The following is a 227,611-nucleotide window of genomic DNA, read 5'->3' as shown; positions in this document are numbered from 1 at the left end:
GTTCGGCACCGGTGCGGCGGTGCGCGCACCGGGTGCGGCGCTGCCGGGTGCGGCGCGCTGGCTGGCCGATGTGGTGGACTGCCCGGATCAGGTGCGTGGCGCCGTCGCGGCGCTGACCGCGGGCGTGGCGGTCGTCGAGGATCTATCCGAGGCGACGGCCCTCGTCGCCGCTCGGCCCGAGCTGCGGGTCGTCACCCGCGACGGCGACCTCACCGGCAGCGGATGGGTGCTCGGCGGCTCCGATCGCGCGCCGAGTCAGCTGGAGATCCAGGCCGATATCGACACGGCGAAGGCGGATCTGATCGCGTCCCAGCGACGCGCCGAGGAACTGGAGGCGGCACTCTCGGGTGCGCTGGCCGAACAGACCGACCGCAAGGAGGCCGTGGACCAGGCGCTGCTGGCGCTGCACGAATCCGATCAGGCCCTGTTGGCGATCTACGATCGGCTCGGCCGGTTGGGCCAGGCCGCCCGCGCCGCACAAGGCGACAGCGAACGCCTCACCCATCAGCGTGCCGAGGCCGAGGCGGGCCGGGAGGAATCCCTCACCGCGCTGGCCGAATTGGAGGATCGGCTGCGCGCGGTCGAACTCGAACAGGGCGACGACGCCGACGGTATCGGCGCGGCCGGGACCGAGTCCGCGGGTCGAGATCGGGAGGAGGCCGCGGCCGCGCTGGCCGAGGCCCGCTCGATGGAGGTGGAGGCCAGGCTATCGGTCCGTACCGCCGAGGAGCGTGCGGAATCGGTCCGTGGCAAGGCGGATTCGCTGCGCCGGGCGGCCCGCGCGGAGCGCGAGGCCCGCGCGAGGGCCGAGCGCGCGCAGGCGGCGCGCAGGCAGGCCGCGGGGGTCGCCGCCGCGGTCGCCGAATCCGGCGCCAAGGTCGCCGCCGAATTGGAAAAGGTTGTCGCCGAGGCGAGTACCCGCCGTGACGAGCTGGTGCGCCGCCGTACCGAGGCCGCCGCCCAGGTCGACCAGGTCAAGGAGCGGGTACGTGCGCTGACGGCGCAGCTGAGCCAGCTCACCGACGCGGTGCACCGGGACGAGGTGGCAAAGGCCCAGGCGGCGTTGCGAATCGAACAGCTGGAGGCGAATATCGCCGAGCAGTTCGGCATCGCGCTGGCCGACCTGATCGCCGAATACGGCCCCGACGTACCGCTGCCGCCCTCGGATCTGGAGTGGCAGGAGTACGAGCAGGCCAAGGAGCGCGGCGAACAGGTCACCGCGCCCGCGCCGATGCCCTACGACCGGTCCACCCAGGAGCGCCGGGCTAAGCGCGCGGAGAAGGACCTGTCCACCCTCGGCAAGGTGAATCCCCTTGCGTTGGAGGAGTTCGCGGCGCTGGAGGAGCGCTACAACTTCCTGTCCACGCAGCTCGAGGACGTCAAGAGCGCGCGTAAGGATCTGCTCGACGTAGTCGCCGAGGTGGATGCTCGGATCCTGCAGGTGTTCACCGAGGCCTACGAGGATGTGGAGCGCGAATTCGTCGGCGTGTTCTCGAAGCTGTTCCCGGGCGGCGAGGGCAGGCTGGTGCTGACCGACCCGTCCGACATGTTGACCACCGGCATCGAAGTGGAGGCCCGGCCGCCGGGCAAGAAGGTCAAGCGCCTGTCGCTGCTCTCCGGCGGTGAGAAGTCACTGACCGCGGTGGCCTTGCTGGTGGCCATCTTCCGCGCCCGCCCCTCGCCCTTCTATGTGATGGACGAGGTCGAGGCCGCGCTGGACGACACCAACCTGCGCAGGCTGATCGGTCTGTTCGAGCAGCTGCGGGAGAAGAGCCAGCTGATCGTCATCACCCACCAGAAGCCGACCATGGAGATCGCCGACGCTCTCTACGGCGTCAGCATGCGCGGCGACGGCATCACCCAGGTGATCTCGCAACGACTGCGCGGGGAGAATTTGGCTCCGGTGGGCGCGGCCAGCTGACATCCGGTTCCGGGCGACGTGAACTCAGTACGACCGTGCCGGATTCCAGGTCCACCAGCGGATCGTCGCCGGATTCGCGGTCGTCGAGTTCGGCGACCGCGATCCAGTCTTTGTGTTCGTGAATGTGCTTGCGCGCGGGGCCGAAGATCTCGTCCATCTCCGCGCCGACCGGATCTCGCCGTTGACGGGATGTCCAGCGCTCGAACAGGTTCACCGCATCGAGCGTACGCCGCGGGCCAGGCGCGCGGCGCGCTCCGCTGCACGGTGTCAGCGTGTTGTGGGAACCGGGTCGCCGATCAGTTCCCGGATTCGATCGGCGCCGGATTCCGCCAGCCAGGTGTCCAATGTGCGTAGGCCCGGGTGGATTTCGCGAAGAGCAGGGATATCGGCCTGCCAGCCGCCGGTTTCGCGAATCAGACGCCAGGTGTTGCCTATCTGGGCGCCCAGCGCGTCCGCCTCGGCCTCCGATATTTCGCGATACCGGACCGGCTGTCCGATGGCCCGGCCGACCGCGGCCGCCGCGTCGACGGGGGTGCCGGAGTCGCTCGCCAGCTCCAGGGTTCGGCCGTGGAAGCGATCCGGATCGGCGAAGGCGAGCGCGGCGAAGGCGGCTATATCGGCGACCGCGACACTCTGCAACGGGCGGTCCGCCGGGAACAGGTGCTGGTGCACGCCGTCGATGATGCCGTCCATCGGGCTGCCCCGGAGCAGGTAGTTCTCGAAGAAGCGAGCCGGGCGCAGCAGGGTGTAGCGCAGGCCGGAGGCCGCGACGGCGTCCTCGATCAGTCTCTTGCCCGCCATACCCCACGTGGCGTCCTTGCCCAGCGAGGCGACTCCGGTGAAGACGATCTGCTCGACGTCCGCGCGTTCGGCCGCCCGGATCACCGCGACGCCACGGTCGGCCTCCAGCTCGGAATTCCAGCCCTGCGGTCCGAAAGTAGCCGGGGGAATGAGAAATACACCGCGTGCGCCCGCCACGGCGGCATCCAGCGTCTGGGGCGTGTCGAAATCGCCGGCCACGAGCTCGGCGCCCGCGTCGGATAGCGCGCGTGCGGCGGGCGCCGCGGTATCGCGGACCAGCGCGCGTACCGGCACCCCGGCGTGCAGCAGGTGCCGCGCCGTCGCGCCGCCCTGGGTGCCGGTGGCGCCGGTGACCAGAATGGGGTGGTGCTGAGGAGACATGCTCGCCTTCCGTGCCCGATCGGAGATGTCCGGTGGGGCGTTCTCGTTAGAATCGGGTCGGTCGACCCGTATTCGGACGATATGGGCGCACGAACCCGCTTGGCCAGCAATGAAAATGGAAGGCCGTAACGAATGTCAGGTGTTCCGGCACTGCCAGTCGGTGCGGCTCGCGCCGACGCCCGCCGCAATCGCGCGCTGGTGCTCACGGCCGCGCAGCATGCCTTCGCCGAATCCGGTACCGCGGTATCGCTCGCCGAGATCGCCCGGCGGGCCGGGGTCGGCGCGGGCACCGTTTACCGGCATTTTCCGACGAAAACCGATCTGCTGGAAGCGGTCATGCAACAGCGCGTCGACCGGTTGGCCCGGTTGGCGACCGACCATCTCGGTGCCGCCGACCCCGGTGCCGCCTTCTTCGCCGTCTGCACCGAAGTGGTCACCAGCGCCCCGGGCAACCAGGCACTCTGCGATCTGGTGCAGTCCGATGACGGCTGGCCCAAGGCCCTGCTGCGCAGCGCGGGCGCACGCTTCCACCACGCGCTGGGCGCGCTGCTGGAGGCCGCTCAGCATCAGGGCGCCGTGCGCGCCGACCTCGTGCTGGCCGATGTGCTCGATATCTTCACCGGATGTGTTGCCATCCAACGACATCAGCGCCAGGGCGCGGAGTTGGTGCGCGCCGCGGTCATCGTCATGGATGCCATGCGCGCGACGGCGGCCCCGGTGACCGTCACGAAACTCGCCCCGGCCGCCGGTATCCATAACGAAACCGGACCGCGTAACGAAACGAATCCGAACCCCCACTGCCCGATCTGCCGCACCCCTCTCCGCCGCTCGGGCATGGGGCGACCAGCCCGATACTGCTCCCCGGCCTGCCGCCAGAAGGCCCATCGCCGACGCACCGCGGTTCCACCCGTGCGCTGAGCACCGGGCCGTGTCCGTTCCCGGTGGAGCGGAGTGCGGTCGGGCGGGGCGAGCAGTACACCGCCGAAGAACCGGGACGTCGACTGCGCCATGTATACGGTGTGGCCGAGCCCCGGTCGACGCAGCGCCGCGCCCGGGCCCGACAGCCGGAGATTCCGCCGGGCTGCCTCGGGTGGGTGCGTCGGGTCACGGGAGGGTCAGAGCAGGTCGCTGACGTCGTCGGGGACGTCGACGGCGTATTTGCGCAGGATATCCATGGAGACCACTTCCAGGGCGTTCTCGTGGGTGGCGGCGAGCACAACGGGGGCGGCGACGCCGTCCTCGTGGGCGTGCAGCCAGCGCACGGCCACCACACACCAGCGGTCACCCGGTTGCAGGCCGGGGAAGTTGTTTTCCGGGCGCGGCGTGCTCAGATCGTTGCCGATGGACGCCTGATGTTCGAGGAACTCGGCCGTGACGACGGTGCACACGGTGTGGCTACCGAGATCCTCCGGCCCGGTACTGCAGCAGCCGTCCCGGTAGAAGCCGGTGAGAGGATCGGCGCCGCACTCTTCCAGCGGCCCCCCAAGCACGTTTCGATCGGTCACGTCGCCGATCCTATTGTCACTTCGCGAGAAGTTCCGCAGGACAAGAAATCTCGGGGGCTGTGTCGGTACCGGATTCGCGTCGCTCGGTCCCGGCGCGCGTGCCGTTCGCAGGTGCGGCGACCTGCGGCGCGACGCGGCGACCTGCCTCCGGATGGGGTTCTGCAAGGATAGTCGGCGTGAGTTCCGAAGCCTGGATTCTGATTGCCGCGGTCGCCGCGCTGCTGCTGGTGGCGTTTGTGGCCGGATTCGTCCTGTACAAGCGTCGCCGCGTCTCGCTGACGCCACCGACCCCGGACAAGGAGCTGACCGACCGGTCGGGTGGATATACGGCATCCGGCGGCTTCAACTTCAGCCAGGGCGGCACGGCGACGGCGACACGTCCGGAACCCGCGCCGATCGAGCGAACCGATACCGAGGGACAGCCGCACGTCGGCGACGACGCGGCGATACCGCGCGACGCGCCGCGGCGGGGGATCACCAATATTCCGCTACCCGAGACCGATGTCGAGGCGGTGACCACCGACGTCGCCCCGGAGACCGCCCCGACGGACTCGGCCACCGCGCCCGCCCCGGCCGAAACCGGCCCGTCGGATACGGCCACGGCTCCGTCGGATACGGCCGCGATCGACACGCCGACGGCAGGAACTGTCACGCCGGAGATCGCTCCCGCGGAAACCGCACCGGAGTCGGCCCCCGAAACCGCCGCCCCGCCGACGACGGCCCCGGCCGAACCCGCCGAGGAAACCGCGGCTGCCGCCGCGGCCGCGCCTCCCCTCGAGGAGATCGAGCCCACCGCCGGTCGCCTCGTCCGCCTGCGCGGGCGTCTGTCGCGCTCGCAGAACGCCGTGGGCAAGAGCCTGCTCGGTCTGCTCGGTGGCGGTGACCTGGACGAGGACTCCTGGGAAGAGGTCGAGGACACCCTGGTGCTTGCCGATCTCGGCACCGCGAGCACCGCGGCCGTGGTCAACCGCCTGCGCGAGGAGATGGCGGTCCGCAGCGTCCGCAATACCGAGCAGGCCCGCGAGGTGCTGCGGGATGTGCTCATCGAAGCGCTGCGTCCCGAACTGGACCGTTCGGTGCGTGCGCTGCCGCATACCGATCACCCGTCGATCCTGCTGGTCGTCGGCGTCAACGGCACCGGAAAGACCACAACCACCGGCAAATTGGCCCGCGTGCTGGTCGCCGACGGCCGTCGGGTGCTGCTCGGAGCGGCCGATACCTTCCGCGCCGCGGCCGCGGATCAACTGCAGACCTGGGGTGAGCGGGTCGGCGCCGACACCGTGCGGGGTAAGGAAGGTGCGGACCCGGCCGCGGTCGCCTTCGACGCCGTGGCGGCGGGCATCGACCGCGGCGTCGACGCGGTGCTGATCGACACCGCGGGCCGCCTGCACACCAAGACCGGCCTGATGGACGAGCTGGGCAAGGTCAAGCGCGTGGTCGAAAAGGCAATAACGTCTGGTCGCTCCGCAGGCTCCGCTCCTGGCGAAGTAGACGAGGTGCTGCTGGTGCTGGATGCCACCGTCGGACAGAACGGCCTGATGCAGGCGCGCGTCTTCGCCGAGGTGGTCGATATCAGCGGCGTGGTGCTCACCAAGCTGGACGGCACGGCGAAGGGCGGCATCGTCTTCCAGGTGCAGCACGAACTGGGTGTGCCGGTGAAACTGGTCGGTCTCGGCGAGGGCGCGGACGATCTCGCGCCGTTCGAGCCGGGGGCGTTCGTGGACGCGCTACTGGGTTGAGTTCGAGGCCGCAGCCGCAGCGTCGACGAGGAAACAGAACAGCCGAGCGAATATTCGCTCGGCTGTTCGCGTTTCGGGTCGCCCCGGATTTGCCGCAATCGGATGTGCCCCGGTCGGTCCGCGTGCCGGTGGATGTCGCGCCGCCAATAATTCCGGCGCGTGGCGCGGCCGCCGAAAACATGACGAAATGGCCGCCGCGCGTTTGCCGAGGTCCTACCGGTCGGTAACCGAATTTTGGGTCGCGCGACACGAGCCTCACACCTGCGGGGAAACGTGCGGTGTACGTCACGAAACGTGGTAGCAACACAACTGCTCCATCCGTTCACCCAGGCGAAACATCGCAGCATGACAGATGAAACACCGAGTGAGGAACCTTCTGTGCAGGTCCATTTGCCGGAGTCGGCTGGGCCCGAGATGAGGAGGACATTAAGGTGGCATTTCCCGTAATCGGCGCGCCGGACGCCGGTGACACCGCATGGATGCTGGCCAGCTCAGCACTCGTGCTGTTGATGACACCCGGACTCGCGTTCTTCTACGGCGGCATGGTCCGCTCCAAGAACGTGCTGAACATGATCATGATGAGCATCAGCGCCATGGGATTGGTCACGATCCTGTGGGTGCTGTACGGCTTCTCCATGAGCTTCGGTGAGGACAAAGGCAACCTCATCGGCGACCCGGGTCAATATTTCGGTTTGAAGAGCGTTTTCGGCGGTAGCTACCTTGCCTCCACCGATCCGGCGGCACCTGCCGCGGTTCCCCTGAACGGAACCATCCCGCTGTCGGTATTCGTCGCGTTCCAGCTCATGTTCGCGATCATTACCGTCGCACTCATCTCGGGCGCGGTCGCCGACCGCCTCAAGTTCGGCTCCTGGCTCCTGTTCGCCGGCATCTGGGCCACCGTCGTGTACTTCCCGGTCGCGCACTGGGTGTTCGCGTTCGACGGCTACACCGGCGAGGCCGGTGGCTGGATCGCCAACAACCTGAAGGCCATCGACTTCGCCGGTGGTACCGCTGTCCACATCAATGCCGGTGCCGCCGGTCTGGTGCTGGCCATCATCCTCGGCAAGCGCAAGGGCTGGCCCACCACGCCGTTCCGTCCGCACAACCTGCCGTTCGTGATGCTCGGCGCGGGCCTGCTGTGGTTCGGCTGGTACGGCTTCAACGCCGGTTCGGCCGTCGGCTCCAACGGCATCGCGGGCGCTACCTTCCTCACCACCACCATCGCGACCGCGGCGGCCATGCTCGCGTGGCTCGTGGTGGAGAAGTTCCGCGACGGCAAGCCCACTTCGCTGGGCGCCGCCTCGGGCATCGTGGCCGGTCTGGTCGCGATCACCCCGGCGTGTTCCTCGGTGAACGTGGTCGGCGCGCTGGCCATCGGCGTGGTCGCGGGTGCGCTGTGCGCCCTGGCCGTGGGTCTGAAGTTCAAGTTCGGCTTCGACGACTCGCTCGACGTGGTCGGCGTCCACTTGGTCGGCGGTCTGGTCGGCACCCTGATGGTCGGCCTGGTCGCCGCGCCGGAAGCACCGGCGGCGGTCGAAGGCTTGTTCTACGGTGGTGGCATCGAGCAGTTGAAGCTGCAGGCTGTCGGAGCATTCACGGTGCTCGCGTACTCCCTGGTCGCCACGGCTGTGATCGCGTACATCATCAAGTTCACGATCGGCCTGCGCGCAACCGAGGAGGGCGAGTCGGTGGGTCTGGATGAGTCCGAGCACGCGGAGACCGCATACGATTTCGCTGCTGTGGGTGGCACGGCGCGCGCGCTCGTCAAGGAGGCATGACGACAATGAAACTGATCACCGCAATCGTCAAACCGTTCACTCTCGAGGACGTCAAGTCCGGGCTCGAGCAGGCGGGCGTGCTCGGCATGACCGTCAGCGAGGTGCAGGGTTACGGGCGGCAGAAGGGCCACACCGAGGTTTACCGCGGTGCCGAGTACTCGGTCGACTTCGTGCCGAAGGTCCGGGTCGAGGTCGTCGTGGACGACGCCTCGGTCGACAAGGTCGTCGAGGTGATCGTCGAGGCCTCTCGCACCGGCAAGATCGGTGACGGCAAGGTCTGGGTGACTCCGGTCGAGGCGATCATCCGGGTCCGGACGGGCGAACGCGGTACCGACGCTCTGTAGTCAGCAACGAATCGAGCGGCGGCCCCGCTCCCACCGGTTTTCTCCGGTCGGGGCGGGGCCGCAAGCATTGGATGGGCGGTGTGGGTTGTGGGTAGTCAGTACGAGCATGACAGTGGCAGACAGGTGACGGACAAGGTCTCCAATGGGGCGGCCGACCTGGTCCGGGCCCGCAAACAACTGCTCGACGGCGGGCTGCCCCGCAATCCGCGACTGGATGCCGAGGCGCTGCGCTCGGCCCTGGTCGATCTCTACGAGCTGTGGCTCACCAGTAAGGGTGCCGAACTCGGCATCACCGCCGACAGCGGCCTCGCCGTGGTGGCGGTCGGCGGATTGGGCCGCCGCGAGATGCTGCCGTATTCGGATCTGGATCTGGTCCTGTTGCACGACGATGTCGACCCCGCCCGGGTGGCCGAGGTCGCCGACCAGCTCTGGTACCCGCTGTGGGATGCCCACATCAAACTCGACCACAGTGTCCGGACCGTCCCCCAGGCATTGCGGGTCGCCAACGACGATCTGATCGCCGCCCTCGGCATGCTCGAGGCCCGGCACATCGTCGGCGATGTGGAGCTGAGCAATCTGCTGATCGGCGGGGTGCGCCGGGAATGGCGGACCGGAATCCGATCCCGGTTCGACGATCTGATCGCCCAGGCCACGGCGCGCTGGCAGCGCAGCGGTGAGATCGCGCATCGCGCCGAGCCCGATCTCAAGAACGGGCGCGGCGGGCTGCGCGATATCCAACTGCTCGACGCCCTGTCGATCGCCCAGTTGACCGACGCCATGCCCGGTCTCGGTCCGGATGTGCCGGGCGGTGGACTGAAACAGGCCCGCCGACGTTTGCTGGACGTTCGCACGGAACTGCATCGGGTGGCGGGCCGTGCCCGCGACCAGCTGCGCGCCCAGGACGCGGACGAAATAGGCGCGGCACTGCGGATCGGCGATCGATTCGATCTCGCGCGTACCCTGAGCGATTCCGCCCGGACGGTGAGCTACTCCGTCGACGTCGGGCTACGGACCGCCGCCAACGCGCTGCCCCGCCGCGGACTCGCGAGACTGCGCCGCATGCCGGTGCGTCGACCACTCGATGAGGGGGTGGTCGAGCATGCGGGCGAGGTGGTGCTGGCCCGGGACGCGCGGCCGCAACGTGATCCCGGGCTCATACTGCGGGTGGCGGCGGCATCGGCGCAGACCGGACTGCCGATGTCGGCCACGACGCTGAACCGGCTGTCCGAGGATGCGCCCGAACTGCGCGAGCCGTGGCCCAAGGACGCGCTCAACGATCTGCTGGTGCTGCTCGGTGCGGGCCGCGGCACTATCGCCGCGATCGAGGCGCTGGATCGAACGGGGTTGTGGGGCAGGCTGCTTCCGGAGTGGGGCGCGGTGCGCGATCTGCCACCGCGCGACGCCCTGCACACCTGGACCGTCGATCGCCACCTGATGGAGACGGTCGCGTATGCCAGCGCGCTGAGCACCCGGGTCGCCCGCCCGGACCTGCTCATGCTGGGCGCGCTGCTGCACGATATCGGCAAGGGCAGGGCCGGTGACCACAGCGTCGTCGGCGCGGAACTCGCCACCCACATCGGACGCCGACTCGGCCTGTGGCCGTCGGATGTGCGCACGCTCAGCGCCATCGTCCGGCATCATCTACTGCTCCCGGATACCGCGACCCGCCGTGACCTGGCCGATCCCGGCACCGTGCAGTTCGTCGTCGACGCCCTCGGCGGCGAGGTGCAACTGCTGGAACTGCTGCACACCCTGGCCGAGGCGGATTCGCTGGCCACCGGGCCCGGGGTGTGGGGTGAATGGAAGGCGTCGCTGATCGGCGATCTGGTCCGCCGCTGCCGCCTGGTGATGGCCGGCGATCAGCTACCGACCCCCGAACCCATCGCGTCCGAGCTACAGGCCAAGGCCGCGGCCGGTGGCGTGCACATCGATCTGCGCCCGGGGGAGGGGAAGTACACCTACATTGTGACGGTGATCGCGCCCGACACCCCGGGCCTGCTCTCGGATGCGGCGGGGGTGCTGGCGCTGCACGCGTTGCGCGTGCTCTCCGCTTCCGTCGGCAGCGAAGGCGCTTCGGCCGTCAATACTTTCGTGGTGTCGCCGAAGTTCGGTGACCCGCCGGATGCCGGGCTGCTGCGGCAGGAACTGATCCGGGCCTCCAACGGCGATCTCGACCTGCCCGCGCTGCTGGCCAAGCGAGAACGCGAGGCGACCGGCGCGGGGCCGAGCCCGTACGCGCAGGCACCGCCCCGGGTGATCTGGTTCGACACCGCCACGCCGGGCCAGGCCATTCTGGAGTTGCGCGGCGAGGACCGGATCGGGCTGCTGAGCCGGCTCGCCGCCGCCTTCGCCGTGGCCGGTGCCAATGTGCGGTGGGCGAAAGTGGTCACCATGGGGTCGGCGGTGGTCGATGCCTTCTGTCTGGATCTCGGTGCGGACGATGGACCCGGTCGTCGCGCGACTATCGAGAAGGCGGTCCTGGAAGTGGTGCCCCGACCCGCGCCGAAGAAGCCGGAAGACGCCGCCGCGCCAGGCGCCGGTCCGGTTTTCTGAATGTTTACCGAGTGCCCAGTTTGCTGGCTATCTAGGCAGATCAACTAGCAAAAATGCCTGGCAATCAATCTGTTGCAGATTATTTGCTGGATCTCATATGCGCGCCGCCGAGCGCCCCCTACTATCAGAGCGTCTGGCTATCGCGAGCATGAGGGGAGCAGTCGGTGGCAATTGAAGTTGTTTCGGCGTCGATGATGACGAGTGACGAGACGACGCATATGGCGCGGTGTGTCGGCGGCGACCGCTGGGTTGTGTCCTGGCTGCCCGGACGCACGCTGACGGGTCGTCAGGCGGTGACCGCGATGACGATCGCCACCATGGTCGCCAACCATGAGATTCCGACCGGAACCGAATGGGCCACGCTCGACGACCTGGCCTTGGAGCTGGGTCTGACCGCCCGCGAGGCGGTTTTCATGGTGGCCGAGGAGAATCACGACTACCGCAGAACGGCCAAACCGCGCCGCCGTTCGCTCGAATAACCGTCCCGCGTGACCTCGGAGGACGCACCGGTTGCGCGCCGGTGTGGACGATCCCATTACCCTGGGAGGGCGTTGTTTACCCACCCCGCCGGTTCAGCCGGCGGCCGTCCCAGTGACGTCCCCCGAGATCAGGAGCGCGATCGGTGTTCGAATCCCTGTCCGACCGGCTTACCGGTGCCCTCAAGGATCTGCGTGGTAAGGGGCGACTGTCACCGGCCGACATCGACGCCACCTGCCGCGAGATTCGGCTCGCCCTGCTCGAAGCCGACGTCGCGCTGCCCGTGGTGCGCGGTTTCATCGCGAAGATCAAGGAACGCGCCAAGGGTGCCGAGGTCTCCGCGGCACTCAACCCGGCCCAGCAGGTCGTCAAGATCGTCAACGAGGAACTCGTCAATATCCTCGGCGGCGAGACCCGCAGGCTGACCCTGGCCAAGAACCCGCCGACGGTGGTCATGCTCGCCGGTCTACAGGGTGCCGGTAAGACGACTCTGGCGGGCAAGCTCGCGAAATGGATGAAGGGACAGGGGCATCAGCCGCTGCTGGTCGCATGTGACCTCCAGCGCCCCGGCGCCGTCACTCAGCTGCAGGTGGTCGGCGAGCGCGCGGGCGTGCCCGTCTTCGCGCCGCACCCCGGAACCTCGGTCGGCGGTGGTGACAACCCCCTCGGCATCTCCGCGGCCGACCCTGTCGAGGTCGCGCGCAATGGTGTCGCCGAGGCCAAGGCCAAGCAGTACGACGTGATCATCGTCGACACCGCCGGTCGTCTCGGTATCGACGCCGAGCTGATGCGTCAGGCCGCCGGCATCCGCGATGCGGTGCAGCCGGACGAGACGTTGTTCGTGCTCGACGCCATGATCGGCCAGGACGCGGTCAGCACCGCCGAGGCATTCCGCGACGGCGTCGGCTTCACCGGCGTGGTGCTCACCAAACTCGACGGTGACGCCCGCGGTGGTGCGGCGCTGTCGGTCCGCAATGTGACCGGTGCGCCGATCATGTTCGCCTCCACCGGCGAAAAACTGGAGGACTTCGACGTCTTCCACCCCGACCGAATGGCCAGCCGCATCCTCGGCATGGGCGACGTACTGACCCTGATCGAGCAGGCCGAACAGGTCTACGACGCGCAGCAGGCCGAGGAGGCCGCGCGCAAGATCGGCAGCGGTGAGCTCACCCTCGAGGACTTCCTCGACCAGATGCTGGCCATCCGCAAAATGGGCCCGATCGGCAACCTGCTCGGCATGCTGCCCGGCGCGGGCCAGATGAAGGATGTGCTGGCCCAGGTCGACGATAAGCAGCTGGACCGGGTGCAGGCCATCATCCGCGGTATGACCCCGGCCGAACGCGACAATCCGAAGATCATCAACGCCTCCCGCAGGCTGCGCATCGCCAATGGCTCCGGTGTGCAGGTCTCCGAGGTCAACCAGCTCGTCGACCGCTTCTTCGAGGCCAAGAAGATGATGGCGATGATGGGCCGCCAGATGGGCATGCCCGGTGCGCGGCGCGGCAACGCCAAGAAGGGCAAGAAGGGTAAGAAGGGCGGCCGCGGGCCGACCCCGCCGAAGGTGCGCGGCGGTTTCCCGGGTATGCCCGCCGGTATGCCAGGACTGCCGCCCGGTATGCCCGACATTTCGAATATGCCCGCCGGTCTCGATCAGCTGCCGCCGGGTCTCGAAGGTTTCGATCTGTCCAAGCTCAAGTTCCCGAAGAAGTAGGCCGCTCACAACGTGCGCGGTGACCGGCCCCGTGCGGGGTCGGTCACCGGTCGCCGGTGAGGGTCCTCGGGCCGGGCATTCGAGGGGTCGGCGGTACTCGTTGAGCGGTGTCGCCATAGAGCGACCTCGCGGATGGTCGAGGTAGGTTGATCCAGTCGCCCGACCAGGAGGTGGGTATGCGTCTGCGGGGTGTGATTCTCCCTGACGACGAGGTGCGCGACCTGTGGGTGCGCGACGGACTTGTATCCTTCGAACCGGTGCCCGGCGCCGAAACCCTGTGCGCCTCAGGGTGGATCGTCCCAGGACTGGTGGATGCGCACTGTCACGTCGGAATCAGGTACGGCGGGGGACACGAGGACCGCGACGGTGCGATCGCCCAGGCCGAGATCGAACGCGACGCGGGTGCGCTGCTCCTGCGCGACGCGGGTTCACCCATCGACACCCGGTTCATCGACGAGCACGAGGAACTGCCGAGGATCATCCGCGCCGGCCGCCACATCGGCCGCCCGAAGCGCTATATCCGGGAGCTCGGCATCGAACTCGACGACGAACGCGACCTGCCGGAGATCGTCGCCGAACAAGCGCGCTTCGGCGACGGATGGGTGAAAATCGTCGGTGACTGGATCGACCGCTCGGTCGGCGATCTGCGCCCCCTGTGGAGCGATTCGATCCTGAAAGAGGCCATCGACGCCGCTCATACCAATGGTGCCCGCGTCACCGCGCACGTATTCGGCGAGGATGCACTGCCCGGCCTGATCAACGCGGGCATCGACTGCCTGGAACACGGCACCGGCCTCACCGACGACACCATCGAATTGATGGCCGAACACCGCACCGCCCTGGTGCCCACCCTGATCAATATCGACACCTTCCCCGAAATCGCCGACGGCGCGGGCAAATTCCCGACCTACGCCGCCCACATGCGCGACCTGCATCGCCGTGTCCGCACCACGGTCGCCAATGCCCACGACGCGGGTGTCCCCATCTACGCGGGCACCGACGCGGGCGGCTCCATCCGCCACGGCCGCATCGCCGACGAAATCACCGCCCTGGCCGGTGCGGGCCTCTCCGCCCACGATGCCCTCGGCGCCGCGTCCTGGAATGCCCGCACCTGGCTCGGCCGCCCCGGCATCGAACATGGCGCCCCCGCCGATTTCGTCGTCTACCGGGAGGATCCGCGGACCAACCCGGCCATGCTCACCGATCCCGAATGGGTCATCCTCCGCGGCCGCGTCAGGAAAACCCCGAACCCGGTGACCGGACACCGCTGAGCCCGACGGGGACGGACGGGGGCGCCGCACCTTTCCACGGTGATCATGCGGCGAATCGCGGATATCCGCAGCCCATCGGTGCAGTGGCGTAGCTACAGTCGATCTCGGGTGTCTCCAAATGGAGATTTGGAGACATCCGATGTGGAACGATGTTCGAATCGGGCGGCGGCACGCGGCAAGGGCACAGGCCCAGGATCGGACGGAAATGACGATGAGCGCCGAGGTTTCGATGATTCACCCCTTGGGTCCCACGACCGTGGAAGACTGGCTCGCCGAAGAGCAGCCATCTGATGGATCTCGACTCGAACTCATTCTGGGGTACCTCTACATGACGCCAGCGCCCGGCGGTCCGCATCAGTACGCGGCAGGTGAGCTGTTTGTTGCGCTGCGCAATGCGATCCGTGCCGCAGATAGGACTGATTTGCGGGTCTTGCCTGCGGTGGCCGTGCGGATCAGCACGGCCTTCCGTACCGGGGTGATTCCCGACGTCGCAGTCGTCGATGTCGACATCAACCACACCAGCTTCGCGCCGGAGGATCTCGTACTCGCCGTCGAGGTGTGGTCGCCCGGTAATACCCAAGCGGAGCGGGATACGAAGATCGCCGGTTACGCGGCGGCCCGTGTCCAATTTCTGTGGATCGTGGAGTTGCCGGACGAGAAACCGGCACGCTTCATGGGGTATCGGCTGGGCGAGACGGGATACCGCCAAGAGGTGTATGCGGGGGCCGGGGAGACGGTTGCGGCTCCGGGCCCGGTGCCGGTCGAGATAGACACGTCTCAGCTGCGTTGACCGCACGGAGTTCACGACTCAGCCGGGTGGACGTCGTCGCTGCGGCTGGGTCGCGGCCGGTTCGTTCACAACCGACGCGATTTCAGGAGAGCCCAGCCCATCTGGCACAATGGACCACCGTCCTTCCTGGACAGTGTCAGCCCGTCTCCGGTTACGTACCGCGCGGCGGTCACACACTCCATGCGCGAAACCGGGCTCGCAGACCGTGCGAGTCGCTGAATCGCGCCGTGACCAACTATTGAAAGAGGCAGATCAGCATGGCTGTTCGCATCAAGCTCACCCGTATGGGCAAGATCCGCAACCCGCAGTACCGCATCGTCGTCGCGGACGCCCGCACCCGCCGTGACGGCCGGGCTATCGAGTCCATCGGCAAGTACCACCCGAAGGAAGAGCCGTCGCTCATCGAGATCGATTCCGAGCGCGCTCAGTACTGGCTGGGTGTCGGCGCGCAGCCGACCGAGCCCGTCCAGCGTCTGCTGGAGATCACCGGTGACTGGCAGAAGTTCAAGGGTCTGCCGGGCGCCGAGGGCACCCTGAAGGTCAAGGCCGCGAAGCCGTCCAAGCTGGACCTGTTCAACGCCGCGCTGGCCGCCGCCGACAACGAGCCGGTCGCCGAGGCCGTCACCCCGAAGAAGAAGGCCGCCAAGAAGGACGAGGCCGCCGAGGCGCCCGCCGAGACCGAGGCTGAGTAAATATGAGTGCCGTCGTCGCCGATGCCGTCGAACATCTGGTTCGCGGCATCGTCGCCAACCCCGATGACGTCCGTGTCGAGCTGATCACCGGCCGTCGCGGACGCACCGTCGAGGTGCACGTGCACCCCGAGGACCTGGGCAAGGTCATCGGCCGCGGCGGTCGCACCGCGACCGCGCTGCGGACCCTCGTCGCCGGTATCGGCGGCCGGGGTATCCGGGTCGACGTGGTCGACACCGACCAGTAGATGGAACTCGTCGTAGGACGGGTCGCCAAGTCGCACGGTGTGCGCGGCGAACTCGTCGTCGAGATCCGCACCGACGAACCCGAAGCGCGTTTCGCGCCGGGCGTCACCCTGCGGGGGCGCCTGGCGCGGTCGAATGAGGTTCGTGACTTCACCGTGGAGTCGGCCCGGGAGCATTCGGGCCGACTTCTCGTATTTCTCGCCGGAATCTCCGACCGCACCGCGGCCGACGCGCTGCGCGGCATGCTGTTCGTCGTCGACACCGCCGACCTGCCGCCATCGGAGGATCCGGACGAGTACTACGACCACGAACTGGAGGGTTTGACCGTCCAGCTCACCGACGGCACCCTCGTCGGCTCCGTCACCGAGGTACTGCACTCCGCCGCGGGTGAACTGTTGTCGGTGCGCGCCGCACAGGACAAGCGGGAGATCCTCATCCCGTTCGTCACCGCGATCGTGCCGACGGTCTCATTGGCCGACAAGCTCATCGTCATCGATCCGCCCGAGGGGTTGCTCGATCCGGAGTGAGGGTGCGGCCGCCGTTGCCGGGCTAGCGCTGAACACAGGAGAGTCGATGAAGCTCGACGTCGTCACGATCTTTCCGGAGTATCTGGAGCCGCTGCGCACCGCGCTGCTCGGCAAGGCCATCGAGAAGGGCCTGATCTCGGTCGACGTGCACGACCTGCGCCGTTGGACGCACGACGTACACAAATCCGTGGACGATTCGCCGTACGGCGGCGGCCCCGGCATGGTCATGAAGCCGACCGTGTGGGGCGACGCCCTCGATGCGGTCTGCCCCGACGATGCCCTGCTCGTCGTGCCGACTCCGGCGGGTGTGCCCTTCACCCAGGCCACCGCGCACCGCTGGGCGGCCGAGGAGCACATCGTGTTCGCCTGCGGCCGCTACGAGGGCATCGACCAACGCGTCTTCGACGACGCCGCCCGCCGGGTCCGGGTCGAAGAGGTCAGCATCGGCGACTATGTCCTCATCGGCGGTGAGGCCGCCGTCCTGGTGATGACCGAGGCGTTCGTGCGTCTCATCCCCGGCGTTCTCGGCAATCAGCAATCCCACCAAGAGGATTCGTTCTCCGACGGTCTGTTGGAAGGCCCCAGCTACACCCGCCCGGTCAGCTGGCGCGGCCTCGAGGTCCCCCCGATCCTGTTGTCCGGCGACCACGCCAAGGTCGCGGCCTGGCGGCGCGAACAGTCCCTCGCTCGTACCCGCGAACGCCGCCCCGACCTGCTGCCCGACACGGACTGATCCGCGCCGGGTGCGACCGCCACCCCAGCATCACCGGTGACCGAGGAGAGCTTGTCCCCCCGGTCCGGTACGCCCGACATCGGACGTGTGTACGTCAGGATCAGGGCAACAGGCCGTGGCGGCGGGCGAGGACCACGGCCTCGTGGCGGGAGTGGGCGTCGAGTTTGGTCATGGCGTTGCGGAGGTAGCTCTTGACCGTTTCCGGTCCGAGGGAAAGGCGTTGGGCGGCTTCCTGATTGGTGCAGCCGAGGGCGATCTGGGCGAGGACGTCGAGTTCGCGGCGGGACAGGCGAGGCGCCTCGGGGGACGGGTCGCCGTTGAGGGCGCGGGTCATGCGTTCGCACAGGTCGTGCAGGCGGGTGCGCAGCTGCTCGTCCCGGGCGGTACGCGCCATACCGCGCAGTTCGGCGTGGATATCACGGAGTTCCTCGGCGACCGCGGGGGCGGTATCGAGGGTGGGGGGCGTGAGTTCGAGCAGGCGCAGGCGGCGGTCGACCTCGTCGCGGATGGCGATCTCGGCGGCGAGGCGACGGCCGGCCCGCACCATCAGATCGGCCGTGCGGTCGCCGAGCGGGGTACCGCCGCGGTTGGCGGCGTAGAGAACGGCTCGGGAGCGGTTGTCCACCAGGACCGGCACCGCGAGAACCGAGCGGATGCCCTCGCCGCAGACCGGTCCGTCGTAGTGGTGGGTGATCGAGGAGGCGCTGCGGTAGTCGGCGACCGAGGCGGGGCGTCGCATATCCATGACCCGGCCGCCGAGGCCGGAGGTGCGCAGCACGGGCAGCCCGCGCAGGCCGTTGGTCATGGTGCCGACGAACTCCGACAACAACAGGGTGTCGTCGTGCACCTCGCCGCCGAAGACCACCGGCACCCCGGCCTCGGTCGCCACCCAGCGGATCTCGGCGCGTAACGCGTCGCCGTCGCGGGGACGCAGCAGGGAGGCGGTGGTCAACAGACTCACCCCTTTTCGGGGGTAGTGCGGGTGCGGGTGTGACCCACATCCTATTGGACACTGGAGTGGCCTGGATCACCGATCGGTCACCGCAGACGGCACCACGGATGAGGAGACGAGATGGATACAGACCTGACGCAGCGGGTGAACGAACTGCTGCGGCAATACGACAGGCCCGAGGCGAGCGCGGCGGACCTGCTCTGCGATCGGCATCCGGCCGACCGGGTCGCCTTCACCGTCGTCGACGCCGATCTGACCGCCACCGACCTCACCTACGGTGAACTACGCGAGCGTTCGACCCGATTCGCGGCCGCGCTCGCCGAGTTGGGTGTGGAGCCCGGCGACCGGGTCGCCACGCTGATGGCGAAGTCGGCCGACCTGGTGGTGGCGCTGCTCGGGATCTGGCGGCGTGGCGCCGTCCACGTCCCGTTGTTCACCGCCTTCGCCCCGCCCGCCATCGCTTTCCGGTTGGAGACGAGCCGGGCCGTGCTGGTGATCGCGGACGCCGACCAAGCGTCCAAACTCGCCCCCGGCGAGGACATCCCGGCCGACCCGAATTGGCGCCTGGTGGTGACCGGAGCCCACGCGCGGGCCGACGATGCCGTCGCCGACGCCCTGTGGTTCGACGAACTGGTCTCCGCACACACCGCCGATGATCCGCGGGGCGCGGCGGCCACGGTCGGCGGTGACGGTCTGCTGGTTCAGCTGTTCACCAGCGGTACCACCGGCACCCCGAAGGGCGTGCCGATTCCGGTGCGCGCGTTGGCCTCCTTCCACGCCTACCAGGAGTTCGCGCTCGATGTGCGCCCCGATGACATGTACTGGAATGCCGCCGATCCGGGATGGGCGTACGGGCTGTATTACGCCATCCTGAGCCCGCTGGCTTCCGGAACCCGCAGCCTGCTGCTGCACGCGGGGTTCTCGGCCGGACTCACCTGGCGGGTGCTCGAGCGATTCGGTGTCACCAACTTCGCCGCCGCACCGACGGTGTATCGCGCGCTGCGGGCCGACGAAACGCCGGTGCCCGCGGGCGTCGCACTGAGGCGCGCCTCCTCGGCGGGTGAGCCGTTGACCCCGGAGGTGGTCGCGTGGTCGGCGCGCGATCTCGGGGTGGCGGTGCGCGACCACTACGGTCAGACCGAGCACGGCATGGTGATCTGCAATGCCTGGCACGACGAACTCAGCGCCGACGTTCCGCTCGGCTCCATGGGTAGGCAACTGCCCGGCTGGCGGTGCGCCGTGCTCGCCGACGATTCCGATACCGAAGCGGCCCCGGACGAAATGGGCAGGGTCGCCATCGACACCGAGAACAGCCCGCTGCTGTGGTTCCTCGGATACCTCGACGCCCCGGAGCGCACCGCGCAGCGCTACACCGAGGACGGTCGCTGGTATCTGACCGGTGACGCCGGATCACGCGACGCCGCGGGGTTCTTCCGCTTCTCCTCCCGCGACGACGATGTGATCATCATGGCCGGCTACCGCATCGGCCCGTTCGAAGTGGAGAGCGTGCTGGTATTGCACGACCAGGTCGCGGAGGCCGCGGTGGTCGGTATGCCGGATGAGCTGCGCGGTGAGGTTCTGGAGGCGTTCGCGGTGCTACGCGACGGATCCGCGGGCAGTCCGGAGTTGGCGGCCGAACTACAGCAATTGGTCAAGGAGAAATTCGCCGCGCACGCCTATCCGCGCCAGGTGCATTTCGTCACGGATCTACCGAAAACGCCGAGCGGTAAGGTGCAGCGTTTCGTGCTGCGGCAGCAGGGGGTTCGGTGATGTCGATCGAAACACGGCCCAGCTACGCGTCCGGCATCTCGGATACCCCGCTGCTCGGCGACACCATCGGCGGCAACCTCGACCGCACCGTCGCGGCTCATCCCGATCGGGAAGCGTTGGTGGACCGGCCGTCGGGCCGCCGCTGGACCTACCGTGAACTCGCCGCGGCCATCGATGCGGTGGCCACCGGACTGGTCGCGCTCGGTATCGGCAAGGGCGATCGGGTCGGTATCTGGGCGCCGAACTGCGCCGAATGGTTCTTCGTCCAGTACGCGACCGCGAAAATCGGTGCGATCCTGGTCAATATCAATCCGGCCTATCGCACCAGCGAATTGGAGTATGTGCTGCGCCAGGCCGGGGTGTGCATGCTGATCGCGGCGCCGGAGTTCAAGACCTCGAACTATGTCGCGATGATCGCGCAGGTCCGGCCGAACTGTCCGGGCCTGGAACAGGTGCTGGTGCTCGGCTCGCCAGCGTGGGAAGCGCTGGCGCGCACCGAGATCGACGCGGACCTGCTCGCCGGACTCGGCGCGGCGTTGTCCATGGACGATCCGATCAATATCCAATACACCTCCGGCACCACGGGTTTCCCGAAGGGCGCCACGCTCAGTCACCACAACATCCTGAACAACGGCTATTTCGTCGGCGAGCTGTGCCGGTATACCGCACAGGATCGGATCTGCGTGCCGGTTCCGTTCTATCACTGTTTCGGCATGGTTATGGGCAATCTGGCGGCCACCACCCACGGCGCCGCGATCGTGATTCCCGCCCCCGCCTTCGACCCCGAGGTAACCCTGGAAGCCGTTGCGGCGGAACGCTGTACCTCGCTGTACGGGGTCCCGACGATGTTCATCGCGATGCTTGCCGCACTGGATTCCGGTGCCGCACCCGATCTGTCGAGCCTGCGCACCGGCATCATGGCCGGATCCCCGTGCCCGGTCGAGGTGATGAAGCGGGTTATCGATCGGATGGGCATGACCGAGGTCAGCATCTGCTACGGCATGACCGAGACCAGTCCGGTGTCGACCCAGACCCGCCACGATGACAGCATCGGCCGCCGCACCGCCACCGTGGGGCGGGTCGGCCCGCACCTGGAGGTCAAGATCGTCGATCCCGCAACGGGTTCGACAGTGTCCCGCGGCGAACCCGGTGAACTGTGCACCCGCGGTTACTCGGTCATGCTCGGCTACTGGGAGCAGCCGGATAAGACCGCCGAGGCCATCGACGCCGCCCGCTGGATGCACACCGGCGATATCGGCGTGATGGACGCCGACGGCTACCTCGCGGTGACCGGCCGGATCAAGGATATGGTCATCCGCGGCGGCGAGAATATCTACCCGCGCGAGATCGAGGAGTTCCTCTACACCCACCCGGATATCCTCGATGCCCAGGTCATCGGAGTCCCCGACCCGAAATACGGTGAGGAGCTCATGGCCTGGATCCGAATGCGCGAGGGCGCACCGCCATTGGACGCCGAGACACTGCGCGCCTACTGCGCCGGCAAGCTCGCGCATTTCAAGATCCCGCGCTATGTGCACGTGGTCGAGGAGTTTCCGATGACGGTCACCGGCAAGGTGCGCAAGGCACAAATGCGGGAGATGGCGCAGGCGCTGCTCGCGCAGGCGGAGGCGCCGGAGGCGGACTGAGATCGGATAGCGGGGAATCCGGGAAACGGCTGTGAACACAGCCGTTCACCCGGGTATGAACCGCTTGTCAGCGGACAGCGGTAGTGTCTCGGGTCGTGACGACAGCGCCCGAGATCGCCAGTTCAGTGACGAACACCGACACGACCGCCGCCGCACCGGCCGGCGCCGCGACCACAGCTCTGGCCAGCGTCGGCCGGCGCATCGCCGATGAGCTCGGCGTGCGAGAGAGCCAGGTCCGCGCCGCGGTGGAGCTGCTCGATGCCGGTTCGACCGTGCCCTTCATCGCTCGATACCGCAAAGAGGTCACCGACGGTCTCGACGATGCCCAGCTCCGCCAACTCGACGAACGTCTGCACTACCTACGTGAACTCGACGAGCGCCGCGGCGCGATCATCGAATCCATCAAAGGGCAGGGCAAGCTCGACGACACACTGCTCGGGCAGCTGATGACCGCCGAGACCAAGGCTCGGCTCGAGGACATCTACCTGCCGTTCAAGCCGAAGCGGCGCACCAAGGCGCAGATTGCCCGCGAGGCGGGGCACGAGCCGGTAGCCGACGCCCTGATCACCGACCCGTCCACCGACCCCGCCCAGTACACCGCCGAACAGCTGGACGGCGCGCGCGCCATCCTGGTGGAGCGTTTCGCCGAGGACGCCGACCTGGTCGGCGAACTGCGTGAGCTCATGTGGAACCGCGGCCAGGTCACCTCGACGGTGCGCGCGGGCAAGGAGGAGGCGGGCGCGAAGTTCGCCGACTACTTCGAGTTCCGCGAACCCTTCGACAAGCTGCCCTCGCACCGGATCCTGGCACTGTTGCGCGGGGAGAAGGAAGACGTCCTCTCGTTGCAGCTCGAGCCCGACACCGAGGAACTCGAACCCGGTGAGCGCTCGATCTACGAGGGCCGCATCGCCGTCCGGTTCGACATCGCGGATAAGGGCCGCGCCGCCGACACCTGGCTGTTGGACACCGTGCGCTGGGCCTGGCGCACCAAACTCCAAGTGAGCCTCGGCATCGACACCCGGATGCGGTTGCGTCAGGCCGCCGAGAAGGACGCGGTCGACGTCTTCGCCGCCAATCTGCGTGACCTGCTGCTCGCCGCGCCCGCGGGCACCAGGACCACGATGGGCCTCGACCCGGGCTACCGGACCGGTGTGAAGGTCGCGGTGGTCGACGCAACCGGCAAGGTGGTCGCCACCGAGGTCATCTACCCGCACAAGCCGCAGGGACAGACCGAGAAATCCCTCGCGGTGCTCGGTGCGCTGGTCGCACGCTTCAATGTCGAGCTCATCGCCATCGGCAACGGCACCGCCTCACGCGAGACCGATGCCCTTGCCGCCGAACTCATCTCGCGCATCCCGGAGAACAAGCCCACCAAGATCGTGGTCTCGGAGGCGGGCGCCTCGGTGTACTCCGCCTCCGCCTACGCCTCGCAGGAACTGCCCGATATGGACGTGTCGTTGCGTGGCGCGGTCTCCATCGCGCGCCGCCTGCAGGATCCGCTCGCCGAACTGGTGAAGATCGACCCGAAGTCCATCGGTGTCGGCCAGTACCAGCACGATGTATCCGAGACACTGCTGGCCCGCTCGCTGGGCGCGGTGGTCGAGGACGCGGTGAACGCGGTCGGCGTCGACGTCAACACCGCGTCGGTGCCGCTGCTGTCGCGGGTGTCCGGCATCGCCGGATCGGTGGCGGAAAGCATTGTCGCGCACCGCGACCAGCACGGGCCGTTCCGCAGCCGCACGGCGCTGCTCGACGTGCCTCGGCTGGGTCCGAAGGCCTTCGAACAGTGTGCGGGCTTCCTGCGCATCCGCGGCGGCGACGACCCCCTCGACACCTCCGCCGTTCACCCCGAGGCCTATCCGGTGGTGCGTCGCATCCTGGAGAAGACCGGCAACGGCGTCACCGAGTTGATCGGCAATACGGGCGCGTTGCGCGCCCTGCGGCCCGCCGAATTCACCGACGAGAAGTTCGGTGTCCCCACTATCACCGACATCATCTCCGAACTGGAGAAGCCCGGCCGCGACCCGCGCCCCGAATTCAAGACCGCCGAATTCGCGGCGGGCGTGGAGAAGGTCGCCGACCTGAAGCCGGGCATGGTGCTGGAGGGTGTCGTCACCAATGTGGCGGCGTTCGGCGCCTTCGTCGACGTGGGTGTGCACCAGGACGGTCTGGTGCACGTCTCGGCCATGTCGCACAACTTCGTCAAGGACCCGCGCGAGGTCGTCAAATCCGGTGACGTGGTCAAGGTGAAGGTGCTGGAGGTGGATGTCGCGCGGCAGCGCATCGGTCTGTCGCTGCGCCTCGACGACGAACCCGGCGGAGCCGCCAAGCCCGAGCGCGGCGGCAACCGCGCGCCCGGCGCCCGCGGACAGGGTGGCGACAACCGGCAGCGGCAGAATGGTCAGGGTAGGCAGCAGGGCCAAGGCCAGGGCCGGAACCAGGGGCAGGGCCGGAACCAGGGCAACCAGCGGCGCAATGCGCCCGCGCCGAGCGGTTCGATGGCGGATGCACTGCGACGGGCCGGATTCGGTCAGTAGGCGGACGACAGGCGGAGGTATGTAGGCGGCCATGCGCAGGTGGCTAGAGGACGATGTGATCGCGAACGGCCGCCTGCCGCTGCTGTGCTTCCTCTTCGGGTTCATCATCGGATTCCTGTTCATCCGGATCAGCGTGCGGCTGATCCGCAAACAGGTGCGCTGGTGGCCCGGGAACCTGCGCGCGGGCAGTACGCACATCCACCACATGGTCTTCGGCGTGATCCTGGTGCTCGGCTCCGGGCTCGGCATGGTCGCTGTCTTCGATAACGCCGACAATCTGACCGCCGGGCTGCTCGCCACCACCTTCGGGGTCGGCGCGGCCCTGGTCCTCGACGAGTTCGCGCTGATCTACTACCTGCGCGACGTCTACTGGGAGGAGCAGGGCCGCACCTCGGTGGACGCGGTCTTCGTGGCGCTCGCGGTGACCGGGCTGCTGTTGCTCGGATTCCACCCGCTATCGCTGTTGGAGATCAATGATTTCCGCGCCTCGATGGGGACCGAGGCGCGCATCGTGGTGAGCTCGTTCGCCGTGCTGAATCTGATGCTGGCCGCGATCGTCATCGCCAAGGGCAAGATCTGGACCGGCCTGTTCGGCATGTTCTTCCCGCCGTTGCTGATGGTCGGCGCGTTCCGGCTCAGCAGGCCGGGCGCGCCGTGGGCCCGCTGGCGCTACGGCGGCCGGCGACGGTTGATGTATCGCGCCATCGTCCGGGAACGCCGGTATCGCAGGCCGGTTATCCGCGCAAAGATCTTCATTCAGGACCTGATCGCGGGCAAACCCGATGTCGAGCATGTGCGGTCCGCCGCCGAGGCCGAATTGACGCGGACGGTCGTGCCTGCTCCGCCCGCGCCGCATCCGCTGCATCTGCCGTGGGAGCCGGAGTTCAAGTCCGACCACTGACCATCGACAACGCGGATACGCCGGACGCGAGATGTGGTGTGTATCACGGATTTCGGGCGAGTGTTCACACTTTCGGCGCGCGGCCCATCTACAAGAGAGCGCGTCGCGGGGGCGCGCAGTGTGGAGAAGGGACATCCAGGGTGCGTTATGAAGATGTGCGCGGGGTTGTGCGGGGCCGGGTGCTGCTGGCCGGGGACGCGGGATTCGAGGCCGCCGCCTTGCCGTGGAATGTGACGGTCGCGCAGCCGGTGGCCGCGGTGGTCGAGGCCCTGGATGCGATCGATGTGGCGGCGCTGGTCGCCTACGCGAGGCAGGCCGGACTCACCGTTGCGACCCAGCCAACCGGGCACGGTGCCTCCGGTGACGTCGACGGAGTGATCCTGCTGCGCACCGGCCGCCTCGACGACGTCGACATCGATGCCGAAAGTTGGGTGGCGCGGGTCGGTGCGGGCGCGAACTGGGCACAGGTGCAGACCGCGGCGAGTGCACACGGACTCACCGGTCTGCCGGGCAGCAGCGCGGTAGTCGGCGTGACGGGATATGTCCTCGGCGGTGGGCTCGGCTGGTTCGGTCGCAGGCACGGCTTGGCCTCGGATACGGTGCGCGCCTTCGAGATCGTCGATGCGCACGGCAATGCCACGCGCGTCGACCCCGGCACCGACCCGGAAATGTTCTGGGCACTGCGTGGCGGCGGCGGCGACTTCGCGGTGGTGACCGCGCTGGAACTCGACCTGTTGGCGGCCCCCGGTCTGTACGGTGGCCGGGTGCTGTGGCCGGGCGACCGGACCCGCGATGTGTTCGATGCCTTCGCCGCTCTCACCGCGGCCGCGCCCGATGCGCTCTCCCTCTGGTTCCAGCGGGTCCAGTTCCCGGACGCGCCGCCCATGGTGGGCATCGACGCCGCCTATCTCGGTGATCCGGCCGAGGGTAAGTCCTTGCTCGCCGCCCTGGACACCCTCGGCGGCGCGGTGCTCGACACGCGCGGCGTATTGCCGATCGACAGCGTCGGTGATATCTGTGCCGAGCCCACCGACCCCAGCCCTGCGTTGTGTCGCGGTGCCCTGCTCACCGACCTCGACAGCACGGTCACCGATCTCCTGATCGACGGCCCGGTCGCCCCGCTCACGGTCATCCAGATCCGCCATCTGGGCGGTGCCTTCGCCGAACCGGTGGCGGTCCCGGGCGCGCGTGGCCCGATCGCCGAGCCCTTCGTGCTCAATCTGCTCGGCCTCGGACTTCCGCACCTCACCGACGCGGTACTGGCCCGGCAGCGCGAGATCCTGGGCGAATTGCGCGGCCACATCGGTGCTACCAAGCCACTAACTTTCCTCGCCCCGGGGGAACGGGCGGCCGAGGCGTTCGACGAGCCGACTCTGGCCCGCCTACGTGAACTCAAGCGAGTTCGGGACCCGCACAACGTGTTCCGATCGAACTTCCCGGTCCTCGGTTAGCGCGAGCTCGACGCGGGTCGGACACGGTGACGGGGTCATCCCGGAGGCCTCGACACGGCCTCCGAATCTGCGCTCGTCAGCGAGTGATCGAATCCCCGTGCGTCGCCGGGACGATCCGGGTCAGGCGTGCGCGGTCGGAGATCAGGTCGATCGCGACAATGAGGCCGTCGACGATGGTGAAGGCGATCACCGAGATCGGCTGACCGTCGACGGTGTTGAGCAGGCCCGGGGCGCCGTTCAGCAGAATCGGGTGCGACACACTGGCATTGGCGGAGCGGCGGAACACCGCGAGGTTGCCCGCGACCGCGGCGTCGCCGCGCAACAGCAGCAGGCCGTTGCCCGCGTCGCCGCGCAGCACCACTTCCGGGTCGAGGATGGCCAGCAGCGCATCGAAGTCACCACCGCGGGCGGCGGCCAGGAATGCGTCGACCACCCGGCGCTGTCGTGGGCGATCCGAGTCCGCGCGGGGCGTACTGCCCTGTACCCGGCGGCGGGCGCGGCTGGTGAGCGTGCGCGTCGCGGTCGAGGTCTTGCCGATGATCGGCGCGATGGTCTCGAACGGCACCGCGAACATGTCGTGCAGGACGAACGCGATCCGCTCGGTGGGGTTCAATGAGTCCAGCACCACGAGCAGCGCCATTCCGACCGAATCGGTGAGCACCGCTTGCTGTTCCGGATCGGTCGGATCGTCGCGGCGAATGATCGGGTCGGGCAGCCGGGTGTCGAGGGCGTCCTCGCGGCGGATGGCGCGGCTGCGCAAGAGGTCCAGGCAGATCCGGCTGACCGCGGTGGTCAGCCAGCCGCCGAGATTGTCGATACCCGCTGGATCGGTGCGGGCCAGCCGCAGCCACGCCTCCTGGAGCACGTCGTCTGCCTCGGTCAGCGAGCCCAGCATTCGATAGGCCACCGCCGTCAGGTGCACGCGATAGCCCTCGAACTGCAGCAGGTTCTGCGTGTCCACGTCTTCTCCTTCGCGTCGTCCACAGAGACGACGACGAAGGCCCGGCCGGTGTGACATTCCCGCGTGGTCCGCGACCCTCGCCGCGCTACATTCCGCGGCCACCGACCGCGGGTGCTGAAGGCCTGCCGAACCAGGCCGATTTTTCCGGCGCACGCCCGGTCTGGCACAATGCACAGGTTGCCCTGGGTGCATGTCGGCCCCGGGAGCACCCTTTATTCGGAGCATGAACCGGTTGAGCACACAGGTGCCGCCAGGGTCCTCTGTTCGCGCGAACATCAGAAGGATGGACATGAACACCCTTGACTTCGTCGACGAAAAGTCGCTGCGCAGCGACGTCCCCGACTTCCGGCCGGGTGACACCCTCAACGTGCACGTGAAGGTCATCGAAGGCTCGAAGGAGCGCATCCAGGTCTTCAAGGGCGTCGTCATCCGGCGCCAGGGCGGTGGCATCCGCGAAACCTTCACCGTCCGCAAGGTGTCGTTCGGTGTCGGCGTGGAGCGCACCTTCCCGGTGCACAGCCCCAACATCGACCACATCGATGTGGTGACCCGCGGTGATGTCCGCCGGGCCAAGCTGTACTACCTGCGCGACCTGCGCGGTAAGGCCGCCAAGATCAAGGAAAAGCGCTGAGCGTACGGATCCTTGATCCGGCGTAGCGCCTGATCGACGGCGTTCGCGGTGCCCTCGTGGCTACGCTCCGCTACCGCCTCCGAGCCCGTCGCTCACGCCGCGAATGATCTTCGTAGCCCGGCACCGGACGAATAGTCATGGTGCCGGGCTACTCTGTTCCGCGTGGCAGACGAAAGTGGGTCGGTGGCGATGTCCGGATCGGACGAGGGAGCGGGGCGCGGCCGCGCCAAGCGGCGTGGGAAGAAGGCCAAGAAGCAACGGCCATTCTGGCAAGAGTTGCCGATCCTCATCGTCATCGCGGCCGTAATCGCCGCGCTGATGGTCAGTTTCGTCGGGCGTCCGTATGTGATTCCCTCCCAGTCGATGGAACCCACCCTGCACGGCTGCGCGGGCTGCACCGGCGACCGCATCTATGTGCAGAAGCTCACCTCCTACTGGAGCGATCCCGGACCCGGTGACGTCGTGGTCTTCGTCGGCCCGCCGTCGTGGAACACCCGCTACCAGTCGATCCGCTCGGATAAAACCGTGGTGCGCGGTGTGCAGAATTTCTTCTCCTTCTTCGGCCTGGTGCCGCCGGATGAGAACGACCTGGTCAAGCGCGTGATCGCGGTCGGCGGCCAGACCGTTCAATGCTGTGATGCCGAGGGTCGGGTCCTGGTCGACGGCAAGCCGCTGGACGAGCCGTACGTCAAGAACGACTACCGGTGGATCCCCGGTCAGCAGAACGCCACCTACCCGGCAGGTCGTGTCTTCGGCCCGGTCAAGGTGCCCGAAGGCCATCTGTGGGTGATGGGCGACAACCGCGACCAGTCCGCCGACTCCCGCGCCCACGTCGGCGACGAGCTGCAGGGCACCGTGCCGGTGGACAACGTGCGCGGCAAGGCGGTATTCAAGATCTGGCCGCCGAGCCGGATCGGGCCGATCAAGTCCGAAAATCCCCAGACGAATTGATCGGCGCGGCAGCGGCATAATTGGACGGTGGGGCAAGGGCGAGTGGCTGAGATGCCGAGCACTGGTTGGCCGCCACGTGTCGTGATGCGCCGGGCCGGCGGGTTGCGGACGCTGGAGGCGGCATTGATCCGCAGCGGCCTCGGGCCGGTCGCCGGGGTCGATGAAGCCGGACGCGGTCCCTGTGCGGGACCGCTGGTGGTGGCCGCCTGCCTATTGGCGCCCAAGGCCTACGACAAGCTGGCCGGGCTCGACGACTCCAAGAAGCTCACCGAGGCGACCCGCGAGGAGCTCTTCCCGGTGATCACCCGGCTGGCGCTGGCCTACAAGGTGGTCGTCATACCCGCGTGGGAGATCGATTCGATCGGTATCCACGTCGCGAATATCGAGGGCATGCGGCGCGCCGTCGCCGGGCTCCGACACACCCCGGGGTACGTGCTCACCGACGGATTCCGAGTGCCCGGCATTCCGGTGCCCTCGTTGCCGGTGATCGGTGGTGACGGCACGGCTGCCTGCATCGCGGCCGCCAGCATCCTGGCGAAGGTCACCAGGGACAGGATGATGGTCGAGCTGGACGAACGATTCCCCGGCTACGGTTTCGCGGCGCACAAGGGCTACAACACGCCCGAACACACGACCGCGCTGCGGCAGTTGGGGCCGAGCCCCGAACACCGCCGATCGTGGAAGAATGTTCGTGACACGGTGGGGTTGCGGCCGATCGACGCGGCGATCGAATACGCCGATGCGGCGCTGGCGGAGGGCGCGGCGGACGGCCGAGTGGCTACCGATGCCGCACATGCGAGATGATGTCCGCATACGACCCGGCGGTGTGAGCGTCCGGCCCGGAAGCGGTAGCGCACTGTGACCACCACACGTGACCACACAGGGCCGAGCGAACGCCGACGATACGAAGCAATGCCGCGAGAAGGAGGACGTCCCACCCGATGAGTGCCGAGGACCTCGAGAAGTACGAAACCGAGATGGAGCTCTCGCTGTATCGCGAGTACAAGGACATCGTCGGTCAGTTCTCGTACGTGGTGGAGACCGAGCGCCGTTTCTATCTGGCCAATTCCGTCGAGCTGCGGCCGCAGAACGCCGACGGCGAGGTGTACTTCGAAGTGCGCATGAGCGACGCATGGGTGTGGGATATGTACCGCCCCGCCCGCTTCGTCAAGCACGTCCGAGTGATCACCTTCAAGGACGTCAACATCGAAGAGCTGGAGAAGCCGGACCTGCGGCTGCCGGAGTAGCCCACGCGGGCACGGGACACCGACAGCTGAGCGCCCGGTAGGGCGGTCGCGACCGGGAATTGTCCACAGCCGGACAGATATCCACAGGGCTGGTATTCGCCCTGGTCGGCCCCGCGCTCCCCGGGCCGGCGACAGCCACGCTGTGCGGGTGGCAGATAAACAGGCGCTCGGCGCACAAGGGGAAGAGCTGGCGGCACGGTTCCTGGAGGCCGCCGGGATGGAAATCGTCGACCGCAACTGGCGGTGCAGGTACGGCGAACTGGATCTGATCGCCCGCACCCCCGAGGTCACCGCCTTCGTCGAGGTGAAAACCCGCACCGGTCTCGGCTACGGGGTCCCCGCCGAATCCGTCACCTTCGCCAAACAGCAGCGCATCCGCAGGCTGGCGCTGGTCTGGCTGACCACACAGGACCGGCCATGGCGGCATATCCGTTTCGATGTCGTCGCGGTTCTGCTGCGTCGCGGCTACCGTCCGGTCGTCGAACACCTGGAGGGGGTGTTCTGATGGCGCTCGGTCGGGCCCATTCGGTAGCGGTCACCGGGGTGGACGGGCAATTGGTCGAGATAGAGGCCGATATCGGCCAGGGCCTGCCCTCGGTGAACCTGGTCGGACTGCCCGATACCGCACTGCAGGAATCACGCAATCGAGTCCGCTCGGCGGTGGCCAATACCGGAGAGAAGTGGCCGGACGGCCGGGTGGTGCTCGCACTGTCCCCGGCCACCCTTCCGAAGGTCGGCAGTGTCTACGATCTGGCGCTGGCGATAGCCGTACTGGATGCGGCGGGCACGGTGCCCTCGGAGCGGCTGGCGAAGACCGTATTGCTCGGCGAGCTGGCACTGGACGGGCGGGTGCGCCGGGTACGCGGCATCCTGCCCGCGGTGATCGCGGCGCGCAATGCGGGGTGGGCAACCGTCATCGTGCCCGAATCGGCACTGGCCGAGGCGGGTCTGGTGGAGGGGATCGAGGTATTCGGCGCGATCAGTCTGCGCGCCGTGGTCGCATGGCTGCGCGGCGAAGGCGCGCTCCTGGAGCCGGATGGGGTGCCGCCCGATACGGAGCGCCGCGGCGGCGACCTGAGCGAGGTGGCGGGGCAGGACGAGGCGCGATGGGCGCTGGAGGTCGCCGCGGCGGGCGGACACCATCTGCTGTTGACGGGTCCGCCCGGCATCGGCAAAACCATGTTGGCGCAACGCCTTCCGGGTTTGTTGCCGCCGCTCAGCGAGTCGGAGTCGCTGGAGGTGACGGCGATCCATTCGATGGCGGGTGCGCTATCCGGCGACCATCCGCTGATCACCGTGCCGCCGTTCGTCGCGCCGCACCATTCCACCTCTGTCACCGCGATGGTCGGTGGCGGCTCGGGGTCGGCGCGTCCCGGTGCGGTGAGCCGCGCCCACCGCGGGGTGCTGTTCCTCGACGAGTGCGCGGAGATCGGCACCAAGGTCTTGGAGGCCATGCGAACGCCATTGGAGGAGGGTGAGGTCCGCATCGCGCGCCGCGACGGCGTGGCACGCTATCCAGCGCGCTTCCAACTGGTGCTGGCCGCCAACCCCTGCCCGTGCGCACCCGCCCGCGATGTCGACTGCATATGCGCCCCGCTCGCTCGCCGCCGCTATCTGGGCAAACTCTCCGGCCCGCTGATGGACCGCATCGACATCTGGGTCCAGATGCACGGCCAGGCGGGTGCGGCCTTCAGAGCCGAAACCGCCGAGAGCAGTGCGGTGGTGCGGGAGCGGGTGGCCGCGGCTCGCCAGGCCGCCGCCCACCGCTGGCACGAATACGGCTGGCGTACCAATGCCGAAGTGCCAGGCCATATTCTGCGCCAGCGCTTCCGACTGCCCCGCGAGGCCGTCGCCCCCGTCGAAGCCGCCCTCCGCCTCGGCCGCATGTCGGCCCGCGGCGCCGACCGCGCCATCCGCGTCGCGTGGACCATCAGCGACCTGCGCGGCACCGACCTACCCACCGCCCAGGATGTACTGCTGGCCTTGAACTTCCGCCAGCGAGGTGCGCAGTGAGCGCGGCGCATACCGGCGGCCCGCCACACCGGACCCCGGCTACGCCGCCCGTGGTCGCCGGATTCGGTCCGGAGGGCTCCGCGGCGGACCGCGGTGCGACCAGGTGCGGCCGCGGGTCGTCCATCGCGGGAGCGCCGAACGCCGTTGCCGGGTATGGGTCGAGCACGGCGGGGGGTCAGCTCGACGGAGCTGCGACGGTGGACGAGAACGGTATGGGGCCTGGGGGTTTCACGGGGGACGGGGATGCGTCGGAGGACGGCGGTGCGTCGGGTTGCGTGCGAGGGGTTGGGGACTCGGAAGAGTCGAGCGCTGCCGCTGAGGTGGGATCGAGCGCTGTGGTGGCGGAGGTGGAAGCGCTCGATGCCGTCGTCGGCATCGGCTCGGGGGCCGTGGCGGCGGGTGGTTGGTCCGACGGAGCCGCGGTGGCGAACGGCATGCGAATGGTGGAAGCGGCTGCGCAGGACGATGAGCGGCGGCTGGCGTGGGTGTACTTGTCGCGGGTGGTGGAGGGGCCGTGCGCGGCGCTGTCGGCCTTGATCGAGTCGGTGGGGGTGGTGGAGGCGGCGCGGGCGGTGCGGGAGTGTGAATTGCCGGAATCGTTGCGCGGGCCTACGGCTCTGCGGCGCGAGAGTGATTGTGCGGCAAGAGATATGGATTCGATACGGCGAATGGGTGGGCGGGTGGTGACGCCGGATGATCCGGAGTGGCCCGCCTGGCGGATGCTGGGATTGGCGCAACTGGAGGCCGGTCGCGATCGGGACGGGGCGGTTCCGCTGGTGCTGTGGGTGCGCGGCCCCGGATCTCTGCTCGCGTGGAGTGAGCGGGCGGTGGCGGTGGTGGGTGCACGTTGCAGCACCGGGTACGGCGACCAGGTCGCGGGGGAGATCGCCGGTGATCTCGCGACACAGGGGTGGACCATTGTCTCCGGTGCGGCCTTCGGGATCGACGTGATGGCGCACCGTGCGGCGCTGGCCGTCGGCGGCGCGACCATCGCGGTGCTGGCCTGCGGGGTCGACCGCCCCTATCCGGCTCAGCACGAGCGGCTCCTCGACGAGATCGCCGACGCGGGACTGGTCGTCAGCGAGTATCCGCCGGGGACGGTTGCGCGCAAGCATCAGTTCCTGGCGCGGAACCGGCTGATCGCGGCACTCGCCGATGGCGTACTGGTCGTGGAGGCCGGGTTACGCAGTGGCGCACGCAATACCGTGAAGTGGGCGCGGCGACTGGGGCGTCCGGCGCTGGCGGTGCCCGGACCGGTCACCTCGGCTGCCTCGGTCGGCTGTCACCGCATGATTCGCGACGGGGAGGCTGTGCTGGTCACCCGTGCCGAGGAGGTCATCGATGAAGCGGGCCCGCTACGGCTGTCGTTGCCCGGCGCCGCGGGCCGGACCGCCGATCCCACCGACACCTTGATCGGTGACTCGGCCGCCATATATGCCGCGCTCCCGGCGATCGGTTCCCGCCTGCCCGTCGCGCTGGCCGAGCAGACCACACTGCCGCTCTCGGTGGTGCGCGCCTGCCTCACCGAACTCGAGTTGGCGGGCCTGATCGGCACGGGAGATACGGGCTGGTACCGAATACGTCGCCCTGGCTGAGCCGCTGCAATCGCCCCGGAGGCATGGCAGTTCACAACTGGGCGAACGCTGCGGGGGCGGGTGGTGACCGGCGCGGCAACTTGCCAACCTTGGGACCACGGGCGACGGTGGTGGGGTGGAGGAGTTGCCGGAGGACATGGATGCGCTGCTGGAGGAGTACGGGCGGAATCTGCGCCTCGGGCGGAATCGGTCCGCACATACCGTGCGGGCCTATCTGGGGGACGCGCGGTCGCTGTTGGCCCACCTGTACGCCCGGTCGGCGGATTCGGCGATCCGGGAGCTGGATCTGACGTTGTTGCGGTCGTGGCTGGCGGCGCAGTCGGCGCGTGGTGCGGCGCGCACCACGATGGCGCGGCGGGCCTCGGCGGCGCGGACCTTCACCGCCTGGCTGACCAAGACCGGCAGGCTCACCGCCGATCCGGGGTTGCGGCTCGGCTCGCCCAAAGCGCACCGGGTACTGCCCGCGGTATTGGGTCGCCAGCAGGCGGTCGGCGCCATGGAGGCGGCGGAGTCCGGTGCGGCGCAGCATGATCCGATGGCGCTGCGGGACCGATTGATCGTCGAGCTGCTGTACTCGACCGGAATCCGGGTCAGCGAGCTGTGTGGACTCGATATCGACGATATCGATCGCGAGCGGCGGCTGGTGCGGGTGCTCGGCAAGGGCAATAAGGAACGTTCGGTCCCGTTCGGCGGACCGGCCGACGCGGCGCTCGGGGACTGGCTGCGTTTCGGCAGGCCCGCCTTCGTGGTCGCCGCGTCGGGTCGAGCCCTGCTACTCGGCCGGCGCGGCGGCCGCCTCGATCAACGTCAGGCCAGAACGGTTGTACACGAGGTGGTCTCGGCCATCCCCGGTGCACCGGATATGGGTCCGCACGGCCTGCGGCACAGCGCGGCCACCCACCTGTTGGAGGGTGGCGCCGATCTGCGAGTGGTGCAGGAGTTGCTCGGCCACGCCAGCATGGCGACCACCCAGCTCTACACCCACGTCTCCATCGAGCGCCTGAAGAAGGTGCACGACCAGGCCCATCCGCGTGCTCGAGGGTGAGCCGAAAGGGGTGTGACGGGCACAACAAGCTCGTACTCTGAAACGAGTTCTAGTTTCGGGAGGATTTGTCCGGATGAGCACGCATACCGTTCTCGGTCAGGAAATCCATATGCCGGTGCGGATCCGGCAGGCGCGCGCGTTCATGGCGTCCTACCGGGTGCCTGCCGCCGCCGCACAACGCCTCATCGACTACTCGGGCCTCCAGGTCATCCGGGTGCCCCGTGACAGCGCATTGTGCACCCTGGTCTTCGTCGAATACCTCGACGGAGACCTCGGACCGTATAACGAGTTCGGTGTGTCTTTTATGGTCCGCCACCACACGGCCGAAGCTGTCGGCGGCGCCGCCGATCTCCGTGCCCTCGCCGCGGGCAATGCGGGTGTGTTCATTCATCGGCTGCCGGTCGACGGCGACTTCACTCTCGCCGCCGGTCGTGGAATCTGGGGATTCCCCAAGGAACTCGCCGATTTCGAGGTGGACTACACGGGCCGCGTGCGGCGGGGAGTGCTGCGCCGGAACGGTCGGCTCGTCGTCGATCTCTCGGTGAAACCGGGAATGCCCACCCCCGCTCGGCGAACCGCGGGTACCTCTTTCGACGCTTATTCGCATATCGACGGCGTCACCCGGTGCACCAAGTGGGATATGGAGCCATCCGGCATGCGTGCCCGCATAGGCGGCGCGGAGTTGACGCTCGGCGAGCACCCCTGGGCGGCCGAATTGGCCACCCTCGGGCTGCCCACCCGGGCGCCGATGACCTCCACGGTCGATCGACTTACGATGATCTTCGAGGATGCCGTGCCGGTGTAGGGCCGTGTCGGGGCGCCGGTCGACGCGCGTAGATCGTGGACGGTCCCACTCCGGGCGGTTAATCTGACGTAGCGGTTTGTTTGCCTACGACACAGAAGCCGACCGGAGGTGGAGTGGTGTCCGTGAACCCCGAGGATCGGCCGCTTTCCGCAAATCTCTCCTCTGAGCTGGGTGGACAACATCGAATGATGGCACATATGGGGGAGAAGTGCCCCGCGAAGCACCACCTGCCGATCGCCGCATCACCCGCGATCCAGCTCCTTTCTGGTTACTTTTCAGACAACAATGAGGTGTTCCGGGTACGAAGCGCGAGGCCGCGTCATGCGGTCGGAACCGAGTGGGTATGACACTGCCCAGTCCGGAGGCGGAGTCGGAGGAGGGCGAGGAGGAACTCGACTACCGATTCACCCTCGCGAACGAACGCACCTTCCTGGCCTGGATGCGGACCGCGCTCGGCCTGCTGGCGGGTGGCGTCGCCGTGCACACTCTGGTCCAGCCGTTCCACCGGGAGGGTTTCCGGCGCGCCATCGCAATGAGCTGCCTGGCACTCGCGGTGATCGTCGCGGTCGGCGCCTACCTACACTGGCGTCGCATTCGGAAGGCCATGCAACTCGGTGAGCCGCTACCCGGCACCCTGCTGGTGCCGATCCTGTCCGGGGGCATCGCGATCGTGTCGGTGGTGGCCTGCGTGGCGGTGCTGATGCGATGAGCGAGGACGGTACCGGTCGGCGGGAAGGCGGACGCGCGAGCTCCGACGGTGACGTCGGCCTGGCCGCCGAACGCACGGCTCTGTCCTGGCGGCGCACGGCGATCAGCGCGATGGTGGTCGCCGTTCTGTTCCTGAACCACGTCGCCTCCGGCGGCTGGCACGAGGCGGAGATCGCTCCGATCGGCGCGGCCGCCACGATGGCGACGTTGGCCGCGCTGTGTTTCGCGCGCAATCGGAGTCTGCACCAACGCCGCCACGGGGCCGGGCAGGCCGCGGTCGCCGCGACGACGGTGGCGGTGGCCGCCGTCGCCTGTGTCTCGGTCGCAATAGTCTTCACCGATCCATAGTCATGATGCAGTGTGGGCCAAGCACTTTCGGCGGATACCTAGGAGGATGGAATGAGCACAGCGACCGAGCCGAGTGACTTCATCGCCGCAGGACAGCAGCGCGCGGCGGCCACCCTGCCCTTCGCGGATACCGCGGACCTCGCCGACGCCGACCGCGGGTTCCTCGCCGCGCCGACGTCCGGTGTCATCACCACCTCGGATGGAACTGTGGTGTGGGACAACGACTCCTACGATTTCCTTGGTCAGCCGTGCCCGACATCGGCGCATCCCGGCTTGTGGCGCCAGTCCGGCCTCGTGGTCAAGCAGGGACTGTACGAGGTCACCGAGGGCATCTATCAGATCCGCGGGTTCGACTTGTCGAATATGACCCTCGTCGAGGGTGATTCGGGTGTGATCGTCATCGATCCGCTGATCTGCATGGAGACCGCGGCAGCTGGGCTCGCGCTCTACCGGGAGCGCCGCGGCGACCGCCCGGTGACCGGGCTCATCTACACCCATTCGCATATCGACCATTTCGGCGGCGCACTGGGTGTCACCACCGCGGAGGAGGTTGCCGCGGGCCGGTGCCCGGTGCTGGCGCCCGCCGGATTCCTGGAACACACGGTGGCCGAGAACGTCTACGCGGGTACCGCGATGGCACGGCGCGCGGCATATATGTATGGTGCGGTGCTGCCGCGCGGTCCGCTCGGTCAGGTGGGTGCGGGCCTGGGCCAGACCACCTCGTCCGGCACGGTGACCCTCATCCCGCCCACGGTCGATATCACCGCTACCGGGCAGCAGGAGACGATCGACGGCGTCCGGATCGTCTTCCAGATCACTCCCGGCACCGAAGCGCCCGCGGAGATGAATTTCTATTTCCCGGATCACCGCGCACTGTGTATGGCCGAAAACGCGACCCACACTCAGCACAACCTGCTGACCCTGCGTGGCGCCCTGGTGCGAGATCCGCATATCTGGGCGAAGTATCTGACCGAATCGATCAATCTCTTCGCCCGCGACTCCGACGTGGTTTTCGCCTCGCACCATTGGCCTACCTGGGGCACCGAGCGGCTCGTGGAATTCCTTTCGCTGCAACGTGATCTGTACGGCTATCTGCACGATCAGACGCTGCGGCTACTCAACCAGGGCTACGTCGGCGCCGAGATCGCCGAGCAGCTGCAACTTCCGCCCGCCATCGAAAATGCCTGGCACACAAGCGGTTACTACGGTTCGGTCAGCCACAATGTCAAAGCGATCTATCAGCGCTATATGGGCTGGTTCGATGGCAACCCGGCGCACCTGTGGGAGCATCCGCCGGTCGAATCCGCCCGGCGTCATGTGGAATTCATGGGTGGTGCAGAGGAGGTGTTGCGCAAGGCGAGGGCCTCCTACGACGCGGGCGACTACCGGTGGGTCGCACAGGTGCTGAACTACGTCATCTTCGCCGATCCCACCAACGATGCCGCAAAAGAATTGCAGGCCAGTACCTTCGAGCAACTCGGCTACGGAGCCGAGAACGGCACCTGGCGCAATTTCTATCTCAGTGGTGCCTACGAGCTGCGCTACGGGTCCTTCGGCACCCCGACCGCGACGAATGCGCCGACCATGCTGGCCTCCCTCACCGTCGAGCAGATCTTCGACGCGATGGCGCTGCGGGTGGACGGCCCCAAGGCATGGGATAAACGCGTGGTGACCGAATGGCATATCAGCGACGAGAAGCGTGTGCACCGGCTGGAGTTGCGCAACGGTCTGCTGACGCATTACGACCGGCCCGACGGTGTGGCGCTGCCCGAACCCGACGCCACCTTCACGCTGACCCACGGCACCCTGATCAAGGTGCTAGTGATCGGGGAGGACTTCGGGGTAGCCGTCGCGGCGGGCGATATCGCCATCGAAGGCGACCCCGCCAAACTCGCCGACCTCGTCCAGGTCTTCGACCAGCCCGATCCGGATTTCGCCATCGTCACGCCGTAACGGATGGACGCCCCGCGCCGCACGGCCGCAGCGGAGTACGACGGACTCGGCCGCACCGATCGCGGCGATATGCTGCGCGCCGAGGCGGATGCGCTGGCGGCGCAGCGGTAGGCGACGCCACGCGGGGATTTCGCTATCCTGACGCTGCCGGTCATCACAGGCGGTTCGTAGGATGGACGTGGCACAGTTCGAACTCTTGGCCGAGCGCTTTCGCTCGGCGTTACGTCTCGATGGGGGCGACATCTCCGCCGCGTGCCGCGCCTGCGTCCGGGTGCTGCCGGTGCAGCGGGTCGCGATTCTGGTCGACGAACCGTATCTCGGCGCGCAACCCTGGTCGACAAGCGATGCGGTCACCGCCCGGATCGAGGCCGTCCAGACGACCGTGGGGGAGGGCCCGGCCTTCGATGCGGTCGTCACGGGCGTCCCCGTCGCGGTCGCCGATCTCGCGACCGACTGCGAAAGGTGGCCCGGATTCGCGGCGGCACTGCGAGAATCCGGGGTGGTCTCCGCGGCAGCGTCGTCCCCCGGTGCGATGGTAGCGGTGCCGCTGCGGCTGGGTCTGGACCGATTGGGTGCGCTGGATCTGTATCGCAGCGCACCGGCGCCGTGGGGGCCGGCGGCCGTCTCGGCCGGGCGGCATATCGCGGATATCCTCGCCGCGCATCTGCTTTCGATCGCCGCCGATCCGTCCGCATCGCCGCCGCCGCTGACCAGTGCCGTCATCCATCAGGCGGCGGGTATGATGATCTCGCGCGGCCACCCGAACCCGGCCGACGCCTATCGCAGGCTGCGCGTCGAGGCGCTGCGGCGTGGGCTGTCGCTCACCGAGGTCGCCCAACGGATCGTGGACCGCCGGATTCGTCTCGAGCGCGGCGACATTCGCTGATTCGCACAATCACAATGGTCCGAGACTGTTCCGTATCCGGACCCGGGGTCCATACCATGGTGAGTTGGGCAGGTGCGGCGCAGGATCTCCGTGGCGGACGCCGATCGTTCGCCGGTACAGGGGTGGTTCGGATGTCTGACAGCGAGCTGCTGGTAACAGCTGTGTCGAAGCTCGCCCAGCTATTAGCCGACTCCGAAACCGCGGCCGTGCTGTACCAGGTGATCGACAGTGCCACAGATATTTTGGATCTCGCGGGCGGAACCGTGCTGTTGATATCGGACGGCCGTACCGGCGTGATCACCGCGACCCCCGAGGAACTGGCCGAGATCCCGCGTCGCCAGCAGGATGTCGCCAGCGGGCCGGGGATGGACGCCATCCGGCGCGGTGAACCGGTGGTGGTCACCGATCTCCGCAGTCAGCATCGGGTGTGGCCCGAGTACGCCAGTGCCGCACTGCGGCACGGTGTTTCGTCGGTGGCCGAGATTCCGATGCGATCCGGTGCGAAAACCGTCGGCGCGCTGGGTCTGTACGCCACCGCGCCGCGGGCCTGGACGGGTTCGGATCTGGCGGTGGGCGCGTTGCTGGCGGGCATGGCCGCCGGACATCTTGTCGCCATGGAGCGACTGCGCGAACAGCAGGTGCTCGCCGCGCAATTGCAGCACGCCCTGGACTCGCGCGTGCTCATCGAGCAGGCGAAAGGTGTGATCGCCAACGCTCGCAACATATCTCCCGACTCCGCGTACAAGCTGATCCGGGCCCATGCGCGGCGCAATCGGATCAGTGTGCACGCGGTCGCGACGGGGATCGTCGAGCTCCGTTTGCGAATTTGAGTGATCTAGATATTCCGGCAAATCCGCTCCCGGGCCGGGCCCACTCGGTAGTCTGGCGAATGGCGGATTTCGAAACCCATGCCCCCGGAGCGGAATCCGAGCGCCGACAGCAACATCCCTGTTCTCGATGGTCGGCAACCACACCACCTTTCGCAGCCATGGGGGCATCATGGTTTCGCTTGTCTCTCCCTCTCGTACGCGCCGGAACCGGTGGGTCTGCCGACCGATCCCGGAGGCGGTCACCGATGCCGAGCTGGTGCACCGAATAGGCACCGGTGATCGCGAGGCCTACGCGCAGTTCTATCGCCGGACCCACGGCATGGTCTTTCGTCGGGTGCTCTCGATCGTCCGTGATCACGGTTATGCGGAGGAGACGTGCCACGAGGTCTACCTACAGGTCTGGCGCAGCGCCGCGAATTTCGACGAACGTCGCGGCTCGGTGCTGACCTGGCTGTCGATGCTGGCGCACCGCCAGTCGGTGGACCGGGTCCGGCATGAACGGGCAGCCGCCGACCACGATCACGCCTGGGCGGTGGGCGATTGCGGTCCCTCGGTCGACGTGGTCGCCGAGGAGGTGCTGCGCAGGCACGAATACCGCAGCGTGCGCAGCGGTCTGGTGGCACTGACCCCGCTACAGCGGGAATCGGTGATCCTCGCCTACTACCACGGGCTCACCTACCCGCAGGTCGCCGAACAACTGGGGATCGGACTGGCCACCGTGAAATCACGGATCCGGGCGGGCCTGGCGCAACTGGAGTCGGCGCTGGCCGGGGATCTGGTCTAGGCGTGGGCGAAGGGGTCAGGCCGAGCGGGGCAGCGTGCCGATGTACCGGCCCGCGATGAAGTGCTGGATGAGCCGGACCACCGGACCGCCCAGCCGGGTGTACCAGGATCCGGGGCGCGAGAACGCGGTGACCAGTCCGTACACGCTGTCGTCGGCGGGGTCGTACTCCACCGCGAACAGTTCCTCGCCGATCTCCGGATGCCCGGACAGGGTGCCGTAGGCGAATCCGCGCCGATCGGTGTCGTCGAGGACGTACACCACGCGGCAGGGCGCGGTGATCGCCAGCGGTCCGAGACCGAGACGTACGGTCAGATGCGTGCCCACCTCGGCCGTCGGCGTGCTCGCGTTCCGAAAGATCCCGGTGCCCTTCTGCATTCGATACGCGAGGATCTCCGCTCCGGCACGGTCGAATAATGCGCGCCCGTGCCCGATTCGCCGCCGCAGCCGGAACCGGTGATATCCCTCCGGCAGTTCGCCATTCGTGGCGCCGACCTCGGTATAGGTGAGGGCCGCGTCGTCCGGTTCGTTCCGCATGCCCCGATCCTTGCCGCGTTCGGCCCGGGAGGGAAGTACCCGTGCGGTCGGGTTCGATACATCGGAACGGGCCGCGCCCGGATGCGGTCGCGGGACAGCGGCGGCGCGGTCGCTCGCCTCGATCGAGACACGCGCGGTCGGCCGTGTGGAATTCACGGGGGGCGACTGCGGGTCGCGGCCGCATGTGATAGGCGTACGGGGTGGACGGGACTCCCTTCGGTCGGTATCGGCTCGTCGAGTTGCTCGGCGCGGGTGGAATGGGCCAGGTCTATCGGGCCTACGACACCGTCACGGACCGAACCGTCGCGCTCAAGGTGCTGCCGCCGGAGTTGGCGCACGATCGAATGTTTCGCGAACGGTTCCGCCGGGAGGCGCAAGCGGCGGCCCGGCTGAGCGAGCCACATGTCATTCCGATCCACGATTTCGGCGAGATCGATGGGCGGCTCTTCCTGGACATGCGGCTGGTCGAGGGCACCGACCTGGGCGCGGTGCTGGCGACCAGCGGGGCGCTGACGCCGAATCGGGCGATCACCTATCTCGAACAGGTCGCCGCGGCTCTGGACGCGGCGCACCGATCCGGGCTGGTGCACCGCGATGTGAAGCCGTCGAACATACTGATCACCCGGGACGGTTTCGCGTACCTCATCGACTTCGGGATTGCGCGCGGCGCCGGCGACACCAGCTTGACCACCACCGGCGCGACCATCGGCACCTTCGCCTATATGGCGCCCGAACGGCTCGCGCGCGGGGACATCGATGCTCGATCCGATGTCTACTCACTCGCCTGCGTTCTGCACGAATGCCTCACCGGCAGTCAGCCGTTCCCCGGCGACAGCGTCGAGCGGCAGATCGCGGCGCACCTGACAGAGCCGCCGCCGCGGCCGTCCACCTCGAATGTGGACGTCGCCTTCGACGCGGTGATCGCGCGCGGCATGGCGAAGGATCCGGCGGATCGTTATCCCTCGGCCGGTGCGCTCCTCGACGATGCCCGCGCGGCACTGACAGGAGCCGCATCGACGTCGAGATCGGCTGTCACCCAGCTCAATTCGGTGCATGCGTCGCGCGGCCGCCGCACCCCGCTGGTCTGGGCGGCGGTCGCGGTGATCGGCCTGCTTGTTCTCGGCGCCGTGGTGTTCGGCCAGCGCTGGGGCCGGGAGTCGGCATCGTCCACCACGAGCGCTGGTCCCGGCGTCACCGAAGCATCGCCCGCTGCCGTGCCGTCGCCGATCACCACATCGCGCGCCCCGGCAGCGGCCACGACGACCGTCTCGATCAGCACACTCACGGCTGTACCGGTGGCCGACCGAATCGCCGACTATGTGCGCACGCACTACGCGCAGCTGCCCGGCGACACCGCGGCCGCGTGGGCCCGTCTGACCTCCCGGTACCAGAACGAGATCGGCGGCTTCGGTGGCTACCAATCATTCTGGGGCACAGTAAGTTCCACCGCGGTCGAGATCGTCGCGCCGAATCCCGCCGATCTGACGGTTACCTACCGGCTGACGCTGCGCTACCGGGACGGCGGTGCCGGTGTCGAAACCCGTCGCATCCACCTCGTCGCCGTCGGCGCCACCTATCTCATCGATCGCGCGGAACTGCTGTCCTGACGGTCCGCTGGCCCGGCGGTCACGGCGCACCGATCGGTTTCAACCGCAGCGGGACCACATGCAACAGTCCGAGCGGGTCCAGATACTCGCCGCGGCCGCGTACCCCGGCCTCCCGCCGCAGGCCCCAGTGCAGGCAGGCCGCCGACGCGCACCCTTGGTGCCCGGCCTCCAGAGTCCCGATCCGCATACCCCGCCCGACGCGCAGCCCCACTGACACCTCGGCCCGCACAGGCTCGTACGTGGTGCGCAGGCCACCGGGATGGTCGATCGACACCACCGGTTTGCCCGCGACCTCCCCGGCGAACACCACGATCCCGGCCCCGGCCGCCAGCACGTCCTGGCCGGGCGCACCGCCCAGATCCACCCCGCGATGCCCCGGCAACCAATCCCGCGCGGGTTTGTCGAAGCGCCGTTCGATCGTCGGACGAGGCCGCAGCGGCCAACCGAACTCCCCGGAGGGACCGGCCATCGCGGGCACCTCCGACGACAGGGTCATCAGCACACCGAGGAATATCGGCGCCCACCACCGGTTCCGGATCGATCCATGGAACCGCCGGGCAATACGCGGACCGGCGCGGCCTTTCCGCGCCGGTCCGGTGCGATCAGGGTGCACCGGACCGAACCGTGGCAACAGACCCGGACAACGGTGGGTCGGAGTCGACCGCGACAGCCGACCCGTCGGACGGCAGCCGTGCGCTCACGGCGCGCCCCATACCAGCGGGGCGGCGCCCGGCGCGGTCATCGGAACGACAGGGGCTGGACGGAGGGGCAGCGGCGCAACCCGGACCACGCCCGGTGCGAGCTTGCGCCAACCACTCGGCAGACATACCGACCCCGTGCACGCCCCTGCCACGGCGTCCGACTCGGGTGTCCCCGGTGGCGCGGCGCTCGCCGGATATGCCAGCACCAGGGACAATGCGAACAGCAGGGGGATGCTCATGGTCATCGACAGCGATATGCGATTCATGCTTGAACTCTCGGCCCGCCGAGGCGCGCTCGGTACCCCCGATTCGCCCGATGTGGACAACTTTCCCAACTGTGGAGATTTCCTGTTTCGCCTGGCCATGGCCCCGTAGCGCTGGCGATTTAGATACCGGGGCCCATACGCCGTAGACTATTCGAGCGGTCTATGCCTGGCGTGGACCGACTTCGCGCGCCACCCGTGCTTGTTCGTCACGGCGCTGTCCGAACCGAATCTCAATATCCGAGATCGATCGCGGCGGCGCGGGTACGAAGCAGGGAGTCGTCGGCTGGTCCTGATCCATGTGATCGGGTCCGACGATTCGGAGGCGCCAGGGCAGTGGGTCGCCGATCCGCTGCGTCAACCGGCAACGAAAGAGAGATACGGGAGCTATGGCTGTCGTAACCATGAAGCAGCTGCTCGACAGCGGCGCGCACTTCGGACACCAGACCCGGCGCTGGAACCCGAAGATGAAGCGGTTCATCTTCACCGACCGCAACGGCATCTACATCATCGACCTGCAGCAGACGCTGACCTACATCGACAAGGCCTACGAGTTCGTCAAGGAGACCGTTGCCCACGGCGGCACCGTGCTCTTCGTCGGCACCAAGAAGCAGGCCCAGGAGTCGATCGCGGCCGAGGCGACTCGCGTCGGGATGCCCTACGTCAACCAGCGCTGGCTGGGTGGCATGCTCACCAACTTCTCCACCGTGCACAAGCGTCTGCAGCGCCTCAAGGAGCTCGAGGCGATGGAGCAGACCGGTGGTTTCGAGGGTCGCACCAAGAAAGAAATCCTCATGCTCACGCGTGAGATGAACAAGCTGGAGCGCACCCTCGGTGGTATCCGGGATATGGCCAAGGTGCCCTCGGCCATCTGGGTCGTCGACACCAACAAGGAGCACATCGCGGTCGGCGAGGCGCGCAAGCTGAACATCCCGGTCATCGCGATCCTGGACACCAACTGCGACCCCGACCTGGTCGACTACCCGATCCCGGGTAACGACGACGCGATCCGTTCCGCCGCGCTGCTGACCAAGGTCGTCGCCTCCGCGGTGGCCGAGGGCGTGCAGGCACGGGCCGGCGTTTCCACCGGCGACGAAAAGCCGGAAGCCGGCGCGGGCGAGCCCCTCGCGGAGTGGGAGCAGGAGCTGCTCGCGCAGGCCACTCCCGCCGCCGAGGCTGCCCCGGCCGAGACCTCGGCCGAGGCCTGAGACTCGTTAACTCGCTGTTCCAGCGGTGATCACGGGGCTGTGCCATCGTGATCACCGCTGCCCAGTACTCAGGAGCGCTCGGGCGCGGAAATCGCGCCCGCCGCATACTTTCTCGAAGGAGGCTCGCCACCCATGGCGAACTACACCGCTGCCGATGTGAAGCGGCTCCGGGAGCTGACCGGCTCCGGGATGATGGACTGCAAGAATGCGCTGGCCGAGACCGAAGGTGATTTCGACAAGGCCGTCGAGGTGCTGCGCATCAAGGGCGCCAAGGACGTGGGCAAGCGCGCCGAGCGCACCACGGCCGAGGGCTTGGTCGCCGCCAAGGACGGCGTCATGATCGAGATCAACTCGGAGACCGACTTCGTCGCGAAGAACGCCGAGTTCCAGGCCCTGGCCGACCAGATCGTCACCGCCGCGGCTGCCGCCAAGACGGCCGATCTGGACACGCTGAAGGCGCTGGCCCTGGACGGCCAGACCGTCGATGGCGCACTGCAGGCTCTCGCCGCCAAGATCGGTGAGAAGCTCGAGCTGCGTCGCGTCGTCGCGCTGGACGCGCCGGTCGCCACCTACCTGCACAAGCGTGCCTCGGACCTGCCGCCCGCCGTCGGCGTGCTGGTCGAGTACAAGGGTGACGGCGAAGCCGCCGCCGAGGCCGCTCGTGCCGCCGCCATGCAGGTGGCCGCGCTCAAGGCCAAGTACGTGACCCGCGACGAGGTTCCGGCCGACATCGTGGAGAACGAGCGCCGCATCGCCGAGCAGACCGCTCGCGAGGAGGGCAAGCCCGAGGCCGCGCTGCCGAAGATCACCGAGGGTCGTGTCAACGGCTTCTTCAAGGACGTCGTGCTGCTGGAGCAGTCGTCGGTCACCGACTCGAAGAAGACCGTCAAGGCCCTGTTGGACGAGGCCGGTGTCACCGTGACCCGCTTCGCCCGCTTCGAGGTCGGCCAGGCCTGATACGCCTGTCGAAAGGCCCTTCACACACCGGAACCCGTTGTGTGAGGGGCCTTTTGCTTGCGGCTGCGTTACCTACCCGGTGGGACCACAATCGGGATCACGGGCGGGCAGTCCGCGCTACCGCTCGGCGCCCGTCTCAGCGAAAGCACCGGCGGCATCGGCGTTCATCCGAGCGTGGCATGCCGAGGGCGGCGCTGTCGGACGCACCGGCGACGGGCCGGTTATGGGGGCCTTCTGTGTCCGCCGAATCGCTATGAGGCAGGATAGGTTCGCCTTGTGTTGCGGGATCGCAGAACATATCCGCTGTGCCCTGATGCCTCGCCTTGCTGAAAAGACCACCATTGCCGAAGGAGAATCGCACCCATGACGGACCCCGGGACCGAACGCCCAGGATATCGCCGGGTGCTCCTCAAATTGGGTGGGGAGATGTTCGGCGGCGGTGAGGTCGGGCTCGATCCGGACGTCGTGCAGACGGTCGCCGAACAGATCGCCGAGGTGGTCGAGGACGGTATCCAAGTGGCCGTGGTCATCGGCGGCGGCAACTTCTTCCGCGGCGCCGAGTTGGAGGAGCGCGGCATGGACCGCGCCCGCTCGGACTATATGGGCATGCTCGGCACTGTGATGAATAGTCTTGCGCTGCAAGACTTTCTGCAGAAGCAAGGTATCGAGACCCGGGTGCAGACCGCCATCACCATGGGCCAGGTCGCGGAGCCGTACCTGCCGCTGCGCGCCAAGCGTCACCTGGAGAAGGGCCGTGTGGTCATCTTCGGCGCGGGTATGGGCATGCCGTACTTCTCCACCGACACCACTGCCGCCCAGCGCGCGCTGGAGATCGAAGCGGATGTGGTGTTGATGGCCAAGGCGGTGGACGGCGTCTTCACCGCCGACCCGCGGCTCGACGAGAGCGCCACCATGTACACCGAGATCACCCACAAAGAGGTGATCGAGCGCGGACTGAAGGTCGCCGACGCCACGGCCTTCAGCCTGTGCATGGACAACCAGATGCCCATGCTGGTGTTCAATCTGTTGACGAAGGGCAATATCGCCCGGGCGGTCGCCGGTGAGAAGATCGGCACATTGGTTCGGTCCTGAGCCCGCGACCCGCGGATCATGACGATGACGACGCTGTGGAGGAAACGGTCGTGATTGATGAAGCGCTCTTCGATGCCGAGGAGAAGATGGAGAAAGCCGTCTCGGTAGCGAAGGACGATCTCGGGACCATCCGGACCGGCCGGGCCAACCCCGGCATGTTCTCCCGGGTCGTCGTCGACTACTACGGGTCGCCGACTCCGATCACCCAGATGTCCAGCATCACGGTGCCCGAACCGCGCATGGTGGTGATCAAGCCCTACGAGCAGAGTCAGCTGAACGCGATCGAGACCGCGATCCGCAACTCGGACCTCGGGGTGAATCCGACCAACAACGGCGACATCATCCGGATCTCGGTTCCTCAGCTCACCGAGGAGCGCCGCCGCGAACTGGCCAAGCAGGCCAAGGGCAAGGGTGAGGACGCCAAGGTGGCGATCCGCAATGTCCGCCGCAAGGCTATGGACGAACTCTCGCGGATCCAGAAAGATGGCGAGGCGGGTGAGGATGAGGTCGGGCGTGCCGAAAAGGAGCTCGACAAGACCACCGCGAAGTACGTCGGCCAGATCGACGAATTGGTCAAGCACAAAGAAGCCGAACTGCTCGAGGTCTGAGGCCAGATCCTGGGGCCCGCCCGGGCGGGGGACGAACGGAACGACGAGTTGAGCGACGGGACAATCGTGGCCGAGAACGCCGCCGCGACCGGTGCGGCAGAGGAGCCGATGCCGGGTAACGGCACATCTGAAGCGCCGAACAGGCATTCTGGCGACGCCGCGAGTACCGGGCACAAGATAGACAGGTACCCGGGTCGGAGCACCGACCCGGTCCCGCCCGCCACCGCCGAACCGGAATCCGCCGCTCCCGCGTCGCCCGGCCCCACGGAGCCCGCATTCGCCGTTCCGGCGCAACCCGCGCACCCCGCCGAACCCGAGCCCGCTCCCGCGGCGTCGGGATCGCGGGCGGGTCGCAATCTGCCCGCCGCGCTCGCCGTAGGTTTGGGTCTCGGCCTGTCGCTCATCGCGATCCTGCTCTTCGTGCCGAAGGTATTCATCGCGGTGGCCGGCGCCGGTGTCGGCGTCGCCACCTGGGAGGTCGCCAAGCGCCTGCGTGAGGCCGATGTGCTGGTGCCGCGGATCCCGCTCATCGTGGGCGGCCAGGCGGTGTTCTGGCTCGGCTGGCCCTACGGCGCCAGCGGTGTCGCGGGTGCCTTCGCCGCCACCGCGCTGATCTGCATGGTGTGGCGGCTGTTCGACCACGGTCTACAGACCGCACCGCGGAACTTCCTGCGCGACACCGCCATCACCATCTTCACGCTGGCCTGGATCCCGCTGCTCGCCTCCTTCGCGACGCTGCTGCTGTTGGAGCCGGACGGCAATCTGCGGGTGCTGACGTTCATGATCCTGGTGGTCTGCTCCGACGTCGGCGGTTATGTGGCCGGTGTGCTCTTCGGCAAGCATCCGATGGTGCCCTCGATCAGCCCGAAGAAGTCCTGGGAGGGTTTCTGCGGCTCGCTCGTCTTCAGCATCATCGGCGGTCTGCTCACGGTGACCCTGCTATTGCAGGCGAATTCGATGATCGGCGTGGTGCTCGGCATCGGGCTGGTACTGGTCGCCACTGTCGGCGACCTGATCGAATCCCAGATCAAGCGCGAGCTCGGCATCAAGGATATGGGCACCCTGCTGCCCGGCCACGGCGGCATCATGGACCGCCTGGATTCCATGCTGCCTTCCGCGTTCGTCTCCTGGCTGGTGCTGTCCACCCTGATCTGATGCTCCGGCGAAACGACCCCGTCACCGTGGCTCGATGACGGGGTCGAATGCCGTCCGGGGTCAGGCCAGTGCGCGGGCGGCTTCCTCGATGAGGTCGCTGACCGGGCAGGGCCGCCAGGCTCGCGTCCAGCTCGATCGTCTTGCGCGGGTTCATCCGCTGCACCGCCTAGCCGCGGCTATCTCTTGGCGGCTCGGCGCAATTGCAGGATGCGGACGCCGCCGACCAGCGCCATCACCAGTGCGCCCGCGATCACCGACAGCAGCACCGCGACGCCGATCGGCAGGTTGAAATGCCAGAAGAAGAGACTGACCTCGATGGTCTCCAGGTTCTGCAGAATGAAGATCAGCAGGATGACCAGGATCAGCGCCCCGGTGACCAGCGCGACCCAGGCGTAACCGGTGCGCGAGGAGATCGACTTCTTGGCGCCGGTCTTGGTAGGCCCGGTCACAGGTGGCGGCTCGCGCCGGACCGGTTCCGGATCGGGCGGTTGCTCGGCGTTGGTGGACATGGTCCGATCATGTCCGATTGCTATGGCAGGTGGGTGTATTTGACCGCATGCGGGTGGTCGCGCTTTCGGCCGGTTCGGCGGGAGGATCCCTCGAATGAGAGAATGTCTGGATTATGACCGTCTCCCTGCCCCTCGTTTTCGATGCTCCGCGCCGTGGCATGCCGCCACGGCACCTCGCCGATCTCGATGCGGACGGACGGAAGGCGGCCGTCGAGGAACTGGGCCTGCCCAAATTCCGGGCCGACCAGATCGCCCGGCAGTACTACGCCCGGCTCGAAGCCGACCCGGAGCGGATGACGGATCTGCCCGCCCCGGTGCGCGAGAAGATCGGCGCAGCGCTGTTCCCGCCGCTACTGTCGGTGGTCAAGCATGTGGCCTGCGATGCCGGTGAGACCCGCAAGACGCTGTGGCGGGCGGGCGACGGCACCCTGCTGGAGAGCGTGCTCATGCGCTACTCGGACCGCAATACCCTGTGCATCTCCAGCCAGGCTGGCTGCGGTATGGCCTGTCCGTTCTGCGCGACCGGTCAGGGCGGGCTGAACCGCAACCTGTCGACCGCGGAGATCGTCGATCAGGTGCGCGCCGCCGCCGCCGCGCTGCGCGACGGCGAGGTCGCGGGCGGGCCGGGCAGGCTGTCGAACATCGTCTTCATGGGTATGGGTGAGCCGCTGGCCAACTACAAGCGGGTGGTGAACGCGGTTCGCCGGATCACCTCGCCGGCCCCGGACGGTCTGGGCATCTCGCAGCGCAGTGTGGTGGTCTCCACCGTCGGCCTCGCCCCGGCCATTCGCAAGCTCGCCGATGAGGGTATGTCGGTCACCCTGGCCGTGTCGCTGCACACCCCCGACGACGAACTGCGCGACACCCTGGTCCCGGTGAACAATCGCTGGCCGGTGGCCGAGGTGCTGGATGCGGCCCGCTACTACGCGGATAAGACCGGCCGCCGGGTCTCCATCGAATACGCGCTCATCCGCGACGTCAACGATCAGCCGTGGCGCGCGGACATGCTGGGGCAGAAGCTGCACAAGGCGCTCGGCTCGCGGGTTCACGTCAATGTGATCCCGCTGAACCCGACCCCCGGCAGCAAATGGGATGCCAGCCCGAAACCTGTTGAAGCCGAATTCGTTCGGCGAGTGAACGCCCAAGGCGTGCCGTGCACCGTCCGCGACACCCGCGGCCAGGAAATCGCCGCCGCCTGCGGACAGTTGGCCGCCGAAGGCTAGCTCGTCCGCAGGAGTACCACTGCGCGCCGGACATCCGTTGCCATCTTGAACGGTGGCCCGCAATGTCATCGTCGACGTCGTGCCCGCGATTCCGGGCTGCCTGCTCTATTAGGAGTACAGTCCTTAGGGGTGCATTCCTAACACCGGGGGTCTTTGATGACGGCGAAGCCAGACCACTTGTTCGACCGAGTTGCGGAGTGGGGCGCTCTGGTGGCGTTCGCGTCGCGTCCGACGCAGACGGCGCAGCTGGGAATTGTCAGTGGTCGGCGACGGATGGGAAAAACCTACCTGCTGCGGGCGTTGGCTGAGCGGGTCGGAGGTTTCTACTTCGGTGCGACGACGGCAACGGCTGGGGAATCCTTGCGACAATTCGGGGCCGCATTGGCCGAGTTCACCGGTGCAGAGGTGCCGATTGTGTTCGATAGCTGGGACCATGCGGTGACCTACCTGTTCGGCCTGGCTGCGCGTGAGCGCGCCGACAAACCGTTGCTGTTGGTGATCGATGAGTTTTCGTACCTGGTGAAGGCAGTTCCCGAGCTTCCGTCTCTGGTGCAACGGGAGATTGATCGATATCAGGTCGAGCCGAGTGGTGCTCGGCTGCTGGTGTGCGGGTCGGCGATGTCGGTGATGGGCGGATTGCTGGCCAGCAATGCACCTCTGCGAGGGCGCGCTCAGATAGAGATGGTGGTCCGCCCATTCGGATATCGTGACGCCGCGGCGTTCTGGGGAGTGGATACGGACCCAGCGTTAGCGATGCGGCTGCATGCCGTGTTGGGCGGAACCCCTGCATATAGACGCCAATTCTTGGCCGACGACGTCCCTTTATCGCTGAACGACTTCGACCAGTGGTTGTCTCGGACAGTGCTGTCGCCGTTGAGTCCGCTGTTCCGGGAGGCGCGTTACCTGTTGGCCGAGGAGGCCGAGATCCGCGATACCGCCCTCTATCATTCGGTGCTCGCCGCGGTCGCGCAGGGCAACAACACTCGCGGCGGTATCGCCGGCTACATCGGCCGCAAGGCGGTGGACATCTCGCACCCACTCGCTGTGCTGGAGGACTGTCACCTGTTGACGCGCGAGCGTGATGTATTCCGGGCAGGGAAGTCGGTGTACCGCATGACCGAGCCGCTGATCAACTTCTACGAAGCTGTTATGCGTCCATCCTGGGCGCGGCTGGAAAGCGGCCAGGCGCAACAGGTGTGGGCTCGGTCGAAGGAGCGGTTCGCCGCACAGGTCGCTGGGCCGCACTTCGAGGCAATATGCCGAGAATTCATGCTTGGCGATGGCATTGAAATGCTCGGCCCGGATGCTGGATTCGGTGAGATCGGCTGCGGGATCGTCACCGACTCGACTGCCCGCAAGCAGATTCAGATCGATGTGGCTGTGGTGCAGCCGGGTGGTGGTGGGCACAAGTCTGCGGTGTCGATGATCGGTGAGGCGAAGTGGGGTGTGACCATGGGCCTCAACCATTTGGATCGACTTGTGCGCGCACGTGAGTTGTTGGCCGGTAGCGGGGTGGATGCATCGAATTGTCGCCTGGCGTGCTTCAGCGGCGTCGGATTCAGTGACGCGCTTCGTGAGCGAGCCGACCGAGACTCGAATGTGCTACTCCTCGGACTCGCTCAGCTGTACGGCCACCATGCGATAGGCAATCGGGGCTGACGTTATGTCGGCGTGTGTACCGCACTGCATCCGCTCGAGGCCGAAGAGCTATCTCGCAGCACAATGTGGTCGGGTCTCGATCGAGTACGTGCGCATTCGCGATGTCGATGATCAGTCGTGGCGCGGACATGTTGGGATAGGAGCCGGTCGGCTCGCGTATCGGTCTTCAGCGGAAGAGGTGGGGGCGTGACCCGCCGCGGAAGGTGACGCCGTAGTACCTGTGTGCTCGGCGGTACTCCATGACCGCGAGTCCGGTGATCGTCACCGAGCCGCCGAGTACCAGCATCAGGTAGAAGCCGTAGGGCAGCGCCGACGGAGAGGCGTCGGTGATATCGATGACGGCCACCGTCCACGTGACGATGACGGCGACGATCGGTCCCAAGAGCAGATGACCGTCCGCGGCCGCGAACCAATGCTTGGTGATCAGGAATGCCGCGCGCACCGCGAAAGGAGCCATGGCCACGACCACGAAGATGCCGATGCATGGGATCAGCAACAGCGTCCCCAGCGCGAAAATTGCCAGCACACCGACCCCCATTGTTCGCAATGGCTGCCACAGGTGCCGGGCTGTGTCGCCGCGTCGCCCGGACTTGGTACACACGAGCAGTGCCGCCATGGCCAGCAAGCACACAGGGAAGCCGACGGTCGCGGACAAGATGATCCGCAGCGCCGCGTCGCGAGCGAAGAACTCGGCCCAATCCGGTCCGGCATACCTGGTCAGCAGCAGCGCGGTGATCCCGACGCCGAGCAGTGCGCGCAGCGTCCCCAGTCGATCCACTGCTACGTCGCTGGGGGCCAGATAGTTCTTGGGGGCGAAGAGTTCACCGGCCAGTGTCCAACCCGCCTGCCAGGATTTGATCAAACCGACGATGGCATCTACCCCTGATGTCCCCACCCGGAGAACCGTATCCCATTGGGGCGCAGCTCATCATGAGGCCATGGCGGGTTGCCGCGGCGTCGGAGTCGGCCAGCGACGGTGGTCGGTGTCGATGACGAACACGTGGGTGTGCTGGTAGTGGCGTTCGTCCACTCGGATGGCATCGGCGGTCGGGTCGATGGTGCCGATCTCGTGCAGGTGTGTCAGCTCCGCGGGGTCGTGGCGAGGCCACAGGCGCAGTGCCGCGGTGATTCCGGCACCGGCGACCGCGGCCAGCGTCACCCAGGTGGTGGTGAAACCGGCGGCGGTGGTCAGCCATCCGGCGATCGGGTAGGTGATCAGCCACGCCAGGTGCGATAGCGAGAACTGTGCGGCGAACAGCGCGGGCCGGTCGGCGGGCCGCGACGAGCGCCGCAGTACCTGACCGGTCGGGGTGAGTACCGCCGCGGTGCCCGCGCCGATGACGGCCCAGACCGCGATCGCGGCGCCCCAGCGCCATTCGCCGGTCTCGGCGGTCGAGAGGGCGATGCCCGAACCGAGTCCGGCGACCAGGGTGGCGGCGCCGGCCAGCATGACCGGCCGGGCGCCGAGGCGATCGAGGACCCCCGGCAGCGACAGCGCGATGATCATGGTGCCGAACCCGTTGGCGGCCAGCAGCATTGCTACCCCGGACTGGGTGCCCCCGAGTGTGTCGCGGACGTAGTTGACGGTGTTGACCATGATCACCGAACCGGCGGCGGCGACCACCAGGTTCAGGCCGAGGAGGCCGCGCAACCGCGGTGTGGCGGCGAAGATGCGCATACCCACCACGATCCGATCCCGGAACGTGCCTTGTGGGGCGGCGTGGGCGTCCGGGATCCGGGTGGTGATCACGAGGACAGCGGAGATCACGAATCCGATCGCGGTACCGACGAACAACCAGTGGAAGCTGATCAGGGTCAGTGCCGCCGCCGCCAGCATCGGGCTCAGCAGCGTCTCCATTGTCGCGGCCAGTTGCGCGGCCGACAGTGCTCTGGTGTATTCGCGCTCGTCGGGCAGGATGTCGGGGATCACCGCCTGATAGGTGGGGGTGAATGCGGCGGAGGCGGTTTGCAGGACCGCGATCAGCACATAGATCTGCCAGATCTGGTCGATAAACGGTAGCGCCATCACCACCACGGCCCGGATCACGTTGAGTCCGACCAGGAAGAACCTGCGCGGGAATCGGTCGGCATAGGCGGCGACGATGGGGGCGACCATGACGTAGACGAGCATTTTGATGGTCAGCGCGGTGCCGAGTACAGCCGCCGCGTCGGCGTCGGCGAGTTCGTAGGCGAGCAACCCGAGTGCGACCGTGGTCAGTCCGGTGCCGAACAGGGCCGACACCTGGGCGGTGAACAGTCGCAGATAGTCGCGGTGGGTGAACAAAGAGGTGATCATCGGGCTGTCCTCCTGCCCTGCCTACGGCACAGATTCTTATCTGCGTATGAATGCAGATAGCAATAAACGGTGCCCGGGTATTCCCGATGACGAACCGGAGTCGCACACACCACACGCGCCGAGGAGGCGGGATCCGCCGCCGGGCAGCGCGAAGCCCGTCGAGCAGCGTCGATGGTGGTGTCGACCTTCAGCGATGACGCGCACTCCCGCTGCGTCCTCACCTTCCGTCCGGCCGTCCTGGGCGAACAGGCCCTCACCAACCTGATCCAGCAGGTGCAGGCCGCCCAGATCGGCGGCTAACCGCGGTTCTTGGCGGGGCGGTTGGTGGCAGCCCGGCGTTCGGCTTCCTTCGCCTTGACGCGTTCGTTCTCGGCGCGCACGGCCGTGTAGCTCTCGCGTTCGCGCAGCAGCCAGGCCGGGGGATCGGCGAGCAGGGCGGCGATCTCATCGGCGGTGAGTGCGTCGGAGACCTCGGCGCGGACCAGGCCGCTATTGGAGATGCCGAGTTTGCGTGCCACGACATCGCGGGGGAACGGGCCGGTGCGGCGCAATTCGGTCAGCCACTCCGGGGGATCGGTGCGCAACTTCTCCAGGTCGGCGCGGGAGATGGTGGAGTTGCGGAATTCCTCTGGGGTCGCCGGAAGGTAGATGCCGAGCTTATTCGCCGCCGTCAGCGGCTTCATGGTCTGCGGTTTCTGCTCCTGGCTCACCGGCCAAGCTTAATGGACGCGGCGGGCCGGTCGTGCCACCGCCTGTGCGGTTCGCCGCAGGTCGAAGCGGCTAACCTTCATGCAATGAGCCGGTTCGAGTCGATCGACGTCACCCGCCTGCGCTGGTTTGTCGCGGTAGCGCGGGAATTGCACTTCGCGCGGGCGGCGAAATCGTTGAACATCTCGCGGCAGCGACTGAGTCAAACGGTCATCGACCTGGAGCACGAGCTCGGCACGAAACTCTTCGTGCCCGGCGCCCAGCCGACTCAGCTCACCGATGACGGACACGCGCTGCTGACCGCCGCGCCCGAGCTGATCGCGGCGGCCGAAGCGATCAGCGCCGAGCCGAGCTCCGACGCGCCCGCCGCGCTGCGGATCGGCTTCGTCCCCGGCGTGACTGTCTCCAAATGGACCCGGATCTGGGGTGAGCGTTTTCCCGAGACCCCACTCGAGGTTGTCGCCCTGACCGCGGCCGACCAGCACGCCGCGCTCCGCGACGGCCGCGTCGATATGTGTTTCGTGCGCCTCCCGATCGATCGGGACGGCCTGAGCGCCATCCCGCTCTACCGTGAGCTCCCCGTCGTCGTCGTACCCAAGGACCACCCGATCTCGGTCTTCACCGAGGTCAGCACCGCCGACCTGGCCGATGAGCGGATGCAGGACACTCCCTCCGTCGACGATGCCGCGGTCACCCTGGAGATGGTCGCCGCCGGTGTCGGGCACGTCATCGTCCCGCATTCCATCGCCCGCCTGCACGCCCGCCGCGACCTCGTCTACCGCACCGTCACCGACGCCCCCGACACCGAGATCGCCCTGGCCTGGCCTACCGCCGCGACCACCGACCTGGTCGAGGAGTTCATCGGCGTCGTCCGCGGCCGCTCCGAACGCAGCTCCCGCTCCCCGGCCGCCGCGCCGCAACGCAATCAGCCCGCCGCCCGAACCGCGGCCACGAGGTCCGGCGCCGCCAAGAAGTCCGGTTCCGCCAAGAAACCGGGCAAGCCCCAGCCCACGGCCGGGAAATCCGCCAAACGTCGCGGCCGTTAGCCTCCGGAACCGGGTGAATCCTTTTACTCGGCGCGCGTCTCTCATACGTGTGCCGATAACAGGGTCGGCACGAGATCGGGAGGTTGCCGTGCTCATTGCCGGGATTGTCGTTGTCGCACTGCTTGTCTGCGCCTGCGGCATCACACTGCTGCGCCGTCGGAACCGGTCCCGTGGCTGAGCGGGGATGGCCCGACGATCAACTCGTCGGAGCCGCGCAATCCGGGGATATCGCGTCCATCACGGCGTTGGTCTCCGGCTCGCATCCGCATGTGCGCCGGTTCGCTTACTCGCTGTGCGCCACCCCGGAGGACGCCGAGGATGCCGCGCAGGAGGCGCTGATCATCCTGTATCGCAAGGTCGGAACGGTCCGCGCGACCGGAGCCCTGGCGTCCTGGATGTTCCGGATCGTTCGCAATGAATGCCTGCGGCAGCTACGGCTGCGCGCCAGCGGCGGTGCGCCGGTCCGCGACCTGCCGATGGTCTCGGCCGAGGAGGAGGCCATGCGCAGGTTGGAGGCCGAGCGGGTTGCCGAGGCGATTGCCGCGCTGCCCGAGGATCAGCGTCGGGTGCTGATCATGCGTGACGTGCAGGGCTTCAGCGGGCCGATCGTCGCGGCTCGGCTCGGGCTCGGTACCGCGGCCATGAAGTCGCGGCTGCACCGGGCGCGGGCCGCTGTGCAGCAGGCGTTGCGAGAAGGAGATGTGTGGTGATCGACACCGATTTCGCCGACGCGACGGTACCGCGGCACCTCGTGCGCGGCGCGCTCGGATTCGGTTTCCTGACCGGCGCGTTCGCACTGTTGCCGGTATTCGGTCCGGCGAGTCTGCTGCTCGCGCCGATCGGACTGGTGGCGTTGCGCGGTTGTCCGATGTGCTGGGCCATCGGCCTGGTGCAGGCCATCTCGCGGGGGCGGCTGCAACGCTCCTGCGCGGGCGGGAGTTGTCGGCTGACGGTGGCCGAACACCCTGCGGAATAACGACTTTCGCCGTCCCGGCCTGGAGCTGGGACGGCGAAAGGGAAGGGGTGCGGGGCTTGGCCGTGTCTGCCAACGGGTCGATGCGAGATCGGGAGGCTGCCGGGTTCATCGCCGCGAATGTCGGGTCAGGGAAGATCGTCGGGCAGTACACGAAAGGCCGCGTGCTCGGTGAGTGGTGTCAGCGCGCGGAAGTCTCGTCGATCGAGCGTGAGGATCGCGTCGGTCTCGTACTCGGCGGCCAGAGCGACCTCGACGGCGTCGGCGAGATCCAAACGCAGATCTGGATACAGCCTGCGGATCGCACCCGCTTGATCGAGAACGTCGGGTGTAATCGCCGCGATTTCGAAGTGCCCGGTGCGCGCTTGAGCGGCGAGATCCTCGATCATCTGGATGGAGACTTGCCGCCCGAGCGCGCGCCGGGCGACGTGGTCGAGTTCAGCGAGTACCAGCGGCGAGATGACTACAAGTCCGGCCGTTTCGAGAACGCGAAACGCGCCATCGCTCTCCGGTGACGAGGTGTCGAACGCGGCAATCAAACCGGACGTATCAGCGATGACAATTCCCGGGCCTTCGACGCCCGCTGTCACGGGTTTTCCGGGGCGCTGCCGAAATCGTCGGCGAGGTAGTCATCGACACGTTCGGCGAGCGTGGGATCACCACTGGCGAAACGCCGTAGCCGCAGCGGCTCGGATCGGCGCCGAACTCGCATAGCCGCCAAATGAATCGCGTTCCTGATTATTTCGGCTTCACTGACATTGCTCCGAGCGGCGGCCTCTTTGATCGTCGACAGATCATCGGCGTCGGCGTATACCATCGTGCGCTTGAGAGGCATATGAGTATTGTGGCATATATGCGTCGTGCTGACCGCGGGATAACGACTTTCGCCGTCCCGGCGCGGTGCTGGGACGGCGAAAGGAGGGGTGCGGGGACCTAGCGCGGCTTGCGGCTCAGGAACCAGTCGCGGACCACGATGCCGACGAGCACGGCCGCGAAGCCGACCAGGAAGATGTCCTCGACCCTGCCCTTGTGGTTGCCGATCGTCATCGCGACCAGAGACAACGCGACGACGATGGCCGCGATCTTGAAGGTGCGGGGTGACTCACCGCTCCAGCCCCATTCGGCCGAAGGAACCTCGGCGGTGTCCACGTGAGTGACGACGGCGCGCTCGGTGTTGGCGGGTTCGAGTTCCGTGGCGGCCACGATCGCTCCTTAGCTCGAGGTTCGGGTTCCCACCCGATATCCGGATACTGACCGATATCGTGGCATACGACCGTTCGTCGTAGCCAGCGACCCTGTCACAATGGGGCCGTGTCCGACATCGTGAGAGTCCTGCTGCTGGGCAGCACCGGATCCATTGGTACCCAAGCGCTCGAGGTGATCGCCGCCAACCCCGACAAGTTCGAGGTGGTCGGACTGGCCGCGCGCGGCGGCAATCCCGAGCTGCTGGCCGCGCAGATGGCCGCCACGGGCACCAGCAATGTCGCGGTCGCCGATCCCGCCGCCGCGCGGGCCATGGATGTGCCGCTCGGCGGTCCCGACGCGGTGACCGAGTTGGTGCGCCGCACCGAGGCCGATGTCGTGCTCAACGCCCTGGTGGGCTCGCTCGGCCTGGAACCGACCCTGGCCACCTTGCAGTCCGGCACCCGGCTGGCACTGGCGAATAAGGAGTCATTGGTCGCGGGCGGCTCGCTGGTGACCCGCGCGGCGGCCCCCGGTCAGATCGTCCCGGTCGATTCGGAGCATTCCGCGCTGGCCCAGTGCCTGCGCGGCGGGCGTGCCGAGGAGGTGGACCGGCTGGTGCTCACCGCGTCCGGCGGCCCGTTTCGCGGCTGGACCGCCGCGATGCTGGAATCGGTGAATCCGGCCGAGGCCAAAACCCATCCGACCTGGTCCATGGGCCCGATGAACACGCTGAACTCCGCCTCGCTGGTGAACAAGGGCCTGGAACTGATCGAAACCCACCTGCTGTTCGGGATCCCGTACGACCGCATCGATGTCACGGTGCATCCGCAGTCGATCGTGCACTCCATGGTCACCTTCACCGACGGCTCCACCCTGGCCCAGGCCAGCCCACCCGATATGAAGCTGCCGATCGCGCTGGCACTCGGCTGGCCAGACCGGGTGCCCGGCGCGGCCGCGGCCTGTGATTTCGGCACCGCCTCGACCTGGACCTTCGAGCCGGTCGACCACACCGTCTTCCCCGCGATCGAGCTGGCCAGGCAGGCGGGCGAGGCGGGCGGCAGCGTCACCGCCGTCTACAACGCCGCCAACGAGGTCGCGGTCCAGGCATTTCTCGACGGGCATATCCGCTTCCCGGACATCGTGCGCACGGTGGCCCGAGCGGTCGAGGCGGCCGATCGGTGGCGGGCCGAGCCGGAGACGCTGGCCGATGTCCTCGCCGCCGACAGCTGGGCCCGCGACCACGCTCGCGGCCTGGTCGGCGCCTGATCGCGCCCGAGGCGGGGCTCGGCGGCACGGTCCGGCGCACCGGGGCTCGGCGCGGTGGGGGAGCGGGTTGTTCGAATCGATACGACGCGCGGTCCGACCGTGGCCTGGCAGACTGTGGCGTGAGGGTCGATCGTCGTCCGGTTACTGTGGTCGGGGGTGCGCGCGACCGGAACCGGACGCGGGTGTCCGCGGAAGTCGTGGCCGATTCGGCGGCCGCTATGTGTCGAGGCGAGCTGCGCAACGCAGGAGGGCTGTACATCAATGGTGTTCGCGTTGGGGTTCGCGTTGTTCGCCCTCGGTATCACGATTTCGATCGCGCTGCACGAATGCGGACACATGTGGGCCGCGCAGGCGACCGGCATGAAGGTGCGCCGCTACTTCATCGGCTTCGGCCCGAAGGTGTTCTCGTTCCGTCGCCGTGAGACCGAGTACGGGCTCAAGGCGCTGCCGCTCGGCGGGTTCTGCGATATCGCGGGCATGACGGCGCTGGACGAGTTGGAGCCCGAGGATCTGGACCGCGCCATGTACCGCCAGGCCACCTGGAAGCGACTGCTCGTGATGTCCGGCGGCATCGCGATGAACTTCCTGCTCGGCTTCATCCTGGTCGTGGTGCTGGCGATCGGCTGGGGGCTGCCCCGCTTCGATCAGCCGCCCGCCACCGCGCTCGGCACCATGGGTTGTGTGCCGCAACAGAATCCGGACGGCACCACGCAGCCGTGCACCGGCGCCGGTCCGGCGCAGCGGGCGGGCCTGCAACGCGGTGACGTGGTGAAGGCCGTGAACGGCGTCCCGGTGGAAACCTGGAAGCAGTTCCAGGTCGAGACCCAGAAGCAGAACGGCCCGTTCACCTACACCGTCGACCGTGACGGACAAACCCTCACCATCCCGGTCACCCCGGAGCGGGTGATGCGCTACCCCGAGGGCAGCACCGAAGGCAAGGAGGTCGGCGCCGTCGGTGTCGGCGCGGACTTCTACGAGCCGGTGCAGTACAACGTGCTGGCCGCGATCCCGGCCTCGGTCGTGTTCACCGGGGATATGTTCGTGCGCACCTTCGAGGCGCTGGCGCAGATGCCACAGAAGGTCTCGGCCCTGTGGACCGCGGTGACCGGTGGCGAGCGCGACCCGGAGGCCCCGATCAGCGTCTACGGCGCCAGCCGGATCGGTGGCGAAACCGCCGAGCGCGGGCTGTGGAGTGTCTTCATCCTGATGCTGGCGAGCCTGAACTTCTTCCTCGGCGCATTCAATATCCTGCCGTTGCTGCCGCTGGACGGTGGTCATATCGCGGTGGTGCTCTACGAGAAGATCCGCAACTCCATCCGTGGTTGGAAGGGGCTGGCTCCGGGCGCCCCGGTGGACTACCTGAAGTTGTTGCCGGTGACTTATGTCGCGGTGGTGATCGGCGGCGCGTATATGGTGCTCACGCTGGTCGCCGATATCGTGAATCCGGTCCAGCTGTTCCCATGACGCGATAGACCATCGCCGGGCACGCCCCACCGAGAGCGAGTCGAATTTCCGCGCTCGCGGAGGCTCGGGCGCTGTTGGATGCCTGCAAGCGAGATGCCTGCGAGCGAGATGCCTACGACAAGCGGTTGAGCGAACCGGGGAACCAGCGCTCGACCCTGGCAGCGGCCGAGTCGGCCTTTTCTCGCGCGAGTTCCACCGAGGGCGCGGAAAATGGCGCGACGGGTGCGGGACCCGACAGGAAATCCGCGTCGACCTTGCCGACGAGCCCGCCTCCGAACTCGATGTGGCACGCGCCCCGGCCCCGATACCGCTCGGTCGACTCCGATCCGAGCAACGTCGCCGCGATGCCCGCGGCGACCGTGCGGGCGGCGTCCTCCGCGAATACCCCCGCCCGCGGGACCGGGGCATCGGCACAGTCACCGAGGGCATAGACGCCCGGGTAGGGCGTCTCGAGGGTGCGCGGATCGACGGCGATCCAGCCGTCCGTGCCGCCGACGGTCAGCCCCGATGCTTCGACGACGGCGGGCACCCGGTGCGCCGGGATGCCGACGAACAGGTCGTAATCGAGATCGCCCGCACGGGTGACCGCCACGTGGCGGCTCGGATCGAGGGCATGGACCCGGCGTCCGGGCGTGTACTCCATGCCGCGCCGGGTCAGCGCCTCGACGAGAGCGGCCGAGGTGTCCGCCGACACCGGGATCGGCGAATCCATCGGACTGATCACGTGGATGTGGGTGCGTTCGCCGACACCGCGCCGGTTCAGCTTCTCCTGTAGGAGCATCGCGCCCTCGTAGGGGGCCGGGGGACATTTGAAGGGAACACTGAGGATCGCGAGGACGACGGTGCCGCCGTCGAAACTGTCGAGCCGGTCGCGCAATCTGCGGGCGCCGTCGATCGAGTAGTACTCGTAACCGTCGTCGACGAATCCCGGGGTCGCGGCGGGGTCGTAGTCGGCGCCGAGCGCCACGACAAGGATGTCCGGTGCGTATTCGGATCGATCGGTGACGACGTGGCGAGTCCTCGGATCGATCGCGGTGACTTCCTCCCGCCGGAATTCGACTCCCGGGTGTGCGAGGCCCGTATAGGGAATACGAAAGGTCTCCGGCGGTACATCCCGGAACGCGATCTCCAGCTTGGCGAAGCCGAAGGTGAAGAAGTCGCTGCGGTCGATCAGGACGACCCGGACCTCGTCGGACAGCGAACGCGACAGGCGGGTGGCCAACTCCAACCCTCCGAACCCGGCACCGAGGATGAGCACGGTTCGCATTGGCCCATCTTCCACCCGGTTGCCCCGCGTTCGCTAGCGAATCACGCTTTGCGCGCGCGGGCCTCCCGCACCTGCCCGGGTTGCACTCCGTACCGCTTCCGAAACGCCTCTCTGAACGCGCTCAACGAGCTGAATCCGGACGCGAAGGCGATGGCGTCGACGGTGCCCACGGTGAACGGGTCCCGCAGTCGTCGCCGCGCCCGCTTCAATCGGGTCTCGCGGAGGAACAGCGCGGGGGCGGTGTTCATGGTCCGCAGCGCGAGTTCGAGTTGACGCCGCGAGCAGCCGAGATGATCCGCGATCGCCGCGGGCGTGAGGGCGGGGTCGTCGGAGTATCTCTCGATATGGGCCGCGGCGTCCTTCGCGATCGATGCGAGACGATCCTGGTATGGCGCTCGGCGCTCGTCGAGGGCCTCTGTCAGTAGATCGGCCAGTCGTGCGTTGATCCGGACGAATTCCCAGCCCGACATCGTATCGCGGTGAGTGGCAAGTTCTTTCGTCATGGCGAGGACTGTCGCCAGGATCGCGCGACGTGGGTCGAGGCTGAGCGGTATCCGATCTCGGAGCTCGGACGGGATGTCCTCCGCCGGGATGGTGAGAATCCCAGCAGGGCGACCCGGAGGCGCCCGATCAGCGTCTCCGGCTGTCGCTGGACGGTAGCCACAGCGCGGTGGTGAACGGCGGCGCGTATAGGCTGTTCACGCTGGTCGCCGATATCGCGAATCCGGTCCGGCTGTTCCCCGGCGCGATAACCTATCGCGGGCGCGCCGCGATAGGTTCAGCGTGGGCAATGGGGGGACAGATTTGTGTCAGCGATCATGTCATGGCCGTCACAGGGTGACCGTTCGGCATGCGCGGCTAAGCTTGGCAGGCGAACGGCACGCTCAGAACGCAGGAAAGTAGGCAGCCGAAAGTGACCAGCACAATCGGATTGGGGATGCCGACCGCGCCGGCGGCCGTTCTCGCGCCCCGGCGCAAGACTCGTCAGTTGATGGTGGGTGGTGTCGGTGTGGGTAGCGATCACCCGATCTCGGTGCAGTCGATGACCACCACGAAGACCCATGACATCAACGCGACATTGCAGCAGATCGCGGAGTTGACCGCGTCCGGGTGCGACATCGTGCGCGTGGCGTGTCCCCGCCAGGAGGATGCGGACGCGTTGGCGACGATCGCCCGCAAATCGCAGATCCCGGTGATCGCCGACATTCATTTCCAGCCGCGCTACATCTTCGCCGCGATCGATGCGGGCTGCGCCGCGGTGCGGGTGAACCCGGGCAACATCAAGGAGTTCGACGGCCGGGTCGGCGAGGTCGCCAAGGCGGCCGGTGCGGCGGGCATTCCGATCCGCATCGGGGTGAACGCCGGTTCGCTCGACAAGCGGATGCTGGAGAAGTACGGCAAGGCCACCCCGGAGGCGCTGGTCGAGTCGGCGCTGTGGGAGGCGAGCCTGTTCGAGGAACACGGGTTCGGCGATATCAAGATCTCGGTCAAGCACAACGACCCGGTGATCATGGTCGAGGCCTACCGACAGCTGGCCGCGCAGTCGGATTACCCGTTGCATCTCGGCGTCACCGAGGCCGGTCCGGCGTTCCAGGGCACCATCAAGTCCGCGGTGGCCTTCGGTGCGCTGCTCAGCGAGGGCATAGGTGACACGATCCGGGTATCGCTGTCCGCGCCGCCCGCCGAGGAGGTCAAGGTCGGCGGTCAGATCCTGCAGTCACTGAACCTGCGCCCGCGCAAGCTGGAGATCGTGTCCTGCCCGTCCTGCGGGCGTGCGCAGGTCGACGTGTACACCCTCGCCAACGAGGTATCCGCCGGTCTCGAGGGTATGGAGGTGCCGCTGCGGGTGGCCGTCATGGGCTGCGTCGTAAACGGTCCGGGTGAGGCCCGCGAGGCCGACCTCGGTGTCGCTTCCGGCAACGGCAAGGGCCAGATCTTCGTCAAGGGCGAGGTCATCAAGACCGTGCCCGAGGCCCAGATCGTGGAGACCCTGATCGAGGAAGCCATGCGCATCGCCGAGGAGATGGGCGAGGACGCCGCTTCCGGCGACCCCGTCGTCACCGTCGGATAGGTCCCCGCCACTGCGCGCCCCGATCCCCCGGGTCGGGGCGTTCGGCTGTCCGGGTACAGCCGACTGCGCCCGTATCCGGCGAATTACCCCTGTGCTCGCGAGATGAGCCGTCACCTTTCGCCGCCGCAACCAGTACCGCATCCCGTGAGTTCGTGGCAGGCTGTCGATGTGCGGAGTCTGCTGGAGCCGACGCGACGGGCGAAATTCGCGCCCGCGCGTCCGCTGGCGAACCGGGACCTGGCGCAGGTCCTGCGTGTGCTCGATGCCGATCCGGTGGCTTCGTGCATGGTCGCGGCCCGATTGCAGGAATTCGGCCTCGATACGCGTGCCGGATACGGCGAACTGTGGAGCCGGGGTGGGCCCGCCGAGTCGTTATGCTTCTCGGGCGCCAATTTGGTGCCGCTGCGCGGCGACCGTGACGCGCTGCGCGCTTTCGCCGACCGGGCGGTGCGTTGGCCGCGGGTGTGCTCGTCGGTGGTGGGCAGACAGGAACTCGCGCTACCGCTGTGGGAGTTGCTCTCCGCGCGCTGGGGCCCGGAGCGGGAACTGCGCGGTGAACAGCCGCTGCTCGCGTTGGCCCAGCCCTCTCCGGCCACCCCGGACCCGCGGGTCCGGCGAGCCCGGCCGGACGAGTTGGACCGCTATCTCTGCGCCGCGATCTCGATGTTCATCGAGGAGGTGGGCGTGGACCCGCGCGCGGGCGACGGTGGTCGCGGCTATCGCCGCCGTATTCAGAGCCTGATCGAATCCGGTCGTGCCTGGGCGCGTTTCGAGGACGGCGAGGTGGTCTTCAAGGCCGAGGTGGGTTCGTTGTCTCGCCGCACCGGCCAGATCCAGGGCGTCTGGGTACATCCGGACCGCCGAGGCCAAGGCTTCGGTACCGCGGGCACGGCGGCGGTGGCGAACGCGGTGGTGGCCTCCGGGCGCACCGCCAGCCTGTACGTGAACGACTACAACCGGGTCGCCCGCCGGGCCTATGGCCGCGTCGGATTCCGGCAGATCGCGACATTCGCCACCGTCCTGCTCGATTGACGGGTCTCCCGCCTGTCCGTGTCTTCGGACCGGGCCTGGCCGCCTCGTGCGGCGTGTCTGCGGATGGCGCGGGTGGTAGGGATCCGGTGAGCCGCCCGGGCATGCGTGAAAACTGTTGGTACCGAGGGTGGATCTGAGCGCGCCGCGCGGGTTTGCTTGCCGTTGGCTACTACGATCACAGCCGATGTCGATTCGGATGTATGCCCCGCTGTTCGTCGCGGCGCTCGGAGTGGCCGCCGCCGGTTGCTCGGCCGGTTCGCAGGGGCCGGTGCCCGCCGCCGACGCGTTCGTGGCCGCCTTCGCCGATCGCGATCTGGACCGCGCCGCGCAGCTCACCACATTGCCCGAGAGCGCCGCCGCCGCACTGGATTCCGCGTGGACGCAATTGCAGGCCGAGGAATTGTCCGCGCATACCGGTGCCGCCCGGGTCACCGGCGATACCGCGACGGTCGACTACACCTACGAATGGAAGCTGCCGAAGGATCGGATCTGGCGCTACACCGGCCAGTTGCAGATGGGCCGCAGCGAAGGACGCTGGATGGTCCGCTGGACCTCCTCCGATATCCACCCCAAGCTCGGCGACACCCAAACCATGTCCTTGCGCGCGAACCCGGCGCCGCGGGCCCGGGTGAACGAGTCATCCGGTAGCGATGTCCTGGTGCCGGGCAAGGTCACCCGGGTGGCGTTCGCCGCGACCGACGCGGCGGACGCCGGGGCGGTCTCGAATGCGCTCGGTGCGGCGCTGGGCCGTTTCGACAAGGAGTTGACGCCCGAGAACATTGTCGCGGCCGCGCGGGCCGCCAAGGGCGCCCACACGGTCGCGCTATTGAACGAGGTCGAATTCAATGAGGTCAGCGGTGATCTGATCGGGTTGCCCGGCGTCACGCTGACCCAGCAGTGGGATCTGGTTCCCGCCGACCGGGATTTCGCCCCCGATCTGCTGGCGCAGGTGCGTAAGACGGTCATCGCGGAGGTCGACGGCAAGGCGGGCTGGAGTGTGGTCACCATGAATGCCTACGGTGTCGACACCGATGTGTTGAAGGAGGTGCCATCCCAGCCCGCGCCGTCATTCGCGCTCAGTATCGACCGCTTTGTCCAAGGCGCCGCCCAGCGCGCCGTCGACGCGCCCGAAGAGCAGACCATGATGGTGGTGTTGAAGCCTTCCACCGGGGCGATCCTCGCGGTGGCGCAGAACAAGGCGGCCGACCGGGACGGTCCGGTGGCGACCGCCGGACAGTATCCGCCGGGGTCGATCTTCAAAACCGTCACCGCGGCCGCGGCCATGTCGAACGGCCTCGCGACGCCGGATACCGTGGTGCCATGCCCGAGCCGAATCATTATCGGGGAGCGCACGATTCCCAACTACAACCTGTTCACCGTGGGGGATGTGCCGCTGGCCACCGCCTACGAACGCTCGTGCAATACCTCGTTCGCGAAGCTCGCCAGCCAACTGCCCGGCGACGCGTTGCACACGACGGCCGCGAAATTCGGGTTGGGACCCGGCTACACCGTTGCCGGGCTGCCGACCATCTCCGGTTCGGTACCGCCCGCCGATGATCTGGTGCAGCGCACCGAGGACGGGATCGGCCAGGGGAAGGTGGTGGTGAGTCCGTTCGGTATGGCGGTCATGGCCGCGACCATCGCACGGGGTTCGGCGCCGGTGCCGTATCTGATCGCGGGTCGCCCCACCATCGTCGAGGGCGATCGGCCCGCGCTGGATCCTGAGGTAATCGACGGCCTTCGTGTGATGATGCGCAAGGTTGTTACCGGGGGCACCGCCGAGCGGATCATCGATCAGGGCGAGGTGTACGGCAAGACGGGTGAGGCCGAGGCCGACGGCGGGTCGCACTCGTGGTTCGTCGGGTATCGCGGGGATATCGCCTTCGCCACCCTGCTGGTGAAGGGTGGCAGTTCGGACAACGCGGTGGCGGTGACCCGCGATATGTTCGCCGCGCTGCCGCCCGGCTACTGACGACGCAGGGGGTCAGGCGGGCGGCGGAGGCGGTGCGCTGTCGCGCATTTCGTAATACAGGATGGTCGAGCCCACCCGGATGACGTCGCCGTCGGAGAGTGCGGTGTCCGCACCGATCGGCGCCCCGTTGACGTACACCCCGTTGGCCGAATCCCGATCCCGGATGAAGACGCCGTCCTCGCGGTGCAGGATCCTCGCGTGTTTGCGGCTGACCCGGGAATCCTCGATGACCACGTCGTTGTCCGGTTCACGCCCGATGCGCAGACCGGTCGGCGGAATCGGAATCGGCGCGCTGTCGCCGACACGCAGCCAGGCGCGCCGCCGGATCCCGGGAACATCGCGGGTGGTCGCACCGGGTGACACCCCGCCCTCGGGCAGCGCCTGCTGATTGCGCACCGCCTCCTCCAGCGCCACCGTTCTCGGATCGGGGTCGATGCCCTGCTCCCGCACCAGATTTCGGCGGATGCGCAGACAGGCGGCCAGCGCGTCGGCCTGTCGTCCCGCGCGGTACAGCGCGGTGATCAGCAGTCGCCACAACCGCTCGTTCACCGGATGCTCGGCGGTGAGCGCGGTGAGCTCGCCGATCACCGCGCCCCCGCGGCCACACGCGACATCCGCGTCGAGCCGGTCGGCGAGCGCATTGAGCCTGCGCTCCTCCATATCGGTGGCGAAATTGGCGGCGAAGCGCAGCTCGTGCAGACCCGCGACGGCCTCGCCGCTCCATTCCGCCAGTGCGGCGGACAGGAAATGTGCGGCGGTGTCCAGATCGCCGGTGGCCGAGGCGATGGCGCCCTTGGCTCTGGCCTGCTCGAAACGGCCGACATCACACTGCTCGTCGCGGATGTCGAGCAGGTATCCGGCGGGCACGGTGCGCAGTACCGCGCGATCATCCACCCCCGCCCCGCGCAGCACGGTGCGCAGATTCGAGACATAGGCGTAGAGTCCGTCCATCGATCGCGCGGGTTGATCATCCTCCCAGATGGCCTGCACCAGAGCCGTTTTCGCGACCGCGCGGCGGCGGTTGATGACCAGGACGGCGAGCAGTGCGCGCAGCTTCGCGCCCGGGACGCCGAGTGCCCGGCCCCCGACCAGTAACCGCACCGGACCGAGCACGCGCAGGTCGAGCAGCGGCTCGTCCGAGCCGGTGGACTCCACTGCACATCCCTCCAACCACACTCGCGCGCGAGGCTGCCTCGCGAGTCCGCTGTTATACGAGTGCGTTCAGCATACGCATGACCGGTTCGGTGGCCCCGAGGCCCGTGCGCACCGAATTCGACACGCGGATCCGGTGTTTCGGCGCTATCCTCGGCACAGCGGACTTCGGGAGGAGGTGCGCTGAGGTTGTCTACCTCGGAGCTGACCGCGGGTGCTATCTTCGCCGGACACCTGATCGAGCGTCGACTGGGTGCGGGCGGAATGGGCACGGTGTACCTGGCGGAGCACCCGAATCTTCCGATGCGGGTCGCGCTCAAGGTGCTCGGGCCCGGGCGCTCGGATCTGGAGTACGCCGCGCTCTTCCGCCGGGAGGCGCGGCTGGCCGCCGGGCTCGATCATCCGAATATCGTGGATATCAAGGATTTCGGTGACGAAGACGGCACCCTCTGGATGTCCATGCGCTATGTGGCCGGTGGCGATGCCGCGGCGTTGATTCGGTCCAGTCGATCGGGTATAGATCCGCGGCGGGCTGTGCATATCGTCACCGAAGCGGCGAAGGCGCTGGACTACGCCCACGAACACGAGGTGATCCACCGGGATGTGAAGCCCGCCAATATCTTCGTCGGCCCCGGGGACGGTGGCGCCGATCGGGTGCTGGTCGGTGACTTCGGTATCGCTCGCAGCACCGACGCCGCCGCTACCCGGACCGATATCGGGATCCGGGCCTTCTCCGAAGGTTACGCACCGCCCGAACAGCGCACCGGCGGACGGGTCGATCGACGCGCCGATGTGCACGCGCTCGGTGTCACGCTCTACGAACTGCTCACCGGACATCTGCCCGGCGCGGTGCTCGCGGCGGGTCAAGACCGGCTGCCCCCGCCATTGCACCCGGTGGTGGCCAAGGCGACCGCCGGTGATCCGGCCGACCGGTACCCGACATGCGGGGAGCTGGCGCAGGCGGCGTCCGCGGCCCTGCGGCGGAGGCGCAGCTCCGGCACGCGGATTCGGCAGGTCCCGCGGCGCTGGGTTGCGGCGGCTGCCGCCCTGGTCGCACTGCTCGTTGCGGTGGCCGTCTTCTGGACCACGCGCTCGGACTCCGGCTCCGACGCAGTCGGCGTGGTGGGTGCGCACACCACACCGGTCATCGCCACCCCGCGCTGCCACTTCTCCGCCAGAGTGCCGGTCGATGCCGGTCGGTACGCGGTGCTGCCCGCCGCCAGCGACGGCAACCGCGGTTGTCTGCTGTCGAACTCCGATCAATTCACGGCGGTCACCGGTGTCCGGATACTGCAGGACGCGCTACGCCGCTGCTACGACAGCCATATCACCGATCAGGACGGAATCTTCGGTGATCAGACGCGCAGCGCGGTTCTCTACGTCCAGGCGCTGCACCAGATCGGCCAGGATGCCATCTTCGGCCCGAAGACCTCGGGCGCGATGCGCTGGCCCGCATTCCGTGACAGCGATGACGCATTCGAATCCTGTGTCCAGCTCGGCAGGCGCTGACCACGCAACAGTTGTCGACCACGGCCGACGCCGCGGTGTCCCCGCCGTTGGGAGTACGCCGATGGCGAAACAGCTACGCCCCGTGCTGGATTGGTGTCGATAATGGAGCGCTCGGGGTGGCGGTTGCCGCGCCGAATCGTGCGCGGCGATCGCCGCACGGATGTGCCGGAGTGTGGACTTGATGGATGACGTATTGCTGACCCCGCCGGATGCCGACGAGGTGACACTGCTGGCCCGCGGGGTGGTCGCCGCGGCGCGCGGGGCGGACGGCCTGACACCGTTGCAGCAGTTGCTGATTCCCTCGCTGTTCCTGTCGATGACGGGACATCGGGTCGATCTGGAGGCGCTCGCGCCGATCGATGCCGCGGCCTTCGCGGACGGGCTGGCCCGCCGCAACCGCATCTTCCGCGAGCGGATCGTGCAGACCATGTTGCTCGCCGCGCTGGTGGTACGGCCGCTGCCGCCCGCGGTCGCGACCACATTGCGTGAGTTCGCCGACGCGCTCGAGGTGGACGACGACATGATCGAGGTGGCGCGGAAGTACGCCGAGGGGGCGGTCGATCTCGCCGCGGTCGATTTCGCGCGCAACGGCTATCTCGGCGGGCTGGATACCGGAAGGCTGGCCGCGCTGCACACCGACAGCCTGGATGATTCGTGGGGCACCGTCTGCGACGATCCGGCGCTCGCCGCGCGCTGGGCCACACTGCGCGAACTGCCGGTCGGGACGCTCGGACGCGGTGTCGCCGATTTCTACCGTGACCGCGGCTTCGTCACCCCGGGCCTGCCGGGTTCGGCCCCGCCGCTGCTGGCCCAGCACGACTGGGTGCATGTGCTCGCCGGTTACGGCACCACGCTGGAGAACGAGATCGAGGTCTTCGCGTTCATGGCGCGCGCGAATGACGATCCGCGCGCATTCAGTCTGCTGGCCATGGTGATCTCACTGTTCGAGACCGGCTATCTGCACGCGGGTGCGGGGCTGTTCGAGGCGAACGAGGGGCATATGCGTTCGGCGGGTATGGCGACGCGGCTGGGTGACGCCATGCGTCGCGGCGCGCTCACTCGCGGCAGCCACGACTTCCTGGACCTGGACTGGTTCACGCTGGCCGATCGGCCGATCACCGTGGTGCGCGGGGAAGTCGGGCTGGTCCCGAAGGCGTCGGAGGCGATCGTGGCGGGGGCGGTCGGGCCGTGGGAGGCGGGCGGCATTACGCCGTTCCAGCTGCATTCGGCCGAATCCGCCGCCGCATCTTCGGGAGTGCCGTATGTCCCGTGGCGGCCCGATCCGTCCCGTGGGTGAGGTCGGCCCTCAGGCGCGACGCAGTGTCGCGGCGAGGTGGTGGGTCAACGGCTGACCGACCGCCGCCATCCGCAGCGTGTAGTCGATCGTGTCGCCGGTGAGGGTGAACGAGCGGCCGAGCGCGGTCACCACTTTGGCGGTGCTGCTGCGGCCGATACTGGTCGAATCGAACTCCATCTGCAGGTCGCCGTCGGTGATGCTGAGCCTGCCCTCGCAGATCTCGGTGATCCCGGTCGGATGCGCCAGGATCAGTTCGACGCGGTCCGGGCGCGGGCAACGCAGGTAGCCGGTCTCGGCGTGCATCGGGCGGCTGCCGTCCGCCGCGCGAGTGCGCTGCCGGTAGGTGAGGAAGGGGCGGCCCAGGTGGCCGAACCGGATCTCCTCCAGGTAGTCGAACGACTCGATGGTCGGGTATTCGCCGTGCCCTGAGCCGCGCCAGATGCCGAGCAGGGGCGCGAGCGGAGCGATATCGGGATGGGGCGCGACGGACGGTTGGGGTTCGACCACGCGCGACAGCATAGTGTGCGCGACCGGATGGGGTTCTCCTTTGGTCGCATCAGGTCCGGGAAATGGCCGAACAGCCGGTCATGAGAACTTCCGATACCGCCGAAAATCGCTCAAGCTAAGGTTAGCGTCGCCTAAGAGGCACTGTCGGCGTGCGGGTGGAAAGGACAGTATGTTGAACGGACACATGAATGAGGTGCGTGCCCGGCGGTCGCGGACCAGGAACGGGCTGCTCCGCGTCTCGGTGCTCGGCGCCGCATTGATCGTCGCCGCCGCATGCTCGGATTCGCAGCCGGCAACCGACGATATTCCCGCGCTCGCAGGCAATAGCTACGTCCAGACCAACCTCGCCGGCAACAAGGACGAGTACAAGGCCCAGTTCACCTTCCCGGACATGGTGAACGCCTGGGGCCTGGCCGATCGTCCCAAGGGTGCGGGCGGCCACTTCTGGGTGGGCGCGGGCGGCAAATCGTTCCAATTCGTCGGTGATGTCACCGCGTCGCCGGACCCGAAGGCGCAGCAGCTGTTCCAGGACCAGCTGAAGATCGTCACCATTCCGGGCGCGGACGCCGACACCTCCGACGCGAGTATCGGCAAGACCACCGGCGTCGTTTTCAACCCGGCCCCCATCACCTCCGACCTGTTCGTCGTGCGTGATCAGCCGGTCGAGGTGAACGGCGCGCGGCAGCTGCTGACCGGATCGTCGCGATTCATCTTCGCCACCGACTCCGGCAAGATCTCCGCCTGGACCGAGCAGGACGCGCAGGGCGCCATCGTGCGCCACGACGGCCCGGCCAATCTGGTCTTCGACGGCCAGCCGCAGGGTATGCAGTTCTTCGGTATCGCGCTGACCCCGTCCGGCGACAAGCTGATGGCCGCCGACTTCGGCGCGGACCCGCAGGTCCGCACCTTCGACAAGAACTGGGCGCTGATTCCGACCACCGGCTTCGCCAACCCCTACGCCACCGGTGACGCGGTCGATCCGGCGGATCCGGCGAAGGGTAAGAAGGCCAAGCCCGGCGACCCGGCTCCGTTCAACCTGACGACCATCGGCAACCGGGTGTTCGTCTCGTACGCCACCACCCAGCCCGATGAGCAGGACGCCACCAAGTTCGATGCGGGCGAAGAGGATTCGCTCGACGCGGATCAGGAGAAGGACGCGAAGGGTAAGCCCGCGAAGGGTAAGGTCGCCGAATTCGACGCCAAGGGCGCGTTCGTGCGCACCCTCGACGACACCGACCGCCTCAACGCGCCGTGGGCCGTCGCGGTCGCTCCGGCGAACTTCGGTCCGCTCGCGGGCAAGCTGCTGGTCGGCAACTTCGGCGGGGCGGGCAAGATCCTCGCCTTCGACGACGCCTCCGGCACGTTCGTCGACTTCGTGCGCGACGCCGACGGTAAGCCCGTCGAGATCGAAGGGCTGTGGGCGCTGATGTTCGGCAACGGTGAGAGCCTTGGTGACGCCGATTCGCTCTACTTCACCGCGGGTCCGGATGACGAGAAGGACGGCCTCTTCGGCAAGTTGCGGCTGAAGTAGTCCCGGCGACGGTACAGGCGGTGCTCGATTCGGCCGGGCACCGCCTGTGTTGTATTTTCTTACGGCTCAACTAAAGTCGGGGCCCATGGGGTCCGAGGCCACGAAACGCTTCCTCGTTCTGCACGACTACGGCATGGGCGGGCTGTGGTGGTGGGTGCACGCCCAGTCGCCGCGCCACGTGCTGGAGACCTTCGCCGAGGTAGAAGTGATCGATGACGTCGATACGGTCGAGCGCGCCGAGTCCTGGGCGCTCGACGAGGTCGCCCACGACGCCACCGACCTGCCCGCGGGCCTCGACGATCTCCGCGCTCAGCGCGATCGCCAGCGCGCGCACCCCGGCTTCGGTGCTCTCGCCGACCGCGACATCGTCTACCTGCGCCGCCGCTGGGACGGCGCCGAGGGGGTCGACCCCGCCGACTACTTCATGGAGGTCGGCCACGACGGCAGGCGCACCCGCCAGGTGGAAGTCCGCGACGACGGAACGGCATTCAAATCCACCCCCGACGACTGGGCCTTCAACCCGCCGGTCGTCGACCTCTTCGATCCGGAGCTGCCGAACGAGGAAATCACCCGCGGTGCCTTCGAAACAGCCTGGGCCCGAGCCGCCTACGAAGACGAGTAACACCCGGAGAATATTCGGGTGACCCGACCCACACTCGTTGTTGTCAGCGGACCGCCCGGTGCGGGCAAAACGACCCTCGCGCACGCCCTCGGCACGGCCGTGGGCTGTCCCGTGATCAGCCGGGACGAGATCAAGGAGGGAATGGCCCATGCGACACCGGGATTCACTCCGGATCCCGTCGACGACCTGGCGTTGCCCACCCTGTCCGTCTTCTTCGACGTACTGACCGTGCTGTTGCGCGCGGGGGTCACCACGATCGCCGAAGCCGCTTTCCGGGACCGGCTCTGGCGTCCCGGCCTCGAACCCCTGCTGACCTCGGCCGACCTCCGGATCGTGCACTGCGTCGTCCCCGCCGCCGTGGCCCTGTCTCGAATCGGACTGCGCCGCAAAGACAACCCCCTTCGCCGCGTCCACTCGGCCCCCGTCGAGCCAGACCCCATCGCCCACGCCCACCGGCACAACGCCTTCGATCGCATCACCCTGGACGCGCCCACCCTCGAAGTGGACACCACCGCCGCCTACCACCCCGCTCTCCCCGAAATCGTCTCCTTCATCAATTCCCGGTCCTGAAGAGCCCCGCGCACCAGTCGCGAAGCCGCACAACCGATAGAGGATTGTCCGGCGATGCCGGGGCGGCCATTCTGGCCTCGGTTCAGTCGGCGGGGGAAGGCTGGGGTGGGGTGTGTTGTTGGGACCAGGCCCAGACGGGGTGTAGCGCGGCGGTGAGTTCTGTTCCGGCGGAGGTCAATTCGTAGGACTTGTCGGGCTTCTTCACAATCAGGTCGGCGGCTTGCAGGTTGTGCAGGCGGACCGAAAGCATGCTGGACGAGCATTGGCCCATGCGGCGGCGCAGTTCCAGGAAGCCGAGGGGGCCGGGTTCCAACTCCCACAGGACGCGCAGCATCCAGCGTTGGCCGAGCAGGTCCATGGTGGTCAGCATCGGCTCGTTCGCCGGGTCGTCTCGGCCCCGCGGCGGTTTGGCCCCACTTGCGCTTCTCATTTCGAACTACCATAGTGATTCTAAATTAGAAGTAGAACTATGGGATGGCTGCCGAGGATGGGGAGACAGTGGAAGCGACCGAGCAGCGAATCGTTCTGATCACCGGCGCGTCTCGGGGTATCGGCGCTGAAACGGCCCGCATCCTCGCTGCGGGCGGCGACCATGTGGTCATCAACTATCGCGAGAAGCGCAAGCGGGCAGACGAACTCGCCGAGCAGATCCGAGCGGCGGGCGGCAGCGCCACCACCGCGGGAGCCGACATCGCCGATTCGGATGCCGCGCGTACCCTGATCGACGGTATCGCGGCCGAATTCGGCCGCCTGGATGTTCTGATTCTCAATGCCTCGGGCGGTTTGGAACGGCAGGCCGGACCCGATTACCCCATGGCGATAAACCGCGATGCCCAGGAGCGGCTGGTGCGCACGGCTATGCCGCTGATGACCTCTGGCGGCCGGATCGTCTTCGTCACCAGCCATCAGGCGCATTTCCACGGCCGCAAGCCGGTGCCCGCCGACTACGTCCCCATCGCCGAAAGCAAACGCGCCGGAGAGGATGCGCTGCGCGCGATGATCCCGGAACTCGCCGCGCACGGTATCGGGCTGCGGGTCGTCTCCGGCGACATGATCGACGGCACCATTATCGTGAGGCTGCTGGAACGCCGGAATCCCGACGCGGTTGCGGCCCGCAAGCACCACGGCGTACTGCCGACGATCCAGGAATTCGCTGCCGCCGTCGCCGCCGCGGCGGACGGTGACGCCGCATCCGGTCACACCACGTATGTCGGCGGCCCGGACTACCTCGGGGATGCCGAACACGCCTACGCCCCAGCCTGACCCGCCTCGCTGTTACCGTGCCCATTCCGGGTCGACCCGCGTGAGCATGTCCAGCATCCACCCGGTACCTCGGTGTTCGGCGGGCAGCGCCGCGTAACCCTGCTCGGCCTCGTGAACGGCATCGCGCCTGAGCCCCGCGGCGGCGAGCACGATGGCGCGCTCCACACCCCAGAATCCCGTGGTGTACCAATATCCCTCGGCGGGCAGCGGTTCGTCGGCGACCGCGTCAGCCGCTCGGTCGGCGACCCGGAGCAGCGTCCGCGCCCGGCAGCGATCGCCGGTGAGTGCCGCCAGTTCGGCCGCCTGGTAGTGGTCGTACACCGCGAGCACCGGATGACGGCCGGGCACCGCGAGCGCGGCCTCCGTCAACAGCACCGCAGCGGCCGGATTCCCTTGGCGGCGAGCGGAATAGGCGCGGAAGCTGAGCGCGTGCGCTGCCAGCATCGGATCGCCGAGGTCGGCCGCGAGTGCGGCGGCGCGGTCGAAGCAGCGGTCGGCGGTGGCCGGGTGCCGGGTATCGAGTTCGAGCCAGCCGCGGTAGCGGGCCAGATGAGCGGTGAGATGAGCGGCGCCGGTGATGTTCTCGGCGGTGAGGGAGAGAGCGAGTTCGTCGAGCCCGCGCACGATCGGCAGGCACCAGGCCGAACCGGTGCTGTCCTCCAGATGCCGGACCCGGTGCAGCACCACCGCCAGGTCGGCGACGGTCGCCGCGCCCGCACCCTCGGGCCGGGTGAGTGCCGAACGGAGACGCCGGGTGTCCACATTGATCGTCAAGGCGCCGAGGTGACTGCGCCCCGCCGCGTCGGCGGTCAGCGCGGCACCGAGTTCGCGCTGGTAGGCCGCGATCACCTCGGCGGGGATCGGTGCCTGTCCGCGCTCGATCCGTGACAGATAGGCCGGGCTGTAGTGCAGGCGACGCGCCATAGCCCGCAGGCTGATTCCGGCGGTCTCCCGGGCTTCACGTAATTCGGGGCCGATGGTCATCTCGCATCCCGCCACGGTCAACGACAAGCAACAGCGAATACGGTGGATCAATCTCAACGCTGGCACACCGTGGGCGTTATGAACAGACCTGGACGCGGACTCCATGGTCGCCGCCCGCGTGGCGGACACGAGGGGACGATGGTGTTGTCCGCCTCCGTTCGCTCCCGCGCTCGGAAAGTCTCGAGGGAGGATTGGTCGTTGGTCGGAGGCCGATGAAATGGCGGCTCGTGCAATGACGGAACTCGGAGACAGGTGGAAGGTGCCCGGTAAGGAGTTGCTGCTCGCGGCCTGCCGGGGGTTGCCGCACGACGATCATCCGATGCTGGACGCGGCGGGGGAGTTGGCTCAGCTGCACGAGATTCGGGAACGAGCCCCCGCGTCGGAGACCGCCAAAATCGATCGGCGGCGCCTCCAACTGGTGCGTGCCATCGATCGGTGGATCGCGCTGGCGACCCCGGTGCCGTACGGAATCGTCGGCACGCACAGCGAGACCGTCGGCCGGTTGGTCGACCGGCTCGCCGAGCTCACCACCCAGGCTTTCGTGCCGCTGGCGTATGCCCCGGACGCCGTCTTCTACGACGCCTGGCTCCGCGTCAACGAATTGGCCGATAGCTACCAGGATCTGGTGGACGAACTCCGCGCCGGGACGCTCGGGATACCGGATGTCTGCTAGCGCCCGCGGCCGAAGAGCCGGAAACCACGCCCCTGTTTGCGCGGCAGTGTGGCGTAGACCATGGTCATATCGGCGAACACCTCGGCCTCCTGTTCGCGGTCGGCACCGAACTCGATGCGGCCCAGGACACGCTGTGCCGAGAACGAGGGTAGTAACGCGGCGAGGGTGGGCGGCATCGGTGTATTCGGCTCGGTGTCCTCCTTGCCGTGCCCGAGCAGCATATGGCCGACCTCGTGCAGGATGATGTGGTCGGCGTTGCGTCCGGTGGCGTCGGCGTCGTAGACGATGATGTCGTCGTGCTTGCGGGCGACCCACAAACCCTTTCCGCGACAGCCCTTCTCCGCCAGTATCTCGCCGGGCACCGGATGCAGCGAAATGGAGCGACCTCGGTGCGCGGCGACATCGGCGAGGTAGGCGTTGAGGTTCCACGGACTCGGGAGCGGCACCGTTCGGGCAGCGTCACCGAGGCGGGCTTCCATGCTGGTCATCGCGGCACACATTACCCATCCGGTCGCCCGGCGTCATCTCCGCATATCGGACATCACAGCCGGGTCGAGTTCCGGCGCTGGGTAATTCGCCGTGTTCACACCTCGGATGTCGGAACGTCGGTGGTGGCCGGTGGCTCGCGGTGCAGCAACCGGATGGCGACGTAGTTGATCACCCAGAGCCCGACGCCGATGGCGAGCAAGACCCCCGCGATGACGTACTGATCCGGATTCCGGTCGGTCCACGGTGTCACCAGGAACCCACAGCTCAGGGCGCCGAGCACGGGCAGGATCGTCGGGGTGCGGAAGTGACTGTGCGCGACCGGGTCCCGGCGCAATACCAGCACCGCCACATTCACGACCGTGAACACCGCGAGCAGCAGCAGCGCGGTGGTGCCGCCGAGTTCGGGTACCTCGCCGACGAAGAAGATCAGCCCGAGTGCGAGCACTGTGGTGAACGCGATGGCCAGGTGCGGGGTGCGCCGACTGGGGTGCACATTCCCGAGCGGACGCGGGATCACCCCTTGGCGGGCCATGCCGTAGAGCAGCCGGCTCGCCATCAGCATGTTGATCAGTGCCGAATTGGCGACGGCGAACATGGTGATGAAGGCGAAGATATGGGTCGGGAAGGCGGGCGCGCCGACCTCGACAACCTTCAACAGTGGTGTGTCGCCCTGGCCGAGTTGATCGGCCGGCACCAGGGCGATGGCGGTGATCGAGACGAGCACGTAGACCATCCCGGTCAGCAGCAGACCAGCCAGCAGGACCTTCGGGAAGATGCGTGTCGGCTGTTTGCACTCCTCGGCCATATTCACCGAGTCCTCGAAGCCGACCATCGCGTAGAAGGCCAGTGTGGTCGCGACGATCACGCCACCGAGTGCGCTGCGGTCGCCGGTCTCGAACTCGGTGATGCGGCCGAAGTCGCCGTTGCCGAAGCCGAGCGCCCACAGCCCGATCGCGATCACGATGAGCAATCCGGTCAACTCCACGCAGGTGAGCAGCACATTGAGTTTCACGCCCTCGCTGACGCCGCGCAGGTTGATCGCCGCCACCACGGCCATGAACGCCAATGCGATCAGAGTGATGCCGATCCCGGTACCCGGATCGAAGTCGAAAGCCTCCGCGAAGTTCGCGGCGAAGGCCCGGGACGCGGTGGAGGCCGAGGTGATGCCGGAACTCATCACCGCGAAGGCGATCATGAATGTGAAGAAGTGGATGCCGAACGCCTTGTGGGTGTAGAGCGCGGCGCCCGCGGCGTGCGGGTATTTGGTGACCAGCTCCAGGTAGCTGAGGCCGGTGACCAGCGCGACCAGGAAAGCGACCACGAACGGCACCCACACCGCACCGCCGACCTGGTTGGCCACCTTGCCGGTCAGCGCGTAGATGCCCGTGCCGAGAATGTCGCCGACGACGAACAACAGCAGTAGCCCCGGACCCATCACCCGCTTCAGGGTGGGTTCGGAGGTGGTTCCTGACTCCGTGCTCGCATCGGCCATGTTGTGCTCCTACGTTCGGAAACGGGAAAGAGGAATACCCATTTCTCCTGCGAACTAGTCGCCGCGCGGCAACTCGTGACGGCATCGAATCCGTCTCGATGTGAACCCGACCTACTACCCGCCGCGTTTATCTGGAGTCCGGCTCGCCTCGACATGCCGTGGTGCGGGCGGCCTCCCGGACAGCGGCGCGGACCTCGCGCAGGATGGAAAGGTGCAGATGACCAGCGATCAGCGGGCAATACCCCGTGCGCACGCGGTGGCGCAGTGGTGGGTGCTGGCCCGCCGGCTGATCCGCCCGTCCTGGCGCAATGGTGAGGTGGTCACCGCGATCCTCGCGCCCACCGTCTTCACCGTCGGCTTCTATGTCCCGTTGAACATGGTGATGACCATCTACGGGCACGGTCTGAGCAGTTACGCGCAATTCCTGATGCCGATGATCGTGATGCAGTCGGTCTCGTTCTGCGCGACCTCGGCCGCGTTCCGTGCCGCCACGGATGCCAGGGACGGTCTCAACGCCCGTTTCGGCTCGTTGCCGATGCCCGTGGTGCTGCCGCTGACGGCGCGCATAACCGCGGCCATGTACCGGGCCGCGATCGCATTGGCGGCGGCGCTGGTCTGTGGCAGCGTGATCGGGGTCAGATTCTACGGAAGTATCTGGGACACACTCGGTTTCGTCGGATTCGCGGGTCTGATCTCATTGGCGTTGTGTCTCGGCGCCGATCTGCTCGGCAGTCTCTCCAAGAGTCCGGAAGCGACCACCCAGGTGTTGATCATGCCGCAGCTGATCCTCGGCATGGTCTCCACCGGATTCGCGCCCGCGAGTCAATTTCCGTCCTGGATCCAGGGTTTCGCGCGCAATCAGCCGATATCCCAGTTCGTCTACGCACTGCGCGCACTGGCGGGCGATCCGTCCGGCAATGCCGGTGTGGTGGGCTGGCCGGTGCTCGGCCCGGGGCTGGCCTGGGCGGTCGGGATGCTGGTGGTATTCGGCGGACTCGCCGCCCTGGTGGCAACGTGGAGGTCGGAATGACGCGGGTGCTGGCGCTGCCGACGGTCTGCGGTCCGACCGAGACCTGGCGTCGGCTGGTGCCGCAGACCCTGATCCAGACCCACCGGCTGCTGCTGCGCTCGTGGCGTGATCCGCTGACCGTGGTGCAGTCGCTGGTCTTCCCGGCGCTGCTGCTGGTGGTGCTGAATATCGTGATCGGCAAGCAGGTTTCGGCCGTATCCGGGGTGGACGCACTGTATGGATCGGTGCCGATGGTCGCGTTGGTCGGGGTGATGTCGGGATCGCTGGCCGGTGCGGTAACCCTCGGCCGGGAGCGGGATGCCGGGCTACTCGCCCGATTCTGGGTGCTGCCGGTACATCGTGCCTCCGGCCTTGCCGCGCGGATCCTCGCCGAGGGCACCCGCATTCTGCTGTGCACCGCCGTGATGTTCGCGGTGGGCGTCGTCCTCGGCTTCCGCTTCGAGCAGGGGCTGCTCGCGGGTATCGCACTGTTCGGCGTGCCACTGGTGTTCGGACTCGCCTTCGCGACCCTGGTCACCGCCGTCGCGGTCTTGACCGCGAAAGCTGCACTGGTGGAGGCTATTTCGCTGGGGTCATCGCTGATGATGTTCTTCAGCACCGGCTTCGTGCCGCTTTTCGCCTATCCGGAGTGGGCCCGGCCGATTGTCGCCAACCAGCCGATGAGCCAGGCGATCGATGCCATGCGCGGGCTGGCGGTCGGAGGTCCGGTGCGGGCGCCACTGCTGGCCACGCTGGCCTGGTCGATCGGCGCGATCGTGCTGTTCGCGGTACCCGCGGCCGTCGGGTACCGCCGGGCCAGCCGCGCCTGAATTCAGTGCATGGTCTCGGCGATCCGCTCGATCAATCCGACCGAGTCGCGCGGGCTCAATGCTATGGCGCGCAGCTGGTCGAAGATCACGCCGAACCGCCGGATCTCGAGATGGCCCTCGATCAGCTCGTCACCCGCGATGCCCTCGACGTAGACCAGCTCCGGGTCGTTCGGCTCGGGGAAGTCCAGCAGGGTGAAGGCGCCCGCCATGCCCGGGTGGGCGCCCGCGTCGTACGGAAGGATTTGCAGGATAACGTTTTTCCGCTTGCTCTCCAGTAGCAGCTTCTCCAATTGTCCACGCATGATGTCGGCGCCACCGACGACCCGGCGGATGGCCGCCTCGTCGAGCACCACCCAGAGCTCGAGCGGTTCCTCCTTGCTGAGCACCGTGGCTCGGTTCATTCGAGCGGCCACCCGGCTCTCCATGACCGCGGCCTCGACCTTCGGCATCGAGGTGTCGATCACCGCGCCCGCGTACTGCGGCGTCTGCAACAGTCCGGGGATGTACGAGGTTTGGTAGTGCCGGGCGGAGAGCGCCTCGGATTCGAAATTGATGTACGCCGAGTACACCTCGGTCAGATTGGCCTCGTAGGGCCGGGACATACCGGGTTTCTGCGCGTCGGATAGCAGATCCAGGGCGTACTTGCGTCGCTCCTGTTCGACACCGTACAACTCGAGCAGTGTCATGAGTGTCCGTCGCTGGGGGCGTGCCTGTGCCGCCTCGATGCGATACAGCGTGGTGACGTTGATCCCCGTCTTGCCGCTGACCTCTTCCTTGCTGAGTCCGACACCCTCGCGCATCTCGAACAGCAACGCGGCCAAGCGGCGCAGCCCGGCGGTGAGAACCGTGCGCTTGCCTGCCATGCGAGCAATACTTGCACGTTGTGCATCGATCGCAACGCACTATTGCGTTGTTCTCCGCCGTAAACGCGCGTCAGTGACGCCGAATTCGCGTTCGCCGAGGGTGAGCGTCATGTGACGGGTTCGAAGCTTCGTAGCCAGTCGTCGACCTCGGCGGCGGTTCGCAACCGCACGACGGTCAGATGCCCGAACTCGGGGATTCGCTCCTCGATCATGTGCCGTCGAGTCGCATGCCGCGCCCAAGCCAAGCGAATGGGGTGGCCGGGACTGGGCCAGTCGCGGAACGACTCTCGATTGCCGTTCCACAGCTCCCGGCGGGTGATCGCCCTCGCCAGCGACCGCAAGATGACGCGCCGCATCACGGTGGGCCGTGGAAGATCGAGCCATACGAGCGTGTCGGCCCTCGGCCACAGCACCGACCCCACCAGTGCGTGGTATTGATCCTCGGTGACCCACCGGTCGCCCGCCGCGAACCGTGCGACGTCACTCTCGAATTCGTGACGTTTCGTCCACCCCGGCCCGTGATGCAACGCGTCGAGTTCGCACCTCGGTAACCCTAGTAATGCCGCGAGCTTGGTCGCCAGAGTTGTCTTCCCCGATCCCGAGATGCCGGACACCAGGATTCGCTGCATACACCGACCCTATTCGAAGCCCTCGATCGGCCGTGCGAACCCCGCCCCAACGCGTGTCCCGCCCCGCAACGCTTGGATGTTCGGCAGGATCCGGAAGCCGGTGGTTAACGATGTTGGACTTGCTGATAGTCGAAAATGCTTGTCGCGAAATGGTTCTCAACCTCAGCTGTGCTGCCGTCAGCGGCCGCCTTCGCGTTCGCCGCGCCGTGGCGGACGGTTGCGGTGCGGGCGCCCGCACCGGTCGTGCGGCAGGTCGCCGAGCCCGGGTAGCTCGTGGCGGTACCGCGCGCCGAGTTCGTCGGTAACTCGTCGTTGCTGTACTGTTACCGGCACTACGTCGACCGTCGAAGTGCCCTCCACACCCGCCGAACAGGATCCGCGACGACGATCGGTGTGCGAGTTCGTTTGTGAAGTTCCGTTTCGATGACTTTCGACTGGAGCGTTATGAACCGCAAGCCTTCACATGTCCTGGCCGCGATCACCGCGGTGATCATGGCCATCGCTGGTGCTGTCAACAGCACGGTCGGCGCTGAGCCCGGGGAGGTCAGCTCCGGTGGGATGCATCTGATCGCATCGGTGGATACCAGCTCTGTCAAATCAACCGGTGATCTCGCAATGGGGGTGCCGTTCTCACACTCGGCCAAGGTGGCCGGGAACTTCTCGGCCACCCTGTCGGGAGCCTCGGCGATGCGTTCCGGGTTGATCATCGCCGGATATCTGGTCGGCTGCGCGGTGGACGTCTCCGACGGCATCAACGTCAGCATCGGCGCGACCTCCGGTGTCAATGTCGATTTCGTGCCCGGACTTCTCGGTCTGACGTTGGAGGGTCCGCTCGGCGTCAATATCGGTGGGGAAGTCATCTTCGGGGTTTTCGGGCAAGTCGGCGCCGAGCTCACCGTGAATCTGGCTCCGGGCAGTGTCGCCGCGGCGGTGATCGCCGAGTCGGAGCTGGACGAGAAGTCGAGTTTCCCCTTCACCTTCGCGCACTCCAATACCTCGCTGAATATCAACGGATGCCTCACTCCGGCATCGGCCATGCCCTTCATCACCGTCCGCGCCGCCGCCTCCAACGGGATCGTCCAAACGACGGGCTACGGTGATTCATTCGCGTTCTGAGCATGATCGACGGCCGGGCTCGCGGCATCGAGGCGTGGCGTAGTCGCGGATCGATCAGTTCGATGACTCGCCGTGGGTTCTGCCCGGACAGGCATTCGCGTAGAACGACGTGATGCAATGGGGCGCCAGCCTTTCGAGCTCGGCGCGGATTTCTTGCCAGTATTGATGGACCAGACCGATATCAGCGTCATTGCCACCGTCTCACCACCCGCTACGGCGGCTGCTGCTGACGGCTGTCGTCACCGGCGCTGTTCACGCTCTCTCGCCGAACGGGATTCGGCCGGGTGACACCGACCTGCCGAAGCTGAATACACGGCACGGCTGACCGACTTCTCGTAATCCGGTGCTCGAATCGGACATGGCCGGACGGTGGCGCGCGCGCAATTACGGTGTCGATCGATGATGAATATGTCGGCGATCCAAACGGTATCGTGCTCTCTTGTAATCCGATGTCATCCGGATGCTTACCAGGAAACAAACTTTCGGTTTGCGAGTCGTCTGATTTTCCGGCATTTGCTCGCACCTATCACCTATTTCTCAGGAGAAGCTGGTCAGGACTTTGCGATTGTGGTTGTGTGTTGGCTCGTGGCTGCCGGTCTACGGCTGCGGAGTTCAGCAGGTCCGTCTCATATGTCTGAACCATCGAATAGAAAAGGACATTTCGTGATCGAAACCTCGCGCATCGCGGCGATCGGTATCGTATGCGTTGCGGCAATCGCGCCCGTCACCGCACATGCGGAAGCACCCGCTGACCATGACATCGAGTACAAGGTCACCTCGGTGGAACGCGCTGTGACAACCACGCTCTCGGGAGGGACTTTCGTTCTCGGCCACGACCGCAGCTCCTTCACAATTCTCGATGACCACGGCGCGCCCGTGATGGTCATGCCGACGCGATTCACCGTGGGCGACAAGGTGCTTGCGGTCGACTCCTCGCTCAGCAAAGACGCAAAAGAACTGCGGTTGACGCCGGGTGAGCTGCGGCCCGCTGCCGCACCGGCCGTGACGCCGGTCGCGTCGCCCATGGAGAATCAAGCCGCGATGACGGAGTTCTCGACCCGATTCGGGCTCGCCGCCACGATCGGCGCATTCGTCGGCACCATGATCGGTCTGGTCGTCGGAGGCGTTACCGGATGCCTTCTGGGTTTGCCGCTATTCGGGGTGGGCTGCATACCCGCAGCGATGGCCGGTTCGGGGATCGGCAGTATTCTGGGGACAATTGTCGCCGGGGGACCGGTTATGGCGCTGGCGGCCGTGGAGCTGATCAACATACTGAACGCACCCGACGGTACGACTAAATGGGCGGAGAACTCATCGCAGAACCCTGCGAATTAGGTGACCGTCTATGCAATGTGATCAGGCGCGACATGGCGCCGATATCGCTTGGCGCCATGGATTCTGGCATTCAGATGGTTGATCGACTCGCTTCGTCGGATGGAGTGGCTACCGCCGAATCTGTCACGCCCTCGCAATGCCGCTCAATTCAGTCCGGGGCGTGGATGCATGGATATCGACCCACCCGATCCATACGAGTGTTGACGAGCGGCCCACTTCGGTGCGGATAGGCGCCGATACCACGGCAGTGAGATCCGCGCTCGGCGCGGCGAGCCTGCGCGAACTCGACACGAAGGCTTGCCGCCCACGGACTCGCCTGAACGCGGTTACTATCCGGCGACCCGTGCGAGGCTCAGGCCCAGCGGGTGTTCAACGTCATCGGCCGCCGCGGGCCGGACATACTTCGAACGGGCCCGATACGCTCGAGAGCGTGATTATCTGACCGAACGGGACCTTCGGAGCCGGAAAGACCACGGCAGCAGGAGAATTGACCGCGCTCCTGCCGGGATCGCGGGCCTTCGGTGTCGGTCGAGGTGGCCGGTTCAGCGGCCACCGTGCGCATCCGAGAAATAACAGGGGACGCACCCACGATCCAACCGAGCGGGATAGAGGTCGCCCAATCGGACCGGTAGGTGACCCTTTTCGTACGCACGGTCGACGTGGATCTGCGATAACGGTGCCGACTCGAGTGTCCGGAATTCCCACCGCGTTCCCGTGGAATCCGGTTGCCAACCGTCCGGGTCGATCGCGTATATCCGCTGGACTAGTCGGTCGACGACAACGATGGCGTAGTGGGCGTTGCGTCTCGCGGCACTGTTCACCCGCCACCACCGCCGATCTCGCTCGTAGAGCGCTTCGGGGGTCCGGAGAGCCGACGGCCCGGCATCCGGCCACGGCTGAGAGATGATGAGCGCGATACGTTCACCGATCGTGGTGAGGGCCCCCCACCGCTCGTAGGCATGCGCCCGGTCCAGGCCCGTGACGGAGGCGACGTCGCCGAGCCCGGCCGTATTGTCGAGAGCGGCGGCGGCGGCTTCCGACATCCCGGCGTCGATCTCGCTCGCGAGCACACTGTGCACACGCAGCAGGGCCAGTTGGAACTCACGCGCCTCCGTGAATTCCAGCTCACCATCCTCATAGCGGGCCCCTGCCTGTGGTCCCAGCCCACTCAGTTGGCCGGCGAGTCCGACCAGGATTGCCCGCACGGACCGTGACAGCCATAACCTCTCGGTTGCCCACAGATCGCGAGCGAAGGCATAGCCACAGCCGTTTACCTGAACATCGGTCATAGCCGAAGACTCTAGCGTGGAGATACGTACAGTTCACGGATTTACCGGATCGATATCAAGCAAATTTCTTCTGGGCAGAACATCGGTAGCCATATGTTTGCGATATGGCAACCGGTCGGTTCGTAGCTACTTTTCGCTCGACTTTCGAGGGCATCGACCGAAACGACCTTCCGGTCCACGACACCCTGCTCGAACAAGCCTGGACCCCGGATCGCAGACCTTGCGCGAGACGAATGCCCGATGTCCTCCCCCAATCGATCGGTCGGCGTAACGGTGTGTCGCCTCACGATCGACGTCTGGGCATATGCACGTTCCGCGAACGCTGTCGATGCTCGAAAAGGGAGGACACACTGATTGCGACACCGACGAATTCGATGATATCCACGGCCTCCGCCGCCGAACCCGCCACCACGGCCGACCGGTTCGACTGGTCGATCAGCCACACTGACGACACCATCGTGGTGACGTTCGGTCAGGAACGCGCCGGCATCGAGTTACCCGCTTCCCTGCGAATCGGAGTGGAGTTATTTTTCCAGGACAACGGCCTGTCGGGACCCACCATCGCCATCGGTGGTCCGGTCGGGCGCCATATCCGGCTCGTCACCGGCATCAGCAAAGCCGATCGGGCCATCGAGTACCTGCAACACTGCGGGGCGCTGCTTCACGTCGGCCGCGCCGTATGGCACCTGCCGCCCGTTTCGGGACCCGGCCTCGCATGGTCGGCGGGCGGTGGACACCATCGCATACCCCCGCTTGTGGCCGTCGCCGCCGCGGTCCGAGCGGTGCGTCTGTGCACCCCCGACGGACTCGAGCAACTCCCGCTGGCGGCACGGTGAAATGGTTCGACGACGCCGAGCATTTCGGCTTCATCGTCGCCGCCGAAGGCAGTGCCGATCCGGCTCCGGATGTAGACAGCGCGGCGAATCTCGGTGTCGTAGGCCGGGAACGGCGTGGACTCCGACCACGCGCCCGTCCGCAACCGCACGATCGCCGGATGGCGTGATTCCCACGTGTCGACCGAGCTGTACCTCCTTCACTGGAAGCATCCGGCTCGAACACCAACCATCGCAGCACGATCCGTCGTGCCGTCCGAGCTGCAGGACCTCGATCACGGCTTCGGGTGTCGCTCACGTTGTCGGGTATCGCCACGTCGGCGAGGTCGATGGCCTCCGTACGGTGCTTCGATGGCCATACCGTGCATGAGGCCGAGCACGTGTGCCTCGGCGTCGGCCGGGCGCAGTGGGGCGTGGCCGACAAGCAGCCGGTACCAGAACGGCCCGAAGACCAGATCCACGGCGTGGTCGACGTCGAGGTCGGCGGTGAGTTCCCTGCGATCCATACCGCGACGCAGGATCTCGGCGACCACTGCGCGACGGGACTGCACCCACTGCCGGAACTGGGCGGAGAAGGCCGGATCCAACTGTGCCTCGGCCATCAACCCGCACAGTGCGTTCACGCGTCCCGGGTGCTCCGCCACGCGGTACAGCTCCCGCAGGAACTCCGTCAGATCCGTTGCCGCACTACCGGTATCGGGTTGTGGCATGCGAGTGGCGACCGCACCACCGAATGCTTCGAGCACGATCGCGGCCTTCGTCTTCCACCACCGGTAGATGGTGCTCTTGGCGACCTGAGCATGGGCGGCGATGCCCTCCACGGTGAGCGGGCCGTAGCCCTGGGCCTCCACCAATTCGGCGGCGGCGGACAGCACCGCCGCGCGCGCGTCCTCGCTGCGGATGCGACCGCCGGTGCGGGCGGGCCGGGTCGTCGGGGGCATGGGTTGACGGTAGCACCCCGGCGCGGTTAAATCGAAACGAAACGTACCGATTCGATTTGAGGGCGTCATGAGTGTCATCGTCATCTCCCACATGCTCGCCGGATCCAGCGCCGACGTCTGGTATCCCGCGGTGCAAGCCGAATTCGCCGAGGCCGGATACCGAGTACTGGTGCCTGACCTTCCCGATCCCGCCGCGCCCGAGCTCGCCGCCTGGCTGAAGGCCCTCGGCCACGCGGTGGACCCGGCCTACGCGGGCGATACTGTTCTGGTCGGTCACAGCCTCGGCGGGGTCAACGTGTTGCGGTTGCTCGAGGCCCACGACGTCGACCGTTACGGGCCGTTCAAAGGTGCCGTGCTGGTCGCCGGCATGGCCAAGGAGGTCGGCTACGACGCCCTGGCCGGTTTCTTCGCCGGTGGATTCGACTGGGACCGAATCCGCGAGGCGGCGGGGGACATTCGAGTCCTGCATGCGATCGATGACCCGGTAACCGGTTCGGCGACCACCGAGCATCTGGCGATATTCGCGCGGGACCTCGGTGCGACGGTGACCCTCCTGCCCACCGGCGGCCATCTGCCGAGCACCGGACAGGAGCTCACCGAGCTGCCACAGGCCACGCGCCTCATTCGGGAAATCCTTTGAGCCACAGTCCTGACCGCAGGCGCGCCCGGCCACCCCGTCAACGGATCGTGTTCGGTCCATGACGGGGTGGCACTCGGCCGCTGTGTGCCCGTGACGACGCAGAGATCCGAGCGGGTGACCGACCGGATCAACGAGGTGCAGAGGCTGGTGCCCTGAGCTGTCGGGTAGCGCGCCGTGTCCATTTATCGAGTGGTAGGCGCTGATCGGCGCTGGGATCATAGGGCAAGCGTTTGGTAGTAGGTGTCCACGGAGGAAATCGCGTATGTCCACGGTGCGGCGGTTCTGGATCGAATTCGACATGCCGGAGCACGGCCCTTTCGAGGTGGAGCTCTGCCAGGGCGTCGGTGTGACTGGATTCGACGAGCGGGATTGTTTGTCGATGGTGGCGGATCTGGTTGACGGGCCGTTGCCGCCTGTGCGCCGTATTACGGTCGATATCTCACTGGCCGAGCCACTTCCGGTGAATCCTCCCGGTCTCGGAGTCCCGGTGTGGCGAGGCGTGTGGTACCCACCCCGGAACCTTCGAACCGGGCCGATGTGGCGCCCCCGGGGTGTCGACCGAGCGTTCAACCCTTCTTACTACCCGGCGCCTGTCGCAGAACCACGCCGCCGCGTGAGGGCCAGTGACACCTTGCGCGCGAGAACCAGGTGGTGGGACGAAATCCCGCGTATCGACAATCTGCTGTGGCCGCTGGTGTACATGCACTACGCCGAGTTAGGTGACCTGATGTGGCGTTTCGCCCCGGTAGTGCGCGACGACGTCGTCACGAATCCGGTCTACGAGGACATGGTGCGCGAAGCACTCGACTACATGATCGCGCGGCGTCCGACGCCGAGCGAATGGGCCGACCCGACCAGAGCCTGGTTCGTTGATCAAAGAAGAACTGGACGAGTATCTGCGGGCCTTCCGGGACTACTTGTTCGGAAATCGCCCGGAGCCGATCTACCCTCCCGGCAAAGATCGGCTTCCACCCGATATGGGGACCACATCCGACGATCGAGCGAGGGCCCCTGGGGGACAGAACATCCCGTAGTACGGCGCAAGCGCGATTGCCGCCGCAGTCCCGCCGTGAGCTGGACGGCCGTTGTGGGCGCACTCGCGGCGGCCCAGCGCGTCGGGGCCGCGGTCGGCGTGGTGACGCAGCAGCGCCGCCATCGACATCGGTCTCCGCGATGACTCACCCCGGTCTGCCTGTCGCTGCGGCGGATTTTCCGTTGCGCGTGAATGTTTCGACCACTTGATGCGGCTCTGTCGCGGTTGGTTCATCGATTGTCCGTTCCGGCCATTTTCGATGATCTTGTTCCATTCGGACGGGGAGTTGCCACGTGTTCGCGATGGCGGCATCGAGGCGTACATGTTTCAGAATGCGCTCGGAGAAGGTCGGCACCGGCCTCGGCGTGCGAGATGGCCCGTCGGCCAGCGGATCCTGCGGAGTGACGTGCGGTCGCCCGAGGATCGCCGGCGCTGACACGATGTCGGCCTGTCCGGTCGACACTGACGAGTTCACAACCGATCCCCGGTGCCATCGTGCTCGCGCCGACCGGCCGTGAACGCGTCGAGGACCTCGCGCTGGCGATCACGATCAACACCGCCGGGTTGCGTCCACGGCAGCAGCATGCTCACCAGCGGCGATTCCCGTCATTCGGTGTGCTTTCGCTGGAAGCGGGAAACGTTATGCCCCAACATACGGTGCCCAGACCATTGCCGATTCGATGTCGATTGCGGTGCCTCGCATCCCAGCGCAGTCGTTCATCGCTCGGTCAGTCCGGAATTCCTGGGATCGTCGAGCCGACCAAGCGTCCATTACCGGTCATCGTGTGCGCGTTCCCGCGCACACACCGCGGCACGATCAACCCGCGGTGGCGCGCCGACAGCACATCCGAATATGCAGTTTCGGCCTCGCGTTTACGCGGGGATCGGCCCTGAAATCAGGGGCGTTAGCAAACTCTTGGTCACCGTATTCATGCCTGCGCCGGGACGCGAAAGGGGCTGTGGCAGAGAGATAGTGCGGCTCGTCTACCAGGGCGGGACACCCCTTTCGGGACAATGAGAACGCACTCTTGCGTTCTTGCATCTGTAAGAGCATGATCCAGCTAGCCTAGTTGTGAACTACCGATCCGATGACCGGGATAACCGAATCGAGAGCCAATCATGTTGGTACAAAGAGCGTTGGTGTCGGGTGAATTCGGAGTGTCGCGATGAGCGCGCCGACAGTTGGGGTGCTGCCGACCGCTCCGCAAATTTTGTGTGCATTCCAGGGACGCCGATTTCAAGATCTCGAACTGCTGCGATCCGCGCATGCGCTCGCCGAACTGCACGCCCGCAGGGCGGAGATCCGCGACCCGTTTCTTGTCGCCGAAATCGATTGCCGTCGAAGCGAACTTGTCGACGATATCAACGATTGGATCGCCCAGGAGATCCCGCAACACCGCAACGGCGCGTCACTGCATACCGAAAGTCTGGGTGCCGTAGTCGACCGTATGGCGCGTAGCTGGGTCGATGCGAACCAGGCGATAGACGTCGACGGACCGCGCAGCGACAATACGCATAAACACTGGTACCACCTGGCAGAACTCGTGGACGGCTACACTGATCTGGTAACCGACGTGGCCGGAGGTCGTCGTCGACTGCCCGAGCAGTAGCACGGCGTGACGCGAACTCGACCGCATCGGTGACACTGCCCAAGGCGTCACTGCCTGAATGGCGTCGTCTCGGACGTGGTTCATCCGACCAGTGAGTCCGCCCGAATGCACACGTCGCCGGCATAGTGACGGCGGGCGCAACGGGGCGCCCCGCCCGGCGTGCCGCGTGGTCGACTGGCGCGGCACGCCCGCTATCGAATACCTTTTCGGCGGGCTTTCATTCGGCAACTGTGAATATGGCCGATGCCGCTGCTCGAATATCGATCGTGTCGTGCGCCCGCAATCGGTCGAGCAGTGCGCGCCATGCGGGCGACCAGCCGAAGTGCTCCCCGCACATGGCCGTCACCGTGACGGCGGCCAGTGTGGTTGCCACCTCATTGCTGTCGGCCAGATCGCAGGCAATCGCCAGCATGGTCGGTGCCTCGGCCGTGCGCAATACGCGCGGCAGCGTGGTCTTCAGATGTTGTGTGGGGTGACAGATCAGGGCACCGGTGGCCAGGGCGCAGGCGCGCCGCAGCGACCGCGCCGTGGATTCGCCGTCCGCCCAACGGATTCGAGACAGGTACAGGTCGATGGCTTGCCGGTGCCACAGCGGTTCCGTCGCCAGCCGATCGGCGACCGCCAGTGCCGCGGTACGCGTCGCCTCGGAGCGTTCGGCCGAGGCGCCGAGCGCGGAGACCAGGACGTCCATGCGCTGCCGGGCCGGAAGGTCGCGGTCCGCGCGGGTGAGGTCGGCGGTCGCCAGCAGTCGATCCACCGCATGCAGGAGCGCCTCGGCATCGGACGTGGCCTCGACACCGCTGACCACGGCGTGCACCAGCGGTCGCCACAGCCCGAGCTCGTCGAGGTCGCAGAGCCTGCGCACAAGCAGCGCGCCGGTATCGGGCGGGCTCCATCGGCTCCACCGCGGCAGTGCCGAAATCGCCTGGCTGGCAAGCAGAATGTCGGATGACCCCGCCATATCGCGGATCAGGCTCGCCATCCTGCGCCGTTGCACCACCGGTAGCAGTGTGGGCTGGTACCGCACAACTTCGCCCGCCACTTCCGGATCACCCGCGGCATCGGCCAGCAGCTGCCATGCCGCATCGCGATCCAGTAGCCCGCGGCAGGCGGCGACGGCCGCGCGCCGGATATCGCGGTGCTGTTCCGGTCGTCGCCAGCCGTCCTGGAGCGTTGCCATCGCCTCCGGCGCGCGTAGCTCGGCCAGCAGCCGCAGGCCCTCCTTACCGGAGGTGATCTTGCGAGAGTCGAGCAGTGGCGCGACAGCGGTCGCGAGCCGATCGGGGGCAATGCTTTTCGCACACAACGCGATGCTGCTGACCGCGACCCGCGCCCCATCGGAGTCGACGTGCCGGGTCAGTACCGCGCAGGCGGCTTCGGGGAGTTCGCTGCGGCCGAGCGCGGTGAGTGCGGCTTCGGCCACGGTCAGCTCGGCGTGCTTGGTGTAACCGACGAGTCGCTCGAAGCTGCCGGGGAGGGACCCGAGCCTGCGCACCGCCCAGGTCCGCTCCCAGAGCGCGGCTTTCGTACTTTCCGCGAGGGACACCAGCAGCCGCGCGTACAGCTCGACCTGGCGGGGTGTCCATCCGTCGAAACCTGCCGGAAAGTCCGGTACGAAGCGCACTTTCGGTGCGATGAAGCGGCCGGAAGTGGCCGATTGGAGCATCGAGTCGAGGAGATCGGTGCGCCGGGTAGCGATGAGCCGCTGCACTCGTGGGAGTGCGATGAGCGAGCGGTCCCGCTTCAGCGCCATGCTCAGGTGCTGGTCTCGGGTGGCCGGATTGTCCAGCGCCAATTCCACTGCCCGGCGCACGACCGAGTCGTTGCCCGCGCCGATGGCGCGCAGCAGCAGTCGTTGCAGTACGGGGATGGTCCAGGCTCGCCGTCGCAGTCCCTCGGCGAGATCCAGCGTCAAGTCCCACTGATCACGGGAGGCATCATTGTCCAGGCGCCGCCGCAGCGCAGTGAAGAGCCGCTGCTCTACACCTCTCGGCAGATTGCGATGCAGATTCCACAGCGAGGGCCGGGTGGCGTGTGCGGCAAGGCTTTCCATCAGTCGCAGCGCGGCCTCGGAGAACGCGGGCTCCTCGGCGCGAGCGCCGTGGACGAGCAGCAGCCGGGCGAGTTCGCCTACCGCGGCGGTGGTGGCGTAGGAGCGATCGCGGGCCTGCAACGCGTCGGTGCCCACCTGTTCCAGGGCGGGCAGGTGCTCGGTGCGTAGCAGCGTGGGAGGGATGGCGAGCACCGCTTGCAGCGCCACGCCGCGCACCGGGTCCTGCTCGTTGCGCAGCCGTCGCAAGATTGTCAGCAGGGTGCCGACGATCTCGGGATCGCGGGTGCCGACGGCGGCGGCGACCAGCAGGGGGTAGGCCCGCGACCGCTCAGGTGCGGACGGCAGCCCGATGCTCGTGGTCAGTAAGGGTTCGGCCTCATCCCAGGGCAGTCGCGCGGTCAGCCGCTCGCGCACCTCCGGTATCTCGGAACCGCCTGGGCGGGACAACAATTCGCGTGCCACCGTCGTGCGATCGTGGCGCGGGAGCAGATCGAGCACGGTCGCGTCGACCGCCGCGGGCCCGACGCCGGGGCGGAGGAAGACGGCGCGTACGACGGCGGCTCGACGCGGTAGTGGTAGCGCGCGCAGGAACCGCCTGCGCTGAAAGTCGGGGTAGACCGTGCAGACCGCGATCAGCTGAGCGTCGGGGAGGTCACGCAGTGCCGTCCACAGGGTTTGCCCGGCCAGACCGGTGCCATTGCCGGTCGGGTGCAGGATCAAGTCGACGACAGCCCCGGGATCCAGTCGCGCCAGCCGGCCCGCGATCGGCGCGAGCCGATGGACGGAGATGTACCTGATCGCGTCCGCGGCCAGTGCGAGCAGTCGGCCCGGATGGTGTTCGGCCGCCGGTACCGCGCATGCGCCCGCCCACGACCACAACTCCGGCCACTCGAATTCGCCCGCCTCCGTCGCGCTTTCCTCGAGGTAGTCGAGCACCGTCTCGATATGTCTGCGGCCCAGGGCGGCCCGGTCCGGCACCGCGTACGCCAGCTCCGGCAGATATTCGGCGACAACCGGGGCCGAACAATAGGGCAGGATCCGCGCGGCCTCGCCGTCGCCGAAGCGCTGCCGGATCTCCGGCAGCAGCGGATCAGCCGGTCGTACCCGCTTGCCGCGGCCGAGGGCGCGATACATCGTGCGGCGGGTGCGGTGCGACATCCGGGGTAGCCGGGGGATCAGCCCCTCCGGGTCGATCCCGGAACGGATCAGCGCGACCACGGCTCGGGCGGCGAATTCTGGTGCGCCCGAATCGAGTTGACCGAGCAGGTAATCAGTCTCGCCGGCGACCGCGGCGACCTGAACGGCGACGATCCGTTCGTAGCGATCCGCTTCCGACAGCTCCGCCAAGAGATTGCCCAGTGCCGGAGTGCCCGCCAGCCGCAGTGCGCAGGTCGCGATCGCCCGGCGCCGGTCCGGCGCCGACAGCGGCTCGATCTCCTTCAACAGCTGAGTCGCCGCAGATGCCACCGCACCGCGCTCCCTTCCGTGTAGCCCCTCGATCTTCGCGCCGCGGAGGGAATCGGGCGGTCTCGAACGTGTAGGCGATGCTAGGTGATCCGCGGGTCGGGTGCATCGGAATTCTTTTCCGGCGCCGACTGACTCGCGGTCCGTATCCAGCACATTCCCCGCCCGGATTCGGCCGGTGCCTGCGTCGCGCGCGGCTCGATCCGATCCAACCGGTAGCCGAGCCGACGGGGAACGGCGGCACTGCGGATATTTGCCGCATCGCACCGGATTTCCACGCGATCGATACCGGGCAGCGCCAGGGCGATATCGGTGAGCGCGGCGGCCGAGCGGGTGATCACTCCCCGGCCTTGGTGGTCGACGTGGCACCAGTAGCCGATCTCCAGCGTCGCGGGTCCGGCCCGATCGTGCAGGCCGATGGCGCCGAGCAGAGTGCCCTCGGCATCGAAGATGCCGTAGATGAAGTCCGCGGCGGAGCTGGGCCAGCTCGCGGTCGCCGTCTCGATGAACTCGCGCTGCCGCTCCAATATCGGGGGTTCGGCCGACCACGGCATCCACGCGTGCAGATGGTCGAACGACGCGGCGATGGCGTCGAACTGGGCCCGCAGATCCGACCGTTCCCAGCGGCGGATCAGCAGGTCACCGAGGTCTATCCGCTGCGGTGGCGCCACTCCCGGCGCGAGCGCCTGCGGTTGGGTGGTGTCCATATCACGATCGTCGTCGCCGGGCGATCGGACGGCAACGCAATTTCCGGACCGCGACCCCAACCGTCAGCCGGTGCTGCCGAGCGCGGCCACCCGGCGCTGTTCCCGGCGCTCGCGACGGCGTCGGCGGAAGCGGCGAATCCGGCCCGCCACCAACAACACCAGCGTTCCGCCGATGAGTAGTAGCACCGCCGCGATGATCGCCGCGGGGACCGGATAGAAGATCGCGAGCGTGATGATTCCCGCGACGCTGAGGTCCTCGACGACACTGGTCACGATATTGGTCGCGGGTTCCGGCGAGGTGTTGATCGCCATCCGCAGCCCGGCCTTCACCAGGTGACTCAGCAGCGCCGCCGTCCCGCCGACCGCCGCTGCGGCCAGCTTCGGCAGCGAACCGTCGGATCCCGCGATGAGCGCCGCGACCACCGCGCCCGAGGCCGGGCGCACCACGGTGTGGAAGGCGTCCCAGAACGAATCGAGATACGGCACCTTATCCGCTACCGCCTCGATCAGGAACAGCACACCCGCCGCGATCAGTACGTCGGTGCGCTGTAGACCCGCCGGGACCTCGTCGGACAGCCCGGTCACGCCGAACAATCCGAACAGCAGCACCACGGAGTAGGCGTTGATCCCGCTGGCCCAGCCCGCGGTGAAGATCAAGGGGAGCACGCAGCAATCCTAATTCGGGCGGCCGTCGACGAGTTCGATGTCCTTGTCCGGCACGGTATTCCTCAGAGGTTGAGGAGGTCGGCGGTCTCCGCGCCGAGAACGGGGCCGAGGGTCATACCGCGTCCGCCGGAGCCGGTGATGACCCAGACGTGTTCGGCCGCCTGTGCGCGAGTGACGATGGTGGCCGGATCGATGCTCTGGCTGAAGACACCGGCCCAGCGCCGCACCACCTGCGGCAGTGTGCGGCCGAGCAGATCCTCGGCGACCTGGGTGAGGTGCTCGTAGGGCGCTTCGTCCAGGTCGAATGCGAAAGGTTCGGTGTATTCGTGGGTGTCGCCGATGGTGAGCCCGCCGTGCAGCCGCTGCACACACAGCAATTGCATCCGGTGCTCGGCGGCGATGGCGGACTGCGACTGTTCGGCGTTCAGCGTCGCGACCTCGGGACCGGCGAAACCTGGGTAGTAGCGGAAGCTGTCGCCGTCGGCGATGGCGGTGGTGAGCGGCTCGTCCAGTGGCGCGGTCTCCATCATCTGTAGCCGGACCCGGCGTACCGGGATGGCGCCGACCAGTTCGCGGGTCAGGCCGGTGTGCGCGGCCCCGGGACAGACCAGCACCAGATCTGCCTCGAAGGCGCGACCGTGGTCGTCGAGAACCGTTGCGCCGGAACCGGTATCGGTGACCGCCCGGGCCTCTGCGCTGGGGTGGAAGGTGTAGCGCCCGGTCCCCATGAGATAGGCGCGCAGCGCGGGCAGCGCCCGGCGCGATTCGACGGCGGCATCGATCGAAGAGTGCAGTCCCGCAAGGAATGTGCCGCGAAGCGCGGGATTGATCGCGCGCACCCGCTCCGGTTCCAGCAGTTCGAAGCCGCGGTCGGCGGCGCTCGCGCTCGCGGCGGCGGCCCGGGCGACGGCCAGTTCGGCATCCGTGCGGATCAGGGTGATCGATCCCGCGGGACGGAATCCGACGCCGGGGACTTTGCCGCCGATCTCCTCCCACAGGTGGCGGGAGCGCAGCGTCAGATCGAGTTCGGCGAACGAGCGTCCCGATACCCAGACCAGGCCGAAGTTGCGGACCGTCGCGCCGCGCGCCTCCGGTTCCCGTTCCAGCTGCACGACCTCGTGTCCGCGGGTGACCGCGGCCCAGGCGTGGGCGGTGCCGAGGATTCCGCCTCCGATGACGACCAATCGCATGGGCCCATGGTGGGTAATGGTCAAGACCCCTGGATGTTTCCCGTGCAAACAGGAGGAAACGGTCCGCCAGGCACTGTGTGAACTCTCGGTGGGGGGCTCAGCGTAGCTGCGGAGCGACCTTCGTGCCGAGGAGTTCGATATTGTCCAGCACCTTCTCGTGCGGCAGGGTGCCGACGCTGGTGTGCAGCAGGAAGCGGTCCAAGCCGAGGGTGTCGCGGACATCGGAGATCTTGGCGGTGACGTAATCCGCGGTGCCGACGAAGAGTGAACCGCTTTGCGAGCGAAGGGCATCGAACTGGGCACGGGTCATCGGACCCCAGCCGCGTTCGCGGCCGATGGTGCTCATGGCCACTGCGTACGGTCGAAGATTTCGTCGTAGTCGGCCAGGTCGTGGCCGAGAGCGGGACCGATTCGGGACGGCCCGACGGGGTGCGCGGAATCGTCGGAAAGGAACGCCCCGGGACTAATAAGCACCGGATGTCGGAAGGAGCGGCGGTGGGTAGTCCGGTAAATCGTCCAGTGTTAATTGTTCTTCAGGTTTGCGTCCCTTCCACTCGATATTCAACTGCTGATTGATCCGCTCGATCTCCTCGCTTGATTCTTGTTCGGCCTGGGTGTAATAGCCCGCGGCGCTGACGAAGAGATCACCGAGTGCTTCCAAGTGATCACGGGACTTGCCGAGTGCGTCGTAGAGATCTTCGCAGAGATTATCCCACTGCATTTCACCTCCCTTGACCAGGCTCGAGTTGAATGCTGCCCAGCTTCGGGAGTCGATGATGCGGTGGAGTTCACGTATGGCGAGTTCGAATGCCACGGCCAAATGCGGGAACACCTTCTGTCCCGCCATCCACAAGTTTGCGATGTCGACCGCTACCTTGGTCCGCTCTACGAGCGTGGGCGGCTCGTGATATGTCGTCGTTCTTCCCAGGATGATATTCGCATCAGGAATATCGGAGAAGGCACGCCCGACTGTGGACCGAAACTCGGTTCGTTCATCTTCGACTTCGGTGAGGAGTTCGTCGAGAGCATCGATAGCCTTGTCGATACGCCGTATGCCGTTGCCGCTGATATCGTATTCGTTCCTTTTCTGTTCTTCTGGTGGATAGGAGGCGACGAGTGCCGAGGCGACGCTGAGCGTCGCCGCAGCCAACGCGGGCATCTCGAATGCCGCGATACCCGCGAGAACGGCCGCCCCGATGAAGAATAGGTTGCGATCACCCCCGCTATCGCGGTCCCCGGCCAGTTTTGCGATTTCCTTCGCTCGGTCCCGTGCCGAGGTGAACAACCCATGCCATCCTCCCAACGTGGCGATGAGACCATCCAGGTAGGCGACCTGGTTTGCCCAGATCTGCGGCAATTCGGCTCCGCCTTGAAATCTGTAGCTATCGGCGGCCGGTCCGCTCCAATCGCGGAGCAAGTCGGAGAGAAGAATGAGATCTCCTACGTCTGTATGTGCCGCCATCGCCGCACGCTGCTCCGCCAGCAGGCCGAGCATGTTCGCAAGGGCGTTATCGCTGCCTTCGGTGAATTTCAGGAGGCGTTCCTCCATTTTATCGATTTTCTCGCTGCACTCACGGCGCTCGTCATCGTAACTGACGTAAGGAACCGGTCCATATGGTGATGCACTCACATTGCCCGCATTAGTGATTGTCTCCAGCTCGTCGTACTCCTCTTTCCAGACTCGCCGGGCTCTAGCGACAAGATCGAATACATCGCTTTCATAGGACATTTCAGCACCCCGCGTCCAGCGTGAAGTCGCAACAGTCACACAGAGCGTAGCAGAGTCGCCAACGAATACCTCTTCGAAAATCTTTTCATGACCATTCATAAGACGCGTCATCGAAAATGTGGTCGAGGTGATCAATACCGCGCCCCACGCTATCCGACCGGTCGAGCGCTACTTCGCATTTCAGCTACTGCCCAGCACCCGGCCGCATTTTTCGGTTTGCCGACGACATCGGACAGCTGCTGCTTGTGCGGCTACTGCGGCTTGCATCCATTCTCGAGGAACTCGTATTCGACCTGATCGACGAACAGCCGACAGTGTTCCCCTGCAACGGCTTGAACGCCACAGCTTATGCAGCCGCCGAGGGTGCAAGGCTCAGCGCACCTGTGGTGCAACCTTCTCGCCCAGCAATTCGATGTTGTGTAGCACTTTTTCGTGGGGCAGTGTGCCGACACTGGTGTGGAGCATGAACCGGTCAAGGCCGAGGGTGTCGCGGATGTCGGCGATTTTCTGTGCGACGTAGTCCGGTGTGCCGACGAAGAGCGAACCGTTCTGCGAGCGCAGCTGGTCGAAGGAGGGGCGGGTCATTGGGCCCCAACCGCGTTCACGGCCGATCGTGCTCATCGCCAACGCGTAGGGCTCGTAGAAGTCGGCTACAGCCTGTTCGTCGGTGTCGGCGATGTAGCCGTGTGCGTGCACTGCGATTGGCTGCTTGTCGTGGCCGCCCTCTTCCAGTGCGCGGTGGTAGAGATCGACCAGCGGTTTGAATCGCGCGGGTTGCCCGCCGATGATCGCGATGGCCAGCGGCAGGCCGAGCAGGCCCGCGCGGATCACAGATTCGGGACTGCCGCCGACGGCAATCCAGACCGGCAGTGGCCGATCTTCGGTGCGGGGGTAGACGATCGTGTTGGTTAGCGGGGCACGGAACTTGCCGGCCCAGTTCACCGGTTCTTCCTCGCGCAGGTGCAGCAGCAGCGCCAGTTTCTCGTCGAAGACCTCGTCGTAGTCGCGCAGGTCCAACCCGAACAGCGGAAAGCTTTCGGTGAACGACCCGCGCCCCGCCATCAATTCGGCGCGCCCGTTCGAGAGTCCGTCCAGGGTGGCGAACTCCTGGTAGACGCGTACCGGATCGGCGGAGCTGAGGACGGTCACCGCGCTGGTCAGCTGGATCCGCTGCGTCCGTGCGGCGATGGCGGCCAGTACCACCGTGGGTGCGGAAGCGGCGAAGTCCTTGCGGTGATGTTCTCCGACGCCGAAGACGTCGAGTCCTGCCCGTTCCGCGGCGACGGCCTCGTCGACGACCTCGCGTAGCCGCTCGGCGGCGGTCGGTGCGGGTCGATCGCCGATGGGGTATAGCTCGGCGAATGTCGTCAGTCCCAGTTCCACAGCGTTCCATCTCCCTCGAGAGGTTTCTACGTCAACTACCTGGTTAACCGGACCGCGGTCCGCCTTTATTCCTGCTCTGAGCGGAGTCGATCGAACCCGGTCCGCTCGCCGCCGTGACAGCGGAATCGTCGCGGTCCGTGCACGGGCATCAAATGTGACGAAGTCCAACCGTGGAACGTGATGCAGGTCATTGCCCGAGGGGGTGTGGTTGGGCATCGTAATCAATTCGTTATCGGAAAGAGCCTGGTTGGAGATGCCAATGGCCGACCACAAATTTGCTTACGACCTCACGCTGGACGAGGCACGACGGCGCAGCGCCGTCGTGGCGGCGCTCGGTGACGACTGGGATCCGGTGGCGGTGCTCGCCGAGGAAGAGTTGGCGTACGACATGCTGTACTCAAATCTCGACGATGAGCAGCAGCGGATCTACGACGAACTCGTCCAGGCCGGGATCCTGCCGGATCGGGCGCCGCGCGAGATCGCCGACTGATCTCCCTGCCGAGCACGAACCATGACTGGTGTTGCGTGTTGCCTCCGGCGAGTGGTGACCTAGCTGCTCCGGCTCTCGGCTGAGGGCAGTGGATGCGCGGCCTCAGCCCCAAGCGCCGTAATGCGCTTTGTCGCACCGACACGGCCCAGCACAACCACCCAGGAATCGGGAGCACCGACCACCCCCAGCAGTGCGCCGCACCCACCCGTCGACGAGCGACACCTGATTGCCGCTGATCGCGCTGACCGATTTGCGCGGGACCGTCATCCTCGCCGCCGGTCCAGCCTCGTGCGCAGTCGCGCACAAAGTCTTCATACGCCGCACAACGCGTACACACGCTGGGCGGCGTCGAGTGAGTCTGTGCAGCCGCGCTGAGTGCTGAAATCAGTGCTGGTCTCAGGGGTTTCCCCGATGTCCGCCGCCGGCGTGTCGATCTACCGTTTCGGGCGATAGCGGTAGGGCGAATGGAGAACCCGATGAAGGCGATCATGCAGGACCGGTACGGATCACCGGAGGCTCTCGAGTTCGGGGACGTCGACCCACCGGTGCCCGGTGACGATGAGGTGTTGGTCCGGGTGCACGCGGCTGCGGTCAACGCCCTCGACTGGCATGTGATGCGGGGAGATCCTTACCTGGCCCGGCCGATGATGGGATTTCGCGGGCCGCGGGCGAAGATCCGCGGCCGCGATTTCGCGGGCCGGGTCGAGTCCGTTGGGCGAAATGTGACGCGGTTCAAGGCCGGTGACGAGGTATTCGGCGAGGCCGATGGCGCCTTCGCCGAGTATATGGCCGCCCCGGAATGCGTGGTCGAGCGCAAACCGGCTCGCCTGACATTCGAGCAGGCGGCCGCGATTCCCTTGGCGGGCAACACCGCACTCATGGGACTGCGGGACCTCGGGGGTGTCCAGCCGGGGCATCGAGTACTGATCAACGGTGCGTCCGGCGGCGTCGGGACCTTCGCCGTGCAGATCGCGAAGGCCTTCGGCGCGGACGTGACCGGCGTATGCAGCACCAAGAACATCGAGCAGACACGGTCGCTCGGCGCCGACCGCATCATCGACTACGCCAGCGTCGACTTCACCAGCGGCACAGAGCGTTACGACCTCGTCTTCGACCTCGTCGGCAACCACTCGCTGACCGAGTTCCGGCGAGTGCTGACACCGGCCGGGAAGCTGGTCCTGTCCGGCGGCGGCGTGTACCGCGGCGGCTCGGTCGTTGGCCCGATGGCGCTCATGGTGACGGGAATGGTGTTGGCGCGCTTCGCTCGCTGGGTGGACGTCCTCCAGGCGGAGCAGCGCGCCGCCAATCTGGCCACGCTCGGCGAACTGGCCGAAGCCGGGAAGCTCACACCGGTGATCGAACGGACTTACCCACTCAGCGAAGCCGCCTCGGCCATCCACTACCTGGAAACCGAGCATGCGCGCGCGAAAGTTGTCATCACGGTCTGGGCCGGGGTGTGAGGCGAATTATCGGGATCTCGCGGTCGGTCTTTTCCTGGTATCCGACAAATCGAGGTGTGGTGGTGATGATCTGGCGCCATGCGTGGTCGCGTTCGGTGCCGTGAAGTTGTTCGGCAGTCACTTCGAGTGCGCGGCCGGCGACGTCGATGCGGACCTTGTCGGGGTTCGCGGCGATGTTGAGGAACCAGGCGGGGTTACCGGCGGCGCCGGCTGCCGATGCCGCGATGAGGTAGGTGCCGTTGTCGCCGGGGAACCAGGCCACCGGCGTGGAGCGCTCGACACCGGTTTTGCGGCCGAGCGTGGTGAGGACCAAGGCGTCCATGCCCATGAATTTGCCGTCGCCCTTGCGGCGCAGACGTTTGGCCATGAATTTGTTCATCCACATGGCGATCCGACCGGAAGGCTGGCGGGCGCCGCGAGTGCCCGCGGAGGTGTCGAAGCTCATCGGGTTCTCACTTTCGTTGTAGTCGACCAGTGTCAGGCGGTCGCGGGGTTGGTGTGAACGGTGCGCTGCACCCGCACCTCTTCGTGGTTGAAGGGGTGACCGACGAGGTTGAAGCTCCACGAAACAGTTGGGGTGATCCGCATGTAGCGGGCCGGGCCGAACTGGCCCTGGCGCTGCACGAGTTCAGCGGTTCCGTAGATGCGCAGGTATCGCGGGATCCACGGATTCGCGGACACCAGATCATCGATGACGACGGCCACCTTCGGGTTGCCGCGTTCGATGTTTCGGTACTTGCGGGTCCGCACCGGGTCGTATCCGCCGATGTAGATATGCGCGCCATCGAATTCGTAGCCCACCGGGACCACGTCCGGTTGCCCGTCGGGGTCGACGGTCGCAACCCGGGCGAGCCGCTGGGTTTGCAGGTAGTTGATCTCCTCTTCGGTGAAGGACATCGCGGCCTCCTTCCGATCGTCGGACGTTGCCGTGCTTACCCGCACAATAATTGTTAATGCTACTTATTATTCGTGACATTAACTGTACGCGATATGTAACGTAGTCGCATGCAGGAAATACCGGGGGCCGCGAACCCCCCGCGCGCCGGATGCGCGCCGGATGCCCACCTGGAAGTGGATGCGGCGCGCGGCGATCTCGCCACCGCCCTGGTGCAGCTGACCAGGATGATCCAGGGCCTGCACGCCCAGGTCTCCGAGCAGCACGACCTCACCCCGGTGCAGGCCAAACTGCTGTGCGTCCTGCTCGACGGCCCCACGCGGATGGCCGACCTCGCCCGCGGTTTCGGCGTGGAACGCGCCGCGCTCACCGGCCTGGTCGACCGCGCCGAGCGGCGCGGGCTGGTCGAACGCACCCCGGTGCCCGGCGACCGCCGCGCACTGCACGTACTGCTCACCGATGAAGGGCGCCGCGCCGCCGCGGCCTTCCACGCCGAGGTGACCGCGCAACTCGATCGGCTGACCGCTTCCTGGAACACCGGTGATCGCACCCGGTTCCACTCGCTGGTCATCGAAATCCTCAGCCGCGTAGCAACGGATCAATCCTGACCGCCGACCCCGGCGCTTCGTGCCTACGCGCCCACCGGCCGGCGACCGATAGCCGACAGCGGCACCGAGCCGCGACCGCGGATAGTGTTTCGCTCGACCTCTGTCGACGAGGCGCGGACAACCTCGGCTCGAGTCCTGTTCGCGGGTAGTTTCTGCGTCAACTCCGGTCTCGATCGGACCGTGGTCCGAAAGTAGTCCCGAGGGGGGTCGGCGGACGTCAACGGTGGGCGCTGTCGGGTGGCTCCTGGGCAGGCCGGATAGTCTTGTTCCATGTCAGTTCGGACCCGCAAACCACTCGTTCCCGGCACGCTGTCGCCTACGCGTGAGGTGCCCCGCTCCATCGAGCGTCCGGAGTATGCGTGGAAGAAGACCGTGAACGAGGGGCGCGAGCCCTGGGTGCAGACGGCGGAGACGATCGAGAAGATGCGGATCGCGGGCAAGATCGCGGCGCAGGCGCTCGAAGCGGCGGGCGCGGCGGTGGCGCCCGGTGTCACCACCGACGAACTGGACCGGATCGCGCACGAGTACCTCTGCGATCACGGGGCGTACCCGTCCACGTTGGGGTACAAGGGCTTTCCGAAGTCGTGCTGCACCTCGCTGAACGAGGTTATCTGCCACGGGATTCCGGACTCGACCGTGATCGAGGACGGTGACATCGTCAATATCGATGTCACCGCGTACATCGACGGCGTGCACGGCGACACCAATAAGACCTACCTCGCCGGTGACGTCGACGAGGAGGTCCGGCTGCTGGTCGAGCGCACCGAGGAGGCGACGATGCGGGCCATCAAGGCGGTGCGGCCGGGCCGGGCGCTCAATGTGATCGGGCGGGTGATCGAGTCCTACGCCAACCGCTTCGGCTACGGGGTGGTCCGCGACTTCACCGGCCACGGCGTCGGTCCCACCTTTCACAGCGGACTGGTGATCCTGCACTACGACCAGCCCTCCGTCGAGTCGGTGATCGAGCCGGGCATGACGTTCACCATCGAGCCGATGATCAACCTCGGCGGCATCGACTACGAGATCTGGGACGACGGCTGGACCGTGGTCACCAAGGACCGAAAGTGGACCGCGCAATTCGAGCACACCCTAGTTGTCACCGAGACCGGCGCCGAGATTCTCACTCTGCCGTGACAGCCGCCCCGAGCGTTTCGAGGCCGGTGCCGTCGGGTGATCGTCGCGGCGCCGCGGTGGAGGCGGCGCGATGAAGGGGGCGCTGCTGGTCGCGGGCACCACCTCCGACGCGGGCAAAAGCGTTGTGGTGGCCGGGTTGTGCCGGATGCTGGCCCGGCGCGGGATCAAGGTCGCGCCCTTCAAGGCGCAGAATATGTCGAACAACTCCGTCGTCACCCTGGACGGCGGGGAAATCGGCCGCGCCCAGGCCCTCCAGGCGCAGGCCTGCGGGCTGGAGCCCAGCGTGCGGTTCAACCCGGTATTACTCAAGCCGGGTAGTGACCGGCGATCGCAGTTGGTGGTGCGCGGCAAGGCCGTCGGCAATGTCGGCGCGCGCGACTATTTCCGTCATCGTCAGAGTCTTCGCAAAATCGTTGCCGCGGAACTGGATTCGCTGCGCAACGAATTCGATGTGGTGATCTGCGAAGGTGCGGGCTCGCCCGCCGAGATCAACCTGCGCGCCACCGATCTGGCGAATATGGGTCTGGCACAGGAGGCGCGGCTCCCGGTGCTCGTAGTCGGTGATATCGACCGGGGCGGCGTGCTCGCGCACCTGTTCGGCACCGTCGCCGTACTGGAACCCGAAGACCAGAAGCTGATCTCGGCCTTCGTGATCAATAAATTCCGCGGTGATGTCGAGCTGCTGCGGCCCGGCCTGGACCGGCTGACCCAGCTCACCGGCCGCCCGACACTCGGGGTGATCCCGTACGCGGACGAGCTATGGATCGACGCGGAGGATTCGCTCGGTACCGTCGCGGACGCGGCGGTCGGTCGTCCGCGCCCGCCGGTCGGCGCCGAGTGGCTGAATATCGCCGTCATTCGGCTGCCGCGCATCTCGAATTCCACCGACGTGGAGGCGCTGGCGTGCGAACCCGGTGTATCGGTGCGATGGGTCACCGAGCCGTCCCGCCTCGCCGACGCGGATCTGGTGGTGCTGCCGGGCAGTAAGGCGACGGTCTCCGATCTGGAATGGCTGCGGCGCAACGGCATCGCGAAGGTGCTGCGTGAGCGCGCGGCCATCGGCAGGCCGATCCTGGGCATCTGCGGCGGCTATCAGATGCTCGGCAAGCACATCACCGACCGGGTGGAGTCCGATGCCGGGGTGGTGAACGGGCTCGGCCTGCTCGATCTGGAGATCGAGTTCGACAAATCGAAGGTGCTGCGCCGCTCCAGCGGTCAGGGTGTCGGCCTGGCCGCGACCACCGGAATTCCGGTGCAGGGCTACGAGATCCACCACGGACGCGTCACCCATAGCGGCGACCCGGCCTGGCTCGAGGTGGAGGGGCAGCCGGAGGGGAGTGTGCGGCGTGCGGTGTGGGGCACCCATCTGCACGGACTGCTGGAGTCCGACGATTTCCGCCGGGCCTGGCTGCGCGTGGTCGCCGATCGGGCCGGGCGGTTCGACTACCACGTCGCCGAGGATATTTCTGTCGCCGACGTACGCTCCGCCCAGCTGGACCTGCTGGCCGATCTGATCGAGAAGCACCTCGATATCGAACGGGTGGAGCAATTGATCACCACGGGCGCCGACGCCGACCTGCCGGTCATCACCGCGGATCTGCTCGTCCCCGCGGTGTCGGGATAGAACACGGCGCGACGATACCTTCCCATCGGCGGGAGGGCTCTCGGCTGCGGTCGCGGTCGTGACGCCCGCCATGTCGCCGGGCCGGAGTGACGCGTTCGGCGGGCCCGGAGGTGCTGAACACGCGACTCAGTTCAGCTGAGCGGTGTACCGTACTCCGGCATGAAATCTCGGCGTATCACGGTCGGTGACCGAGCCTGGACCGTGCGGGTCGACGGCCCGGAGACACGGCACAGCGTGCTGCTGCTACCCGACGCCGGCGATCCGGTCGACGTATACGACCAGGTGTGTGCTCGACTCCACAATTCGGACCTGCGCACCATCGCGGTGGAGTCGATCGAGGGACTGGACGGTCCGGCGGTGCACGCCATCCTCGACGAGCTCGGCGTGCCCTACGCCAATGTCGCCGCGCGCGGGGCGGGGGCGACAGTGGCGTGGCAGGTGTGTTCGGGCGCCTTCGGCCGCTTCAGCAGCCTGATCGTCGCCGACCGGGGCCATCCGGCCGCACCCGGCGCCGACGGCGCGGTGGCCGACCCGGCGTGCCGCCCGATGGAACTGCCGGTGACCGTGCTGGTGACCAAGCGCCTGCCGCGCTCGGTCGCCGACGCCTCCGGCCGCTTCGTCTACGGCGAGTTCCGGGTGGTCGAGGTCGACGTGGAGAACGTGGCGACCGAGGCCGACCACGAACTCGCGACCGAGATCGTCCTACGCACCAGCCTCTGGTGATTCGGATTTGCGCAAGTAGATAGCCAGCCAGTCCAGCCAATGGTCGAGCTCGGCGAAGGCCTTCGCCCGTGGCTCGGCCGAGGACAGGAACACATCGTGGCGGGCGCCGTCGATGGGCACGATATTGGTCCGGTCACCGATGCAGCCCGCCCAGCGCTGGATCTGGCGCACATCGAGCACCACATCGGCGACGTCGGCGGCGGGCCCGTACTTGCGGGTGAATGTGGTCAGCCGCGAGCGCAGGATCAGCGAAGGCACCCCGACATCGAGGCCCTTGTGCAGTTGAGCGTGGCCGCTGCGGATCGCGCGCAACCAGCCGAGCCGGACCGGGAATCCCGACAGCGGCTTCCAGTCCAGGTTGTAATCCCATTCGCCCGCGGCGGTGTGGTGCAGGCTGTCGCCATAGGTTCTGATCTCGCCCCCGGGTAGCTCGAACATGGACCGGAACCTGCCGAGGGCGTGAATGATCGGGGTGCCCACCGTGCGGTAGTAGGACGGGCCTTGCAGGTCGAACCAGGGGCTGTTGAGCACCAGCCCGGTGATGCCCGCCGCGGCCGTGCCGATCTTCTTGTTGAGCCGGTTCAGCCACAGCGGCACGATCAGCCCGCCGGTGGAGTGCGCGACCAGCAGGACGGTGCCGCCGGTCTCTTCCTTCACGATGCGCAGCGCCTCGTTCAGCTCGGCGTCGTAGCGCGCCAGATCGGTGACGTAGTGCGGCGTCTGCCCATCGCGCAGCGAGCGGCCGCACTTGCGCAGATCCAGCGCGTAGAAGCGATGGCCGCGGCCGTGGAGGTGTTCGGCGAGGTGCTGCTGGAAGAAGTAGTCGGTGAACCCGTGCACATACAGGACCGCACTCTCGGTGGCGGCCGCCCCGGTATCCGGGGTGTAGCGCACCAGCGTCGCCACGGCCTCGCCCTCACCGTCCGGATCGGGGCCGAGTGGAATGGTCCGCTGCTCGTACCCCGCACCCAGGACGTCCGGCTGCCACTGGGTCCGGTCGGTGATCTCTGACACGCTGAACGAGGTTTCATTCGTCACGGGACCCAATCTAAGCGACGAATACGCTGGAACGCAGTGCCTGCGAAAGGCGCAGCATTCGCGACGATTCGATCGGGCGGGAGGTGGGCGGGCAGGAATCTATGTCACATTCGCCAGGTTCGTTGCAGGTAATCGTGGTGGTGAGGTGCACAATTGGCGATAGGTGAACGGCGGGTAACCTGTTGTCCGCCTGCATTGAGCTCCAGAGCACGCCAGGCTCGCCACAACCGCATAGCGCCCGTGCCCAGGCAGGTCCACCCAGCCGGTGGGCCCGCGCAGAAGTGACAAGGAAGTCGATCTACCCGTGCCGAACGCTGCCATGACTGAAAAGACCGATGTAGTCCTCATCGGTGCCGGCATCATGAGTGCCACCCTCGGCGCGCTGCTTCGTCAGCTGCAGCCGGAGTGGTCGATCTCGCTGTTCGAGCGACTCGACGCCGCCGCAGCCGAGAGCAGCGATCCGTGGAACAACGCGGGTACCGGCCACTCGGCACTGTGTGAGCTGAACTACAGCCCGCAGAACGCCGACGGTTCGGTCGATGTCAGCAAGGCCATCGACATCAACGAGCGCTTCCAGGTCTCGCGCCAGTTCTGGGCCTACGCGGTGGAGAACGGCATCCTCGGCGATCCGTCCCGGTTCATCAACCCGATCCCGCACGTCAGCTTCGTGCACGGCGCCTCGGACGTGCAGTACCTGCGCAAGCGCTACGAGGCGCTGGCCCGGCACCCGCTGTTCGAAGGCATGGAGTACATCGACAGCCCGGATGAGTTCAGCAGGCGGCTGCCGCTGATGGCCAAGGGCCGCGACTTCTCCGACCCCGTCGCGCTGAACTGGACCGATGCCGGCACCGACATCGACTTCGGTTCGCTGACCAAGGAGCTGCTGGCCTACCTCGGCGCCACCGGCGCGGACCTGGCCTTCGGGCACGAGGTGCGCAACCTCACCAAGCAGTCCGACGGCAGCTGGAAGGTGAAGGTGCGCAACCTGCGCACCGGCAAGTCCCGCACCATCGAGGCCAAGTTCGTCTTCGTCGGCGCGGGTGGTGGCGCGCTGCCGCTGCTGCAGAAGTCCGGCATCAAGGAGATCAAGGGCTTCGCGGGCTTCCCGGTCAGCGGCCAGTTCCTGCGCTGCACCAACCCGGCGCTGATCCGGCAGCACGAGGCCAAGGTGTACGGCAAGGCCGCGGTCGGCGCGCCGCCGATGTCGGTGCCGCATCTGGATACCCGCATCATCGACGGCCGGGCCGGACTGCTGTTCGGTCCGTATGCGGGCTGGACCCCGAAGTTCCTCAAGGACGGCAGCAACGCCGACCTGTTCAAGTCGATCCGGGCGGGCAACCTGGCGCCGATGCTCGGCGTCGGCCTGACCGAGATGTCGCTGGTCAAGTACCTCGTGTCGGAACTGCTCAAGTCGCAGAACGGCAAGGTCTACACGATGGAGGAGTTCATTCCGCGTGCCGACGGCCGCGATTGGGAACTCATCACCGCGGGTCAGCGCGTGCAGATCATCCGGCGCAAGGGTGCGGGCGGCGTGCTGGAGCTCGGCACCGCGGTGATCGCGGCCCGGGACGGCTCGATCGCGGGTCTGCTCGGTGCGTCGCCCGGCGCGTCCACCTGTGTCACCGCCATGCTCGACGTGCTTCAGCGCTGCTTCCCGCGCGAGTACTCGGAATGGACCCCGAAGCTCGAGGCCATGATTCCGTCGCTGGGGGTGAAGCTCTCGGAGAACCAGTCCTTGTTCCAGGAAGTCTGGGACTGGACCTCCAAGACGCTGAATCTGTCCGATGTGGCGAGCAACACGCCCAAGCACGCCGGGGTCGCGCTGACGCTGTAGGTGTGATAGCAAGGCGCGATGATGTCAACGGTTGCTCTCAAACGGTCATGGGCGCAGGATCTCGATACCGCCACCCTGTATCAGCTGTTGAAACTTCGCGTCGAAGTCTTTGTCGTCGAGCAGAAGTGCGCGTACCCGGAGCTGGACGGGCTCGACCTGCTGCCGGAGACCCGGCACTTCTGGCTCGACGACGAGGGTGAGGTCATCTCGACCCTTCGGCTGCTCGAGGAGCACGCGGGCGGGGTGAAGAGCTTCCGTATCGGCCGTCTCTGTACCGCCGCCCCGGTGCGGGGCCACGGCTACACCACCAGGCTGGTCAAGGCCGCGCTGGCGGAGGTCGGTTCGGCCACCGTGCGGCTGAGTGCGCAGACCTACCTCGTCGATATGTACGCCAAGTTCGGGTTCAAGCCCGACGGCGAGGAGTTCGTCGAGGACGGCATCATGCACCTGCCCATGCGCAGGGGCTGAATCCGCTCCCGGCCTCGTAATCGGGCGGCCGTCACGGTCGTATGCGGTGTGGCTGCCCGATCGCCCGCTGTCCGGAGAGGGCGGTGTGCGATCCGGGAGGGCCGCGCGCCTAGAGTTGGGGCGTGTCCGTGTCCCATACCGAAACCGCACTGTCGTCCCGTTCCCCACGCGGGGATGCCGAGGCCGGGTTCCCGTTCTCGGCGGTCGTGGGACAGGAGCGATTGCAGCTGGCGCTGATCCTCTGTGCGGTACACCCCGGGATCGGCGGCGTTCTGGTGCGTGGGGAGAAGGGCACCGCGAAATCTACTGTGGTGCGCGCGCTTGCGCAGTTACTGCCGCCGGTGGTGGACGAGACGGGGGCGCGGCCCGCGCGACTGGTGGAGCTTCCGGTCGGCGCCACTGAAGACCGCGTGGTCGGTTCTTTGGATCTGGAACGCGTGCTGCGCGACGGAGAACAGGCCTTCCGTCCCGGACTGCTGGCGGCCGCACACCACGGCGTGCTCTACGTCGACGAGGTCAACCTGCTGCACGACCACCTCGTGGACGTGCTCCTCGACGCCGCCGCCATGGGCCGGGTCCATATCGAACGCGACGGTGTCTCCCATTCCCATCCGGCGCGGTTCGTGCTGGTCGGCACGATGAATCCGGAAGAGGGTGAACTGCGTCCGCAGTTGCTGGACCGGTTCGGGCTGACCGTCGACGTAGTGGCCTCGCGTGAGGTGGATGTGCGGATGGCCGTGGTGCGCCGCAGACTCGATTACGAGGCCGATCCGGTGGGCTTCGCGGCCGGTTACGCCGCCGCCGACCGTGATATCGCGCAACGGATCCTGAGCGCTCGCGACCGGGTGGCTCGGGTCGCGCTCGACAATGTCGAGCTGCGCCGGATCGCCGCGCTGTGCGCCACATTCGATGTGGACGGGATGCGCGCGGACCTGGTGGTGGCGCGGACCGCGACCGCACACGCCGCATGGCGGGGCAGCGAGGTCGTGACCGAAGAAGATGTCCGCGTCGCCGCGGAATTGGCGCTGCCGCACCGGCGGCGGCGCGATCCGTTCGACGAGCCCGGCATCAGTGACGACCAGCTGGACGAGGCGATGCGCGATGCGGCCGCGGAGGTCGAGCGCGCCGAGGAGAACGGTTCGGAGACCGACGAATTCGATCCGGAGACGCAGACCGATGGGGCCGCGCCGGATCGGGGGAGTTCGCCGTCCGAGGGCACGACGGCCGACGCGGACCGACCCGCCCCCGACGAGGACGGGTCGCGCGAGGAGGACGGGGGCCCGTCCGACGATCCCGATCGCGGCCCGAACGACGACGGGCCCGACCTACCGCCGAACGGCCCCGGGGGCGGCGGGCAATCCGGCGAAAGCCGCACGGGCACACCGGCCTCCGCCACCGCGAACGCCCCCCGCTGGGAGGTGCCCGGTGTCGGCGAGGGCGCACCGGGCCGACGCTCCCGCGCCGAGACTCGGCACGGGCGCATGGTCCGCCCCAGCACCGATACCTCCACCGGACTGCACCTGCTCGGCACCGTCTTCGCCGCCGCCCCGCACCAGCATCGTCGCGGCCGCCTCGACGGTCCGCTCGAACTGGTGGCCGAGGATCTGCGCGGCGCGTATCGCGAAGGGCGCGAAGGTAATCTGATCGTCTTCGTGGTCGACGCCTCCGGTTCCATGGCCGCCAGGGACCGACTCTCGGCCGTCACCGGCGCGGTGGTCGCCCTGCTGCGTGACGCCTACCAGCGCCGCGACAAGGTCGCCGTGATCACCGTGCGCGGCGCCGAGGCCGAACTCGTCCTACCCCCGACCTCATCGGTCGATATCGCCGTTCGCCGCCTCGACGGCCTGCGCACCGGTGGCAAGACCCCGCTGGCGGCGGGCCTGCTGAAGGCCCGCGAGGTCGTGCACCGCGAACGTGTCCGCGATCCGCGCCGCCGTCCGATGCTGGTGCTGCTCACTGACGGTCGTGCCACCGGCGGCACCGATCCGGTGCCGCGCGCCCGTACCGCCGCCGGGTTGCTCGCCCGCGACGCGGTGACCTCGATGGTCGTCGACTGTGAACGCGGCATGATCCGCCTCGGCCTCGCCGCCGAGTTGGCCCGCGAATTGCGCGCCGGGTACGTGCGCTTGGCCGAACTGACCGGTGACTCGGTCGCCGATCTCGTCCGCTCCGGATCGGGTCGTCCCGGCGGCGCTACCGCCCGCGCCGCCTGACCCGCGCCGCGTTGCGTGAAGTACCGACAAGCAAGGAGATTCGATGCCCAAGGGTGTGCCGGAGACCGTTCCCGATGACGGGTTGACCACGCGGCAGCGGCGGAATCAGCCGGTGCTCGCGGTGCATACCGGGCCGGGTAAGGGCAAATCGACGGCGGCGTTCGGGATGGCGTTGCGAGCCTGGAATCAGGGGTTCGATGTCGCGGTGTTCCAGTTCGTGAAGAGTGCGAAGTGGAAGGTGGGGGAGGAGGCCGCTTTTCGCGCCCTCGGCCGCCTGCACGACGAGACCGGTACCGGCGCGGCCGTGGAGTGGCACAAGATGGGCGAGGGTTGGTCCTGGACCCGCAAGCAGGGCAGCGACGAAGACCACGCCGCGGCGGCCCTGGCGGGCTGGCGGGAGATCGCCCGTCGCATCGCGGCCGAACAGCACCGCTTCTATGTCCTCGACGAATTCACCTACCCCCTCAAATGGGGTTGGGTCGACGTCGACGAGGTGGTCGAAACCCTGGTGGGCCGCCCTGGAAACCAGCATGTCGTCATCACCGGCCGCGACGCGCCCGCGGCCCTCATCGATGCCGCTGATCTGGTCACCGAGATGACCAAGGTCAAACACCCCATGGACGCGGGCCGCAAGGGTCAGCGCGGCATCGAATGGTGACTGCGGCACCCCTGCGCGCGGGGTCGCCGTTCGGTGGCCGTGCGGTGTCGCGTACCACGGTCTCGGCGACACGGCGGGCGGGCATGTGCCGGAGCGCGTCGTGACGGGTGTGCCCGCGGTGGTGATCGCGGCGCCCGCCTCTGGGAGCGGGAAGACCACGCTGGCAACGGGTTTGATCGGTGCGCTGCGGCGGGCTGGGCATCGGGTGGCGCCGTTCAAGGTGGGGCCGGACTATATCGACCCCGGCTATCACGGGTTGGCCGCAGGGCGACCGGGGCGCAATCTGGATCCGGTGCTGGTCGATACGGAGCGGGTGGCGCCGTTGTATCGGCACGGTGCGCACGGCTGTGATCTGGCCGTGGTCGAGGGTGTGATGGGCCTGTTCGACGGCCGCATCGACGAGAACCATTCCGGCCCGGTCGCCGAGGGGTCGACGGCGCAGGTCGCGAGCCTGCTGGGGGCGCCCGTGGTCCTGGTGGTCGACGCCCGCGGCCACAGCCAGAGCCTCGCCGCGCTGCTGCACGGCTTTGCCACCTTCGACAGCTCGGTACGCCTCGGCGGCGTCATCCTGAACCGGGTCGGCAGCGAACGCCACGAACAGGTGCTCCGCGCCGCCTGCGCCCGCGTCGGTCTCCCGGTCCTGGGTTCGCTACCTCGCATGGCCGAATTAGAGGTGCCCTCACGACATCTCGGACTCATCCCCGCGGTCGAACACGGCATCGCCGCCACCACCGCGGTCGCCGCCATGACCGATCTGGTTGCCGCCCACGTAGATCTGGCGGCGATCGCCCGCCTGGCCCGCACCACCGTCACCGGTCCGGCGTGGGATCCGGTGGCGGAGATACGACTCTCCGGTGCGGCGGAGGGTTCGGGCGCGCAACCGCAGGCGGCCGAGAGTTCGGTCGCGTCGCGGGCCGAGACGACACTGCCGGACGATGCGGGGACGGGCCGGTCGCGTGTCGAAGCAATGACGGCCGCAGCGGGTTTCGGGTTCGCCGATAACGACGCTTCCGGTGGTCCGGTGATCGCGATGGCCGGTGGGCCCGCATTCACGTTCGGTTATGCCGAGCATCGCGAGCTGATGGTGGCGGCGGGGGCACGGGTGGTGGTCTTCGATCCATTGCGCGATGAACTGCCCGGTGGCATCGCCGGATTGGTGCTGCCCGGTGGCTTTCCCGAGGAGCACGCGGCCGAGCTCGCGGCCAATGCCCGCCTGCTGGCGGCGGTGCGTGAACAGGCACGGCGGGGACTTCCGGTGCACGCCGAATGCGCGGGGTTGCTGTATCTGACGCGGTCGCTCGACGGGCATGCCATGGCCGGAGTGGTCGATGCCGACGCGGAATTCGGCCCACGGCTCACCCTCGGCTATCGCGACGCCGTTGCCCTCGCCGACTCGGTCCTGTGGCGCGCGGGTGAACGGGTCCGCGGTCACGAATTCCACCGCACCCGGCTGCTCGCGCCCGCCACCGGCGAGGTCGCCTGGGGCTGGCACGGCGGCCTGGGCGAACGAGTTCGCGAGGGCGCACTCGTGCATCGGGTCCACGCCTCCTACCTGCACACCCATCCGGCCGGAAATCCCACCGCCGCCGCACGTTTCGTCGCCGCGGCCGCCGCATACTCCGATGACCCGGCCTGAGCCGCCGATCTCGGCGGACGAGACCGTCGCCACCGCGACCGGATCGGCACCCGCGGTGGCGGTCGGCATCGGTGTGCGCCCGGGCACCTCGGCGCACCGCATCGTGTCCGCGATCCGGAAAGTACTGGGCGACTTCACCATCGGCTGCCTGGCCACCATCGATCGGCGCGCCGCCGAGCCCGGGGTCCGCGCGGCCGCCGCCGAACTCGGCGTGCCGATCCGCGCATTCGCCGCCCACGAACTCGCCGCGGTAGCCACCCCCACCCCGGCCGAGCGCACCCGCACCGCGGTCGGCACCGCGAGCGTCGCCGAGGCCGCCGCGGTCTCGGCCGCGGCGGCGCCGCTGGTGCTGACCAAGCGCATCGTCGACGGGATCACGATCGCCGCGGCCGTGATCGACGATGACACCCTGCTCGACGCCGGACTCACCGGCACACCGACCCGGCCGGTCCCGAACCCGAAGCGGCCGAACCGACCGGCCGAATAGCCCGCGCCGGTGCTGGACCGTCCGCCGCGGGTGCCCGGCCATCGGCGCACCCGCGGCGAATTCGTCAGGGCGCCACTGCTGCCCAGTCGGCGAAGCCGGTGGGGTCGTGGCGGCCGAGGCTGGCGTGTTCGAACAGGCCCCACCCTTCGGCTTCACCGCAGCGGGCATGGGCGACGTGGTCGATGACGCCGTACGGGATGCGGGCGGCGATGGCGGGGTCGGTGAGGTCGTAGCGGCTGGTAGAGGTCCAGTCGCGGCCCTTCCACTGTCCGTGCAGCCAGTCGGGGTCGCCGCCGTAGCCGCATCCGACGTGCAGCGGAACGCCGGTACCGGGGGTGATCTCGACCTCGAGGGGTTTGCCGTCGGGGGTGGTGAGGTCGAGGCGGGCGCCGATCGGGATCCGGGTTCCGGAGCGGTATCGGAGGGAGACGCGGGGCCAGCCGAGCTGTTCGGTACGGCCGTCGGGCCAGATGCGGACGGCGTCGTTGAGGGTGCGTTTGCCGTCCGGTTCCTCCTGCACGATCACCACGATGGCGAAATCGTCGAAGCGCAACGGTACGTACAACCACCAGAAGCCCCCGGAGGGTTCGCTGGCGGCGCGGCCCGCGGGCTCGGATTCGCCCACCGGGCGGATGCCCCAGGAACGATCCCTGGTGCCGGTCCACACCGCCGGATCGACGGTGAAATCCTCACCTTCGATATTCAGAGTGCCTGCCCAGGAACCGACTTGGGCGAAGCGGGAGGCCTCGATGATGGGCCGGTTGCCGGTCAGGATGAGATGCGGCTGCTCCTGCACGGTGGGAAAGGCGCCGGTCCAGGTGAGATCGAAGCCGAGTTCGTCGTGCTCGCAGATCACCCGGATCCGTTGCAGCGCTTCGAGTACCTCGATGCGGTAGCCGCCGACCCGCATGTCCAGGCTGCGGTCGCCGAGCGCATCGGAGAAACGCACGGTGCGCTGGATGTCGCCGCGGCGCACGCACGCGTACGCGTCGGTCACCCCGAGATTCGGGTAGACGCCGAGACCGGTGATGAGCAGGGTGCCGCCGTCGCGGTCGTGCGCGTTGAAGTAGCTGCGGTCGTAGAAGTTCCGATCGCTGCTCGACACCCGGGCGAACGGGAGCGGGGTCTGGTGGATGGGGTATTCGTCCAAGGGGGAGGGCATTGTCAGTCCCATTCGTAGGTTCCGTCGAGCAGCGCCGCCAGGCTCGCTCGGTGCATGACGTAGTCGTCCGGGTCGGCGGGCGCGGTGGCCTCGCCGAAGTGGATCATCCGGCGGGTGACCCTGGCCATCACGATGGCGTGCCGCAGCGCGGCGTAGACGATGTAGAAGTCGAGATCGCGCACCCGGTGGCCGCTGATCCGCTCGTATTCCGCGACCACGTCGTCGCGGCGCAGGAAGTCCGGCAGCCCCGGCTGATCGAACTTCGTCGCGATGTCCTGGAAGAAGCGGTGGATGAAGATCACCCAGGCCACGTCGAGTTCGCGCGGCCCGAGCGCCGCCATCTCCCAGTCCAGCACCGCGGCCGGTTCGAAACCCTGGTAGATGATGTTGCCCGGCCGCGAATCGCCCCAGGTGAGCACCTCGGGTCCGGGGTCGGCGGGCCAGTGCTCCTCCAGCCAGGCGAAGGCGCGGTCGATGATCGGAATATCGAACCCGTCCTGCGTCAGCGCCCAGCGGTACCACGCTTTCTGGGCGTCGACATGCCTGCGCAGCGCCTGTCCCGCGCCGTCGAGCATCGGGAATCGCTTCGCCGGGTCCGGGATGTCGTGGATATGGGCGATCACCTCGACGGTGTTGCCGGTGAGCTGAGCGCGTTCCTCGACGCTCGCCTCGAACAGCCAGCCGATGAAGACATACGGTGGATTGTCCGAGGGCACTCGGCCGTCGATTCGGCGCATGACGAAGAACGGTGTGCCGAGCGGCTTTTCGTCGGTCTCCAGCCAGCACAGGCCGGGTACCGGCACGTCCGTGGCGGCGGCGACGCCCTCCATCACCCGGTACTGGGTGGCCAGATCGTAGGTTTCGAAGACCGGGAAGGAGTCGTCCTCCGGCGCCATCCGGGCGACGAACGACCCGCTTTCCAGCCGCCCGTCCACGCTCCATTCGGCGTCGAACAGGATCGAGGTGCTCGACATACCTCCGGACTGCGGCCGCGACAGCGATGAGATCTTCGGCGGGTGATCGGCGTGGACGCGGGTATCGAGCCAGCGGGACAGATCCTCGGCGAGGTGGTCGAGATCGCGCTCGCTGACGGTCAACTGCCTCCGCTCGGTAGGTTCGGGATCGTCGGCCATCGGTGTCCTCCTGTGTCGTGCGCTCCGCGCCCGGGCCGGGACACGCGCCCACGACCTGCGCGGAACTGCCCGGGATACGCGACTGTAACGCGTTCTAGTTGCGCCGTACCGGAAAAATCCGAACAAATCGAGCGAGGCTCGGTGGGTGATATCGGGGGTTGACAGACCGCGCGATGACCGGGGTTGCCCCCGACCCGGGGTAATCCTTTCGGCCTACTCCGGGCCCGCGGAAATAGCTCCCCGGCCCGAGGCGTGACCAGGCCACCTCCGGTTAGCGTCGGCTCACGTCGAGTCGGTGCGGAGAGTGAGGGGATCGGTGTGAGCGTGGTCGGTGCGGAGGTTCTCGAACGGGACGGCGGCGACACACCATCGGCAGCGCCACTCCGGGACTGGAATGTGTCGACCCGAATCGGGTTCCGCTTCTGCGTCGCCTATTTCGGACTGTTCTGTGTGCTCTTCGCGCAGATCCTGTTCGCCTTCACCGGACCGATCGGCAATCATCTGCCGGATACCGCGGTCCTGTGGCAGATGCGCGCGGTCGAGCCGATCACCGTCTGGGTCGGCGAACATATCTTCGGGGTCGACGCCGCGTTGCGCATGAACGGCAGTGGCGACCAGGCGGGGATCTGGATGCTGATCCTGTGCATCCTGCTCGTCGCGATCGTGATCACCGCGGGCTGGTCGGTCCTGGATCGACGGCGGACCGATTACGCGACCTTCGGGAAGTGGTTCGTGGTCTTCATCCGATTGTGCCTGGGTGGGCAGATGCTCTGGTACGGCTTCGCCAAGGCGATCCCGAACCAGATGCCCTACCCGGCGCTGACTACAATGCTCCAGCCGTACGGCGAGCAGAGTATGAGCGAGGTGCTATGGAACCAGGTGGGCGCCGCGCCCGCCTATCAGGTGCTGCTCGGCATCGCGGAGGTGCTCGGCGGACTACTGCTGTTCCTGCCGCGTACCGCCACGGTCGGCGCGATGCTGAGCCTGGTGAGCATGGCGCAGGTATTCGTGCTGAATATGACCTTCGATGTGCCCGTCAAGATCCTGTCGTTCCATCTGCTGCTGCTGAGCCTGATCGTGCTCGCACCGCAGGCCCGGCGGCTGGCGAATGTGCTGGTGCTGGAACGGTCTTCGGAACCCGCGTCGCAGCCGCCGCTGTTTCACAGCGGACGAGCGAATCGGATCGCCGCGGTCGTCCAGGTGGCGCTCGGCCTCTGGGTGAGCGCGGGCGCACTGGAGGTGGCCTCGGACAGCTGGCACGAATACGGCTACGGCGCACCGAAACCGCCACTGTACGGAATCTGGAATGTGACGGAATTCAGCATCGACGGGCACCCCATTCCGCCACTCACCACCGATCGGACCCGGTGGCAGCGAGTGGTTTTCGATACCTACGGCACCAGCTATCAGCGCATGGACGACTCCCTGCGCCCCGCCGTCGCCGATGTGGACACCACCGGACACACCATGACCTTCACCGCACCGCCCACCGCGCCCGACGCGGAGCCGCATCGCTTCGCCACCTTCACCTTCGAGCAGCCCGCGCCCGACCGTCTGATGCTGCGGGGTGAGCTGGAGGGGCGTCCGGTCACGCTGACCCTGCAACAGCAGGATCTCGACGATTTCCCGTTGCGCGGCAGCGGGTTCCACTGGGTACAGAACGAGCCGTCCCTGGGCTGACCGCGCTGGTCCGCGTGCGCTCAGCCGATGGTGATGGCGTCCAACGTCACGGCCGCGGAGCCGATGTCGGCACGTGGTGGCTGGGCGGGTCAGACATCCCTGGAGCTTGGATGTCAAGCGGCGAGGTGTTGGTATCGGTGTGACCAGGCGGTGGTCTGGTTGTAGTGGGTTCTGGTTTTGAGGCAGGCGTGGAGGATGCCGACCAGGCGGTTGCCGAGGTGGCGTAGCGAGGCGCTGTGCCCGACCTCGCGGGCGCGGAGCTCGTCGTAGTAGGCGCGGCAGGCGGGATCGTGCAGGATCGCCGCGCCGGCCTGCATGTGCAAGGCGTCGACGAGGCGGTCGTTGTGCACGAATCGTGCGTGGACGGTCTTGGTCTTGCCGGACTGGCGGGTGATCGGGGAGGTTCCGGCGTAGTTCTTGCGGGATTTGGCGTCGGCGTAACGCCCTGCGGCGTCACCGAACTCGGCGAGCACCCGGGCGCCGGTGATCGGCCCCATACCGGGCAGGCTGAGGTAGATCTCAGCGTCCGGGTGCCGGCCAAAACACGCCTTCACCTCGGTTTCGGTCAGTTTGATCTGCTCGTTGAGGGTGGTCAGGACCGCCGCGCTCGCCCGGACCGACGTCGCGTAGGCGGCGGTGACCACGGCGGGCTGGCCCAGTTGCGGAGTTTGCAGAGCGCTCATGATCGCGGTGGCCTTGACCGTGGTGTCGTGCCGGCGTGCTCGTTTCAGGGCGGCGGTGATCTGCCCGAGCGTCAGCCGGGCCGCCGAGTCCGGATCGGGAGCGGCGGCGAGCAGCTCGAGGGTGTCGCCACCGGCGAGCCCGAGCGGCTTGTAAGCCGCCAACGCCGCGGGGAAGTATTCCCGCAACGCGGCGCGAAGCCGCAGCATGTGGCGGGTCCGCTCCCAGATCAAGGTCTGATGCGCCCGGGCGGCGACCTTGACCGCCTCGGCGATGTCGGAGTCGGCAGCGACTTGACGTAGCTGGTGACGGCGGGTGCGCAGCATGTCGGCCAGGGTGCGGGCGTCGGTCTTGTCGTCCTTGGCACCCGACAGCGATATCAGCTCACGGTGGCGGGCAGCCTGTTTCGGGTTGACCCCGTACACCTGATATCCGGCCGCGACCAGCGCCCGCACCCACGGACCGCGGTCGGTCTCGATACACACCAGCACCTGCCCGGGATCGGATCTGTCCGGCAGGAACCGGGCGATCAGCTCGTGCAGCCGGGCCATGCCCTCCATCCCCTCGGGCAGCCGAGCCGACTTCAAGCTCCGGCCCTGCTCGTCGTGCACCTCCACATCGTGGTGGTCTTCGGCCCAGTCGTCTCCGACGAACAACATCCGCGCTCCTGAGTGCCATGTTCGGTTAAGGGGCAGCCACCGGGAGACTCAGCGGACTAATGGACCAGTGCTCACACCAAAACCATTGGCAGGCACGACATCCCTTCAGTTGTCACGCTCCCGGACCACCGGCAGGGGCACGGTCTGACCCTAGAACTCGAGGCTCTGTCGACGAGAGTGCTCACCTGTCGGCGGCTACGGCACCGAGTCTGCCTCATCAGCTCACCCGGTAGCTCCCATTAGTCGGGGTGGTCGATGCGGCCGCCGACGTTGTGGACCACGGCGAGGTCGAGGTTCCACGGCACGAGGTCGTCGACGGCGGACTGTAGTGCGGGTAGTGGGGGCATCGGGTCGGTGGACAGGATGGTGATGGTGGCGGTTCGTCCGTGCACGGTGACGTCGAGGACTTGGGCGTGGGGGTCATCGTGGAGCCAGACGCGGGCGGCGTCGGCGATCTGTTCGGCCCACAGGGTGGACAGGGAGTTCACGATCAGCGGCATGGTGATCAGTGCCAGGGCGGCGGCCAGCACGAGGTAGGCGTGCAGGCGGCGGGCTCCGGCGGCGCGGGCGTCGTGCTGGTATCCGGTCAGCAGCAGGACGATGGTGGCGGTGATGACCATCGCGACGACATTGGAGGCGAATAGCACGAACGCGCCGAGCGCGAGGGCGGGCGCGCCCGAGCCCAGGCAGACCCCGACGACGCCGAGTGGGGGGACCAGGGAGATCGCGATCGCGACTCCTGGCAGTACGTCACCGACGTCGCGGCGCACGATGGCCACGGCCGCGACCAGCCCGGTGGCGACCGCGGCGGTGAGGTCCATCAGCTTCGGTGAGGTCCGGCCCGATACCTGGGTGTTGGACAGCACGCCGACCGGGTTGGGCAGCAGCTGCGCGAACAGCCATCCCAACGCCACCACGATCACGACGCCGGCGGCGACGAACAGCACGCTGCGGAGCAGCAAGGCGGCGCGGGCGGCGACGATGCCCAGCGCGATGCCCAGGATCGGGATCGAGAGCGGGGCCACGATCATGGCGCCGATAACGGTGGCGGTGGAGTCGCCGATGACACCGGAGATCGCGATCACCGCCGAGAGCACCAGCATCATCCAGAACGCCGAGCGTTTGGCCCGGGTGTCGCCTGCGGCCAGGTCGAGGCGGTCGGTGAGTTCGGCGAGTGTGCGGCGTTGGGACTCGGGAACCAGGTAGCCCACAGGTGAGCTGTGGTGATCGGGGGTCTCGGCCACGACGGTGTCCTTCCGATCCGGGTGCAGCCGCCCGCCACGCCAGGTTCGGGCATGGGTGCGCGTCACCTGCGGATGCACTCGGCCACTAGGGCGCGGGTCGCCTCCGAGGGTTGCCGCAGGGCCCGCCCGATGCCCCGGGCGGCCGGACGGGGTCCTGCGGCGTTCTGGTCGGTCACAGCGTCGAATCTGAGGGACCTGCTGTGACGTGGGACAGGATAGGGCCGGACGAACACAGGCCACGGAATTGCGGGCGGATGCGCGTGTCCGGCTGGGAAGGCGCCGCGGGCCCGCCTGCGCACGCTCGACCTCGCTCGCGCCCGGGCCACCCGCTCGCCATGCCGCCAGATCGATCGATGCGATGGGGGCTCATGCCACACTCCTGTCCATCCCGGAGGATGTCGGACTGGATGGCACGACGGGGTCGTTCATCGGATTCGGCCGCGGGTCACGGCACTTCGCTCGGATCGGCGACGCCGATGTCCTCGAACCAGAGCGCGGGCTGCTCGGCGATGAAGGTGGTCATCAGATCGATACAGCGCCCATCCTCCAGCACGGTGACGGCGACACCGTGCTCGGCCAGCCAGTCGTGGCCGCCGTGGAAGGTCGCGGATTCGCCCACGATCACCGTCCCGATGCCGAATTGGCGCACCAGGCCGCTGCAATACCAGCACGGCGACAGTGTGGTCACCATGATGGTCGAGCGATAGTCGCGACGGCGTCCGGCCGCACGGAAGGCATCGGTTTCGGCGTGCATGCTGGGATCGCCGGATTGCACCCGGCGGTTGTGGCCGCGGCCGAGCAGGCTGCCGTCAGCGTCGAACAGCGCGGCGCCGATAGGAATGCCGCCCTCGGCGCGTCCGCGCAGGGCTTCCTCGTATGCCACGTCGAGCAGCTGGGCCGGCGTCACCTGGGTCATGGGTCAACCATCCAGCTGGCGCGGTCGACTGCGCAACGTACAGATCGTCCGGTTCACGCGGGTTGTGAGATGACAGGATGACCGCATGTTGCCGACCGTTCGCGAGCTTCTGGCCGACCAGTTCGTCCGGGCGGACCCGCTGGTCCTTGCCGGGCACAGCAGGCTCGGCCGCACGGTGCGCTGGGTGCACTCCAGCGAAATCTTCGAGATCAGCCCGCTGCTCTCCGGCGGCGAACTGCTGTTGACCACCGGGCTCGGGCTGGCGGGCGTCGACGCCGGGACCCGGCGGCACTACCTGCGCGAGATCGCGGGCCGCGGCGTCGCCGGTGTGGCGTTCGAACTGGGCCGGACCTTCGCCGCGATACCGCCCGACATGGTGGAGGAGGCGTCCCGTAACGGGCTGCCGCTCATCGCGCTGCGTACCGTCGTGCCGTTCATCGACCTGTGCCGCAGCGCCAATACCGAGATCGTGTCCCGGGAGGTGCGTTCGCTGCGGATTCTCAACGACCTCGCCCGTGACCTCACCGCCGAACTCGTCGCGGGCAACGGGGTGGCCCGGCTGCTGGGGCGGATCGGTGCGGTCACCGAATGCGCGCTCATCGTGATGAGCGCCAGCGGTGCGCTGATCGCCGCGCACGGGGTGGACGATGACCGATCCGCCTGGGTCGCGGTCGAATCCGCCGTGGCCCAGGCGCGGATCGGGGTCCGGGAGAACGTCTGGGGGACGCTCACGGCCGGACCGGGGTCCACCCTGGATGCCGCCACACTCGCCGCGGTCCTCGACCAGTCCGCGCCCAGCCTCGGTCTCTCGCTCACCCATTCCGGTGCGCCCCGTGGCTCGAATCCGCAGCAGACCGCCGCCGCGCTGCTGGCGGATCTGGTGGACGGCAAGCAGATTCGGCAGGCCGACCTGAAGGCCAGGGCCGCCGCGGCCGGTGCGCCCGCGCTCTCCGGGCGCACCGTGGTCCCGGTGGCGATCGATGCTCCCGATACCCGGATCGCCACCCGATTCCTGGACGGCGCCGCCAAGGAACTCGGCAAACCCGGGGTGATCGCCGAGGTCCATGCCACCGCCTACGCGGTGCTCGCGGTGGAGGCGACGGTCACCGATCCGGTCGGGCAGGTCGGGCGGGCCCTCCGGAAATCCTTCGCCACCAACGGCACCGAGGGCGTCTCGATCGTGGTGGGCGACCCGTGCGAGTTCACCGCGGCCGCCCTCACCGCCGCGCTGAGCGCGACGCGCTCGGCGCTGCGGCTGGCCACCCGGCACCGTCGCGACTGGCTCGGCGGTCCGCTCGTCACCTGCCGTGAGCTCGCCACCGAACTGATTGTCGAATCCCTGCCCGCCGCCGAGCGCGCCCGACTGGCCGCCACCACCATCGCCCCGCTGATCGCGTGGGACGGTGCCCATCACAGCAATCTGACCCGCACCCTGGAGGTCTATCTTCGGCACGGGGCCAGCCCCACCCGCTGCGCAGCGGCCATGCACATCGGCCGCCAATCCCTCTATCAACGCCTGGACCGCATTCGCGACCTTCTCGGCTACGACCCGAACGACCCGGCACTGGCCGCGACCCTGCTGCTGGCGCTGTGCGCCCACCGACTGGGCGGCGACCGGTGATCGGTCGTTGCGCCGGGCGGTGGGCGCGGCAGTCGAGTGCGTTCGTGGCGCCGGTCGACGCCGGATACCACCGACGGCAATTACCCTGCGGCGGTGTCGCTTTCGATACGTCTGCGGTTCAGCAACAGATATGAGGCACCGGCGAGCGGTCGGCTCGGCCCCACATGGCGGCCCGGTGACGCTTCTCACCGCGGGGTCGGCCCGCGCGGTGATCTTTCGACGACATTCGGTCGCGGTCGAGCGGTCTGTGTACAGCACACGGCTGCCGACGCCGTAGTCTCGATCATTGTGCCGAACACGTCAGACTCCCCCGCAGAACACCCGACCGGCGACCCGAACTACCTGGTCGGGCTCGATCTGAACGGCCGCCGCGTCGTCGTGATCGGCGGCGGCACGGTGGCCCAGCGCCGACTCGGGTTGCTGATCGCCTCGGGCGCGGACGTGCATGTCATCAGCCGCGAGGTCACCCCCGCCGTCGAAGGTATGGCCACCTCCGGGCAGCTGGCCGTAACCCTGCGCGCCTACGCCGACGGCGACCTGGACGGCGCCTGGTACGCGATCGCCTGTACCGACGAGCCGGAGACCAACGCGGCCGTGGCGGCGGAGGCCGAGCGCCGCCGGATCTTCTGCGTGCGCGCCGATATCGCCCGGCTCGGTACCGCCGTCACCCCGGCCACCGCCCGCTACGACGGACTCACCCTCGGGGTGCTGGCAAGTGGCCAGCACCGTCGCTCGGCCGCGGTGCGCACCGCGCTGCTGGAGGCGCTGCAATCCGGTGTGGTGACCGATGATTCGACACCGGTGGTGCCGGGTGTCGCCCTGGTCGGCGGTGGCCCCGGCGACCCGGACCTGATCACCGTGCGCGGCCGCAGACTGCTGGCCCGGGCGAATCTGGTGGTCGCGGATCGGCTCGCGCCGCCGGAGCTGCTGGCCGAACTCGGTCCCGATGTCGAGGTGATCGACGCCGCGAAGATCCCGTACGGGCGCGCGATGGCGCAGGAGGCGATCAACACCGCCCTGGTCGAGGGCGCCAAGGCGGGCAAGTTCGTGGTCCGGCTCAAGGGCGGCGACCCGTACGTCTTCGGCCGCGGCTACGAGGAGGTCGAGGCCTGCCTCGACGCCGGGATCCCGGTGACGGTGGTGCCCGGCATCACCAGCCCCATCTCGGTGCCCGCGGCGGCGGGCATCCCCGTCACCCACCGCGGTGTCACCCATGAATTCGTGGTGGTCAGCGGCCACGTCGCGCCGGACCACCCGGATTCGCTCGTCGATTGGCCCGCACTGGCCCGGCTGCGCGGCACCCTCGTGCTGATGATGGCGGTGGAGCGGATCGAACAGTTCGCCACCGCATTGCTGGACGGTGGCCGCCCCGCGGATACGCCGGCCACCGTGATCCAGGAGGGCACGCTGCGCACCCAGCGGGTACTGCGCGCGGACCTGGCCACCGTGGCCGAACGGGTGCGCGCCGAAGGCATCCGCCCGCCGGCCATCGTGGTGATCGGCCCGACCGCGGGTTTCTCCGCGGACGTGAACCTGCCCACCGGCTGATCCGCCGGAATCGGCATCGTCCCGCGGCCGATCCCCGCGACGCGCCCGGAATTCGTGCTGTACCGACGCGGGTACGAGCGTGCGGGACCGGCGGATCGGCCCGGCCTCATCGCTCTCACAAATCGGCGGCCGGATGGTTGTGGCTTGTGAGCCGACCGGCATCGGGGGCTGGTGGTCGACCTCCCATCAATTACAGTGGCTCACTGTGCTCCAGAATCCCGCTGCGACGATGCAGTATCCGGTGACGCAGCGGGCCTTCGGGCTCGCCATCTTCGTCTTGAGCGGACTGCAGCTCATGGTGGTGCTCGACGGCAGCGTGGTGATCCTCGCGCTGCCTCGACTGCAACAGGAGATGGGCCTGTCCAGTTCGGGCAGTGCCTGGACGGTCACCTCCTACGGCCTCACCTTCGCCGGGCTGATGTTGCTCGGCGGCAGGATCGGCGACGCGTTCGGCCGCAAACGGATGCTGATCGTCGGCGTCGCGCTGTTCACTTTCGCCTCCCTGCTCTGTGGACTCGCGAACGGCGAAGCGATGTTGATCGCGTCCCGCGCCTTGCAGGGCAGCGGCGCCGCGCTCGCGGCGCCCTCGGCATTCGCCCTCGTCGCAACCACTTTCGCGCCCGGTAAGGCACGCAATCAAGCCATCGCGATCGTCGGCTCGATGGTCGGCGTCGGCTCGGTCGGCGGCCTGGTCATCGGTGGCGCGCTGACCGAATTATCGTGGCGCTGGATCTTCCTGATCAACGTGCCGATCGGGGCGCTCATCGTGATCGGCGCGATCTACTGCCTGGCCGATACCGACCACCATCGGGTCGGCCTCGACATTCGCGGCGCGGTGCTCGGCACCCTCGCCTGCACCGCCATCGTCTTCGGCGCCACCGAGGGACCGGAGATGGGCTGGGACAACTGGGTCATCATCGGCTCGTTGGTGGCAGGCGCGGCGCTGCTGATCGTCTTCGTCTTCGCCGAACGGCGGGTGGACAACCCGCTGGTGCCCTGGTCGCTCTTCGACAACCGGGACCGGGTCGCCACCTTCGGCCTGATCCTGCTGGCCGGCGGCGTGCTCGGTGCGATGACCTACTTCGTCGCACAGTTCCTCCAGAACGTGCTCGACTACAGCCCGCTGCACGCGGGCGTGGCCTGCATTCCGTTCACCGTCGGCATCGGCGTCGGAGCGGCCGTCGCCTCGAAGGCGGCGCTGGTCATCGCGCCGCGCTGGCTGCTGGCCGCGGCGGCCGCGGTGCTCGCGGTCGGTCTGCTGTTCGGCTCGACGCTGGACCGCGACGTGCACTACGTGCCGACGCTGCTCGCCCTGCTGGTGGTGATCGGCGCGGGGGTCGGCGTGGCGATGGTGCTGGCGCCGCTGTGTGTGCTCGTCGGCGTGCCCGCCTCCGATATCGGCCCGCTCGCCGCGGTCGGCCAGATGTTCATGAATCTGGGCACCCCGCTCGCCATCGGCATCCTCACGCCGGTCGCGGTGTCGCGGACGCTGTCGCTCGGCGGCCGCACCGGTAATGCGGCGAATCTGACCTCGGCCGAGATCGACGCGCTGAGCAGCGGCTACACCCTGGTGCTCGCGGTCTGCTCCGGGGCTGCCGTGCTGATCGGGCTGGTCGCGCTCACCCTGCGCTTCACCCCGCAGCAGATCGCCCAGGCGCACCACGCCCAGGAGGAGGCGCAGCGGAGCTGAGTCCGCCGCGCCGACATCCGATCAGACCGTATAGCGGTCCGCGACCGTCAGGGCCTGGTCCAGGATGGCCACACCCTCCTTGGCCTCGGCCTCGTTGATGATGCAGGGCGGGACGACGTGCAGGCGGTTGAAGTTCACGAAGAGCAGCAGTCCCGCCGCCCGGCACGCGGCGACCACCTCGGTCATGGCTGGGCTGGTGTCACCGTAGGGAGCCAATGGTTCGCGGGTGGTGCGGTCGCGGACCAGTTCCAGCGCCCAGAACACACCCGTGCCGCGCACCTCACCGATGCTGGGATGTCGTTCGGCGAGTTCATGCAGGCCGGGGCCGAGCACCCGCGCGCCGATATCAGCGGCGTTCTCGACAATGCCCTCGTCGCGCATGGCGGTGAGGGTGGCGACCGCAGCGGCGGTGGCAAGCGGGTGGCCCGAGTAGGTGAGACCGCCGGGATATGGGCGGTCGTCGAAGGAAGCGGCGATCGCCGGGCTGATCGCGACACCACCGAGCGGCACGTACCCGGAGTTGACTCCTTTGGCGAAGGTCAGCAGATCCGGCGTCACGCCCTCGAAATGGTCGATGGCGAACCATTTTCCGGTACGACCGAAGCCCGACATCACCTCATCGGCGATGAAGACGATGCCGTACTTGTCGCAGATTTCCCGCACGCCCGCCAGATAGCCCGGTGGCGGAACCATGATTCCCGCGGTACCCGGTACGGATTCGAGCACGATCGCGGCGATGGTACCCGGCCCCTCGAAGGCGATCGTCTGCTCGAGATGCGCCAAAGCCCGTGCGGATTCCTCGGTGTCATCGCTCGCGTAGAACTGTGAGCGGTACCGGAACGGCCCGAAGAAGTGCACGACACCGCTGTTGCCGTGATCGTTGGGCCAGCGCCGGGGATCTCCGGTGAGGTTGATCGCGGTCTCGGTGCCCCCGTGGTAGGAGCGGTAGCGCGCGAGCACTTTGTGGCGGCCGGTGTGCAGCCGCGCCATCCGCACCGCGTGCTCCACGGCCTCGGCCCCGCCATTGGTGAAGAAGATCTTGTTCAGCTCGCCCGGGGTCCGTTCGGCGATCAGCCGGGCCGCCTCGGAGCGGGCATCGTTGACGTACTGAGGGGCGACCGTGCACAGCTTGGCCGCCTGTTCCCGCACCGCGGCAACGACTTTCGGGTGCTGGTGGCCGATATTGGTGTTCACCAGCTGGGAGGAGAAGTCGAGCAGCCGGTTGCCGTCGCCGTCCCAGACGTAACAGCCCTGCGCAGCGGTGATGGTCATCGGATCGATCCGGGCCTGGGCGGACCAGGAGTGGAAGACGTGGCGGCGGTCGAGTTCGTAGGCGCGCGACGCGGCCCGCCGCGCGTCCTCGGCGGTCAGTCCGTTCGGAAGGGTCATTGGTGCAAAGCTCCTGCGTCACTGGGTGATCGGGCGCGTCACGCGCTGTGCTACGGGCTGTCTTTCATTCGTTCCGGGGGAAGCCGAGCTCCAGTCCGCCGTGGCTGGGATCGAGCCAGCGGGTGGTGACGGCCTTGCCGCGGGTGAAGAACTGCACCCCATCGGCGCCGTGCGCATGGGAATCGCCGAACAGCGAGTTCTTCCATCCGCCGAAGCTGTAGTAGGCCATGGGGACCGGGATCGGCACATTGATGCCGACCATGCCGACCTCCACCTCGTTGTGGAAACGCCGGGCGGCGCCACCGTCATTGGTGAAGATGGCGGTGCCGTTGCCGTACGGGTTGGCGTTGATCACCGCGAGGGCGTCGTCATAGCTGTCCACCCGGACCACCGACAGCACCGGGCCGAAGATTTCGTCGGTGTAGACACTCATCTCGGTACCGACATGGTCGAGAATCGTTGGACCCAGCCAGAATCCGTCGGCATCGCCATCGGGTTCGACGCCACGACCGTCCAGTACCACCGTGGCCCCGGCGGATGCGCCCGCATCGATATACGCGGCGACCCTATCGCGGTGATCGCGGGTGACCAGCGGCCCCATATCGGTGCCGCGGGTGCCGTCGCCGGTCTTGATGGTCGCGGCGCGCTCGGTGATCTTCGCGACCAGCTCGTCACCGACCGGACCGACCGCCAGCACCACGCTGATCGCCATGCACCGCTCGCCCGCGGATCCGAAACCGGCGTTCACCGCGGCGTCGGCGGCCAGATCCAGGTCGGCGTCCGGGAGCACCACCATGTGGTTCTTGGCGCCGCCGAGGGCCTGTACCCGCTTGCCGTTCCCGGTGCCGCGCTGATAGACGTAGCGCGCGATCGGCGTGGAACCGACGAACGACACCGCCTTGATCGCGGGGTTGTCGAGCAGTTCGTCCACGGCGGTCTTATCGCCCTGCAGCACGTTGAAAACACCTGCGGGCAAACCGGCTTCGTGCCAGAGCTCGGCCAGCCACAGCGAGGGGGAGGGATCCTTTTCGCTCGGCTTGAGCACCACGGTATTGCCCGCGGCGATCGCCACGGGGAAGAACCACATCGGCACCATCGCCGGGAAGTTGAACGGCGAGATGATCGCGACCGGGCCGAGCGGCTGACGGATGGAGAAGATATCGACCTTGGTGGACGCGTTCTCGGTGTAGCCGCCCTTGATCAGATGGGGGACGCCGCAGGCGAATTCGACGACCTCCAGCCCGCGGGTCACCTCACCCGAGGCATCGGAGGCGACCTTGCCGTGCTCGGCGGTGATCAGCGCGGCGAGTTCCTCCTTGCGTTCGTTCAACAGTTCGCGGAAGCGGAATAGGATCTGGGTGCGCCGGGCCAGCGAGGTGTCGCGCCACGCGGGGAAGGCCGTGACAGCGGAGTCGATCACCGCCTGCGCGTCGGCCACATTCGCCAGCGCGACGCGTCCGGTGACCACACCGGTCGCCGGATTCGTCACCGGTGCGATCGCCTCGCTCGTACCCGCGAAGGGCTTGCCGTCCAGCCAGTGCGCGATGGTCTGCATATCTCCTCGATTCGGTCGGTGCGGTGCCGGGATCCGGGTCCGGACGCGCCTCGCGTCATCCCGATGGAAACCGGAACCGGTGCGGCGGCGGAGGCCGGTGTCACCGGGTCCGGTGGCCGCGAGGGACGACGGGGTCGGGTGTGGTCGGGCGAACGCTGTTGTTCGTCGCGACCGCGAGTGCCGAGCGTGGTCGTGTCTCTACTGTTGCGCATTCATGGTCCCCGAGCGCCCGACGATATGTACGCGATTCCGGATTTCGTATTACGATTCGTCGGTGTTGCTCTCGGTTGCCGATGTGCTGGCGATGCCGGTGGTCCGCGCGGGTCGGCCGGTTGTCGTCGGCGGGGGTGCGCTGGACCGTCCGGTGCGCTGGGTGCATGTCAGCGATATCCCCGATGTGGCCGAACTGCTGGTCGGCGGCGAGCTCATCCTGACCACCGGGCAGGCGCTGACCCGCGGTGACGCCGCGACGGTCGACTATCTGACCTCGCTCGCCGCGGCCGGGGTGGCGGGGGTCGTGGTGGAGCTGGGCAGTTTCGTTCCCGAGTTGGGGCCGGTGGTGGCACGCACCGCCGACGCTCTCGGGCTGCCGGTGATCGCGCTGCATCGGGTGACCCGATTCGTCGAGATCACCGAGGCGGTGCACCGGGTGATCGTGGCCGATCAGTACGCCGAGCTCGAGTTCGCGCGGACGGTGCACGAGACCTTCACCGAATTGAGCGTGCGCCGCGCCGCGCTGGCCGAGATCGTGAAAACCGCCGCGGGCATGTTGGACGCCTCGGTGGTGCTCGAAGACCTCTCGCGCCGGGTGCTCGCATCGACCGCGCGGCACACCACCGCCTCGGCCATCCTGGAGAACTGGGAGACCACCTCGCGACTGCTGCCCGACGGCTGGGACGTGGTCGCGGTCGGCCCCCACCATCAACGCTGGGGCAGGCTGATCCTGCGTTCGGATCGGGTCCCGACTCCGCGCGCGCGGATGGTCCTGGAACGCGCCGCGCAGACGCTCACACTGCACCGGATGATCGAAAAGGACCGCTTCGGACTGCATCGCCAGGCGCAGACCGGGCTGATCGACGATATGGTCAACGGCCGGGTGCTCGACGAGCGCGATGCGCAGGCCAGAGCCGCGGCACTGGGTCTGGCGCGTCGTGCCCGCTACGTGCCGCTGGCGATCGACGTCGCGGCCCTCGCCGAATCGGATCCGGTGGCCAGGCAGCGGCGCAGTGCGGGCGTGCTCGAAGCGGTGACCCACGCCCTCGGGCTGACCAGAGCCACCGCGCTGAGTGGCGCCGAGCACGGCGATCGGGTGGGGCTGATCCTGGCGGTGGCGCGCACCGCGGATCTGGAGGCGAATCTGCGCACGGTCTGCACCGCGATGCTGGCCGAGGTACGCCGCGTCGACGGGGTGCGCCGGGCGGTCATCGGCGCGGGCGCCGAATCCGATTCGCTGCTCGATACCGCGCGGGAGTTGGCGCATGCCGCGCATATCGCGGAAGTGGCACTCTCGCTGGACAGTTCGACGTCACGGCCGTTCTACCGCAGCGCCGATGTGCGGCTGCGCGGGCTGCTGTCGCTGATCCGCGACGAACCCGGGGTACAGGGTTTCGCCGAGACCGAGCTGAGTGCGTTGCTGCGCTACGACATTCGGCACGCGGGGGATCTGGCCGGAACATTGCGGCAATTCCTGGATCTGGCGGGCAATAAGACCGAGCTCGCGCGGCGGCTGAATATCAGCCGTCCGACGCTCTACGACCGTTTGGCCCGCATCGAGCGAATTCTGGATGTGGATCTGGACGACGGCGAGTCGCGCACCTCACTGCACACCGCCCTGCTCATCCGGGATCTGACCGCGCACGCGGACCAGCTCTGACCGGCGAAAACCACTGCGCGGGTGCGAATGCGGTGGGCTCAGCGGTGCTCGTCGCCGTCCTTCGGATCCGTGGGCGGGTACAGGCGGTGGATGGTCAGCGATGCCGCGAGCAGGCGGGAATTATTCGGTTCGGTCGGGTCTATGCCGGTGAGTTCGGCGACACGGCGCAGGCGGTAGGTGAAGGTATTGGGGTGGACGTGGAGGCGGGCCGCGGCGGTTTTGCGGTCGGAACCGTAGCGTAGATGGGCTTCGAGGGCTTCCAGGAGGTGGGGGTTGCGCAATAGCGGGGTGATGCGCTTGGCCAGACGGTCGCGGGCCGAACCCGGCCGGGTGAGTTGGTATTCCAGGAGTAGGTCGTCGAGGCGGTAGACGCCGATGGGGCGACCGAGGAGGCGGGCGAGGGTGGCGAGTTCGGCGACTTCTTCTGCGGCGTCGGGAAGTTCGGCGCGCGGGACCGCGCGACATTCGGCGAGATAGGTGGGCGCGCCGAATTGGTCGGCGAGATCCGCGGCCAAGGCGGCGTGGCGAGCCGAGTCGGGTTCGGCATCGGAATGCACCGGCAGCAGGGCGATTCCGGCGGAGCCGTCGAAGTTGACAAGGGCGGTGCCATTGGTGAGCGCGTCGAGGGTGCGGTGCAGAATTCGGATGCGCCGCCGGGCCAGCAGGTCGGCCACCGGGTTGGGCTGATCGTCGGGCCGGATGTGGATGCCGAGCACCGTATAGCGCTCGGTCAGCGGGGTATCGGCGCGGGCGGCCTGCTCATCGGCGGGCTGACCGCGCAGCAGCGCCGAACAGAGTTCTCGGCGGGCCTCCCGTTCGGCGTTGTAGATGGACTGTTCGACCTCGGTGTAGGTCTCCACGACGGTGATGTTGATATGCATCAGCAGATCGAGCAGGCGCGAGCCGATGACGACCAGATCATCTATTTCGGCGGGTGCCGCGAGTGCCGCGGCCTCGGCCAGCACCGTTTGCGCCGAACCGTGCATCGCCTCGATGAGGATCGACAGCGGGAATCGGTCCTCGGCGTGCCGGTGCGCGACGGGTGCGACGAAGGTCGCGACCTCGGCCCTGGTGAAGTCGCGCTCTTCGCCGATCGCTTGCAGTACGGCGCGCCCGCACGCGTAGATGGCGGGCAGCACCTCGGCGGTGAAATGTCCTTCGGGCAGATCTGCCGCGGGCGGGGTGGCGCCGAGACCGGCGGCGAGCATACGCTCGGCGATCTGCGGCCACCGGGTGAGGAGCCTGGCCACCAGCGGCGGGTCTTCGGTGATCGAGGCAGTTGCGACAGGCATGGGCCGATTGTGGCCGAGGACAGGGTGCGGGACAACGTTCCGGTTCCGGCTGCCAGAACTTTGTCGCCCGTGACAAGCTCGCGCGACCTTTCTTCGTCGGGTGGTGCAGTGACGTCCGTGACCACCGCGTTTTAGATTTCCTGTACCGCGATTTCCTGATGCCGTGCATCACATTCGGAACGGATTGTGCTCTGCGCCATATGCATTCGGTCGAGCGCGGAGACGACCTGATGGGAAGTACGGAAATGTTTGCAATGACGCAACGAGTGCGCCGCGCCGCCGCGGGCACCGCATTGATCGTGGGGCTCGCCCTCGCGCCTGGACTCGGCTCCGGGGTGGCGCCGGCCCAACCCGCCATCGAACCGGATCAGCAGTCCCTCGCCGACGCCATCACCGCCGGGCTCACGCCCGCGCCGGATGGAAGGCAGCCCAAGGCTGTCGTCGATACCGGAAGCAGCTCGGGGAGCAGCTCCGGCTGGGCCAAAAGCACCGCGTCCGCCGCCGTCGGCGAAGGACCTGAAATGTCGGCGGCGCTGGCCGCGTTCGCCTACGGACTCACACACCCGGATGCCGCGCCCGCGGGGGCCAATCGCTGGGACTGCACACCGAGCGCCGAACATCCGCGCCCGGTGGTGTTGCTGCACGGTACCTGGCTCAACGCCTTCGACACCTTCTCCGCACTCTCGCCGCGGCTGGCCCGCGCCGGATTCTGTGTCTTCGCCTTCAATTTCGGTCGGTCCGGACTGATGGAGGGCGGCGGCATCGGGTCCATCCTGCCCGGGCGCTACGGTGTCGGCCCGATGGAGGAATCCTCGCGCCAGCTCGCCGAATTCGTCGACCAGGTGCGCGCGGCGACCGGATCCGAGAAGGTCGATATCGTCGGCCACTCCCAGGGTGGGACGGTGGCCAATCGATACCTGAAGTTCGACGGCGGGGCCGATAAGGTCGAGAAATTGGTCACCCTCGGGGCCACCCACCATGGCACGTCGCTGATGGGAATCGCCACACTGGGCCGGGCCATCAACAACCTCGGCGTGAATATTCTCGGGTTCTACGAACCGATCGTCGGTCTGTCGAATATTCAGCAGGCGGTGGGTTCGCCGTTCTACGCGGCCCTCAACGCGAACGGCGATACGGTGCCGGGCGTCGAGTACACCGTCGTGGGGTCGCGCTGGGACGAGATCACCAACCCGTACGACTGGACGTTCCTGCGTGCGGGCGACGGGGCCACGGTGCACAACATCACCCTGCAGGCGGGCTGTGAACAGGATCTGTCCGATCATCTGACCTTCATGTACTCGCCGCGCGCGATATCCATCGTGCTCAATGCGTTGGATCCGGCCGGTCAACCGAATCTGGACTGCACGTTCAACCCCTGGTTGATCGGTGGCAGCGGCAGTTTCTGAGCGCGATCCATGGCAACCGCCCATATCGGTGTGCCCGCGGGGACGGCGCGGGCCACCGAGCGCATAGTGCGACAACTGCTCGAGGCCATCCCGCGGCAGGGCAGGCGGGGGAATGTACTGCGCGAGGAGATCAGCGGCATCGTCGCCAGTTGTCTCGACCTCGTGTCGAATACCGGGGTGGAACCGGTTGCCGGGATGGGGCGCATCCGCCGGGCCGCGGCGCGGTGGGCGGGTGTCGGGGTCCCCATCGACACCGTGCAGCGGCTGGTGCAGGAGGGCTTCCGACTGCACCTGGACGACCACCTCCATGAGGTGGCGTCGGAGACATTGCGGCATACCGAGATACGTCGTCTCATGGCGGCGATGTCCGCGGTCAACGCGACGGTCTCGACGGCGTACCTCGACCTCGCACCGCCCGGGGCGTTGGTCGATGGGTCGTCGGTGGACGCGGTCGCTCGCGCGCTGCTCGGTGGGCGTCGTACCTCGAAGATCGCCCGCGAATACGGCATGCCGGTCGCCGACCGCTACATCGTGTTCGCGGTGGCGGTCGACGATCTCAGCGCGGTGGGTATGCCGGGAACCGCTGTACCGCAGCATCTTCGGACGGTACTGGCGACACGGTCCGGACAACCCGTGCCCGCGCTGCTGAGCTCCCTCGGCGGCACCATCCTGGTGCCCGCGCCGTTCGTCGCCGACCGCGATCTGCACGACCTGATCGCGGCGACTCCGCTCATCGCGGCGGCGGTATCCGCGGCGCCCGAGCAGATCCCGTCCGCCGCCGACGACGCGCACGAACTGCTCGATATGGTGCAGCGCCTGTACGGCAGACCGGGCCTCTACCATTTCGAGGATCTCGCCCTCGAGTACCAGCTCACCCGGCCCGGACCCGGCCGCGACCGGCTCATCGCCCTGCTCGACCCGCTCGCCGATCATCCCGAACTCCTGCAGACGCTGCGCGAATATCTGAGCAATAACCTCAACCGCAGGCTCACCTCCCGGGCACTGCACATCCACCGGAACACCATCGACCACCGCCTCAAGCGGATCGGCCAGCTCACCGGACTCGACGCGACCGGGCCCGCCGCCTTGTGGCGGCTGCGTGCCGCGCTGATCGCGCACAGCTACACCCACCCCGGCGACGACCCGGCTCCGGGCTGAGAGTCATGGCGCTGACGCGCGGTCGATGATCCGCGGGCGCGGGTTCGCCGGTCAGCAGATAGCGCGGCGCGTTGTCGACCGGGGCGGCCTCCCCGCGGTGTTCGGGGGCGGCGGCGGTCGCCGGATCTGCCGCGCGGATCACACCCGAGTTCCGTTGTCCGCGACGGGGAGATTGCGGAGACTGAGGCCATGTACACCGCCGTCGAGAAGGATCTGCACGAGCGTTGGACGGCGCTGGCCGGGGAAGCCGCGCGGTCCGTGGGGGTCGAACTGGTCGGCCGATACGCGCAACAGCATCGGCGCTACCACACCGTGGACCATCTGGCCGCGATGTCGGCGGTCATCGACGACCTCGCGGGTGACGCCGACGATATCGAGGCGGTGCGGTACGCGGCCTTCTTCCACGACGCCATCTACGCCGTCGATCGCGCCGACAACGAGGAGCGCAGCGCGGAGCTGGCCGAGTCGGTGCTCGAATCACTCGGGGCCGCACCGGAACTCGTGCGCGAGGTGGGTCGGTTGGTGCGACTCACCGCGGGTCACGACCCGGAGCCCGACGACCACAACGGCGGTGTGTTGTGCGATGCCGACCTCGCGGTGCTGGCCGCCGATGGCCCCGGCTATGCCGCCTACGTCGCGGCCGTGCGCGCCGAATACCGGCATGTGCCCGACGAACTGTTCCGTGCCGGTCGCACCGCCGTCCTGCGCGGACTCGCCGGCCAGGACCGGCTCTTCCACACCCCCACGGCCCGCGCCCGCTACGAATCGGCCGCTCGGGCGAACCTGGCCCGGGAACTGGACCAGCTCGCCGCGCGGTAGCGGTGTGCGGAGCGGCCGCGATACCTGCGGCGGCTCAGGTGAGGACGAGCAGTTCGGTGGGCGAGGCGATTTCGGTGCGGAGACCCGCTTTGGTGGCGACGCGGGCGACGGCGCGGATATCGGTCGGGTCGGCTCGGGTGAGGACGAGGGCGCGGGCCAGCAGGCCCTTGTGATGTTTGTTGAAATGGCTCACCACGGTGCGGGTGCCGTCGGCGTGCTCGGTGAGCACATTCGCGGTGATGGCGCCGGGGACGCGACCGAGCTGCTGGTAGGTGCCGGAACGCAGATCGACGACGAGTTCACCCGCGGCCTCCGCGAGCAGGGCGTCGGACAGGTGGTCGCGCCAGAGAGCCGAAAGGGTCGGCAGGCCGGGGAGTTTGGAGCCGCCGGACAGACGGTAGGCGGGGATGTGGTCGCCCGCGCGGACCGCGCCGAACAGCGCGGATCCGATGCCGAGGCGGGCGAACGCCTTCTCCCGCTGCACCTTGGTGAAGGCTTTCGCGTCGAGCGCGTCGTAGAGCACGCCGGTATAGCGCTCCAGCGCGGGCCGGGTGGGGGAAGTGCGCAGCGCGGCATTGCGGGCGACCTCGGCGTCAGCCCCCTTACCAAGGCCGAGCGCCGTACGCGAGGCATCCGGATCGGCGGCGAGCTGGATCAGCTCGGTGACGAGTTTGTCGCGCACCGCGGTGAGCTGCGGCATCGCGAGATCCGACAGCTCCAGGGGCGCGTCGGCACCGCCGTCGGACTTGGTTTCGGAGGGAGGCAGCAGGACCAGCACGAGCGGTAACGGTACCGGCGCGAGCGGTCAGGGCTCGGAGGCGGTAGCTTGCGTAACCGCGTAAGAGCACCCGCTCATGCCGGATAAGGCTAATGCCTTGCAGACACCCCGTGGCCAGCGACTACGCTGAGCACCCGTGATCACCCGCCTCTCACGCCTGTTCCTGCGAACCCTGCGCGACGATCCCGCCGACGCCGAGGTGCCCAGCCACAAACTGCTCGTCCGCGCCGGATACGTGCGCCGCGTCGCCCCGGGTGTCTACTCGTGGCTGCCGCTGGGCCTGCGTGTGCTGCGTCGGGTGGAGGACATCGTCCGGGAAGAAATGGACGCCATGGGCGGCCAGGAGATTTCGCTGCCCGCGCTGCTGCCGCGCGAACCGTACGAGACCACCAACCGCTGGACCGAATACGGCGACGGTCTGTTCCGGTTGCAGGACCGCAAGAAGGCCGACTATCTGCTCGGCCCCACCCACGAGGAGTTGTTCGCGCTCACCGTGAAGGGTGAATACAACTCGTACAAGGATCTGCCGGTCACGCTCTACCAGATCCAGACCAAGTACCGCGATGAGGAGCGTCCGCGCGCGGGCATCCTGCGTGGTCGCGAGTTCATCATGAAGGACTCGTACTCCTTCGATCTGGACGAGGCGGGCCTGGAGAACAGCTACCGGGCGCACCGCGACGCCTACCAGCGCATCTTCGAGCGTCTCGGCGTCCGGTACGTCATCGTCGCCGCCACTTCCGGCGCGATGGGCGGCAGCGCGTCCGAGGAATTCCTGGCGGAGAGCCCGGTCGGTGAGGACACCTACGTGCGCTCCGTCGAATCCGGGTACGCGGCGAATGTCGAGGCCGTGGTCACCCCCGCGCCCGCACCGCTGCCGATCGAGGGTCTGCCCGCGGCCGTCGTACACGACACCCCGGACACCCCGACCATCGCGACGCTGGTCGACTGGGCCAATGCGGCGGGTGTCTACGACCGCCCGGTCACCGCGGCCGACACCCTGAAGAACGTCATGGTGAAGCTGCGGCACCCGGACGGCAAAACCGAGATTCTCGGCATCGGCATTCCCGGTGATCGCGACGTCGACGACAAGCGGCTCGGCGCGTCGGTCGAACCCGCCGAGGTGGAGTTGCTCACCGAGGCCGATTTCGCCGCCAACCCATTCCTGGTGAAGGGTTACATCGGTCCGAAGGCGCTGCAGGACAACGGTGTTCGTTACCTGGTCGATCCGCGCGTCGGTACCGGAACCAGCTGGATCACCGGTGCGGACGTCCAGGGCAAGCATGTCGTCGGCCTCGTCGCCGGGCGTGACTTCACCCCGGACGGCACCATCGAGGCCGCCGTGATCCGCGATGGCGACCCCTCGCCGGACGGCCACGGCACCCTGGTCTCCGCGCGCGGTATCGAGATCGGCCATATCTTCCAGCTCGGTTACAAGTACACCGACGCCTTCGAGGTCGACGTGCTCGGTGAGAACGGCAAGCCGGTCCGCCTGATCATGGGGTCCTACGGTATCGGCGTCTCCCGCATGGTCGCGGTGATCGCCGAACAGCAGCACGACGACAAGGGCCTGCGCTGGCCGGCCGAGGTCGCCCCGTTCGACGTACACGTCGTCATCGCGAACAAGGACGAGGCCGCCCGGGCCGGCGCCGAACAGGTCGTCGCGGGCCTCGATGCCCAGGGCCTCGACGTCCTCTTCGACGACCGCACCGCCTCGCCGGGTGTGAAGTTCAAGGACGCCGAACTCCTCGGCATGCCGTGGGTTCTCGTCATCGGTCGCGGCTGGGCCGAAGGCAAGGTCGAACTGCGCAACCGCTTCACCGGCGAGGCCGAGGAAATCCCGGCCGATACCGCCGTCGAAACCGTCATCGCGAAGCTTCGCGCCTGACACGCTGACGGCTCCGAATACGCGGCCTCCGGTTCACCCGAACCGGAGGCCGTTCTCATGCGCAGGTGGTGCCGGTTGTCGCGGCCGCGGGAATCCGGCACCCTGCGATGGTGGAGGTATGGCGACACGGCAACAGGCTGTTCGAGGTGATTTCGTCCTACAGCCTGCCCGACGATGCATGGAGTTACGAGCTGATCGAGTTGGCCGACTCGATCGGCTCGGTCGCCTACTTGAACATCCGCATACCCGACGCTTCCCCTCTGGACGGGCCGTTCGTCCCGGTGGATGCCGCGCTGGCCGACGTGCATTTCGGTGAGGGCAGCGTGCCATGGCCGATCCTGCGTCGCTTCATCGACCACATCGAGAGATCGGGTGATATCCGAAGTCGGGCCCCCGGCGGTTCGGTACCCGGCGAGTGAGTGTCGCCGTCCGTCCCGGGCGACGCGCAGCGGTGGTCCGGCGTCGGCATTGTGGTGTGGGTCGACGAGCGATTGGCGCAGTCGTAACGACCGTGTGTCCGGTCCCAGACCGCGGCGCGGGTGAGAGGGTGGGTGAATCGTGTTCTACCTACGGCTCCGTAGGCTGAATTTGCTGGTTACTTATTGGGTGTACCCCGCGCCACGTGCCATTACCCGCTGGTAAGTTAACCCGCATGACAAGCACCGACGCATTGTTGTTCAACCCGGCCACCTATGACCCGCAGCAGTTCGACGCGGAGACCCGGCGGCTGCTGAAGGCCACCATCGAGTGGTTCGAGTCGAAGGGCAAGGCGCAGTTGCTGGCCGATGACCAGGACGCGCTGTGGGTGGCGGAGTTCCTGGACTTCGTCAAGAAGGAAAAGCTGTTCGCGACGTTCCTGACCCCCGCCGCCTACGCCGACGGCGATCCCAACCGGCGCTGGGACGCCGCGCGCAATGCGGCGCTGTCGGAGATCTTCGGGTTCTACGGACTGGCGTACTGGTACGCCGAACAGGTCACCATCCTCGGCCTCGGCCCGATCTGGCAGAGCAAGAACGAAGCGGCCAAGAAGCAGGCGGCGGCGGATCTGGCCGACGGCCAGGTGATGGCGTTCGGCCTGTCCGAGCAGTCGCACGGCGCCGATATCTACAACACCGACCTGGTGCTCACCCCAACCGAACCGGGTAGCGCCGACGCCGAGGCCGGAATCCTGTTCCGCGCCAACGGCGAGAAGTACTACATCGGCAACGGCAATGTGGCGAGCATGGTTTCGGTGTTCTCGCGTCGCGCCGATATCGAGGGCGCCGACGGCTACGTGTGGTTCGCCGCGGACAGCAGGCACCAGAATTACGAGCTCATCGACAATGTGGTGCACGGCCAGATGTTTGTGAGCAACTTCCGGCTCGACAACTACCCGGTGCGCGCCGAGGACATCCTGCACACCGGCCCCGAGGCCTTCTCCGCGGCGCTGAACACCGTCAATGTCGGCAAGTTCAACCTGTGCCACGGCGGCATCGGCATGGTGGAGCATTCGTTCTACGAGGCCATTACGCACGCCAACAACCGGATCCTGTACGGCAACCCGGTGACCCGATTCCCGCATGTGCGTGGCAATTTCGTCGACGCCTACAGCCGCATCGTCGCGATGAAGCTGTTCAGCGACCGTGCCGTGGACTACTTCCGCAGCGCGAGCCTCGAGGATCGCCGCTACCTGCTGTTCAACCCGATGACGAAGTCGAAGGTGACCTCCGAGGGCGAGATCGTCATGACCCTGCTGCTGGATGTGCTGGCGGCCAAGGGCTTCGAGAAGAACACCTACTTCAACGAGGTCGCCCGGCTGATCAACACGCTGCCCCGGTTGGAGGGCACCGTGCACGTGAACGTCGGCCAGATCCTGAAGTTCATGCCGAACTACCTGTTCAACCCGAAGGACTACCCGGAGGTCGGCACCCGCCAGGACGCGGCCGACGACGAGTTCTTCTGGCGTCAGGGCCCGGCCCGCGGCGCGGGCAAGGTGCAGTTCGCAGACTGGACCCCGGTGTACGACAAGCACACCGACGTCCCGAACGTGGCCCGCTTCTACGAGCAGGCCCAGGCGCTGCGCACGCTGTTGATGACCGCCGCCCCGGATGAGGCCCAGCAGAAGGATCTGGACTTCATGCTGACCATCGGCCACCTGTTCTCCCTGGTGGTCTACGGCCAGTTGGTGCTGGAGCAGGCCGCGATCACCGGCCTGGACCGCGACGTACTGGATCAGATCTTCGACTTCCAGGTCCGCGACTTCAACGGCTACGCCACCGCGCTGTACGGCAAGCCGTCGGCCAGCGCGGCTCAGCAGGAATGGGCGATCGGCGCGCTGCGCACCCCCATCGCCGACCGGGAGCGTTTCGATCGCGTGTGGGCACAGGTGGCGTCCTACGACGGCGCCTACGAGATGCGTCCGTAACTCACCACATCCGAACGGCCGGTCCCGGATCTCTTCCGGAACCGGCCGTTCGCGTCCTGCCGCCCGCCCGGCGTCGGGGCAGGGACGCCGCGCGGGTCAGACCAGGTACAGGTCGACGACCAGATCGGCGGAATCGGGTTCGCCGGTTGGCGATCCGCAGGTGTCCGCCTCGGTGTCGCGCACCTCGCCCGATGCGGACCCGGCGGTGAGGAACGCCGACACGGCGGCCAGGACGATGACGAGCAGAATGCACGTGCGGCGAGTGGAACGGGTCATGAATTCTGTCCTCCGGCAATCCCATTGGGCGGCGGTGCGATAACGAAGAGCTATTCGGTGCGGAGGACGCCGGGGATGGCAGGCGGTTCGCGCGGCGGGATGCCCCGCCGCGCGGGTCAGGTACGGCCGGGGAATGCGATCGTCGGCGGGTTCGCTCCGAGGATCGTCTGCCAGGTCGCTTGGCGCAGTGCGCTTTCGGTGAGGGCGTCGATGCCGAGGCGCCGGAGGGGTTCGGTTTCGGCGCGCTCGACCACCGCGCGCCAGGCGACGGCGGTGTCGTTTTCCACGGTGACGGCCAGTTCGGCGGCCGGGATGGGATCGTCCACCGGGAACGGGGTGGTGTAGGCGGCGTCCGGGGCGGGCACGGTGATCTCGGCGGCCGACAGCGCTTCGATCGTGGCATCGCGGCGGGCGCGGTGCGCGGCCGTGTGCTGGGCGACCAGGCGCGTGCGCTCGGGAGCGGCGTAGGCGGCGATCACACCGTAGGCGTACACCGCGGCGTACTCGGCATTCAATGCGTCGAGCAGCGCCTGACGTTCGGCGTCGGTCATGCCAGCAATACTCCCGCCTGGGTCGCGCAGGCCGCGCTGATGGAGGCCAGCAGCCCGGCCCGGTAACCGAACTGGGTGCGGGCCACATCGGCGGCGGACAGCTGGGATCGGGTGAGCTGGTCGCGCAGCTGTTCGACGGTCGGTGGTGCGGTGGGCGGCGCCGCTGGATCGGCGGCGGGGGAGGCGGCCGAACCGGAGCGCGGCGGGTTCACCTGGGCGGTGCGGTGCACCGGGGTGGTTCCGTCGCCGTAGACCCCGATCACCCGATTCATCTCGGCGCGCAGCGCGTCCGCGTGTTCGGTGCGCTGTGCCGCGATCGCGTTCAGCGCGGACTGTCGCTGCGGCGCCAGCGCGATCGCCGCGCTCGCGGCCGCGGCGTCGGCGCGCGCCAGAACCTCTTGCGCGGCAAGCGGATCGGGCAGGTAGATCGGTTCCTCGGCGCAGCCCACCGCCGCACCGAGTGCGAAGGCGCCCACCACGCCGCTGCCCGCGAGCCGAAATGCGGTGCGCCGGTCCAGACCACGCCGCGCCCCGCGGTCGGCCGGGCGACGGATATCGGCCGAGACGCCGGGATCGGGCCGGTCGGTGGAACTGCCGGAGGTGCACCCGGCGCGCGGCGGGGCAAGGGGGCGGATGGGCACGGGACCATCGTGCCAGATTCGCGGGGCGGCTCCGACCGGGGCGCGGACCGGTCCTCGGAGCGCCGACCGCAGCGGGCATACCCAGCAAACTTGCCTATGGCCGCTGGTCCTTTACACTCTCGTGGCGCGTTACGCTAGACCTTCGGTACAGAAATTTACCGCTAGCGCCTGCTTGCAGGTCGCCCGAAAAGACCAGCCGCGTCACAACTGAACCAGGAGCCGCCCCACCATGCCGATGCCGACCGAGGAAAGGGTGAGCCAGCTAGTTGCTGGACTCGTCGAACGCCGAGGATTCGATCTCGAGGGCGTCGAGATCTCGACGGCAGGTAAGCATGCGGATGCGCAGGCCCGAGTGAAAGTGACCGTCGACAGCGACGGCACCTCCGATCTGGACACCATCGCCACGTTGAGCCACGAACTCTCGGAGGTGCTCGACGAGGCCGGTGATTTCGGCGAGACGCCGTATCTGCTCGAGGTCTCCACCCCGGGCATCGGCCGTCCGCTCACCGCCGCCCGCCACTGGCGCCGCGCCCAGGGTCGCAAGGTTCGGATAACCCTGCGCCCCGGAGCGGAACCACCGGATCCGGGTGGATCGACGCGATTCGAGGCCCGGGTCGGCGCGCTGGACGAGGATTCGGTGGCGCTGGTGCTCGGCGGTAAACAGAAACCGCACCGGGTACCGGTCCCGCTGGCCGATATCGCCGAGGCAGTGGTGCAGGTCGAGTTCAACCCGCCCGGCGCGCGGGAAATGGAACTCGCGGGCGGAGTCGTGCCCGGCAGGCCCGTACCGGGACAGGATGCCGAAGATGTCCAAGGAAATACCCATGCAGTATCCGTAACAGCGTCCGATTCGCCGACCGAAGGGATCGTGGAATGAACATCGAAATCGAAGCCCTGCGCGCGATTGTCGCCGACAAGGGGATCTCGATCGAGACGGTGATCTCCGCGATCGAGTCGGCGCTGCTCACCGCGTACCGCCATACCGAGGGCCACCAGCCCAATGCGCGTATCGATATCAATCAGAAGACCGGCGTGGTCCGGGTGATGGCGCGTGAGCTCGACGCCGACGGCAACGTCATCTCCGAATGGGACGACACCCCGGAGGGATTCGGCCGGATCGCCGCGACCACGGCGCGCCAGGTGGTGCTGCAGCGGCTGCGCGACGCCGAGAACGAGAAGTCCTTCGGCGAGTTCTCCACGCACGAGGGCGACATCGTCGGCGGTGTGGTCCAGCGCGATGCCCGCGCCAACGCGCGCGGCACCGTGGTGGTGCGCATCGGTAGCGAGTTACACGGTGCGGAGGGCCTGATTCCGCCCGCCGAGCAGGTGCCCGGCGAGACCTACGAACACGGCGACCGCATCAAGTGCTACGTGGTCGGCGTCTCGCGTGGCCCGCGTGGCCCGCAGATCACCCTGTCGCGGACCCACCCGAACCTGGTTCGCCGGTTGTTCGCGCTGGAGGTTCCGGAGATCGCGGACGGTTCGGTGGAGATCGTGGCGGTGGCCCGCGAGGCCGGGCACCGCTCCAAGATCGCGGTGCGCTCCACGGTGCCCGGCGTCAACGCCAAGGGCGCGTGTATCGGCCCGATGGGTCAGCGGGTGCGCAATGTGATGAGCGAGCTGGCGGGCGAGAAGATCGACATCATCGATTTCGCCGAGGATCCGGCTACCTTCGTCGGCAACGCACTGTCCCCGTCGAAGGTGGTCTCGGTCACTATTGTCGACGCCGAGGCGCGCGCGGCCCGGGTCGTTGTCCCGGATTTCCAGCTGTCGCTGGCGATCGGCAAGGAGGGTCAGAACGCCCGTCTGGCGGCCCGGCTCACGGGCTGGCGCATCGATATCCGTAGCGATGCCGCCCCTGACATGGGCGGCAGCGTGCGGACGGAGGCGCACCGAAGTTGACGGAGGGCGGCGCGCCACGGCGCGCTTCGGTCGGTCCGGCGAGCCGTGAACCGGATCGGGCGAATCGGGAATCGAGCAGCCGGGATGACATGTTGGTAACTTCCGCGGGGGCGGGGTTCGGTGTTCCGGGCGGGACAGCGGTAGAGTGGTCACAGGTTCAGCGCGAGCCTTCGGTTTCCCGGCAGGAAAGCACCATCGAGCAAGACCCGGCGCCCCAGCGCCCGTCGGCTCCGGTGCGGACATGTATCGGGTGCCGGAAGCGCGAGTTGGCCGTCGATCTGTTGCGGATCGTGGCGCAAGATCGGGATTCCGGTGACGGATCCCGTATCGTCGCGATCGTTCCCGATCCGCGGCGCAGACTTCCCGGGAGGGGTGCCTGGTTGCACCCCCTTTCGTCTTGTCTGAGCACCGCAGAACGACGCCGAGCATTCGGCAGAGCACTACGAGTGTCCGGACATCTGGATATCTCAGCCCTGGAGCATTACCTCGAGAACAGGCACGAGCACTCATGAGCACACCGTGAAGTACCAACGATGAACGTCCATCGGAGATAACCCGAGGTCGTGCGGGCCGCCGTCCCCTGAACCGGCGGAGCTGCTCGACCTCTCAGTGAGGAGAGCAGTGGCAGGCAAGGCCCGCGTGCACGAGTTGGCCAAAGAACTCGGTGTCACGAGCAAAGAACTACTCGCGAAGCTCAAGGAGCAGGGCGAGTTCGTGAAGTCGGCGTCCTCGACGGTGGAAGCACCCGTCGCACGTCGGCTGCGTGAGTCGCTGGCGGCGAAGTCCGCGCCGGCAGACTCCAAGACCGGGGCGCGCCCCGGTCCCGCTTCGCAGGCCCGTCCGGCCGCGAAGCCCGCTGCGGGGGGTCCGCGCCCCGGTCCCCGTACCCCGGCTCCGGCGCAGCCCGCCGCCCCGGCCGCGGCCGCTCCGGCGACCCCGGTCGTCGCGTCGACCCCGGCTCCGGCTCCTTCCCGTCCGTCCGAGGGCGTGCGCCCCGGACCGGTCGTGAAGCCGGGCCCGGTGACTCCGGCCCCCGCGCCCGCTCAGGAATCGGCTCCGGTCGCCAAGGCCGCTCCGGCCCCGACCGGTCCGCGCCCGACCCCGGGTGCGCCGCGTCCCGGCCAGCAGCAGCGTCCCGGCGCTCCGGCGCAGGGTGGTCCGCGTCCGGGTGGTCCGAAGCCCGGCCCCAAGACCCCGCGGGTCGGCAACAACCCCTATTCCTCGGCGCCCGCTCCCGAGCGTGAGCGCGCGCCGCGTCCGGCTCCCGGCCAGGGTGGTCCGCGTCCGGGTCCGGCCCAGGGCGGTCCGCGTCCGGGTCCGGCGCAGGGTGGTCCGCGTCCCGGCCAGGGCCCGGGTGGTCCGCGTCCGGCCGCAGCTCAAGGCGGCGGCCCCCGTCCGGGTGGTCCGCGGCCGAGCCCCGGCTCGATGCCGCCGCGTCCGAATCCCGGTGCCATGCCGCAGCGTTCGGCGCGTCCGGGTCCGGGCGGCGGTGCCGGTGCGGGTCGTCCGGGTCGTCCCGGTGGCGGTCCCGGTGGCGCCGGTCGTCCCGGCGGCGGTGGCGGTGGCTACCGCGGCGGTGGCGGTGGCGGCACGGGTGCGCCCGGTGCCGGTGCCGGTGCGGGTGCTCCCGCGGCGGGCGGCTTCCGTGGTCGCCCCGGTGGCGGCGGTCGTCCGGGTGGCCCCGGTGGTCGCGGTGGTGCGGCCGGTGCGTTCGGTCGCCCCGGTGGTGCGCCGCGTCGTGGCCGCAAGTCGAAGCGGGCGAAGCGCGCCGAGTACGAGAGCATGCAGGCGCCCGCCGTCGGCGGCGTGCGGCTGCCGCGCGGCAACGGCGAGATCATCCGGCTCGCCCGCGGCGCCTCGCTGTCGGACTTCGCGGAGAAGATCGACGCGAACCCGGCTGCCTTGGTGCAGGCCCTGTTCAACCTCGGTGAGATGGTCACCGCGACCCAGTCGGTGAACGACGAGACCCTCGAGCTGCTCGGCAGCGAGATGAACTACGTCGTGCACGTGGTCAGCCCCGAGGACGAGGACCGCGAGCTGCTGGAATCGTTCGACCTGACCTACGGTGAGGACGAGGGCGGCGAAGAGGATCTCGAGCAGCGGCCGCCGGTGGTGACCGTCATGGGTCACGTCGACCACGGTAAGACCCGACTGCTGGACACCATCCGTAAGGCCAACGTCCGTGAGGGCGAGGCCGGCGGCATCACCCAGCACATCGGCGCCTACCAGGTGCTCACCCACCTGGGCGACACCGACCGGCTCATCACCTTCATCGACACCCCGGGTCACGAGGCGTTCACCGCCATGCGTGCCCGTGGTGCGAAGGCCACCGATATCGCGATCCTGGTGGTCGCCGCCGACGACGGCGTCATGCCGCAGACGGTGGAGGCGATCAACCACGCGCAGGCGGCCGACGTGCCGATCGTCGTGGCGGTCAACAAGATCGACAAGGAAGGCGCGAACCCGGACAAGATCCGGCAGCAGCTGACCGAATACAACCTGGTGGCCGAGGAATACGGTGGCGACACCATGTTCGTCGACATCTCCGCCAAGCAGGGCACCAATATCGAGCAGCTGCTCGAGGCGGTGCTGCTGACCGCGGACGCGGCGCTGGACCTGCGGGCCAACCCGGATATGGACGCGCAGGGTGTCGCCATCGAGGCGCACCTCGACCGCGGCCGTGGTCCGGTGGCCACGGTGCTGGTGCAGCGCGGCACGCTGCGCGTCGGCGACTCGATCGTCGCGGGCGATGCCTACGGTCGTGTGCGCCGCATGGTGGACGAGCACGGTGACGACGTCGACGCGGCCCTGCCGTCGCGGCCCGTCCAGGTCATCGGTTTCACATCGGTGCCCGGCGCCGGTGACAACCTGCTCGTCGTCGACGAGGACCGGATCGCTCGCCAGATCGCCGACCGGCGCAATGCGCGCAAGCGCAATGCCCTGGCCGCGCGTAGCCGCAAGCGGATCAGCCTGGAAGATCTGGATGCCGCGCTGAAGGAGACTTCGGAGCTGAACCTGATCCTCAAGGGCGACAACTCCGGTACCGTCGAGGCCCTCGAAGAGGCCCTCATGGGTATCGAGATCGACGACGAGGTGCGGCTGCGGGTGATCGACCGCGGTGTCGGTGGTGTCACCGAGACCAACGTCAACCTGGCGTCGGCGTCGAACGCGATCATCATCGGGTTCAACGTCCGGGCCGAGGGCAAGGCGACCGAACTGGCCAACCGCGAAGGCGTGGATATCCGGTACTACTCGGTGATCTACCAGGCCATCGACGAGATCGAGAAGGCCCTCAAGGGCATGCTCAAGCCGATCTACGAAGAGGTCGAGCTGGGTCGCGCCGAGATCCGGGCCATCTTCCGTTCGTCGAAGGTCGGCAATATCGCCGGTTGCATGGTTACCTCGGGCAGCGTGAAGCGCAACGCCAAGGCGCGTTTGCTCCGCGACAATGTGGTGATCGCCGAGACGATGTCCATCTCCTCGCTGAAGCGGGAGAAGGACGACGCCGTCGAGGTTCGCGAAGGTTTCGAGTGCGGTATGACCGTGACCTACAGCGATATCAAGGAAGGCGACATCATCGAGGCGTACGAGTTGCGCGAGAAGCCGCGCGACTGATCGATGGCCGGAACGCCGCGCCCCCCGATTCGGGGGGCGCGGCGTCCGATCTGGTCCGGCGCATGGCGGGGGCGTCGGGCACGGAGGCGATAGCCTGCGCGACCGTGCGGGGCCCGCTCCCATCGCAATTCAACACTGAAGAGGTGTCCGTGTACCTGGGTGCACTCGAATTCGACATCCTGCTCGGAGACGTGCATTCGCTCAAGGAGAAGCGCTCCGTGATCCGGCCGGTGCTGGCCGAATTGCAGCGCTTCGGGGTGAGTGCCGCCGAGGGTGGGGAACATGATCTGTATCGCCGCTCGTTGCTGGGGGTAGCCATGGTCAGTCCCGGAATGGGGCATCTGACCGAGGTGCTCGACAGATGTGAACGTCACGTCGCGGCGCGTCCGGAGTTACAGTTGCTGGCAGTACGCCGCCGGATCTTCGGACCCGAGGACTGAACTTTTTTCATAGTGAGAGTGAGGAGGAAACGGCCATGGTGGATCAAGCCAGGGCACGCCGACTCGCCAAGCGGATTTCCTCGATCGTGGCGACCGCGATCGAATACGAGATCAAGGATCCGCGGCTGCGTTTCGTGACGGTCACCGACGCGAAGGTCACCGGTGATCTACGCGAGGCGACGGTGTACTACACGGTCATGGGGGAAACCTTGGACGCCGAACCGGATTACGCGGCAGCGGCCGCAGGTCTGGAAAAGGCCAAGGGTGTGCTGCGCTCCAAGGTGGGTGCGGGGACCGGTGTGAAGTTCACCCCGACGCTGGCGTTCGTGCTGGACAAGGTGCCCGATGCCGCCCGCGAGATGGAGGAGCTGCTGGCGCGCGCCAGGGCCGCCGACGACGCGGTGGCGAAGGTGGCGGCCAACGCGACCCATGCCGGTGATGCCGACCCGTACAAGGTCGAGCGCGACGACGACGAGTCCTGAGAAAGAACTACAAAGAGACTGCGGCGCGGATGACAACGAGTGGTAACCCGGTCGACTTCGACGCGGCCGTAGCGGCACTCACGGCTGCCCGCTCGGTGACCATCCTGTGTCACGTGCAGCCGGATGCCGACACCGTCGGCAGTGGGCTCGCGTTGGCGCTGGTATTGCATCGGCGCGGGGTTCCGGTGTGGGTGTCGTTCGACGAGCCCGCCGATCTGCCGATCTCGATGCGTTCGCTGCCGGGTGTACAGCATCTGGTGCGGCCCGCCGAGGTGCCACGCGAGGTGGATCTACTCGTCGCGGTCGACTGCGGCAGTGCGGGCCGCCTCGGCGCGCTCGCCGACCGATTGGCGGGCGCCACAACGACATTGGTGATCGACCATCACCGCTCCAACACCTGCTTCGGCATGATCAATGTGGTCGACGCGGGCGCGGAATCGACCACCAGCCTGCTGGCGCGGCTCTTCGACGCGTGGGGTGTGCCGATCGATCCCGAAGTGGCGCACTGCCTGTACGCCGGACTGGTCACCGATACCGGGTCGTTCCGGTGGGTGCGGCCGGGTACCCACCGGCTGGCGGAACGGTTGCTCGACACCGGAATCGACGGCGCCGAGATCGCCCGCACCCTGCTCGACACCCATCCGTTCGACTGGCTGCCGATGCTGTCGCGGGTATTGGGTTCGGCACGCTTGGAGCCCGGCGCGCGCGGCGGTATCGGACTGGCCTATGCGTTCGTGCGGCGCGACGATGTGGCGGGGGTGCATTCGGAGGAGGTCGAGAGCGTCATCGACATCATTCGCACCACAGCGGAGGCGGGAATCGCCGCGGTATTCAAGGAATCCCGCAGTGTCGACGGCCGATGGACGGTCTCGCTGCGCTCGCGCGACAGCGGTCCGGGGGCGCAGGACGGAGTCGACGTCGCCGAGGTCGCCACCGCGCTGGGCGGCGGCGGGCATCGGTTCGCGGCGGGATACACCACGCACGGTCGGCCCGAAGATGTGGTCGCGGCGCTACTGTCCGAACTCGGCTGAACGCTGTCGCCGTGCTGCCCAACGGAATTGGATCCGCGCTGTGACTGCGCCGGGTACCCGCGGTCATCGGTGTGCCGGGCGACGCCGCCGGCTCGTTCGGGTCGATAGCGTGCCGGCGGATCGCCGTGGACGGTGGTCTGTTGTGGCAGGGTGGTTCGAGGAGTCCGGCGGCGGGAGGGTTTTCGTGCGGGGCCAGGCGGTGGATTCGAAGTGCATTCCGGCACTCGGTCCCGGGCGCGCCCTTACCGCATTCGTGGCGAGGCCCGCATGAAGCAGCGGGGCCGCGAGGATGCCGAGACGACCGCGGGCGCGGAGGCCGCCGGAATGATGACCACCATGGTGTCGGGTGGCGCGGTGGTGTCAGGTGATGCGGTGGTGTCGGGTGGGGCCGGGGTGTCGAGTCGCGCTGTGGTGTCGGATAGTCCGGTGGTGGGCGATGCGGCGACGCCGGGCGAGGGTGCGGCGACGGCGGGTCCGCGGCGGATTCTCGGACTGGCGCTGCCCACCTTGGGTGTGCTGGTCGCGGAGCCGATCTATCTCTTGTTCGATATGGCGGTGATCGGGCGGCTCGGCGCGCTGGCATTGGCCGGATTGGCGGTCGGCGGGTTGATTCTGGCGCAGGTGAGTTCACAGCTGACGTTCCTGTCCTACGGCACGACGGCGCGGGCGGCGCGGCGGCACGGGGCGGGGGATGCGCGCGGGGCGGTGGCCGAAGGTGTGCAGGCGACCTGGATCGCGGTCGGGGTGGGGCTACTGATTCTCGGGGTGGTCCAGGCGTTCGCGGTGCCGGTGACGAATGCGATCGCCGGTGGCGGGAATATCGCGGCGGCAGCGCTGGACTGGGTGCGGATCGCCCTGTTCGGGGTGCCCCTGATCCTGATGTCGATGGCGGGCAACGGTTGGCTGCGCGGGGTACAGGAGACTCGGCGGCCACTCATCTATGTTGCTGCCGGGCTATCGGTTTCGGGGGTGCTCTGCCCGGTGCTGGTGCACGGATTGCTGGGCGCGCCGCGGATGGAGCTGCCCGGTTCGGCGGTGGCGAATGTGGTGGGGCAGCTGCTGACGGCCGCACTGTTTCTCTACGCGCTGATGCGGGAACGGGTTTCGCCGGCTCCGCATTGGGCGGTGATCCGGGCACAGCTGGTGCTCGGCCGCGACCTGATCCTTCGCAGCCTGGCCTTCCAGGCCTGTTTCGTCTCGGCGGCGGCCGTGGCCTCGCGGTTCGGGGCCGCCTCCGTCGCCGCTCACCAGTTGGTGCTGCAACTGTGGAACTTCCTCGCGCTGACGCTGGATTCGCTGGCCATCGCGGCGCAGACGCTGGTCGGATCCGCACTCGGTGCGGGCAGCGCGCGCGGGGCCCGCGGGCTGGCGCGCCGGATCACACTCTGGTCCGAGGTGTTCTCGCTGCTGCTGGCCGCCTGCTTCGCGGCGGGCTACAGCGTTATCCCGAAACTGTTCACCGACGATCCCGCGGTGCTGGACCGCACCCACGTCGCCTGGTGGTTCTTCGTCGGCCTGATCCCCGTCGCGGGCATTGTCTTCGCGCTCGACGGGGTGCTGCTCGGTGCGGGCGACGCGGCCTTCCTGCGCACCGCCACCCTCGGCGCCGCCCTGCTCGGTTTTCTGCCCGCCATCTGGCTTTCCCTCGCATTGGATTGGGGTATCGCCGGAATCTGGTCCGGGCTGGTCGCTTTCATGGTCCTGCGCTCGGTCGCGGTCGTTCGGCGCGCTCGGTCGGGTCGCTGGGCCCGCGTCGGCGCCGATATTCCGGTGGGCAGCGTCTAGCGGACCGGGCGCTTCGCCGATGCGCGGTGGTCCGAGAGCTACGTGGTCGGCTGGAACCGGTGGACCACCACTCGGGCCGGGCGCACGGAGCGGCCGGGGATGCCGAGTCCGGGCTGGACCAGTGCCGCGACGGTGCGGTCGGCGTCGGGATTGTCGGTGGGGGCGACGTCGGCGGCCTCCATGGTGAGGGCGTCGAAGGGGGTGTCGGGGGCGGGGGCGACGAGGGTGCCGCCGCGGCCGACGAGGAGGCGTTCGATTCGGGTGGCGACGGCTTCGAAGGCCGAGCGTTCGCGATCGGATTCGGCGGTGGCGGCGCAGGCGGTCGTATCGCCGTGCAATGCGAAGAGTTCGGTGACGAGCGGGAGATCGGCGCCCTGGCGTTCGCGTCGGTCGCGGGCCTTGGCGTCGTCGGTGAGGCGTTCGATGGTGGCGGCCTGGCGGGCGATCACCCGGGACAGGTCCTCGACCCGCTCCATCAGCTGGGCTCGGGTCTGCGCGAGTTGCGTCAGCACATCGTGCAGTGTGGGTGCGGGCTCGCCGAGAGGTGCCGTCGCCGTGGCGGATCCGTCGGAGGGCAGCGCGTTCGGGCCTGTGCCCGCTCCGTCCCGCTGCGTCGATGGCTCGGTTCGGGTCTCGCCGAAGTGCGGTGCGGCGGGGTCGATTCCCGCGCCCGTCGGCGCGACTGGTTCGGTCATATTCGCACCATAGCCCGAGATCAGGTCTATTGGTTTGGGCGTCAGCGGGATTCGCCGGTCGGCGGCTGGATAGGTGTCGGCGATGGCTGCTACGATCGCGTCCCATGGGGGTCTACGGGATCGACCTGGGCACAACGAACTCGGCAATCGCGCGGATCGACGCCGACGGTCGTCCGGAAGTCATGGTAGGGATCAACGGCGAGCCGACGGTTCCGTCGGTGGTGCTGTTCGCGTCCGCGTACGACCATCTGGTCGGCGAGGGTGCGCGGCGGCAGGCCCGCCTCGATCCGGAACACGTCTGCGCGTTGGTGAAGCGCAGGATGGGCGATGCGGACTGGCGGTTCGCGGCGCACGGCGAGACCTGGTCGGCGCCCGCGGTTTCGGCGTTGATCCTGAAGAGTCTGGCCTCCGATGCCGAGTTCAGCGGCGGTGACCCGGTGCAGCGGGCGGTGATCACGGTGCCCGCGTACTTCGGCGACGAGGAACGTCGCGCCACCATCCAGGCGGGCACATACGCGGGTTTCGATGTCGCGGGCGTACTGTCCGAGCCGATCGCCGCCGCCCTGTCCTACGGGTTCGGCAGGCTGGACGGCAGTGTGGATGTCGGCACGTCCGGTGCGCGCGAGACGGTACTCGTCTACGACCTGGGCGGCGGCACCTTCGACGCCACCGTGATCGAACTGGCCGATCGGCGCATCTCGGTGCTCGCCGTCGAGGGCGACCATCAGCTCGGCGGCGCGGACTGGGATGAGCGGATCGCCCTGTACCTGTCGCAACAGTTCTGTGCCGCGAACCCGGACGCCGAGGATCCGCTGGACGATTCGGCGGGCTCACAGATGCTGGTGCTCGCCGCCGAGCAAGCCAAGCGCGAGCTCAGCGAGATGGAACACACCGATGTGGTGGTCGCGCATGACGGTGCCCGCGCGGTCGTCTCGCTGACCCGCGACGAACTCGAATCGATGACGTCCTCGCTGATGCGCCGCACCATCGACCTCACCCGGGATTGCCTGGCGGCCGCTGGTGAGCGCGGCGTCGCCTCGGTGGACCGGCTGCTGCTGGTCGGCGGATCCTCACGGATGCCGATGGTGGAGCGCGAACTACGCAAGGAACTCGGACTCGCGGGCGAACTGCGCGACCCGGATCTATCGGTGGCGCGCGGCGCCGCGCTCTACGGCGAGAAGCTGGAGATGGAGCGGCTGGTCCTCGCCGACCTGGTGACTCGTGGCAGGCTGCGGGACGGTTCGACCCTGCGGGAGGCCGCGCCCGCCGATCTGGAGCAGTCCATCGCCCGGGTGGCGGAGTCCTTCGCACAGCCGGTCGGCCTGGTCCGGAGGATGCTGGAGATCGAGGTCGACACCGTTGTCTCGCGCGGCTTCGGTGTGCTCGCGCTCGACACCCACTACGGACTCGCGGCCTCCTGGCTGGTGCATCGCAACCAGACCCTGCCGGTGCGTGTGCGCCGATCCTTCGGCACGGTGCGCGAGGATCAGGACCAGATCGAGCTGACCATTGTCGAGCAGCAGGGTCAGGCCGCGTCGGTGCGCCCGGAGGATACGAAGGTGCTGGTCGAAGGCCGCATCCGCGGTATACCGCCCGGGTATCCGGCGGGCAGCGAGGTGCGAGTCACCTTCGAGATGGGCTTCGACGGCGTACTGCATGTGACGGCGCATCACGTCGACGCGAATATGCCGTTGACACTCTCGGCGCAGACCGGAGCCACCCTGTCCCAGGCGGATGTGGCGCGAGAACTCGACCAGGTTCAGCGCTCGCGCCGCCGCGCCAGTTGAGTAGCCGCATGCTTGCCTTCGATCCGAACGACTACCGCAAACGTGTGCTCGCCGCCGTCGAGCGCCGCGGCGGTATCGAGCACTCGGATTCGTTCGAGCTCTACGACATTCCGCTCGACGAGGCGGAGACGCTGGGTGATGCGGAGGTGGCGGCCCGCGTCGAGGAGGTGTGGGGCTTCTGGCAACGCCAGCGCGACCACCCGAAGTACCGGGTGCTGGTCGGTCTGTTGGTAGACGATCACGCTCTGCGTTCCGAGTTGCTGCTGCACGCGAGTTCCCGGCGGGCCGAGGCGATGCGGGTGCGGCAGGAGCGTGAGCAGCGCGATGCCGACCGCTACGAGATGCTCGACACCGCCATCTCGCGCCTGGTGCAGCGGTACGGCGGGGTGCCCGCTGGGAAGGTCACCGGTCTGGAGGAGATCGGCGCGATGGGCGGGCTCAGCGCCGCCGAGGTCGCGGCGCGGCTGCGCAGACATAAGGTCCTCGCCGACCGGGAGCCTGCGGCCCCGCCCGGTGGGGTGCTCGCCGAACAGCGCCGCAAGCAGATACGGCAATTGCTCAGCGAATGGGAGCGTCTGCTCGAAGGTCCGCCCACCCCAACGCTTTTCGCCCTGCTCGGGTTGGATCCCACGCGCGCCACACATACCGGGGAGATCCGGTTGCGCGCCGACGCGCTGCGAGCTCGCTCCCGGGAGCTGCCGCCCGGCCGGGTCCGCGTCGTCCTGGATGAATTGCTGGTGCACGTCCAGGATTTGCTCGAGGGTGGCGGGCCGGAGGTTCAGGATTATGTGCGGTCGGTGATCGAGGATGTCGCCGCCGAACTGCGCCCGAAGGTGCGCGCGGCGGTGCTGGTCGAGGATCAGTTGGTCGGCGAGGACTACCAGTTCCTGCTGGACGAGGCCATCGAACTCGGGCTGGATCGGGCCGAGGCGATCCGGGTACTCACCGATCTCACAACCCAGCTCGGCGCCCGCATCGAGAGTGCGCCGCCCGTCCCGCCCCGTCGCGAAACGACGTCGCCCGCAACGCCCGTCGCGCGGCAATCGGCGACCCGGGCCTGGGAGGAGCCGCTCAAGGCAGCCCGGGCCGCCCTGCGCAACGGCCGTCCTCAGGAGGCCGCACGGGAGGTCGCCGCTGCCCGGCAACTCGATAACGGCACCGGAGCGACACCCATCCGATCGGTCGCCGACGAGGTCGAACGAGTGCTGGCCGAGGCCGCGGTGCGGTGGCGCACCGTCATCTCGGCGCGGGCCGCCAAACGCTACGTCGAAGCCGTCGAACATCTGGAGCACCTGCGGCGCACCGCCTCCGACGTGCCGCCGCCCACCGGTCAGGAAACCGGTCTGGACGAGTTGCTCGCCGAAGCCCAGCGTGCGATCGCCGAGGCGGATCGGCTCGTCGCCGCCGCGCAGTCCGGCCCCGCCGCCGAACGCGCCCGCGGATTGCATGCCGCCCAAGCTCTCTGCGCCGACCACGTGGGCGCGGCCGCGGCATTGGCCGCGACCCCGGTCGAGGCACCCGCCCGGGTCGAGGTCACCCGGACGCGCGACGGTTCGGTCGAGATCACCTGGTCGCCCTCACCCACCGAGAATGTCGACTATCGGGTGACACGCCTGCAACCCGACGGGTCCTGGCGAGTCGTCGGCCGCACCCGCGCCACCGAACTCGAGGACGGCGGTGCACCACCGATTGGGGCACCCCCGGTTTACGCGGTCGCCGCGGCGGTATCCGGCCGCTACTCCGAGATCACCCGATCTGACGCCCCCGCCCCGACCGCGCAGTCGCACGGAACGACGTCCCAGCCGTCTCCGACGGTGGGCCGGTCGTATTCGACGGACGCCGAGTCACCCTCATCCTTAGCTCCGCCGCATCCATCGGCGGCCGCGTCGGCGGCTCAGTCGCAGGCGGCCGCGTCGCAGCCGCATTCGACGGCGGGTCGGTCGCAGTCGTCAGGGGCTGAGTCGACCGCGTCCGTGGCTCCGCCGCATTCGTCGGTGGCCCAACCGTCGGCCGCCTCGTCGCGGCAGCAGTCGCCCATATCCCCGCAATCGACCCGACCTCCGGAACCCCGGGATGACCCGGCCCCCAGCGGAATTCCCGCCGTCTCCCAACTCGCCGAACGCAACGGTCTGCTGGTCTTCACCTGGCCGGTCGGCATCACCGAGGTCTACGTGGTCGTCCGCCCCGATGCGCCCCCGTTCTCCCCGGACGACCCACAGGCCCGTTCCTGGAAGGTCACCAATATGCGCTACGAGATCGACGGCGGCGTCCGCATTCCGCCGGAGATCGACCGCCCCTGCCATATCGCCGTCGCCTCCTGCCGCCGCGAACCGAACGGAAGTCTCACCATCGCATCCGGTTTCGCGCCCGGTGCCCGTTTCCGCTGGACCGGCTAGCCGCATCGGCCCATCGGGCACGATCCATCCGGTCGCGGCTATCGCCTGAGCGTTCGTAGCGGCGCGCGGAGGTGTGCGATTCCCTCTGCGCCCACCAGGCCACGACCCGGTCGCCCGCGCGCTCGCCGATACTGCCCGGGGGTGGACGACAGCTGACGCGACACGCTCCCTCCGACGGGACGCGGCACTGCCGAAGCCAGCGGCACCTGGCGCGAATTCGGTCGATGTCCGCCGGAACCGGACGGCGCAACGCCGCGCCCGCGCGTAATGGGCAGTCGTGGCCGGGCGATTACCGGGAAGGACTGCGGCCGGGGTGGTTCGACTTCGATACGTGTGGGGTGCGAGTAGGTGGCAGTCGAGGATACGAAGCATCGCGGAATGGCCTGCCCCGACGCGGCCCGTCGGCGGCGGCCCGATGGTCGACGAGCCGGGCCGGGGACGGATGTGACAAGGTGGGTGTGGTGATACCCAAGTTGATGGCGGTGAGCGACGTTCATGTCGGGCACCAGGGGAATCGGCCGATCGTCGAGCAGATCCGGGCGGATTCGCCGGAGGACTGGCTGATCGTGGCCGGGGACGTGGGAGAGAAAGCCGAGGACGTCCGGTGGGCGCTGGAGTTGCTGCGCAGCCGGTTCGCGAAGGTGATCTGGGTCCCGGGTAACCACGAGTTGTGGACGACGCCGAAGGATCCGGTGCAGATGCACGGGGCCGCCAGGTACGACTATCTGGTGTCGGTCTGCCGGGATCTGGATGTGCTGACGCCCGAGGATCCGTTCCCGGTATGGGCGGGTGCGGGTGCGGAGGAGTTCGGTGCGCCGGTGACGCTGGTGCCGATGTTCCTGCTGTACGACTATTCGTTCCTGCCGGAGGGCGCCACCACCAAGGCGGAGGGTCTGGCCATCGCGCGTGAGCGCAATGTGGTGGCCACCGACGAATTCATGCTGTCGCCGGATCCGTATCTGACCCGCGACGCCTGGTGCCACGCCCGGGTGCAGGCGACCAAGCGCAGGCTGGACGCATTGCCCGAGGGCACGCCGGTCGTGTTGATCAATCATTTCCCGCTGGTTCGTCAGCCCACCGATGTGCTCTGGTATCCGGAGTTCGCGCTGTGGTGCGGCACCACGCTGACCGCCGACTGGCACACCCGCTACAACGTGGTGTGCTCGGTCTACGGTCACCTGCACATTCCGCGCACCTCCTTCTACGACGGTGTCCGCTTCGAGGAGGTTTCGCTCGGTTACCCGCGCGAGTGGCAGCGCCGCGGCCTGCCCGATCAGCTGCTGCGCCAGATTCTGCCGACCCCGGCCTATCCGCCGGGTTCGCTGAACAAGTGGGGCGGTCATTTCAAGGTCACACCGGAGATGGAGGCCGCGGCCGCCGAAATGCGCAGTAAGGCCGAGCGCCGCCGCGGCGTGTGATCTCGCGAGAACGATGACGCGCGGCGCCGGGGCTGATCAGGCCTCGGTGTCCGCCGGGGGTATTCCGCGTACCAACCCGTCGATGAGGTGCGTGACCGCCGCGCTGGTCCGGTAGTCGTCGCGGATGCGCGCCCACCGCGGCAACATCCGCACGGCGGTGGGGAATTCGGCGAGGATGTCGGCGTTCGCCTGTTCGGTCCCATCGGCATCGGCGCCTCGGTGGTCGCGATGGTCGCGGGCGTGACGGGCGTGCCCGCGGAACAGTCCGGCCTCGCCTCGGGTGTGCTCAACAGCGCACGGCAGCTGGGTGGTTCGCTGGGTTTGGCGGTGCTGGTGACGATCGCGGCCGATGTCAACGGCCGGACCGAGGGTCCTGGCCTGGCCGACGGTTACACCACCGCCTTGCTCGTGGCCGCCGGTCTGCTCGCCGCAGGCGCTGTTGTCGGTGCCGTGATCCTGCCGGGACCGGCGCGCGATACCGCACCCGCGCCGGTGCCCGTCACGTAGTCGCGTTCGGCGGGTCCGCGCATCGCCTCGCATGCCCGACCGGCCGCGGCGACTCGGGTTCGGCCGCGGCCATTAAGCTCGTCAGTGATGATCGAGAAAATTCTGCCCAGCGGGGTCGCGTCGGCCGAGCTGCTGGAGTACCCGGAGGATCTGAAGCCACATCCGGCGGAGGAGCATCTCATTGCCAAGTCGGTGGAGAAGCGGCGCCGGGACTTCATCGGTGCCAGGCACTGCGCCCGGCAGGCACTTGCGGAACTCGGCGAGCCCGCGGTCGCGATCGGCAAGGGGGAGCGCGGCATGCCGCTGTGGCCGCGCGGGATCGTCGGCAGCCTGACGCACTGCGACGGCTACCGGGCCGCGGCACTCGCGCATAAGCTGCGGTTCCGCTCCATCGGCATCGACGCCGAGCCGCATGGACCGCTGCCGGAGGGTGTGCTGGATTCGGTAAGCCTGCCGCAGGAGCGGGCATGGCTGGGATCCGCGCCCTCCGACCTGCATCTGGATCGCCTGCTGTTCTGCGCCAAGGAAGCCACCTATAAGGCGTGGTTTCCGCTGACCCTGCGCTGGCTCGGCTTCGAGGAAGCGCATATCACGTTCACCATCGACGAGAGCTCCGACGGTGGCGGCTCGGGCACCTTCCACAGCGATCTGCTGGTGCCGGGGCAGACCACCGACGGCGGGATGCCGCTCATTTCGTTCGACGGGCGCTGGGTGATCGGCGACGGGCTGATCCTGACCGCGATCGCGCACGACTGATGGCCGAATCGGCCGCGCCCGCGCGCGATGTGCTCGGCGGTCTGCTGATCGTCGACAAGGACGGCGGCTGGACCAGTCACGATGTCGTGGCCAAGTGTCGAAGGCTGTTGCGCACCAAGAAGATCGGGCATGCGGGCACCCTCGATCCGATGGCCACCGGTGTGCTCGTGCTCGGGGTGGAACGCGCCACCAAGCTGCTGGGCCTGCTGACCCTCACGACCAAGGCCTACACCGCGACCATCCGGCTCGGGCAGGCGACCACGACCGACGACGCCGAGGGCGAGATCCTCGACACCATCGCCGCACTGCACCTCACCGATGACGAGATCACCACGCGGACCGCGCAACTCACCGGCGATATCGAGCAGGTGCCCGCCACCGTGAGCGCCATCAAGGTGAACGGCGAACGCGCCTACGCCCGGCATCGCGCCGGTGAGGACGTGCAGCTCGCGGCCCGCCCGGTCACCGTATCCCGTTTCGATATCCTGGCCCGCCGCGATATCGCGGACGGCGAGTTCGTCGATCTGGATGTCGTCGTCGAATGTTCCTCCGGCACTTACATTCGCGCCCTCGCGCGTGATCTCGGCGCGGCGCTCGGCGTAGGCGGACATCTGACCGCGTTGCGCCGCACCCGGGTCGGCCCGTTCACCCTCGAACATGCCCGTACCCTGGACGAATTGGCGACCGCCGCCGAATCCGATGCCCCACTGCTCAGCCTCGGCATCGATGAAGCGATCCGCACTGCCTTCCCGCACCGCACCATTACCGCCGCGGAGGCCGAATCCCTGCGCGACGGGCGCTGGCTGGATCCCATCGGTATCAAGGGTGTGCACGCCGCACTCACCGAGGACGGCACCGCGATCGCCCTGCTGGAGGAGAAGGGCAAGCGCGCCTCCTCGGTAATGGTGGTCCGCCCGCGCGGCCTGATCGACTGATCCGGTCCGGCGGGCCGAAGAGGAATCGACGGCGCGCCACTGTATCAGGGTCCGACGGCTGACCCGAGCGCCGCGGCCCCCCAGCGAGATCCGTACAGTGTGCCTTGGTCGGCCGTGCGAATCGGGATGTCGCGGCGACTGTGGGAGGCAGTGGCTATGAGTGGACATCCGGTCGATACCTTCGACCTCTGGGACCGCGACGGAGACGGATTGGTATCGGTCGAGGACATCCTCACCGGCATTCGCGCGCTGGGCCGGGAGGTGGATGTGGAGGCGGTCGAGCGTATGGTCGCCGCCGCCGACACCAACGGCGACTTCCTGGTCTCCCGGGCCGAATTCGACGCCGCCGTGGTCGGCGGCCGCATCGAGGTCACCGACGCCGACGCCGCCTTCGAGGTTTTCGACGTGAACGGCGACGGCAAGATCTCGGTCGAGGAACTCGAATCCCTCATTCGTCACGTCGGTGCCGGCCGCATCGACGAACCCGCCGAATCCCTGCTCGCCGCCGCCGATCGCGACGGCGACGGTTACCTCTCACCCGCCGAATTCCGCGCCCTGCTCGACTTCCTCGCGCGCTGAACCGATCTAGGTCAGGTGCCGGGCGAGAATGGCGGCCTCCGCCGCCAGACCAGGGGGGTTGGTGGCGATGAACATCGAATCGGCCGCCAGATTGCCCAGCACATGCCAGGTCGGATCGGGACGCTCACCCACGAGGAACCGACGGGTGCCCCGTTCGGCCCGCACGCCTCCGGTCGGTGCGAGTTCGGCTATACCGCAGGCGAGTAGGTCGGCCACCAGCGCTTCGGTTTCCCGCGGAACGGTGTAGGCGGACGGATTCACCGCATTGAGTAGCGCGTCGGCGCGCCACTCGGTGTCATCGAATACCGTGAAGCCGCCGCCCGGCCGCGCCTCGATCTTGGTGAGTCCGGCCCGCAATCGCAGCTGTCCCGAATCCAGCAGCCGCAACATGATGCGGGCATTGTACGGGACCATCGGAGAACTCAGGCTGCTGATCGTGCGGAATTCCTTGGTGCGCAACATGGTCCGGTCGGCCTCCGCGAGTACCGGCCACAGTATCGGGCCCATCGTGCGAATCGCCATGGTCAGCAGGCGGCGGCCCGGGTGCGGGTCATCGATCGCGTCCACCTGGCGGCGCAGCCGCGACACCGGCTCCTCGGTATCCGTCGACAGGATTTCCGCGGCGAAGGAGTCGAAATCATGGCCCGAGTCCGCGAGTTCGGCGCGCATGAGGTCCACCAACCGGGTGAAGGTGACGGTGCCGTCCGCGGCCAGCCGCAGTGCGGCGGCGGGTGTGAGATATTCCGGCATCAGCGGAATCGGCCGCTGCTGCACATAGGGCAGGACGCCGCTGCGCGAGAGCAGGCTGATCGGGCCGGTGTGACCGTTCGCCGTCAGCGCCGCCGCGATATCGACCGCCGTGAGTCCGCTTCCGATCACCGCGACGTGCGCGTCGGGCCGGATATCGGTCACGGTGCGCGCCAGCGGATAGGGCTCGTTGACATACCCGGGTGCGTCGGTCAATCCGTAATGGTCACGGGGACCACCACTTCCGACACCGAGGACAGCGCGGTCCACGCGATGGACACCGCCGTCGTCGGTGTGCAACGCGCCCGCGGCGAACCCGGTCACCCGGGCATTCACGACATCCACTCGCCACCCCGTATGCCGCAACCGGGTGATGGCCGCTCGCGCGGTCTGCTCGAGATATTCGCCGTAGACGCCGCGGGGGACCAGCGGCTGTCCGAGCCCCTCGTCGAGGTAGCGCGCCGCATCGTCGCGTTCCGCCACCCATCGCTCGTAGTGCCCACGGTCGCCGACCCGCACCGACATCAGCGCGGGCGGCGCATTCACCCGCACCGCCGCCAGATCCGGCTGGTACGGCCGCCCCCGCCACACCGCGGGGGAACCGTCGAATACGGTGATGCCGCCGGGCGTCGACTCGTCGGCGGCGAGCGCGTCGAGCAGGCCGACCGCGGCAGCCCCGCCGCCGATGATGCCGATATGCATGATGATCCTCCTGATTGGTCGTGGCCCCTCGCCGAGGCCCCGATCAGCGTCATCCGGCGACGGCGCGCGCGATATCCCGCGATTGCGGGAATTTCCCCGCTGGACCCGCGGCTTCCCCTCATATGAGGGATGGCCAGCGCGCGCGACCGGCGGCAGGATGACGAGCATGACCACTCCGACGCCACATGCGGTCGGCGCACTGCTGGCCGAGATCGCCTCTGCCCCCGACGCGCACGCACTGTTCGCGCAGACCTCGACCCGACTGCGCCGCATCGCGCCGTTCGACGCCGCGGTGTGGGTGGCGACCGATCCCGTCAACGGGCTGACCACCGCACCGGTGCGGGTGGAGAATCTGCACGAGGGCGGCTGCGGAACATATTGGGAGTCAGAGCTTTTCGCCGAACATGTCAATCTCTTCCGCGATCTCGCGCGCGCCCCGATTCCGGTCGCCGGATTACGTGCGGTAACCGGCGATCGCCCTTCGCTGAGCCCGCTGTACCGGAATTTCATGTGCCCGCGCGGTTTCGAGGACGAGCTGCGGGCGGTACTGCGCGTCGACGGGCAGCCATGGGGTCAGTTGAGCCTGTTCCGTGAGCGCGGCCGAAAGCCTTTCCGCGCCATGGATATCGCACTGATCAACAGCCTGTCCGCGCCGATGGCGCGACGGCTGCGCGGCTTCGCCCAGCCGTCGGTTCCGGCGTCCGCGCCGCGGCAGGGCGCCCCCGGCATGCTGTTGTTCGATGCGACGGGCGCGCTGGTGTCGATCAACGACGAAGCCAGGCAGCTGCTCGCCGAGATGCCGCCGGGCCCGTCGGCGGTGACCGCGGTCGGCATCGAACTACCGCTGCCGGTCTGGATTCTCAGCACCGCGGGCCGGGCGCGGCTGACCGGTGAGAGTTCCCGGATCCGGATCCGGACCACGACGGGCCGCTGGCTGATCTGTCACGCCTCCTGCTTGCGCGATGCCGACGGAAACGCCACGACGACGGCCATGGTCATCGACGCGGCCACACCATCGGAGGTCGCGTCACTGGTGGTGGCCGCCTACGAACTGACCCCTCGCGAACTCGAGGTGACCGAATTGATCGCCCGCGGCCGATCCACCGCCGATATCGCCGCCGAACTCTGCCTGTCCGCGCATACCGTGCGCGACCATGTGAAGGCCGTATTCGACAAGGTCGGCGTCACCAGCCGCGGCGAACTCGTCGCCAAATTGTTCACCGAGCACTACGAACCGCTGGCCTCCCGTGTCACCCTGCGGGTGCTGGACGGCGAGGCGAGTTAGGGGCATTGACAGCGATAACCACCGGGTCCCGGTGCGCGATACATCGGGCAACACTGGACCCGATCGGAAGGCCCGCGTCGATGCGTGCGCTCGGAATCGTCAGGATGGCTATGGTGCTCGCCGCGGTGGCGGCGACGGTGGTGGCGTGCGGGGGCGGTGACGGACCGGCGCCGCCGTCGGGTGGATCGTCGGCGCCCGCAGCATCCCCGGCGACGCCTGTGGTCTCTCCGGCGACGTCGTTGCCGCCCAATACGATTCCGCCCGCCGTCGGGTTCGGCGCGATCATGCTGCGCACCGTCACATTGTCCGGCGCCGCCGTGCCCGATGTCCCGGTGCATATCTCACTGCGGCAGCCGTGCGATCCGGCGCGGCTCGATATTCCGGTCGGCGAAACGCGGGAGGCGCTGCGTCAGGACGCGGTCACCGACGCGACCGGCAGTGCCGTCTTCACCGCACCCCTGGGCTGCTATCAGTTCGGCATGCGGGCACCGGCCGGGACGTCCCCGGTGCCGGAAGGAATGCACAGCGCCTTCGTCGTAGAGTCCGGCCAGGTCGTGACCGGGCTGCTGCGCTTCCAGGAGCCGGGACTCCCGCCCACCTGCGCCACCGAAACCATCGTGCGCGACCTCGACGTCTCCGCCGAATTCCGCGCCGCCCGCACACTGGTGTCGGAGTGCGACGGCGCATGGGCCGTCATCGCGTGGGACCTCCCGGGCGACACCCAGCGCATCGTGCGCCGCGCGAACGCGGGCCCGTGGACCACCTACGCGGTCTTTCCGCACGACATCTGCTGGGCCGAAGCCATGGCCGACGGCGTCCCCGACCGTCTGCGGAAATACTTCCCCATCTGCTGACCTTCCGTCCGTTGTGCCGCCAGGCCGGTGGCACAACGGACTCGGCAGGACCTATCGGGCGGCATCCTGAGCGGCGACCGTCGGCGTGGCCGTGGTGATGAAGGCGCTCGCGGCCAGCGCCAGAATCAGTAGCGCGGCGCAGGCGTAACTCGATATCGCCAGTGCGGTGGTCATCGCCTCGCGGGCGGCGGTCGCCGCGGTGACGGTCCGCGGCTCGGCGGCGAATGCGGGAATAGCCGATCCGGCGCTCTCGGTCACCGTCGCGCGGATCCGATCGGCCTCCTGATCCGGGAATCCTGCCTCGACCAGGCGATCGCGCACGCCGGTGCCGAGGGTGCTGAAGAAGACCGTGGTGAGTACCGCGATCCCGAGCGCCGAGCCCAGTTCGCGGGCGGAGCTCTGGATACCCGAACCCTGCCCCGCGCATTCCGCGGGCACCTCCGCCAGGACCACATTGGTGACCTGTGCGGTCGCGAATCCGACGCCGACACCGTAGACGAACAGACTGATCGCCAGCGCCCACCATGTGGTGCCGGTGCCCGCGAGCAGTGCCAGCATGCCCAGTCCGATGGCCTCGAGCACCAGTCCGATCCGCACCTGTCCCAGGGCCGGGACGCGCAGGGAGAAACTCGCGCCGCTCGCGCAGAAGCTGCCCACCGCCAGCGCGACCAGCGCGAGACCCGTTTGGAATGCGCTGTAGCCCAGCGTGAACTGCAACCACAGCGGCAGCACCGCGATGATCCCGAATTCGCCTAGACCCACGATCAGGGTGACGACATTGCCGTTACGGAACGAGGGAATCCGGAAGAGTCGCACATCCATGAGCGGTTCGCCGTTGGCGGCACCGAGCATCGACTGCCTGCGCCAGAACACGATCATGGCGAGCGCGGCCAGTGCGAACGCGACGAGAACCGGTGACGGACCACCGTCCCAGGTGAATTCGCCCACGACGAGCGGCTCCGCAGCGAACAGCCAGCCGTAGGTGCGTCCCTCGATCAGCCCGAACGCCAGCAATCCGAGTCCGGCCATCGACAGCATCGCGCCGACCACGTCGACCCGGCCGGTGCCGCGCGGCGACGCGGGTACATACCGGAACACGCCGATCGCGATCACGATCACCAGGGGGATATTGACGCCGAATGCCCAGCGCCAGGAGAAGTCGGCCAGCCAACCGCCGAGCAGCGGGCCGATTGCGGCGGCGGCGCCGATCGTCGATCCCCAGATCGCGAAGGCCTGGCCCCGGGCCTTGCCGGTGAAGGTCGCGTTCACCAGTGCCAGCGAGGTCGGCAGGATCATGGCGCCGCCGATGCCCTGCAGGAATCGCGCCGAGATGAGGAGTCCGCCGCTCGGTGCGAGCGCCGCGAGCAGGCTCGTCACCCCGAATATCGCGAGCCCGATAACGAAAAGTCTTCGGGCGCCGTACAAATCGGAGAGGCGACCGGTGAGCAGAAGCAGTGCGGCGAACACGATCGCATAGGACTCCTGGATCCATTGCGCCTGTGTCGAGGTGATACCGAGGTCCTCGATGATCGGGGCGACGATCACATTGACGATGGTGAGGTCCACGACGATCAGTGCCACGCCGAGTGAGATGGCGATCAGGCCGAGCCACAGGTAGCGGCGAGGTGGGGCTACGTCGGTCTGCAATTTACCTCCATCATAAAGTAACTTCATGGTGAAGGTAATTTCCGGCGCGGTAGGTTGTCAATCCGGACGACGGCGATCGTGGACGATCGGAACGGAGGTGCGGAATGGCCGAACGGGTGCCCGATGGCATTGCGGCGCAACGGGAACGGCTTGCCGTCGGGTTGCGGGCTTACGGTGCGAAGTTCACCGAACTGGGCCGTCGCTTCGCCGATGTCCTCGGCGTGCACTCCACGGACGCCTTCGCCCTCCTGGAGATCAGCGCCGCTGAGGAACTCGGCGAACCGCTCTCGCCCGCGCTGCTCGGCAAGCGCATCTCGCTGACCTCGGGTGCGATGACCGCGCTACTGAACCGGCTCGAAGCGGCCGGATATGTCACGCGTACCCGTGGGCATGCCGACCGGCGGATCGTCACGCTGCACAGCAGCCCCCGGGTCAAGGAACTCGCCGATGAATTCTTCGGCCCGTACGCCGCACGTCAGGACGCGATTCTGGCGGAGTATCCGCCGGAACTACTCGATCAATTCGAGACGCTGCTGACCCGGCTCGGCACCGCATTGACCGACCCGGTGTAGGCCGGTCATCTCCGCCTCGGTCAGGCGGTGAGCCAGATGGCTTCGGCGGCGGGGCGGCCGAGATCGGTGGGCGTCTGCGCGCCGCCGATGCGGATGGCGATGGTGCCCGCGAAATCGCGGCGTTCGACCACGGTGATGGCGGTGTCCAGTGCGATGCCCACGGAGTCGAAATAACGCAGCATGTCGGGATCGGAATCGGAAATGCGTGCCACGCGGCCGGATTCGCCCGCGGCGAAATCGCTGAGCTGACGGGCCGGCGGGGTCGGCACCGCGCCGTCGACGGACGGAATGGGGTCGCCGTGCGGATCGCGATCGGGGTAGCCGAGTTTGGCGTCGATACGGGCCATCAGCAGTTCCGAGACCGCGTGCTCGAGCACCTCGGCCTCGTCGTGCACCTCGTCCCAGCCGTAGCCGAGCTCGTTCACCAGGAAAGTTTCGATCAGCCGGTGCCTGCGGACCATGGCGACGGCGGCGCGGCGGCCGTGTTCGGTCAGCGTGATCGAACCGTAGCGGGCGTGCTCCACCAAGCCCTGGTCGGCCAGCTTGCGCACCGCCTCGGAGACGGTCGACGCCGAGACGCCGATACGTTCGGCCAGTAACTTGGTCGACACCTTCTCCTGTGACCACTCCTGCGCGGTCCAGATCACCTTCAGATAGTCCTGGGCGACGGAGGTCAGCTCCGGGGCTATCGTCGCGGTGCTGCCGCCGGGTTCGCCGTGGGTGGAGCTGTCGGCCAGCTCACGTCGGGTGGCGATGTCTCGTTTACCAGGCACATACCCGAGCTTATGCATACGGGCGACGTTTCACACATCACGACGCCCCGCGCCAACCCTCGTTCACCGGCCGTATACGGGAACAGGGGCGTTATGTGACATCCGGCTCGCCCACGCTCGTGACGTGGGCTTCGGTCGAACCGCCTCCGGCCGTGTCCATTAGGCTGCGGACTGTGCAGAGATGGCGAAGTCTCGACGATGTGCCCGCGGACTGGGGGCGGTGCGTACTCACGATCGGCGTATTCGACGGAGTGCATCGCGGCCACGCGCAACTGATCAGCCGCGCCGTGAAGGCCGCTGCCGCGCGCGGTGTTCCGGCGGTGCTGATGACCTTCGACCCGCACCCCATGGAGGTGGTGCGGCCCGGTTCGCACCCCGCCCAGCTGACCACGCTCACCCGGCGCGCCGAGCTGGCCGAGGAACTCGGCGTCGACGTGTTCTGCGTGATGCCGTTCACCCAGGAATTCATGAAGCTGGCCCCCGCCCGCTACGTGCACGACCTGCTGGTCGAGCGGCTGCACGTGGCCGAGGTGGTGGTCGGCGACAACTTCACCTTCGGTAAGAAGGCCAGCGGCACCGTCGACACCATGCGCGAACTGGGCGAGCGCTTCGGCTTCGAGGTCGACGGCGTGAAGCTGGTCGGCGAACACGCGGTGACCTTCTCCTCCACCTATATCCGGGCCTGCGTCGACGCGGGCGATATGGCCGCCGCCGCCGAAGCCCTCGGTCGCCCGCATCGGGTCGAGGGCGTGGTCGTGCACGGCGACGGCCGCGGCCGCGAACTCGGCTTCCCGACCGCGAATGTCGCGCCGCCGATGCACGCCGCGATTCCCGCCGACGGGGTGTACGCGGGCTGGTTCACCGTGCTCGGCCCCGGCCCGACCATCGGCACCGTGACGCCGGGGGAGCGAGCCATGGCCGCCATCTCGGTCGGCACCAACCCCACCTTCTCCGGGCGCGCCCGCACCGTCGAGGCATATGTGCTCGACGGCGAAGCGGATCTGTACGGCCAGCACGTCGCGGTGGATTTTGTCGAACACCTGCGCGGCATGCGCAAATTCGATTCGCTGAACGAACTCATCAAGGAAATGGGGCGCGACGTGGAGACCGCCCGCAAGGTGCTCGGGGCGGTCGCGGACTCCTGATCCTGAACGGGCCTGCCGGTCGGGGTGCGAAACCACCCGATTGGGTCTGTGGAATTCGGTCCGGTAGGGTGGATCCTCGGGTTTGCTGCGGTCCGCGGTGGCGCCCACACCCGGGTAACCGGAACTTCGAGCGCGGAACTGAAAAATAGGAGTGGATGCCGCATGGCGCTGACCACCGAGCAGAAGTCGGCCATTCTCAAGGAATACGGCCTGCACGAGAAGGACACCGGTTCACCGGAGGCGCAGATCGCGCTGCTGTCGAAGCGTATCTCCGACCTGACCGAGCACCTGAAGGTCCACAAGCACGACCACCACACCCGCCACGGCCTGCTGGCCCTGATCGGTCGTCGTCGTCGGCTCTCGAAGTACCTGCAGGCGAAGGACATCGAGCGCTACCGTTCGCTGATCGAGCGCCTCGGCCTGCGTCGCTGATTTCGCCAGACACGCTGACTGCCCTGGGTAGTTGGTAACCCGGCCAACGGGGAGACGTACAATCTCCTCGTTGGCTATTTGTGTATGAGGGGTGGAACGAGGCCGGCGACTGCTGGCCGGTCGCTCGAACGAACCATCCCCCTTTGCACGACAACACAGCCGTATGCACTCGCCCGCGTGGCGTCGGTCTTCGGTAGTGGCTCCTCGGTTGTCCCGACGGGCTTCGATCGATGACCGCCTCCGCGTCGCCGTTTCCAAGGGGAAATCGGCCGGGTGTGCGCGTCGCAGCCAGGAGGTTGCCGCGCGTCCGTATCCGGTACGGCTGACGACAGCCGGGTCGCGCCCGAGAAGCGCGCGAGACCCGGCGAGACGAGAGGTTGAGAGAAGAGAATGTCCGAAACAACTGAACGCAAGTCCTCGGCCGTGGAGGTCGAGCCCGGTGTGTTCGAATCCGTCGCGCTGATCGATAACGGCAGCTTCGGCACCCGTACCGTGCGCTTCGAGACCGGACGCCTGGCCCGCCAGGCCGCCGGTTCGGTCGTCGCCTACCTGGACGACGAGACCATGCTGCTGTCCGCCACCACCGCGGGCAAGCAGCCGAAAGACCAGTTCGACTTCTTCCCGCTGACGGTCGACGTCGAAGAGCGGATGTACGCCGCGGGCCGCATCCCCGGCTCGTTCTTCCGTCGCGAGGGCCGTCCCTCCACCGACGCGATCCTGACCTGCCGCCTGATCGACCGTCCGCTGCGTCCGTCCTTCGTCGACGGCCTGCGCAACGAGATCCAGGTCGTGGTCACCGTCATGAGCCTGGATCCCAAGGATCTCTACGACGTGGTGGCGATCAACGCCGCGTCCGCGTCCACCCAGATCGCCGGTCTGCCGTTCTCCGGCCCGGTCGGTGGCGTGCGCGTCGCTCTGATCGACGGCCAGTGGGTCGCGTTCCCGACCGTTGAGCAGCTCGAGGACGCCGTATTCGACATGGTCGTCGCGGGCCGTGTGGTCGAATCCGGTGACGTCGCGATCATGATGGTCGAGGCCGAGGCCACCGATAAGGTCATCGCGCTCATCGAGGGCGGCGCCCAGGCGCCGACCGAGGCCGTGGTCGCCGAGGGTCTCGAGGCCGCCAAGCCGTTCATCGCCCGCCTGTGCCGCGCGCAGGCCGACCTCGCCGAGCTGGCCGCCAAGCCGACCGGCGAGTTCCCGCTGTTCCCGCCCTACGAGGCCGACGTGTTCGAGGCCGTGGAGGGCACCGCCAAGCGCGAGCTGAACGAAGCACTGAGCATCGCCGACAAGCAGGAGCGCGAGGCGAAGATCGATGAGATCAAGCTCGACGTGCTCTCCCGCCTCGGCGACGACTTCGCGGGCCGCGAGAAGGAGCTGGGCGCCGCCTTCCGCTCGGTCACCAAGAAGCTGGTGCGTCAGCGCATCCTGACCGACGGCTTCCGCATCGACGGCCGTGGTCTGGCCGACATCCGCGCCCTCTCGGCCGAGGTCGCGGTCGTGCCGCGGGCCCACGGTTCGGCGCTGTTCGAGCGTGGCGAGACCCAGATCCTGGGCGTCACCACCCTCGACATGGTGAAGATGGCGCAGCAGGTCGACTCGCTCGGCCCGGAGACCTCCAAGCGCTACATGCACCACTACAACTTCCCGCCGTTCTCCACCGGTGAGACCGGTCGCGTCGGTTCGCCGAAGCGCCGCGAGATCGGCCACGGCGCGCTGGCCGAGCGGGCGCTGATCCCCGTGCTGCCCAGCCAGGAGGAGTTCCCGTACGCGATCCGTCAGGTCTCGGAGGCGTTGGGCTCCAACGGTTCCACCTCGATGGGCTCGGTGTGCGCCTCCACCCTGGCGCTGCTGAACGCCGGTGTGCCACTGAAGGCTCCGGTCGCGGGCATCGCGATGGGTCTGGTCTCCGACACCGTCAAGAACGACAAGGGCGAAGACGAGGTCCGCTACGTCGCGCTGACCGACATCCTCGGCGCCGAGGATGCCTTCGGCGACATGGACTTCAAGGTCGCGGGTACCCGCGAGTTCGTCACCGCGTTGCAGTTGGACACCAAGCTGGACGGCATCCCCTCGCAGGTGCTGGCCGGTGCGCTGAGCCAGGCGCACGACGCCCGCACCACCATCCTGGACGTGATGGCCGAGGCCATCACCACCCCGGACGAGATGAGCCCGTACGCACCGCGCGTCACCGCGATCAAGATCCCGGTCGACAAGATCGGTGAGGTCATCGGCCCGAAGGGCAAGGTGATCAACCAGATCACCGAGGACACCGGCGCCAACATCTCCATCGAGGATGACGGCACCGTGTTCGTCGGTGCGACCGACGGCCCGTCGGCGCAGGCCGCGATCGACGCGATCAACGCCATCGCCAACCCGCAGCTGCCGAAGGTCGGCGAGCGCTTCCTCGGCACGGTCGTCAAGACCACCGCCTTCGGAGCGTTCGTCTCGCTGCTGCCGGGCCGCGACGGTCTGGTCCACATCTCGAAGCTGGGCAACGGCAAGCGCGTCGCCAAGGTCGAGGATGTGGTCAACGTCGGCGATAAGCTGCGCGTCGAGATCGCCGATATCGACAACCGCGGCAAGATTTCTCTGGTGCCGGTTGACGAGAACGCGGACGAGCCGGCCGATACCGGCGCCGTGGATGCGGGTTCGGCGGAGGCAGAGTAGTACTTGTCTCTGTGACGAAGAAGAAGACGGTAACCCCTCTGCTCCGGAACGAGCAGGGGGGTTCGTCACTAGAGCTGCGTTCCGAGGAATCGTTGCGCGCCAGCGGCGCCGACACCGGGGTGCGGCGTACGGTTCTACCCGGTGGGTTGCGTGTGGTCACCGAGCATCTGCCCGGTGTGCGTTCGGCCTCCATCGGGGTGTGGGTCGGTGTGGGTTCGCGTGACGAAGGGCCCACCGTCGCGGGTGCCGCGCATTTCCTGGAACACCTGCTGTTCAAGGCGACTCCGACGCGCTCGGCGCTGGATATCGCGGAGGCGATGGATGCCGTCGGCGGGGAACTCAACGCGTTCACCGCGAAGGAGCAGACCTGCTATTACGCGCATGTGCTCGACGAAGATCTGCCGCTGGCTGTCGATTTGGTCTCCGACGTGGTGCTCAACGGGTTGTGCCGTGCGGTGGACGTGGACGTGGAGCGCCAGGTGGTGCTCGAGGAAATCGCCATGCGCGACGACGATCCCGAGGATCTGGTCGGCGACGCGTTCCTGTCGGCGCTCTTCGGCGATCATCCGATCGGGCGGCCGGTGATCGGTTCCGTCGAATCCATCGAGGCGATGCAGGCGACGCAGCTGCGTTCCTTCCATCAGCGCCGGTATCGGCCGGATCGGATGGTCGTCGCGGTGGCGGGCAATGTCGAACACGAGCACACGGTCGAGTTGGTGCATCGCGCCTTCGGGAACCGGCTCGATCTGGCCGCCGCGCCCGCGAGGCGCCGTGAGGGCCGGTTTCGGCCGCACAGTGCGCCGCAACTGCATTGGAGCCACCGCGAGAGCGAGCAGGCGCACCTGGCCTTCGGCGTGCGCGCCTTCGGGCGGCACGAGGGGGAACGGCGCTGGCCGCTCTCGGTACTCAACACGGTGGTCGGCGGTGGCTTGAGTTCCCGTCTGTTCCAACGCATTCGGGAGGAGCGCGGGCTGGCGTACTCCGTGTACTCCAGTGTCGACACCTTCGCCGACACCGGCGCCTTCTCGGTATACATCGGCTGTCAGCCGGAGAATCTCGGCCGGGTCGCGGCCCTTGCCCGCGGTGTGCTGGAAGACGTTGCCGCCAACGGCATTACCGACGCCGAATGCGCCCGCGCCAAGGGATCGCTGCGCGGCGGACTGGTGCTCGGCCTGGAGGATTCCGCTTCCCGGATGAACCGCATCGGTCGCAGCGAACTCAGTTACGGCAACCATCGCAGCGTCTCCGACACCCTGGCCCGCATCGACGCGGTGACCACGGAAGAGGTCACCGGCATCGCGAAAACGCTACTGGCGCGGCCCTTCGCGGCTTCGGTGGCGGGGCCCTACCGCCGGACCAGGGAGTTGCCCGCAGCGGTGCGGCGGTTGGTGGAGGGCTGACCTTCCGCATATTCGATGATCGACACGGGGGAGTTGTATGCGACAGGTCGGCTCGGTGGTCGCGCGGGCGCGGGCGGCCACGAATCTGGGGCGGGTCGAGGAGGCCAGGCAGATCGTCGGGGCGGCACTGCTCGGTGCGCCCGACGATCCGGTATTGCTGGAATTGATGGCCGATCTCGCCTATCGGCTGGATCGTAACGAGGAGGCGCTGCGCTATGCGCTCGCCGCCATTGCCGCCGATCCGAATCGGTTCGACGCGTACCTGACCGCCGCGCTGGCCTTCGATGTCGATCGTCGGCACGACGAGGCGATCCGGTACGCGCGGATGGGCGTCCGACTCGCGCCCGACAGCGATTCCGCGCTGCTGACATTGGCCCGGGGTACTCATCGACGCATCGAAGACGGATCGGGACGGGGCGGAGGCCAGGGACGCGTTGCGGCGGGCGGTCGCGCTCGCGCCGCATGACGCGCAGACGCACGCGCATGTGGCGGAAGCCTATTGGCTGCTGCACGATTCGGCGGCCGTGCGGCAGCACGTCGCGGCGGGTTTGGCCGAGAACCCGGTGCATTCCGGACTGTTGCAGCTGAAGGCGCGGATGGAGTTCGAGAACTTCACCCGCGACGAGGCCGTCGCGACGCTGCGTGGGCTGCTGGGGTCGCGACCCGAGCACACCGATGCGCGCAGGCTGCTGGCCGAGATCATGTGGCGGGCACTGCTGCGGTTGGCGGCATGGTCCTGGTTCTTCGCGTGCTTCGTGGTGGTTTTATCGATGTGGGTCGGGCCGGGCGCGATGCGGTTGGTGAGTCCGGCGCTGTTCTTCGGGGTGTTGGTGGCGTGGTCCGGGGTGTTCCGGAAGTTGCGGCGGCAGCTGCCGCCGCGCTATCTGCGCACTCGGCTGCTGCGCCGTCCGGAAGCCATTATCGCGTTGGTCATTCTGTTGTTCGCGAGCCTGATCGCCGACCTCGGCGCGGTGGTGAGCCGGGTGGACGGATCCGCCGGGCTAGTGCGCGCCGGGTATGTGCTGCTGGTGGCCGGTGTCCTGGGTTCGGCGCTGTCGCATCTGATGCTGTTCGTCGCGTGGGTGCGCCGCCGTGATGGGGAAACGGATCGCTCCGCGAGTGAGGATTTCGCGGGCGTGAGCGTGATCCTGGTGCTGTTCGGCGGGCTGCTGCTGCTCGGCCTACTGGCCGCGGTGCGCCACTGGTCACGGCAACCGGCGGCATTCGGCGCCACCGCCGTGATCGTCGGTGTGGTCGGATTCACCTTCGTGCTCGAACTGCTGCTGGTGTTTGCGCTGGAGATCCGGATGTGGGGCCGACCCGTCCTATACGCGAGTCTGTTGCTGACGGTCGGTGCGGTCATGTGGCTCGGAATCTGGTGGGGCGCACACATAATGGCGGCCGAGTCATTCGGTAGCGACGGACCTCCGCGTCGTCCGGCCGTTCCGGAATTCCATCCCCGGCCGCTGCCGACGCTGCCCTCGTTCCGGGTCACACCGCCCGTCACACCGCCGCCGACCGGTGACCGCTAGACCCGTCGTTCGGGTCGGTTACCGGACGCGGGTGCGCTGCTGTGCGGCCGCGCTCATGACTCGAATCGCGTACTCGGCAGGTGCGGGCACTCTGCGTGCCGGGTCAGGTCCGCTGGGCGCGGTTGGCGGCGTCGATGATCGGGGGAAGTACGCCGGGTAGCGCCTCGTCCAGGTCTGCGGTGCGCAGGCGCTGGCAGGTTTGGCCGTCGATGACGAGGCGTTCGATGACGCCGGCTTCGCGCAGGATCTTGAAATGGTGGGTGGCGGTGGATTTGTTGATGACCTCGTAGAGCGCGCCGCAGCGGACGGCGGTGCCCGCATTGCTCAGGCGTCGCACCATTTCCAAGCGGATCGGATCCTGCAGGGCTCCCAGGACCGTGGGCAGCGATGCGATCGGCGGAGCCTCTTCGTTAGCATCGGTCATGATCTACCTCACTCGGGGGTTTGATGGTGATCGAACCGGATGTATCGTCGAGTCCGGTTCGATCACCATCAAACTTACCTGATCGGAGTATCGATGACGGCGACAGTGGCGGCGGCTGCGGACGAGCAGACCTCGCAGCGGTGGGCCTACGCGCTGGTACTGGCCGCGAGCGGCGTCGCCCTGGGCGTCTCCGGGGTGCCCGCGCCGTTGTACGGCATCTACGAGACGCAATGGCACCTTTCCCCGCTGACCACGACCATCGTGTTCGCGGTGTACGCGGTCGCCGCCCTCGGCGCGGTACTCGTCTCCGGACGGATCTCGGATGTGGTCGGGCGCAAACCGGTACTGCTCGGCGCCTTCGCCACTATGATCGCCGGTCTCATCGTGTTCATACTCGCCGATTCGGTGCCGATGTTGTTGCTGGCCAGAGCAATGCACGGGATGGCGGTCGGTGCGACGGTGGTGGCGGGCGCGGCGGCGCTGCTGGATCTGCGCCCGCATCGGGGCGCGCGTTCGGGGCAGCTCAGCGGCGTCGCCTTCAATGTCGGTATGGCGGTGGCGATTCTGGGTTCGGCGCTGCTCGCGCAGTACGCCCCGAATCCGCTGCGCACGCCGTACGTGGTCATTACGGTGGTCTGCCTGATCATCGGCGTCGGGGTGCTCGCGCTGCGCGAACCGCATGTGGCCCGGGTGTCCGGACGCATCCGGATCGCGAAGCCCGCTATCCCGCATGAGATTCGTGGCGACTTCTGGTTCTCCGCGATCGGCGTGATGGCGGCCTGGTCGGTCCTCGGCGTGCTGCTGTCGCTGTATCCGTCGCTCGCCGCACAGCAGACCGGCATCCACAATCTGGTCTTCGGCGGCGCGGTCGTCGCCTCCACCGCGCTGTCCGGGGCGGCCGCCCAGCTCTTCGCCACCGGCGTACCCGCCCGCTGGGCCGCGATCATCGGTGACACCGGCATGGCGATCGCGCTGCTGCTCACCGTCCCGGCCTTGGCCACCCACAACTGGGTCGCGGTGCTCGCCGCCGGGGTCGCGCTCGGCGCGACCTTCGGCCTCGGCTTCGGCGGTTCGCTGCGCCACCTGTCCGAGGTGGTGCCGCAGCACAAACGCGGCGAGACGATGTCGGCCTACTATCTGCTGGCCTACAGCGCCCTGGCCCTGCCGACCATACTCGCGGGCTGGGCAGCGACCACCTGGGGTCTGGATACCGTATTCCCCTGGTTTGTCGGCGTTGTCGCCCTGGCCTGCCTCTGCGCCGCGACTCTCGGCCTTCGTCGCAGCCGTGAGGCCGTCCAACCCGCCTGATCATCGTCGAGTGGCACGCGGCCGACAGGCCGTGATGTGCCACTCGCCCGCACCGGTGGGTGCGTCAGCGTCCGGCCGGGATCCAGGTTTCCTGGACCGAGCGCCAGCGAATGTGTTCGTCGGGGCCCACGTGGAGAACCGCGGTGACCCAGCGGGCAGTTCGGGTATCGGCGACCCGGTGCTCCTCCCGGAAGCGGACCACGATCGTGCCCGAATCGCGGATCAGCTCCTCGATATCGGAAATCGTGATGGTCAAGCCCGGCTGGGCATTTCGAGCGCCGTGCAGCCCCGTGAGCAGTTCGGCCCGGTCGAGCACCTCGCCCGCGGTCGTCACCATCGAGAACTGTGCGTGCTGGGCCGCGGCGAACCGGTCGAAGACCTCCTGGGGTGCTGGTGATCCCAGCCAGGTCGCCAGATCCGCATGTAAGCCCTCGACCACCGCCACCGTATCGTCCATGAGTGCATCGTACGGGCGGCGAATCCTGGCCCCGCGGAGCGGCCGCGGTGCGGTACCGCGAATCGGGGAAGTCCCGGAAAGCGCTGGGGCACAGGGCCGACCGATCTCGTCCGCTAGTGGGGTCGGGGTAATCCGGCTACCATTCAGCTCATGCGATGGGGGCGGTTGGGTGACCGACTGCACCGCGCGGCATTGTTGCTCGCGGTGTTGACGGCGGTGGTTGGTGGACTCGGTATTGCCGCGTTGACCTGGTGGTTGTTGTGGCTCGGGCTGGGGGCGAAGGCGGAGACGCCGAATCAGTTGGACCTCACCAAGATCGCGCTGTCGGTGACGGCGGGGGTCGGCGGTGCGGTCGCGCTGGTGGTGGCATACCGGCGGCAGCGCGATCAGGAGCGAGGCCGGTTCGCGGAGCTGTTCGGGGCGGCGGCGCGGCAGCTGGGGGACGCGGATCCCGCGGTGCGATTGGCGGGGGTGTACGCGATGGCCGGTGTGGCGGACGAGTTCTCGGCGCCGAGTCGGCGTCAGCAATGTGTCGATGTGCTGTGCGGGTACCTGCGGCTGCCCTTCGACCCGGACAGTGGTGCGAATCACCTGGTGTCCCGGTCGGAGACGGTGGACGAGTCCGGCAGGAAGGTGGAACGCACCTATCAGTTCCGGCAGAACGACCGCGAGGTGCGGTGGGCGGTCGCCCGCGTGATCGCCGAGCATCTGCGCGGTTTCTCCGATGTCTCGTGGTCGCGGTGCGATTTCGATTTCACCGGTGCGGTATTCGACAACGTCGACTTCGAGGCCGCGGAGTTCGGCGGGCGCTGGACCACCTTCGCCAAGGCCAGGTTCCTGGGTGATCGGCATACCGATTTCAATCGGGTGCGGTTCACCGGCGTGCACGTCACCTTCCGGGACGCCACCTTCGAGGCTCCCGCAACAATTTTCGACCGGGCCGAATTCCGCACTCCACGAACTACATTCGATGGGGTGACCTTCGGCTCACCGGAGACTTCTTTCAGCGATACGCGGTTCGTCGGCGACCGTGTCACATTTATCGGCGCCCGCTTCACCGGTGCTCGAACATCGTTTCGTGACACCGCGTTCCGGGCGGAGCTGACCTCATTCGAGCGGGCGACCCTGGACGGTGAACGCGTCTGCTTCGGTCAGGTGGGATTCACCGGCCGGCGGATCGCGTTCACCGGCGCCCAGTTCTATGCGACACAGGTCGATTTCGACGAGGCTCAGCTCGGTACGGCGGGTCGATTGCGTCATCGGGGCACCCGCGAGGTCGACTTCGCCCGGTCCGAATTCCACGGTGCGGTCAGCTTCGCCCGCAGCACCCTCGCGGGTCGCACCGCGACCTTCACCGAAGCCGACTTCTTCGGCGACATCTCCTTCCTGGCTACTCGATTCACCGCGGACGAAACCCATTTCGACAACCCGAAGGCTTGGGTCGGGGTGCGGTTCGACTGGGACGACAATCCCACCCGCAAGCCGACCTCGGTCAAACCGAATCCCTGGCCGCCGGCTCCGGAGTCCGCGCCCGCGCCGGCGGCCTGAGCACCATCCCGATCAGGGGTTGACGTTCGGGTAGGGTCGGTTGGACCGCCAGGTTTCGGCGTCCAACCACCCGATGGTGTATCTGGTGACCAGATGGTCGGCGATCTTGCGGGCGATGAGCTGGTACACCGCCTGGGTCGGGTGGGCGAGATCGCTGGTCGTGAGGGCGCGGCGCAGGGGCATCGGCGGGTGGTCCTGCTGGCCGCCGTAGAGCACCGGGACGCCCGGGAGTTGGGCCGTTGGAATGAGTTCGAACGCCTCGGCATTGGCCGAGACCCAATTCATCCAGTCCGACATTCGTACCAGCGAGACATTGGCATGCTTCGCGCCGGGTGTGCCGTCAACGGCTGCGGGCCAAGTGGTCACGATGGATTCGAGGAGGTCGTTGAAATGCTGGGTGTTCTTCTCGAATTTGTTCAGCAACCGCACTTTCCCGTCGGCGATCTTGTCCTGGAAGCGGATCGAGACGGTCGGGCTCGGCAGGTCGATCAGTACGTAATGGTCGGTGTCGCGGGTAGTGGGGAAGGCATTGCCGATGCTGTCGATCACATCCTTGATCTCCTGCACGATCGGTTCTATGCCGGTGCCCCTCTTGTTACGGTCGAAGAATCCGACCTCGAAGATCTCGTCCTCGGCGTACATATTGATGCCCGCGGCGCGCTGCGCGGTGATGAGGTCGTTCAATCCGATCCAGATGATGTGCAGAGTGGGCCCGTAGTAGTCGCCCCCCAGCGCCTTTCGCGCCGCGATATATTTCGCGGCCTCATCCTTCAAGTAGCCGAGGGCGCCGGCCTTGGGTTTCCAATCGGATGCGGCGATGGCCCCACCCTCGGCATAGTTGGCGTACAGCACCGGCCGGTTTCCACCGCGGTCGGTCCGCAGCACCATCGAACTCAGGGTCAGGGTTTGATGCGGCTCGCTCATCCGCTTGGTGTTCTTCGCATCGCCGCGGACCAGGTTTTCACCGCCCATCCATTCGATGAGGTAGTCGGTCCAGTTCTTGCCGTCGCTGAAGCGGCCTGCCTCATTGGTACGCATCTTTCCGGCCGCGCGGGCGAACATGCCGGTAGGCGCTTCCCGCTTGATGCCGATATCGGAGAGGCTGTCCCCGAGAATGATCAGGTTCTGAATGGCGATGGGCATGGGATCCTCGCTGATGCGGTTCGCGACAAGGCGAACACGAGGTGGGTACTGGCGTCGCAAATGCGAATTGGCGCAAAGCCTTCCGAAAGTACGTCACAGCGTACGCGGGCATGCGTCGCCTCAGGTGTGACTCGAAAAACAAACCGCGACAGCGGATTTACGGGGCGGCGACGTCCGGACCGGTCGGTGCGGGAAAGGCGGAGGGGCGGTATCCGAGTGGATACCGCCCCGTCCGGTGTTATGCGGGCCAGCCGCCGTACGGCACGGTGATCAATTCCAGGAAGTGCCCACCGGGGTCGAGGAAGTAGACGCCGCGTCCGCCATCGTTGTGGTTGATCTCGTTGACCCCCTGCTGCCTGGGGTCGGCCCAATGATCCAGTTTGTACCGCTGGATCTTGGCGTAGGCCGTATCGAATTCGGCCTCGGAGATCAGGAAGGCGTAATGCTGGGGATGGATTTCGGTGCCGGGTGGCACGTTCGCGAAGTCGAAGGTGACGCCGTTGTCCATCGGCAACACGATGAACGGGCCCCATTCGCCGCGAATTTCCAGTCCCAGGATGTCCGCCCAGAATTCCGCGGACACCCGATTGTCAAGACATCCGACAATGGTGTGATTGAACTGTACTGACAGGGGATTTCTCCTTGTGATGTGACGATCCCGACCCTGGGCTCGGTACAAGGCGGCCTACAGGAGCACCGTCACGGCCGAAAACACTAGCGGTCCGCCCTGAGGTTGCCAAGTACCGGGTGATCGAGACCATCTTTCGGCGGTGTCCGCTCTGACGACACACCACGCGCGGTAGCGTCGGTGGAATGAGGATTCGTGGTGCGGTTCTGGAGCGGATCGCGGCGCCGGTGCCGTTCGCCGAGTCGATGCCGATCAGGGTGTGCGAGTTGGAACTCGGCGAGCCTGGACCCGGTGAGCTGCTGGTACGGATCGAAGCGGCCGGACTGTGCCATTCGGACCTGTCGGTTGTGGACGGTAACCGGGTGCGTCCGGTCCCGATGCTGCTCGGACACGAGGCGGCGGGCCGGGTCGAGGCGGTGGGGCCGGGCGAGGGCGATATCGCAGTCGGGCAACGGGTGGTGATGACCTTCCTGCCCCGCTGCGGCGAGTGTGCCGGTTGCGCCAGCAATGGGAGGACGCCGTGCGGACCGGGCAGCCTCGCCAACAATGCGGGCGAACTGTTGAACGGTGGGCGGCGACTACATCGCGACGGCGACGATGTGCACCATCATCTCGGCGTCTCCGCCTTCGCGACGCATGCGGTGGTGGATCGCCGGTCGGTGGTCCCGGTCGACGATGACGTCCCCCCCGAAGTTGCCGCGGTACTCGGCTGCGCGGTGCTGACCGGCGGTGGGGCGCTACTGAATTCGGCGAAGCCGGGCCCGGGTGATCGGGTGCTGGTGATCGGCCTGGGCGGCGTCGGCATGGCGGCCGTGCTGGTCGGGGTGTCGCTGGGCGGTGAGGTGATCGCCGTCGACACCGTCCCGGAAAAGCTGGCGCTGGCAAGGGAATTCGGCGCCACCGCGTCCTACACCCCGGCTGAACTCGCCGAACAGGGCGTGCAGGCGGAGATCGTGATCGAGGCCGCGGGCAATATCCGCGCCTTCGAAACCGCCGTCGCCGCCACCGCGCCCGGCGGCACTACGGTCACCGTCGGTCTGCCCGCCCCTGATGCGCGGGCCAGTATTTCACCGCTCGCCCTGGTCGCCCAGGGGCGGTCGATCATCGGTAGTTACCTGGGTTCGGCGGTGCCGTCCCGGGATATTCCCGAATACGTCCGCATGTGGCGCGCGGGTCGGTTGCCCGTCGAGCGCCTCGTGTCCTCCCATATCGGTCTGGACGAGATCAATCACGCCATGGACGAACTCGCCGCGGGCCACGCCCTGCGTCAGGTGATCGTCTTCGACTGAGTTTCGCGATGTGTGCCATGCCGCCACCGAAGGGTCTGGTACGCACGGTATTACGGCGATCATTGCGATCCCGGGAAGCCGGAGGGGCGCCCGAATCATCCATCGCGTCCACGAAACGGACCAGTAGCCTTCCAATCATCCCGACGAAACCGCCTGGGCGACAAGACGGCTCGCGCGTGGCTGGTCGACGCCGAGGGTGGGGGCCAGGGCGCCGACGGTGGCGCCGTCCTGCTGCGACCGCATCCAGCACCCGGAACACGGCGATCGGCACGGGGGAATCCCCGGCCAGCGCGCCGCGTGTCTGCCTGCGCCGGATCCGGACCAGCGCCGTTTCGACGGCCTCGGTGATCGAATCGTGCTCTTCCATCGGAATCTCATTACATGTACTTTTACATCTAATTGTAAGACTACATGCATGAGGAGGAGTCGTGGCCGAACAACACAGAATCGGGTACTGGCTCGCAGAGCTCGATCGGCTGATCAACCTGCGTTTCGATGAGGACCTCGCTGCGGGCGAACTGGGCCGCAGGCACTGGCAACTACTACATTCCCTGGACGGTGGCCCCGCCCCGGCGGATCGGGTGCGCGAGGGACTGGCGCCGTTCTGGAAAGACGCCGCCGAGTTCGGCATCCAGCTCGGCCAACTGGTCGATCGCGGTCTGGTGGCCGAGGACGCCGGCACGCTGACACTCACCGAGGCCGGACGTGCGACGCACGACGCGGCCTTCGCCCGTATCGGTCGGCGCCGCCGCGCGATGGTCGAGGGCATCACCGATGAGCGGTACGCCGAGACGATGCGGGTGCTCGCGCGGATGGCCGAGAATATGGCCGGGTCCGAGGTTCCGCCCGCCCGCGACGTGAATGGTTGTGCGGGGTGCGCCGACGTCGGTGTGACGGTGCCCGCGTGGCACGACTGCGGCCCGTCGCTGACCTCCTCGCTTACCCACAGGTTCGTATCTTCCCGCGAAGTGCGTACTTGTTCGCGGTCGCCGCAACTCCGAGACTCGGTCCAATCCAGGAGCATTCGCTCCGGACGGCTCGAATCACTGTGGGAGGAACCATGACCGACGACGGTCGCGCGCCGGTGACGGTGCTCGGGCTCGGCTCGATGGGCCGGGCCGTGGCCGAGGCATTCCTGGCGGCCGGATACCGGACCACCGTGTGGAACCGCAGCCCGGACAAGATCGCGCCGCTGGTGGCGCGCGGTGCCGTCGCGGCGCCCGACATTTCGGCGGCGGTCTCCGCGAGCCCGCTGATTGTCTCCGTACTCACCGGATTCGACGTTACGCTGGCGAGTCTCGCCCCGGCCGGCGGCGTGGCATCCGGTCGCACCCTGGTGTCGCTCAATAGCGGCACCCCCGGCGGTGCGCGGGCGCTGGCCGAGTGGGCGAGCGCGCACGGCGCGCGGTATCTCGGCGGTGCGATCAAGAATATCCCTGCGGCAGTGGGTAATCCGGACACCCTCCTGTATTACGGAGGTCCGTGCGAGGTCTTCGACGAGCAGGTCGAGACCTTGCGAGTGCTCGGCGGGGATACCGTCCATCTCGGCGCCGAACCCGATCTTGCGGCGCTCTACGAAACGGCGGTGGGCGCGACCCTGCTTCCCACACTGCTCGGCTTCTTCGAAGGCGCCGCGATGCTCGGGGCACGCGGATTGCCCGCCCGATCGATGGTGCCGTACGCGACCAAGTGGCTGCACATGATCGCGGCGATCCTGCCGATCATGGCCGAGGAGATCGACACCGCGGATTACACGAAGCTCGGTTCCTCGGTGGACCTGTTCCACGCCTCGATCGGCGATGAAGCGGAGTTCGGCGCGGAGGCGGGGGTCGATATGTCCTGGCGCGAACCGATGCACGATCTGCTGCGCCGCGCGGTCGCCGAAGGGTATGGCGCGCACAGTATTACGGCATTGGTCGAGGTGCTCGGGAGGTCGGCGGCGTAGTGGTCAGGCCGCGTCGAGGAACCGACCCACGGTGGCGATGTATTCGCCGGGGCGGCTGATGAGCAGTGAATGGCCGCCTTCGGGGAAGGTTCGGTAGTCGCAATCGGGGTGAAGGTCGCGCAGTCGGTCGGTGTGGGTGGCACTGATCAACGGGTCGTCGTCGGCGCGGAGGATGAGTGTCGGCCCCCGCCAGGCGGGCCCGCCGGTGAGCGCGTCGACGCGAATGGCGAGTTCGAGCAGCAGTTGATACGAGTTGGCGGCGCCGTCGCTTCCGGTGTGATCGGTCACCGCATCGATCTGTTCGATCCAGAATTCCGCGTCGTCGGAATCTCGCCAGGCGGTGCGCAGTGCCTCGCGAATGGACTCCCTGGTCTGCGCCCACGGCGCGGCGAGCGTGTTGTGCACGCGCATGCGCAGCCGGTCGACATCCTCCGGGCCGTACAGGCCGGTGCTGGAAAAGGTGAGGGATCGGACTCGCTCCGGCGCGCGCTGGGAGAGCAATTCGGCGAACATGCCGCCCGCGGCCTGCCCGACCACGTGGGTGCGCTCGATCCCCTCGGTGTCCAGCAGGGCGACGATGCCGTCGACGAGTTCGTCACATGCCCCGATGCTCGGCGGGTAGCTGGGCGCGATGACGCGGAATCGGGGTAGTAGCGCCGTAGCCAGATCGACCCAGGCGATGCCGATGCCCGCGCCGCCGGTCAATAGCAGGACCGGATCGCCGGCGCCGCCGCAGTAGTACTGCCAATCATGCGGCCCCACAGCGAATTTCTTGCTGTCGACCGCCGCCAGAAACACCGCGGCGCGGGCGCGAATCGAAGTCACTCCGGCGACGCTAGGGCACCGGCGACGACTTCGCAAACATGCACATATGGCAATGTGATTCGGCGTAGGCCGGTATGGGGCTGCGCTCCGCGTCCGTCCGCAACGCCATTAGGCTTGGGCGCACCAGCGAAACAAGGAGGTGCGGTGACCATTCGGGTCGGAGTGCTCGGAGCACGCGGGAAAGTCGGCCAGGCGATCTGCGCGGCGGTGCAGGCGGCAGCCGATCTGGAACTGGTCGCGCAGGTCGACAAGGACGACTCGCTGGAGGTCTTCACCGAGTCGGGCACCCAGGTGGTCGTCGACTTCACCCATCCCGATGTCGTGATGGGGAATCTGAAGTTCCTTGTCGAACACGGCATTCACGCGGTCGTCGGCACCACCGGATTCGACGCCGCCCGCCTCGATGAGGTGCGCGGCTGGCTGGCGGGCAGCCCGAAGACCGGTGTACTCATCGCCCCGAACTTCGCCATCGGCGCGGTGCTGTCCATGCGCTTCGCCGAACAGGCGGCCCGGTTCTTCGACTCGGTCGAGGTCATCGAGCTGCACCACCCGAACAAAGCCGACGCACCGTCGGGCACCGCCTACCGCACCGCGGGCCTGATCGCGGCGGCCCGTGAGCGTGCCGGGGTCGGCCGCAGCCCCGATGCGACCAGCACCGAACTGGAAGGCGCCCGCGGCGCCGAGGTGGACGGTGTGCGCGTGCATTCGGTACGTGTGGCCGGGCTGGTCGCGCACCAGGAGGTGCTGTTCGGCACGCAGGGTGAGACCCTCACCATCCGCCACGACTCCATCGACCGGTCGTCGTTCGCGCCCGGTGTGCTGCTCGGTGTCCGCGAAATCGCGAACCGGCCCGGACTGACGGTCGGCCTCGATCCCTTCCTGGACCTGTGAGCGCACCGCCGAGCGGCGAAACTCCCGGGTCGCAGCCGAACCAGCCCAACCGGGGTGATGCGGGCCGGGCGAGTGAGGTCCGCAAGGTCGTCGTGCTGCTGGCGGCGCTCGTGCTGGTGCTCGGCTTCTACTTTCTGCTGCTCGGCCGCATCGCGGTGAGTCTGATCGGGTCCGGCGATATCGCGGCGGTCATCATCGGCATCGGGGTGCTGATCCTGCCGATCGTGGGCCTCTGGATCGTGTGGGCGACCGTGCGCGCGGCCCTGGACCATCAACGCCTGGCCCGCCGCATCCACGAGGAGGGTTTGGAGCTCGACATCTCCGAGCTGCCGCGCCGCCCCTCCGGACGTATCGAACGGGCCGCGGCCGACGAACTCTTCGCCAGCGTCAAGCGAGAATGGGAGGCGGAGCCCGACAGCTGGCGCGTCTCCTACCGCCTGGCCCGCGCCTATGACTACGCGGGCGACCGCTCGCGCGCCCGCGAAACCATGCGCCGCGCGGTCGCCCTGGAAAAACTCGAGCGCGAGGGGTAGCGCGATATGGCCCGGTTGCTGATCATTCATCACACGCCGTCGCCGCATATGCAGGCGATGTTCGAGGCGGTGGTATCCGGCGCGACCGATCCGGAGATCGAGGGTGTCGAGGTCGAGCGGCGGGCGGCGCTCGCGGTCACCGCGAGCGATGTGCTGGCCGCGGACGGCTATCTGCTCGGCACACCGGCCAACCTGGGCTATATGTCGGGTGCGCTGAAACACGCGTTCGACACGTTCTACTACCCGTGCCTGGATTCGACCAGGGGCCGCCCATATGGCCTCTACCTGCACGGCAATGAGGGCACCGAGGGCGCCGAACGCAGTGTGGTGAGCGCGACCACCGGGCTCGGCTGGGAGAAGATCGCCGCGCCGGTAATCGTCATGGGACCGCCGACCAAGGACGATATCGAGCGCTGCTGGGAACTCGGCGCCACGGTCGCGGCCTCGCTGATGTCCTGATACCGCCGTTTTGCCAAGTACGGTCCGGCCGTGCAAGGTGAGCGGGATGCGCCCGGAACGGCCGGGTGCGGTGCCGAAGACGTCCCCCGATTTTTGGTGTCTGACCGTTGACACCACGTGCCCGTCATACTTCGGGGGTCGTTATAACGGTGGGGATGTGGACCGAGTTGCTCGGGATGGGAGTGTCGTGGTGATGTGGGCCGATGGGGGCGAGAGCACACCGCGACGGATCGGGCTGGTCGAAGACCACGAATCCGTCGCGATCGGACTCGCCGCAATGCTGGCGCCGGAGCCGGATCTCGATCTGGTGCTGACCGCGGGAACCGTTCCGGAGCTGCTGGCCGCGGCGGAGCCTGTCTCGACGGCGCCGGATCTCGATCTGGTGGTGCTCGATCTGCGTCTCGCCGACGGCTCCTCGCCCGAGGACAATGTGCGGGCCCTGCGTGCACGCGGTATCGAGGTGCTGGTCTTCACTGGCGCCGACAACGCCTTCCTGGTGCGCGCCGCCGCCAGGGCCGGGGTGCTCGGCGTGGTGCGCAAATCCGAGGACGTCCCCACGGTGGTGGCGGCGGTGCGCCGCGCCGCCTCCGGCGAGCAGGTGGTCACCACCGACTGGGCCGCCGCCATCGACGGTGATCCGCAACTGTCCGACGTCGGCCTGAGCCCGCGCCAGGAGGAGGTGCTCACCCTCTACGCCTCCGGTGAGAAGGCCTCCCGGGTGGCGCGATTGACCGGGCTGTCGGAGCAGACCGTCAACGACTACCTCGGCCGCATCCGGCAGAAGTACGCCGATGCGGGCCGCCCCGCACCCACCAAGACCGACCTCTACAAGCGGGCCGTGGAGGACGGGTGGCTACCGGTTCCCGAGCGGTTTTCGCGCGGATGACCGCGTCCAGCATGCTGGACACCGCACCGACCGCGAGCGCCGCCTCGCTCGATTCGCTCCGGGTCGGACGCTGGCGCCGGGGTTTCACCGCGGTGTCCGAAGACGTCAAGGGTGAGGCCGCCTCCGATCGGATTCTGCGCAAACTGGGCCTGATCTTCGGGCTGGCCGGTGTGATCGCCGCGGTGGTCGAGCTGCCCGAAATGATCGATCAGAGCAGGTTCGCCCCGGTGGGATGGACGATCCTGGCGGCGACACTGGGGTTCGGATTGTTCCCGGTGCTCGCGATCGTCTCGATCGGGATGAGCAAGCGAACCATCCAGACCGTCGCGGCGGCGGCCGCGGTGAGTTATCTGGCCGCGATGGCGCTGATCCCGTTCGCCTACGCGCAGCCCACGACCGATGCGACCTCGGTGTGGTTGTACCGGGTCTTCGCACTCGGGGTGCTCGCGGCAGCGCTGGCCTGGCGTCCGCTGGTCGCGGTCGGCTACCTGGTGGTGGGCGGTGCCGTCGCGGCGGTCGCGAATCGCTATGTGGTGCCGCAGGGTTCGGGCTGGACCCTGGTCGGTGATTTCGCGCGAGCGGCGGGGTTGTGCGCGCTGTTCCTGTGGTGCGCCGTCTATGCGAGGGCCGCGGCGGCCCGGGTGGACCGGGAGTCGGCGATCGCCAGCAGCCGTGCGGCCACCGCGGCCGGGGCCACGGCCCGGGATCGCGAGCAGGCTCGTTTCGCCGCCCTCATCCACGACGCGGTGCTGTCCACGCTGCTGGACGCCTCCCGCGCGGGTACGGAGTCACCGGTGCTGCGCAGGCAGGCGGAACGCACCCTGACCCAACTCGACGAGGCCAGGGGTAGCGAGAGCGAACCGGATCGGCTGAACGCCCAATCGGCGATCGGCTTCCTGCGCGCGGCCGTGCACGAGGTGAATCCCGGCATCGGGTTCACCACCCGGCGCTGGGCCGGTTTCGACGATCTGCGGATGCCGGTGGACACGGCGGGCAGCATCGCCGCCGCGCTGACCGAGGCGGTGCGCAACAGTCTGCGCCACGCCACGGTGCCGGGCCGCCCCGTACAGCGAACTGTGACGGTCACCGTCAGCGCGGGCGGTATTCGAGTGGTTTTCCGTGACGACGGCGCGGGCTTCGACCTGAGCCGGGTATCCGCCGATCGGCTCGGTATTACGGTGAGCATCCTCGGCCGCATGCGTCAGCTGGCCGGCGGCGCCGGATTCGTGGAGTCGAACCCGGGGGAGGGCACCACGGTGACCTTGGTCTGGGGCAGCGATGGCTGATATCGATACCGAATTCGGCCTGCGCGATCTGCTCGGGCTGCGGGATCGGGCGGCGTGGCTGTTCCTGGTCATCCTCGAGGTGACGATCGTGCTCTACATGGTCCGCAACTTCGCGGGTACACCCCTTCCCGCGGCCGTGGCCGCCCTGGTGCTGCTGACGACGGCCGGGGTGCTGGTGCTGGTGATCCCGGTCGATCCACTGCCGTGGCCCGCGACGATCTTCGTGGCCGCCGTCGGTCCGGTGGCAACGGTGCTGACCACCCTCGATGTCGAACACGGCTGGGCCAAACCGGTATGGACCGCCTTCGCGTCCTCCTACGTCCTCGCGGTGCTGGTGCTGCGCGGCCGACTGGGCGCGGCCTGGCTGGGTGTCGCCGCGATCGCGATCGTGGTGGCGGTGGTCGGGCTGGCGGCGGGGCTGCGGATCGGGGTGATCGCCGGATCTATCGTTCCGGTCGCGACCGTCGCCGGGGTGTCGGTCTGCGCCGCCATCATGCGGCCCACCCAGCGCTCGCTGCGATCGCTGCGTGAGGAAGCCACCATGCGGGCCGCGGCCGAGGCGACGATGGCCGCGGAGAATGGTGAACGCGACCGGCAGCTGGCTCGGCTGGACAAGGTGGCGCGGCCGATCCTGGAACGTATCGCCGACGGCATCGAATTGACCGCCGCCGAGCGCGAGCAGTGCCGATTGCTGGAGGCCGAGCTGCGCGACGGGCTGCGCGCGCCGCAACTGGTCACCGACGAATTGAGCAGCGCGGCCCGCGGCGCCCGTTCGCGCGGGGTCGAGGTGGTGCTGCTCGACGACGGCGGCTTCGCCGGGGTGCCGCGCTGGGTGCGTCAGCAGGTGATCGACGTGGCGACCCGGGAACTGGACGCGGCGAACGCGGGTTCGGTGACCGTGCGGGTGCTGCCGATGGGCCGCCGGATCCTGGCGACGGTGCTCGCGAACGCACCGGAGGAGGACCGGCGCACCGAGATCGACGCGGCCGGCGCGGTCAGCATTACGACGTAGCGCCGCCGCTCGGCGAGTAGGCCTCTCGGGACCTGCCGACCGCACCGAAATCGAGCCCGTGGGACTTGTCGGAGTCTCGACGTAATGTTCCGGATGTGCAGAGCAGACGCACTAGAGGCGGGGAAGCATGATGGATGTGGCGGCCGCGCGCCGGACGGCCTTGGCGGCACAGGGATTCGGCAGACGCAAACCGGCCGCGAACAACCGGCGGTCCATACTTGATGTGCTCACCAGAACGCAAGTGCTGCAACTGGATTCGGTATCGGCCGTGGTGCGCGCGCATTATGCCCCGGTGTTCAGCCGGATCGGGGTCTACGACCGCGCCCTACTGGACGCGGCGGCGTGGAGCAATGGTGCGCGCCGCCCGCGCAGGCTGGTCGAATACTGGGCGCACGAGGCGGCGCTGCTCCCGGTGGAGGACTGGCCGCTGATGCGGTGGCGGATGCGTCGCTACGAACACGGCCGCTGGTCCGGCATGCGCAAGGTGGTGGAGCGCAACCCCACGCTCGGCAAGGACATTCTCGAGGTGATCACCGAATTCGGCCCGCTGACCGCCGGTGAGGTCGAGCGGCACCTGGAACTGGACAAGCCGCGGCCCAAAGGCACCTGGTGGAATCTCAGCGATACCAAGATGATCTGCGAACAGCTCTTCGCCGCGGGCGCCCTCTCGGTGGACAAGCGGGTCGGTTTCACCCGGCACTACGACCTGGTGGAGCGAGTGATCCCGCCCGAGGTGCTGGCTCGCGAGGTCGACGAGGCCGATGCCGTCCGGCAACTGACCCTCAACGCGGCGACCGCATTGGGGGTCGCGACCGAGACCGACCTGCGCGACTACTACCGGCTGCACCGTTCGCAGACCGAACCGGCGATCGCCGAGCTGGTGGACGCGGGTGAACTGGAACCGGTGCAGGTCGAGGGTTGGGACAAGACCGCCTATCTGCGCGCCGGCGCGACGACACCGCGCCGCATCGAGGGCGCGGCCCTGTTGTGCCCGTTCGATCCGCTGATCTTCTTCCGCCCCCGCACCGAGCGGATTTTCGACTTCCACTACCGCATCGAGATCTACACCCCGGAGCCCAAACGGGTACACGGCTATTACGTCTTCCCGTTCCTGCTCGGCGGCGAACTCGTCGGCCGGGTGGATCTGCGGGCCGAACGCGCCACCGGCCGGCTACAGGTTCCCGGTGCCTTCGCCGAACCCGGCTTCGGCACCCCGCGCACGGCCGCCGCACTGCGCGACGCGCTCCGTGAGATGGCCGACTGGCTCGAACTGGACGAGGTGGTCGTCGGCGCGAAGGGAGACCTCGCGCCGCTGCTCTGAGGCCCCATGAGGCCTCCGGCCGATCAGACGTCGCGTTTGGGTCCGTACCCGCGCATCTGGTCCTTCAGTGCGCCCGAGACCGCGTTGGACAGCCATGAATTCAGTGACACACCGTTCTGCGCGGCGGCCTCCTCGGCCTTGGCCTTCATCTGTTCGACCAGCCGCAGCGTGACCCGGCTGATGTCGCCGGTCATCTCCTCGAAGCTCATATGTTCCTCGCCGGTCGGGTTCTTGCGGACATCGACGGTCGCATCGGTGCCGTCCACCGACACGCGCACGGTCCGATCGCCGAGTGCGGCGCTGACCTCGGCGGCGAGGTCGGACAGCGCCGCGAGCAGGGCCAGCCGTGCCGAACTCTCCGTCGCCGCGGCGAGTGCGGCGGCCGTGGCCTGGGTTTTCTCATCCCCGAGCGCGGCGGCCGCGATCAGATCCTCGCGCAGCCGGGTGGTGTACTTGTTCAAGTCCATGACATCAGTGTGACGCCAAAAGTGATGTCATACAAGGCGTGGATTGATGTCATCCGGATGTCGAGTGGGAGGTGAATCACCCGGACCCGCAGGCCGATCGACGGTCAGGGTGTCGAGGGTGTTCCCTGGACCGGGTAGCCTTTCTGACCATGACGAACGGTGAATCGACCCCAACGGAGCTGCGTGCGTCCGGCACGGTAGGTGTCGCGATGGTGACCCCCTTCAGCGCCGACGGCAAGCTCGATGTCGATGCCGGGGTCGCGCTGGCGGCCCGCTTGGTCGATCGCGGCGTCGACCTGCTCGCGATTTCCGGGACCACCGGCGAATCGCCGACCACCACCGAATCGGAGAAGGCGGACCTGCTCCGCGCCGTCGTCGACGCCGTCGGCGACCGCGCCACCGTCATCGCGGGTGCCGGTACCTATGACACCGCGCACTCCATCGAACTCGCGCGCAACGCCCAGCGGGCGGGTGCGCACGGCCTGCTCGTGGTCACCCCGTACTACTCGCGCCCCACCCAGGACGGCCTGATCGCACACTTCACCGCGGTCGCGGACGCCACCGACCTGCCGGTGACGCTGTACGACATTCCACCGCGTTCGGTGGTCCCGATCGCGCCCGACACCATCCGGGTGCTCGCCGAGCACCCGCGCATCGTCGCGGTCAAGGACGCCAAGGGCGACCTGAACGCGGGCGCCGACCTCATCGCCAGTACCGGTCTGTCCTTCTACTCCGGCGACGACTGCCTGAACCTACCCTGGCTCTCCGTCGGCGCGGTCGGATTCATCAGCGTCATCGGGCATCTGGTTCCCGAACGGCTGCGTGAGCTCGTCGATGCCTACACCGCCGGTGATGTGGTGCGTGCCCGCGAGATCAATGCCAGCCTGATCCCGCTCAATGCCGCGATGGCCCGCCTCGGCGGCGTCGCGATGACCAAGGGCGGATTGAAGCTGCTCGGGGTGGAGGTGGGTGAGCCGCGTTTGCCACAGCTCATGCCGACGGCCGACCAACTCGAGCAGCTCGCCGCCGACCTGCGGATCGCGGGGGTGCTGGGATGAGCGAACCGCTAGCACGTCGTCCCCGCCGTAGCGCCAGTCGCGCCGCGGGCGCCCCGACCCCGGCCCCGCCGGTCGAGCCGCGCGCCGAAAAGGCCGCGGCGACGGCCCGATCCGAAGCGGTGCGCCAGGCGCCCGCCGTCGAGCAGCCCGCCGCTTCCACGCGGGCGAAGAAGTCGGCCGAGCCCGCCGCGGCGAAGCAGGAGCCGAAGAAGTCCGCGCCGAAGAAGTCGGCCGAGGCCAAGAAGTCCGCGCCGGACGCACCGCAGAACGGGCAGTCGCGCCGCTCGGGCCGCGGTCGTCAGCAGTCCGGTCGCGGACGCGCCGAGCAGGCCGCTCCGCAGCCGGTGGTCGCCGCGCAGGACCGGCTCGGCACTCCGCCGAAGCTCCCCAAGAACGGTCTGCGCGTCTTCGCGCTCGGCGGCATCGGCGAAATCGGCCGCAATATGACTGTTTTCGAGTACGACGGCAAGCTGCTCATCGTCGACTGCGGCGTGCTGTTCCCGGAGGACCAGCAGCCCGGCGTCGACCTGATCCTGCCCGACTTCCGGCCCATCGAGGACCGGATGGACGACATCGTCGCCATCGTGCTCACCCACGGCCACGAGGATCACATCGGCGCGGTCCCCTTCCTGCTGCGTATGCGTCCCGACATCCCGGTTATCGGCGCCAAATTCACCCTCGCGCTGGTCGCCGCGAAATGCCGCGAACACCGCCTGCATCCCAGATTGATGGAGGTGGTGGAGGGCGAGACCACCATTCACGGCGACTTCGAGTGCGAGTACTTCGCGGTCAACCACTCGATCCCAGATGCCATCGCCGTCGCCATCCGCACCCCCGCCGGCGTGGCGCTGCATACCGGCGATATCAAGCTGGACCAGCTGCCGCTGGACGGTCGCCTCACCGACCTGGCCGGATTCTCCCGCCTCGGCGACGAGGGCGTCGACCTGTTCCTGGTGGATTCGACCAATGCCGAGGTCCCCGGTTTCGTCACCCCGGAGCGCGAGATCGGCGGCGTGCTGGACACCGTCATCGGTAAGGCGCGCAACCGGGTCATCGTCGCGTCGTTCGCCAGCCACGTGCATCGCATCCAGCAGGTCGTCGATGTGGCCCAGAAGTACGGGCGCCGGGTGTGTTTCATCGGTCGCTCGATGGTTCGCAATATGCAGATCGCCCAGGATCTGGGATATCTGACGGTGCCCGACGGCGTCGTGGTCGACCTCGATGTCGCGGCCACCCTGCCCGGTAACAAGCTGGTGCTGATCTCCACCGGATCGCAGGGCGAGCCGCTGTCGGCGCTGTCGCGGATGGCGCGCGGCGACCACCGCCAGATCCATATCCGCCCCGACGATCTGGTGGTGCTGGCCTCCTCGCTCATCCCCGGCAATGAGAACTCGGTCTTCGCCGTGGTCAACGGCTTGTCCCGGCTCGGCGCCACGGTGATCACCCAGCAGAACGCGAAGGTGCACGTCTCCGGGCACGCGTCGGCGGGCGAGCTGCTGTACCTGTACAACGCGGTGCGGCCGACCAATGCCATGCCGGTGCACGGCGAATGGCGGCACCTGCGCGCCAATGCCGCGCTGGCCGTGGCCACCGGTGTGCCGGAGGATCGCGTGATGCTGGCCGAGGACGGTGTGGTGGTCGATCTGGTCGACGGCATCGCCTCGATCGTGGGCCGGGTCCCGGTGGGCCACGTCTACGTGGACGGCCTCTCGGTCGGCGATGTCGGCGAATCCACCCTCTCGGACCGGTTGGTGCTGGGCGAGGGCGGTTTCATCTCGATCACCGTCGCGATCGATGAGACCACCGGCAAGGCGGTGAGCACCCCCGAGGTGAGCGGTCGCGGATTCTCCGATGATCCGACCGCGCTCACCGAGGCCGCGGAACTGGTGGAGGCCGAGCTGTTGCGGCTCGCGGGCGAGGGCGTCACCGAGACGCATCGCATCGCCCAGGGCGTGCGCCGCGTGGTCGGCCGCTGGGTGGCCGACACCTACCGCCGCCGCCCGATGATCGTGCCGACCGTCATCGGGGTCTGAGCAACCGATCCGATAGCGCGAAAAGCGCCGGAAGCCATGGCCTCCGGCGCTTTTCGCGTCTGTCACTTGGCCTGGCAGGCCGCCGAATCGAGTTTCGCCGTGCGCACGATATTGCACGTGAACTGGTTCGACACCTTCCACTGGTCGTCCTGCGCGACGAACTCGATGAAGGCGTTCTCCACCGGCTTGCCGTCGATGGTGACGTTGGCGTCGGCCTTCAGCTTGCCGTCCTTGGGCTCCTGGACACCGGTGATCGCCACTTTCACCTTATTGCGCTTGGCCGCGTCGACGAGCTTGTCCACCAGCTGCGGATCGCGTTCGGCGTCCTGCACCCAGGCGACCTTCTCCTCGGCACCCACCGCCGGATCGAACGCGCGGTTGATGCGGGAGTTGAGCTCCTCGGCGGTCGGCTTCGGCAGGTTCGGCGGTGTGGTGGTCGGCGGCGCCTCGCCCTCGATCAGTCCCTCCTGGCTCTTACCCGACTCGAACATGCCCGCGGGCGAGCTCGAGGTGGCGGCGCCGGTGGAGGAGGTGCTGTCGTCGGAACTGCACGCACCGAGTGTAAGGGCCGAGGCGAGCGCGGTGATGGCGGTCGCGGCCCGCAGTGAACGTTGTTTCACGAAATTCCCCTGAATGAAGTGTGTCGCCGCACCGGATTCGGCGGCGTGGATGCCGGAATCAGCTCTGGTAGCCCGATGTGCAACGCCAGTTCACGACGTAACCGCCGAAGACCCGTGACAGCGCCGCGTCACGGGCGGCGGGGTAGCTGGAGCGTGACGCGCTGCTCCAGTGCGATGAGGACCGGGCGAGCACGCCGCAGCCATTGCGCCAGGAGATCGAGACCGAGCAGCCGGGCCCGCACGAATTGACGGCATGCATCTCGGCCGCGTTGTAGCTGCCGTAGTTGTTGCTGATGCTGTACCTGCCGTTGCTGCCTATGGCGATGGCGCCGTAGAAGCCGGATTGGGCCTGCGCGGCCGGTGCGGAGGTGGCCAGCGCGGCACCGGCCGCGGCGACCACGACGGCGGTGGTCAGGAATTTCTTCACGGAATCGAACGCCCCTTCTCGTTTGAACGGCCCGTGACCCGACGGACCACGTGACAACGTACATTTCCGTCAGCTGACATGCCAACCATTGGGCCACCGGCACATTCGGTGGTGCCGTGACCTCCGCCGATCCGATATGTTCGGCGGGTGAGCATGGCACAACGGGAACGCGGGGCACTGGTGGGCGCGATGTCCGCGGCGGGGCCGGACGCCCCCACGCTGTGCGGGACCTGGACGGTGCGGGATCTGGCGGCGCACCTGATCGTGCGCGAACGCCGGCTCGACGCCGCCCCCGGCATTCTGCTGAAACCGTTTGCGGGATACCTGGATTCGGTGCAGCGGAAGATCGCCGAAAAACCCTTCCCGGACCTGCTGGAGCTGGTCCGCACCGGCCCGCCATGGTGGTCGCCGCTGCGACCGGTCGACGCGGTCGCCAATCTGGGCGAAATGTTCGTCCATCACGAGGATGTGCGCCGGGCCGCCCCGGAATGGGAGCCGCGCCAACTCTCCGATGCCGACCAGGGGCGACTGTGGCCGCTGGTCCGGCGGATGGGACGCGCCGCCTACCGGAAGTCGCCGGTGACGCTGGCCCTGGAGACCCCGGACGGCCACCGCGCGGTGGTGCGGGAGCAGCCCGGCGACGCCGTCACGCTGATCGGCACACCGTCGGAGCTGCTGCTGCACGCCTTCGGCCGGGACGAGGTCCGGATCGAGACGCGGGGCGAGTCCGACGCGGTGCGAACGGTATTGGCGCTGGACCGGTCGGTCTGAGCTACGGCCGGATCAGCGCCCCGCGGATACGTCCGCCGAGATAGGCCAGGGGCCGCCCGCGTCCTCGCATCGCACCGCGATACGGCCGAATTCGTGGGCGACACGGCCTCTCGCCTAGTCCGGTGCGGTCCGCGGGATCCCTGCCGACCTGCATATCGGCACATTTTCCGGCTGTTGAGACGCACGATACCTGTGTTGCAGATGGTCTGATCGGTGCGTTTGGGGCTAGCCTGAGTCCATGGCAGGTAAGCCCCGCAGCACCACGACGTCCAGTGCGCGGGCGGGATCGGCGCGGGGGAGGACCACCACGGCTCGGTCGCGTTCGGCCACTCCGCGCCGACGGCCCGCTCCACGTGGACGCGGCACGCCGGCGGCGCGGCGTCCGGTACGTCGCGCGTCCGACACCGCCCCGCTCGCGGTGATCCGCCGCGGCATCAGCAGTGGCTGGACCATGATGGCACGCGGTGTCGGCGCGACCACCCGGACGCTGAGCCGGGCCGGCGAGATCGAGCACGGGCATCGGCGCGACGGCATCGGGCTGGCCCTGATCGCGCTCAGCGGCGTGATCGCGGCCGCGGTGTGGCTGTCGGCGGGCGGCCCGATCGGACACTGGGCCGACGAAGCCATCCGCGCGGTCTCCGGGTCCGCTTCGGCCGCACTGCCGTTCGTCGCGACCGGCATCGCCATCATTCTGATGCGCACCGAGCCCCACCCGGAGATCCGTCCGCGGCTGGTGCTGGGCGGACTGCTGGTCGGGCTGCCGATGCTGGGCATCTGGCATCTCGCCGCCGGTGCGCCGACCGATGCGCACGGCCGGTCCCGTGCCGCCGGTTTCGTCGGTTACGCGGTGGGCGGTCCGCTGTCGCACGGGCTCACCGCCTGGCTCGCCGTCCCGATCCTGTTGCTTACCATCGTCTTCGGCGTGCTGCTGCTCACCGGCACGACCGTCCGCGAGGTGCCGCACCGGCTGCGCGAGTACTTCGGCACCGCGAGCGGTGGCGACGAATACGGCGAATACGACGGCGAGCAGCTCGAATTCGATCCCGACAATTACGACGCCGACGGATTCCCCGTCAGCCGCGGTCGTGCCCGGCGGCGTGGCAGGACTCCCGCCGAGAATTACCCGCCCGACGAATTCGGCGATCCGAACGCGGTCACCGAGGTGCTCGGCGAGCCGCCGTTGCGCGACGCCAAGACCATCGCCACGGCGGTCGCGTTCGCGGCCGAGCAGGACGCGGCCTCGCCCCCGCCGAAACCGAAGAAGCGCGCGGCGCCGAAGGTCGCGGACCAGACGCCGCCGCCCCCGAAGGAACCCGAATTCGTCGCCGACCGGGTGATCGAGGGCGACTACACGCTGCCGCCGCTGACGCTGCTCACCGATGGCGATCCGCCCAAGAAACGCAGTGCCGCCAACGAATCGATGATCGAGGCGATCACCGAGGTGCTGGTGCAGTTCAAGATCGACGCCGCGGTCACCGGTTTCGTGCGCGGCCCGACGGTCACCCGATACGAGGTCGAGCTCGGTCCCGGCGTGAAGGTCGAGAAGATCACCGCGCTGGCCCGCAATATCGCCTACGCCGTCGCCACCGAGAATGTCCGGCTGCTGGCCCCGATTCCGGGTAAGTCGGCCGTCGGCATCGAGGTGCCCAACTCCGACCGCGAACTGGTCCGGCTGGCCGATGTGCTCAAGGCGCCGTCCACCCGAAATGACCACCACCCGTTGGTGATCGGACTCGGCAAGAACATCGAAGGCGAATTCGTCTCGGCGAATCTGGCCAAGATGCCGCACCTGCTGGTGGCCGGTTCCACCGGCTCCGGTAAGTCCAGCTTCGTCAACTCGATGCTGGTGTCGCTGCTCCAGCGGGCCACCCCGGAGGAGGTCAGGATGATCCTGATCGACCCCAAAATGGTGGAACTCACCCCCTACGAAGGCATTCCGCACCTGATCACGCCCATCATCACCCAGCCGAAGAAGGCCGCGGCCGCGCTGGCCTGGCTGGTCGAGGAGATGGAACAGCGCTACCAGGACATGCAGGCCAACAAGGTGCGCCATATCGACGACTTCAACAAGAAGGTGAAATCCGGGGCGATCACCGCGCCGCTGGGCAGTGAGCGGGTATACCGCCCTTACCCGTACATCCTGGCCATCGTCGACGAGCTCGCCGATCTCATGATGACGGCCCCGCGTGATGTCGAGGAGGCGATCGTCCGGATCACCCAGAAGGCCCGCGCCGCGGGCATTCACCTAGTGCTGGCGACCCAGCGACCGTCGGTCGATGTCGTCACCGGTCTGATCAAAACCAATGTCCCGTCCCGGTTGGCCTTTGCCACCTCGTCGCTGACCGACTCCCGGGTCATCCTGGATCAGCCCGGCGCGGAGAAGCTGATCGGCATGGGTGACGCGCTGTTCCTGCCCATGGGCGCGGGCAAACCCACCCGCTTGCAGGGCGCCTTCATCAGCGACGAAGAGATCCACGGCGTCGTCGAGTTCACCAAGAACCAGGCCGAACCCGAGTACCAGGAGGGTGTGACCGCCGCCAAGGCCGGCGAGAAGAAGGAGGTCGACCCCGATATCGGCGACGACCTCGACGTCTTCCTGCAAGCCGTGGAACTCGTCGTCACCTCGCAGTTCGGCTCCACCTCCATGCTGCAACGCAAACTTCGCGTCGGCTTCGCCAAGGCGGGCCGCCTGATGGATCTGATGGAGACCCGTGGCGTCGTCGGGCCCAGCGAGGGTTCCAAGGCTCGCGACGTCCTCATCAAGCCCGACGAGTTGGAGGGCCTGCTGTGGAGCATTCGCGGCGGTGACGCGCCGGAGGGCGACGCGGACGACGAATAGCCGGGTGATTCTCGGACACAACCGGTTCCGCGTGCGGTCCTGATCTCAGTCGCGTCGGGCCTGCACGGTGTAGCTGAGCGGAAGGCGTCGTTCCGGATATCCGGCGAGGCGCGGCTCGTCGGCCGTATCGGCGATCATCCGCCAGGGCAGCGCCTCCCACGGCACCCTGTCGTGTTCGACCAGATCGCGACTGTAATAACTATCCGGCTGGTGTAGTGGGCGGCGGTACTGCGGACTTCGAACTGTCTAAGGATGTCGCCACTACGATAATATTGCCATCATGCCGAGGCCGCGGAACAGCATGTTTGTGGGATCGCGAGAAGCTGCTGAATGCGGTAACTGGTAGTAGCAGCAAGCGGGAGGTGCTGGAACGTCTCGGACTGCGCCCAGCAGGAGGCAATTATGCCTCGTTGGACAGGGCAATGCGTGCGTTCTCCTTGGATCCTGACGCACTGTCCGATAGAGGTAGAGCTGTCATCCGCGAGCACGCTAGAGGGCTTTCTAGGAGCGTCCGCACACCCGACTGCGAATACTTCGCCATTGGTGTCACAGCGCGTAACAACGGCCGGACTCGTGAGCGTCTCATCAGATTGGGGCGCGAGTACACATGTGCGTTGTGCGGAATTGGGCCGGAGTGGCAAGGTGCTCCCCTCACGCTGCAAGTGGATCACGTCAATGGCCTACGAACTGACCACAGGTTGGAGAACCTGCGTTTTCTGTGCCCCAATTGCCACAGCCAGACGGAGACATTCTGCGGCAGAATAAACGGTCTAATAAGGTGTTTCACCTGCGGCGGCGCGGTCGCATCTACTCGCAAACGATGCCCTCATTGCAAAGGGCCAACCCAGGAGCGCTCGGCACCCGTCTTCCGGACTGACCGAGAGGTCATTGCATGGCCCGCAGACCACGAGCTGGTGGAACAGGTAAGGGCCGCTAGCGTCTTGGCCGTTTCGCGGAGGTTGGGGGTCTCAGATGTGGCAATACGAAAACGTCTACTCCGACGTGGGCTTGGCGCCGCTGCGGGGTTGGGCGCGCGTCCCAGGTAGTCAGCGTTCTGACCGTGGCAATCGGGGTACGAATCCTTGACGGTAGACACGGAAATCCGTCATGCCGCCAGCTACACCACACCCCATCAGCGCGCCCGGGAGGATTCGAACCTCCAACCTTCTGAGTCGTAGTCAGACACTCTGTCCGTTGAGCTACGAGCGCATCCCCGCGCCGCAGCGCGGGATCGTTCCCCCGGCGAGATTCGAACTCGCAACTACCGGCTCCTAGGGCCGACGCCTCTACCAGTTGGGCTACGAGGGAGTGTCTTTCGTACCCGTGGGTGGGATCGAACCACCGGCCTGCGTCGTCGGAGGACGCCGCTCTTTCCGCTGAGCTACACGGGTTGAATGAAATGTGTGTGGCAGCAGGAGGATTCGAACCTCCGGGGCTTGCGCGCCTGGGTTACAACCAGGTCCCTTCGTCCGCTCGGGCATACTGCCGTATCGGGTGTCGCTGTGAAGTTGTCGTCGCACGGATGGAGGGATTCGAACCCCCAACCGACCGCTTTGGAGACGGCCGCTCTTCCCATTGAGCTACATCCGCATGCGAGCTGTGTCGCAGAACAAGAAAAGGGTCACCCCTCGGCGATAGCCGTGGAGTGACCCCTGTCTCAGGTCTGCTCGATAATCGAGACCTCAGGGGCCGCTCCGGAAGCGCGCGAGGTGGTAGAGGCGCATGGCGGATAGCCGGGCACGGCTACGCCAGGCGCCATCGAGCGACTGCCGTCGCTGCTGGATGGTTCGCCCGGTCATTGTCCTGCCCTTTCGTTGCCGCCTTGTGTGGCGGTCGATTTCGTTGTCTTCGACGCTAACACCCGGATTCGGTACGCGAAACCTATTTCCTCGCAGAGGCGCAACGTTGTCCTCTACGGTTTGCCAGGGCGTCCCGTCGGACCGGCGGGTTGTGTGTGAAATCATTGCCAGCAACTGACCCGCTATGCCGAATGGAACGGACAAATCGGGCATGATGGCTGTCATGAGCTTCGATCGGACCACTACATGCAGGTAACCGCACTGATCTGGGTGATCACCATCCTGGTGATCCTGGGATTGTTCGTCTTCGACTTCTTCGCCCACGTGCGCACCCCACACGAGCCGACCTTCCGGGAATCGGGGTTCTGGTCCGCGGTCTACATCGGGATCGCACTGCTCTTCGGCGGTTTCGTCGCCTGGAAATGGGGTGGCACCTACGCCGGGGAGTACTACGCGGGCTTCGTTACCGAGAAGGCGCTCTCGGTGGACAACCTCTTCGTCTTCCTGATCATCATGACCACCTTCGCGGTGCCCCGGATCTACCAGCAGAAGGTGCTGCTCATCGGCATCGTGCTGGCGCTGGTGATGCGCGGCCTGTTCATCGCTGTCGGCGCCGCCGCGATCAGCGCGTTCAGCTGGGTCTTCTACCTGTTCGGCCTGTTCCTGATCTACACCGCGGCCAAACTGCTGCGCGAGAGCGGACATGAGGTCGAGCACGAACAGAAGCGCGACAGTCGCATCGTGACACTTGCCAAACGAGTGCTTCCGACCACAGAGGAATACGACGGCGACAAGCTGGTTACCACGATCGACGGCCGCCGAGTGGTGACTCCGCTGTTACTGGCTCTGCTCGCCATCGGTTTCGCCGATCTGCTGTTCGCGCTCGATTCCATCCCCGCCATCTACGGCCTCACCGAGCAGCCGTACCTGGTCTTCACCGCGAACGCCTTCGCCCTGATGGGTCTGCGTCAGCTGTACTTCCTCATCGGCGGTCTGCTGGATCGGCTCGTCTACCTCTCCTACGGATTGGCGGCCATCCTCGCCTTCATCGGTGTGAAGCTGGTATTGCACGCGCTGCACGAGAACACGCTGCCGTTCATCAACGGCGGCGAACACGTCGACGTGCCGGAAATCTCCACCGCGGTCTCGCTCGGCGTGATCTTCGGCATCCTGGTGATCGCGACCGTGGCCAGCCTGATCAAGACCCGCGGCACCGCGGACCGACCGACCGGGGTCTGAGCGCGGTATCCGGATCGGTGCACAGCCCTCGATCACGGCGATCGAGGGCTGTGCGGATCAGGGCCCGGTTCAGGGGGCGAAAGCGCCCATGACGGGCAGCCACTCGACCGTGCGTACCGCGTCGATGAGACCTTCCCGTGCGAAGGGGTCCTGCGTCAGCAGATCCTTCAGCGCGGTCTCGTCCTCGGCCCGGAAGAGGAGCAGGGCGCCGGAGCCGTCCGGATAGGGGCCGCTGCTGAGCAGCGTGCCCGCGTCGACCAGATCCAAGAGCCAGGCGCGATGATCCGGTCGGTGGGTATCGCGTCCCGCGACCGTGGCATCGGAGTAGGTGTAATGAACGGCGAAGATCGGCACGGCGGATCGCTTCCTGTCTCAGAGATTCAGCAACATTCGAGTATTGCCGAGGGTGTTCGGCTTCACATAACTCAGATCGAGGAATTCGGCCACACCGGTGTCGTAGGACCGGCACATCTCGGCGTACACCTCGGCGGTCACCGGGGTGCCGTCGATCTCGGCGAAACCGTGCCTACTGAAGAACTCCACCTCGAAGGTGAGCACGAACAGCCGTCGCAACTCCAGTTCCCTGGCCACCGCGATGAGCCGCTGCACGATGAGCTTGCCCACTCCGTGTCCCTTGACGTCCGGATGCACCGCGACCGTGCGCACCTCGCCGAGGTCGGCCCATAGGACATGCAGTGCGCCGCAGCCGACGACCCGGCCCTCCAAATCGGCCACCCAGAATTCCTGTACCGCCTCGTACAGCGTCACCAGGCTCTTCTCCAGCAGGATCCGACCGGCATAGACATCGACGAGGTGTTTGATATCGGGGATATCGGAGGTTCGCGCGCGTCGCACTACCGGTCCGACGGACTGCGCGGCGGGTGCCGCGCCCGGATGTGCGTCGCTGGTCGAACCACCCTGTGGTCCCCGAGAGGTCATGGGGTGCACAGTAGTCGGCCCGGTTACCGATAGTCTGATCGTGTGCCGCACATCCTGTCGTTCCGCTCACCGCATCGCGCCGTGCAGCGCGACCGGGCGCAACGGCGTAGCGAGGGAGCGGTTGGCACTGCGGTGTGCACGGTCGTGCCGGAGCCGGGCGCTTGCGGGGCGGGGGCGGCGTGGGAGCGTAGCGAGGGAGTAGTTGGCACTGCGGTGTGCACGGTCGTGCCGGAGCCGGGCGCTTGCGGGGCGGGGGCGGCGTGGGAGCGTAGCGAGGGAGTAGTTGGCACTGCGGTGTGCACGGTCGTGCCGGAGCCGGGCGCTTGCGGGGCGGGGGCGGCGTGGGAGCGTAGCGAGGGAGTAGTTGGCACTGCCGTGTGCACGGTCATGCCGGAGCCGAGCGCCAGCGAGGCGGAGGCATGAGCGTGCAACCAGAGGAAATCGATCGCCAGTGGCCTGACGCGGTTCCGGTGCGCTCGGGATTCACGCCGACCCAGGGTGAACCCGTCGCTGTACCGCTGATGAATATCGCGAATGTGCTCACCATGCTGCGCATCGCGATCGTGCCGCTGTTCGTGCTCGCGTTGTTCGCCGGCGGCGGCCACGACACCGGCTGGCGGATCGCCGCGGCCGCGCTGTTCGGGATCGCCGCCATCACCGATCGCTTCGATGGGCAACTGGCACGCAAATACGGCTTGGTCACCGATTTCGGCAAGCTCGCCGATCCCATCGCGGATAAGGCGCTGATCGGTTCGGCGCTGATCGGGCTCTCCCTGCTCGGCGACTTGGCGTGGTGGATCACGCTGGTGATCTGCGGCCGTGAGCTGGGTGTCACGCTGTTGCGGCTGGCGGTGGTGCGCCGAGGCGTCATCCCCGCCGGACGTGGCGGCAAATTGAAGACCCTGGTGCAGTCGCTGGCGATCGCGGCGCTGCTGCTGCCGCTGTCGGGTGGATTCGCCGCCGCGGGGATGGCGTTGATGTATCTGGCTGTCGTCCTGACGGTTGTCACCGGCCTGGACTACGTCGGGCAGGCGGCTCGGGTGTGGTTCGCGGGCGGTCCACGGGCACGCGGCAGATGACCGATCCGCTCACCGCGGCGGTACCCGCCGCCGAATTGGTACGCGCCCTCGTCGCCGCCGGGCAGACCGTGGCCACCGCGGAGTCGCTGACCGCCGGGCTGGTCGCCGCGACCATCGCGGGGGTTCCGGGTGCCAGCGCGGTGTTGCGCGGCGGATTGGTGGTCTACGCGACCGATCTCAAACACAGCCTGGCGGGTGTGAGCAACGAACTGCTGGAGACCGAGGGGCCGGTGGCGGCCAGTACCGCCGAACAGCTGTCCGTCGGGGCCCGGACCAGGTGCGGAACGGATTGGGGCATCGGCCTGACCGGTGTCGCCGGGCCGGATTCTCAGGACGGGCATCCGGTCGGCACGGTGTTCCTCGGGCTGTCCAGCCCGTGGCATACCGAAGTGATGCGGTTGCAACTGTCCGGCGAGCGGTGGACGATCAGACTCACCGCGACGCAGATCGCGGTGCGGGAACTGCTGCGGTGCGTCCAGGGCTGAACTCGCCGCTATCGAGTTTCGCCAGGACGGGAACCAACCGGCCGTCGTCCGACGTTGTGCCAGAAAGAACGGTGCGCGCCCGGCGATCGGCCGCCGCGCGTTGGCCCGGTGAACGCCGAGCGAAGGAGAACGAGATGACGCTGCTGCGAGAGGCGATCGGGGACAGTCTGCGGCGTGCACGTCTCGCCCAGCATCGGACCCTGCGAGAGGTGTCCACCTCGGCCCGCGTGAGCCTGGGCTATCTTTCGGAGGTCGAGCGGGGTCGCAAGGAGGCGTCCAGCGAATTGCTCGCCGCCATCTGCGCCGCCCTGGATGTGCCGCTGTCGCGGGTCCTCTGGGATGTGAGCACGATCATGGCGGGCGCCGATGGACTGCCGGCGAACGAGGCCGCCGCCGTGCCCGCCCAAGAGGTCGAACAGCCCGCCGCGGCCGAGCCCGCGGAGGCTCCCGCGGCCTCCGAGCCTGCACTCGCGCCCGCCAGCGCGAGCATGTCGGCGGCCGATCCGGGTGCGCGGCCGTCGCGTATCGCGGAGGAGACCCGGATCGTCATTCCGGCGCCGAAGGCGGACATGTTGGTGTTGGTGAAGAGCAACTGAGGGTGCCCCGCCGCGGGCAACGCTGCGGTCCGGTGCCGAAAACGGATAGATTCTCTTATAGGCGTCGGTTGGGCCGGGTTTGTCCGGTCCAGGTGCCGCATGGTGGAGGATAGGCACACAGCAGGTGCGTGACGGTCGCGCACCGGAGCCGCATGAAGCGGTACATCAGATGGAGGCGGGATCAATCGATGGCTAATCCGTTCGTCAAGGCCTGGAAATACATGATGGCCCTCTTCGATGCGAAGATCGAGGAGCACGCGGATCCGAAGGTTCAGATTCAGCAGGCTATCGAGGAAGCTCAGCGCCAGCACCAGGCCCTCTCACAGCAGGCCGCGTCGGTCATCGGCAACCAGCGTCAGCTGGAGATGAAGTTGAACCGGCAGCTCGACGAGGTCGAGAAGCTCAACGCCAATGCGCGCCAGGCGGTCATGTTGGCCGACCAGGCCGCTTCCGCGGGCGACACCGAGAAGGCGATCCAGTACACCAACGCCGCCGAGGCATTCGCCGCGCAGCTGGTCACCGCCGAGCAGTCGGTCGAGGACCTGAAGGTGCTGCACGACCAGTCGCTGCAGGCCGCCGCGCAGGCCAAGAAGGCGGTCGAGCAGAACGCGATGCTGCTGCAGCAGAAGGTCGCCGAGCGCACCAAGCTGCTCAGCCAGCTGGAGCAGGCGAAGATGCAGGAGCAGGTCTCGGCCTCGCTGCAGCAGATGGACTCCACGCTGTCGGCGCCCGGCAGCACCCCGAGCCTGGACGCGGTACGCGAGAAGATCGAGCGCCGCTACGCCAATGCGCTCGGCGCCGCGGAGCTCGCACAGAATTCGGTGCAGGGTCGCATGATGGAGGTCCAGCAGGCCAGCATCCAGATGGCGGGCCACAGCAAGCTGGAGCAGATCCGCGCCTCCATGCGCGGTGAGTCGCTGCCCGCGGGTGGTGCTGGCCAGTCCGCCATCAATCCCGCACAGCCGCAGGTCAACCCGGCGCAGCCGCAGATGAACAAGGGCCAGGCCGCACAACAGTAGCGGTACGCCGGTAGGGACGGGTTCGGTGCGCGACGCGATGCGAGCAGCAGCCGGGACCGTCGACGCCCTCGTTCGGCCGCCCGCCCGGCCGGACGGGGCACCAGCCGTGCGAGCGGTCGGGAGGGGTTAGGCATGAGTGAGCGAATCCGGCTCGGTGCAGCCGTGAGCGAGGTGCGGACATGAGTCGACAGCGATCGCATCGGCCGCCCGCCGTGGGGTATCCGGCGCCGTGGGCCCCGACCGGTGCGTCATCGGCCGGCCTGCCGGACACGCTGCGCGATATGGGGGAGCATGCCCTGGTCGCGGTGCGCCGCTGGGCCGATCCGCGGGAACGTGAACTGCGCAAGCGACGCCGAGCCCGCCGCCGCAGTTTTCAGCTCGGCACCGTCTCCGGGCTGACCACCGCGGGAACCGTTGGACTCGTTGTCATTTCGGCTCCCGCGTGGGCCGTCGTGGTACTCGGTGGCGGTGCGGTCGCGTTGGTGACCGGAACCGCGCTGACCGCTCGCCGCTACCTGCGGTTACGGGGGAAGCCGTTGCCGCAGGCCGCATTCCTGCCGCGCAAGCAGCCGCCGCTGCGGTCGGCCGCGCGCGCCCCGATCGCGCGCCTGGTCAACGCGGAACGGGCATTGCACGGTTTGATCGCCCATCTCGGCGCCTCGAATCGTTTGCCCCGCGAGGAACTCACCGAAATGATCGAGACGGCGAACTCCGGGGCCGCCGCCCTGCACGCGCTGGCCGCGGATGTGGTTCAGATGGAGAGTGCGATCGCGGTGGTGGGCCGCAACAATCGCCACGCGGCCGATGCCATCACGACCAATATGCGGTTCGCGATGGACCGTCTGAACGCGGGCATCGTCGAATACGAACAGGTCGTGACCGCCGCGAGCAAGATCCTCGCGGTACCCGAAAGCACCGTGGTGGCCTACCAATTCGACGGCATCGTGGCCGATCTGCGGCACGCCGCGGATCGCTTGGACGGATGGGCGCAGGCTCTGACCGAGGTCGCTGATCGGCCCGTCATCGCGACTCAGGAACCGCCACAAGGTCTTTCACAGTAGAGCCGGTGGTGCGAGCGGCGGATCGCCGATTCGCACCCGCGAAACTCACAGCTGCCCCGCGTCTTTCAGCACCCGCCGGGTCTGGGCGAACAGCATCCCGACATTCACCGTCTTCCGGCAGACGACCACCACCACGACATCGTCGTGGCTCGCGGCCCGAATGAACAGGTGGGTCAGGTTGTCGCTGTTGACCAGGATTTCCTGGAAGTAGTGCCGGTCGGTGCGGATGCCGCGCCGCTCCTTGAAGATGCCCTCGATCATCACCACATTGCGGCCCTGGAACAGATCGAGGGTGGCCGCGGCCAGCAGGTCGAGGACCTCCGGCGGGTGGGTGTCGACCGTTTCGACCGCCAGCAACATTCCGGTGGCCATATCGATGGCGCCGGAGGCCAGGCATTCCGGCGCTTCGCCACGCAGACTCTTGACGAGGAGACCGATCCGGTCGGTCATGCTGCCCGGGCCGGTATTCGAGGTGTTCATCGTGTCCTTCCTGATATCCGCCCTTCGGGCGGCATTGGTGGCTGTGTGTGCTCCGCGCAGCCGGGTGACCGGTGTGGGCCGAGTCGTGGTGATCGGGGCGGGAACAACTCGTTGATGCCGCTGGCGCCGCGGCGACGGCGCGGCAGGGCGGCGGATTCCGCCGCCTTCGATGCCGAGGTGGGCCGGGTGGGCTGCGGGATCACCAGCAGGTCTTCCCGCAGCAGTCTGGCGACCTCGACCGTGATCGCGAAGAGGCTGCGGCTCAATAGGAATGCGAGATCGCGGCAGCTGCGCAGTCTGTCGGCCTGTCGCAGGATCTGCTGTCGCTCGCCGGTCGCGTTGGCGTGCATCGCGGCCTCGCCGTATTCGGTGCGCAGGAACTGGTTGCGGTGCGGTGACAGCCACGCCGGGCGCAGTGCTCCGAGTCGTCGTCGGGTTTCCGCGATCAGCCGGTCGGGCTCGACGCCGTCGATACGCGGTATCAACGGGTCCGCGTCCGGCGGGTCCTCCTTCCAGAAGCAGCCGCCGATCCATCCCGCCGCTGTCGCGAAGGCGCCGTCCAGAGCCGCCATCGTCGCCAGCACTCGCAGGTCGGCCTCGCCCGTGCAGATGCGCCCCGGTCGCGCCAGCAGTTCGGGAACTCCCGGTGCGCCCGGGGTGTGCACGGCGACGACCCTTCCGCGCACCAGCCGGAAATCGGCTCCCGGATCGCCGGTCACCCGCAGGACACCGGTCCGCAGGCCGACCGAGGCGTCGGTCAGCTCGCGCACCACCTCGAGCGCTGGCGGCCGACCGGGGTCATTCGTCATGGTTCGAACTCCGCCGCTGGATATTCGCGTGGGTAGGCCGAATTCGAATCCGGATGCCGCGCATCGGAGTTCCCATTTATCGGGAGCATTCCCGGAGGGGTCTCGGGACGCGCGGCATCCGGTTTCGTCATTCCGCAGAAAGCATTTGCCAGCCATTCTGCGGAGAATGTGTGAATAGCGGAATCGAACCGGAATCGAAGCGTCGTTGCTCGTTCCCGTTTATGGAAGGATTCCGTGTCGTCGGTTCAGCCGACGAGGGGTAGAGCTCGCCCGGATAGTGCGAACAGCGCTGTCGGCGTTGCCGTTAGCGAGGTGAAGGCCGTGCTGTCGCATGCGGGTGTTAATAGGATCGCGCCGTGTGGACGCGGCATGGAGCGGGCGGTAATTCGTACCCACGGGACGGTTTGTTTTTGGGTCGATTCGAATTCCGGCGTGAGTTCGAACCGTGATGCTCCGGGTTGCTGCGGATGTGTCAAAAGGGGTCCTGTAGTAGTCGATAAAGCGCCCCGACGGCTTCTGGAGTGGGCCGTCGGGGAACATCCTGACAGTAGAAAAGTTTTGTAGCAATGGTTTCCGGGAATTTGCTTGCGGTGGCGGCGGGGGACCACCACGCCGCGGCAGGGCCGGGCCTGGTAAATGCCCCGGCGGCCCCGCCCGAAACGGTCCAGGAATCGGTCAAGTCCCTTTGACCAGAGGGGCGCTGCGGTCGGACCCGGTGTCAGGGTGAACCCTGATTCGCACCCGGATATCGGTGCTGACCTGGTGATTTCTGGCCGCCCGGCTGCCAGCATGGAAGGTGTCGGATCGTCGGACGACGGTTCGTCGGAGACTTCAGGAGGCTGGAAATGCTGTGGAAGATCATCGGTGTCGTCGCGGTCGTCTGGATCGCGCTCGCCATCATCGGTGCGCTGATCAAGGGGCTGTTCCCGATCCTGGTCATCAGCGCGGTGGTGTTCGGCCTCTACCTGCTCTACAAGGCGGTCTCGGGTTCGAACAACACCGTCAGCAAGCTGTAGGGGAGGACCTCGGGGGCGTCATGCAGCTCGTTGCGGTGCCGGGCCGGACCGGCGGTGCGGCGCCGGGCCGATATTCGGTGGTGCACAGGCCATCTCGACGCGACGAGCCGAACAGCGGGTGCACTCGCTCACTTCACCGGTCCGCCGCTCGGGTGATCCGGGCACGAGGTCGGATACGCGTCCGGCGGTCGTCGAGCTCCGACTGCGTGCGCGCCGGTGGCGGCGGAACTGCTTGAATGTCCTCTCGTGGAGCAGGTACCCGAGGATTGGCAGCGCGGCTTGGTGATTGTCGCGCACCCGGACGATATCGAGTACGGCGCGGCTGCGGCCGTGGCCCGATGGACGGGGCAGGGCAAGGACATTCGCTATGTGCTCGTCACCAGCGGTGAGGCGGGCATCGCGGGCATGCCGCCCGCGGAGGCGGGACCGCTGCGCGAGGCCGAGGAGATCGCGGGCGCCAGGGCGGTCGGCGTGCACAGCGTGGAATTCCTCGGTCATCCCGATGGGCGGGTGCAGGAGAACCTGGAACTGCGGCGCGATCTGGCCGCCGCCATCCGCCGTCATCGCCCGGAACTGGTGGTGCTCTTCAACTTCGGGGACACCTGGGCACCGGGCTATGCCAACAGCGCCGATCACCGCGCTGTCGGCCGCGCCGGCCTGGACGCCATCTCCGACGCGGGCAACGAATGGATCTTCCCCGAACTCGCCGAGCTACCGCCCTGGTCCGCCCGCTACGCGGCGGTGGTCGGCCCCGTGATGACCCACGCCGTCGACGTCGCCGACAACCTCGACCAGGCCACCGCCTCCCTCGCCGCCCACCGCCGGTACCTGGAGGTCCTCAGCGACGAACCGGTCGATTCCCAGGTCCGCGCGATCATCGAGATGGCCACCGGTCCCAAGGACGGTTTCCCCGCCGCCCACGCCGTCGGCTTCGAGCTGTACCACTTCGGGGGCTGAGCCGACGACGACGGCTGCCGATGTCTCTTTACCACCGTGTGGCAGGCTGGGCGAATGCGTGTTGCCGTTGTTGCCGGGCCGGATCCCGGTCATGCGTTTCCGGCGCTGGCGCTGTGTGAGCGGTTCCTGGCGGCGGGGGACGAGCCGGTGCTGTTCACGGGTCCGCGGTGGTTCGATGCCGCCAAGGACGCGGGTATCGCGGTGCGCAGACTCAAGGGTCTGGCGCCGCGCACGGTCGACGACGACGGGGACGCCGGGCAGCGCATTCACGAACGTGCCGCGCATATTTCGACGGAGATTCTGCCGGACCTGAGCGCGATGCTGCCCGAACTGGTGGTCTCGGACGTGCTCACCGCGGGTGGCGGGATGGCCGCCGAACGGCTCGGCGTGCCCTGGGTGGAATTGTCGCCGCATCCGCTGTACCTGCCGTCCAAGGCATTGCCGCCCATCGGGAGTGGGCTCCCGGCGGGCGAGGGGGTACGCGGCCGGATGCGTGACGGCGTGCTGCGCCGCATGACCGCCCGCGCCATCCGCAATGGGCTACGGCAGCGCGAAAAGGCGAGGGAGAGTGTGGGTTTGCCCGCCACCGACCCGGGGCCGACGGCCCGCCTGATCGCCACCCTGCCCGCCCTGGAGGTGCCACGCCCGGACTGGCCGGACAACGCCCACGTGGTCGGTCCGCTGCTGTGGGAGCCGACCGCGGAGATCCTCGAACCACCCTCGGGTGACGGCCCGCTGGTGATGGTCGCGCCCTCCACCGCGCATACCGGCGTCGCGGGTATGGTCGAGACGGTGCTGGCCGCACTCGACGGCACCGGCGTCCGCGTCGCGATCTCCATGCTCGACACCCCGCCCGCCGATCTCCCGTCCTGGGCCACCGCGGGCCTCGGCCGCCAAGACGAACTGCTCACCCACGCCGCCGTCACCGTCGGCGGTGGCGGTCACGGCCTGCTCGCCAAATCCCTGCTCGCGGGCGTCCCGATCGTCACCGTGCCCGGCGGCGGCGACCAGTGGGAGCTGGCCAACCGTGCCGCCCGCCAAGGCGGTTCGATCCTGATTCGCCCCCTCACCGCCGAGTCCGTCCATGACGCCGTCCTGGCGATGCTCGACCACCCGCACTTCACCGCGGCGGCGGAGGAGGCGTCCATGAGTCTCTCCGATGTCTCCGACCCGGTGAAGATCTGCCACGACGCCCTGATGACCACCCACCCGTAGCGCCCGCACCTGCCGATGCCCTGAGTAGGACGGTGACCGAGCCCTCGGCGTCGCGCGTATACGGCCAGAACTCGGTGGACTGCGCCGCGGATGGGTGCGACGCTGCCCCGCGCACACGCGGGGTCGATCCGCCGCAGTTCAGCGCCCCATCGGGTGCTCCAGCGCGGGCGCAGGCGGTCGCTTTGCCGGGTGGCGGCCGATGGGGCGGCCCGGTGCGGTGGTGGTTCGGGATTTTCGGGCGGGCGCGAGTATCTTGAATACGGTGCGGTTGACTGAGTTCCAGGAACTGATGCATACCGAGTTCGGGGTGGCGCGCGGCGATGCCTTGCTGAGTGACCATGTGATTCCGTCGCTGGGCCGGACCGGGGCGGATGCGATCGAGGCGGGCGTGGACCCGCGAGACGTATGGCGCGCGCTGTGCGCCGAATTCGATGTACCGAAGGTGCGGTGGTGACTACTTCGGATCCCACGGTGGCGCAGCGGTCCTATCGTTTCGACGAGCGGGACGGGATGATCCCCGTCGATCCGGAGAGCCTGGCCGCGCGGGTCGCGGCCGCGCGCCCGCACGATTTCGCGAGCTACCGGCAGACCGGCATCGAGCTGATGCTGCTCGGACGGTACGAGTCCGCGCTGGACCACCTCGATCGGGCGCTGGAGCTGGTCGACACGCAGAGCCGTCGAATCACGGTCTGGATCAACCTCGGCGATGTCCACCGCTATCGGGGCGATGCCGCCACCGCCACCGTCCTGTTCCGCCGGGCGGTCGACGCGGCCCGCGCCACCGCCCCCGAGGTGCTGTCGTTCGCGGTGCAGCACTTGGGCAAGGCGCTGGCCGAACAGGGCGACCTGGATGCCGCTCGTGACCTGCTGCGAGAGGCTCTGCACCTGCGGGTGGGCGAGGGCGATCCGGAGCTCATCGAGTCCACCCGGGTCGCGCTGGAGACCCTCGACGAACTGCCTATCCCGCTCCCGCCCGCAGTCGCCGCCCTACTGGGTGACACACCAACCTTCTCCGGCGATCACGAGGGCATGAGTGGCGACGTCATCTTCGTCAACGGCAGCTACTGGATCAAGCGCGGTCCCCGCGCCGTCGCCGAACACGAGCGTCTGACGTGGTTGCGGGGCTACGGCATTCGGCTGCCCGAGATCGCGGTCTTCGAGGCTGATGTGCTGGTTCTGGCCGACGCGGCGGCGGCGAGCCTGGCGGCGGCGGGGGATTCCGCGGAGGTGGGGCAGTCGGTCGGCCGGGCCCTCGGCGCGCTACTGCGCCGCCTGCACGAGATTCCGATCGCCGAGTGCCCGTTCGACGGTCGGCTGGATATCACCCTCGCGCAGGCGCGCAGGCATGTGCTCGAGGGTTTGGTCGATCCCGATGACTTCGACGACGACCATCACGGTCTGACTCCCGAACAGGTCCTGCGGCGCCTGCACGACGACCGCCCGGACGAGTCGGATCTCGTTGTCGCGCACGGTGATTTCACCCCGCCGAACGTGCTCGAGGGCGATATCCTCCTCGACGTCGGCGGGTTGGGCGTCGCGGACCGGTATCGGGACATCGCCCTCGCCGAACGCGATCTGCGCGAGGATTTCGGCGACGACGCGGTCCGCGCCTTCTTCGCGGCCTACGGCCTCGACGCACCCGATCAGCGTCGCATGGACTACTACCGCCTGCTCGACGAACTCTTCTGAGGGGCCTCAGGTCTGCTTCGCGTAGTGGCGCGCCGCCTTTGTGCGGTTGCCGCATGTCGCCATCGAATGCCAGCGGCGGGTGCCGTTCTTCGAGGTATCGAAGAAGAACAGCACGCAGTCCGGGTGCGCGCACTGCCGGATCCGGTCCGGGGCCTGGGCGATGAGCTGAAGCAGGTTATCGGCGGCGAGCCAGCCGGGGAGCCATGCGGGGTCTGACACGTCGGGAGTGTCCGCGGGCCCGGTGTCGGTGAGGGTGCGGCGGATGCGGCCGTGGTCGAGTACGTCGTTGAGCGCGGTGTGGTCGGCCTGTCGCACCGTGTCGTAGATCGCGGTGCGGGCGTCGAGCACGGCCCCCAGGGTGCGCTCGTCGGCGGGTGCGTCGATACCGGCGGCGTGCAGCCAGATCTCCAGACCTGTCACATCGGTGAGGAGGTCCTGCGGTCCGTGCTCTATCCACCGGGTGTTGAGCAGGTCGAGCGCCAGCGGTTCACCGAGGTGGGGGCGGGGATCGAGCATGACTGAGATTAACGGGTTCCCTGTGGTCGGAACGATGGTCACCATCATACTAACTGTCTAAAACTATTTAGAGGGTTGACGCGGCGTCGATGTTCGGCTTATGTTCTAACCAGTCAAGCGAAGTATAGTGGTTTTACATTCCGAGGAGAATCACCATGACGACAGCGATCGCACCCCAGCTCGCCACCGGCCACATCGGGTTGAACGTCTCCGACCTGGATCGTTCGGTCGAGTTCTACCGTCGCGCACTGGGTTTCGAACAGATCGCGGTCGGCGGCGACGACCGCCGATGGGCGTTTCTCGGCGCGGACGGCAAACTGGTGGTGACGCTGTGGGAGCAGTCCGATGGGGCGTTCTCCACCGAGACGCCCGGCCTGCACCACCTCTCGTTCCAGGTCGACACCATCGACCAGGTCCGCGTGGTCGAATCGGTCCTGCGCGAGCTGGCGGTGAACTTCGCCCACGACGGCGTGGTCGCCCACGGTGAGGGCGTGGCCTCCGGCGGCATCTTCTTCACCGATCCGGACGGCATTCGGCTCGAGGTCTACGCGCCGAGCGGCGCCGAATCCGCGCCCGCCCCCTCCGGTACCGCGCCGACCTGCGGGTTCTTCTGAGCTCGTCCACCCGTTAGGTATCGACGGCGCCCCGCGCCGGTAAGAGAGGGAGATGGGATGTCCTTCCACCCCGGCGAACTCGCCGTCCAACGGCGCATGGGTCAGGCGGATATCGCCGATCGCGTCGGCCGCATGATCCGCGCCGATATCCCGGCCGTCGCCGCGTCCTTCCTGGCCGAGCAGCCCATGGTGGTGCTCGCCGCCGCGGATCCCGCCGGGCGGCTGTGGGCCAGCCAGCTGGCCGGACAGCCCGGCTTCGTACGCGTCCTCGATGCCGAGACGATCGCCCTCGATGCGCGGGTCCCGGCGGGCGATCCATTGTCCGGGTCCATGGATCGTCCGAACCGGATCGGCCTGATCGCCCTGCAACCGCAGCGGCGCAGGCGGATGCGCGTCAACGGCCGCGCCCTGCCCGGCGACGGCGGGATGCGGATCACGGTGGACCAGGTGTATTCGAATTGCCCGAAATACATTTCGCGCAGGGAGGTCACGTCCTACTCGCCGGACGCCGCGGTCCCGGTGCCCAGGCGCGGCGCCGAACTCGATGACCGGCAGCGGGCGGTGATCGCCGCGGCGGACACCTTCTTCGTCGCCACCGCGGATGCCGAGGGCAATGCCGACGCCTCCCATCGCGGCGGGAATCCCGGTTTCCTGCAGGTGCTTTCGCCGACGCGACTGCGCTGGCCGGACTACCGGGGCAATTCGATGTTCATGACGCTGGGCAATATCGAGGTCAACCCCCGTTGCGGGCTCCTGATACCGGAGTGGTCCGGTGGCGGAGCGTTGCAGCTGACCGGCCGGGCCGAGTTGAATTGGGAATCTGTCACTTTCGCCGCCGGTGCACAGTGCTCGGTCGACTTCACCATCGAAGAAGTGATCGATACGCGCGGCGCGGGACCGCTGCGCTGGGGTCCGGCCGAACTGTCGCCGGTCAATCCCTGAATTCGCCAGGCACAGTGCGCCGCCACGGGGGCAATATTCGCATGAATCCTGATTGCCCCAACCCATCGCGCCGACACCGGCGCTCCCCGAAAGGAAAGCAATGCGACCCCCACTACCCCCGTTCGACCTGGAGTCCGCCAAGGCCAAGGTACTGGCCGCCGAGAACGCCTGGAACACCCGCGATCCCGAACGCGTCGCCGCCGCCTATACCGAGGATTCGGTGTGGCGCAACCGCGACGAGTTCTTCACCGGCCGAGCCGCTATCGTCGACTTTCTCACCCGCAAGTGGTCCACCGAAAACGGCTACGCCCTGCGCAAGGATCTCTGGGCCTTCGAAGGGGACCGTATCGCGGTCCGCTTCCAGTACGAATGGCACGACGAATCCGGCCAGTGGTGGCGCAGCTACGGCAACGAACAGTGGGAATTCACCCCCGAGGGCCTGATGTCACGCCGCGAGGCCAGCATCAACGACGTACGCATCCCCGAATCCGCCCGCCGCATCTTCGGCCCCCGCGGCCCGGAGGAGGAGGGCGCCGCCCTACCGCAGCAGTAGCGGCGCCGCAGACGCCCGGTCTGCGCGGACACTGATCGTGCTCGCAGACAGGAAACTGCCGTGCGAGCGCGATTATGTCCGCGTAGACCAGAACTGTCAGGCGACCAGGGCCGCTTCGGTGGCCGGCGCGATCGCGCGTTGCCGGTACAGCAGCCCGAAGGCGATGAGCCCGAATACGATTCCTACACCGCTCGCCACCGCGCACGCCGCATCCAGCCCATCGATGAAACGGGGCAACGTCATCGGCTGTTCGGCGCCCGCTACGCCGCGGAAAACCGTGCCGAGCACCGCGACACCGAGAGCGAGTCCGAGTTGGCGTGCCGTATTCACCGCACCGGCCGCGGTGCCGCCCTGCTGTGGCGGCACCGCCGCCATACCCGTGGAGACGAGTGCGGGCGCATTGATGCCGCGATACCCCGGATCTCTACCGATACGTCACCCAGCGGCTCGGGGCGCTGGACGGAATTACCGATATCGAGGTGACGCCCGCCCTGCGGGTCTTCAAACAGGCCGAGACGCTGCTGGACGTGGATCGAATCGCGCCGGCGCGGTGATTCGCGCGGTGATTGCCGTGGGCGCGGCTCCCGGCGCGTCGCTTGACTCGAACATCTGTTCGTTTAAGCTGGTCGCCAGAACTTGTCGGTGCCGCCCTCTAATGTGGGCGCCAACCAAGAACGAGACTCAACCCGGCGAAAAGGGGATCACGACATGGCACCACAGGCGTTCGACCGCGACAAGGCGCTCGAGCTGGCGCTGGCCCAGGTGGAGAAGAGCTTCGGCAAGGGTGCCGTGATGCGCCTGGGCGAGGAGGCCCGCCAGCCCATCTCGGTGATCCCGACCGGTTCCATTTCGCTGGATGTGGCGCTCGGCATCGGCGGCCTGCCGCGCGGCCGCATCATCGAGGTCTACGGCCCGGAATCCTCGGGTAAAACCACCGTTGCGCTGCACGCGGTCGCCAATGCCCAGGCCGCGGGCGGTGTCGCCGCCTTCATCGACGCCGAGCACGCGCTCGATCCGGACTACGCACGCAAACTCGGTGTCGACACCGATGCGCTGCTGGTCTCCCAGCCGGATACCGGTGAGCAGGCCTTGGAGATCGCCGACATGCTGGTGCGCTCCGGCGCGATCGACATCATCGTCATCGACTCTGTCGCCGCCCTGGTGCCGCGCGCCGAGATCGAGGGCGAGATGGGCGACAGCCACGTCGGTCTGCAGGCCCGCCTGATGAGCCAGGCGCTGCGCAAGATGACCGGTGCGTTGAACAACTCCGGCACCACCGCCATCTTCATCAACCAGCTGCGCGAGAAGATCGGCGTGATGTTCGGCTCGCCCGAGACCACGACCGGCGGTAAGGCGCTGAAGTTCTACGCCTCGGTGCGCCTGGACGTGCGTCGCATCGAGACCCTCAAGGACGGTACCGACGCGGTCGGCAACCGCACCCGCGTGAAGGTCGTGAAGAACAAGGTCTCGCCTCCGTTCAAGCAGGCCGAGTTCGACATCCTCTACGGCCAGGGCATCTCCAAGGAAGGTTCGCTCATCGATATGGGCGTCGAGCACGGCTTCATCCGCAAGTCCGGCTCCTGGTACACCTACGAGGGCGACCAGCTGGGCCAGGGTAAGGAGAACGCCCGCAAGTTCCTGCTGGAGAACACCGATGTTCGTGACGAGATCGAGAAGAAGATCAAGGAGAAGCTCGGTATCGGCGCCGACGTGACCGCGGAGGCCGGTGCCGAGGTACCCGCGGACTTCTGATTCGACGCGGCGAGCGCAATGAATACGGCATCGCGCAGCGATTCCATGGGGGGCGGTGGTCGGACGACGAGTGGGCGCACAGCGTCCACGGAAACCGAGCCGGGCGCCGACGCGGCGCAGCCGATCGGACGTCGTTCGTTGCCGAAGACCGATCGGGGAGCGCGCACGACGGCGTCCCCCGATCCGGTCGCGGAAATGCGGCGGCGGTTGGCCGATCTCGGTGTCGATACCACTGAGCTCACCGCACCCCGCGGACGCGGGGAGCATGCCGTACGCGACCGAGCGGCAGGTCCGGTAACCACCGGATCCCGGTCGGGCGTGCGGGAACCACGACCAGTCCGGTCGGCAGAAGGTGGTTTTGCCGATCCGGACACCGCGGGCACCCGGTCGAGCGAACCCGATCCGCAGCGGGGACGCTCGACCGGGGCCACGCCCCGAACCCGGCGGCCGCGTGATCGGCGCCGGTTCGAATCCACTGACTCCCAGTCGGCTGATATCGAAGGAACGGAAGGCCGCTGGGCGGATCCGGTGGCGGCCGGATCCGAGCGGGATGCCGAGCGCACCCCGCAGGGCGGGACGGTCGAGCAGGCGAAGGAGGCGTGTCTTCGCCTGCTCGCCGTCCGCGCTCGCAGCCGCGCCGAACTCGCACAGCGCTTGGCCGCCAAGGGATATACCGCCGATATCACAGACCGCGCCCTGGACCGCCTCGCCGAGGTGGGCCTCATCGATGACGCCGCCTTCGCCGAACAGTGGGTCCATTCCCGCCACACCTTCTCCGGCAAGGGTAAGCAGGCCCTCGCCCAGGAGTTACGCCGCAAGGGCGTCGCCCAGGTCGACGCCGCCCCCGCCCTGGAGGCGATCACCTTCGACGACGAGGCCGCCCGCGCCACCGACCTGGTCCGCCGCAAACTCCGCACCCTCCCGCGAGATCTGGACCGCGACAAAACAATCCGCCGTCTCGTCGGCATGCTCGCCCGCCGCGGCTACAGTCAATCCACCGCCTTCGCCGTGGTCAAAGCCGAACTCGCCGATCGGAATCTGCCGGATCCGGACCTGAACTGAACGCGCACAGTCCAGCGTCACGACCCATCCGAAATGTCGATCGCCCGGGGCAGGCCCGGCCGATCCGGCGCCGGGCCGGATGCGATATTCGCACTCATCTCGGCTGCAACGCACCTGCTCTCTGCTCCCGCTGCCCTACTGCGATGAGCACGAAGCTCGCCCCTGGAACGCCCAGCGTGTGGAACCCGGGCCGCCTCCACCTCTACTGGGAGCTGCACCAGTTGATGTGCCGGACCCCGATGTCGAAAGGCGAGATGTCCCAAGCCTCCCTGCCCTGCGTCGCGGTTGGCGTGAGGAGCATGTGTGCCGAAGCGAATTCGTTCGGCATCTGCAACCTGAGATCGCCCGGTTGATCTGTTTCTTTTGAAAGATGCGCGTGTCACGCCGACCGGACCGCATCCTCGCCACTGTCCATACGAGCACCAGTAGCAGCAGCGTCAGGCTCGACACCCAGATAGCCATCGAATGGGTATCGACGAGACCAACAACAAGTGGACACACCTGCAACAGTTGAAGCACGGATATCGAGTCGAATGTGGTTGCGCTCGGCGCCCATGTCGCGGATCTTCTGACTTGCTTCCGCCCAGTGCCGATCGCCTGCAATCCCCGGGCCATGATGCCTCCCTCGTCGAATCCAGCGATATCGAGGATGACCTCCGAAATCCTTCCGCGGCACGGTGACTCAGCGAATACACGCCGACCGTTACCGCTTTGCACGCACCGCGCGCACCGCGCGTCGGTCCGTCGACTTGCCGGAAGTCCGGCGATACGCTGAGAACCTCCACCGTGCCAGAGAGGCTGACAGCATGGGGAACACACAGCACGGCAGTTCGTGTGGCCGACGCGTTGCGCGAGATATCAAGGCCGCGGGTGGCTCCGAACACGACGCGGCGCTCGCCGTCCATCGGCACTGCGCAGTATCGCTCTTACGGGCGCATCGAATTGTGCATGGGTACACCTTGATCGAAGCGATCGAGATGATGAAACACATTCTTCGTGCCCGTGGGACTCCCGCGGACAGCCTCGCACACCAGCGACTGTCCCGATGGGAGAACTGCCTGGACATGCCAACGCCCCGATACCTGGACGCGCTGTGCCTGCTATACCGGTCCAGGCCCGACCGGCTCGGATTCGGGCACGACTATTCGGATCAGGAGCCCATTTCCCCACTCGGATTGGAAATTACCGTGGACCGTCGCCATTTCCTCGGTGCCGCAACAGTGAGCGCCGTAGTCATGCCTACGATGTCGTCGACATCCAGAGCCTCGACCGGTGTCGGCTACATCCCGAGTGACGGGAGGGCTGCGGCGGCACACGCCAGTTTGCTCGAAGATATGACAGAGGAGAACGGGTACGGTTTGTATACCGAGGCGCCTGCCGAGTTCATTTCGGCGCGAATGGTCGACCTCGGACGCATCGAGGCCTGCCTGCTGACGGCAACTACCTCGGATATTCGACATAGATTGCACCGCGTGCTCGCCAAGAATGCCGCATTCATTGCGATACGTCTCAATGATGTCGCGGGCGTCGAGGACACCTTCGATTGGTTCGGGATCGCCCGTCGCGCCGCTCGTCGGTCGGGTGACACGGCTGTGGAGGCGTGGATAGCCGGACATATTTGCGATGCCTGTACATGTCACGGCCGTGCTGCGAAATCCGGACTTGTTGCCGCGCGCGTTGCGCAAACGGCGGGCGATAGCCGTCCCCATGCGGCGGCTGTGTTCGGCTACCTGGCCGAGGCCGGTGTCCAGGCTCGTATGGGTCGCGGCCGCGAGACTCTCGACGCCGTCCGGAATGCAGATCGAATGTTCGCCGCCTTACCGGAAGCGCAGACCGTCGCCGATGGCCTGCACGTGACTGAATACTTTCTGCGATGGCACCAATCCAATGCGTTGACCGCGATTGGTGAGCGTCGCCAGGCCGAGGTGCTGCGCCAGCGAGCCCTGGATCTCCCGTTCAGTCGGCAGGACGAGGTCGGAGGGGCGCTCTTGCGGTTGGACGAGGCGGCCTCGCACATGCGCGATGGCGAGTTGGAAGGCGGCTGCCGGGTTATCGCGACAGCGTGGAACGCACTACCCGTCGAGTATCGGGTAGGTCAGATCCCTCGGCGCGTCGTCCAGATTCTCGATGACGTGCAGCCCGTACATGCCAGAAGCCGCGAGGTCCGGGAGGTTCGGGAACTGCTTGAATCATCCGTATCGAACAGCGGTGCAACAATTGACTGAAGTAGATCTTGTTGATCAGATGATCGTTCGTGGGTTCGCCTCGGTGCCCCTCGATTCCGGGGCGGTTGACCAACTCGGCCGCTTGTACCGGAGGGCAATGTCGTTCTTTGCGGCCGATAGCGAGACCAAACTGAGGTACGGAACGCCGCGTCGAATGGTTGGATATCGGCCGCTCGGTTACTCCTACGCGTACTCGCCCGACCGCCGAAGTTTGAATGATTCCTTTCTCTATTGGAAGGATAGAGGCATCGAGATCGAACATCGTGCCGAAATCGCAGATTTCTTGACAGCTTTGGAGAGTTATCGAGGCGTGGTGGTCGACGTTACGCTGAAGTTACTTGAAATACTCGGCGATAGGTACAACTACAGACGCGACATTGCGTTCACGAAAGCGTCGTTGCTGCAGGTGAACTCTTTTCCTGGTCAATTGGATGACGAGTTTCTCCAGCATCGCCACGAGGATAGGGTGCTATTCACCCTGCTCTGGGCCAGTGCGCCCGGTCTGGAACTGTACCGTGGCTCCGAGGTGATTCCGTTGATCCCACGAACCGGCGAAATGCTGGTGATGCCGGGCAGCATCCTCACGGCGATGACCGGCGGAGAGATCAAGCCTGCCTATCATCACATGCGCAATCATCATCACGACGGTCGGAAGTCCATCATGTATTTCGTCAGCCCTGACATCGAGCATGAGATTACTCCGTATGTCAGTAACGCCGAGAACCTTGGTATCGATATCCGCGAGTTGTCGGTGAAAAACCCTCAGGCATTCGGTCTTCCTCCCGATTTCCTAACGGCCCGATGACGTCCTCATGCGGAGAACGGTGGCGTCCAGGTGTATTCGAACTCGGGTAGTTCGAAACCTTGCTCGAATCGGCCGAGGCGGGCGTCGGTGCGCCGGCCTCCGTGGCGCTCGTAGAAGGCGATCGCGGGTTTATTCTCTTGCAGCACTTCGAGATACACCGCGCATCCGGGGTATTCGGTGGCCGCCCAGCGTAGGGCGCGCCGGAAGAGCAGGGTGCCGACGCCGCTGCGGGTTCTTCCCGGCAGGGCATGCAGATTGTCCAGGAGTATCCGGCCGTCGGGGCGGGGGATGAGGTAGACGAAGCCGACCAGCTCCGGTCCGCACTCGGCGACGAACAGGCCCGCGGCCGACGGATTATCGGCCAGCCGCTGTTGCCACAGCGCTAGTCGATCGGCCGAGAGCGGGCCGTTCAGGAAGCTGTCCGGCATGATCCCGGCGTACGCGGAACGCCAGCTCGCGGTATGCAGCGCCGCGATCCGCGTCGCGTCGCCGCGCGCCCCTGCCCTGACGGTCACGGCGCTGTCCGTCACGGCGCTGTCCGTCACGGGACTCACCGAGGACGGATCCGGCTGACTCACGGCGCCTTCGTCACGTCCACGCCGGGTGCGGCATCGGTGATGATGGAATCCGCGGCCAGCACCGGCCCGCCGCCCTTGCGGCGTTTGCGGGCCCGCAGTCGCTGTTCCAGTTTGGTGGCCACCAGCGTGAGTGTGCTGTTGAGCGCGATCATGATGACCGCGACGACGATCAGCGCCGGAATCGTATTCTGTTGTGCCGCACCGAGTTGCTGACCGGAGCGCACGATTTCGATGTAGGTGATCTGGTAGCCGAGCGCCGTATCCTTCAGCGCCACCACCATCTGCGAGATCAACGCGGGCAGCATCGCGGTGATCGCCTGCGGCAACAGGATCAGCCGCATCAGTTGGTTCTTGCGCAGACCCAGCGCGACGGCCGCCTCGGTCTGCCCCTTCGGCAGCGAACGGATTCCGGCGCGCACGATTTCGGCGATGACCGAGCCGTTGTAGATCGTCAACGCGGTGACCACGGCGGCCAATGCCAGGTCATCGGATTTGAACAGATCGTATTCGCTGTAGAGGGCGAACAGGAAGATCATCAGGATCAGCACCGGGATGGCCCGGGCGAATTCGACGATCGCACCCGCGACCCAGCGGATGACACGATGTTCGGACAGCCGCAGGATGCCGAAGATCATGCCGAGCACCAGCGCGGCGATGATCGAGATGATCGCGGCGACGACGGTGCCCTTCAGACCGGGCAACAGGTAGGTCGACCAGACGTCGGCTTCCAGGAACGGCTTCCATTTTTCGGCGGTGAACTGCCCCTTCTCGTCGAAGGCGCGAAACAGCCACCAGCCGGCGAGCACGACGGCGGCCACCACCAGCACGGTGACGAGGTTGTTGCGTACCCGGGCGCGGGGACCCGGCGCATCGAACAGAACGGATGCTCCAGCGGTCATCGGGCAACCTCGAATCGCTTGGCGAGCCAGCCGAACAGCAGGCCGGTCGGCAGGGTCAGAATGACGAAACCGAGCGCGAAAATCGCACCGATGGCCAGCAGGGCCGCTTCGGTCTCGATCATCTCCGCCATCAGTTTGGCCGCCTCGGCGACACCGATCGCCGCGGCGATGGTGGAGTTCTTGGTCAGTGCGATCAGCACGCTGCCGAGCGGGGCGATGACCGAGCGGAAGGCCTGCGGCAGCACCACGAGTCGCAGATTCTGGCTGAAGCTGAAGCCGAGCGAACGGCCTGCCTCGGACTGGCCGAGCGGCACCGTGTTGATGCCCGCCCGCAGCGATTCGCAGACGAAGGCGGCGGTGTACACGCTCAGGCCGACGATCGCCCAGCGATAGTTGTTATCGGCGATCGAATCACCCGCCAGCTTCCAGCCGAGCGCCGAGTACAGGCCCAGTGAGCAGAAGACGATGATGAGGGTGAGCGGGGTATTGCGGAAGATCGTCACATACGCCGTGCCCAGCCACCGGGCGACCGGGACGGGGGATACGCGCATCGCGGCGACGACGGTGCCGAGGATCAGCGCCCCGATCGCCGAGAACGCGGTGAGCTTGATCGTCACCCAGAAGGCTTCCAGGATCTGGGTGTCGTATTCCGAGATCAGATCGAACACGGCGAACGCGTCCCTCCCATCGGTATGGATTGGTCGATCGATAACGAGAGGGGCGGGTGGCTCGGAGGATCACCCCGAACCACCCGCACCGATAACGTCAGTAGCGGTTCACCGCCGGCGGTTGCGGCGCCGGGTAGCCCGAGCTGCCGACCGTGCTGGCGAAGGCCTTGGCCCAGGAGCCGTCGGCGATCATGGCCTCGATCGCGTCGTTGATTTTGCCGCGAGCCTCGGTGTCGCCCTTCTTCAGGCCGATGCCGTAGTTCTCCGTGGTGAAGGGCTTGCCGACGACCTTCAGCTGGCCGGGGGACTGCGCGGCGAAACCGGCCAGGATGATGTCGTCGGTGGTCACCGCGTCGACCGAGCCGTTGCGCAGTGCCTCGACACACAGCGAGTAGGTGTCGAACTCCTGAAGCTGCACGTCCTTGGCGTACTTCTCCTTGACGTTCTGCGCGGGGGTCGAACCCTTCACCGAGCACAGCTTCTTATTGCCGGTCAGCGATTCGACGCCGGTGATGTCGGTGTTATCGGCCTTCACCAGCAGCGACTGGCCCGCGACGTAGTACGGGCCCGCGAAGTCGACCTTCTCCTTGCGCTTATCGGTGATCGAGTAGGTGGCGACGATGAAATCGACCTGACCGTTCTCGATCAGCGTCTCGCGTTGGGCGGACGGGGATTCCTTGAAGGTGATGCTCTCCGGCTTCACCCCCAGCTTCTCGCCCACGTACTTGGCGACCTCGACGTCGAAGCCGCTGAACGAGCCGTCCTTGTTGCGCAGGCCGAGGCCGGGCTGGTCGAACTTGATGCCGACGGTCAGTTTGCCGTCCTTGGCGTGGTCGAGGGCGGACTTGTCGTCGCCGCCGCCACAGGCGGAAGCGGCCAGCGCCAGGGCGATCGCCCCGACACCGAAGCGCAGTGCACGGTTGATCCTCATCGAGTTCCTAACTCCTCTTGTGGTTTTCTTGCCGTGGTCCGGAGCGGTGTACTGATTGAAGGGCCAGCGGATTCGAGGCGTGGCTTTTGTTCGAAAAGCTCAGTGGCTCAGA

Annotated in this window: 220 protein-coding genes and 5 tRNA genes (2 of these 225 running past the window's edge); 148 read left to right on the top strand and 77 right to left on the bottom strand. The window is 67.6% G+C overall.

Annotation, left to right across the window (positions count from 1 at the left end):
- Positions 1-1,921, top strand: the 3' portion of a protein-coding gene (gene smc, locus AB0H61_RS05360) for a chromosome segregation protein SMC (protein ID WP_357299458.1). 1,697 nt of this gene lie to the left of the window's left edge; the window shows 1,921 of its 3,618 coding nt (coding positions 1,698-3,618); its start codon lies off the left edge, out of view; it ends in the stop codon at positions 1,919-1,921.
- Between the two features lie 267 nt (positions 1,922-2,188).
- Here smc and AB0H61_RS05355 read toward each other — a convergent pair whose 3' ends face one another.
- Positions 2,189-3,103 carry an NmrA family NAD(P)-binding protein gene (locus AB0H61_RS05355; protein ID WP_357299455.1) on the bottom strand — a complete coding sequence of 305 codons (915 nt, stop codon included), beginning with the start codon at positions 3,101-3,103 and terminating at the stop codon, positions 2,189-2,191.
- A 132-nt stretch (positions 3,104-3,235) separates the two neighbouring features.
- Between AB0H61_RS05355 and AB0H61_RS05350 the strand changes: the two genes are divergently transcribed.
- On the top strand, positions 3,236-4,021 hold the full coding sequence (locus tag AB0H61_RS05350) for a TetR/AcrR family transcriptional regulator (RefSeq protein WP_357299453.1): 786 nt from the start codon (positions 3,236-3,238) through the stop codon (positions 4,019-4,021).
- Between the two features lie 197 nt (positions 4,022-4,218).
- On the opposite strand, the gene AB0H61_RS05345 is transcribed toward AB0H61_RS05350, so the two are convergent.
- On the bottom strand, positions 4,219-4,608 hold the full coding sequence (locus tag AB0H61_RS05345; RefSeq protein ID WP_357299451.1) for a DUF2237 domain-containing protein: 390 nt from the start codon (positions 4,606-4,608) through the stop codon (positions 4,219-4,221).
- Between the two features lie 176 nt (positions 4,609-4,784).
- On the opposite strand from AB0H61_RS05345, the gene ftsY reads away from it, so the two are divergent.
- The 12 genes from ftsY (at position 4,785) to trmD (ending at position 17,466) form a co-directional block, all read left to right on the top strand.
- On the top strand, positions 4,785-6,347 hold the full coding sequence (ftsY, locus tag AB0H61_RS05340) for a signal recognition particle-docking protein FtsY (RefSeq protein WP_357299449.1): 1,563 nt from the start codon (positions 4,785-4,787) through the stop codon (positions 6,345-6,347).
- Between the two features lie 431 nt (positions 6,348-6,778).
- Complete coding sequence (locus AB0H61_RS05335; protein WP_357299446.1) at positions 6,779-8,125, top strand: ammonium transporter; 1,347 nt, start codon at positions 6,779-6,781, stop codon at positions 8,123-8,125.
- 5 nt (positions 8,126-8,130) lie between these two features.
- On the top strand, positions 8,131-8,469 hold the full coding sequence (locus AB0H61_RS05330; RefSeq protein WP_039799550.1) for a P-II family nitrogen regulator: 339 nt from the start codon (positions 8,131-8,133) through the stop codon (positions 8,467-8,469).
- 123 nt (positions 8,470-8,592) lie between these two features.
- On the top strand, positions 8,593-11,022 hold the full coding sequence (locus tag AB0H61_RS05325; protein ID WP_357299443.1) for a [protein-PII] uridylyltransferase: 2,430 nt from the start codon (positions 8,593-8,595) through the stop codon (positions 11,020-11,022).
- A gap of 164 nt (positions 11,023-11,186) precedes the next feature.
- The gene (locus AB0H61_RS05320) at positions 11,187-11,501 is read left to right on the top strand and encodes a hypothetical protein (protein WP_357299440.1); all 315 of its coding nucleotides are present in this window, start codon (positions 11,187-11,189) and stop codon (positions 11,499-11,501) included.
- Between the two features lie 143 nt (positions 11,502-11,644).
- A complete protein-coding gene (gene ffh, locus AB0H61_RS05315) occupies positions 11,645-13,210 on the top strand; it encodes a signal recognition particle protein (RefSeq protein ID WP_357299439.1) in 1,566 nt (521 codons plus the stop codon).
- Between the two features lie 176 nt (positions 13,211-13,386).
- Positions 13,387-14,481 (top strand): amidohydrolase family protein, encoded by a 1,095-nt coding sequence (locus AB0H61_RS05310; RefSeq protein ID WP_357299436.1) that lies wholly within the window; start codon positions 13,387-13,389, stop codon positions 14,479-14,481.
- A gap of 211 nt (positions 14,482-14,692) precedes the next feature.
- Positions 14,693-15,271, top strand: a complete 579-nt coding sequence (locus AB0H61_RS05305; RefSeq protein ID WP_357299433.1) for a Uma2 family endonuclease — start codon at positions 14,693-14,695, stop codon at positions 15,269-15,271.
- Positions 15,272-15,528: 257 nt separating this feature from the next.
- Entirely contained in the window at positions 15,529-15,963 is a 435-nt protein-coding gene (gene rpsP, locus AB0H61_RS05300; protein WP_357299430.1) for a 30S ribosomal protein S16, read from the top strand.
- A gap of 2 nt (positions 15,964-15,965) precedes the next feature.
- Positions 15,966-16,208 (top strand): RNA-binding protein, encoded by a 243-nt coding sequence (locus AB0H61_RS05295; protein WP_067782143.1) that lies wholly within the window; start codon positions 15,966-15,968, stop codon positions 16,206-16,208.
- On the top strand, positions 16,209-16,733 hold the full coding sequence (gene rimM, locus AB0H61_RS05290) for a ribosome maturation factor RimM (protein WP_357299428.1): 525 nt from the start codon (positions 16,209-16,211) through the stop codon (positions 16,731-16,733).
- A 46-nt stretch (positions 16,734-16,779) separates the two neighbouring features.
- The gene (gene trmD / locus AB0H61_RS05285) at positions 16,780-17,466 is read left to right on the top strand and encodes a tRNA (guanosine(37)-N1)-methyltransferase TrmD (protein ID WP_357299426.1); all 687 of its coding nucleotides are present in this window, start codon (positions 16,780-16,782) and stop codon (positions 17,464-17,466) included.
- 100 nt (positions 17,467-17,566) lie between these two features.
- Here trmD and AB0H61_RS05280 read toward each other — a convergent pair whose 3' ends face one another.
- On the bottom strand, positions 17,567-18,418 hold the full coding sequence (locus AB0H61_RS05280) for a LuxR C-terminal-related transcriptional regulator (RefSeq protein WP_357299423.1): 852 nt from the start codon (positions 18,416-18,418) through the stop codon (positions 17,567-17,569).
- Positions 18,419-18,538: 120 nt separating this feature from the next.
- Here AB0H61_RS05280 and AB0H61_RS05275 point away from each other — a divergent pair, with 120 nt between their 5' ends.
- The 5 genes from AB0H61_RS05275 (at position 18,539) to AB0H61_RS05255 (ending at position 26,723) form a co-directional block, all read left to right on the top strand.
- Positions 18,539-20,188 (top strand): AMP-binding protein, encoded by a 1,650-nt coding sequence (locus tag AB0H61_RS05275; RefSeq protein WP_357299421.1) that lies wholly within the window; start codon positions 18,539-18,541, stop codon positions 20,186-20,188.
- Positions 20,188-21,834 carry an AMP-binding protein gene (locus AB0H61_RS05270; protein WP_357299420.1) on the top strand — a complete coding sequence of 549 codons (1,647 nt, stop codon included), beginning with the start codon at positions 20,188-20,190 and terminating at the stop codon, positions 21,832-21,834. The genes AB0H61_RS05275 and AB0H61_RS05270 overlap by 1 nt, the downstream gene beginning before the upstream one ends.
- A 179-nt stretch (positions 21,835-22,013) precedes the next feature.
- Entirely contained in the window at positions 22,014-24,371 is a 2,358-nt protein-coding gene (locus AB0H61_RS05265) for a Tex family protein (protein ID WP_357299910.1), read from the top strand.
- A gap of 31 nt (positions 24,372-24,402) precedes the next feature.
- On the top strand, positions 24,403-25,272 hold the full coding sequence (locus tag AB0H61_RS05260) for a hypothetical protein (RefSeq protein ID WP_357299417.1): 870 nt from the start codon (positions 24,403-24,405) through the stop codon (positions 25,270-25,272).
- Positions 25,273-25,412: 140 nt separating this feature from the next.
- A complete protein-coding gene (locus AB0H61_RS05255) occupies positions 25,413-26,723 on the top strand; it encodes an FAD-binding oxidoreductase (protein WP_357299414.1) in 1,311 nt (436 codons plus the stop codon).
- Positions 26,724-26,799: 76 nt separating this feature from the next.
- Here the strand turns inward: AB0H61_RS05255 and AB0H61_RS05250 are convergent, their stop codons facing one another.
- Complete coding sequence (locus tag AB0H61_RS05250; protein ID WP_357299412.1) at positions 26,800-27,684, bottom strand: sigma-70 family RNA polymerase sigma factor; 885 nt, start codon at positions 27,682-27,684, stop codon at positions 26,800-26,802.
- A 289-nt stretch (positions 27,685-27,973) separates the two neighbouring features.
- Between AB0H61_RS05250 and rplS the strand changes: the two genes are divergently transcribed.
- From rplS to AB0H61_RS05175, 15 genes are all read left to right on the top strand, one after another.
- Positions 27,974-28,315, top strand: a complete 342-nt coding sequence (rplS, locus tag AB0H61_RS05245) for a 50S ribosomal protein L19 (protein ID WP_011210681.1) — start codon at positions 27,974-27,976, stop codon at positions 28,313-28,315.
- A 189-nt stretch (positions 28,316-28,504) separates the two neighbouring features.
- On the top strand, positions 28,505-29,266 hold the full coding sequence (gene lepB / locus AB0H61_RS05240) for a signal peptidase I (protein WP_357299908.1): 762 nt from the start codon (positions 28,505-28,507) through the stop codon (positions 29,264-29,266).
- A gap of 51 nt (positions 29,267-29,317) precedes the next feature.
- Positions 29,318-30,070 (top strand): ribonuclease HII, encoded by a 753-nt coding sequence (locus AB0H61_RS05235; RefSeq protein WP_357299409.1) that lies wholly within the window; start codon positions 29,318-29,320, stop codon positions 30,068-30,070.
- A 137-nt stretch (positions 30,071-30,207) separates the two neighbouring features.
- The gene (locus AB0H61_RS05230; protein ID WP_011210678.1) at positions 30,208-30,513 is read left to right on the top strand and encodes a DUF2469 domain-containing protein; all 306 of its coding nucleotides are present in this window, start codon (positions 30,208-30,210) and stop codon (positions 30,511-30,513) included.
- Positions 30,514-30,661: 148 nt separating this feature from the next.
- Positions 30,662-31,018, top strand: a complete 357-nt coding sequence (locus AB0H61_RS05225) for a YraN family protein (RefSeq protein ID WP_357299407.1) — start codon at positions 30,662-30,664, stop codon at positions 31,016-31,018.
- Positions 31,018-32,526 carry a YifB family Mg chelatase-like AAA ATPase gene (locus AB0H61_RS05220; protein WP_357299404.1) on the top strand — a complete coding sequence of 503 codons (1,509 nt, stop codon included), beginning with the start codon at positions 31,018-31,020 and terminating at the stop codon, positions 32,524-32,526. Before AB0H61_RS05225 ends, AB0H61_RS05220 begins: the two co-directional genes overlap by 1 nt.
- Before the next feature lie 440 nt (positions 32,527-32,966).
- Positions 32,967-34,121, top strand: a complete 1,155-nt coding sequence (gene dprA, locus AB0H61_RS05215; RefSeq protein WP_357299905.1) for a DNA-processing protein DprA — start codon at positions 32,967-32,969, stop codon at positions 34,119-34,121.
- Between the two features lie 115 nt (positions 34,122-34,236).
- Positions 34,237-35,166 (top strand): tyrosine recombinase XerC, encoded by a 930-nt coding sequence (locus tag AB0H61_RS05210; RefSeq protein ID WP_357299401.1) that lies wholly within the window; start codon positions 34,237-34,239, stop codon positions 35,164-35,166.
- A 73-nt stretch (positions 35,167-35,239) separates the two neighbouring features.
- On the top strand, positions 35,240-35,971 hold the full coding sequence (locus tag AB0H61_RS05205; protein ID WP_357299398.1) for an acetoacetate decarboxylase family protein: 732 nt from the start codon (positions 35,240-35,242) through the stop codon (positions 35,969-35,971).
- A gap of 343 nt (positions 35,972-36,314) precedes the next feature.
- On the top strand, positions 36,315-36,680 hold the full coding sequence (locus AB0H61_RS05200; RefSeq protein ID WP_357299395.1) for a DUF202 domain-containing protein: 366 nt from the start codon (positions 36,315-36,317) through the stop codon (positions 36,678-36,680).
- Positions 36,677-37,027: a DUF202 domain-containing protein gene (locus AB0H61_RS05195; RefSeq protein ID WP_357299394.1), complete on the top strand. Its 351-nt coding sequence runs from the start codon at positions 36,677-36,679 to the stop codon at positions 37,025-37,027. Before AB0H61_RS05200 ends, AB0H61_RS05195 begins: the two co-directional genes overlap by 4 nt.
- A 51-nt stretch (positions 37,028-37,078) precedes the next feature.
- A complete protein-coding gene (locus AB0H61_RS05190) occupies positions 37,079-38,980 on the top strand; it encodes an alkyl sulfatase dimerization domain-containing protein (protein ID WP_357299393.1) in 1,902 nt (633 codons plus the stop codon).
- Between the two features lie 178 nt (positions 38,981-39,158).
- Entirely contained in the window at positions 39,159-39,866 is a 708-nt protein-coding gene (locus tag AB0H61_RS05185) for a GAF and ANTAR domain-containing protein (protein WP_357299391.1), read from the top strand.
- A 131-nt stretch (positions 39,867-39,997) separates the two neighbouring features.
- Positions 39,998-40,696, top strand: coding sequence for a GAF and ANTAR domain-containing protein (locus AB0H61_RS05180; RefSeq protein ID WP_357299388.1), 699 nt, complete (start codon positions 39,998-40,000; stop codon positions 40,694-40,696).
- Positions 40,697-40,865: 169 nt separating this feature from the next.
- Entirely contained in the window at positions 40,866-41,480 is a 615-nt protein-coding gene (locus AB0H61_RS05175; RefSeq protein WP_357299386.1) for a sigma-70 family RNA polymerase sigma factor, read from the top strand.
- 15 nt (positions 41,481-41,495) lie between these two features.
- Here AB0H61_RS05175 and AB0H61_RS05170 read toward each other — a convergent pair whose 3' ends face one another.
- On the bottom strand, positions 41,496-42,014 hold the full coding sequence (locus AB0H61_RS05170) for a DUF1990 domain-containing protein (protein ID WP_357299383.1): 519 nt from the start codon (positions 42,012-42,014) through the stop codon (positions 41,496-41,498).
- A gap of 200 nt (positions 42,015-42,214) precedes the next feature.
- Between AB0H61_RS05170 and AB0H61_RS05165 the strand changes: the two genes are divergently transcribed.
- The gene (locus AB0H61_RS05165; protein WP_357299381.1) at positions 42,215-43,621 is read left to right on the top strand and encodes a serine/threonine-protein kinase; all 1,407 of its coding nucleotides are present in this window, start codon (positions 42,215-42,217) and stop codon (positions 43,619-43,621) included.
- Between the two features lie 19 nt (positions 43,622-43,640).
- On the opposite strand, the gene AB0H61_RS05160 is transcribed toward AB0H61_RS05165, so the two are convergent.
- Positions 43,641-44,117: a M23 family metallopeptidase gene (locus tag AB0H61_RS05160; protein ID WP_357299379.1), complete on the bottom strand. Its 477-nt coding sequence runs from the start codon at positions 44,115-44,117 to the stop codon at positions 43,641-43,643.
- 201 nt (positions 44,118-44,318) lie between these two features.
- Positions 44,319-44,588 (bottom strand): hypothetical protein, encoded by a 270-nt coding sequence (locus AB0H61_RS05155; RefSeq protein WP_357299377.1) that lies wholly within the window; start codon positions 44,586-44,588, stop codon positions 44,319-44,321.
- Positions 44,589-44,974: 386 nt separating this feature from the next.
- Here AB0H61_RS05155 and rpsB point away from each other — a divergent pair, with 386 nt between their 5' ends.
- The 5 genes from rpsB (at position 44,975) to AB0H61_RS05130 (ending at position 49,605) form a co-directional block, all read left to right on the top strand.
- Positions 44,975-45,793, top strand: coding sequence for a 30S ribosomal protein S2 (gene rpsB / locus AB0H61_RS05150; protein ID WP_357299374.1), 819 nt, complete (start codon positions 44,975-44,977; stop codon positions 45,791-45,793).
- 132 nt (positions 45,794-45,925) lie between these two features.
- On the top strand, positions 45,926-46,750 hold the full coding sequence (gene tsf / locus AB0H61_RS05145; protein WP_357299371.1) for a translation elongation factor Ts: 825 nt from the start codon (positions 45,926-45,928) through the stop codon (positions 46,748-46,750).
- Between the two features lie 363 nt (positions 46,751-47,113).
- Positions 47,114-47,842: a UMP kinase gene (gene pyrH / locus AB0H61_RS05140; protein ID WP_357299368.1), complete on the top strand. Its 729-nt coding sequence runs from the start codon at positions 47,114-47,116 to the stop codon at positions 47,840-47,842.
- 50 nt (positions 47,843-47,892) lie between these two features.
- Complete coding sequence (frr, locus tag AB0H61_RS05135; protein ID WP_357299366.1) at positions 47,893-48,450, top strand: ribosome recycling factor; 558 nt, start codon at positions 47,893-47,895, stop codon at positions 48,448-48,450.
- A gap of 48 nt (positions 48,451-48,498) precedes the next feature.
- Positions 48,499-49,605: a phosphatidate cytidylyltransferase gene (locus AB0H61_RS05130; protein WP_357299363.1), complete on the top strand. Its 1,107-nt coding sequence runs from the start codon at positions 48,499-48,501 to the stop codon at positions 49,603-49,605.
- Positions 49,606-49,781: 176 nt separating this feature from the next.
- On the opposite strand, the gene AB0H61_RS05125 is transcribed toward AB0H61_RS05130, so the two are convergent.
- Complete coding sequence (locus AB0H61_RS05125) at positions 49,782-50,114, bottom strand: lipopolysaccharide assembly protein LapA domain-containing protein (protein WP_357299360.1); 333 nt, start codon at positions 50,112-50,114, stop codon at positions 49,782-49,784.
- A 113-nt stretch (positions 50,115-50,227) separates the two neighbouring features.
- Here AB0H61_RS05125 and rlmN point away from each other — a divergent pair, with 113 nt between their 5' ends.
- Positions 50,228-51,337 (top strand): 23S rRNA (adenine(2503)-C(2))-methyltransferase RlmN, encoded by a 1,110-nt coding sequence (rlmN, locus tag AB0H61_RS05120; RefSeq protein WP_357299357.1) that lies wholly within the window; start codon positions 50,228-50,230, stop codon positions 51,335-51,337.
- 156 nt (positions 51,338-51,493) lie between these two features.
- The gene (locus AB0H61_RS05115) at positions 51,494-52,996 is read left to right on the top strand and encodes an ATP-binding protein (RefSeq protein WP_357299903.1); all 1,503 of its coding nucleotides are present in this window, start codon (positions 51,494-51,496) and stop codon (positions 52,994-52,996) included.
- A gap of 166 nt (positions 52,997-53,162) precedes the next feature.
- Here the strand turns inward: AB0H61_RS05115 and AB0H61_RS05110 are convergent, their stop codons facing one another.
- Positions 53,163-53,891, bottom strand: a complete 729-nt coding sequence (locus AB0H61_RS05110) for a hypothetical protein (RefSeq protein WP_357299355.1) — start codon at positions 53,889-53,891, stop codon at positions 53,163-53,165.
- Between the two features lie 33 nt (positions 53,892-53,924).
- On the bottom strand, positions 53,925-55,292 hold the full coding sequence (locus AB0H61_RS05105) for an MFS transporter (protein ID WP_357299352.1): 1,368 nt from the start codon (positions 55,290-55,292) through the stop codon (positions 53,925-53,927).
- 171 nt (positions 55,293-55,463) lie between these two features.
- Here AB0H61_RS05105 and AB0H61_RS05100 point away from each other — a divergent pair, with 171 nt between their 5' ends.
- On the top strand, positions 55,464-55,592 hold the full coding sequence (locus tag AB0H61_RS05100; RefSeq protein WP_357299349.1) for a hypothetical protein: 129 nt from the start codon (positions 55,464-55,466) through the stop codon (positions 55,590-55,592).
- Here the strand turns inward: AB0H61_RS05100 and AB0H61_RS05095 are convergent.
- The gene (locus tag AB0H61_RS05095) at positions 55,589-56,002 is read right to left on the bottom strand and encodes a DUF5997 family protein (RefSeq protein WP_357299347.1); all 414 of its coding nucleotides are present in this window, start codon (positions 56,000-56,002) and stop codon (positions 55,589-55,591) included. The two genes, AB0H61_RS05100 and AB0H61_RS05095, sit on opposite strands and share 4 nt — an antisense overlap.
- Before the next feature lie 84 nt (positions 56,003-56,086).
- Between AB0H61_RS05095 and AB0H61_RS05090 the strand changes: the two genes are divergently transcribed.
- The 3 genes from AB0H61_RS05090 (at position 56,087) to AB0H61_RS05080 (ending at position 58,022) form a co-directional block, all read left to right on the top strand.
- The gene (locus AB0H61_RS05090; RefSeq protein WP_357299345.1) at positions 56,087-57,046 is read left to right on the top strand and encodes a LysR substrate-binding domain-containing protein; all 960 of its coding nucleotides are present in this window, start codon (positions 56,087-56,089) and stop codon (positions 57,044-57,046) included.
- 170 nt (positions 57,047-57,216) lie between these two features.
- Entirely contained in the window at positions 57,217-57,756 is a 540-nt protein-coding gene (locus AB0H61_RS05085; protein ID WP_357299342.1) for a sigma-70 family RNA polymerase sigma factor, read from the top strand.
- On the top strand, positions 57,753-58,022 hold the full coding sequence (locus AB0H61_RS05080; RefSeq protein WP_357299339.1) for a hypothetical protein: 270 nt from the start codon (positions 57,753-57,755) through the stop codon (positions 58,020-58,022). The genes AB0H61_RS05085 and AB0H61_RS05080 overlap by 4 nt, the downstream gene beginning before the upstream one ends.
- A gap of 125 nt (positions 58,023-58,147) precedes the next feature.
- On the opposite strand, the gene AB0H61_RS05075 is transcribed toward AB0H61_RS05080, so the two are convergent.
- The 3 genes from AB0H61_RS05075 to AB0H61_RS05065 form a co-directional block, all read right to left on the bottom strand.
- The gene (locus AB0H61_RS05075; protein ID WP_357299336.1) at positions 58,148-58,609 is read right to left on the bottom strand and encodes a PIN domain-containing protein; all 462 of its coding nucleotides are present in this window, start codon (positions 58,607-58,609) and stop codon (positions 58,148-58,150) included.
- A complete protein-coding gene (locus AB0H61_RS05070; RefSeq protein WP_357299334.1) occupies positions 58,606-58,854 on the bottom strand; it encodes a CopG family transcriptional regulator in 249 nt (82 codons plus the stop codon). Before AB0H61_RS05070 ends, AB0H61_RS05075 begins: the two co-directional genes overlap by 4 nt.
- Positions 58,855-58,952: 98 nt before the next feature.
- On the bottom strand, positions 58,953-59,222 hold the full coding sequence (locus tag AB0H61_RS05065) for a DUF2631 domain-containing protein (RefSeq protein ID WP_357299331.1): 270 nt from the start codon (positions 59,220-59,222) through the stop codon (positions 58,953-58,955).
- Between the two features lie 108 nt (positions 59,223-59,330).
- Between AB0H61_RS05065 and dxr the strand changes: the two genes are divergently transcribed.
- Positions 59,331-60,470, top strand: a complete 1,140-nt coding sequence (gene dxr, locus AB0H61_RS05060; RefSeq protein WP_357299329.1) for a 1-deoxy-D-xylulose-5-phosphate reductoisomerase — start codon at positions 59,331-59,333, stop codon at positions 60,468-60,470.
- A gap of 261 nt (positions 60,471-60,731) precedes the next feature.
- Positions 60,732-61,934: a M50 family metallopeptidase gene (locus tag AB0H61_RS05055; RefSeq protein ID WP_357299326.1), complete on the top strand. Its 1,203-nt coding sequence runs from the start codon at positions 60,732-60,734 to the stop codon at positions 61,932-61,934.
- Positions 61,935-62,046: 112 nt separating this feature from the next.
- Here the strand turns inward: AB0H61_RS05055 and AB0H61_RS05050 are convergent, their stop codons facing one another.
- Both AB0H61_RS05050 and AB0H61_RS05045 read right to left on the bottom strand, forming a co-directional pair.
- Positions 62,047-63,201: an FAD-dependent oxidoreductase gene (locus AB0H61_RS05050; protein ID WP_357299324.1), complete on the bottom strand. Its 1,155-nt coding sequence runs from the start codon at positions 63,199-63,201 to the stop codon at positions 62,047-62,049.
- Between the two features lie 41 nt (positions 63,202-63,242).
- Positions 63,243-63,704 carry a helix-turn-helix domain-containing protein gene (locus AB0H61_RS05045; RefSeq protein WP_357299321.1) on the bottom strand — a complete coding sequence of 154 codons (462 nt, stop codon included), beginning with the start codon at positions 63,702-63,704 and terminating at the stop codon, positions 63,243-63,245.
- Positions 63,705-64,114: 410 nt separating this feature from the next.
- On the opposite strand from AB0H61_RS05045, the gene ispG reads away from it, so the two are divergent.
- The 3 genes from ispG to AB0H61_RS05030 all read left to right on the top strand — a co-directional run bounded on the left by ispG (position 64,115) and on the right by AB0H61_RS05030 (position 68,276).
- Positions 64,115-65,272, top strand: a complete 1,158-nt coding sequence (gene ispG, locus AB0H61_RS05040) for a flavodoxin-dependent (E)-4-hydroxy-3-methylbut-2-enyl-diphosphate synthase (protein ID WP_357299319.1) — start codon at positions 64,115-64,117, stop codon at positions 65,270-65,272.
- 168 nt (positions 65,273-65,440) lie between these two features.
- The gene (locus tag AB0H61_RS05035; protein WP_357299316.1) at positions 65,441-66,304 is read left to right on the top strand and encodes a GNAT family N-acetyltransferase; all 864 of its coding nucleotides are present in this window, start codon (positions 65,441-65,443) and stop codon (positions 66,302-66,304) included.
- A 184-nt stretch (positions 66,305-66,488) separates the two neighbouring features.
- Complete coding sequence (locus AB0H61_RS05030) at positions 66,489-68,276, top strand: penicillin-binding transpeptidase domain-containing protein (RefSeq protein ID WP_357299313.1); 1,788 nt, start codon at positions 66,489-66,491, stop codon at positions 68,274-68,276.
- Positions 68,277-68,288: 12 nt separating this feature from the next.
- Here the strand turns inward: AB0H61_RS05030 and AB0H61_RS05025 are convergent, their stop codons facing one another.
- Entirely contained in the window at positions 68,289-69,431 is a 1,143-nt protein-coding gene (locus AB0H61_RS05025; RefSeq protein ID WP_357299311.1) for a BTAD domain-containing putative transcriptional regulator, read from the bottom strand.
- Positions 69,432-69,617: 186 nt separating this feature from the next.
- Between AB0H61_RS05025 and AB0H61_RS05020 the strand changes: the two genes are divergently transcribed.
- Together AB0H61_RS05020 and AB0H61_RS05015 are read left to right on the top strand one after the other, a co-directional pair.
- Complete coding sequence (locus AB0H61_RS05020) at positions 69,618-70,937, top strand: serine/threonine-protein kinase (protein ID WP_357299308.1); 1,320 nt, start codon at positions 69,618-69,620, stop codon at positions 70,935-70,937.
- Between the two features lie 181 nt (positions 70,938-71,118).
- Positions 71,119-72,234, top strand: coding sequence for a hypothetical protein (locus tag AB0H61_RS05015; protein WP_357299305.1), 1,116 nt, complete (start codon positions 71,119-71,121; stop codon positions 72,232-72,234).
- A gap of 9 nt (positions 72,235-72,243) precedes the next feature.
- Here the strand turns inward: AB0H61_RS05015 and AB0H61_RS05010 are convergent, their stop codons facing one another.
- Complete coding sequence (locus tag AB0H61_RS05010) at positions 72,244-72,753, bottom strand: peroxynitrite isomerase (RefSeq protein ID WP_357299303.1); 510 nt, start codon at positions 72,751-72,753, stop codon at positions 72,244-72,246.
- A 172-nt stretch (positions 72,754-72,925) separates the two neighbouring features.
- Here AB0H61_RS05010 and AB0H61_RS05005 point away from each other — a divergent pair, with 172 nt between their 5' ends.
- The 3 genes from AB0H61_RS05005 (at position 72,926) to AB0H61_RS04995 (ending at position 75,464) form a co-directional block, all read left to right on the top strand.
- On the top strand, positions 72,926-74,272 hold the full coding sequence (locus AB0H61_RS05005) for a TIGR03118 family protein (protein ID WP_357299300.1): 1,347 nt from the start codon (positions 72,926-72,928) through the stop codon (positions 74,270-74,272).
- A gap of 85 nt (positions 74,273-74,357) precedes the next feature.
- Positions 74,358-74,894 carry a hypothetical protein gene (locus AB0H61_RS05000; RefSeq protein ID WP_357299297.1) on the top strand — a complete coding sequence of 179 codons (537 nt, stop codon included), beginning with the start codon at positions 74,358-74,360 and terminating at the stop codon, positions 74,892-74,894.
- Positions 74,895-74,912: 18 nt separating this feature from the next.
- Positions 74,913-75,464: an AAA family ATPase gene (locus AB0H61_RS04995; protein WP_357299295.1), complete on the top strand. Its 552-nt coding sequence runs from the start codon at positions 74,913-74,915 to the stop codon at positions 75,462-75,464.
- An 82-nt stretch (positions 75,465-75,546) separates the two neighbouring features.
- On the opposite strand, the gene AB0H61_RS04990 is transcribed toward AB0H61_RS04995, so the two are convergent.
- A complete protein-coding gene (locus tag AB0H61_RS04990; RefSeq protein WP_357299293.1) occupies positions 75,547-75,894 on the bottom strand; it encodes a helix-turn-helix domain-containing protein in 348 nt (115 codons plus the stop codon).
- Positions 75,895-75,938: 44 nt separating this feature from the next.
- On the opposite strand from AB0H61_RS04990, the gene AB0H61_RS04985 reads away from it, so the two are divergent.
- Positions 75,939-76,727 carry an SDR family oxidoreductase gene (locus AB0H61_RS04985; RefSeq protein ID WP_357299290.1) on the top strand — a complete coding sequence of 263 codons (789 nt, stop codon included), beginning with the start codon at positions 75,939-75,941 and terminating at the stop codon, positions 76,725-76,727.
- A 12-nt stretch (positions 76,728-76,739) separates the two neighbouring features.
- On the opposite strand, the gene AB0H61_RS04980 is transcribed toward AB0H61_RS04985, so the two are convergent.
- Positions 76,740-77,711, bottom strand: coding sequence for a helix-turn-helix transcriptional regulator (locus AB0H61_RS04980; RefSeq protein WP_357299288.1), 972 nt, complete (start codon positions 77,709-77,711; stop codon positions 76,740-76,742).
- A gap of 232 nt (positions 77,712-77,943) precedes the next feature.
- On the opposite strand from AB0H61_RS04980, the gene AB0H61_RS04975 reads away from it, so the two are divergent.
- Positions 77,944-78,384: a hypothetical protein gene (locus AB0H61_RS04975; RefSeq protein ID WP_357299285.1), complete on the top strand. Its 441-nt coding sequence runs from the start codon at positions 77,944-77,946 to the stop codon at positions 78,382-78,384.
- On the opposite strand, the gene AB0H61_RS04970 is transcribed toward AB0H61_RS04975, so the two are convergent.
- Together AB0H61_RS04970 and AB0H61_RS04965 are read right to left on the bottom strand one after the other, a co-directional pair.
- Positions 78,381-78,872, bottom strand: a complete 492-nt coding sequence (locus tag AB0H61_RS04970; RefSeq protein WP_357299283.1) for a hypothetical protein — start codon at positions 78,870-78,872, stop codon at positions 78,381-78,383. The two genes, AB0H61_RS04975 and AB0H61_RS04970, sit on opposite strands and share 4 nt — an antisense overlap.
- A 95-nt stretch (positions 78,873-78,967) precedes the next feature.
- The gene (locus AB0H61_RS04965) at positions 78,968-80,365 is read right to left on the bottom strand and encodes an amino acid permease (RefSeq protein ID WP_357299281.1); all 1,398 of its coding nucleotides are present in this window, start codon (positions 80,363-80,365) and stop codon (positions 78,968-78,970) included.
- Between the two features lie 217 nt (positions 80,366-80,582).
- On the opposite strand from AB0H61_RS04965, the gene AB0H61_RS04960 reads away from it, so the two are divergent.
- Both AB0H61_RS04960 and AB0H61_RS04955 read left to right on the top strand, forming a co-directional pair.
- Entirely contained in the window at positions 80,583-81,395 is an 813-nt protein-coding gene (locus AB0H61_RS04960) for an ABC transporter permease (protein ID WP_357299901.1), read from the top strand.
- Entirely contained in the window at positions 81,392-82,204 is an 813-nt protein-coding gene (locus tag AB0H61_RS04955) for an ABC transporter permease (protein WP_357299278.1), read from the top strand. Before AB0H61_RS04960 ends, AB0H61_RS04955 begins: the two co-directional genes overlap by 4 nt.
- Positions 82,205-82,206: 2 nt before the next feature.
- On the opposite strand, the gene AB0H61_RS04950 is transcribed toward AB0H61_RS04955, so the two are convergent.
- Together AB0H61_RS04950 and AB0H61_RS04945 are read right to left on the bottom strand one after the other, a co-directional pair.
- Positions 82,207-83,067 carry a helix-turn-helix transcriptional regulator gene (locus AB0H61_RS04950; RefSeq protein WP_357299275.1) on the bottom strand — a complete coding sequence of 287 codons (861 nt, stop codon included), beginning with the start codon at positions 83,065-83,067 and terminating at the stop codon, positions 82,207-82,209.
- A 107-nt stretch (positions 83,068-83,174) separates the two neighbouring features.
- Positions 83,175-83,696, bottom strand: a complete 522-nt coding sequence (locus AB0H61_RS04945) for an AAA family ATPase (protein ID WP_357299273.1) — start codon at positions 83,694-83,696, stop codon at positions 83,175-83,177.
- 423 nt (positions 83,697-84,119) lie between these two features.
- On the opposite strand from AB0H61_RS04945, the gene AB0H61_RS04940 reads away from it, so the two are divergent.
- Both AB0H61_RS04940 and AB0H61_RS04935 read left to right on the top strand, forming a co-directional pair.
- Positions 84,120-84,812 carry an MspA family porin gene (locus AB0H61_RS04940; protein ID WP_357299270.1) on the top strand — a complete coding sequence of 231 codons (693 nt, stop codon included), beginning with the start codon at positions 84,120-84,122 and terminating at the stop codon, positions 84,810-84,812.
- A 399-nt stretch (positions 84,813-85,211) separates the two neighbouring features.
- Positions 85,212-86,147 carry a hypothetical protein gene (locus tag AB0H61_RS04935; protein WP_357299268.1) on the top strand — a complete coding sequence of 312 codons (936 nt, stop codon included), beginning with the start codon at positions 85,212-85,214 and terminating at the stop codon, positions 86,145-86,147.
- Positions 86,148-86,689: 542 nt separating this feature from the next.
- Here AB0H61_RS04935 and AB0H61_RS04930 read toward each other — a convergent pair.
- Positions 86,690-87,436: a hypothetical protein gene (locus tag AB0H61_RS04930; protein ID WP_357299266.1), complete on the bottom strand. Its 747-nt coding sequence runs from the start codon at positions 87,434-87,436 to the stop codon at positions 86,690-86,692.
- A 374-nt stretch (positions 87,437-87,810) separates the two neighbouring features.
- Between AB0H61_RS04930 and AB0H61_RS04925 the strand changes: the two genes are divergently transcribed.
- Both AB0H61_RS04925 and AB0H61_RS04920 read left to right on the top strand, forming a co-directional pair.
- Complete coding sequence (locus tag AB0H61_RS04925; protein WP_357299263.1) at positions 87,811-88,272, top strand: hypothetical protein; 462 nt, start codon at positions 87,811-87,813, stop codon at positions 88,270-88,272.
- The gene (locus AB0H61_RS04920) at positions 88,269-88,439 is read left to right on the top strand and encodes a hypothetical protein (protein WP_357299261.1); all 171 of its coding nucleotides are present in this window, start codon (positions 88,269-88,271) and stop codon (positions 88,437-88,439) included. Before AB0H61_RS04925 ends, AB0H61_RS04920 begins: the two co-directional genes overlap by 4 nt.
- 105 nt (positions 88,440-88,544) lie before the next feature.
- Here AB0H61_RS04920 and AB0H61_RS04915 read toward each other — a convergent pair whose 3' ends face one another.
- Positions 88,545-89,210: a TetR/AcrR family transcriptional regulator gene (locus AB0H61_RS04915; protein WP_357299259.1), complete on the bottom strand. Its 666-nt coding sequence runs from the start codon at positions 89,208-89,210 to the stop codon at positions 88,545-88,547.
- 67 nt (positions 89,211-89,277) lie between these two features.
- Here AB0H61_RS04915 and AB0H61_RS04910 point away from each other — a divergent pair, with 67 nt between their 5' ends.
- Positions 89,278-89,850, top strand: a complete 573-nt coding sequence (locus AB0H61_RS04910) for an alpha/beta fold hydrolase (protein WP_357299256.1) — start codon at positions 89,278-89,280, stop codon at positions 89,848-89,850.
- A gap of 1,178 nt (positions 89,851-91,028) precedes the next feature.
- Here AB0H61_RS04910 and AB0H61_RS04905 read toward each other — a convergent pair.
- Complete coding sequence (locus AB0H61_RS04905; RefSeq protein WP_357299254.1) at positions 91,029-91,358, bottom strand: hypothetical protein; 330 nt, start codon at positions 91,356-91,358, stop codon at positions 91,029-91,031.
- A gap of 775 nt (positions 91,359-92,133) precedes the next feature.
- Between AB0H61_RS04905 and AB0H61_RS04900 the strand changes: the two genes are divergently transcribed.
- Entirely contained in the window at positions 92,134-92,493 is a 360-nt protein-coding gene (locus AB0H61_RS04900) for a DUF4254 domain-containing protein (RefSeq protein ID WP_357299899.1), read from the top strand.
- Positions 92,494-92,710: 217 nt separating this feature from the next.
- On the opposite strand, the gene AB0H61_RS04895 is transcribed toward AB0H61_RS04900, so the two are convergent.
- The 7 genes from AB0H61_RS04895 to AB0H61_RS04865 all read right to left on the bottom strand — a co-directional run bounded on the left by AB0H61_RS04895 (position 92,711) and on the right by AB0H61_RS04865 (position 101,685).
- Positions 92,711-96,013 (bottom strand): hypothetical protein, encoded by a 3,303-nt coding sequence (locus AB0H61_RS04895; RefSeq protein ID WP_357299251.1) that lies wholly within the window; start codon positions 96,011-96,013, stop codon positions 92,711-92,713.
- Positions 96,014-96,093: 80 nt separating this feature from the next.
- Positions 96,094-96,717 carry a GNAT family N-acetyltransferase gene (locus AB0H61_RS04890; protein ID WP_357299248.1) on the bottom strand — a complete coding sequence of 208 codons (624 nt, stop codon included), beginning with the start codon at positions 96,715-96,717 and terminating at the stop codon, positions 96,094-96,096.
- 63 nt (positions 96,718-96,780) lie between these two features.
- Positions 96,781-97,383, bottom strand: a complete 603-nt coding sequence (locus AB0H61_RS04885; protein WP_357299245.1) for a DUF4126 domain-containing protein — start codon at positions 97,381-97,383, stop codon at positions 96,781-96,783.
- 62 nt (positions 97,384-97,445) lie between these two features.
- Complete coding sequence (locus AB0H61_RS04880; RefSeq protein ID WP_357299242.1) at positions 97,446-98,573, bottom strand: TIGR03364 family FAD-dependent oxidoreductase; 1,128 nt, start codon at positions 98,571-98,573, stop codon at positions 97,446-97,448.
- 97 nt (positions 98,574-98,670) lie between these two features.
- Positions 98,671-98,919 carry a hypothetical protein gene (locus AB0H61_RS04875; protein ID WP_357299240.1) on the bottom strand — a complete coding sequence of 83 codons (249 nt, stop codon included), beginning with the start codon at positions 98,917-98,919 and terminating at the stop codon, positions 98,671-98,673.
- Positions 98,920-99,036: 117 nt separating this feature from the next.
- Entirely contained in the window at positions 99,037-100,437 is a 1,401-nt protein-coding gene (locus AB0H61_RS04870; RefSeq protein WP_357299238.1) for a hypothetical protein, read from the bottom strand.
- A gap of 237 nt (positions 100,438-100,674) precedes the next feature.
- The gene (locus tag AB0H61_RS04865; RefSeq protein WP_357299236.1) at positions 100,675-101,685 is read right to left on the bottom strand and encodes an LLM class flavin-dependent oxidoreductase; all 1,011 of its coding nucleotides are present in this window, start codon (positions 101,683-101,685) and stop codon (positions 100,675-100,677) included.
- 259 nt (positions 101,686-101,944) lie between these two features.
- Here AB0H61_RS04865 and AB0H61_RS04860 point away from each other — a divergent pair, with 259 nt between their 5' ends.
- Entirely contained in the window at positions 101,945-102,175 is a 231-nt protein-coding gene (locus tag AB0H61_RS04860; protein WP_357299234.1) for a DUF6400 family protein, read from the top strand.
- A gap of 476 nt (positions 102,176-102,651) precedes the next feature.
- On the top strand, positions 102,652-103,635 hold the full coding sequence (locus tag AB0H61_RS04855; RefSeq protein ID WP_357299231.1) for an NAD(P)-dependent alcohol dehydrogenase: 984 nt from the start codon (positions 102,652-102,654) through the stop codon (positions 103,633-103,635).
- On the opposite strand, the gene AB0H61_RS04850 is transcribed toward AB0H61_RS04855, so the two are convergent.
- Positions 103,613-104,080: a nitroreductase/quinone reductase family protein gene (locus AB0H61_RS04850; protein ID WP_357299229.1), complete on the bottom strand. Its 468-nt coding sequence runs from the start codon at positions 104,078-104,080 to the stop codon at positions 103,613-103,615. The two genes, AB0H61_RS04855 and AB0H61_RS04850, sit on opposite strands and share 23 nt — an antisense overlap.
- Positions 104,081-104,112: 32 nt before the next feature.
- Positions 104,113-104,532 (bottom strand): PPOX class F420-dependent oxidoreductase, encoded by a 420-nt coding sequence (locus AB0H61_RS04845; RefSeq protein WP_357299226.1) that lies wholly within the window; start codon positions 104,530-104,532, stop codon positions 104,113-104,115.
- Between the two features lie 108 nt (positions 104,533-104,640).
- On the opposite strand from AB0H61_RS04845, the gene AB0H61_RS04840 reads away from it, so the two are divergent.
- The 4 genes from AB0H61_RS04840 to AB0H61_RS04825 all read left to right on the top strand — a co-directional run bounded on the left by AB0H61_RS04840 (position 104,641) and on the right by AB0H61_RS04825 (position 108,619).
- Positions 104,641-105,138 carry a MarR family transcriptional regulator gene (locus AB0H61_RS04840; protein ID WP_357299224.1) on the top strand — a complete coding sequence of 166 codons (498 nt, stop codon included), beginning with the start codon at positions 104,641-104,643 and terminating at the stop codon, positions 105,136-105,138.
- Between the two features lie 270 nt (positions 105,139-105,408).
- Positions 105,409-106,272 (top strand): type I methionyl aminopeptidase, encoded by an 864-nt coding sequence (gene map / locus AB0H61_RS04835; RefSeq protein ID WP_357299222.1) that lies wholly within the window; start codon positions 105,409-105,411, stop codon positions 106,270-106,272.
- Positions 106,273-106,342: 70 nt separating this feature from the next.
- Positions 106,343-107,896 (top strand): cobyric acid synthase, encoded by a 1,554-nt coding sequence (locus tag AB0H61_RS04830; RefSeq protein WP_357299220.1) that lies wholly within the window; start codon positions 106,343-106,345, stop codon positions 107,894-107,896.
- Between the two features lie 159 nt (positions 107,897-108,055).
- Positions 108,056-108,619, top strand: a complete 564-nt coding sequence (locus AB0H61_RS04825; protein WP_357299218.1) for an alpha/beta hydrolase — start codon at positions 108,056-108,058, stop codon at positions 108,617-108,619.
- Here AB0H61_RS04825 and AB0H61_RS04820 read toward each other — a convergent pair.
- A complete protein-coding gene (locus AB0H61_RS04820) occupies positions 108,599-109,657 on the bottom strand; it encodes an alpha/beta hydrolase (protein WP_357299215.1) in 1,059 nt (352 codons plus the stop codon). The two genes, AB0H61_RS04825 and AB0H61_RS04820, sit on opposite strands and share 21 nt — an antisense overlap.
- A gap of 319 nt (positions 109,658-109,976) precedes the next feature.
- On the opposite strand from AB0H61_RS04820, the gene mqo reads away from it, so the two are divergent.
- The 6 genes from mqo to AB0H61_RS04790 all read left to right on the top strand — a co-directional run bounded on the left by mqo (position 109,977) and on the right by AB0H61_RS04790 (position 116,953).
- Complete coding sequence (gene mqo / locus AB0H61_RS04815) at positions 109,977-111,491, top strand: malate dehydrogenase (quinone) (RefSeq protein ID WP_357299213.1); 1,515 nt, start codon at positions 109,977-109,979, stop codon at positions 111,489-111,491.
- Between the two features lie 18 nt (positions 111,492-111,509).
- Positions 111,510-111,959: a GNAT family N-acetyltransferase gene (locus AB0H61_RS04810; protein WP_357299210.1), complete on the top strand. Its 450-nt coding sequence runs from the start codon at positions 111,510-111,512 to the stop codon at positions 111,957-111,959.
- A gap of 128 nt (positions 111,960-112,087) precedes the next feature.
- Entirely contained in the window at positions 112,088-114,172 is a 2,085-nt protein-coding gene (locus AB0H61_RS04805) for a magnesium chelatase subunit D family protein (protein ID WP_357299898.1), read from the top strand.
- 43 nt (positions 114,173-114,215) lie between these two features.
- Complete coding sequence (gene cobO / locus AB0H61_RS04800; protein ID WP_357299207.1) at positions 114,216-114,830, top strand: cob(I)yrinic acid a,c-diamide adenosyltransferase; 615 nt, start codon at positions 114,216-114,218, stop codon at positions 114,828-114,830.
- A gap of 100 nt (positions 114,831-114,930) precedes the next feature.
- Positions 114,931-116,466, top strand: a complete 1,536-nt coding sequence (locus AB0H61_RS04795; protein ID WP_357299205.1) for a cobyrinate a,c-diamide synthase — start codon at positions 114,931-114,933, stop codon at positions 116,464-116,466.
- Positions 116,453-116,953, top strand: a complete 501-nt coding sequence (locus tag AB0H61_RS04790) for a cobalamin biosynthesis protein (protein ID WP_357299202.1) — start codon at positions 116,453-116,455, stop codon at positions 116,951-116,953. Before AB0H61_RS04795 ends, AB0H61_RS04790 begins: the two co-directional genes overlap by 14 nt.
- A 64-nt stretch (positions 116,954-117,017) precedes the next feature.
- On the opposite strand, the gene AB0H61_RS04785 is transcribed toward AB0H61_RS04790, so the two are convergent.
- Together AB0H61_RS04785 and AB0H61_RS04780 are read right to left on the bottom strand one after the other, a co-directional pair.
- Positions 117,018-118,127, bottom strand: coding sequence for a hypothetical protein (locus AB0H61_RS04785; RefSeq protein ID WP_357299199.1), 1,110 nt, complete (start codon positions 118,125-118,127; stop codon positions 117,018-117,020).
- Positions 118,118-119,248 (bottom strand): phosphotransferase family protein, encoded by a 1,131-nt coding sequence (locus AB0H61_RS04780; protein ID WP_357299197.1) that lies wholly within the window; start codon positions 119,246-119,248, stop codon positions 118,118-118,120. The genes AB0H61_RS04785 and AB0H61_RS04780 overlap by 10 nt, the downstream gene beginning before the upstream one ends.
- 318 nt (positions 119,249-119,566) lie before the next feature.
- Here AB0H61_RS04780 and AB0H61_RS04775 point away from each other — a divergent pair, with 318 nt between their 5' ends.
- Positions 119,567-120,928 (top strand): DoxX family protein, encoded by a 1,362-nt coding sequence (locus AB0H61_RS04775; RefSeq protein WP_357299194.1) that lies wholly within the window; start codon positions 119,567-119,569, stop codon positions 120,926-120,928.
- Positions 120,929-121,041: 113 nt separating this feature from the next.
- Here the strand turns inward: AB0H61_RS04775 and AB0H61_RS04770 are convergent, their stop codons facing one another.
- From AB0H61_RS04770 to AB0H61_RS04760, 3 genes are all read right to left on the bottom strand, one after another.
- On the bottom strand, positions 121,042-122,268 hold the full coding sequence (locus AB0H61_RS04770) for an IS110 family transposase (RefSeq protein ID WP_357299191.1): 1,227 nt from the start codon (positions 122,266-122,268) through the stop codon (positions 121,042-121,044).
- A 239-nt stretch (positions 122,269-122,507) separates the two neighbouring features.
- Complete coding sequence (locus AB0H61_RS04765) at positions 122,508-123,479, bottom strand: DUF389 domain-containing protein (protein ID WP_357299896.1); 972 nt, start codon at positions 123,477-123,479, stop codon at positions 122,508-122,510.
- A 478-nt stretch (positions 123,480-123,957) separates the two neighbouring features.
- The gene (locus AB0H61_RS04760) at positions 123,958-124,428 is read right to left on the bottom strand and encodes a nucleoside deaminase (RefSeq protein ID WP_357299190.1); all 471 of its coding nucleotides are present in this window, start codon (positions 124,426-124,428) and stop codon (positions 123,958-123,960) included.
- Positions 124,429-124,513: 85 nt separating this feature from the next.
- Here AB0H61_RS04760 and AB0H61_RS04755 point away from each other — a divergent pair, with 85 nt between their 5' ends.
- The 3 genes from AB0H61_RS04755 to AB0H61_RS04745 all read left to right on the top strand — a co-directional run bounded on the left by AB0H61_RS04755 (position 124,514) and on the right by AB0H61_RS04745 (position 129,287).
- Complete coding sequence (locus AB0H61_RS04755) at positions 124,514-126,049, top strand: PucR family transcriptional regulator (RefSeq protein WP_357299188.1); 1,536 nt, start codon at positions 124,514-124,516, stop codon at positions 126,047-126,049.
- 288 nt (positions 126,050-126,337) lie between these two features.
- Positions 126,338-127,597 carry a uroporphyrinogen-III C-methyltransferase gene (gene cobA / locus AB0H61_RS04750; RefSeq protein ID WP_357299186.1) on the top strand — a complete coding sequence of 420 codons (1,260 nt, stop codon included), beginning with the start codon at positions 126,338-126,340 and terminating at the stop codon, positions 127,595-127,597.
- A 229-nt stretch (positions 127,598-127,826) separates the two neighbouring features.
- Entirely contained in the window at positions 127,827-129,287 is a 1,461-nt protein-coding gene (locus AB0H61_RS04745; RefSeq protein WP_357299894.1) for an MFS transporter, read from the top strand.
- A 21-nt stretch (positions 129,288-129,308) separates the two neighbouring features.
- On the opposite strand, the gene AB0H61_RS04740 is transcribed toward AB0H61_RS04745, so the two are convergent.
- A complete protein-coding gene (locus tag AB0H61_RS04740) occupies positions 129,309-130,676 on the bottom strand; it encodes an aspartate aminotransferase family protein (RefSeq protein WP_357299184.1) in 1,368 nt (455 codons plus the stop codon).
- A gap of 64 nt (positions 130,677-130,740) precedes the next feature.
- Entirely contained in the window at positions 130,741-132,231 is a 1,491-nt protein-coding gene (locus AB0H61_RS04735) for a CoA-acylating methylmalonate-semialdehyde dehydrogenase (RefSeq protein ID WP_357299183.1), read from the bottom strand.
- Between the two features lie 274 nt (positions 132,232-132,505).
- Between AB0H61_RS04735 and AB0H61_RS04730 the strand changes: the two genes are divergently transcribed.
- A complete protein-coding gene (locus tag AB0H61_RS04730; protein ID WP_357299180.1) occupies positions 132,506-134,104 on the top strand; it encodes a PucR family transcriptional regulator in 1,599 nt (532 codons plus the stop codon).
- 38 nt (positions 134,105-134,142) lie between these two features.
- Here AB0H61_RS04730 and AB0H61_RS04725 read toward each other — a convergent pair whose 3' ends face one another.
- Positions 134,143-135,396, bottom strand: coding sequence for a helix-turn-helix domain-containing protein (locus tag AB0H61_RS04725; protein WP_357299178.1), 1,254 nt, complete (start codon positions 135,394-135,396; stop codon positions 134,143-134,145).
- A 254-nt stretch (positions 135,397-135,650) separates the two neighbouring features.
- Here AB0H61_RS04725 and AB0H61_RS04720 point away from each other — a divergent pair, with 254 nt between their 5' ends.
- The 3 genes from AB0H61_RS04720 (at position 135,651) to AB0H61_RS04710 (ending at position 138,779) form a co-directional block, all read left to right on the top strand.
- Positions 135,651-136,802 (top strand): alpha/beta fold hydrolase, encoded by a 1,152-nt coding sequence (locus AB0H61_RS04720; protein WP_357299175.1) that lies wholly within the window; start codon positions 135,651-135,653, stop codon positions 136,800-136,802.
- Between the two features lie 9 nt (positions 136,803-136,811).
- On the top strand, positions 136,812-137,960 hold the full coding sequence (locus AB0H61_RS04715; RefSeq protein WP_357299173.1) for a helix-turn-helix domain-containing protein: 1,149 nt from the start codon (positions 136,812-136,814) through the stop codon (positions 137,958-137,960).
- 189 nt (positions 137,961-138,149) lie between these two features.
- Complete coding sequence (locus AB0H61_RS04710) at positions 138,150-138,779, top strand: metal-dependent phosphohydrolase (RefSeq protein WP_357299171.1); 630 nt, start codon at positions 138,150-138,152, stop codon at positions 138,777-138,779.
- Between the two features lie 34 nt (positions 138,780-138,813).
- Here the strand turns inward: AB0H61_RS04710 and yaaA are convergent, their stop codons facing one another.
- Entirely contained in the window at positions 138,814-139,557 is a 744-nt protein-coding gene (yaaA, locus tag AB0H61_RS04705; protein WP_357299168.1) for a peroxide stress protein YaaA, read from the bottom strand.
- 136 nt (positions 139,558-139,693) lie between these two features.
- On the opposite strand from yaaA, the gene AB0H61_RS04700 reads away from it, so the two are divergent.
- From AB0H61_RS04700 to AB0H61_RS04690, 3 genes are all read left to right on the top strand, one after another.
- Complete coding sequence (locus AB0H61_RS04700; RefSeq protein WP_357299166.1) at positions 139,694-141,442, top strand: proline--tRNA ligase; 1,749 nt, start codon at positions 139,694-139,696, stop codon at positions 141,440-141,442.
- Between the two features lie 65 nt (positions 141,443-141,507).
- Complete coding sequence (locus AB0H61_RS04695) at positions 141,508-141,861, top strand: hypothetical protein (protein ID WP_357299163.1); 354 nt, start codon at positions 141,508-141,510, stop codon at positions 141,859-141,861.
- 233 nt (positions 141,862-142,094) lie between these two features.
- Positions 142,095-143,846, top strand: coding sequence for an acyl-CoA dehydrogenase family protein (locus AB0H61_RS04690; RefSeq protein WP_357299160.1), 1,752 nt, complete (start codon positions 142,095-142,097; stop codon positions 143,844-143,846).
- Positions 143,847-143,942: 96 nt separating this feature from the next.
- On the opposite strand, the gene AB0H61_RS04685 is transcribed toward AB0H61_RS04690, so the two are convergent.
- From AB0H61_RS04685 to AB0H61_RS04675, 3 genes are all read right to left on the bottom strand, one after another.
- A complete protein-coding gene (locus AB0H61_RS04685) occupies positions 143,943-144,122 on the bottom strand; it encodes a hypothetical protein (protein ID WP_357299157.1) in 180 nt (59 codons plus the stop codon).
- A gap of 116 nt (positions 144,123-144,238) precedes the next feature.
- Positions 144,239-144,673: a ferritin-like domain-containing protein gene (locus AB0H61_RS04680; RefSeq protein ID WP_357299153.1), complete on the bottom strand. Its 435-nt coding sequence runs from the start codon at positions 144,671-144,673 to the stop codon at positions 144,239-144,241.
- Complete coding sequence (locus tag AB0H61_RS04675; RefSeq protein ID WP_357299151.1) at positions 144,670-145,314, bottom strand: hypothetical protein; 645 nt, start codon at positions 145,312-145,314, stop codon at positions 144,670-144,672. Before AB0H61_RS04675 ends, AB0H61_RS04680 begins: the two co-directional genes overlap by 4 nt.
- A gap of 229 nt (positions 145,315-145,543) precedes the next feature.
- Between AB0H61_RS04675 and rimP the strand changes: the two genes are divergently transcribed.
- From rimP to AB0H61_RS04635, 8 genes are all read left to right on the top strand, one after another.
- A complete protein-coding gene (rimP, locus tag AB0H61_RS04670) occupies positions 145,544-146,191 on the top strand; it encodes a ribosome maturation factor RimP (protein ID WP_357299148.1) in 648 nt (215 codons plus the stop codon).
- The gene (gene nusA, locus AB0H61_RS04665) at positions 146,188-147,216 is read left to right on the top strand and encodes a transcription termination factor NusA (RefSeq protein WP_357299146.1); all 1,029 of its coding nucleotides are present in this window, start codon (positions 146,188-146,190) and stop codon (positions 147,214-147,216) included. Before rimP ends, nusA begins: the two co-directional genes overlap by 4 nt.
- A 92-nt stretch (positions 147,217-147,308) precedes the next feature.
- Entirely contained in the window at positions 147,309-147,728 is a 420-nt protein-coding gene (locus AB0H61_RS04660) for a YlxR family protein (RefSeq protein ID WP_357299892.1), read from the top strand.
- A 109-nt stretch (positions 147,729-147,837) separates the two neighbouring features.
- Positions 147,838-150,831 carry a translation initiation factor IF-2 gene (gene infB, locus AB0H61_RS04655; RefSeq protein ID WP_357299143.1) on the top strand — a complete coding sequence of 998 codons (2,994 nt, stop codon included), beginning with the start codon at positions 147,838-147,840 and terminating at the stop codon, positions 150,829-150,831.
- A 149-nt stretch (positions 150,832-150,980) separates the two neighbouring features.
- Positions 150,981-151,271, top strand: coding sequence for a DUF503 domain-containing protein (locus tag AB0H61_RS04650; protein ID WP_357299889.1), 291 nt, complete (start codon positions 150,981-150,983; stop codon positions 151,269-151,271).
- Between the two features lie 35 nt (positions 151,272-151,306).
- Complete coding sequence (gene rbfA, locus AB0H61_RS04645; RefSeq protein ID WP_357299141.1) at positions 151,307-151,753, top strand: 30S ribosome-binding factor RbfA; 447 nt, start codon at positions 151,307-151,309, stop codon at positions 151,751-151,753.
- A gap of 29 nt (positions 151,754-151,782) precedes the next feature.
- On the top strand, positions 151,783-152,784 hold the full coding sequence (locus AB0H61_RS04640; protein ID WP_357299138.1) for a bifunctional oligoribonuclease/PAP phosphatase NrnA: 1,002 nt from the start codon (positions 151,783-151,785) through the stop codon (positions 152,782-152,784).
- Positions 152,785-153,051: 267 nt separating this feature from the next.
- The gene (locus AB0H61_RS04635; RefSeq protein WP_357299136.1) at positions 153,052-154,569 is read left to right on the top strand and encodes an MATE family efflux transporter; all 1,518 of its coding nucleotides are present in this window, start codon (positions 153,052-153,054) and stop codon (positions 154,567-154,569) included.
- Positions 154,570-154,607: 38 nt separating this feature from the next.
- On the opposite strand, the gene grpE is transcribed toward AB0H61_RS04635, so the two are convergent.
- Positions 154,608-155,264, bottom strand: a complete 657-nt coding sequence (grpE, locus tag AB0H61_RS04630) for a nucleotide exchange factor GrpE (protein ID WP_357299134.1) — start codon at positions 155,262-155,264, stop codon at positions 154,608-154,610.
- A gap of 104 nt (positions 155,265-155,368) precedes the next feature.
- On the opposite strand from grpE, the gene AB0H61_RS04625 reads away from it, so the two are divergent.
- The 7 genes from AB0H61_RS04625 (at position 155,369) to AB0H61_RS04595 (ending at position 163,642) form a co-directional block, all read left to right on the top strand.
- Positions 155,369-157,051: an Hsp70 family protein gene (locus tag AB0H61_RS04625; protein ID WP_357299131.1), complete on the top strand. Its 1,683-nt coding sequence runs from the start codon at positions 155,369-155,371 to the stop codon at positions 157,049-157,051.
- An 8-nt stretch (positions 157,052-157,059) separates the two neighbouring features.
- Complete coding sequence (locus tag AB0H61_RS04620) at positions 157,060-159,447, top strand: Ig-like domain repeat protein (RefSeq protein WP_357299129.1); 2,388 nt, start codon at positions 157,060-157,062, stop codon at positions 159,445-159,447.
- 461 nt (positions 159,448-159,908) lie between these two features.
- On the top strand, positions 159,909-160,865 hold the full coding sequence (locus AB0H61_RS04615) for a metallophosphoesterase (RefSeq protein ID WP_357299127.1): 957 nt from the start codon (positions 159,909-159,911) through the stop codon (positions 160,863-160,865).
- 87 nt (positions 160,866-160,952) lie between these two features.
- On the top strand, positions 160,953-161,372 hold the full coding sequence (locus tag AB0H61_RS04610; RefSeq protein ID WP_357299126.1) for a hypothetical protein: 420 nt from the start codon (positions 160,953-160,955) through the stop codon (positions 161,370-161,372).
- An 87-nt stretch (positions 161,373-161,459) separates the two neighbouring features.
- On the top strand, positions 161,460-162,128 hold the full coding sequence (npt, locus tag AB0H61_RS04605) for a 4'-phosphopantetheinyl transferase Npt (RefSeq protein WP_357299124.1): 669 nt from the start codon (positions 161,460-161,462) through the stop codon (positions 162,126-162,128).
- A complete protein-coding gene (gene truB / locus AB0H61_RS04600) occupies positions 162,128-163,063 on the top strand; it encodes a tRNA pseudouridine(55) synthase TruB (RefSeq protein ID WP_357299121.1) in 936 nt (311 codons plus the stop codon). The genes npt and truB overlap by 1 nt, the downstream gene beginning before the upstream one ends.
- Before the next feature lie 156 nt (positions 163,064-163,219).
- Positions 163,220-163,642: an EF-hand domain-containing protein gene (locus AB0H61_RS04595; RefSeq protein WP_357299119.1), complete on the top strand. Its 423-nt coding sequence runs from the start codon at positions 163,220-163,222 to the stop codon at positions 163,640-163,642.
- A 6-nt stretch (positions 163,643-163,648) separates the two neighbouring features.
- Here the strand turns inward: AB0H61_RS04595 and AB0H61_RS04590 are convergent, their stop codons facing one another.
- Positions 163,649-165,091, bottom strand: coding sequence for an FAD/NAD(P)-binding protein (locus AB0H61_RS04590; protein ID WP_357299116.1), 1,443 nt, complete (start codon positions 165,089-165,091; stop codon positions 163,649-163,651).
- A 166-nt stretch (positions 165,092-165,257) separates the two neighbouring features.
- Between AB0H61_RS04590 and AB0H61_RS04585 the strand changes: the two genes are divergently transcribed.
- Positions 165,258-166,376: a helix-turn-helix transcriptional regulator gene (locus AB0H61_RS04585; RefSeq protein ID WP_357299114.1), complete on the top strand. Its 1,119-nt coding sequence runs from the start codon at positions 165,258-165,260 to the stop codon at positions 166,374-166,376.
- A gap of 80 nt (positions 166,377-166,456) precedes the next feature.
- Complete coding sequence (locus AB0H61_RS04580; protein WP_357299112.1) at positions 166,457-167,230, top strand: hypothetical protein; 774 nt, start codon at positions 166,457-166,459, stop codon at positions 167,228-167,230.
- 51 nt (positions 167,231-167,281) lie between these two features.
- On the opposite strand, the gene AB0H61_RS04575 is transcribed toward AB0H61_RS04580, so the two are convergent.
- Entirely contained in the window at positions 167,282-168,877 is a 1,596-nt protein-coding gene (locus tag AB0H61_RS04575) for an MFS transporter (RefSeq protein ID WP_357299110.1), read from the bottom strand.
- A gap of 104 nt (positions 168,878-168,981) precedes the next feature.
- Between AB0H61_RS04575 and AB0H61_RS04570 the strand changes: the two genes are divergently transcribed.
- On the top strand, positions 168,982-169,449 hold the full coding sequence (locus AB0H61_RS04570) for a MarR family transcriptional regulator (RefSeq protein WP_357299109.1): 468 nt from the start codon (positions 168,982-168,984) through the stop codon (positions 169,447-169,449).
- 20 nt (positions 169,450-169,469) lie between these two features.
- Here the strand turns inward: AB0H61_RS04570 and AB0H61_RS04565 are convergent, their stop codons facing one another.
- Positions 169,470-170,240 (bottom strand): metal-dependent transcriptional regulator, encoded by a 771-nt coding sequence (locus AB0H61_RS04565; protein ID WP_357299107.1) that lies wholly within the window; start codon positions 170,238-170,240, stop codon positions 169,470-169,472.
- Between the two features lie 155 nt (positions 170,241-170,395).
- Between AB0H61_RS04565 and AB0H61_RS04560 the strand changes: the two genes are divergently transcribed.
- From AB0H61_RS04560 to AB0H61_RS04535, 6 genes are all read left to right on the top strand, one after another.
- Positions 170,396-171,367, top strand: a complete 972-nt coding sequence (locus AB0H61_RS04560; protein ID WP_357299105.1) for a bifunctional riboflavin kinase/FAD synthetase — start codon at positions 170,396-170,398, stop codon at positions 171,365-171,367.
- 162 nt (positions 171,368-171,529) lie between these two features.
- Positions 171,530-171,799 carry a 30S ribosomal protein S15 gene (rpsO, locus tag AB0H61_RS04555; RefSeq protein ID WP_067678534.1) on the top strand — a complete coding sequence of 90 codons (270 nt, stop codon included), beginning with the start codon at positions 171,530-171,532 and terminating at the stop codon, positions 171,797-171,799.
- Positions 171,800-172,189: 390 nt separating this feature from the next.
- Positions 172,190-174,469 carry a polyribonucleotide nucleotidyltransferase gene (locus tag AB0H61_RS04550; RefSeq protein ID WP_357299102.1) on the top strand — a complete coding sequence of 760 codons (2,280 nt, stop codon included), beginning with the start codon at positions 172,190-172,192 and terminating at the stop codon, positions 174,467-174,469.
- A 74-nt stretch (positions 174,470-174,543) separates the two neighbouring features.
- Positions 174,544-175,869 carry a pitrilysin family protein gene (locus AB0H61_RS04545; RefSeq protein ID WP_357299886.1) on the top strand — a complete coding sequence of 442 codons (1,326 nt, stop codon included), beginning with the start codon at positions 174,544-174,546 and terminating at the stop codon, positions 175,867-175,869.
- A 37-nt stretch (positions 175,870-175,906) separates the two neighbouring features.
- A complete protein-coding gene (locus tag AB0H61_RS04540; protein WP_357299100.1) occupies positions 175,907-176,335 on the top strand; it encodes a tetratricopeptide repeat protein in 429 nt (142 codons plus the stop codon).
- Positions 176,336-176,354: 19 nt separating this feature from the next.
- The gene (locus tag AB0H61_RS04535) at positions 176,355-177,401 is read left to right on the top strand and encodes a hypothetical protein (RefSeq protein ID WP_357299098.1); all 1,047 of its coding nucleotides are present in this window, start codon (positions 176,355-176,357) and stop codon (positions 177,399-177,401) included.
- A 103-nt stretch (positions 177,402-177,504) separates the two neighbouring features.
- On the opposite strand, the gene AB0H61_RS04530 is transcribed toward AB0H61_RS04535, so the two are convergent.
- A complete protein-coding gene (locus AB0H61_RS04530; protein ID WP_357299096.1) occupies positions 177,505-177,825 on the bottom strand; it encodes a helix-turn-helix domain-containing protein in 321 nt (106 codons plus the stop codon).
- Positions 177,826-177,918: 93 nt separating this feature from the next.
- Between AB0H61_RS04530 and AB0H61_RS04525 the strand changes: the two genes are divergently transcribed.
- A complete protein-coding gene (locus AB0H61_RS04525; protein WP_357299094.1) occupies positions 177,919-179,133 on the top strand; it encodes an MFS transporter in 1,215 nt (404 codons plus the stop codon).
- Between the two features lie 64 nt (positions 179,134-179,197).
- On the opposite strand, the gene AB0H61_RS04520 is transcribed toward AB0H61_RS04525, so the two are convergent.
- Entirely contained in the window at positions 179,198-179,590 is a 393-nt protein-coding gene (locus AB0H61_RS04520) for a hypothetical protein (RefSeq protein ID WP_357299092.1), read from the bottom strand.
- 150 nt (positions 179,591-179,740) lie between these two features.
- Between AB0H61_RS04520 and AB0H61_RS04515 the strand changes: the two genes are divergently transcribed.
- Complete coding sequence (locus AB0H61_RS04515) at positions 179,741-181,138, top strand: pentapeptide repeat-containing protein (protein ID WP_357299090.1); 1,398 nt, start codon at positions 179,741-179,743, stop codon at positions 181,136-181,138.
- 12 nt (positions 181,139-181,150) lie between these two features.
- Here AB0H61_RS04515 and AB0H61_RS04510 read toward each other — a convergent pair whose 3' ends face one another.
- Together AB0H61_RS04510 and AB0H61_RS04505 are read right to left on the bottom strand one after the other, a co-directional pair.
- Positions 181,151-182,281, bottom strand: coding sequence for an SGNH/GDSL hydrolase family protein (locus tag AB0H61_RS04510; RefSeq protein ID WP_357299088.1), 1,131 nt, complete (start codon positions 182,279-182,281; stop codon positions 181,151-181,153).
- Positions 182,282-182,519: 238 nt separating this feature from the next.
- Complete coding sequence (locus AB0H61_RS04505) at positions 182,520-182,912, bottom strand: VOC family protein (RefSeq protein WP_357299884.1); 393 nt, start codon at positions 182,910-182,912, stop codon at positions 182,520-182,522.
- 182 nt (positions 182,913-183,094) lie between these two features.
- Here AB0H61_RS04505 and AB0H61_RS04500 point away from each other — a divergent pair, with 182 nt between their 5' ends.
- From AB0H61_RS04500 to AB0H61_RS04490, 3 genes are all read left to right on the top strand, one after another.
- Positions 183,095-184,198 carry an alcohol dehydrogenase catalytic domain-containing protein gene (locus AB0H61_RS04500; RefSeq protein ID WP_357299086.1) on the top strand — a complete coding sequence of 368 codons (1,104 nt, stop codon included), beginning with the start codon at positions 183,095-183,097 and terminating at the stop codon, positions 184,196-184,198.
- Between the two features lie 428 nt (positions 184,199-184,626).
- Positions 184,627-185,262, top strand: a complete 636-nt coding sequence (locus AB0H61_RS04495) for a hypothetical protein (protein ID WP_357299084.1) — start codon at positions 184,627-184,629, stop codon at positions 185,260-185,262.
- A complete protein-coding gene (locus AB0H61_RS04490; RefSeq protein ID WP_357299082.1) occupies positions 185,259-186,143 on the top strand; it encodes an NAD(P)-binding domain-containing protein in 885 nt (294 codons plus the stop codon). The genes AB0H61_RS04495 and AB0H61_RS04490 overlap by 4 nt, the downstream gene beginning before the upstream one ends.
- Positions 186,144-186,146: 3 nt before the next feature.
- On the opposite strand, the gene AB0H61_RS04485 is transcribed toward AB0H61_RS04490, so the two are convergent.
- Entirely contained in the window at positions 186,147-186,968 is an 822-nt protein-coding gene (locus AB0H61_RS04485; protein WP_357299080.1) for an alpha/beta hydrolase, read from the bottom strand.
- Positions 186,969-187,112: 144 nt separating this feature from the next.
- Here AB0H61_RS04485 and dapB point away from each other — a divergent pair, with 144 nt between their 5' ends.
- The 7 genes from dapB to AB0H61_RS04450 all read left to right on the top strand — a co-directional run bounded on the left by dapB (position 187,113) and on the right by AB0H61_RS04450 (position 193,356).
- On the top strand, positions 187,113-187,859 hold the full coding sequence (gene dapB, locus AB0H61_RS04480) for a 4-hydroxy-tetrahydrodipicolinate reductase (protein WP_357299079.1): 747 nt from the start codon (positions 187,113-187,115) through the stop codon (positions 187,857-187,859).
- Positions 187,860-187,951: 92 nt separating this feature from the next.
- Positions 187,952-188,392 (top strand): hypothetical protein, encoded by a 441-nt coding sequence (locus AB0H61_RS04475; protein ID WP_357299882.1) that lies wholly within the window; start codon positions 187,952-187,954, stop codon positions 188,390-188,392.
- 6 nt (positions 188,393-188,398) lie between these two features.
- Entirely contained in the window at positions 188,399-188,851 is a 453-nt protein-coding gene (locus AB0H61_RS04470) for a flavodoxin family protein (protein WP_357299076.1), read from the top strand.
- 193 nt (positions 188,852-189,044) lie between these two features.
- Entirely contained in the window at positions 189,045-189,737 is a 693-nt protein-coding gene (locus AB0H61_RS04465) for a response regulator transcription factor (RefSeq protein ID WP_357299879.1), read from the top strand.
- Positions 189,701-191,023 (top strand): ATP-binding protein, encoded by a 1,323-nt coding sequence (locus AB0H61_RS04460; RefSeq protein WP_357299074.1) that lies wholly within the window; start codon positions 189,701-189,703, stop codon positions 191,021-191,023. Before AB0H61_RS04465 ends, AB0H61_RS04460 begins: the two co-directional genes overlap by 37 nt.
- On the top strand, positions 191,016-192,035 hold the full coding sequence (locus AB0H61_RS04455; protein WP_357299072.1) for a hypothetical protein: 1,020 nt from the start codon (positions 191,016-191,018) through the stop codon (positions 192,033-192,035). The genes AB0H61_RS04460 and AB0H61_RS04455 overlap by 8 nt, the downstream gene beginning before the upstream one ends.
- Before the next feature lie 130 nt (positions 192,036-192,165).
- Positions 192,166-193,356 carry a crosslink repair DNA glycosylase YcaQ family protein gene (locus AB0H61_RS04450; protein ID WP_357299876.1) on the top strand — a complete coding sequence of 397 codons (1,191 nt, stop codon included), beginning with the start codon at positions 192,166-192,168 and terminating at the stop codon, positions 193,354-193,356.
- A gap of 23 nt (positions 193,357-193,379) precedes the next feature.
- Here the strand turns inward: AB0H61_RS04450 and AB0H61_RS04445 are convergent, their stop codons facing one another.
- Positions 193,380-193,823 (bottom strand): toxin-antitoxin system HicB family antitoxin, encoded by a 444-nt coding sequence (locus tag AB0H61_RS04445; RefSeq protein ID WP_357299070.1) that lies wholly within the window; start codon positions 193,821-193,823, stop codon positions 193,380-193,382.
- 149 nt (positions 193,824-193,972) lie between these two features.
- Between AB0H61_RS04445 and dapA the strand changes: the two genes are divergently transcribed.
- Together dapA and AB0H61_RS04435 are read left to right on the top strand one after the other, a co-directional pair.
- Positions 193,973-194,881 carry a 4-hydroxy-tetrahydrodipicolinate synthase gene (gene dapA / locus AB0H61_RS04440; RefSeq protein ID WP_357299067.1) on the top strand — a complete coding sequence of 303 codons (909 nt, stop codon included), beginning with the start codon at positions 193,973-193,975 and terminating at the stop codon, positions 194,879-194,881.
- On the top strand, positions 194,878-196,914 hold the full coding sequence (locus AB0H61_RS04435) for an RNase J family beta-CASP ribonuclease (RefSeq protein WP_357299064.1): 2,037 nt from the start codon (positions 194,878-194,880) through the stop codon (positions 196,912-196,914). Before dapA ends, AB0H61_RS04435 begins: the two co-directional genes overlap by 4 nt.
- 62 nt (positions 196,915-196,976) lie before the next feature.
- Here the strand turns inward: AB0H61_RS04435 and AB0H61_RS04430 are convergent, their stop codons facing one another.
- Both AB0H61_RS04430 and AB0H61_RS04425 read right to left on the bottom strand, forming a co-directional pair.
- Positions 196,977-197,534 carry a hypothetical protein gene (locus tag AB0H61_RS04430; RefSeq protein ID WP_357299062.1) on the bottom strand — a complete coding sequence of 186 codons (558 nt, stop codon included), beginning with the start codon at positions 197,532-197,534 and terminating at the stop codon, positions 196,977-196,979.
- A 58-nt stretch (positions 197,535-197,592) separates the two neighbouring features.
- A complete protein-coding gene (locus tag AB0H61_RS04425) occupies positions 197,593-197,961 on the bottom strand; it encodes a DUF4189 domain-containing protein (RefSeq protein WP_357299059.1) in 369 nt (122 codons plus the stop codon).
- A gap of 147 nt (positions 197,962-198,108) precedes the next feature.
- On the opposite strand from AB0H61_RS04425, the gene AB0H61_RS04420 reads away from it, so the two are divergent.
- The 3 genes from AB0H61_RS04420 to AB0H61_RS04410 all read left to right on the top strand — a co-directional run bounded on the left by AB0H61_RS04420 (position 198,109) and on the right by AB0H61_RS04410 (position 202,617).
- On the top strand, positions 198,109-198,732 hold the full coding sequence (locus AB0H61_RS04420; RefSeq protein ID WP_357299057.1) for a TIGR03085 family metal-binding protein: 624 nt from the start codon (positions 198,109-198,111) through the stop codon (positions 198,730-198,732).
- Between the two features lie 238 nt (positions 198,733-198,970).
- The gene (locus tag AB0H61_RS04415) at positions 198,971-201,571 is read left to right on the top strand and encodes a DNA translocase FtsK (protein ID WP_357299055.1); all 2,601 of its coding nucleotides are present in this window, start codon (positions 198,971-198,973) and stop codon (positions 201,569-201,571) included.
- Positions 201,572-201,993: 422 nt separating this feature from the next.
- A complete protein-coding gene (locus AB0H61_RS04410; RefSeq protein ID WP_357299053.1) occupies positions 201,994-202,617 on the top strand; it encodes an HNH endonuclease signature motif containing protein in 624 nt (207 codons plus the stop codon).
- A gap of 90 nt (positions 202,618-202,707) precedes the next feature.
- On the opposite strand, the gene AB0H61_RS04405 is transcribed toward AB0H61_RS04410, so the two are convergent.
- The 5 genes from AB0H61_RS04405 to AB0H61_RS04385 form a co-directional block, all read right to left on the bottom strand.
- Positions 202,708-202,780 (bottom strand) — tRNA-Arg (locus AB0H61_RS04405).
- A 25-nt stretch (positions 202,781-202,805) separates the two neighbouring features.
- A tRNA-Leu gene (locus AB0H61_RS04400) sits at positions 202,806-202,879 on the bottom strand.
- Between the two features lie 10 nt (positions 202,880-202,889).
- Positions 202,890-202,962, bottom strand: a tRNA-Arg gene (locus AB0H61_RS04395).
- A gap of 15 nt (positions 202,963-202,977) precedes the next feature.
- Positions 202,978-203,058: transfer RNA gene (locus tag AB0H61_RS04390), tRNA-Tyr, on the bottom strand.
- A gap of 30 nt (positions 203,059-203,088) precedes the next feature.
- Positions 203,089-203,161, bottom strand: a tRNA-Trp gene (locus tag AB0H61_RS04385).
- Between the two features lie 455 nt (positions 203,162-203,616).
- Between AB0H61_RS04385 and AB0H61_RS04380 the strand changes: the two genes are divergently transcribed.
- Positions 203,617-204,609, top strand: a complete 993-nt coding sequence (locus AB0H61_RS04380) for a TerC family protein (RefSeq protein WP_357299050.1) — start codon at positions 203,617-203,619, stop codon at positions 204,607-204,609.
- 69 nt (positions 204,610-204,678) lie between these two features.
- Here the strand turns inward: AB0H61_RS04380 and AB0H61_RS04375 are convergent, their stop codons facing one another.
- Both AB0H61_RS04375 and AB0H61_RS04370 read right to left on the bottom strand, forming a co-directional pair.
- On the bottom strand, positions 204,679-204,963 hold the full coding sequence (locus AB0H61_RS04375) for a YciI family protein (RefSeq protein ID WP_357299048.1): 285 nt from the start codon (positions 204,961-204,963) through the stop codon (positions 204,679-204,681).
- 18 nt (positions 204,964-204,981) lie between these two features.
- Positions 204,982-205,548 (bottom strand): amino-acid N-acetyltransferase, encoded by a 567-nt coding sequence (locus AB0H61_RS04370; RefSeq protein ID WP_357299045.1) that lies wholly within the window; start codon positions 205,546-205,548, stop codon positions 204,982-204,984.
- A gap of 419 nt (positions 205,549-205,967) precedes the next feature.
- Here AB0H61_RS04370 and pgsA point away from each other — a divergent pair, with 419 nt between their 5' ends.
- The 5 genes from pgsA (at position 205,968) to AB0H61_RS04345 (ending at position 209,788) form a co-directional block, all read left to right on the top strand.
- On the top strand, positions 205,968-206,627 hold the full coding sequence (gene pgsA, locus AB0H61_RS04365; protein WP_357299044.1) for a CDP-diacylglycerol--glycerol-3-phosphate 3-phosphatidyltransferase: 660 nt from the start codon (positions 205,968-205,970) through the stop codon (positions 206,625-206,627).
- Positions 206,624-207,112 carry a CinA family protein gene (locus tag AB0H61_RS04360; protein ID WP_357299041.1) on the top strand — a complete coding sequence of 163 codons (489 nt, stop codon included), beginning with the start codon at positions 206,624-206,626 and terminating at the stop codon, positions 207,110-207,112. Before pgsA ends, AB0H61_RS04360 begins: the two co-directional genes overlap by 4 nt.
- A 134-nt stretch (positions 207,113-207,246) precedes the next feature.
- Positions 207,247-207,708 carry a helix-turn-helix transcriptional regulator gene (locus tag AB0H61_RS04355; protein WP_357299039.1) on the top strand — a complete coding sequence of 154 codons (462 nt, stop codon included), beginning with the start codon at positions 207,247-207,249 and terminating at the stop codon, positions 207,706-207,708.
- Positions 207,709-207,896: 188 nt separating this feature from the next.
- Positions 207,897-208,727, top strand: coding sequence for a phage shock protein PspA (pspA, locus tag AB0H61_RS04350; protein WP_357299874.1), 831 nt, complete (start codon positions 207,897-207,899; stop codon positions 208,725-208,727).
- Between the two features lie 179 nt (positions 208,728-208,906).
- The gene (locus tag AB0H61_RS04345; protein ID WP_357299036.1) at positions 208,907-209,788 is read left to right on the top strand and encodes a hypothetical protein; all 882 of its coding nucleotides are present in this window, start codon (positions 208,907-208,909) and stop codon (positions 209,786-209,788) included.
- 45 nt (positions 209,789-209,833) lie between these two features.
- Here the strand turns inward: AB0H61_RS04345 and AB0H61_RS04340 are convergent, their stop codons facing one another.
- Together AB0H61_RS04340 and AB0H61_RS04335 are read right to left on the bottom strand one after the other, a co-directional pair.
- Positions 209,834-210,268 (bottom strand): hypothetical protein, encoded by a 435-nt coding sequence (locus AB0H61_RS04340; protein ID WP_357299033.1) that lies wholly within the window; start codon positions 210,266-210,268, stop codon positions 209,834-209,836.
- The gene (locus tag AB0H61_RS04335; protein ID WP_357299030.1) at positions 210,265-211,077 is read right to left on the bottom strand and encodes a hypothetical protein; all 813 of its coding nucleotides are present in this window, start codon (positions 211,075-211,077) and stop codon (positions 210,265-210,267) included. Before AB0H61_RS04335 ends, AB0H61_RS04340 begins: the two co-directional genes overlap by 4 nt.
- 845 nt (positions 211,078-211,922) lie before the next feature.
- On the opposite strand from AB0H61_RS04335, the gene AB0H61_RS04330 reads away from it, so the two are divergent.
- From AB0H61_RS04330 to AB0H61_RS04310, 5 genes are all read left to right on the top strand, one after another.
- Positions 211,923-212,093, top strand: coding sequence for a hypothetical protein (locus AB0H61_RS04330; RefSeq protein ID WP_357299029.1), 171 nt, complete (start codon positions 211,923-211,925; stop codon positions 212,091-212,093).
- A 246-nt stretch (positions 212,094-212,339) separates the two neighbouring features.
- Entirely contained in the window at positions 212,340-213,050 is a 711-nt protein-coding gene (locus AB0H61_RS04325) for a PIG-L deacetylase family protein (RefSeq protein WP_357299028.1), read from the top strand.
- Between the two features lie 54 nt (positions 213,051-213,104).
- Positions 213,105-214,265 (top strand): glycosyl transferase, encoded by a 1,161-nt coding sequence (locus AB0H61_RS04320; protein WP_357299025.1) that lies wholly within the window; start codon positions 213,105-213,107, stop codon positions 214,263-214,265.
- Positions 214,266-214,527: 262 nt separating this feature from the next.
- Positions 214,528-214,719: a DUF3046 domain-containing protein gene (locus AB0H61_RS04315; RefSeq protein ID WP_357299022.1), complete on the top strand. Its 192-nt coding sequence runs from the start codon at positions 214,528-214,530 to the stop codon at positions 214,717-214,719.
- The gene (locus tag AB0H61_RS04310) at positions 214,716-215,954 is read left to right on the top strand and encodes a phosphotransferase (protein WP_357299019.1); all 1,239 of its coding nucleotides are present in this window, start codon (positions 214,716-214,718) and stop codon (positions 215,952-215,954) included. Before AB0H61_RS04315 ends, AB0H61_RS04310 begins: the two co-directional genes overlap by 4 nt.
- A 6-nt stretch (positions 215,955-215,960) precedes the next feature.
- On the opposite strand, the gene AB0H61_RS04305 is transcribed toward AB0H61_RS04310, so the two are convergent.
- A complete protein-coding gene (locus tag AB0H61_RS04305; protein WP_357299017.1) occupies positions 215,961-216,470 on the bottom strand; it encodes a CGNR zinc finger domain-containing protein in 510 nt (169 codons plus the stop codon).
- A 155-nt stretch (positions 216,471-216,625) separates the two neighbouring features.
- On the opposite strand from AB0H61_RS04305, the gene AB0H61_RS04300 reads away from it, so the two are divergent.
- The 3 genes from AB0H61_RS04300 (at position 216,626) to AB0H61_RS04290 (ending at position 218,579) form a co-directional block, all read left to right on the top strand.
- On the top strand, positions 216,626-217,084 hold the full coding sequence (locus AB0H61_RS04300) for a VOC family protein (RefSeq protein ID WP_357299014.1): 459 nt from the start codon (positions 216,626-216,628) through the stop codon (positions 217,082-217,084).
- Between the two features lie 57 nt (positions 217,085-217,141).
- Positions 217,142-218,026, top strand: a complete 885-nt coding sequence (locus AB0H61_RS04295) for a pyridoxamine 5'-phosphate oxidase family protein (RefSeq protein ID WP_357299012.1) — start codon at positions 217,142-217,144, stop codon at positions 218,024-218,026.
- 100 nt (positions 218,027-218,126) lie between these two features.
- Complete coding sequence (locus AB0H61_RS04290) at positions 218,127-218,579, top strand: nuclear transport factor 2 family protein (protein WP_357299010.1); 453 nt, start codon at positions 218,127-218,129, stop codon at positions 218,577-218,579.
- 96 nt (positions 218,580-218,675) lie between these two features.
- On the opposite strand, the gene AB0H61_RS04285 is transcribed toward AB0H61_RS04290, so the two are convergent.
- A complete protein-coding gene (locus tag AB0H61_RS04285) occupies positions 218,676-218,954 on the bottom strand; it encodes a hypothetical protein (protein ID WP_357299007.1) in 279 nt (92 codons plus the stop codon).
- Between the two features lie 333 nt (positions 218,955-219,287).
- Between AB0H61_RS04285 and recA the strand changes: the two genes are divergently transcribed.
- From recA to AB0H61_RS04265, 4 genes are all read left to right on the top strand, one after another.
- Complete coding sequence (gene recA, locus AB0H61_RS04280) at positions 219,288-220,331, top strand: recombinase RecA (protein WP_357299005.1); 1,044 nt, start codon at positions 219,288-219,290, stop codon at positions 220,329-220,331.
- A gap of 528 nt (positions 220,332-220,859) precedes the next feature.
- Complete coding sequence (recX, locus tag AB0H61_RS04275; protein WP_357299003.1) at positions 220,860-221,393, top strand: recombination regulator RecX; 534 nt, start codon at positions 220,860-220,862, stop codon at positions 221,391-221,393.
- 959 nt (positions 221,394-222,352) lie between these two features.
- Positions 222,353-223,618: a hypothetical protein gene (locus tag AB0H61_RS04270; protein ID WP_357299001.1), complete on the top strand. Its 1,266-nt coding sequence runs from the start codon at positions 222,353-222,355 to the stop codon at positions 223,616-223,618.
- Complete coding sequence (locus AB0H61_RS04265) at positions 223,602-224,423, top strand: 2OG-Fe(II) oxygenase family protein (RefSeq protein WP_357298999.1); 822 nt, start codon at positions 223,602-223,604, stop codon at positions 224,421-224,423. The genes AB0H61_RS04270 and AB0H61_RS04265 overlap by 17 nt, the downstream gene beginning before the upstream one ends.
- Before the next feature lie 5 nt (positions 224,424-224,428).
- On the opposite strand, the gene AB0H61_RS04260 is transcribed toward AB0H61_RS04265, so the two are convergent.
- The 5 genes from AB0H61_RS04260 to AB0H61_RS04240 all read right to left on the bottom strand — a co-directional run.
- On the bottom strand, positions 224,429-224,953 hold the full coding sequence (locus AB0H61_RS04260) for a GNAT family N-acetyltransferase (RefSeq protein ID WP_357298998.1): 525 nt from the start codon (positions 224,951-224,953) through the stop codon (positions 224,429-224,431).
- Between the two features lie 44 nt (positions 224,954-224,997).
- Positions 224,998-225,900, bottom strand: coding sequence for an amino acid ABC transporter permease (locus tag AB0H61_RS04255; protein ID WP_357298995.1), 903 nt, complete (start codon positions 225,898-225,900; stop codon positions 224,998-225,000).
- The gene (locus tag AB0H61_RS04250; protein WP_357298994.1) at positions 225,897-226,568 is read right to left on the bottom strand and encodes an amino acid ABC transporter permease; all 672 of its coding nucleotides are present in this window, start codon (positions 226,566-226,568) and stop codon (positions 225,897-225,899) included. The genes AB0H61_RS04255 and AB0H61_RS04250 overlap by 4 nt, the downstream gene beginning before the upstream one ends.
- 97 nt (positions 226,569-226,665) lie before the next feature.
- The gene (locus tag AB0H61_RS04245) at positions 226,666-227,499 is read right to left on the bottom strand and encodes a glutamate ABC transporter substrate-binding protein (protein WP_357298991.1); all 834 of its coding nucleotides are present in this window, start codon (positions 227,497-227,499) and stop codon (positions 226,666-226,668) included.
- A 99-nt stretch (positions 227,500-227,598) separates the two neighbouring features.
- A protein-coding gene (locus tag AB0H61_RS04240; protein ID WP_357299870.1) for an amino acid ABC transporter ATP-binding protein crosses the window boundary here: on the bottom strand, positions 227,599-227,611 show its final stretch. The gene runs 716 nt beyond the window's last position; only the last 13 of its 729 coding nucleotides appear in the window; the start codon falls outside the window, past its right edge; its stop codon occupies positions 227,599-227,601.

This window comes from Nocardia sp. NPDC050710, assembly GCF_040654375.1.
Taxonomy (GTDB): domain Bacteria; phylum Actinomycetota; class Actinomycetes; order Mycobacteriales; family Mycobacteriaceae; genus Nocardia.
Note: the sequence above shows the minus strand (reverse complement) of the source record. Positions and strands in the feature narration are given on the sequence as shown.

Excerpts from the sequence above, each read along its gene's own strand:
- AB0H61_RS05355 (WP_357299455.1), bottom strand. The coding sequence starts at position 3,103 with ATGTCTCCTCAGCACCACCCCATTCTGGTCACCGGCGCCACCGGCACC.
- AB0H61_RS05350 (WP_357299453.1), top strand. The coding sequence starts at position 3,236 with ATGTCAGGTGTTCCGGCACTGCCAGTCGGTGCGGCTCGCGCCGACGCC.
- AB0H61_RS05330 (WP_039799550.1), top strand. The coding sequence starts at position 8,131 with ATGAAACTGATCACCGCAATCGTCAAACCGTTCACTCTCGAGGACGTC.
- AB0H61_RS05310 (WP_357299436.1), top strand. The coding sequence starts at position 13,387 with ATGCGTCTGCGGGGTGTGATTCTCCCTGACGACGAGGTGCGCGACCTG.
- AB0H61_RS05305 (WP_357299433.1), top strand. The coding sequence starts at position 14,693 with ATGAGCGCCGAGGTTTCGATGATTCACCCCTTGGGTCCCACGACCGTG.
- rpsP (WP_357299430.1), top strand. The coding sequence starts at position 15,529 with ATGGCTGTTCGCATCAAGCTCACCCGTATGGGCAAGATCCGCAACCCG.
- AB0H61_RS05295 (WP_067782143.1), top strand. The coding sequence starts at position 15,966 with ATGAGTGCCGTCGTCGCCGATGCCGTCGAACATCTGGTTCGCGGCATC.
- rimM (WP_357299428.1), top strand. The coding sequence starts at position 16,209 with ATGGAACTCGTCGTAGGACGGGTCGCCAAGTCGCACGGTGTGCGCGGC.
- trmD (WP_357299426.1), top strand. The coding sequence starts at position 16,780 with ATGAAGCTCGACGTCGTCACGATCTTTCCGGAGTATCTGGAGCCGCTG.
- AB0H61_RS05275 (WP_357299421.1), top strand. The coding sequence starts at position 18,539 with ATGGATACAGACCTGACGCAGCGGGTGAACGAACTGCTGCGGCAATAC.
- AB0H61_RS05270 (WP_357299420.1), top strand. The coding sequence starts at position 20,188 with ATGTCGATCGAAACACGGCCCAGCTACGCGTCCGGCATCTCGGATACC.
- AB0H61_RS05260 (WP_357299417.1), top strand. The coding sequence starts at position 24,403 with ATGCGCAGGTGGCTAGAGGACGATGTGATCGCGAACGGCCGCCTGCCG.
- rplS (WP_011210681.1), top strand. The coding sequence starts at position 27,974 with ATGAACACCCTTGACTTCGTCGACGAAAAGTCGCTGCGCAGCGACGTC.
- lepB (WP_357299908.1), top strand. The coding sequence starts at position 28,505 with ATGTCCGGATCGGACGAGGGAGCGGGGCGCGGCCGCGCCAAGCGGCGT.
- AB0H61_RS05235 (WP_357299409.1), top strand. The coding sequence starts at position 29,318 with ATGCCGAGCACTGGTTGGCCGCCACGTGTCGTGATGCGCCGGGCCGGC.
- AB0H61_RS05230 (WP_011210678.1), top strand. The coding sequence starts at position 30,208 with ATGAGTGCCGAGGACCTCGAGAAGTACGAAACCGAGATGGAGCTCTCG.
- AB0H61_RS05220 (WP_357299404.1), top strand. The coding sequence starts at position 31,018 with ATGGCGCTCGGTCGGGCCCATTCGGTAGCGGTCACCGGGGTGGACGGG.
- dprA (WP_357299905.1), top strand. The coding sequence starts at position 32,967 with ATGGTGGAAGCGGCTGCGCAGGACGATGAGCGGCGGCTGGCGTGGGTG.
- AB0H61_RS05205 (WP_357299398.1), top strand. The coding sequence starts at position 35,240 with ATGAGCACGCATACCGTTCTCGGTCAGGAAATCCATATGCCGGTGCGG.
- AB0H61_RS05200 (WP_357299395.1), top strand. The coding sequence starts at position 36,315 with ATGACACTGCCCAGTCCGGAGGCGGAGTCGGAGGAGGGCGAGGAGGAA.
- AB0H61_RS05195 (WP_357299394.1), top strand. The coding sequence starts at position 36,677 with ATGAGCGAGGACGGTACCGGTCGGCGGGAAGGCGGACGCGCGAGCTCC.
- AB0H61_RS05190 (WP_357299393.1), top strand. The coding sequence starts at position 37,079 with ATGAGCACAGCGACCGAGCCGAGTGACTTCATCGCCGCAGGACAGCAG.
- AB0H61_RS05180 (WP_357299388.1), top strand. The coding sequence starts at position 39,998 with ATGTCTGACAGCGAGCTGCTGGTAACAGCTGTGTCGAAGCTCGCCCAG.
- AB0H61_RS05175 (WP_357299386.1), top strand. The coding sequence starts at position 40,866 with ATGGTTTCGCTTGTCTCTCCCTCTCGTACGCGCCGGAACCGGTGGGTC.
- AB0H61_RS05170 (WP_357299383.1), bottom strand. The coding sequence starts at position 42,014 with ATGCGGAACGAACCGGACGACGCGGCCCTCACCTATACCGAGGTCGGC.
- AB0H61_RS05160 (WP_357299379.1), bottom strand. The coding sequence starts at position 44,117 with ATGACCCTGTCGTCGGAGGTGCCCGCGATGGCCGGTCCCTCCGGGGAG.
- AB0H61_RS05155 (WP_357299377.1), bottom strand. The coding sequence starts at position 44,588 with ATGAATCGCATATCGCTGTCGATGACCATGAGCATCCCCCTGCTGTTC.
- rpsB (WP_357299374.1), top strand. The coding sequence starts at position 44,975 with ATGGCTGTCGTAACCATGAAGCAGCTGCTCGACAGCGGCGCGCACTTC.
- tsf (WP_357299371.1), top strand. The coding sequence starts at position 45,926 with ATGGCGAACTACACCGCTGCCGATGTGAAGCGGCTCCGGGAGCTGACC.
- pyrH (WP_357299368.1), top strand. The coding sequence starts at position 47,114 with ATGACGGACCCCGGGACCGAACGCCCAGGATATCGCCGGGTGCTCCTC.
- AB0H61_RS05125 (WP_357299360.1), bottom strand. The coding sequence starts at position 50,114 with ATGTCCACCAACGCCGAGCAACCGCCCGATCCGGAACCGGTCCGGCGC.
- rlmN (WP_357299357.1), top strand. The coding sequence starts at position 50,228 with ATGACCGTCTCCCTGCCCCTCGTTTTCGATGCTCCGCGCCGTGGCATG.
- AB0H61_RS05115 (WP_357299903.1), top strand. The coding sequence starts at position 51,494 with ATGACGGCGAAGCCAGACCACTTGTTCGACCGAGTTGCGGAGTGGGGC.
- AB0H61_RS05105 (WP_357299352.1), bottom strand. The coding sequence starts at position 55,292 with ATGATCACCTCTTTGTTCACCCACCGCGACTATCTGCGACTGTTCACC.
- AB0H61_RS05100 (WP_357299349.1), top strand. The coding sequence starts at position 55,464 with ATGGTGGTGTCGACCTTCAGCGATGACGCGCACTCCCGCTGCGTCCTC.
- AB0H61_RS05090 (WP_357299345.1), top strand. The coding sequence starts at position 56,087 with ATGAGCCGGTTCGAGTCGATCGACGTCACCCGCCTGCGCTGGTTTGTC.
- AB0H61_RS05070 (WP_357299334.1), bottom strand. The coding sequence starts at position 58,854 with ATGCCTCTCAAGCGCACGATGGTATACGCCGACGCCGATGATCTGTCG.
- AB0H61_RS05055 (WP_357299326.1), top strand. The coding sequence starts at position 60,732 with ATGGTGTTCGCGTTGGGGTTCGCGTTGTTCGCCCTCGGTATCACGATT.
- AB0H61_RS05050 (WP_357299324.1), bottom strand. The coding sequence starts at position 63,201 with ATGCGAACCGTGCTCATCCTCGGTGCCGGGTTCGGAGGGTTGGAGTTG.
- AB0H61_RS05045 (WP_357299321.1), bottom strand. The coding sequence starts at position 63,704 with ATGACGAAAGAACTTGCCACTCACCGCGATACGATGTCGGGCTGGGAA.
- AB0H61_RS05030 (WP_357299313.1), top strand. The coding sequence starts at position 66,489 with ATGTCGATTCGGATGTATGCCCCGCTGTTCGTCGCGGCGCTCGGAGTG.
- AB0H61_RS05015 (WP_357299305.1), top strand. The coding sequence starts at position 71,119 with ATGGATGACGTATTGCTGACCCCGCCGGATGCCGACGAGGTGACACTG.
- AB0H61_RS05010 (WP_357299303.1), bottom strand. The coding sequence starts at position 72,753 with ATGCTGTCGCGCGTGGTCGAACCCCAACCGTCCGTCGCGCCCCATCCC.
- AB0H61_RS05005 (WP_357299300.1), top strand. The coding sequence starts at position 72,926 with ATGAATGAGGTGCGTGCCCGGCGGTCGCGGACCAGGAACGGGCTGCTC.
- AB0H61_RS05000 (WP_357299297.1), top strand. The coding sequence starts at position 74,358 with ATGGGGTCCGAGGCCACGAAACGCTTCCTCGTTCTGCACGACTACGGC.
- AB0H61_RS04990 (WP_357299293.1), bottom strand. The coding sequence starts at position 75,894 with ATGAGAAGCGCAAGTGGGGCCAAACCGCCGCGGGGCCGAGACGACCCG.
- AB0H61_RS04985 (WP_357299290.1), top strand. The coding sequence starts at position 75,939 with ATGGCTGCCGAGGATGGGGAGACAGTGGAAGCGACCGAGCAGCGAATC.
- AB0H61_RS04980 (WP_357299288.1), bottom strand. The coding sequence starts at position 77,711 with ATGACCATCGGCCCCGAATTACGTGAAGCCCGGGAGACCGCCGGAATC.
- AB0H61_RS04975 (WP_357299285.1), top strand. The coding sequence starts at position 77,944 with ATGACGGAACTCGGAGACAGGTGGAAGGTGCCCGGTAAGGAGTTGCTG.
- AB0H61_RS04970 (WP_357299283.1), bottom strand. The coding sequence starts at position 78,872 with ATGACCAGCATGGAAGCCCGCCTCGGTGACGCTGCCCGAACGGTGCCG.
- AB0H61_RS04965 (WP_357299281.1), bottom strand. The coding sequence starts at position 80,365 with ATGGCCGATGCGAGCACGGAGTCAGGAACCACCTCCGAACCCACCCTG.
- AB0H61_RS04960 (WP_357299901.1), top strand. The coding sequence starts at position 80,583 with ATGACCAGCGATCAGCGGGCAATACCCCGTGCGCACGCGGTGGCGCAG.
- AB0H61_RS04955 (WP_357299278.1), top strand. The coding sequence starts at position 81,392 with ATGACGCGGGTGCTGGCGCTGCCGACGGTCTGCGGTCCGACCGAGACC.
- AB0H61_RS04950 (WP_357299275.1), bottom strand. The coding sequence starts at position 83,067 with ATGGCAGGCAAGCGCACGGTTCTCACCGCCGGGCTGCGCCGCTTGGCC.
- AB0H61_RS04945 (WP_357299273.1), bottom strand. The coding sequence starts at position 83,696 with ATGCAGCGAATCCTGGTGTCCGGCATCTCGGGATCGGGGAAGACAACT.
- AB0H61_RS04940 (WP_357299270.1), top strand. The coding sequence starts at position 84,120 with ATGACTTTCGACTGGAGCGTTATGAACCGCAAGCCTTCACATGTCCTG.
- AB0H61_RS04935 (WP_357299268.1), top strand. The coding sequence starts at position 85,212 with ATGATGAATATGTCGGCGATCCAAACGGTATCGTGCTCTCTTGTAATC.
- AB0H61_RS04930 (WP_357299266.1), bottom strand. The coding sequence starts at position 87,436 with ATGACCGATGTTCAGGTAAACGGCTGTGGCTATGCCTTCGCTCGCGAT.
- AB0H61_RS04925 (WP_357299263.1), top strand. The coding sequence starts at position 87,811 with ATGATATCCACGGCCTCCGCCGCCGAACCCGCCACCACGGCCGACCGG.
- AB0H61_RS04915 (WP_357299259.1), bottom strand. The coding sequence starts at position 89,210 with ATGCCCCCGACGACCCGGCCCGCCCGCACCGGCGGTCGCATCCGCAGC.
- AB0H61_RS04910 (WP_357299256.1), top strand. The coding sequence starts at position 89,278 with ATGAGTGTCATCGTCATCTCCCACATGCTCGCCGGATCCAGCGCCGAC.
- AB0H61_RS04890 (WP_357299248.1), bottom strand. The coding sequence starts at position 96,717 with ATGGACACCACCCAACCGCAGGCGCTCGCGCCGGGAGTGGCGCCACCG.
- AB0H61_RS04880 (WP_357299242.1), bottom strand. The coding sequence starts at position 98,573 with ATGCGATTGGTCGTCATCGGAGGCGGAATCCTCGGCACCGCCCACGCC.
- AB0H61_RS04875 (WP_357299240.1), bottom strand. The coding sequence starts at position 98,919 with ATGAGCACCATCGGCCGCGAACGCGGCTGGGGTCCGATGACCCGTGCC.
- AB0H61_RS04860 (WP_357299234.1), top strand. The coding sequence starts at position 101,945 with ATGGCCGACCACAAATTTGCTTACGACCTCACGCTGGACGAGGCACGA.
- AB0H61_RS04855 (WP_357299231.1), top strand. The coding sequence starts at position 102,652 with ATGAAGGCGATCATGCAGGACCGGTACGGATCACCGGAGGCTCTCGAG.
- AB0H61_RS04850 (WP_357299229.1), bottom strand. The coding sequence starts at position 104,080 with ATGAGCTTCGACACCTCCGCGGGCACTCGCGGCGCCCGCCAGCCTTCC.
- AB0H61_RS04845 (WP_357299226.1), bottom strand. The coding sequence starts at position 104,532 with ATGTCCTTCACCGAAGAGGAGATCAACTACCTGCAAACCCAGCGGCTC.
- AB0H61_RS04840 (WP_357299224.1), top strand. The coding sequence starts at position 104,641 with ATGCAGGAAATACCGGGGGCCGCGAACCCCCCGCGCGCCGGATGCGCG.
- map (WP_357299222.1), top strand. The coding sequence starts at position 105,409 with ATGTCAGTTCGGACCCGCAAACCACTCGTTCCCGGCACGCTGTCGCCT.
- AB0H61_RS04830 (WP_357299220.1), top strand. The coding sequence starts at position 106,343 with ATGAAGGGGGCGCTGCTGGTCGCGGGCACCACCTCCGACGCGGGCAAA.
- AB0H61_RS04825 (WP_357299218.1), top strand. The coding sequence starts at position 108,056 with ATGAAATCTCGGCGTATCACGGTCGGTGACCGAGCCTGGACCGTGCGG.
- mqo (WP_357299213.1), top strand. The coding sequence starts at position 109,977 with ATGACTGAAAAGACCGATGTAGTCCTCATCGGTGCCGGCATCATGAGT.
- AB0H61_RS04810 (WP_357299210.1), top strand. The coding sequence starts at position 111,510 with ATGATGTCAACGGTTGCTCTCAAACGGTCATGGGCGCAGGATCTCGAT.
- cobO (WP_357299207.1), top strand. The coding sequence starts at position 114,216 with ATGCCCAAGGGTGTGCCGGAGACCGTTCCCGATGACGGGTTGACCACG.
- AB0H61_RS04790 (WP_357299202.1), top strand. The coding sequence starts at position 116,453 with ATGACCCGGCCTGAGCCGCCGATCTCGGCGGACGAGACCGTCGCCACC.
- AB0H61_RS04785 (WP_357299199.1), bottom strand. The coding sequence starts at position 118,127 with ATGGGACTGACAATGCCCTCCCCCTTGGACGAATACCCCATCCACCAG.
- AB0H61_RS04780 (WP_357299197.1), bottom strand. The coding sequence starts at position 119,248 with ATGGCCGACGATCCCGAACCTACCGAGCGGAGGCAGTTGACCGTCAGC.
- AB0H61_RS04770 (WP_357299191.1), bottom strand. The coding sequence starts at position 122,268 with ATGTTGTTCGTCGGAGACGACTGGGCCGAAGACCACCACGATGTGGAG.
- AB0H61_RS04760 (WP_357299190.1), bottom strand. The coding sequence starts at position 124,428 with ATGACCCAGGTGACGCCGGCCCAGCTGCTCGACGTGGCATACGAGGAA.
- AB0H61_RS04755 (WP_357299188.1), top strand. The coding sequence starts at position 124,514 with ATGTTGCCGACCGTTCGCGAGCTTCTGGCCGACCAGTTCGTCCGGGCG.
- AB0H61_RS04745 (WP_357299894.1), top strand. The coding sequence starts at position 127,827 with ATGCAGTATCCGGTGACGCAGCGGGCCTTCGGGCTCGCCATCTTCGTC.
- AB0H61_RS04740 (WP_357299184.1), bottom strand. The coding sequence starts at position 130,676 with ATGACCCTTCCGAACGGACTGACCGCCGAGGACGCGCGGCGGGCCGCG.
- AB0H61_RS04735 (WP_357299183.1), bottom strand. The coding sequence starts at position 132,231 with ATGCAGACCATCGCGCACTGGCTGGACGGCAAGCCCTTCGCGGGTACG.
- AB0H61_RS04725 (WP_357299178.1), bottom strand. The coding sequence starts at position 135,396 with ATGCCTGTCGCAACTGCCTCGATCACCGAAGACCCGCCGCTGGTGGCC.
- AB0H61_RS04720 (WP_357299175.1), top strand. The coding sequence starts at position 135,651 with ATGACGCAACGAGTGCGCCGCGCCGCCGCGGGCACCGCATTGATCGTG.
- AB0H61_RS04715 (WP_357299173.1), top strand. The coding sequence starts at position 136,812 with ATGGCAACCGCCCATATCGGTGTGCCCGCGGGGACGGCGCGGGCCACC.
- AB0H61_RS04710 (WP_357299171.1), top strand. The coding sequence starts at position 138,150 with ATGTACACCGCCGTCGAGAAGGATCTGCACGAGCGTTGGACGGCGCTG.
- AB0H61_RS04690 (WP_357299160.1), top strand. The coding sequence starts at position 142,095 with ATGACAAGCACCGACGCATTGTTGTTCAACCCGGCCACCTATGACCCG.
- AB0H61_RS04685 (WP_357299157.1), bottom strand. The coding sequence starts at position 144,122 with ATGACCCGTTCCACTCGCCGCACGTGCATTCTGCTCGTCATCGTCCTG.
- AB0H61_RS04680 (WP_357299153.1), bottom strand. The coding sequence starts at position 144,673 with ATGACCGACGCCGAACGTCAGGCGCTGCTCGACGCATTGAATGCCGAG.
- rimP (WP_357299148.1), top strand. The coding sequence starts at position 145,544 with ATGCCGATGCCGACCGAGGAAAGGGTGAGCCAGCTAGTTGCTGGACTC.
- nusA (WP_357299146.1), top strand. The coding sequence starts at position 146,188 with ATGAACATCGAAATCGAAGCCCTGCGCGCGATTGTCGCCGACAAGGGG.
- rbfA (WP_357299141.1), top strand. The coding sequence starts at position 151,307 with ATGGTGGATCAAGCCAGGGCACGCCGACTCGCCAAGCGGATTTCCTCG.
- AB0H61_RS04640 (WP_357299138.1), top strand. The coding sequence starts at position 151,783 with ATGACAACGAGTGGTAACCCGGTCGACTTCGACGCGGCCGTAGCGGCA.
- AB0H61_RS04635 (WP_357299136.1), top strand. The coding sequence starts at position 153,052 with ATGAAGCAGCGGGGCCGCGAGGATGCCGAGACGACCGCGGGCGCGGAG.
- grpE (WP_357299134.1), bottom strand. The coding sequence starts at position 155,264 with ATGACCGAACCAGTCGCGCCGACGGGCGCGGGAATCGACCCCGCCGCA.
- AB0H61_RS04625 (WP_357299131.1), top strand. The coding sequence starts at position 155,369 with ATGGGGGTCTACGGGATCGACCTGGGCACAACGAACTCGGCAATCGCG.
- AB0H61_RS04620 (WP_357299129.1), top strand. The coding sequence starts at position 157,060 with ATGCTTGCCTTCGATCCGAACGACTACCGCAAACGTGTGCTCGCCGCC.
- npt (WP_357299124.1), top strand. The coding sequence starts at position 161,460 with ATGATCGAGAAAATTCTGCCCAGCGGGGTCGCGTCGGCCGAGCTGCTG.
- truB (WP_357299121.1), top strand. The coding sequence starts at position 162,128 with ATGGCCGAATCGGCCGCGCCCGCGCGCGATGTGCTCGGCGGTCTGCTG.
- AB0H61_RS04595 (WP_357299119.1), top strand. The coding sequence starts at position 163,220 with ATGAGTGGACATCCGGTCGATACCTTCGACCTCTGGGACCGCGACGGA.
- AB0H61_RS04590 (WP_357299116.1), bottom strand. The coding sequence starts at position 165,091 with ATGCATATCGGCATCATCGGCGGCGGGGCTGCCGCGGTCGGCCTGCTC.
- AB0H61_RS04585 (WP_357299114.1), top strand. The coding sequence starts at position 165,258 with ATGACCACTCCGACGCCACATGCGGTCGGCGCACTGCTGGCCGAGATC.
- AB0H61_RS04580 (WP_357299112.1), top strand. The coding sequence starts at position 166,457 with ATGCGTGCGCTCGGAATCGTCAGGATGGCTATGGTGCTCGCCGCGGTG.
- AB0H61_RS04570 (WP_357299109.1), top strand. The coding sequence starts at position 168,982 with ATGGCCGAACGGGTGCCCGATGGCATTGCGGCGCAACGGGAACGGCTT.
- AB0H61_RS04565 (WP_357299107.1), bottom strand. The coding sequence starts at position 170,240 with ATGCATAAGCTCGGGTATGTGCCTGGTAAACGAGACATCGCCACCCGA.
- rpsO (WP_067678534.1), top strand. The coding sequence starts at position 171,530 with ATGGCGCTGACCACCGAGCAGAAGTCGGCCATTCTCAAGGAATACGGC.
- AB0H61_RS04550 (WP_357299102.1), top strand. The coding sequence starts at position 172,190 with ATGTCCGAAACAACTGAACGCAAGTCCTCGGCCGTGGAGGTCGAGCCC.
- AB0H61_RS04540 (WP_357299100.1), top strand. The coding sequence starts at position 175,907 with ATGCGACAGGTCGGCTCGGTGGTCGCGCGGGCGCGGGCGGCCACGAAT.
- AB0H61_RS04530 (WP_357299096.1), bottom strand. The coding sequence starts at position 177,825 with ATGACCGATGCTAACGAAGAGGCTCCGCCGATCGCATCGCTGCCCACG.
- AB0H61_RS04525 (WP_357299094.1), top strand. The coding sequence starts at position 177,919 with ATGACGGCGACAGTGGCGGCGGCTGCGGACGAGCAGACCTCGCAGCGG.
- AB0H61_RS04520 (WP_357299092.1), bottom strand. The coding sequence starts at position 179,590 with ATGGACGATACGGTGGCGGTGGTCGAGGGCTTACATGCGGATCTGGCG.
- AB0H61_RS04515 (WP_357299090.1), top strand. The coding sequence starts at position 179,741 with ATGCGATGGGGGCGGTTGGGTGACCGACTGCACCGCGCGGCATTGTTG.
- AB0H61_RS04510 (WP_357299088.1), bottom strand. The coding sequence starts at position 182,281 with ATGCCCATCGCCATTCAGAACCTGATCATTCTCGGGGACAGCCTCTCC.
- AB0H61_RS04500 (WP_357299086.1), top strand. The coding sequence starts at position 183,095 with ATGAGGATTCGTGGTGCGGTTCTGGAGCGGATCGCGGCGCCGGTGCCG.
- AB0H61_RS04490 (WP_357299082.1), top strand. The coding sequence starts at position 185,259 with ATGACCGACGACGGTCGCGCGCCGGTGACGGTGCTCGGGCTCGGCTCG.
- AB0H61_RS04470 (WP_357299076.1), top strand. The coding sequence starts at position 188,399 with ATGGCCCGGTTGCTGATCATTCATCACACGCCGTCGCCGCATATGCAG.
- AB0H61_RS04465 (WP_357299879.1), top strand. The coding sequence starts at position 189,045 with ATGTGGGCCGATGGGGGCGAGAGCACACCGCGACGGATCGGGCTGGTC.
- AB0H61_RS04455 (WP_357299072.1), top strand. The coding sequence starts at position 191,016 with ATGGCTGATATCGATACCGAATTCGGCCTGCGCGATCTGCTCGGGCTG.
- AB0H61_RS04450 (WP_357299876.1), top strand. The coding sequence starts at position 192,166 with ATGGATGTGGCGGCCGCGCGCCGGACGGCCTTGGCGGCACAGGGATTC.
- AB0H61_RS04445 (WP_357299070.1), bottom strand. The coding sequence starts at position 193,823 with ATGGACTTGAACAAGTACACCACCCGGCTGCGCGAGGATCTGATCGCG.
- dapA (WP_357299067.1), top strand. The coding sequence starts at position 193,973 with ATGACGAACGGTGAATCGACCCCAACGGAGCTGCGTGCGTCCGGCACG.
- AB0H61_RS04435 (WP_357299064.1), top strand. The coding sequence starts at position 194,878 with ATGAGCGAACCGCTAGCACGTCGTCCCCGCCGTAGCGCCAGTCGCGCC.
- AB0H61_RS04415 (WP_357299055.1), top strand. The coding sequence starts at position 198,971 with ATGGCAGGTAAGCCCCGCAGCACCACGACGTCCAGTGCGCGGGCGGGA.
- AB0H61_RS04410 (WP_357299053.1), top strand. The coding sequence starts at position 201,994 with ATGCGTGCGTTCTCCTTGGATCCTGACGCACTGTCCGATAGAGGTAGA.
- AB0H61_RS04380 (WP_357299050.1), top strand. The coding sequence starts at position 203,617 with ATGCAGGTAACCGCACTGATCTGGGTGATCACCATCCTGGTGATCCTG.
- AB0H61_RS04370 (WP_357299045.1), bottom strand. The coding sequence starts at position 205,548 with ATGACCTCTCGGGGACCACAGGGTGGTTCGACCAGCGACGCACATCCG.
- pgsA (WP_357299044.1), top strand. The coding sequence starts at position 205,968 with ATGAGCGTGCAACCAGAGGAAATCGATCGCCAGTGGCCTGACGCGGTT.
- AB0H61_RS04360 (WP_357299041.1), top strand. The coding sequence starts at position 206,624 with ATGACCGATCCGCTCACCGCGGCGGTACCCGCCGCCGAATTGGTACGC.
- AB0H61_RS04355 (WP_357299039.1), top strand. The coding sequence starts at position 207,247 with ATGACGCTGCTGCGAGAGGCGATCGGGGACAGTCTGCGGCGTGCACGT.
- pspA (WP_357299874.1), top strand. The coding sequence starts at position 207,897 with ATGGCTAATCCGTTCGTCAAGGCCTGGAAATACATGATGGCCCTCTTC.
- AB0H61_RS04345 (WP_357299036.1), top strand. The coding sequence starts at position 208,907 with ATGAGTCGACAGCGATCGCATCGGCCGCCCGCCGTGGGGTATCCGGCG.
- AB0H61_RS04340 (WP_357299033.1), bottom strand. The coding sequence starts at position 210,268 with ATGAACACCTCGAATACCGGCCCGGGCAGCATGACCGACCGGATCGGT.
- AB0H61_RS04335 (WP_357299030.1), bottom strand. The coding sequence starts at position 211,077 with ATGACGAATGACCCCGGTCGGCCGCCAGCGCTCGAGGTGGTGCGCGAG.
- AB0H61_RS04330 (WP_357299029.1), top strand. The coding sequence starts at position 211,923 with ATGCTGTGGAAGATCATCGGTGTCGTCGCGGTCGTCTGGATCGCGCTC.
- AB0H61_RS04320 (WP_357299025.1), top strand. The coding sequence starts at position 213,105 with ATGCGTGTTGCCGTTGTTGCCGGGCCGGATCCCGGTCATGCGTTTCCG.
- AB0H61_RS04305 (WP_357299017.1), bottom strand. The coding sequence starts at position 216,470 with ATGCTCGATCCCCGCCCCCACCTCGGTGAACCGCTGGCGCTCGACCTG.
- AB0H61_RS04300 (WP_357299014.1), top strand. The coding sequence starts at position 216,626 with ATGACGACAGCGATCGCACCCCAGCTCGCCACCGGCCACATCGGGTTG.
- AB0H61_RS04295 (WP_357299012.1), top strand. The coding sequence starts at position 217,142 with ATGTCCTTCCACCCCGGCGAACTCGCCGTCCAACGGCGCATGGGTCAG.
- AB0H61_RS04290 (WP_357299010.1), top strand. The coding sequence starts at position 218,127 with ATGCGACCCCCACTACCCCCGTTCGACCTGGAGTCCGCCAAGGCCAAG.
- AB0H61_RS04285 (WP_357299007.1), bottom strand. The coding sequence starts at position 218,954 with ATGGCGGCGGTGCCGCCACAGCAGGGCGGCACCGCGGCCGGTGCGGTG.
- recA (WP_357299005.1), top strand. The coding sequence starts at position 219,288 with ATGGCACCACAGGCGTTCGACCGCGACAAGGCGCTCGAGCTGGCGCTG.
- AB0H61_RS04255 (WP_357298995.1), bottom strand. The coding sequence starts at position 225,900 with ATGACCGCTGGAGCATCCGTTCTGTTCGATGCGCCGGGTCCCCGCGCC.
- AB0H61_RS04245 (WP_357298991.1), bottom strand. The coding sequence starts at position 227,499 with ATGAGGATCAACCGTGCACTGCGCTTCGGTGTCGGGGCGATCGCCCTG.